The following is a 199,233-nucleotide window of genomic DNA, read 5'->3' as shown; positions in this document are numbered from 1 at the left end:
GTGCACACCGCCACGGTCGACGATGGCAAGGAATGGGGCCGGGAAAGTGAGCTGGCCTACACCGTGCAGAGCGGCGCGTTGAAAAGCCTCAACGTGAAGTGGCGTAACTCGACGATGCGTCGGGATTACAGCACCAACGAATTCGATGAGAACCGTATTTTCATCAGTTACCCCATCTCGCTGCTATAAAACATCATTTGTTCTCCCCCTCATGAGTAGCGGCGTTCCGGGACGCCGCTATTTTTCCTTTGGTTGCAGTAACTTCCGCGCCAGCGCCAAGGCTTCATCTTCAGTGGTTGCGATGAGCATGGGATAACCCCAGAATTTTTCATACATGATTGCGAACGCTTTGCCTGCCAGCCGTTTGGCGAGATTTGATTCGATATGAATCGAGGCTTTGACATAACGCTTGAGTTCGCTTTTGTGGCGCTTCATCCATAGGGCTATTTGTTTCAGTTCCTCTGGTGAGTGTTCCGGTTGCTCCTTGTCCAGACCTTCATTGTTTATCAATACGAAGGGCTCATTGCGAGCAAGCAAGGCTTCAAACTCGGCAAGTGACTCTTCCTGGCTATGGCCCAGTGTGGTTTTTTGCAACCAAACGAACGGAAAAAGTGTGGCGTCTATACGCATTTCTCTAGTCCTTCGACACGTTGCCAAACCGCTGTGATGTCCTGCGGTTTCAGGATACTCTGCAAGCGATCCGGCTTAATTGCACAGGCTGGCCACAATGTTGTTCAAACCAGCCATTTTTTTGTTTGAGGGCTTAGCGTGGGGCGCACACCTGGTATGGCGAACACTGCTAAAAAAGACAGGATTGCCGTATTGGACGTCGATAGCATTTCGCGGCCCGTCGTTGCCCTCAGCGCTTCGATGGTGAGCAAGGATTGGGAGCAAGCCAGCCATCAACATCGTAAGGCACAACTGCTTTATTCCGTGCGCGGCATCCTCAATTGTGAAATAGAAGAGGGCGTCTGGATCGTTCCACCACAATGTGCCGTATGGATACCCGGTGGTTTGTCACATGCGACACGTGGTTCAGGAGAGACAGAATGTTATTGCCTGTTTGTTGAACCTGATGCCGCTCCGGATCTTCCGCGACGCTGCTGCACGATTGGTGTATCACCGCTGTTGCGTGAGTTGCTGCTGAAGGCGGCGGGGTTCTCGGGAGACGCTGTCAATGTCCCGCGCGAAGACCGCCTGATCGCAACGTTATTGGACGAATTGTCGGCAGCCCCCGTGGAGGACCTGCATTTGCCGATGCCTCGCGACACGCGTCTGCGCAGGCTCGCTGAAATGCTCTTGGCCGACCCCGCGGTTAAGGTTTCGGTGCGCGAGTGGTCTTCTCGCATCGGCATGAGTGAGCGCAGCATGAGTCGGCTTTTGCTGCAGGAAATAGGGATGAGTTTTGGACGTTGGCGTCGGCAATTGCATGTGATTGTGTCACTGCAACGCATGACCAAGGGCGAGAGCGTCCAATCGGTTGCGTTGGAACTCGGTTATGAGGGACCCAGCGGCTTCATCACGATGTTCCGCAAAACCGTAGGCAAACCGCCTGTGCAATATCTCTCCGCCCGCTCAGCCAGCGCTCTTATCGCGGGTGAATCATCGCCCGTGCCGTCAATCCTGTTTCCTGACGAGCTGTAAGGGCTCGTAGGCGATCTATCCGAACCTGAGCAATCCTCGTGACGGATGGAAAACGGCCACTCGCTGACATTGGCTGAACTGGAAAATAATCTGGCCATCCTTCGATATCTGGCAACGGCGGCTTATTGCTAGATTGCGCGACAACGAATGCAAATCAATTTCACTTGAGATGATTTGTCACTTCTGTTCTCCGGCCTGGTGCCGGTTGAGTTGTCGGCCCATTCTCAAACCCGTCTCTCGACGGTCGGCCGCTGTCTGTTTTTTTCTTGATAAGGAATGGCTGATGTGGAGTTCGTTGACTTACTGCGGTGAGTGGCGCCCTTGCGTGCCTGAGCGTTTGCTGACAAAGCCAGTGACTGCAGCGCTGTTGGTGTTTTTAGGCAGTTCGAGTTGTGTAATGGCGCAGGACCCTGTCGAAGCCGATGAGAACGCTCAGTCTCAAGGCGCGATGATTCTTCCAGCGGTGACGATAAGCGGAACGAGGACACCCGATACCACCACGACAGAAGGGACGGGGCTTTACACCATCGGCCAGACCACGGCCGCGACTCGCTTGCCGCTGACGTTGCGGGAGACGCCGCAATCCATTTCCGTGGTAACGCGTCAACGCATGGATGATCAAAAGCTGGATTCAGTTCAGGGGGTACTGGAGAGCACGACTGGCATCTCGTCTTACCAATCGGATAGCCAACGCACGAGTTTCTATTCCCGAGGCTTTCTGATCGACAACATCCAGTATGACGGCATACCCGCCGTCATTGGCGACGTCATAAACGGCAGCGGCATCAGCGACCTGGAAACGGCATTTTACGACCGTGTCGAAATTGTGCGCGGGGCTAACGGGCTGCTTACCGGCACGGGCAATCCGTCGGCTGCGGTCAACCTGGTGCGCAAAAGACCAACGCCAGAGTTCTCGGCTTCCACCTCTATCAGTGCGGGTTCCTGGGACAGTTTCCGAGAGATGGGAGATGTTTCCGTACCGTTGACAACCGACGGTCGTATCCGTGCACGCATGGTCGGGGTCAATAACGATGGTCACTCCTACATCGATGGTTACCAAACACAAAAGCAAGCGTTCTATGGGGTCATTGAGGCAGATCTCACCGAAGACACCACTTTGGATATTGGGTATGACTATCAGAACAGTTCCCCTGAGCGACCGACATGGGGCGGTGTTCCTCTATGGTTCAGCAACGGCTCAGAGGCAGAATGGTCACGCTCCAAATCCCTGGCCGCGGACTGGAATCGCTGGGACAGCACCCGACAGACTGCTTTTGCCGAACTTGAACACCGGTTCGATAACGGTTGGAAAGTCCGCGGTGTGGTGAACCAGTACCGCACTGAGTATGACTCCCAGTTATTGGGCGGGTTTGGTACACCCGACCAGGATACCGGCTTAGGCGTTTTTCCTAATGGTGCTTATCCGGTTGCGTTGGCCGGCAAAGGGAAAAGCCGGCAAAACACCTTTGATGTGATGGCGAGCGGTCCCTTCGATTTAATGGGGCGCCAACATGACCTGGTAGTGGGCGCTATGAGTTCTCGGTATACCTCGAACAAAGACGATATCAGTCCCTTTTTTGTAGGGTTCACGCCCGGCAATATCTACAATTGGAATAATCATTTCCCCAAGCCTAACTTTGATGCAATGGCGTCTATGCCGACCGATACCGAGGTTAAACAGCGGGGCTTCTACAGCACAGCGAGATTCTCATTGGCCGACCCTTTGAAATTGATTGTCGGAGGGCGGTTCAGTCGGTACGAGATTGATGAGACCGCAGGTGGGACGCCGTTCAATTATAAAAAAAGTAATGAGTTCACGCCTTACGCAGGTCTGATATACGACATTGATAGCACGTATTCTGTCTATATCAGTTATACCGGCATATTTAACCCGCAAACATCGTTCCGAGACAGCAATGGCAATGTCCTCACACCGACGGAAGGCAAGACGAAAGAGATCGGCCTCAAGGCTGAATACCTGGAAGGGCGACTGAGTGCGTCTGTCGCGTTGTTTGACACCGAACTGGACAACGCTGCACAACCGGATGGCAGTCTTCTTACGCCAGGCGGTGCGCAAGCTTACAAAGGGGTTGATGGCACTAAATCCCGCGGGATCGAGTTCGACCTGCAGGGTGAAGTGGCTCCCAATTGGAACTTCTATGCTGGCGTCGCCGCTTTCACAGCCAAGGACGGCAACGACGCCAGGCTGAACCCACAGGTACCGCGCACAACCGCTCAGATGTTCACTACGTACAAGTTACCCGGCCTGTTGGAAAAGTTGACTTTGGGTGGCGGCGTCAGATGGCAAAGCCGCTTCTTGAGCAGTAGTACGAGCACCAGGGTAGCGGAACAAGCCCCCTATGCGCTGACATCACTGATGGCGCGTTATGAGTTGTCAAGGAACGTGGACCTATCAATCAATGTTAATAATGTGTTCGATAAAAAATATGCAACCCAGAAAGGTGATTTCGATACTGTCAGTTATGGAGCGCCGCGTAATGCACTGATGACGTTGAACTATAAATTCTAGTTTGCGCGGCTAACCGAATCACTCCATCACCTTAAACTCCGCGGCTTCGTCAAACTTCGACCGGGCCGCTTCAACCTCGGGCAGTTTGTCGAGCGTCCATTTATGCAATTCGCGAAATGGCTGCTGCAGTGTTCGACCCAGTGGGGTGATCTCGTACTGCACTGCCACGGGCGAGAACGAAATGATCTGGCGCGAGACGAGACCATTGCGTTCCAGCCGCCGCAGACACTGGGTAAGTGCCTTCTGGGTGACGCCCTCCAGGCGACGTTTAATAGCGTTAAAGCGATGCGGCCCGTCATCGAGCACCGCCAGAACCATCATTGACCACTTATCAGCGATTTGGTCGAACAGCGCCCGGCTTGGGCACTCCGACGAAAAACATTGCGGCTTTAATTCCAGCATCGAAGTTTCCTCGCGTATACCTAGGCGATTTTAAGTGCCTAATTGACATCAGGTTTACAAAATATACTTTATGGCCTCCGAAAACAAATGGAGCCCATCCGATGTCGATCCTTGATACCAGCATCTTATTCCGTCCTTTTTCCATCCGGTCGCTTGAACTGAAAAACCGGATTGTCATGGCGCCGATGACGCGTCTGTTCTCACCCGAAGGTATCCCGGGTGAAGCGAGCATGGCCTATTACCGGCGGCGGGCCGAGGGAGGTGTGGGCCTGATTCTGTCGGAAGGCACCGTGATTGATCGCCCGGCATCGCGCAATGATGCCGGCATACCTTTTTTTCACGGCGAAGCGGCGCTGGCTGGATGGAAGAACGTGATCGATGCTGTCCACACGGCTGGCGGGCGCATGGCGCCGCAGATCTGGCACACCGGCTCCACGCGTTACATCAACGACTGGGAGCCGGATGCTCCCGTTGAAAGCCCGTCGGGCCTTGTTTCACCAGGTGACCTGCGTGGCGTGGCGATGAGTGAAGAGGATATTGCCGACACGGTAGCAGCGTTCGCCAAGGCTGCAGCAGATGCCAAGCGACTGGGCTTCGATACTGTCGAAATCCATGGAGCCCATGGTTACTTGATCGATCAGTTTTTCTGGTCTGGTACCAATCTGCGCACCGACCGTTATGGCGGCCCGACAATCAAGGAACGCTCGCGCTTTGCCAGTGAGGTCGTCTCTGCCGTTCGCCAGGCTGTTGGCCCGCAATTCCCGATCATCATGCGCGTCAGCCAGTGGAAGCAACAGGACTACGGGGTGCGCGTCGCTGAAACGCCGACGGTGATGGAGGACTGGTTGTTGCCACTGGTCGAGGCCGGTGTCGACGTCCTGCACTGCTCGCAGCGCCGCTTCTGGGAACCTGAGTTTCCCGAAATTGACGGGGAGAACGGCTTGAACTGCGCAGGCTGGGCGAAGAAAGTCACTGGAGCCACAACCATCAGCGTCGGTTCGGTTGGGCTGGAGAATGATGTCACCAACGCCTTCGCCGGCAAGGGATCGGTCCCTGCGAGCCTGGACCGGCTCATCGAGCGTATGGAGCGCGGAGAGTTCGATCTGATCGCAGTAGGGCGTGTGTTGCTGAGTGACAAGGATTGGGTCGCCAAGGTGGAAAGAGGCGATTACGCGGATCTGAAGGGCTTCAATCCGGCATCTTTGGCTGAATTGGTTTGAATTGCAGTGTGGCCCGGGCATTACGCGCAGGCCACACTTTGTAATGAGAATGGATGCCCAGCTTGAACTCAGTACCTCTCGATCATGTCGGCCGCCTGCTGGGTGGCCTGGCTGGTACGGGTGGCCAGCTTGCGGACCTCGTCGGCGACCACTGCGAAACCCCTTCCGGCTTCACCGGCTCTGGCTGCTTCTATCGCCGCGTTCAAGGCCAGCAGATTGGTCTGTTTGGCGATGCTTTGGATGGCGGCGACTATCTGCGTCAGCTTGGCGAGGTTTTCCTGCATCGCTTGATGCTGACGTTCCTGAGTCTGGCGCAACTGGCTTTCTTCGCGATGGGAGTGCACGTCTGTGATCGCTCCCACTGTACGTAAGGGCGTGCCGTCGTTGCTTCGCTGGGTCTGACCTCTGCCTCTGAACCAACGGTACTCGTCGTTGCGGTGCTTGAGGCGGTAGGTCACATCGAAGGGCGTTCGGCCGGAGCGGTCGGCGACATGGTCGACAAACGCTTGCACGGCACGCTGGCTGTCTTCGGGATGCAGGCGGGACAGCCAGCTTTCGAACACATTGGGAAACTCTTCGATGGTTTCGTAGCCGAGCAGGCGACGCATCTGTGACGAGAACCAGATGACGTTATGGGGATTGGCTGGATCGCCTGCGACGATATTGATATCCCAGAGTGCGTCCTGGATGCATTCGCGGGAAATATCGAAGCGGGCCGAGAGCATTGCGAATTCTTCGTCCCGCAAGCGCTGCGTGTGGATGTCGCGCAGCAGACCGACGCTGATCTGTGGCAGCCCCCGTTCGTCACGGAGCGTTTCACCGCGGATCCGGACCCAGCGGTATTCTCCCGAGGGGCTCACGAGGCGCACCTCCACCTGATAGGGAGTGTGCCCGCTGCGATCGGCAAGGTGATGAGCCAAGGCATCCAGGTTGGCCTGGCGGTCGTCAGGGTGAAGGCAATCGTTCCAGGGCCCTAGACAGGCGGGGAGATCCGCTTGGGTGGGCAGGTTGCCGAACCACTGCAGTACTGCATCGCGTGTGGGTTGTTGGCGGCCATCGAGCTGCAATTTCCAGAGCAGATCACCCGACCCGCATGCCGCCAATTGCCAACGTTGTTCTTGATCATGCAACCGCGTTTCGTATTCACCCAGCTGAAGCTTGAGGCGTTGCAGTTCAGCATTAAGCTCGACCACGCTGGCCCGGAGCGCCGTGCGATCGGCGAGCAGGCACTCGATGCCCGCCAATACCCGTCGCAGTGACGGATCCTTCGCCGCTATCGATACTCCCTCGCCGTCGGGCTGTTCCAGCCGGTCGCCGAGCCGCTTCAATTCCTTGCGGGTGCTATTTCTGAAAAACATCAAACACCTCTGGTTCGCTCACGAGGTTTCGGGGCGGTTCTGGCTCTTGATGCCCCCGAGCATCACGGTCTTCGAATGCCCGGGGACAGTCTGGCCTGGACTGGAGTCTGTCGACTCAGGCGGCCTGGTACAGACGGCGCTCGACCAGCGTGCTACCACGCAGGCGATGTGTTGCCTTGGCACCGGCCAGCACGGCCAGATCCAACAGCGGTTCGAGGATGACGACGGTCATGTAGGCACTACCGAAGGTCAGAATTGACAGGGCGTTGTCTGCTGTGAAGCCTCGTCCGTAGAAGGCCCAGAAGGCAACCCAGGCGACAATGCCCCCCTGGAAGGCAGTCGACAGCCCCAGCGCTTGTCTATAGCTCAATTCCACATACGGCGTGTTTGGCGCGATGACGTGTTTCGCCAGGGCGGTCACTGCGAACAGCGGTACCAGGAGGGTGGTGACGTTCATGCCGTATTGCGGCAGGTCGAATGGCGCGAAGAACAGACCCTGGATCAGCAGCCCCAGGGCCAGGCCCACTGCCGCAGGTGCGGCGCCGAACAGCAGAAACAGGGTTGACCCGAGGATGAGATGGACCTCGGAGACGCCGACTGGATGGTGCGGCAGCAGCTCGAAGAAGCTGAATACCAGGGCCGTGGCAGTGACAGTGCGAGCCAGCAGCGAGAAGACACCACGCTCGCCCAAGGCCTGGGCGGCGAGTTTGAGGGTGTAGGCGCCGGCACCTGCGGCAGTGACGTAGCTCAGCCAGAGTTTTCCAGCTTCCACCAGGTTAGGTTCGATATGCATGACGATTGCCCCTTGGCCGCTACGCGACCTCGAAAGTAAAAAAACAGGACGACTCCGGCCTCAACTTATGGCCCGGCTGATTGCCACCGGCTCGTGCCGCGGCAGGTGTTCGTGGCCGTTTCCATGGGCCGGTGGGCAACTCGCATTGAGCAGCGTCACCGGTTGTCCATGGGGAGTATTCAAGTAAGCTTGCTGCCATTGCTCGGTGCGGCGGGTGATGTCTTCCATACCCGTTAAACCGAGTGTGGTGACCATTCTTTCCAACGCTGTGAGCCACTGCCGGTAGTAAGTGTCGTTGACGCTTTCTCCGGGTTGCGCCGGGGCAGCCTTGATCTCGTCGCTGAATACCTGCACCCAGTCCTCCCAGGGGAACAGACCGATCTGGTGCAGGTGTACCAGCAGGGAAAAGGCCTCGGCCTGCCAAGGTTTGTCGAATACCGGGCCTTCATCGTCGAGAGACAGGCCGGCTATTGGGGGGATGTGACGCATGCTGGCGCTCATACGGCCTCCAGATAGTTGTCCCACAGATCAATGCAAACACTGTCCGGTCGCGCCACTCCCCACAGTTCTGTCGCACTGAATCGAACGGCATAGACCTGTTGGGGTTGTTCGCCCAGACCGTGGGCTAGCGTGTCCGGAGTGGCAAACGCGCCGTGTGCAATCTCGATGGTCCCGACCTTGCCGCGCGCGTAGCGGGGCAGTCGGGTGTGGGTGGTTGGGTTGAGGTTCTTCGTCCGCACCCGGTCACCGACCCGGAAGCGGCCAGGGACGGGTTCCTTTGCCCGGGAAGAGGCGCCGCCGAGCACTACGGCCTCGACGATGTCTGGTGTTAAAACCGTGATGGGCTGTGTCGATGGGGTTGGTTTGGCCGTACCTTGCAGTTCGCCAGTGCTGATCACGCCTTTTTCCAGCAGCAGGTTCTCGAAGGCATGCAGCCAATGCTCGTAGTAACTGGACTGCAAGTATTCAGCCGGTTCCATGCGTTCAATGGAATGTCGGAATTCGTCGACATTGAAGTGTCCGCCGACGAAGAGCGAGGCGAACAGCGGAAAGACCCTGCGCTCCCAGTCGTGATGGAAGATGGGTTCATTTTCTTCGGTGAGCACCGGGCCGAAACCGTGCATACCGCCTAAGTCGTGTACACCGTTCATGGTTTTCTCCTTCTCGGGGTCAGGCTTCGTCGCCCGGCGTCTTCGGCAGCCCGGTGCCGATCATGGCGTCACGCGTCACCAGCTCGACCAGTCGTTCCTCGCTCCAGCCGTCAGTACCGGCCGGACGTTCCGGCAATACCAGGTAGCGCAACTCAGCACTGCTGTCCCAGACGCGAACTTCCTTGTCATCGGGAATGATCAAGCCGAATTCGGCCAGCACGCTGCGCGGATCGATGACTATCCGTGACCGATAGGGCGCGGATTTGTACCAGACGGGTGGCAGGCCCAAGGTCGGCCAGGGGTAGCAGGAGCACAGCGTGCAGACCGTCACGTTGTGCACGGTCGCGGTGTTCTCCACCACCACCATGTCTTCGCCCTGCACGCCGGAAAAACCCAGTTCGGCAATGGCCGCGGTCGCATCTTCCAGCAGCCGACGTTTGTAATCGGGATCGAACCAAGCCTTGGCGACCACCTGGGCGCCGTTGCGCGGGCCGACCTTGTGCTGGTAAGTGTCCACCAGAGCATCCATGGCGGCTGGGTCGACCAAGCCTTTTTCGATCAACAGGGATTCGAGTGCCTTGACACGCAAGGCGATAGCCTCGGGGGGCTCGGTGTGGTCATGGTCATGGTCGTGATCGTGATGATGTTCGTGGGTATGGCTCATGTCTTGGCTCCTCTGAAGTTGATACTCACTTTCAGTGCTACTTGCCGGTGTTCGTTTGCCAATGCGATGCGCAGGTTCACAACGTCCGCCAATCAACAGAAGCCTCGAATGCGGCTGCAGCCTGATAGAGGGTGCCCTCGGCATAATGTTTTGCGACTAACATCAGCCCCACGGGCAGTCCGTCCACCAGGCCACAAGGGATCGACATGGCGGGGTGCCCCGTAATGTCTTGAGCGGCCGTATTGCCAAGCATCTCCAACGCACGCGTGACGGTCTCGGTGATTGAAGAGCCCGGTTCCGGGAGCGGCTGGGCGGTGATTGGCACAGTCGGCATGACGAGCAGGTCATAGGTATTCAGCGCCCGGTCATAGGCGTCTCGGGCAAAGCGCGCTATGTTCTGGGCCTTGGCGTAGTAGCGACCGTTGTAGCGCTCCAGACCGAACTGGCCCACGAACATGCAAAGCTTGAGTGACGGCGACAATGCGTTTGCCTGGTCGCGCCAACCGACCTGTTTGTCCAACAGGCCCACGTCGTACAGCCCCTTCCAGTTAAAACCCGCGCCATTGCCGTGCATCATTTGCATGGTCAGGCCTTCACAGCCGATAGGGCTCCATAACGATCCTGCCAGGTTGTGTTCGGGAACCGATACTTCCTCGACCCGCGCGCCCAAAGCTTCTAGCCGGGCGATAGCGCTGCGCACTTTTTCTGCGATACGTGGATCCTGGTTGGCGAGTTGGAAGCCTTCCTGGAGGATCCCGATCCGGAGTCCGGCCACGCCTCGTTCCAGATAATCGCAATAGGCATCGACCTTGGGGGCGGCCTGGCGGGGGTCGAGCCCGTCTGCGCCGGCCATCACTTCGAGCATGAGCGCGTTATCGCGTACGTTGCTCGTCATGGGGCCGACATGGTCGAAGGTGGACTCGATCGCCATGACCCCGGTGTAAGGCACTAGACCCCAGGTAGGTTTCATTCCATAAATGCCGCACCATGCGGCAGGAATGCGGATGGAACCGCCTTGGTCGCCACCGATAGCCAGGTCGACCGCGCCCGTCGCCACCAGCGCCGCGCTGCCCGAAGACGAACCGCCTGTCGTGAAACCATGGCGAAAGGGGTTGTGCACAGGCGCGGGGTCCGAGGTATGGCTACCGCCGGAGAGGCAGTAATGTTCGCAGGTGGCTTTGCCGAGGATCGTTGCTCCCGCGTCGAGCAGACGCGTCACCACGGTGGCATCAAACGACGGTACGAAACCCTCCAGTGGTGCGGCGCCGTTCATCATCGGGACACCGGCCAGAGAGATATTGTCTTTGAGCGCGACCGTCTTGCCAGCGAGCTTGCCCGAACTGGCGCCCATCACCTCAGTTCTGTAGTACCACGCGTTCAGCGGATTTTCCGTGCTTGAAGGGCGATAACCGGAACTGCGCTCGTAGCGCACTGAAGGGATGAAATCAGGCAACTCATCGACGAGGTCGTAGGCATCGAAACTGGATTGCATGAGCGCCAGGTATTCGCTGGCTTGCTCGGGTGTCAGCTGTATGTGCAGGCGGCTGGCGAGATCCTGCACGTGTTCGAGAGTCGGGCGGATGATGGCCATGGGGTGTCCTGTGTCCTGTGCCAACCCGCAGGGGCTGGCAATGTCTGTTCAAACGTCATCTCGGGGATGCCCGGACACGGTGCGCACGATTGGCGAGCCGTGGCCGGGGCTGGTATCAAGCTATCTCTACAGATTGAGCGGCGCTTGGCTGAGGAGGACAGTCGCTTGGTTGAGCGGGACTCGCTTGCCCCTCCACGGTCGCCCTCCATTGCTGTGGCTCAGGCTTATGCCGGGGTATCAGTCTTCGGATTCAGGCGTGGTCTGTTTCCGAGGTGACTTCCCTGGTTTTGGCCAGATAACCCCAACGCTTCTCATGCCTTTGGCGGGGTCCATTTCCGGGTGCGCGAGTACGACGTCCCGATAGGAGGGGCTCCCGATCACCGCCGGTTTGAACTTGATGAGGAAGTCATTGACCTCTTTGCGCAGGTCCGGGGCCAGGCCGTAGTCGTCGTAGCACGCCTCGAGACAATCGAGCACGGCTTGCCAGTGCACCTCGGTCAGCCCCATTCCGCGATGCGCGGTGACCATGTCTCTACCCCTGTATTTGGCGCTTCCACCCCAGTGCTCGGAAAGGAAATCGACAAAATTGATGTGTTCCTTTTGGAACGTCGATTCCGACATATGGGCCCAGATGTGCCCGATGGCGGGGTGCCCCATCGTTTTTCTCAACACTGCGCCTGCGAACTGATAGATCGCGTCATAGCCGCCAAGACGGGTATAGAGGGAGGGTTGTTGCTCCGTGGTGGGTTGCTGGTCGGTCATTGTCTGGTTACTCCGTTTCGGGTGAGAGGCATCTCATTAGCCAACTGTCGCGTTGTTGGGCACACGCTTGGTTGATAAGGACAACGGGTGGTAGAGACGGGCGGGCCTAAAAGACCCTGACGTAGCGCAGGTTCATGCGAAAGTCCTCTTTGGGGCCGTTCTCCACCGCAAGGTCGCGTCCAAGCTGAACTTGGAGTTGGTCCTTGGCGGTGAAAAACTTTCTGGCCGTGACGCGCAAGTTGGTGGTTTCCATCCTGTCGTCCTGGTTGACACCATCGATCTGGTTTTCCCCACCCCAACTGTGGCCGAAGCCGATAGCCAGCGCAGTGGTCTCGTCGGGCATGTAGCGCCCCATTAACTGAGCGCCGTAGGAAACGTCCTGTTCCCGGCGGGCGGAGCTGGCGCCGAAGTCGTTGTTGTCTGCGTACCAGATAGCGTCACCGACGAGGTCGATGGCCCACTTCTCCGTGAAGTGCTTGACGTAAGCGGCCTGGAGATCAACCTTCCAACGGTTCTCGCCAATGTTGAGCGCGTCGTCTTTGTCATAGTCGCCAGTCGGCACGTATAAGTAGGCGGTCGCACCAAGGGTGTCGTTGGCGTCGTTGAGACGGTACTTGAGCGGCGCGGTGAGAATGAGGTCGCCGATGCCGCTGGCGTCGCCTAGACCAGAAGCGTCACCACCGCCCGAGACATGACCGAAGGGCAGCAGGAATTGAGGCTCGATGGTCAGCCGCTCGCTCAACTGATAGACGTGCAGCAGACGCAGAATGCCGATATCGGAAGTCAGGTTGAAATCGGAGCTGGTCTTGTGCCCCTGGGCATAGGCACTGTCCGTGGTGGCGTGCTGGTAGTAGACCACGCCGATGGTCGCTCCCACGGGGAGCGGCTCGTAATCGCCAGGATCCACCTCGAGGGCATGGGAGGAAAGGCTGGGGAGGAGGGCGGCAAGCGACAGGTAGCGCAACTGTTTCATGATCGATGATCCTTTTTTCGGGCAAAAAGAGCCCCGCAATCGCCAGTCAGGCAATGCGCAGGGCTAAAAGTGGAGTCAGCGATGGAGTCAGGCGGGCGACACTTGCGCGTCGCGCATCATCCCGGTCTGCGGGTGGCAGTTGATGTACTCGAACAGTTGCTGGCTACCGTCCGCTACCGAGACCTCGTGATACAGCCGCAGCTTCGAAAGCCCCCCGATCACTCGGAAGAACGTGGTGAAAATACGTAAATGAGTGGGGTGGGATTCTGCCCAGCGTTCCAGTTTGTCGAGCGATCGCCAGTGACCGATGTCATAGGCGATGTCGAGGAGATTGCCATCCAGGTCGACATTGCGTACGAAGCGGTTGCTGTAGCAGCCCAGCGCCTGCCCCTCGTCACGCAGGAAGTTCATGCCGTCTTGCAGTGGCGGCAGCATCTCGTTGAAGTAGAGCGCACGCTCTTCGTCGCCGGCTTCGACCCAGTCTTGTCCGGAGCGGATCAGCGTCAGGTTGTCGTGGCCGCGTACCACGACCCTGCCGCCCTTGGCGGGGTCGCCTGAAATGACTTGCAGTTCGCTGGTCGGCTGCATCCAGTCGGTCTGCGAGATAGCAAAGCGATCGCGCGCCGAGCCCCAGTAGCCGTGCTCCTCGATCTCGCCGCTAATGCCGTCCATGATCGCACCGACACCTGGCAAATCTTCCTTGAATGCATACAGCGTCTCGAACTGCTCGGCACGTGGTGCGATGACCTCGCGGAAATACCCCAACCCCTCGTTCAGGCGCGCATCGTCGCCCCACCAATCGGCCACGGGCGCTGAAAGTAACCACCGCTGATAGGCGGCGGGATCGCGCCAGTAGCCCACGGCGATGAAGTTTCCATAACCCTGATTGTCGAGGTGGTAGGTCAGGTCGTGATTCCCTGGGCCATCGGCGAGGGCAAAGCTTGCGTCGATGTAGCGCATGGCTTGCAGGGCGGCGGCGCGTTGCTCGTCGCGAAATTGCACCCCGAGGTAAGCCATTACAACTTGCTTCACGTTTTCGTCGGCCCGCCCCACGAACATCGGGAAGGGCGGCTGGTAATCGTCGTGAACACGACGGGACAAAGTCCGGGGACATTTGAGATGTTTATCGATTGCAGATTCCATGGGGGGCTCCTTTATTTCCGTCTCAAACGGACGGTTCGCTGTTCTACATCCCGGTGGATGTTGTTGTTTTGCGGTGGGTACCACTCCATCGGCGTTGCAGCACCAAGGTTCCGAGCTGCACCAGATAAGTGGCGAACTCTTCGGGTGCCATGTCCCATCGCTGTAAGAACCAGGATGAATCGGACAGTCGCTGCTGTTCTCGTGGATGCATGAGACACCTCCTCATTCGTGCTCGTAGGGACACGGCGTGGAGTGAAAATTATCCAGGGGGGATGCAACGTGCTTGGCTCGAATGGACAACCGTTTGGTTAAAAAGGACAGGTAAAAAAGGCCGGCATATCAGCGCGCAGCAATGGTGCGGGGTTTGTGAAACAAGGGGGCGAGGTGCGCCGAGAAGGGGCATGGGGAGTGTTGGAAGGATCGGCCTATTTAACGCGCAGGCGGCTATCTTCCAGTATGTCCGACAGCGGGAATGAGGCGATGGAGATGGCCTGCTAATTGCTTGGCTCGCAAAAACGTTACCCCGCTTTTTTTTGTTGAAACGCCGCCGCGAGGTGAATGCAATGAGCCAGACCTGTCAGTATTCGACGCTTGCCGTTACGGCCCCCCTCCGTTTCGATTACTGGAAAGAAGTGGTTTGTCACCACTGCCTGGACGCAGACAGCAAACTACTGGCGCAGAGCGATTTTGACGGGGCGCTGGAGGTGCATAGCATGGGCGCGTTGGACATCTGCACGTTGTCCGCACCCTTGCACTATTGGGAGCGGTCCGCCCAGCACCTGCGCAGTGATCCCAATGACGATTTGTGGTTGGGCTTTACCCGGAGCGGTTATGGCGAACTGGAGCAGGCTGACCGACGGACGAAACTGGCGGCGGACGATCTGTTTCTTTATGACGCATCCCAGCCGTTCAGATTCAGCTTCGGTGGTACTGATAACCACCTTGTCCGCATTCCGCGACAATTGCTCAGTCAGCGCTTGCCCTCCATAGCGGACTGCACCGCTGTGGTTCTGGATGATCGTCGCCCTGGGGTGGTTCCGTTACGCGAGATGTTACGTCAAGCCGCGAGTATGCCTTCAGTCTTCCATAACACAGCAGTCTCCAGTCGTTACTCCAGCACGTTGCTCGACCTTCTGGTGGTCAGCCTGGAACTCCAGGATTTAAAGCAGACTCATGACGAGTTGGATCTGCATGGCCGGATCATGAAGTACATCCACCAATATTTGACCGAGGCGGACCTGTCGCTCGAACGCATCGCTCAAGCCCACCATGTATCCACACGCACAGTGACGCGCGCTTTCGCCCGTCATCAGAAATCGCCGGTCGCTGAAATCTGGAAGGCGCGACTGCTCGCCAGCCGCGACGCGATTGAGCGCGGTCAAGTCCGCAGTATTTCTCAGGCGGCGCTGGATTTCGGTTTCTCCGACTTCTCTCACTTCAGCCACGCTTTTCGCAAGGCCTTTGGCGTCGCCCCCCATACTCTCCTGCGACGAGAGTGACAGGAGTGGTCTTTCTCCACGGCGTTCAGGGGGGGATTTCCCCCCTGCAGTTTTAACCCCCTATAACCAACCCTTGATCTGCGCGCACACAGCCTGGGTGGAAATACCGTAGCGATCGTGCAACGTCGGAAGCGCGCCCGCATCGAGAAACGCGTCCGGCAGCGCTATCTGCCTGAATGTCGGCGTAACACCATTGCGCAACAGCACGGTGGCCACCGCTTCGCCCAATCCGCCGATGATGGAGTGGTTTTCGGCAGTCACGACCAGTCGTCCCGGCTTTCTGGCCTCAGCCAGGATGGTCTGCTCATCCAAAGGCTTGATGGTGGGAACGTGAAGCACCGCGACATCCACACCGTCAGCCTGAAGTTCCTTGGCTGCTTCCAGGGCGCGCATCGTCATCAAACCGGTGGAAATGATTAAAACCTCATTGCCTGTACGCAGGGTCTTGGCTTTGCCGATCTCGAATTCATAGCCATATTCATCGAGCACCAGCGGTACGTTGCCGCGCAGTAGCCGCATGTAGACGGGCCCTTGGTGCGCGGCAATGGCGGGCACGGCTTGTTCGATTTCCAGGGCATCGCAGGGGTCGACGATCATCAGGTTCGGCATGGCGCGAAAGATCGCCAGATCATCCGTTGCCTGGTGGCTGGGGCCGTACCCGGTGGTCAGGCCCGGTAGGCCGCAGACAATTTTGACGTTGAGGTTTTCCTCGGCAATCGCCATGCAGATAAAGTCATAGGCCCGGCGCGAAGCAAACACTGCGTAAGTGGTGGCGAAGGGCACGAATCCCTCCCGAGCCATGCCGGCCGCCGCGCTCATCAACAGTTGCTCAGCCATGCCCATCTGGTAGAAGCGCTCTGGATGCGCCTTCGCAAAAATGTGCAGGTCGGTGTATTTGGACAAGTCAGCCGATAAACCCACGATGTCCTGGCGCTGGTCCGCGAGTGCGGCCAGTGCGTGGCCGAATGGCGCTGGTTTTGTGGCCTGTCCTTCAGCGGCAATCGACGCAATCATTGCCGAGGTCGTCAGCTTTTTCTTCGCCGCTGCGGGCACCTGAGCGTCAGCCTTGTGTGCGTTGTTCATACTGTTTTGCCTTCTTCCAGGTTGTTCAGGGCCACATCCCATTCATGCTCGTCTACGCGGATGAAGTGAGTCTTTTCGCGGGTTTCCAGAAAGGGCACGCCTTTGCCCATCTTGGTATCGCAGATGATGACGCGCGGCTGTGCGACGGGATGGCTGCGGGCTGCGTCGAACGCTTTGACCAAGGCGTCCAGGTCGTTACCGTCTACCCGCTGGGTAAACCAGCCAAAGGCTTGCCATCGGTCAACGATGGGTTCAAATGCCAGCACCTCGCTGGAGTGGCCGTCGGCCTGCTGGTTGTTGACGTCGACGATGGCGATCAGGTTGTCGAGTTTCCAGTGCGAAGCTGACATCACCGCTTCCCAGGTAGAGCCCTCATTCAACTCACCATCCGATAGCAGGTTGTAAACGAAAGAGCTGGACTGTTTGCGCTTCAGACCCAGGCAGGCGCCTACCGCGATGCCCAGTCCCTGGCCCAGCGAGCCGCCGGTGATTTCCATGCCGGGGGTGTAGGCGGCCATACCGGACATGGGCAGGCGACTGTCATCCGAACCGTAGGTTTCAAGCTCATCCAGTGGAATGATTTCAGCCTCGATCAGCGCGGCATACAGCGCGATCGCGTAGTGACCGATGGAAAGGTAAAAGCGATCACGCTGTTCCCACTCGGGGTCTTCGGGCTTGTAGTTCAAGGCATGAAAGTACGACACGGCCAGCAAGTCCGCCGCGCCCAACGCCTGACCGACATAGCCCTGGCCCTGGACTTGCCCCATGCGCAAGGCATGGCGGCGAATGTTATGGGCACGCTGCACCAATGTGGTGGACGCCCCGCGAGATAAAGTGGCAGTCATGGAAATTCTCCGTTAACTCAACGATTGACCGAAGCGGCAGGAATGCGCAGTACCAAACAGGCACCGATGCACAGCACACCGGTAATCAGGTACATGCCGATGGCGCTCGAACCGGTCGTGGTGGTGATCCAACCAATCAGGTACGGCGAGCAGAAACCCGCCAGATTGGCAAAACTGTTGATTCCGGCGATCCCCGCAGCGGCGGAGACACCACCGAGCAAGGTGGTAGGCAGCATCCAGAACAGGGAAGACGCCGACAGCACGCCGGCTGCTGCAAGGCACAGGCACAACACCGACAACGTCAGGTTGGCACCGAACACCGCCGCCAACGTGAGGCCCAGCGCGCCGGCAAGCATTGGCCCGACCAGATGCCAGCGCCGCTCCTGGTGCTTGTCGCCGCTGCGCCCCATGAGCACCATCGCAATGATGGCGCACAGGTAGGGGAGACTGGTGAGCAATCCGATGTGCATCGGATCGGCAACACCTGCGTTACGGATAAGCGTTGGCAGCCAAAAGGTGATCGCGTACTGGCCCATGACCACGCAAAAGTAGATGCAGGCGAGAATCCACAGGCGGCGGTCCCGCAGGAATGCCCCGACCGATGCGTGGGTGACTTTGCGGCTGTTGTCCTCGGCCAGTTCTTTGGCGACCAGCGCTTTTTCTTCATCGGTGAGCCAGGTTGCCTGGTGCACGCCGTCCTTGAGGTAAGCCAGCACCATCAGGCCGACGATGACGGTCGGGGCGGCTTCAATCACGAACATCCATTGCCAGCCCGCCCAGCCATGAACGCCTGCGAACTGCGTCATGATCCAGCCTGAGAGCGGTCCGCCGATCATCCCCGAAAGCGGGATGGCGATGAACCACAACACCGTCATTTTGGCGCGACGGTAGGAGGGGAACCAGTAAGTGAGGTAGAGCAGCAAGCCCGGCGCGAGACCCGCTTCGGCGATCCCGAGCAGAAAGCGCAGCGTATAGAACTGCCAGGCCGTTTCTACGAAGGCGAAGAGGGCGGAGATGATGCCCCACGAGATCATGATGCGTGCGATCCAGCGCCGGGCACCGACCTTGTGGAGGATGAGGTTGCTGGGCACTTCGCAAAGGAAATAGCCAAGAAAGAACATGCCGGCGCCAAGGCCGTATACGGTCTCGCTCAGGGCCAGGTCATTCATCATCTGAAGCTTTGCGAACCCGACATTCACCCGGTCCAGGTAAGCGCACAGGTAGCACAACATCAGGAAAGGCATCAATCGCCAGGCAGTCTTGCGATACGCGCTTGAGCGCACTGTGGACACAGTGTCGAGCGTCATGGTGGTCATCATGATGGTCTGATCTCTTGTTTTTATAGAACGCCGGGATCAGGCCCGACGTATCTTCGATCCAGAACTGAAAGGACAGTGGGTGGCTTGACCTGATCGTCAGTGGATCAACATGCCGCCGTTTACATCGAGCGTGATACCGGTGAGGTAAGAGGACAAATCGCTGGCGAGGAACAGTACCGCATTAGCGACGTCCTGCGCGGCGCCGAGCCGGCCCAGCGGAATGCTTTCGATGATGGCGTGGCGACGATCGTCCTGCATCAGGCCGCCAGTGATGTCGGTATGGATCAAACCTGGCGTGATGGAGTTGACGCGAATGTTGTCCGCGCCAAACTCCCGCGCCATGGCCTTGCCCAGTCCGAGTACACCGGCTTTCGCTGCGCTGTAGTGGGGGCCGCCGAAGATGCCGCCGCCGCGCTGGGCCGACACGGATGACATGCAGACGATGCTGCCCGAGGCCTGGGTACGCATGACCGGAATGACCGCCTGGGACATCAACAGCGTGCCGCGCAGGCTCACATCCAGGACTTTGTCGTAATCTCCCGGGCGTATGTCCAGGGTCTTGATCGGCTGCGTGATGCCGGCATTGTTGATGAGTATGTCGATACGGCCGTAGCGCTCGACCACCTTGGCGACGGCGGCTTTGACTTGCGTTTCGTCGGCGACATTGGCAGCCAGGCCCAGATGGCCTTCGCCGAGGGTGGCCGCCGCGTCACGGGCGGCGGATTCGTCGAGATCCAGGATCACGACGCGGGCGCCGTGTTGGGCGAAGGTAACAGCCGTTGCTCGACCGATACCACGTTCGGATGCGGCGCCAGTAATAATCGCGACTTTGCCTTGAAGAAGCATGAGGGGTACCTCTGATTGTTTTTATGGTTCGATTCAGCGATCGATGACCCAGAGTGGTCCCCGTCAACAGGTCGAGCAATAACGCAAACGTCACTGCTACATGAATAAAATTCAGCACTCGTCAATGCAGATCGCAAATGCTTGAATGGCACTCCCTGCTCGTGCCACAAAAACAGGCTGAATACTGATGCGCCAGGACGATATCCCTTCATCCAATCTGCCACCGCTGAGAGCCATTCAAGCCTTCGAGCAAACCGCTCGTTTTGGCAACCTGGCAAGAGCCGCCGAAGTGCTCGACCTCACGCCGTCAGCGATCAGCCATCAACTGGCCAAGCTGGAGGTGATGATTGGTCGACAGTTGTTTGTGCGCGCAGCGCGAGGGGTGACGCTGACGCCGGTAGGTGAGCAGTACTTGAAGGATATTTCCGGTCTGTTGCAGAGCCTTGAAGTCGCCACCCAGCGGGCCGCGAGTGACGTGAGCCTGGATTGCCTGCGGCTGCATTCCTCCCCCAGCTTTGGCTTGCTATGGCTGATGCCCAGGTTGGAGTCATTTCGCTTGACCAACCCGGACATCCAAATCAATTTGTCTTGCTCTTATGAATCGCTGCATTTCAGTCAGGACAAGATCGATGTCGATATTCGCCACGGCCGGCCCAATTGGCCCAGCTATGAAGTGCGTACCGTGCGCAACGAGAACTTCGCTGTGCTGGCCTCGCCCAAGCTGATCGCGCGTTGCACGGTAAAAAGCGCCGCTGATCTTCTGGCTGAAGACCTGATCCTTTCCGAAGCGACCTTGCTCAGATGGCCTGAGTGGTTCGCCCAACATGGCCTGGCGCGCCCCGAAAAACCCTACGCCTTGAGTTTTGATCGCTCCTACATGAGCCTGGAAGCGGCGAGCCACGGTTTGGGCTTCGCCCTCGAAAGTACGCTGCTGGCGCAAAAATACCTCGCCAGCGGCTCACTGGTCGAGGTCGCCCCCGAAGCGTTGAGCTCTCCGGTCGCCGCCCACCATCTGGTGTTCCCAAAGGCTCACTCCAGCTTTCCCAGAGTCAGGCGGTTTTTGGGGTGGATGGAAGGGGAGTTGGGGCATAGTTTCGTGTTCTGAAGTGGTGGCCGTCCGAATGGCGACCACCGCGCTTCCAGATATAAATCAGTCATGGAGCGTGAGAACCGCAGCGTCATGGAATATTGCGATAGAGCATCAGCCGCGCCGTTTCGTGCAGCCCCCGTGTCAGCCCGTTCAAGCGCCGAAACTCCTCGGGATGTTGCGCGGCCACATCGCCACGTGGTGTGGGTGATGCCAGGTCGTGCAGGGTCGGCGAACTGCCGTCGTGCTGCATCTGCAGCAGGAAGTCCTTGGTAACACCGCCAATGATCGGGAATGTACCCTCGCGCAGCACCAGCGGCACCACGCGCTCACCCTCGGGTGCCGGCTGCTGGATATCCCGGCCCAGCGCGCCATTTCTGAACGGTATACCCGCCATGCCCGCCACCGTCGGCAACAGGTCCACAAGACCGACGGCCTCTTCGATCACCCGGGGCTGCAGGCCGGGCGCATGGATCAGCAGTGGCACGTTGTTGCTTTCCAGGCCCAGTTGCTCGAACGCCGGAGCCATGTGCGGGATCTGGCTGATACGCGTGTTGTGGTCTCCGAAGAACACAAAAATACTGTTGTCGTAGTAGCCGCCGGCCTTGGCGATTTCCATCAGGCGGCCGATGTTGTAGTCCAGCAGGCGCACGGCGTTATATTGCTCGACGCTACGGGAACCGGCGGCCTGGACTTGCTCCAGTGTCACGTCCTTGACCTGGAAGCCGTCGTTTTGCTCGGGGATGGTGAACGGCCGATGGTTGCCGGAGGTTTGCAGGTAAGCGAAGAATGGCTGGTCCTTGGGCACGGCACGCAGCAGTCGGTCGCTTTCCTTGAACAGGTCCAGATCGGAAATGCCCCACACGTCCACGCGGGGCGAGCGCCAGTGGCTTTCCTCGAACAGTTGCACGCCGTCGATGCTCTGGCGGATCAGCGCATTGATATTCGCCCAGCCGGCGTTGCCGCCGATCATGTAGAACTTCTGGTACCCCTCGAACGCGTTGATCAACGTGTGTTGGCGCGTGATCAGCGGGTTGCGGGTGGCGGTCTCCTGGCGGGTCACATCCGGCACGCCGGTGATACTGGCCCATACGGTCTTGGCGGTACCGGTGACAGGCACATAGAAGTGTTTGAAGAACCAGCTTTGCTTGGCCAGTCTGTCCAGGTTCGGCGTGGGGTCGAGCGGATTGCCATAGGCACCGACGGCGCTGGTGCCGAGGGATTCGAGCATGACGAAAATCACATTCGGCGGGCGCTCACCGGCCAGTCGATAAGGCTGCACGCCTTGTTCGCGGATGAAATCAAGTCGCTGGGCGTCGGGTTGATCGACGCCCAGGTACTGTGCGATCTGCGGGTAGTGCTCGCGCACCTGGGCTTCATCAAATTGTGCTTGACCGACCTTGAGCGTGTCATACAGAAACAGCACCGGGTTCAGGCCCACCGCCGCCACTTGGTTGTTGCCGGAGAAGAACGCATCGCTCCAGCGCAGCGGCACCGGGTTTTCCAGGTTGAGGTTGGCGACGCGGCCAAGCAGGGCCAACAGCACTGCTACGACGCCCATCACGGAAACCGGCACCAGTGCCCACTTGCTGATAGTTTTGCGCTCCTGATCCAGGGTCAATCGTTCAAGGCGTAGCAGCGCCCAAACCCAAAGCGCCACCGCCGTCAGCCAGCCTGAGGCGATCCACAACACCGGGTAGGTTTCCCACAGCATCTGTTGTGAAATCTGTGCGTCTTGCAGGTAGCGCAGCACCGTCGCATTGATGCGCACGCCAAGGTAGGCGTAGTGGCCGAAGTCGATGATGTACACCAGGCCGACCACCGCTAGCGCGATGAGCAGATAACCCCGTGCCAGCCAGCGCAAGATCGGCAGGGTGGTCAGGTTCCAGCGCGGCAGCCAGGCCAGCACGGCCAGCGGCAGCAGAATCAGCACCGTCAGGCGTAGGTCGAAACGCAGGCCGATGCCCAGTGTTTCCAGGAGCGCCGGGGTGTTCAAAGCCAGGCCGGAAAAACCCAGCACAAATACCAGCCGCAACGCCGCCAGCAACACAAATACCAACGCGATCGAGCCTGCGCCGTAACGCAGGCGGCGCGATTGCAACACACCCATCATTGACCTCTGTGCCATTTCAAAAGGGGACGCCACGCGGCGCCGATCAGCAGGCCGAACCCGGCCACCAGGCAGTAGCCGGTCAGCAGCGGGTCGACCAGATAGTCCCAATAGTTTTCCGAAGCCTTGAGCCGCAGCGCGAAGGCCAGGGTGCCGATCGCCAGCATCCACACGGCCAGGGAATTGCGCAGCCACAGCATCAGCAGCGCCAAAGCCCCTACCAGCACAATCATGGGCCGCGGGTTGAACCCCCAACGGTACGGATCGTAATAGGTCAGGCCCAAGGTGGCGGGGTACAGCAACAGGCTCAATACGCCGAACAGCGCCAGCAATTGCACCTGATGTTGACGCCCAAGCGGCTGCACCACGCCCAACCTGCTGAGTGCGACCCACCCCAACAGCACCACGGTGCTGAGCGCCAGGTCATCGGTAAAACTGCGCACATACGCCGCCAGTGGCAGCTCATTGACCGGGATAAAACTCACCGCAGCCAATATCGGCAACCACCACGGGCGCCAGGGCGCGCTGAATCGAAACGAGCTCAACAGCACAAACCCCAACAGTACAAAACTCAAGTGGGCCTGCCATAAAGAAACCATCACAGCCGCTCCGCCAGCCAGGCTTCGTTGAAGCTGACATGTTTGATGAACGTGTTATTCCATGAGTACACCACGTGGTACATGCCGTCCGGGCTGCGGCTGAAGTACGGGTACTCGTATTCGAAGTCGCAGCCCTGGGGTTTGCACACGCGGTAGTCGAGGTTACTGAGGAAGCGTTGTTCCAGCGGCAGGCGCCGTGCGCCGCTGGAGGCACGGAAACCTTCGCCGATGATTTCCTTGTAGACGTCGGGCGAGAAGGGTTGGCCGAGCGGATCGGGTGACTGGTCCAGTTCCACCACCGTACGCCATTGGCTGAGCTGGGCATCGGTGCCGTAGAGACTGAGCCGGAAGCGGCCGTCCTGCAGGTCATTGAGGGCCACCAGCAAACCGTCGTCCACCGTGCCCACTGCTGCCAGCGACGAATTGGGGTTGGCTGGCTCCAGCGGATACGGTTCGCTCCAGGTTTGCCCGGCGTCTTCGGTACGGCTCGCCAGGACGCGGTGATGGGTGTCGCCGGCATAGCGCAACATCGCCACGGCGCGGTTGCCGTCCAGGGGCACAATGGTAGGTTGCAGGGAATTTTTGCCGCGGCTGATGCGGAATTTGTCGATCACCGCACCGTCGGCGCTCAAGTATAGGTACTCGGCAAACTTGCCCATGAATTCGTGGTAGACCGGCAGACCGATAGAACCATCGGCATGGAACACCGGTGCGGCGCGTACCAGCGTGCTGATATTGAAGAATGGTGAGGTCACCAGTTGCCGAGGTGTCGACCAGTTCGCGCCGAGGTCATCGGACACCATCACATTGATTGCACTGGTGGCCCAGCCACCCACCGATACCGAGACATAAAACATCCACAAGCGATTGTCCGGCGCCAGGGCTATGACCGGATTGCCCAGTTTGCGGATGTAGCGCTGGGTGCCGTCACGCGTGCTTTCCCGCGTGGCAAGCACGTGCTCGGCGCCCCATTCGCCGCTACGGGCATCAAAGCGTGCGGTGCGTACCTGTACATCGGCAGCACCTTCGCGCGAGCCGGCAAACCACACGGCCATCAAGTCGCCACCGGGCAGGGCGGTGACCGATGAGGCGTGCACAAAGTCATTGAGCTGCGAAGACACAAAACGGCTGGTGTACTGCGGCGCCGCGGCGGCCTTCGCGGTGGTCGAGCTGATAGGGGCAAACGGCGCCAATACATGGGGGGGATGACTGAACCAGGCGGCGCAGAATACCCCTAGCAGGCTGCAGATCAGGAAGGCGGAGCGCATAGGGAAACCAATCAGGAAAAAGATTAGGGTGCACGCTCATCCGGCAGACGCTTCCTGCGACCGGTGAGCATGGATAACGGCAGGTTGTCCCGCAGCTGGAAACTCTCGAACACCGCTGCCAGCACATGGATGCACACCAGTCCCAGCAACACATTGGCCGCGGTTTCGTGGATTTGCAGTGGCCAATCGGCGCCCCATAAAGCATCGACTTCCTGCATCAGGAAGCCGCTGATACCGAGGGTCAACAGCGCCGACAGCATCGCCACCATCACCAGGGCGCCGAGCGGCGAGTGACCCAGGCGATGGTGCGGGCGCCCCCTGAGCAGCGAGCGCAGGTGGGCCGCGAGCCGCTTCGGTGTCGGCCAGAAGTCTGACCAGCGCGCACTGCGCGGCCCGACGAACCCCCACACCGCTCGTACCAGCAGCCAGGCCATGGCGTAGTAGCCCAGCCAGACATGCCAGTCGTCGCCCGCTTCATTGAAGAAGTAATTGGCAACAAAGACCCCGGCGATAGACAGGTGAAACAGCCTCACCAGCGGGTCCCAAAGGTGCAGGGATTCGCCTTGCATCAGCCTTTTATCTCAGTCTTCACGGCCTTGCCGGTCACCGGGTCGTGGTAGATCTCGACTTTGCGCTTGTCCTTGTCGAAACCGTAGATCTCATAGCAATTGCCGTCGGTGACCTTGAACTTGCTGATTTCGTAGCCTTCGGCCTTGAGCTTGTCCTGGAAGGCTTTTTCGTCTTGCCATTGCGAGCGTTCGGCGGTGGTGCATTGCGGGCCGGCGACGGCCAGAGGGCTGGCGATAATCAGGGACAACAGGAGAATTTTGCGCATGGAAAAGCTCTCAGCGTTTGTGGGAGATTACACAGTGCAAAATCAACCTTAGCGAAACCTTAGTTGGTAATGAGCTGTAACATCTTTGCCGGAATAGCCCCGGACAGAACCCGGCATGATGCCGCCGATTCCTAGAGAGATTTTGCGATGCGCCTACTCCTTGTCGAAGATGATCGTGCCCTCGGCCAGGGGATTCGCGTGGCATTGGGTGCCGAAGGCTACACCCTTGACTGGCTGCAGGATGGCCTGGGCGCATTGCATGCCTTGCGCAGCGAAAGCTTCGATCTGCTGCTGCTCGACCTCGGCCTGCCACGCCTGGATGGCCTTGATCTGTTGCAGCAATTGCGTGCCGAGCAACACGACCTGCCAGTGCTTATCCTCACCGCACGCGACGGCACCGCCGAGCGTATCGCCGGGTTGGATGCGGGCGCTGACGATTACCTGGTCAAACCGTTCGACGTGGAAGAACTCAAGGCCCGCGTGCGTGCGTTACTGCGCCGCAGCCAGGGCCGCGCACAACCGCTATTGGAGCATGCTGGCGTCAGCCTCGACCCAGCCACCCAGCAGGTTAGGTACCAGGACGAGGAGGTCGTCGTCACACCGATGGAATACCAATTGCTGCACCAGTTGATGGTGCGCCCCGGCAAAGTGGTGACTCGCGAGCGGCTATCGCGGGCGTTGTACGGCTGGCAGGACCGCGTCGAGAGCAATACCCTCGAAGTGCTGATCCATAACCTGCGCAAAAAAATTTCCACCGAACTGATCCGTACCGTGCGTGGTGTCGGCTACGTGCTGGCGCTCAAACCATGATTTCTGTCCGCGCGCGCATCCTCGTCCCGGTGCTGGTGCTGATCCTGCTGGGCGACGCCCTGATCAGCTGGCTGGTCTTGCGCGACAGCCACCACGAAATCGAAGAGGTCTACGACGCGCAACTCGCTCAAAGTGCCCGCCTGCTGCAAGGCGTGCTGCACCAACGCGCCCCCGGCGAGGCCGACTGGGACCGTCTCTACCAAGCCTTCGACCAGGCCATGAGCCGTGTCGGCGCAGACGGCGTAGCCCATCCCTACGAAACCCGCCTGACCTTTCAGGTTTGGCGCACCGATGGCCAACTGCTGGTGCGCTCCGCCGAAGCACCGATCCTCGAGGCGCCGCCCGTCACCCTTGGCTCCCACGACCTGGTGTACAACGGCAACGACTGGTGTGCCTTCCTCCTGGCTGACCCACAGCAGGGCCTGTTGATATGGGTGGGCGAGCGCGACGACATTCGCCAGGACCTTATCCAGCGCATCGTTCGCCACACGCTGTGGCCCACACTGATCGGTGTGCCGCTGCTGGCATTATTGATCTGGCTGGTCATCGGCTGGGGCCTCGCCCCCCTGCGTGCCATGGCCCGTTCTATCCGCGGGCGCACCACCGATTCCTTGCAGCCGTTGCACCTCAAGCCGCTGCCGAGCGACCTGGAACCCATGCAAACCGCGCTCAACCGCCTGTTGAAGCAGGTAGATGATCTATTGGAGCGCGAGCGCCGCTTCATCGCCGACGCCGCCCACGAACTGCGTACACCCTTGGCAATCCTGCGCATCCACGCCCAGAACGCGCAAAGCGCCGTCACCGAAGAACAGCGGCGCGAGGCATTGGATTTCCTGGTCAACGGCGTCGACCGCGCCACCCGTATAGGCAGCCAACTGCTCACCATGGCCCGCATCGAACCGCAACTGAACAACCCCCTGTATCAGCGCGTGCAACTCACCGAACTGGTTCGCGAAGAACTGGCCGAACTCACACCACTGGCCATGGAAAAGGGCGTGGAGTTGGTACTGGAATGTGATGAAGAGTGTTGGGTGGAAACCGAGCCGGTAGCGTTAGCCATTGCCATGCAGAACCTGGTGACCAATGCCCTCAACTTTTCTTCCTCAGGCAGCGAGGTGACTGTCGTGGTGCGTAAGGACGAGGGGGGCGTGGCCCGCTTGCGGGTGGAAGACGCCGGGCCGGGAATAGAAGAAGGCGAGCTTGGAAGATTGTTCGAGCGATTTTACAGCCGGGGCAATGCCAATGGCGCGGGGTTGGGATTGGCCATCGTACAGATGATTACTTGTAAAATCGGTTGCACCCTGCACATTTACAATCGAACAAGCGGGGGGGTATGTGCAGAACTCGGCCTGAACCAGGCCAGCCGCCCCTACAACGTTCTCGCAAATTCGAATAACGCATCTGTCACCATGACAACGTAGGTGAACTCCGATCATGTCAGCACAGGCCATCTGATGTGTGTTGGCGTGCGTGGAACGAAATAGGGACGCGGAGGAACGGCAGTTGAGGGGAGACTTCATCCTCGCCTAACCATACAACCGCTGTTCAATCTCTTCGAGGGTGCTGCCTCGTGTCTCCGGTACCCATACCGCGACGAAGGTCGGAGATAGAAGTCCTGCCCCCACGAACACAAAGAAGGTTTCGCCGACTTGAAGTTTTGCTCGGGGGCGTCCGTAGCTGAAATCAGGAATATAGGGGGCCGAGTCCAGTGTAGGTAATACTTGTTTGCGGGGCAGGGCCAGCAATGTAATCAGCGTATTGGAATGCATTGACCATAGCCCGCAGAATCCTGGGCAAGTGAGCAGGCAAGTAAGCTAGGCTGTTCGCACGACAGGCCGTCGGTATTCGACAGCCTGAAAATAAAGGCGCTATCAATGTCGAAGCATTTGCTGTTGGGCTGGACCCGTTCCTTGTGCGTGCTTGCTGCCTTGAGCGGCGGGGCCACCATGGCAGTTGCTGCCCCGCCTGAAAAAACCGCTACGGCGGAATCGGACATCCAATCGGTGTCCCTGGCAGGCGGCAAGCTGGAGTTCATGTTGAAAGGCGTCGAGGCCCGTACCTTGAACAGCGAGAACGGCGGCACGATGTACTTCGATCCGAAAAGCGAGCAGGCCATCATCGTTACCGAAGGACCGGCGCCGACTGCGGGCACCACCCCGGACGCTGCGTTTCCCCTTGCCGTGGATACCTTGAAGGAAAAGCAGCAAGCCGCGTCACCCAACTTTCGCATGACTGGCGAGAAGACCATTCAGGTGAACGGCTTGAAGATGTACCGCCTGGACGGCACCGACGATTTCAACGGCCTGAAACTACTGATGGCCTCGTTGATGACGATGAACGATCAGAAGATCACCATCATCGAAGTGATGTCCAGCGAAAACGACCCGGCCGGCCATACCGCTGCGTTGAAGAACATTCTGGGCAAGTAAACCGCAGGTTTCCAGATAGTCAGCCACATCGCGGCGCGCGCCGCGGGCAATAGTGGACCGAAATTAACAATAACTGATTGTTATAAAACAGGTTTATGGAATTTACTGGAACTTCATTACAAGCTATCGGGGTCCCCAAAGAACATCTGAATCCGCGAACGCAACCAGCGCTCCCCAGGATCATTGTCCTGAGAACCCCGCCAGGCCATATGCAGTTCGAAGCTGCGCACCGGTATGGGTGGGTCTTCGGCGCGTACGCCACCGGCGGCGGTCAGCGCGTCGGCGGTGTAGTCGGGCACGGTGGCGATGATGTCGGTGCCCGACAGCAGGGTGCTCAAGCCGTTGAATTGCGGCACGGCCAACACCACATGGCGCTTGCGGTCGAGTTTCGCCAGCTCTTCGTCGATGAAACCGCTCAAGTCACCGGCGAAGGAGACCAGGGCGTGGGGGCGGGCGCAGAACTCGTCCAGGGTCAGTCGCCCCGGCGCGGTGTCGGCCCGTAGTACTTTGGGCAGGCTGCGCCGCAGGACCTTGCGCTTGGCGTTGGCCGGGAGGTCGTCGGTGTAGCTGACGCCGATGGAGATTTCACCGGACGCCAGCAGGCCCGGCATCAGGATGTAGTTGACCCGGCGCACCACCAGCACAATGCCCGGCGCTTCGGCCCGCAGGCGTTTGAGCAGCATGGGCAGCAGGGCGAATTCGGCGTCGTCCGACAGGCCGATGCGAAACACCGAGGTGCTGGTGGCCGGGTCGAATTCCGCGGCGCGGCTGACTGCCGTGGAAATCGAATCCAGGGCCGGAGAGAGCAGGGCGAAGATCTCGACCGCCCGCGCCGATGGTTCCATGCTACGGCCGGTGCGCACGAACAGTGGGTCATCGAACAGGCTGCGCAGGCGCGACAGCGCGGCACTGATGGCTGGCTGGCCAAGAAATAGCTTCTCGGCCGCGCGAGTCACGCTGCGCTCATGCATCAATGTTTCGAATACGATCAACAGGTTCAGATCGACACGCCGCAGGTCATTACGATTCATCTGGGGTCCTGGCAGATTCGGTAAGCTTGACGTGAACGGCCATATGGGAACAATGGCCGGCATGAATCTTACGGGGAAAGGCTGGTACTCTGCACCGGCTAATTGAGTTTTCTCAGGTTAAGTCCTACAGGAGTGGTTGGTTTTTCTTGCTGCGGAATCAATGACAGGCATGTCGACTATTAATAGCCACTGATGGTCTTGGCCACAAAGCCCGGATAGAGTTCGTGGCATTAGAGGTTACTTTGACGAGGTTTGCGATGTCCCGCACGATCCGTTTTCACAAGTTTGGTGGTGCCGAGGTGCTCAAATGCGAAGAGCATGCGGCGGCTCTTCCTGCGCCAGGAGAAGTGCAGGTCCGCGTCGAAGCGATCGGCATCAGTTGGTACGACACCTTGTGGCGCCAGAACCTGGCGTCCTCCCAGGCACGCCTGCCTTCGGGCCTGGGCCATGAGATGGCCGGCGTGGTCACGGCCGTCGGCGACGGCATCGATGACTTGGCCGTGGGCGACAAGGTTGCCAGTTTTCCGGCCGAAAGCCCGAACGATTATCCGGTGTACGGTGAAGTCATCGTGCTGCCCCGCACCGCGCTGACCCGTTATCCCGACGTGCTCAGCCCGATCGAAGCCGCCGTGCATTACACGCCGCTGCTGATCGCCTATTTCGCCTACATGGACCTGGCGCGGGTCAAACCGGGGCAATTCGCCCTGGTCACCGATGCCAGTCATTGTGCCGGCCCGTCCTTTGTCCAGTTGGGCAAGGCCTTGGGAGTGCGGGTGATTGCGGCCACCAAGACAGCTGACGAGCGTGAATATCTGCTGTCGCTGGGCGCCGAGAAAGTCATCGTCACCGAAGAGCAGGACTTGCTGATGCAAATCAACAAGCTCACCGACAGCCGTGGCGTCGACGTGGTATTCGACGGCCTTGGCGGGCCGCAGATGTCGCTATTGGGCGATGTGCTGGCACCCCGTGGCAGCCTGGTGTTGTATGGCTTGCAGGGCGGCAACCAGACGCCGTTCCCGGCCTGCGCGGCGTTCCAGAAGAACATTCAGTTCTTCGTGCACTGCATCGGCAACTTTACCGGCAAACCGGAACTGGGCATCCTCCAGGACCACGTGGCGCTGCAGCGAGCATTGCGTGATATCAACCAACTGACCGCCGATCGCGTGCTGTTGCCACTCAAGACTCGGGTCTTCCCGTTCTCCGAGTTTGTCGAAGCGCACCGGTACATGGGTGAATGCCCTTGCCGTGAGCGCGTTGCCCTTCAGGTCGTCGACCCCGCCTGATAGCTGTCTTGCGCAAGAGTCATCGCCGGGCTCTTGCGCTGCCTCCGGTTCGATCCCTATCCCTCCTTTCCCACGCACTGGCGCCTGACGGCGGTGCGTTCGTGCCTCGCAAGGCCCCTCAAGCAACCTGTCCCGGTTCTCTTGAAGCAGAAACGGTTTACCGGTTAACAATCTGAACTGGTTTTTGCCCTCAATCTGTATCTTCTAATCATTATTTAAGTCCTGATAATTGAACGCTGATTTCCATATCAAGGAAGAAGTCGTGGTGCGGTGTAACTTTTTCGAAGGCTTTCATCCTTCAAGGCGCATTCAAGGTACAGCGAACGTTAATTGGCACGGGGCTATCTATCGATCCCGGAGAAAACAGGGTGAGGTACAAGGTAAAATAAAGTTCGGTAAGTTCCTTATTTCTCGTACTCATTGTCTGTGGGACGTTGTCGGAATTCTCCTAGGACGTGCCACCAGCCCGGCAAGGCCCCGTATTTTCAAGGGTTGCAGCGACGGCGCCCAGGAGCATGGGATGACTTTTCGCGTATGTATCAAATAATGACGACAAGCAACGCTTGGGCGTATTGCTAATACTCTTTGAGTACTAGAACGATTCATTCAGACCAACACGTCGCGCGGTCACGTTGGTGCGGGTGCGGCGCCGATAGTTGAATTTCAGGTAAATGGCTATGAGTGCAATTCATGAGCAGGCAATGACTCACGTATATCAACAGATACTGCAACGATTGTTGGGTTTTTATTCCCGGGCCGAACGGACCGCGTTGCAGCTTTTGATCCAGCGCTTGATTGTCGCCGCCGGAGGCATCGATCGGATTGGCGATTATCGTGTGTTGACGGTCCAGAACGGGAGCCGGGAGAGCTTTTATGTACTGACCGCCTTGCGGGCCGCCCAGTTGAGCATCGCCGGCCGGCATCCGGTGACCTTCGCCTTGCGCGTCGCCACGCCGCGCTTGAGCGAGACCACCCAGGCGATGCTGGAGAACATCCACCGCTGCTACAGCGCACTGTTTGTCTACGACGATCCCCGGGTCGAATTGCTGATGGCCGATAACCGCGAGGTGTTGCCGTTCAATCACCGCCAGCCCTTGTCGGTGGCGGGGCACGAGGCCAATCGCATGGACCTGCTGGCCTTGGGGCACCTTCGCTCGGTCGACAGTCCCCTGGAAATCGGGAGCGACGGTTACCTGGCGATGGCCGAATTCTATCGGCACATGGCCCGCTGGGAGTCTGGCGTGGATTCGATGGTCAGCAGCGATACGCCGCGCCAGCAAAAACAGTTCATTTCAGGCCTGCGTCGCGCGGCCCGAAAAATCGGTCTGCCGACCGACAATATCGGTTGTTTCGACAGCCTCTTCGCGCACCTCGATACCTTGAGCAGCGACCTCTACGAGCATTTCTATGGTCCCGAGCGCCTTGGCGCCTGGAAGCCCGAGGGGCATTTCGAGGCCTGCCGGCGGATGAGCCACATCGGCATCGACGACCTGATCGTCGACCGCCTGGAGGGCACCAACTGGCCGCTTTTCAACGAATTCCTGCGGGTGCAGACCGACGGCCTCATGCCCTCGGCGATTGAAAACGAATACCTCAGCCCATTGCTGTCGGCCCATTTGCATGGCCTGCAGGCCTGCTACGTGCAAGGGCGCAGCTACGAAACGGGATACAGCGACTACGTACAGCGGGCGATCATGATCATGCATCGCAAGCAACTGCCAGAACACGCCTGCGAGCAGGCTCGGGCGTTGTTCGGCTCGCCTTCGGCGATTCCCGAGCGCCGCGCCTACGCCGCCCTCGAAGCGCAAAAGGTCCTGGGGCTCAGCGAAACGCAACTGGTGTGCATGCTGTTCGCGCCATTCGTGGGGCAGGGCGCGGGCCTGGAACACTTCCTGCGCTGTTGCCACCCCGGCATGCTGGTGGCGATGCCGGATCTGCACAAGGCCATGCAGGGCGCGGCGGTCGCCGATCAGATCGCGCAATGGATGATCGACGTCAGTGGCCTGCCCATCGATATCCTTGGCAAGCTGTACCGGGCGAGCGTCACGGTACCGGAACAACCGGAAGCGGTTCCGGAAGCTGATCTGCAGCAGGCCCTCGACGACGTTGACACCGAAGAAGCCGGGCAGGCCGCCGACGAGTCGCACGAACGCTCGGCAAGGCACTGAGGAACGAGGTTTGATGGATTCGTCTACCTCGTCCCTGGTCGTGATGCCCGGCGTTGCGGCCTGGCCGACTGCAACCTTTTCGCCTGGTGTGATTCCATGAAAGGTTGCCGGGAGACAGACTTCGCCTACCAGGCGGTTTATCGCTACCTGACCACGTTGATCAACGAACTGGAGGTGGATGCGCGGGTGCGCCTGCCTTCGCTGCGGCAATTGGCCGAGCGTCTGAATGTGTCGATATCGACCATCCAGTACGCTTATTCGTTGCTGGAGAAGGAGGGGCGGGTCTACTCGATCGCCAAGTCCGGCTATTACGCGCTGCCGGCGCCCAGCATGACGACCCTGGAGGGCGGGGACGATTTGCTCGAGAGCCTGTACGTCAATGCCCGGCGGCCCGGCATGCTGGTGCTCAGCGCGGACGAGCCGGCGTCGATGCAGCCGTTGGACAGCCCGATGCTGTTGCTTGAGCGCGAGCTGCTGCGCCAGTACCCACGTTCCTCGCAGACGCCCTCGCAACCCTGGGGCGAGCTGGAACTGCGCACGGCGCTGGCGGCCCGCTACACCTCTTCGCCGGCCCGTTGCTGGAATGCCGATGACGTCTACATCGGTGCCGATCTGCAGGGCGTGCTGGAGATCCTGATCGCCGTGCTTGCACTCAGGGGCGCCACAGTGCTGATCGAGTCGCCCTGCGACTGGGCGGTGTTGCGCCTGCTGCAGGCAGCCGACATCAAGGTCATTGAGCTGCCTCTGGCCGGCGAGGGGATCGACATCGAGCAGTTGGAGCAGTTGCTGGAGAGCGAAGCGGTACGCCTGGTGGTGCTGTCCTCAGTCCTGAACATGCCAACGGGTTCGCTGGTTCCTGAAGAGAACCGTCGTGCCATCGCCCAATTGCTGGAACGGCATGGCACGTGGGTGCTGGAGAACGACAGTCATACCGACCTGGCGTTCGAGGCCGGGACGACACCTTTTCGGGACTTGCTCGACCCGGACCGGTTGATCGTCTATTCCACGTTCGAGAAGACCATCGGCCCAGAGGCGCCATATGGCTACGTGTTGTCGCGCCAGATGACCCTGCACCTGCAACGACATTTCCTGCTGCGGGCGTTTCGTCTGTCGCCGATTCGCCAGAAAGCCATCGCCCGGCTGTACAGCAACGGTCGGATTGACCAGCATTTGCTGGTGTTGCGGCGCCTGCTGCGCGAAAGCGCGGTTTCGACCGCACAATTGTTGCGCGAGCGGCTGGGCGATAGCCTGCAATGGACGGAACCCCAAGGTGGCGCGACGATCTGGATGCGCTCGACGCGACGGGTTGATTTACGGCGGGTTTTCCATCGGCTGCTGGCCCAGCGAATCGTCATCGCACCGGGGGAGTTGTTCAGCCTTCATGGCCTGTATGGGCAACATATGCGCCTGACCCATGCGCTCAATGGGCCCCAGGACCTGGATGCCGCACTCTGCGCGCTGGCTGACGCCCTGAGGCTCGAACAAGCGTAATTGGCGGCGATGGATCGAACCCGTCGCGCCATGGTCGAACTGTCAGTAAACTGCACCCCATTTCCCGAGCCACTCCACTCAGAGGTTTTGCATGACAGTCAGTCCATTTGCGGGCAAGCCGGCACCGGCAGAGTTGTTGATCGATATCCCGCGACTGGTGACGGCCTACTACACCGGCCGACCCGATGCCTCGGTTGCGACCCAGCGCGTGGCTTTTGGCACCTCCGGCCACCGTGGCAGCTCCTTCGACTTGGGCTTTAACGAGTGGCACGTGTTGGCCATCAGCCAGGCGATCTGCCTGTACCGCGAAGCCCAGGGCATCAACGGGCCGTTGTTCGTCGGTATCGATACCCATGCGCTGTCGACCCCGGCGGGCGCCAGCGCGCTGGAAGTCTTCGCGGCCAACGGTGTGACCGTCATGATCGCCGAGGGGGATGAATACACCCCGACGCCGGCGGTTTCCCACGCCATTCTCTGCTACAACCGTGGCCGCACCTCGGGCCTGGCGGACGGTATCGTCATCACGCCGTCCCACAACCCACCGCAAAGTGGCGGCTACAAGTACAACCCTACCAACGGCGGTCCGGCCGATACCCATATCACCAAGTGGATCGAAGCCAAGGCCAACGAACTGCTGGCCAACCAGCTCGTCGGCGTCAAGCGAGTCAGCTACGAGCAGGCCCTGAAAGCCGATACCACCCACCGTCACGACTATGTCAACACTTACGTGGCGGACCTGGTCAATGTCATCGATTTCGATGCCATCCGCACCGCCGGGTTGCACCTGGGCGTCGATCCGCTGGGCGGCGCGGGCGTGCGCTACTGGCCGGCCATTGCCGAGCATTACCGCCTGGACCTGGACGTGGTGAACACCCACGTGGATTCCACCTTCCGCTTCATGACCGTCGACTGGGATGGGCAGATCCGCATGGACCCATCCTCCAGCCACGCCATGCAAGGGTTGATTGGCCTGAAGGAGCGTTTCGACGTGGCCTTCGCCTGCGACCCGGACCATGACCGCCATGGCATCGTGACGCCGTCCGGCGGCCTGTTGGCGCCGAACAATTACCTGGCGGTGTCCATCGACTACCTGTTCCAGAATCGCCCGCAATGGCGTGCCGATGCCGGCGTGGGCAAGACGGTGGTCAGCAGCGGCCTGATCGATCGCGTCGCCAAGCGCCTGGGGCGCCGTCTCTATGAAGTGCCGGTAGGCTTCAAGTGGTTTGCCGACGGCCTGTTCGATGGTTCCCTGGGCTTTGGCGGTGAAGAAAGCGCCGGTGCTTCGTTCTTGCGCAAGGACGGCGGCGTCTGGAGCACCGACAAGGACGGCCTGATTCCGGCGTTGTTGGCGGCTGAAATGACGGCGCGCACCGGTCGCGACCCGAGCCAGGCCTACCGCGCCTTGACCGACGAACTGGGTGAACCGTTCTCGGTACGCGTCGATGCCAAGGCCAACCCGCAACAGAAGGCACTGCTGAGCAAGCTGTCGCCAGATCAGGTGACCTCTACCGAACTGGCGGGGGAGAAGATCCAGAGCATCCTCAGCCATGCACCGGGTAATGACCAGGCCATCGGTGGCCTGAAGGTCATGACCGAAAACGGCTGGTTCGCGGCGCGTCCGTCCGGCACCGAGGATATCTACAAGATCTACGCCGAAAGCTTCATTGGCGATGCGCACCTCAAGCAACTGGTGGCCGAGGCGCAAACGTTGGTGGATGGGGCGATCACCAGCAAGTGATACCTGTGATGTGAGCTTGTGGCGAGGGAGCTTGCTCCCGCGCCACAAGAGCAGCAGTGCAGCGATGCGGGGTTAGGCGAGGTCCACGAGCACGATTTCGCTGTCATCGATCGCGGTCACCCGCAATATCCGTTCATCTTCAATCGCAACGCCGTCTCGAGCTTGTGCACGCAACCCATTGATTTCTATCAATCCTGTCGCTGGCACAAGATACGCTCGTCTTCCGGTGTCCAGCCGGTATTCCGCACTTTCACCCGCCTTGAGATTGGCCGCCACCAGGCGCGCGTCGGCGCGAATGCGCAGGCTCTGGTCGTCGCCGGCCTTGCCACTGGCCAAGGTCACGAAGCCTTCGCGCGAGTCCTTGGGAAACGGTTTGGCGCCCCACGACGGTGCCAGACCTTCTTCATTGGGAATGATCCATATCTGGAAAATGCGTGTGGCCGTCGATTCCAGGTTGTACTCGCTATGGGCGATCCCGGTGCCCGCGCTCATGACTTGTACGTCGCCAGCCTCCGTACGGCCCTTGTTGCCCAGGTTGTCCTGGTGGCTGATCGCGCCTTCGCGCACATAGGTGATGATTTCCATATCCCGGTGCGGGTGCTGGGGAAAACCGCTGCCGGGGGCGATGACATCGTCGTTCCAGACGCGCAGGTTGCCCCAGTGCATGCGTTGCGGGTCGTAATACTCGGCGAACGAAAAATGGTGGTGGGCATCCAGCCAGCCGTGGTTGGCGGCGCCCAAAGTGGCGAAGGGCCTGAGTTCGAGCATGTTGGTGTCCTTTTCGCTGGGAGCGAAAGCAATGGTTGATGGCGCTATTCTCGCGAAGGAAATCATCGACAAAAAGCGTAAAAAACGCGTCAAACCTATCGACTAACCAGATATGAAATCGTGAGCCAACTTTCACTTCATCGCCTAAACCCATGACTTAAAAGCTTTTGGGTGGAACCTGTCAGCAAATACAGACACCATAGCCGGCATGGTTCATGAACACCGGAGTCCCCAGCGTGTCGCAACACACTCCCGATCTTCCCCCCGAGCTCCTGCCCCTGGCCCAGATGCCCTTGCTCAAGCGCCTGGCCGCCCGACTCTTCGGCCATGGCCTGACGCGTCTGCGCGCCCAGCACCGAGCCTCCTGGTTGCACGGCCAGGCCGACGGCTTCCGCAGTGGTCATACCGCCGGTTTCGACTATGGCTACAAGGAAGGCCGGGCCGAAGGGCTCGAGGAGGGCCGCCAGGTCCTGTTGATCCGTGATTCGCGCAGCACAAAGCATCCGGCACCGCAGGTGGATGATTTACTGTTCGATGACTGGCGCCTGCCGCTGACCACCGAGCTGAAGAAACGTATCAAGGCTGACGTCGCCCGATTGTTGCCGGCCCATGCACAACCGAGTGCCGCGCAATGGAAGATGATTTTCAGCGACACGCCGTCTACCTCGGTGGTCGCCGGGGCGGGTGCGGGCAAGTCGACGACCCTGGTGCTGCGGATCGTGTTGCTGTCCCACTACCTGGGCTTCGAACTGGACTCAATGACCGTGGTGACGTTTACCCGGGAATCGCGCAAGGACTTCATTCAGAAATTGATCGAAGTGTTTGCCCTGTGGGGGCGAACCGTCAGCCTCAAGCAAGCGCGTGATTTGGTGCGCACCTTCCATTCGCGTATCTTGCCCATGGTTCGCAGCCTGCCCGGGTTCGAGCGGCTCCAGGCCTTCGAGACCCTGAGTCATCGCGCCGAAGCGGACGACGACGCCCAAGGCAATCCCTTTGAATTGCGCATCAACGATGTCCAACGTCAGCAACTCAACGCCTGTTACTACAACCTTTACCAGCGGGACGCGCGTTTCCGTGAGCTGATCCAGCCGTTGTCCCGCCATGCCCTGCAACTCAAGGAGCTGGAGCGCGATCACCCGGATGTGCAAAAACGGGTGGCCGTGACCGAATTGGCGGCCCAGCGCGACGAAGAGTTGTGCGATGCCGTCGAAGACCTGTGGTTTCGCGCCGGTGCCTGGCCAATCAAGGGGATCGAGCCAAAGCGACAAACGTTCGAAATCAATGGTTCGACATTCCACTGCCATGGCTACGCGCCCTCACTGGATGCCTGGGTGATGCTGGGTTTCGATCCGCGGGAAGACGCCCGGCTCAGTCGTCCGGGCGCCAAGCTGAGTATCCGTGCGGAGTGGGCGGTAAAGCGCACCTTGTTTCAAGCTTTCTGCCATAAACCACTGATATGGCTTGAAAGTTACGAGGCATCAAAGCGTGTGGTGGCATCCATGGCCAGCGACGCCAGTGCCGGCCCCGGGTTCGACTATAAGGTCAAGGGTGAACTGGGTTCGGCGCCATTGTTGGACTGTTTTGTCGCGGCGGCGGGCTTTATCGAGAACCTTGGCCTGGACGTCCCGGACGCCGTGGGCCGGATGTCCTTTGCCCAGGATGACCCCGATCGGTATTTCTTCGAGGCGCTGAGCCGTTACTGGCGGGCATTCGAAGACCATTTGCTCGATCAATCGCCGCCGATCATGACCTATAACCGTATGTTCGCGCTGTTCAGCGAACACTCGCCGGAAAACTTCAAGTTGCTGGCCGATGCCTTGCTCAGGCCGCTTTCGCACCTGATGATCGACGAGTTCCAGGACGTATCGCCGCAGATCGTCTCCTGGCTTCGCGCCAGCCTTCGGGAGGTCCGCAGCCGTGGTCCTGCGCTGCACGTGGGGCGCGGTGCCCAACGTTCTTCCTTGTTGTGTGTCGGGGACGACTGGCAATCGATCTATGGCTGGCGCGGCAGTTCACCGAGCTACTTCATGGCATTCAACAAGCAATTCCCGTCACCGGCGACAACTCGGGTGATGCTCACCGACAACTACCGCAGCCACCAGCACATCATCGACGCGGCCGAGCACATCGTGCGCGCCGCTGCGGCTATCCCAGGCAAAAAAGCCAAGGCCAGCGGCGCGCCCCGATCGCTGAGCCCGGTCAATGTGCTGGATCGAGACGACGAAGGGTTGGCCCAGCGACTGGATGAGCACTATCGCAAAGGCGATTCCATCTTGATGCTGTATCGAAAAAGTAGCGATAAGATACTGATAGAAAAGCATATTCAGCCAACAGTTAATGTCGATTCTAACTTGCCGTACGACGCCCGACGGCTCAGGCAAATGACCTACCACAGCGCCAAAGGGCTCCAGGCGGATGCGGTGTTCTTGTTGGGCGACTGCCAGCACCTGAGCAGTTCGCCCTACAAGAACCAGGTCTATCGAATGGCCGGGCTAGGTCGGGATGGAGATGCCGAACCCTACGACACGGCGCAAAAAGACGAAATCCTGCGCCTGGCGTATGTGGGCATCACGCGCGCGGTGCAGCACTGTTACTGGTACGTCGATGGCCAGGACGGCCAGGCGGTCAACGCGCCTAAGGCATCGGATCGTATTGCGGCGGACAAGCCCTTTTTCGCTGACCATCGCCGTGCCCGCAAAGGATGAAGCAAACAGAAACACCGAGTGGCGGGGCAAAAGCGTACGGCAGGCCATAAAAAAACGGCGCCTTCCCTGGAGAGAAAGGCGCCGCTTTCAAATGGTAAGCACTGTTCCCTGTCAGGAAGCGAACCGCCGCAACCCTACCGGTGGCACAAACGCTTCCAGCTCGGCCTCCACGGCCTCGATTATTCGTTCCACATCCGGCGCATTCATTACCGTCGCGCAGGGGATCCCCGCAATGGCGATCATCGTCTCGCCGCTGGCACGGTCAAACAACCGGGCAACCATACTGCCAGGCGCATCCATGCTCGCCTCGAATCCCATGGGATGGAAGTGCCAGCGCATCAACTGGCAAGCGTTGGGGAACGTAACCTTGCTGAAAGATCCTTTATTCATGTGTTGCCCGCCTTCTTCAATCGAGCGCTTCCTTTTGCTCATGTCAGGAAGGAAGAGCCATCATGGCTCTACCAGTGAGAACTAAAAATAGCACCTGAAAATGAACCTCATGTGGATTTTTTCAGTCCGTTTTGCGATTGGTTCACTTTTTTTGATTTGGATCACGACTTAAGCGGTGATGCTCAGAATGCCATCACACCTGGCCGGGCGTGTCCTCGACTTCGTCCAACCGCTCTGGCACGCGGCATTTCAAGGCAATGACCACGGCCAGGACCGCCATCGCCAAGGCGGCGGCGAAGGTGGTGTGCAGTCCGTTCGTCACGGCCTCGGGGCTGGCGTGGGTGATGCCATTCGTCGCCGCTGCGCTCGCAAACACCGCGCCGAGCACGCAGGCTCCAGTGAAGAAACCCAGGTTGCGCGACAGGTTGAGCAGCCCGGCGATGACGCCTCGCCTTTGAGCGGCCACATCGGCCATGACGGCCGTGTTGTTGGCGGTCTGGAAAAACGCATAGCCCAGGGTCGTCACCACGATGGCGCTGATGTAGCCGGCGCTGCCAAGGGCAGGGGGAACCAGTGACAGCATCAGGCAGCCGAGGGCCATGGTCGCCAGGCCGGCGAACCGCATGGGTTGCACACCGAACCGACCCGCCAGGCGTCCGGCAGGCACCCCGGCCAGTGCCGCGACGGCCGGCCCTGTCGCCAGCGCCAACCCGACGAAGGTCGCTGGTAGCCCAAGGGTAATGGATAAGTAAAAAGGCCCGACCAGCAGCGTCGCCATCATGATCGTTGCGACCAGGGCGCTCGTCGCCAGGCCCGAGACCAATGACTTGTCGCGAAACACGGCCAAGGGAATCAGCGGCGACACGGCCCGGGACTGGACCCGAACGAACAGCGCGCCGCCCACGAGCGCGGCCAGTAGCAGTGCAATGTTCAACCCGCCAAAGCTCCCGCGCCCGACGGTCATGGCCAAGGCATAGGCGGCGAGCGTCAACGCCAAGAACACCGTGCCGGTGATATCGAAGCGAATCGTTTGCGCCTTCGGCGGCACTTGCCGCACCGGTAGCGAGTACCACGCCAGCCATAACGTCAGCAGGCCGAGGGGGATGTTGACCAGGAACAAGGCCTGCCAGCCGACCCCACTGATCAGCAGCCCGCCAAAGGACGGCCCGAGGGCCGTGCCCACCGCCGACAGCGTTGCCAGCAGCCCCATGGCGCTGGCGGTTTTTTCCTGGACGACTGTTTCGCCGACCAAGGCCAGGGTCAACGTCATCATGACAGCGGCCCCCAGGCCTTGCAGCGCCCGACCTGCAATCAGCAGCCAGAGCGAGGGGGCGAGGCCGCAAAGCAGCGAGGCCAAGGTGAACAAGGCGATGCCGACCAACAGCAGCTTGCGACGGCCCATCAGGTCACCCAAGCGGCCGACGCTGACAATCAGCGTGGTCATGGCGAGCAGATAGGCCAGCACCACCCATTGGACCTGATGGAAGGAGGTATCGAGGGCCTGGGCCAGCGTCGGCAGCGCCACGGCGGCCACACTGGCGCCCAGGGAGGCCAACAGCGTCGAGAGTGCAAGGCTGGCCAGGGCCCAACGAGGTGAAGAGAACCGGCTCGCGGGTGTGGTTGCCGGCCGGCTGGGTTGCGTGTGGATGGGTTTCATCGTCTCACCTGTATCCGTGGCGCTCGAAATGGCGCTGTCAGAACGTTACAACCCGGCATAACATGGCGGAAGACGCAGCGTTTGCAGGTTATAGCTGCGCCAGACGCCATCTATTGAATCGAGACTTCTCCATGCCTTCGCCTGATCTCAATCTACTCGTCACCCTCGATGTGCTGCTCTCGGAAGGCAGTGTGGCCCGCGCCGCCCGGCGGCTGCGGCTCAGCCCGTCGGCCATGAGCCGGGCACTGGCGCGGTTGCGGGAAACCACCGGTGACCCGCTGCTGGTTCGGGCCGGGCGAGGGTTGGTGCCGACACCCCGTGCGCTGGAGTTGCGTGAACAGGTCAGTCAGTTGGTGCAGCAGGCCCAGGCGGTACTTCGCCCGGTGACGACGCCGGATCTCGGGCGCTTGAGCCGTACCTTCACGCTGCGCACCCGCGAGGGGTTCGTGGAAAACTTTGCCATCGACCTGATCGCCCGTATTCACGAGCAAGCGCCGGGCGTGCGGTTGCGCTTCATGGAAAAGACTGACCGGGACAGCACGGCGCTTCGCGAAGGCACCGTAGATCTGGAGACCGCTGTCGTGGACAAGGACACCAGCCCGGAGTTGCGAACCCAGGCGCTGTTCAGCGACCGTTTGATTGGCGTGGTGCGCATGGGTCACCCACTGGGCCACGCGACGGTGAGCGCCGCCGGCTATGCGGCGGGTGGGCATGTCGGGGTCTCGATGCGTGGGTTGGACCATGGCCTTATCGACCAGGCCCTGGCGGCGCTGAACCTGTCCCGGGAAATCGTCACCACCGTGCCAGGTTTTTCCTCGGCGCTGGGGCTGGTCCGCGCCAGCGACCTGATCGCCAGCGTGCCTGAGCGCTACACCACCAGCCTGCGGGTCGGTCTGCACAGTTTCGCGTTGCCGTTCCCGGTGCCTGGGTTCACGATCGCCATGCTCTGGCATCCGCGAATGGACGCCGACCCCGTGCATCGCTGGTTTCGAGGCTGTTTGCGGGAAGTGTGCGCAAGTAAAGCGTAGAGGCTTAGTAGATATTCATTAATAGCACTTCGCTGGCATTTAGTTGGTGAAAGTGCGACGTCGTCCGCAAATGGCTAGTTATCGCTATTTAATATTTAAATAGAGTTTTGTCCGACAATCTGCAACTCGGGCAGTTGAGTGCGCGCACTAGCGAGGCAGAAACCTATTGTTTATGGGCGTTAAGGGGCAGGGCGTGAAATTGAACGAAAAAAATGACTAGACGTTTGATTTCCAATTGTGTCAGGTTTCTTGCGTCCTCATTGGGCGAGTGATAGGACGATCTCGCCAGAGATCGCCTGTCTGACTAAATTGTTCCATTTGCAAACAAGGAAGTGTGTTTATGTCGAAAGTCAAAAACAGCGCTATCGATTCTGCCGAACAACTGCTCTGGGCGCCGCAACTGGCGGCTCCCAGTAATGCGTTCAACCAGATCAATAGCTTCAGCCACCAATACGACCGCGGCGGTAACCTGACCGTCAACGGTAAACCGTCGTACTCCGTCGACGAGGCGGCCGCGCAGTTGCTGCGTGACGGCGCGGCTTACCAGGACCGGGACGGCAGCGGCAAGATCGAGCTGACCTATACCTTCCTGACGTCTGCCTCTTCCAGCACCATGAACAAACATGGGATCAGCGGTTTCAGCCAGTTCAGCGCCCAGCAGAAAGGCCAGGCCGCCCTGGCGATGCAATCCTGGGCGGACGTGGCCAATGTCACCTTCACCGAGAAAGCCAGCGGTGGCGATGCCCACATGACCTTCGGCAACTACAGCGGCGGCCAGGATGGCGCGGCGGCATTCGCTTATCTGCCGGGGACCGGCGCCGGTTATGACGGGACGTCCTGGTATTTGATCAACAGCAGCTACACCCAGAACAAGACCCCGGACCTGAACAACTACGGTCGCCAGACCCTGACCCACGAAATCGGTCACACCCTCGGCCTGGCCCACCCGGGTGACTACAACGCCGGCGAAGGCAGCCCGACCTACGATGACGCCACCTATGGCCAGGACACCCGTGGCTACAGCGTCATGAGCTACTGGAGCGAAAGCAATACCAACCAGAACTTCAGCAAGGGCGGCGTCGAAGCCTATGCCTCGGGTCCGCTGATGGATGACATCGCGGCCATCCAGAAACTCTACGGCGCCAACACCTCGACCCGTACCGGCGACTCGACCTACGGTTTCAACTCCAACACCGGGCGCGATTTTCTCAGTGCCGCTTCGTCGTCGGACAAAGTGGTGTTTTCGGTATGGGACGCGGGCGGCCGCGATACCCTGGATTTCTCCGGGTTCACCCAGAACCAGAAGATCAACCTCAATGATGCCTCGTTCTCTGACGTGGGTGGCATGGTGGGTAACGTGTCCATCGCCAAGGGCGCCGTCATCGAAAATGCCATCGGCGGCTCGGGCAGCGACCTGTTGATCGGCAACTCGGTGGCCAACGAGCTCAAGGGCGGTGCCGGCAACGATATCCTGTGGGGCGCCGGTGGTGCGGACAAGCTCTGGGGTGGCTCGGGTTCGGACACCTTCGTGTTCGCCGCCAGTTCCGATTCGCGGCCGGGGGCAACCGACCAGATCCTCGATTTCGTCAGCGGCCTGGACAAGATCGACCTGACCGGCATCACCAAGGGCGCGGGCCTGCATTTCGTCAACGCCTTCACCGGTGCGGCGGGCGATGCGGTGCTATCGACATCAGGTGGCAACAGCCTGCTGTCGGTGGACTTCTCCGGGCACGGCGTGGCTGACTTCCTGGTCAGCACCGTTGGCCAGGCGGCGGCCTCGGATATCGTGGCGTAATGCTGAACCCCCTGTAGGAACTGCCGTAGGCTGCGATCTTTCAAGTGGTAGGAGAAAGATCGCAGCCTCGCTTCGCTCGACAGCGCCTGCAGGACCCCGGCCAGGATCAAGCGAATGCGTAGAAAATCGATGCCCTGTAGCGTTCAGGCAACCGCCGGGTTGCTCGCTACGCTGATGATGTTTTGTGGAGAAGTCGCCATGGCGCGCAGCCTGTTGTTAGCAGAACCCTCGCAGTTGGCCGGTCAATGGCTGGCTGTTTTGTCGAGCCCGCAGGACACCGCGCAAAGCCAGGCGATACAGGACAAACCGTCCAACACTTGCCTTGTCGAGCTCAAGGCGGACCAGACCCTCGGTGGGCAAACCGAGTGCCTGGGGCACTGGTTGGGGGATGAGCCGGTTCATTGGTTTACCGAGCCCGACGGGCTTTCCCTGATCGGCAAGCAAGACTCCAGGACGCATCTGGGGTTGCGCCAGGAACATCATTATCAAATGACCCTTAAGTCCGGTTTGATACTTAGGCTTGAACGGAATAAGTCTCAGAGCGCTCATTAACGAGTTCGTACAGTTGAAACACGCTTGTTCAAACGGGCGTGCGTGTCGGTGTGGACCGAATAAAGAATCAAAGATTGGTCAGTTGAACTAACGGCCAGTTCGCTGGCAAAGCCAACAACAAGGAAGGTTCATGAACAAGGCAAGGAGCGCTGCCTCGGCGCCGCTGTTTAAAGCGCTGGGCGATTATAAAAGTATTCTGATCAGTGTCGGTTGTTTTACCGCGCTGATTAACGTCCTGATGCTCGCGCCTTCGATTTATATGCTGCAAGTGTATGACCGCGGGCTGTCATCACAGAACGAAACCACCCTGGTGATGTTGTCGTTGATGGTGGTGGGTTTCTTTGTGTTCATCGGGCTGCTGGAAATGGTGCGCAGCTTCGTGGTCATCCGCATCGGCAGCCAGTTGGAAAGACGCTTCAACCTTCAGGTGTACCGGGCCGCGTTCGAGCGCAATCTGCGCCAGGGTGAAGGCAACGCCGGGCAATCCCTGGGCGACCTCACGCATATTCGCCAATTCCTCACCGGCCCGGCGCTGTTCGCGTTCTTCGACGCGCCCTGGTTTCCCGTCTATCTGCTGGTGATCTACCTGTTCAACGTGTGGCTCGGCGTGTTCGCCTCCGTCGGCACGCTGTTGTTGATCGGCTTGGCGTGCCTGAACGAGGCCATGACCAAGAAAGCCTTGGGGCAGGCCAGCGTCTACTCGCAACAGTCCAGCCAATTGGCCACCAGCCATTTGCACAACGCCGAAACGATCCAGGCCATGGGCATGCTCGCGGCGCTGCGCAGCCGCTGGTTTGCCGTGCACTCACGCTTTCTCGGCCTGCAAAACCAGGCCAGCGATACCGGCGCGGTGATCAGTTCCCTGAGCAAGACCCTGCGCCTGTGCCTGCAATCACTGGTGCTGGGCCTGGGCGCATTGCTGGTGATCAAGGGCGACATGACCGCCGGGATGATGATTGCCGGGTCGATCCTGATGGGACGGGTGTTGAGCCCCATCGACCAATTGATTGCCGTGTGGAAGCAGTGGAGCGGCGCCAAGTTGGCTTACCGCCGTCTCGATGCGCTGTTGCAGGCGTTTGCGCCCCAGGACGACGGCATGACACTGCCAGCGCCCAAGGGCCAAGTGAGCTTTGAACACGTTAGCGCCGGCCCACCGGGGCAACGCAACGCGACACTGCAGCAGGTCAGCTTCAGCCTGGCCGCCGGGGACGTACTGGGCGTGCTGGGGGCGTCCGGTTCCGGCAAGTCCACCCTGGCCCGGGTATTGGTGGGCGTGTGGCCGACCCTCGCCGGGACGGTGCGCCTCGACGGGGCTGACATTCATCGCTGGAATCGCGACCAGCTCGGCCCACACATCGGCTATCTGCCCCAAGACATCGAACTGTTCAGCGGCAGCATCGCCGAGAACATCGCCCGGTTTCGCGAGGCCGATCCGCAGAAAGTCGTCGCCGCCGCGCAACAGGCCGGGGTTCATGAGCTGATTCTGCGCCTGCCCCAGGGCTATGACACGGTGCTGGGGGAGGACGGCGGCGGTTTGTCCGGCGGGCAGAAGCAACGGGTTGCGCTGGCCCGGGCGATGTACGACCGACCGAGCCTGGTGGTGCTCGATGAGCCCAACTCCAATCTCGACACGGTTGGCGAAGCCGCGCTCGCCGGTGCCATTGCGCAGATGAAGGCCCAGGGCACCAGCGTCGTGCTGGTGACCCATCGCTCCTCGGCGCTGGCCCAGGCCGACAAACTGCTGGTGCTCAACGAAGGCCGGCTCCAGGCTTTCGGGCCTAGCCAGGAAGTACTGCGGGCGCTGTCCGGCCAATCGGAGACACCACAACGGGACCGTCCCCAGGCAACCCCCAACGGGCTGAGCATGAGTCGCCAGTACCAAGCTGCCAGCAAACCGGGTGGCGCATGAGCAAGGAATGCCAGATGAACCTCGAACAGGCTCAAGACGTTGAACGCCCGGAGCGCGACGCCCGTTTCTTCACCCGTATGGGCTGGGTGCTGGCGCTGGTGGGTGCCGGCAGTTTTTTCACCTGGGCCAGCCTGGCGCCGTTGGACCAAGGCATCCCCGTGCAAGGCACCGTGGTGGTTTCAGGCAAGCGCAAGGCCGTGCAATCGATGAGCAGCGGCGTGGTCAGCCGGATCCTGGTGCGCGAAGGCGAGGCGGTGAAGCAGGGCCAGCCGCTGTTCCGCCTGGACCAGACCCAAGCCGCCGCCGATGTGCAATCGCTGCAGGCGCAGTACCGGATGACCTGGGCCAGCCTGGCGCGCTGGCAAAGCGAGCGAGACAACCTGTTGCAGGTGAGTTTCCCGGCTGAGCTGAGTCGCGATCCCGATCCACGCCTGGCCCTGGTGCTCGAAGGCCAGCGGCAACTGTTCAGCAGTCGCCGCGAAGCCTTCGCCCGGGAGCAGGCGGGGTTGCGTGCCAGCATCGAGGGCGCCACGGCGCAATTGGCCGGCATGCGTCGGGCCCGCGGCGACTTGACTGCCCAGGCCGAATCCCTGCGTCTGCAACTGGGCAACCTGCAGCCCTTGGCGGACAACGGCTACATCCCGCGCAACCGCCTGCTGGACTATCAGCGACAGTTGTCGCAGGTGCAGCAGGAACTGGCGCAGAACAGCGGCGAAAGCGGGCGGGTGGAGCAGGGGATCGTCGAGTCGCGCCTGAAGTTGCAGCAGCACAACGAGGAATACCAGAAAGAAGTGCGCAGTCAGTTGGCCGACGCCCAACTCAAGAGCGAAACCCTGCAACAGCAACTGAAATCCGCGGGGTTCGAGTTGCAACACAGCGAAATCCTCGCCACCGCCGACGGCATCGCCGTGAACCTGGGCGTGCACACCGAAGGCGCAGTGGTGCGCCAGGGCGACACCTTGCTGGAAATCGTCCCCCAGGGCACGCGGCTGGAGGTGGAAGGGCACCTGCCGGTGCACCTGATCGACAAGGTCGGCCCGCATTTGCCGGTGGACATCCTGTTTACCGCTTTCAACCAGAACCGTACGCCGCGGGTGCCGGGGGAAGTCAGCCTGATTTCCGCCGACCAGATGCTCGATGAGAAGACCGGCGCGCCGTATTACGTGCTGCGCAGCAGCGTCAGCGACGTGGCGATGGACAAGCTCAACGGTCTGGTGATCAAACCCGGCATGCCGGCCGAAATGTTCGTGCGGACCGGCGAACGCTCGTTGCTCAACTACCTGTTCAAACCGCTGCTCGACCGAGCCGGCTCTGCGTTGACCGAAGAATAAGGATGTCTGGCGGTATGAAGCGTTTCTATTGGATGGCCGTGCTGGCCGTTTCCGTGTGCGGCAACGCCTGGGCCATGGGGCCCTTCGAGTTCTACGAGCAGGCCCTGCGCAATGACCCGGTCTACCTGGGCGCGATCAAGGCGCGCGACGCGGGCCTGGAGAACCGTGCCATTGGCCGTGCCGGGCTGTTGCCGCATTTGGGCTACAGCTACAACAAGGGCCGCAACCAATCCAAGGTCACCTACCTCAATGACCGTGGCGCCAGCCAGCATGACGATCGCAACTACAGCAGCTACGGCTCCAGCCTGACGCTGCAACAACCCTTGCTGGACTACGAAGCGTACGCGGCCTACCGAAAGGGCGTGGCCCAGGCATTGTTCGCCGATGAAAGTTTTCGGGACAAGAGCCAGGCGCTGTTGGTACGGGTGCTGAGTCAGTACACCCAGGCGTTGTTCGCCCAGGATCAGATCGACATTGCCCAGGCCAAGAAAAAGGCGTTCGAGCAGCAATTCCAGCAGAACCAACAGTTGTTTCGCCAGGGCGAAGGCACGCGTACCGACATCCTCGAGGCGCAGGCGCGCTATGAGCTGGCAATCGCCGAAGAAATCGAGGCGCGGGACGAGCAGGACGCCGCCTTGCGTGAACTCGGCTCGCTGATAGGCGTCCCGACCCTGGATATCGGCGATCTGGCGCCTTTGCACGACACCTTCCAGACCTTTGCCTTGCAGCCGGCCAGTTTCGACACCTGGCACGAACTGGCGGTGAGCAACAACCCCAGCCTGGCGTCCCAGCGCCAGGCGGTGGATGTGGCGCGCTTCGAGGTCGAACGCAACCGCGCCGGACACCTGCCCAAGGTCAATGCCTACGCAACAATGCGCCAGAACGAATCGGAAAGTGGCAACACCTACAACCAGCGCTACGACACCAACACCATCGGCTTGGAAGTCAGCGTGCCGCTGTATGCCGGCGGCGGTGTCTCGGCGTCGACCCGCCAGGCCAGCCGCAACATGGAGCAGGCCGAATACGAGCTGGAGGCCAAGACCCGCGAGACGCTGATCGAACTGCGTCGTCAGTTCAGCGCCTGCGTGTCGGGGATGAACAAACTGCGCGCCTACCAGAAAGCCCTCAACTCCGCCGAAGCGCTGGTGGTATCGACCCGGCAAAGCATCCTCGGCGGCGAGCGGGTCAACCTCGACGCGCTCAATGCCGAGCAACAGCTCTACACCACTCGCCGCGACCTGGCCCAGGCCCGCTACGACTACCTCATGGCCTGGACCAAGCTGCATTACTACGCCGGCACCCTCGGCCCGCAGGACCTGGCGAAGGTGGATGAGGCGTTTGTGTCCCGGGCGCCCATTCAATGACCTGTGGCGAGGGAGCTTGCTCCCGCTCGAGTGCGGAGTGCTCGCAAGCTTTTTTGGGGCCGCTGCGCAGCCCAGCGGGAGCAAGCTCCCTCGCCACAAAGGCAAAGGCCGAGGTCAAAGCAAGCCACTAGGCCAGGACAGGTCCCATCAGGCCGCGCCCCCCAGGATTTTTACAACAACTAAGGATGGTTCGTGATGAAAATCGATAACAAAAAACACCCCAGGCCGGCAGGTCGCCCGTTCCTGCTCAAGGCCCTCAACCACGCCATGCTCTGCGCACTGGCGACCTTGGGCACGGCCCAGGCGGCGCCTTATGTCGAGAGCGGCAGGGCGGGTGACCCGGACAGCTGGCGCAGCGGCGAATTCAACGCCGAATGGGGGTTGGGGGCGATCAACGCGCAGCAGGCCTACGCCGCCGGATACACCGGCAAGGGCGTCAAGCTGGGGATCTTCGACCAGCCGGTCTACGCGGCCCATCCAGAGTTCTCCGGCACCGGCAAAGTCGTGACCTTGGTCACCAGCGGCATTCGTGAATACACCGACCCCTACATCCCGGTGAAGGCCGGCGATCCGTTCCGCTACGACGGTTCACCCACCGTCGGCTCGGACGGTAAGCTGGGGTCCCATGGCACCCATGTCGGCGGGATCGCCGCCGGCAGTCGCGACGGCAGCCCGATGCACGGCGTGGCGTTCGATGCGCAGATCATCAGCGCTGACAACGGCGACCCGGGGCCCGAAGACGGCATCATCCGCGGCAACGATGGCGCCGTGTACAAAGCCGGCTGGGACGCGTTGATCGCCAGCGGCGCACGGATCATCAACAACAGCTGGGGCATTGGTATCACCGACCGTTTCGACCAGGGTGGCCGCGATCCGGCGTTCCCGCACTTCACCGTGCAGGATGCGCAACTGCAATTCGATCAGATCAAACCGCTGTTGGGCACCAAGCCCGGCGGCGCCTACGAGGGGGCCATCGCGGCGGCGGGCAGCGGGATCGTGACGATCTTCGCCGCGGGCAACGACTACAACCTCAACAATCCCGATGCCATCGCGGGCCTGGCGTATTTCGTCCCGGACATCGCGCCGAACTGGCTCACCGTGGCGGCGCTGCAGGTCAACCCGGACACCGCCAGCGCCAATCCATACACCATCAGTACCTTTTCGTCGCGCTGCGGCTACACCGCCAGTTTCTGCGTGTCGGCACCGGGCACCCGGGTCTACAGCGCCGTGATCGGCGGTACCCGTGCCGACGACCTGACCGTGGGCTACGCCAACAAGAGCGGCACGTCCATGGCCGCGCCCCATGTCGCTGGCAGCGTGGCGGTATTGATGGAGCGTTTCCCCTACATGACCGGCGCCCAGGTCGCGAGCGTGCTGCGTACCACCGCCACCGACATGGGCGCGCCGGGCGTCGATTCGTTGTACGGCTGGGGCATGATCAACCTCGGCAAGGCCATCGACGGTCCATCGATGCTGGTGACCGAACAGGACATCCCGGAGGAGTTTCGCATCGATGGCGCCTATGGTTCCGGTCAGTTCGTGGCGGACTTGCCGGGCATCGGCGCGATCATCGATGCTGGCAAACCCACGGAACGGGTGTGCAGTGGCATCCAATGTGGCCTGGACGTTTGGCGCAACGACATCGGCGGTCACGGCGGGCTGACCAAGGAAGGCATCGGCACCCTGGTACTCACCGGCGAAAACACCTACAGCGGGCCGACCCTGGTCAATCAAGGGCGACTGGCGATCAATGGCTCGCTGGCGTCGGCGGTTATCGTCAACGACGGCGGCATCCTCGGCGGCAACGGGCGCATCGCCAGCCTGACCGCCATCCGCGGCGGCAGCGTGGCGCCGGGCAACTCCATCGGCACCTTGCAAGTAGCCGGCGACGTGACCTTCCAACCCGGTTCGAACTACGCGGTGGAAGTCTCGCCCACCTCCAGCGACCTGATCGTGGCGGGCGGCAAGGCGTCCATTGACGGGGCGACGGTGTCGCTGTCCTTGGAAAACAGCCCGACGCTGCTGACGGCTGGGGAAGTGAAAAGCCTGCTGGGCAGGCAGTTCAATATCTTGCAGGCCGCCGGTGGCATTGATGGGCGTTTCGCGCAAGTCTTGCCCAACTACGCGTTTCTGGGGGGTGACCTGGCGTACAGCGCCAACGGCATTCAACTGGCGGTCGAGCGTAACGACGCGTCATTTGCCAGCCTCGGCTTGACGCCCAACCAGCGTTCCGTGGCCACTGCCGCCGAGGGATTGGGCGCTGGCAACGGGTTGTACGAAGCCTTGCTGCTGGCGCCCAGCGCCGCTGTGGCACAGCAGGCGTTCCAGCAGTTGTCCGGTGAAATCCATCCGGCCATCGGCACGCTGCTGATCAATGACAGCCGTCAGTTGCGCGACGCCGTGGGTGATCGCCTGCGCCAGGACGCGCTCTACGACGCCGGTACGCCGACCGACGCCAACAGCAATGCCTGGTTCAAAGTATTGGGGGCTTGGGGCAAGAACGAGGGCGGGCATGATCAAGCCAGTACCACCAGCTCCATCGGTGGGTTGCTGGCCGGTGTCGATGGCCTGATCGGCGACCAGACACGCCTGGGCTTCGTCACCGGCTACAGCGACAGTTCGTTGAGCATGGGCGATGGCACCCATTCCTCGGCCAAGGCCGACAGCTATCACCTGGGTGTCTATCTGGGGCATGAGATCGACGCGCTGCGCCTGACCGTCGGCGGCGCCCACAGTTGGCATCGCATCGACGTCAAGCGTGACCTGCGATGGGGCGACGTCAGTGGCCGGGAGAAAACCAAGCGCGATGCCCGGACCACCCAGCTCTTCACTGAAGCGGCGTATCGCCTGGACGGGCAAGCGGTGGCCCTGGAGCCGTTCGCCAACCTGGCCTATGTGCACCTGGACAGCGACAGTTTCCATGAGAACGGTGACAACGCGGCATTGCACAGTGGCGACGACCGCCGCGATGCCGTGCTCTCGACCCTGGGCGTGCGGGCCAGCCACACCCTGGCGCTGTCGGATCGACAGCAACTTCAGCTGTCCGGCTCCCTCGGCTGGCAGCACAACCTGAGCCATACCACGTCCGAACAGGACCTGGCCTTCGCCGGCGGCAGCAATACCTTCGCGGTGCAGAGCGTGTCCATGGACCGTAACGCCGCCGTGGTCGGCGCCCGTGCCGGACTCGCGGTCGCCAAGGATGCGCGGGTCAACCTCGACTACAACGGCCTGATCGGCTCCCGGGATAAAACCCACGGCGTGGGCCTGACCCTGGATTGGCAGTTCTGACCAAGGAACTCAACACGCACTTCTGTGCGTTCAAGAGCTGCGCAGGAGGCATGTAGGAGCCATGTAGGAACTGTCGAGTGCAACGAGGCTGCGATCTTTCCCCAGACACTTGAATCTCAAGCGAAAGATCAAAAGATCGCAGCCTTCGGCAGCTCCTACGGGCCGCAGGCCACCCGGTTCTAGCATTCCAACAACAAAAAGAGAGCAACAACCATGGGTATCTACGACTACAAGAACCTCGGCACCGCCGAATCCAAGGCACTGGTCAGCGACGCAATGGCGATCATGCTGTACGCCTATCACAACCTCGACCACGGCTTTGCCGCCGGGTACCAGCACAACGGCTTCGGTGCCGGCCTGCCGGCGACCCTGGTCACCGCGCTGCTGGGGGGCACCGATTCCCAAGGGGTGATTCCCGGCGTGCCGTGGAACCCGGACTCGGAAAAACTGGCCCTGGAGGCGGTGCAGAAGGCTGGCTGGACGCCCATCAGCGCCACGCAGCTGGGCTACGCCGGCAAGGTGGATGGCCGCGGGACGTTTTTTGGTGAAAAAGCCGGCTACACCACCGCGCAGGTCGAGATCCTCGGCAAGTACGACACCGCGGGTCACCTGCAGGAAATCGGTGTGTCGTTTCGCGGCACCAGCGGCCCTCGGGAAAACCTGATTGGCGATTCCATTGGCGACGTGATCAACGACCTGATGGCCGCCCTGGGGCCCAAGGACTTTGCGAAAAACTACGCCGGCGAAGCCTTTGGCAACCTGCTGGGGGACGTCGCGAAGTTTGCCCAGGCCCATGGCCTGACGGGCGCGGACGTGCTGGTCAGCGGCCACAGCCTGGGCGGGTTGGCGGTCAACAGCCTGGCGGACTTGAGCGCCAGCCAATGGTCGGGGTTCTACGCCGATGCCAACTACATCGCCTACGCCTCGCCGACCCAGAGCAGCACCGACAAGGTCTTGAACATCGGTTACGAGAACGATCCGGTGTTCCGCGCCCTGGACGGCTCGACGTTCAACCTCGCATCGGTGGGCGTGCACGATGGGCAACAGGCGTCGGCCACCAACAACATCGTCAGCTTCAACGACCACTACGCTTCGGCGGCATGGAACGTCTTGCCGTTTTCCATCCTCAACATCCCCACCTGGATTTCCCACCTGCCCAGCGGCTACAGCGATGGCATGGGCCGGATCATGGGCTCGGCGTTCTACGACCTCACCGAAAAAGACTCCACCATTATCGTTGCCAACCTGTCAGACCCCGCGCGGGCCAATACCTGGGTGCAGGACCTCAACCGCAACGCTCAAACCCATACCGGCAGCACGTTCATCATCGGCAGCGACAGCAACGACCTGATCCAGGGCGGCCAGGGCAACGATTACCTGGAAGGCCGCGCCGGCAACGACACCTTTCGCGATGGCGGTGGCTACAACGTGATACTGGGCGGGCAGGGCAGCAACAGCCTGCAACTGCAGCAGTCGGTGACGGATTTCAGTTTCGCCCATGACGGGGCTGGGACGCTGTACCTGCGCGATGCCCATGGCGGGATCAGCATCACCCGCGACATCGGCACGCTGGTCAGTAAGGAATCCGGATTGTTCTGGGGGCTGCTCAAGGATGAGGTGAGCCACGGCGTCACCGTCGATGGCCTGGTGGCAGGCGGCAACCTGACGGCGTATGCGTCTTCGGTCAAGGGCAGTGCGGCCAACGACACTTTGGTGGCGAGCGCGAAGGGTGATTGGTTGTTCGGCCAGGGCGGCAACGATGTACTGGTGGGCGGCGCGGGTAACGACACCTTCGTTGGCGGTGCGGGCAATGACCTGATGCAATCGGGCGGTGGCAGCGACACCTTTCTTTTCAATGGTGCGTTCGGCCAGGATCGGATCAGCGGTTACAAGGCAGGGGACAAGCTGGTGTTCCTCGGCGTACCCGGCGCCGGGGCGGGTCATGACTACAGTGAGCACCTGTCACAAGTGGGCAATGACACGCTGCTCAAGGTCGGTGACAGTTCCGTGACCCTGGTGGGGGTTGCTATCGGTCAGGTTGGCGGCGAAGGGATCGTGTTCGCCTGAGATCGCTATCGCGAGCAAGCTCGCTCCCACAGTGGCTCACAGGTGTACGCAAGATTTGTGTTCACCACCGGACTTTGTGGGAGCGAGCTTGCTCGCGATGGCTGCCTACAGGCCTGGAAATCAGTCTTCCTTGCGAATGGTTGCCACATCATCGGCGCGGACCCGGACTTTCCTGCCGGAAATATCCTCGAACTCGTAGAAACCGTCGGCGGTGCGGGTGTTAGGGGTGTCCTTGGTCAAATACTGGGTACCGTTTTGCAAGGTCACTACCGTGGGCGACGCGCAGCCAGCCAGAGCCATAAATGCCACGGCGACCAGGGGCACGCCCAGAAACCTGATGTTCATAACCATAACCTCTCAATCAAAAGGACACGGAGCAACTGATTCGACCGCGCCATCACATTAGCTAACCGCCATTGGTCTCGCTTGCCGTAGGAAAGTTCATCGCTGGGTGAAGGATTTCACGTTAAATATAGGAGACCGTTCATCTTTTGCGGTTGCCTGAGGGGTTTACAGCTGTTATCTGTATGCATAACCAGTACCTCCGACACCCTTGGCGTTTCTTCCCGTGGCAACCCGTTCTCTCGACGATCCGTATTACTACCTGAACAACTTCCAGCAAGTGCTCGCGTGGTTGAGCCAGCGTTATGCGGACGTGCTCAGTCACCAAGAGCAGCGCTTCATCGACGATTTCGCAGCGCTGCCCCGTGCTTCCCAAGGCTTGTTGGTGCGGATGGTGATGCGCAAGGGCCTGCGGTTTCGTCATGGCAAGCTTAGTTACCCGGAAATCGGCGACATTGGCGCCGCCGTCGCGCCGCTATTGGCCTTGGGATGGGTCGAGGAACAAGCCCCCATCGGGCTCCTTGAACTGTTCGACGTGCTGCTCAAGGCGGAAATCCTTCTGTGCCTGGGCCACCTGATCGAACAGCCCAAGGCGAAAAAGGCCGAATGGCTCCAGGCCCTGGATAATCACCCCAGCCCGCTCCAGCCTTTTCGCACCTGGTGTCCGCAGCTTGACGACCGCCTGTACAGCCTGACGATCATGCCTCTGTGCGACAGGCTGCGCTTGATGTTCTTTGGCAACCTCTACCAGGATTGGTCGGAATTCGTCCTGGCAGACCTGGGCATTTTCACCTACGAAACCGTTGAGTTCAGCGCCGAGTCACGGGGCTTGCGCAGTCGCGACGACGTCGATGCCTGTCTGTTCCTGCACGACTGCCAGCAACGCTTCGAAGCTGGCGAGTCCCCGGACGATATCGTCGCCCAGGTCAACGAACTGTCCCTGGATAATCCGTGGCTGGAGCGACGCCGGGGCAAGTTGTTGTTCCAGATCGGCCAGCATGGCGAGCGTATCGGCGATTTCGCCTTGGCCTTGTGTATCTATCGCGATTGCACCTACCCGGGCGCGCGGCTGCGGATGATCCGGGTATTGGAGCGAGTCGGCGAGTATGCCCTGGCCCTTGAATTGGGCGAGGCGGCGGTGCAGACACCGCAAAGCGCTGCCGAAACCCAGGCCTTGCTTCGGATCGTGCCTCGCCTGCGGCGCAAGCTGGGCGGCCCGCCGGTGCCACGGGTCATGGCCAGGGAAATGGAGCGCCTTGACCTGCATCTGCCGCGCGTCGATCCGGACTTGTCGGTGGAATACCACGTCCAGGCCCACTTGCACGATGAAACCGCACCGGTGCATTACGTCGAGAACAGCCTGATCAATTCACTGTTCGGCCTGCTGTGCTGGCCGGCGATCTTCGCGCCGTTGCCGGGCGCGTTTTTCCACCCGTTCCAGCGCGGGCCGGTCGACCTGCTCAATGAGGACTTCCATGCACGCCGCGCCGAGTTGTTCGCAGCCTGCCTGGCAGAGTTGGACGATGGCCGCTATCGCCAGACCATCGGTCGTCGTTACGTTGAGAAGTGGGGCGTGCAATCGCCTTTCGTGTTCTGGGGCGCGTTGTCCGAGCCCTTGCTGGAACAGGCCCTCGATTGCCTGCCGGCCGAGCACCTCAAGCACTGGTTCCAGCGCCTGCTGCTGGACATCAAGGCCAACCGCGCCGGCATGCCGGACCTGATCCAGTTCTGGCCGCAGCACAAGACTTACCGCATGATCGAAGTCAAAGGCCCCGGTGATCGCCTGCAAGACAACCAGCTGCGTTGGCTGGAGTTCTGTCACGAGCACCAGATGCCCGTCGCCGTTTGCTATGTGCAATGGGCAGCGTCTGTCATCGCGAGCGAGCTCGCTCCCACAGAAGACGAACCACCGCAGAATACCTGTGGAAGTGAGCAACCACCCCAGATCATCTGTGGGAGCGAGCTCGCTCGCGATGGGTGCACATGAGCCCGACACCCAGCTACAGCATCGCCGTGCGGGCGCTGTGTGAGTTCACCGCCAAGGTGGGCGACCTTGACCTGCGCTTCACTCCCTCGCCGACGGCCTTGGAAGGCATCGCCGGCCATCGCACCGTTGCTTCGCGGCGCACCGAGGGTTATCAGGCTGAAGTGGCCCTCGAAGGTCACTGGCAAACATTGACGGTCAAGGGCCGGGCCGACGGCTACGACCCGGTCCGCCAGTGCCTTGAAGAGGTGAAGACCTATCGGGGCGACCTGGGCAAGCAGCCGGCCAACCATCGCCAGCTGCATTGGGCCCAGGCGAAAATCTATGGCTGGTTGATGTGCCAAAAGTTGCAGTTGCCGCACATCGACGTGGCCCTGGTGTATTTCGACATCGTCAGCGAAAAGGAAACCTGCCTCACCCAACGCTTCGAGGCGGCTCAGCTGCAAGCCTTCTTCGAAGCACAATGCGCGCTGTTCCTGGCCTGGGCCGAGCAGGAAATGGCCCATCGGCAGGCGCGTAACCTCGGCGCGCAGGCGCTGGTCTTTCCCCATGCGGGCTTCAGGCCTGGGCAACGGCACTTGGCCGAATCGGTGTTCAAGGCAATCAGTACCGGCCGCTGCCTGATGGCCCAGGCGCCCACTGGCATCGGCAAAACCGTCGGCACCTTGTTCCCGATGCTCAAGGCGTTGGCACCGCAACAACTGGACAAGGTGTACTTTCTCACGGCGAAAACCCCGGGGCGCAAGCTGGCCCTGGATGCGGCGCGGGTGATTACCCACAGCGCGCCCTCGATGCCGTTGCGGGTGCTGGAAATGATCGCCCGGGACAAAGCCTGCGAGTACCCGGACAACGCCTGCCATGGCGAGTCATGCCCGCTGGCCCGTGGTTTCTATGACCGCCTGCCGGGCGCCCGGGCGGCGGCGAGCCAGGTCTGCTTGCTCGATCAGGCGGCATTGCGCGACATTGCATTGGCCCATGAGGTGTGCCCGTATTACCTCAGCCAGGAAATGGCCCGTTGGGCTGACGTGGTGGTGGCCGACTACAACTATTACTTCGACTTCAGCGCCTTGCTCTTTGGCCTGGCCCAGGCCAATGGCTGGACGGTCGCGACCCTGGTGGACGAGGCTCATAACCTGGTGGAGCGCGGACGACAGATGTACAGCGCGGCCCTTGACCAGGCCACGTTGAGCAGCGTGCGCAAAACCGCCCCCGAACCGCTGAAGAAATCCCTGGAGCGGGTCAATCGCCAGTGGAACGCCTTGCATACGCCCCAGGTGGCGGCCTATCAGGCCTATGAAAAACTGCCGGAAAAGCTGCTCCAGGCCTTGGCCACCTGCACCACCGCCATCGGCGATTACCTCAACGATCACCCCCTGGGCCTGGACAGCGGCTTGCAGGCGTTCTACTTCGACGCCTTGCAGTTCGGCCGGGTGGCGGAAGCCTTCGACGAGCACTTTCTGTTCGACATCCACAAGCGCGAACTCGGCCGCCAGCGCAGCCTGTCGACGCTGTGCCTGCGCAACGTGGTGCCGGCCGCGTTCCTGCGGCCCAGGCTGACGGCGGCCCGCAGCACCGTGCTGTTTTCGGCGACCCTGAGCCCTCGACATTACTACGCGGACTTGCTGGGAACGCCGGGCGACACGGTGTGGATCGATGTCGAATCGCCGTTCAAGGCCGAGCAGTTGGACGTACAGGTGGTCAGCCGCATCTCCACACGCTTTGTCCATCGCCAGGCGTCCCTGGAACCGATTGTCACGTTGATGGCCCGCCAGTTCAGCGAGCGCCCGGGCAACTACCTGGCCTTTTTCAGCAGTTTCGATTACTTGCAGCAAGTGGCCGGGCTGTTTGCCGAGCGGCACCCGCAGATCGCCCTCTGGACGCAATCGCGGGGCATGGGCGAAGCGCCCCGGCAGGCGTTTCTCGAACGATTCATGGAACACAGCCAAGGCATTGGCTTTGCGGTGCTGGGGGGCGCGTTCGGCGAGGGCATCGACTTGCCGGGTTCACGCCTGATCGGTGCGTTCATCGCCACCTTGGGGCTGGCGCAGTTCAACCCGGTCAATGAGCAGATGAAGCAACGCATGGCGGCGATCTTCGGCGATGGCTATGACTACACTTACCTGTATCCCGGCTTGCAGAAAGTCGTACAGGCGGCAGGCCGCGTGATCCGCACCCAACAGGATCGCGGGGTGGTGATACTGATCGATGATCGGTTCGGCGAGACCAGGGTGCAGCACCTATTGCCGCGCTGGTGGTCAGTTACCCAAGAGGCCCAATCCCCTTGTGGGAGCGAGCTTGCTCGCGATGGCAGACTGTCAGCCAGCATTGATGCAAACTGACCCACCGCTATCGCGAGCAAGCTCGCTCCCACAGGATGGAAGGCTTGAGGATTTTTCCTGACACCCGACTTGCTCCATAATCTGCAAAAAATCCACACGGATGCCCCGGCCAGATGCTCGAGAATGCCCCCAAGACCCCGCTCATGAACGAAGAACAGCGCTTCCGCCTGCTCATCGACGCGGTGGTCGACTACGCCATCTACATGACCGACCCTTCGGGCATCATCACCAGTTGGAACTCCGGGGCCAGGCGTTTCAAAGGTTACGAGGAGTCCGAGATCCTCGGCCAGCATTTCTCCCGTTTCTATACCGATCAGGACCGTGCCGCCGGCCTGCCACAACGGGCGCTGGACACGGCCCTGCATGAGGGGCGTTTCGAAGGCGAGGGCTGGCGGGTGCGCAAGGACGGCACGCTGTTCTGGTCCCATGTGGTGATCGATCCGATCATCGACAGCCAGAGTGGTACCTTGCTCGGCTTCGCCAAGATCACCCGCGACCTGACCGACCGCAAGATGGCCGAGGAAACCCTCAAGCAAAGCGAGCAGCAGTTTCGCCTGCTGGTGCAAAGCGTCACCGACTACGCCATCTACATGCTCGACCCGCAAGGTCAGGTCACCAACTGGAACCTGGGGGCGCAGCGGATCAAGGGCTACCTTCCGGTGGAAGCCATCGGCCGGCATTTCTCGATGTTCTACACCCCCGAAGATCGTGATGCCGGCGAGCCGCAGCGCGCGTTGAGCATGGCCGCCAGCGAAGGGCGTTTCGAGAAAAAGGGCTGGCGCATGCGCAAGGATGGCACGCGCTTCATGGCCCACGTGGTCATCGATGCGATTCGCAGCGATACCGGCGCGCTGCTGGGGTTTGCCAAGATCACCCGCGACATTACCGATGCCACTCAGGCCCAGCAGGCCCTTGAACAGGCTCGCGAGGCATTGTTTCAATCCCAGAAACTGCAAGCCATCGGTCAGCTCACCGGCGGTATTGCCCATGACTTCAATAACCTGTTGACGGTCATCCTTGGCAACCTGGAAATCGTGCGCAAGCGCATGGCCAACGAACCGAAACTCACCCAATTGCTGGACAATGCGACCCAGGGCGCGCTGCGCGGGGTTTCACTGACCCAGCGCATGCTGGCGTTTGCCCGTCGGCAGAAATTGACCTACGAATCGGTCGAGCTGTCGGCCCTGGTGCAGGGCATCAGCGGCCTGCTGCAAAGCTCCCTGGGTCCGTCGATACACATCCAGACCCATTTCGCCGAGGCGCTGCCGCCGGTGCTGGCCGATGTCAATCAACTGGAACTGGCGATTCTCAACCTGGCGACCAATGCCCGGGACGCCATGCCCCATGGCGGCCAGATCGTCATTGCAGCCGAGGAACGGCGAGGGGCTGATGCCGGGCCGGACCAGCCGATGCCCCCCGGACGCTACATCTGCCTGGCAATGACCGATGAAGGCGAGGGCATGGACGACGCCACGCTGGCCTCGGCCGTGGACCCATTCTTCACCACCAAGGGCGTCGGCAAAGGCACAGGCCTGGGGTTGTCCATGGTGCACGGCCTGGCGGAGCAGCTCGGTGGCCGCCTGATACTCAAAAGCCAGAAAGGCCTGGGGACCACCGCCGAACTGTGGTTGCCGGTGGCCGGCGATACGGCCCCTGGCAAAGCGGAGATCGAAGAGGCGGCGCCGCCGGTCCACGAGTTGAAAGTGCTGGTGGTCGACGATGACAGCCTGGTGTTGACCAGTACTCGCTTGTTGATCGAAGACCTGGGGCATCGAGTCCTTTGCGCCCCATCGGGGGCTCAGGCGCTGGAGCTGTACGAGCGCAACCCGGACATCGACCTGGTGATCACCGACATGGCCATGCCGCAGATGGACGGTGCGCAGTTGGCAAAACTGTTGCGCGACCGCCAACCGACCTTGCCTATCATCCTGGCGACCGGCTATGCCGAACGCCTGGAAGGTTTCGCCACGCAACTGCCTCGGTTGATCAAGCCATTCAAGCAGATCGACCTGATGCAGGTCATTGGGCAGACGATGAAGTAAACAGGAATGCAAGGCCCGGCTCCTGTGGCAACGGAGCTGCGTAGGAGCTATGTAGGAGCTGTCGAGTGCAACGAGGCTGCGATCTTTCCCCAGACACTTGAGTCCCAAGCGAAAGATCAAAAGATCGCAGCCTTCGGCAGCTCCTACAGCACAAGAGCAGGCGTTTATTCAGTGTTCTTCTTGAACCCACGCAAATTCATCGCACACAAGCAAAACTGCAACACGATCAATGCATACGCATGGGTATGCAGCCCCCAGACCACCCACAGAATATTGCTCGCGATAAAACAACTGAATCCGGCCACCCTGCGGCGGGGTTGGCGTGAGCCGATCAACCAGGCGGCCAGCACCGTGACGAGCATCGCCGGCCATTGCACCCATCCAAGATAATCCACACAACCGTCCTCTTGTTCTTACACAGTAGAGACCTTGGCGGTCGGGTAGCGTTTCCTCGGACTTCGCTGCACCTGTGGTCCATTGACTTGAACTTGCCGCGCGCCGGGTTCTTCTAATGAGTCCGAATCCTCACCGAGGCACCGCCTGCGCAATGCCCAGAATACTCACCGGGCCCACCCCGGAAGAAGAACTGACGGAACACAACGCCAAACTGTTCGGCTCGCCCAAGGAGCGACTGGACTTCTATCGCCGGGAGATCCAATACGAAACCAGCATCCTGGCCAATCGAACCGATGCTTACCTGGCCGCCCAGTCCTTCCTGGTGATCGCCTTTGCCTCCTGCATGGCCAACCTGAACCCGGAGTGGGGCAAGTTATTCACGCTGATCGTGCCGCCATTCCTGGCCTTGCTGGGTTTCCTCAGCTCGCTCAATGCCTGGCCGGGCATCAAGGCGGCCTACGAGATCATCGATCACTGGCATTTCAAGCAGAGCGAACTGTTGCGCGCCGAACCCTTGATGGGCCTGGCCTATGACGAATCGCCGCTGTTCAGCGAGCGGGAGTCGACCCACAAGGGCTACCGCAAGTCGTTGCTGTTTTCGTTGCGTACCCCTTGGATCTTCGCCACCTTCTGGGTATTGCTGGGGGCGTACTCGGTCTATATCCAGCTGAGCAACCCAGGCGGTTGAGGCACACTCGCCTCAACTCGACCGCTTACGGCGCTCATACCATGCCAACGTGGGCTGGGTGGTGACGCCATGCACCAGAATGCTCAGGGCCACCACCGACAACGTGAGGTCGATGCACAGTTGCGCCACCGCTGGCGGCAGATCGTGGTTCAAGGCGAAGAACAGATAAAACAGGCTGCCGATCCCGCGAATGCCAAACCAGCCGATCAGCAGCCGTTGCGGTCCGTCGAGCGATCGTCGCCAGGGCACCACCAGCACACTCAATGGGCGAATCACGAAAAACAGCAGGGCACCGATTGCCACGGCTCGCCAGTCCCAATGGCTGGCCAGCACGACCCCCAGCAGGGTCACCAGGAACACTTCCATCGACCGCTCCACCAAGCTGCCGAACGCCAGCATGTCGCTCATCATCACCCCAGCGGCCAATTGTCCATCGTCCAGCGTCTCGGTATCGCCCACGACGGCCTGTTGGGGATCGACGGTTTCGTGGCCCACCACCGGTTGCACCAGGTGTTCCGCCGGTGGCGCCCCTTCATCGGTGGATTGGACCTCGGCCTGACGCAACCCCAGGCCGGCGGCGAACACCGAGAGAAAGCCATAGCCCTGGATCCACTCGGCCACGACGTAGGCCAGGGCAATCAGCGCCAGGGCCAGGTAATCATTGGGCGACAAAGTGCTGTCGGCATTCCTGATGCGCATCGACAAGGTCAGCTTGCCGATGCCGCGGCCCATCCAGTAACCGACCAGCAACCCGGCCGGCACGGCCCACAGGACGTTGCGCAGCAGCCACTCACCGAGAAAATCGCTGCCGTCCTCACGCAGCATCAACAGGCCGAGGATCACGAAGGGAAACGCCGTACCGTCGTTCAGTCCCGCTTCGCCCGACAGGCCGAACCGCACCCGGTCGTCATCCCGGGCATCGTTGACCTGCACCAGCGCCGCCAGTACCGGGTCGGTGGGCGCCAGCATCGCGCCGATCAGCATCGACACGCCCCAACCCAGGCCCAACAGCGAGTGCAACGCCAGGCACAGGCCGGCGATGCACAGGATCATCACCGGTCCAGCCAGCCCATAGGCCACGCGCCAGGTACGGTCCTTGAGCGGCAGGCGCAACTTGAGACCGCTGACGAACAGCGAAAACACCACGGCGACTTCCGTGAGGTGTTCCATCCAGACCGACGAGTCGCTGACGTCGAGCTTCAGCACGTCCAGCCCCAGCGGCCCGATGGCGACACCCAGCACCAGGCACATCGCCGAGGTGGTGACCGGCATCCAGCGCAGATAAGAGGAGGTCAGGGCCAGGGTCAGCAATACCGCACCGAGCACCGCTACCCATACTGTGAACGTCATCGTTGCTCCTTGGATAGCGCCTGGAGGGTCTCAGTATTCGAGGCCCGGAGCGAAGCGAGGGTTCCCACCAAAGCAGCAGGTCCCGTTTATCCGCCTGCCATTCAATCCAACGGAATTTTTCGCCGTTCCCCGCGCTCTGCAACAGAAGAGACGTTCTGACTCAGCGTCCGCCAAGAACCCGAGAGGCCCTTATGACTGCGCTGACACCCCTCCAATCCCAGCCGGCCACCGTGCACCCCGTCATCCATAACGGACAGGTGCGCCAATGCTATGAACGGCTGTTCCAGGGCCCCGACGATGCCGACAAGCAAGCCGTCGCCCAAGCGTTCCTCCAGCAATGCATCGCCAAAGCCGAGGCGCTCCCCCAGGCGATGCCCTCTGATCCCATGGCGCTGCAGGCCTGGGTCGAACAACACAGCGCCGGCGTGGCCCGGCAATACGCTGATTACCTGGAGCGGCGCCAGAACGGCGGCCCACGGGAGTTCTTCAGCGGCAAGGCCCATGCCCTGTACTTCCTCCAAGCCGTGGCCCCGACCAAACGGGTGGACGGCGCCTGGCTGTATGGCGTGGTCAAGCACTGGCACGACCACCGTTTCGAAGGGTTGCTGTGCACCTATCTGGAAGAACTGGGGGACGGTCATCCCGCGCAAAATCATGTGGTGCTCTATCGCAAGTTGCTCGCCGAATACGACCTGTCGGACGCCCCGGACATCGACGACGATCTGTATCTGCAAGGCGCCGTGCAATTGGCCCTTGGCTATGCCGGCGACGAGTACCTGCCGGAGGTCATCGGCTACAACCTGGGCTACGAGCAATTGCCCCTGCATCTGTTGATCAGCGCCTATGAGCTGAGCGAACTGGACATCGATCCGTACTATTTCACCCTCCACGTCACCATCGACAACGCCAGCACCGGCCACGCCCACAAGGCCGTGCAAGCGCTGCTGCAACTGATGCCGATGGAAGCGGACCGTGGGGCTTTCTGGCAGCGGGTCACGCTGGGCTATCGCCTCAATGACCTGGGGCAGGGCAGCCAGGCCATCATCGGCTCGTTCGACCTGGATCGCGAAGTGCTGGACATGCTCGAACGCAAACGCCCGTTCGGTCAGCACATGCATTCCGATTACTGCAAATTCGAAGGCAAGACCGTCAACCAGTGGCTCTCGGCACCGGGCCAGCTGGAAGGGTTCCTGACGGCCATGCAGAACAAAGGTTGGATCAAGCGCCATGAAGACCCGCAAAACAGTCGTTTCTGGACGCTGATCGACGGGGCAGGCGCGGCCATGTTCGGGGTCTTCAGCCCCTACGAAAAACAGCTGCTGCATGACTGGATTGCCGGTGACTGGCTGGACGAGGGCGTGAAGTCCGGCGCCCGGCGTGCTCCGGTTGCGGCTTGCGCCCCCGCGACGCCGATGGACGATCCCGATGTGCAAAACCTGCAACAGGCGCTGCAAGGCCGCACGCCGGACGAGCAGATGCAAGTCCTGATGCCCTGGCTCGGTGCCCGCTGCCATAGCCATCCGGCTGGGCTGCTGGCGACTCGCCGGTTCATCGAACTCAAATCCGCACTTCGCTAGGGAGCCCTGCATGAATGAGGAACAACGCCTGTCCGAGCCGGACCTTGCGCTGCTGCAACTGGGCCGACGCCTGCAAGCCGACGGCTATCGTTTCATCACCCCGACCCCGTTGACCCATGAACGGGTCAACCAGCGTCCCGGCAATGAGCGCGCCAAGACCTTGCGGGACGTGTTCGGCTGGTCGCGGCCGTTTGCGCCGGGACTGATCAGCACCGACGAACAGCGGCAACTGCAAGACGCCCAGGTGCTGGAAGCACACGACGGTTTGTTGCGTAGCCGGGTGCGCTGGTCGAGCCTGGATGGCTTGCTGTTTGCCCATTCGCAGTTTCCCACGCAAGCCAGCGATGCGGTGTTCTTCGGCCCCGACAGCTATCGTTTCGCCCAACTGATCCATACTCACCTGCAACAGAACTTCACGGCTGTGCAGCGCGCCGTGGACATCGGTTGCGGCGCGGGTGTCGGGGCCATCGTGATTGCCCGCGCCCGTCGTGAAGCGCAAGTGCTGGCCGTGGACATCAATCCCCAGGCCCTGCGCCTGAGCGCCGTGAACGCCGCGCTGGCGGAGGTGGCCAACGTCGAGGTCGCCCACAGCGACGTGTTGCAGGACGTGCCAGGGCAGTTCGACCTGATCGTCGCCAACCCGCCGTACATGGCCGATCCCTCCGAGCGCGCCTATCGCCATGGCGGCGGCACACTGGGCGCCGGGCTGTCGCTGCGCATCGTCGAGCAGGCCTTGCCCCGGCTCACACCTGGCGGCTCGCTGGTGCTCTACACCGGCGTGGCCATGGTGGATGGGCGCGATCCGTTCCTCGAAGCGCTGGGGCAATGGCGTGACTCGGCGGATTTCGGCTGGACCTACAAGGAATTGGACCCGGACGTGTTCGGTGAAGAACTGCTCACGCCGGGCTATCAGGACGTGGAAAGGATCGCCGTGGTGGCGTTGGTTGTAACCCGCATTGGCGCAGGTCTGGGCGGGCCTATCGGAGGGACTATCGATGAACAGGCGCATGAAATTCGGCGTTGAAGAGGAGTATTTCATCACTGACCTGAACACCCGGTGCATGCCGGGTGAACCCCCTGCGGAGGCGATCGCCGCATGCCAGACTGAACTGGGCAAGCATTTCGCCCATGAGATGTTCCAATGCCAGGTGGAAATGGCTTCGCCCATCTTTCGCAGCCTGCCCGAGGCTGCCGATTACCTGAACCAAGTGCGTACGGGCCTGAACCAGCGCCTGGCACCTTATGGACTGGGCCTGCTCAGTGCCGGCTCACACCCGATGGCCACCCAGGTGCTGCAACCCACCGACGAGCTGCACTTCCAGCAACTGTTCGATGATTACCAGCGGGTGGCGCGGCGCAGCGTGCTGTCGGGCCTGCATGTACACGTGGAAGTCCCGGCCACGCAGGATCGGGTGCGGATCATGAATGAGGTCCTGCCGTGGTTGCCGATGTTCCTGGCCCTGAGCGCGTCATCGCCATTCTGGAACGGTGGCTACAGCGGCTTCAGCAGCTATCGACAAGTGGCCTGCGATGAATGGCCGCGCATGGGGGTGCCGGAGTATTTCGAAGATGAGTCGGCGTTCGGCGGTTATGTCGACATGCTCATGCGCACCGGGTCCATTCGCCAGGCCAGCGATTGCTGGTGGGTGATACGGCCTTCCTCGCGTTATCCCACGTTGGAGCTGCGCATTTGCGATGCCTGCCCGCGAGCGGACGACGTCCTTTGCCTGGTCTCGCTGTTTCGCCTGATGGTGGCCCATGCCGTGACGCAGCGTCGGCCCGGCGCCCACTACAGCCAGATGTCCCAGTGGATCCTCAAGGAAAACCGCTGGCGGGCCAAGCGCCACGGGATTCTCGCGGAGTTTATCGTCGAGGGACAGGAACAGCCGATGCTGATCGGTGAGTGGCTGACCCTGGCAGAGCAGACTTTCGGTGAAACCGCGGCCGACCTGGGCGTCCAGGACGTGTTCAAGCAGGCCCGCCGGATCGTCCAGGAAGGCACCAGCGCCGATCGGCAAATCGTGCTCTACGAACAAGGCCTGCTGCTGGGCGATTCGGTTGAACAGGCCTTGAGCCGGGTGGTCGATCAGTTGCTCGCGGAAACCGCCGGGATGCCGGTAGCCGACCCAGCCTTGCAACAGGTGGCAGGTGGTCCATGAGCAGCAAGACCCTGGATGACTACAACCGCATGCGAGATTTCGCCGCCACCCCGGAGCCGGCGGCGAAACGTTCGCGCAAGTCGGCAAAAACCGCCCACGCCTTGCAGTTCTGCATTCAAAAGCACGATGCCTCGCGGCTGCATTACGACTTCCGGCTGGAGCTGGACGGTGCGCTCAAGAGCTGGGCGGTGCCCAAGGGCCCCTCCCTGGACCCCAAAGCCAAACGCCTGGCCGTGCATGTCGAAGATCATCCACTGGATTACGCCACGTTCGAGGGCAACATTCCTGAAGGCCACTACGGCGCCGGTGACGTGATCGTCTGGGACCGGGGCGTCTGGATTCCCCAGGGGGATCCCCATGAGGCCTACGAAAAAGGCCGGCTCAAGTTCGAGCTGCAAGGGGAAAAGCTCAGCGGCCTGTGGAACCTGGTACGCACCCACATGCCCGGTAAGCAGGAGCAGTGGTTCCTGATCAAGCATCAGGACCAGGCCGCCCGCCCCGAAAGCGAATACGACGTGGTCCAGGCCGAGCCGGACAGCGTGCTCAGCGATCGCACCCTCGTGCCCAAGCGTCGAGGCAAGGCTGCCACCAAAGCGGTGAAGCAACCGGAAAAAGCCGCGCGACCGAAATCGCCGAAACGCGCCTCGAAAGGCACCCTCAGCGGTGCGGTCGCCGGACCGCTGCCAGAAACCCTCAAGCCGGAACTGGCGACCCTGGTGGAAAGTGCGCCCGACGGCGAATGGCTCTATGAGATCAAGTTCGACGGTTACCGGGTCATGACGCGAATCGAAAACGGCGACGTCAGGCTGCTCACCCGCAACGGCCATGACTGGACCCACAAATTGCCAAGACAGGCCGAGGCCTTGGCCGCGCTGGGGTTGGAATCGGCCTGGCTCGACGGCGAGATGGTGGTCGCCAACGAGCAGGGTGTGCCGGACTTCCAGGCTTTGCAAAACGCCTTCGAGGCCGGCAGCAGCGGCAAGATTGCCTATTACCTGTTCGACGTGCCTTATCTTAATGGCATGGATTTGCGCAACGTGCCGGTGCAAGAGCGCCGGGCCGCCTTGGCCGCCGTGCTGGAGCCGAACGAAAGCCCCTTGCTGCGCTTTTCCGATGCCTTCGAAGAAACCCCAGACGCGCTGCTCAACAGCGCCTGCCAGATGCAGATGGAAGGACTGATCGGCAAGCGCGTCGGCAGCACCTATGTGTCCAGGCGCAGCAACGACTGGATCAAGCTCAAATGCAAGAATCGCCAGGAGTTCGTGGTGGTGGGCTTCAGCGATCCGAAAGGCGCCCGCAGTGCCTTCGGTGCCTTGCTGCTGGGGCTGCATGATGCCGACAGCGGCCAGTTGCGCTACGCCGGTAAGGTCGGCACCGGGTTCAACGAAACCACCCTTAAGAGTATCTACCAGCAATTGCTGCCCCTGGAGACGAAAAAGGCCGCCGTGGTGAACCCGCCCACCGGCTACGAAGCCAAGGGCGTGCACTGGCTGGAACCGACGCTGCTGGCCGAAGTGGCCTTTGCCGAAATGACCAAGGAAGGCTCGGTGCGCCATGCGGTCTTCCATGGCTTGCGTAACGACAAGCCGGCCAAGGACATCACTCAGGAGCTTGCCAAACCCGTGAAAAAAACCACTGCGGCGAAAAAAACCAGCACCCAGGACGAACCTGACGCGAAACCGCACAAGGCAAAGACCAGGACAAAGGCCAAGGCCCCGGCCATGGACGGCAAGGTCCGCATCACTCACCCGGAGCGGGTCATCGACGCCAGCAGTGGCACCACCAAGCTGCAGCTGGCCGAGTATTATGCCAGCGTTGCCGAATTCATCCTGCCGGAACTGGAAGACCGCCCGGTCGCCTTGGTCCGGGCGCCGGATGGCATCGCCGGTGAGCTGTTTTTCCAGAAAAACCCCGAGCGCCTGGCGATTCCCGGTATCACCAGCCTGGACAAGGAACTGACCGGACAGCCAGTGATGATCATCAACAACGCGGAGGCGCTGATCGGCGCGGTGCAGATGAGCACGGTGGAACTGCACACCTGGAATGCCACGTCTGTCGACCTGGACAAGCCCGACCGCTTCGTCCTCGACCTCGACCCGGACCCGGCGCTGCCCTGGAAAAGCATGGTCGAGGCGACGCAGCTCACCTTGTCGGTGCTCGATGAACTAGGCCTCAAGGCGTTCCTGAAGACCAGCGGCGGCAAGGGCATTCATGTGGTGGTGCCGTTGACGCGCAAGTTGGGCTGGGACGAGGTCAAGGGCTTCAGTCATGCGATTGTCAGTCACATGGCCAAGCTGCTGCCGGACCGTTTTTCGGCGGTGTCCGGGCCGAAGAACCGAGTAGGGCGGATCTTCATCGATTACCTGCGCAATGGGTTGGGCTCCACGACCATCTGTGCCTACGCCGCCCGGACCCGGGAGGGGTTGCCGGTGTCGGTGCCGATATTTCGTGAGGAGGTGGCTGAGCTCAAGGGAGCGAACCTGTGGAATGTGCACAATGTTCATGAGCGTCTGGCGGAGGTGGGGCATGAGCCTTGGGCTGGGCTGAAGAAGACTCGGCAGAGTATTACGGCTGAGATGCGCAGGCGTATCGGCATGAAGAAAGCTTAAGGTGTAGCGGCTATACGCCGCAGTCCTTCGTGGGAGCGAGCTTGCTCACGAAGAAGCCAGCAAGCTCACTATCCATGTCACTGAACCACCGCCATCGCGAGCAACCTCGCTCCCACAGGATGAACCCGATCATCCAAAAGGCTGTCTCATGGGCTGGAAAAATGCGGCCCTCCCCCAAAAAAGGCAGCCCAGGCTCAGTTCACCTGCGAACGCAACAACTGCTCGATCGTGTCGATCAGTTCGTCATAGGACACCGGCTTGCCAATGTGCTGATCGAACCCCGATTGCCGGGACTTCTGCATGTCGGCAGACGCCCCGTACCCCGTCAACGCAATGGCCGGGATGTGCTTGGCATGGGGCAGTTCGCGCAATGCCTGCACCAACTCATGGCCATTCATCACGGGCATGCCCAGGTCGGAAATCACCACATCGAAACGGGCATCCCGGGCTCTTTGCAGCGCTTCTTGCGGCAGCTCGAAGGCGAGCACGCGGGCGTCCTCCATCTCCAGCAACAGCTTGAGGGTATCCAACACTTCGGGGGAGTCATCCACCAGCAGAACAGTCAGGCCGCTGAGACGGCCGGATGGCTCGCCGCTGGGCGCTTGCTGGGCCAGTGGCTCGTCGGTCTTGCTCAAGGGCAGGCGGACAGTGAACGTGCAGCCCTTGCCCAACCCGTCGGACTTGACCTCCACGCTGCCGCCATGGGCCTCGGTCAACTGCCGCACCAGGGACAGGCCGATGCCCAGCCCTTCGCGTTGGTGGGTCGCATGCTGGGTTTCGGCCTGGCCGAACAGGTCGAACACTTCGTTCAAGTGCTCGGCTTCGATGCCCACGCCGGAATCCTTGACGTCCAGCTGCGCCATGCCGCCGTCCTGGCTGGCGATCAACTGCACGCGCCCACCGTTGGGGGTGAATTTCAGGGCATTGTTCACCAGGTTCCAGATGACCTGCTCCAACCGGGTCGGGTCAGCGTTGACGATCAGTTCGCCAGGCCCTTCGGGCAGTTCCAGGGAGACCTTGTTCGGGTGGTTGTCATTGATCACCACCGTGTAGATGTCTTGGAGGACGCGGCCCAGGTCCACGGCCTGGCGCTTGAGCTTGAGCTTGCCGGTGCGTACCCGTGCCACGTCCAGCAAATCGTCGATGATTCGCGCCTGGCTGGCCACCGCGTCACAGATGGTGTTAACGGCCTTGGCCGCCGCGCTGACGGTCTTGGTCACGGGCAAGCGACGTAACAATTCGGCGTTGAGCTGGATCAGGTTCAACGGGTGCTTGAGTTCGTGGGACATGACCGCGAAAAACTCGTCCTTCAGGTGACTGCTGTTCTGGGTTTCCATCAGTCGTTGGGTCTGTTCTTCGTGCAGGCGCTTGTGGCCGGTCAGGTCGCGGGCGATTTTCACGTAGCCGTGCAGGTGATCGCCTTGCAACAAGGTGACCTCGCCACTGCAAAAGAAGCGGCTGCCGTCCTTGCGCAGGTGCCAGCGCTCGTCCTCGCTGCGTCCGTTGTCCCGGGCCAGGCGCAACTCGTTTTCCGGCGCGCCGTCGGCGCGGTCCTGGGGCGAAAAGATGAAATCGTAGTAAGCGCCCTCGGCTTCGGCCTTGGAATAGCCAAAGATCAATTCGGCACCGGTGTTCCAGCGGGTGATCACGCCATGTTCGTCCAACAGGATGATCGCGTAGTCGCGGGTGCCCTCGGCGACCAAACGCATGCGTTCTTCGCCCAGGCGCAACTCTTCCTCGGCCGCCCGGCGCTTGCTGATGTCGATGAAGGTCAATACCGTGCCGTCGATGTGGTCCTCGCTGGAACGGTACGGCAGTAGCCGGGCGATATACCAGCGACCGTCGTTGCTGCTGACTTCACGTTCGATCATGTTCAAGGACTCGAACACTTGCGTGGCGTCCGCCGCCATGTCGGCGTAATCCAGGCGATGGGTGATGTCCAGCAGCGAACGTCCGGTGTCCACCGGCAGCATGCTGAAGATTTCCGTCGCCCGGGGCGTGAACCACTTGATGCGTACGCTGCGGTCGACAAACACCGTGGCGATATCGGTGGAGGCGATCAGGTTGGTGAGGTAGTCATTGATCTTGTCGGTCTCTTCGACCTTAGTCTTGAGCTCATAGTTGACCGTCAGCAATTCCTCATTGATCGACTGCAACTCTTCCTTGCTGGTCTCCAACTCTTCAGTGGCCGAGCGCAGTTCTTCGTTGATCGCCTGCATTTCCTCATTGGAGGCCTTGAGCTCCTCGCTGGAGACCTCGGCCTGCTCGATGGTGTCCTGCAAATGCAGTTTGGTGCGTTGCAGTTCCCGTTCCAGATTGGAGAGGACCTGGTTTTCAGTCTGGTTGGCGTTGGCTTCCAGCTGTTCGGCCGCGTCGATTTCCCGCTCTTCGAACACCACCAGCACAAACTCACCATCGGACAGGTCGTCGCGATAGGGCTGGGCCAGCAGGTCCACCAGGAACCGCCGCCCATCCCGTTCGAGGTTGACCTGGCGGGACTTGACCGCTTGGCCGCTTTGATTGACCTGGAACAGCGTGGTGCGGATTTCCAGGCGCAACTGCGGGTTGATCAGCGTCAGCAAGTTGCGTGACATCTCGCCGCCGACATGACGCAGGAAGCGGCCGGCGCTTTCGGCCATATGCAGGATATCGGCATTGGCATCGACGATCATGCTTGGCGGTGCGGAACGCTCGATGGCGCGCAGGTGGATGTCGGCAAACGATACCTTGCGTGCCGGCGGTGCCAGGGACTCCGCCGGAGAAGACGTCGCGCGCACGTAACCGCCCCGGGGCATGGTGGGTGTGCGGCGGCTGCTGGCGGTGCCGTATTTGCTGCGGAAGATCCGGTTGCGCTTGTCCACCGGCGTGAACAGATCCTGGCAAGCATCGGCCGACTCCGACGAACCGAGAAACAGATACCCCCCCGGGCGCAGGGCGAAATGGAACATCTGCAGGATCTCCCGCTGCACCTCACGGTCGAGGTAGATCAGCAGGTTACGGCAGACAATCAGGTCGATCTGGGAAAAGGGCGGGTCCGACAGCAAATTGTGCTTGGCGAACAGTACCCGCTCGCGGATCTCCTTGCGCACCCGGTAACTGGCGCCGTCCTTGAGAAAATACTGGCGCAACCGGGTCGGTGGCACATCGGTGATGATCGCCTGCGGATAGGCGCCGCTGCGGCCCACGGCGATGGCGCGTTCGTCGATGTCGGTGGCAAACACCTGCAGCTTGGCGGGGCTGGCGTCGTGTACCAATTGATCGCTGGCCAGCATCGCCAGGGTATAGGCCTCTTCGCCGGTGGAGCAGCCCGCGGACCATATGCGTATTTCCTCTGGCGGCACACTGCCGGCTTCGACGGGCTTGAGCAGGTTGGGCAATACATCCCGTTCCAGGGCTTCGAAGGCCTCACGGTCACGGAAGAAATTGGTCACACCGATCAGCAAATCACCGAGCAGGGCTTTGGTTTCTTCCGGGTTGTTTTGCAGGTAGGCGTAGTAGGAGGGCAGATCCACCTGGGCGGTGACCTGCATTCGCCGTTCGATACGTCGCAGCACCGTGGCACGTTTGTAATGCTTGAAGTCGTGACCGGTACCGACACGCAGCTGAACCAGGATATCCAGCAGCGACTGTTCAGCCGCGGTGGCCTCGCGCTCGGATGAGGGCGGTTGGGTGCTTACTTCCGGATCGTTGACGGTCGGCAGGCGGATCGCCTGGGCGTTGCTCCACAGTTCCAGCAACTTTTGCGGCATTTCCGCCACCGGTAGCACCAGATCGACCATCTGGGTATCGATGGCGGCCCGGGGCATGCCATCGAACTCAGCCTCTTCGGGGGCTTGGGCGATTGTCACGCCGCCTTGCTCCTTGATCCGCGACAGGCCTACGGTGCCATCGGAGCCGGTGCCCGAGAGAACCAGGCAAAAGGCCCTTTCCTTGTGCACATCCGCCAAGTCGCGGAAAAACAGGTCGATGGCCACGTGGGCGCCCTGGCGGGGTTCGGCGGGGGTGACGTGCAGATAGCCATCATTCATGTGGAGGCTTTGGGCGGGGGCAATCACATAGACGTGGTTCTTGTCGATCGGCACGGCTTCGGTGACTTGCAGCACCGGCATCCGGGTGGTTTCCTGGATGATCTTGCACACCAGGCTCTGATGATCGGGCGCCAGGTGCATGACAATGACGAACGCCATGCCGTTGTCCCTGGGCATGTGCTCGAAGAACTGCTTGATGGCCTGCAAACCGCCCGCCGAAGCGCCGATTCCCACCACTGGGAAGTCCAGGTCACTGGGGCTCAGCTCTCGTCGCTGTGGCACGTTGGGAGAGCGTTTGCTTTTCGATGACATAAATTCTTGGCCTTAAAGGGCGGGATAGTCCAATCCCGCCACATCGAATCAGGGGGCAAAAACCCGCAGGATAGTCCGGTTGCGCGAAGATTGCGAAACCGAGCGCGGCCCAAGCCGCTGTCATCGGCATTGTGCACCCCGAAAACGCGTTCAGCCCACCGGGACACGCAAATATTCCGGCTGCAGGTAGTTGAACCAGAGCAGGATCATTTCCACCAGGATCGTCACCAGGACCAGCAGGCCCACGCCCCAGACACTTGCCGAATACAGCAGGCCCTGTTCCTTCTTGAGGCCCATGAACTTGGGCAGCCCGACGAACAGCAGGAATGTCGAGTAGGCCGACGCCAGCAACAGCACCGCCACGGCCAGCCAGCGGCTCGGGTAAAGCCCGAAGATTCCGGCCAGGAAATACGGCGTTGCGGTATAGGCGGCGAAACCGATGCATTGATTGACCGTCGGGCGCGCTTCGAAAGTGCGGGACATCCAGCGGATGAACAGCCCCATCAACGTGACGCCGACGACGCTGGTCAGGTACAGCAGCACGCACAGTTGAAGGGCGCTGGCACTGCTGAGCCGTACCGTTTCGTTTTCGGCCAGGCTCCATCCGGTCCAGGTGGTGCCGATGAACAGGCATGCCGCGGGGATCAGCGCGAGCAGCAGCAAATGAGCCAGGTAGTGGCGTGGATGTGCCTGTTCTTGCTCGCGTATGTCGGCCCAGGCGAATTCGGGCTGCGTGAACAGTTTGACGAAAGGTGCGGACATGACGACCTCCTGATCAGGACGGCCTCTGCATGAGGCCCTTATTGGGTTTGAGGCACAGAAAAACACCCGGGTTTCATTTATTTGCTGGTCCTGGCCGACGGGGCGATAAAGGGAATGAATCAAGACGGCAAAGGTCAACCCATCAGCCCCCTGAAGGACCATCTGCCATGACTGTTGCCCAAATTCTGGTTGATTATTTGCGCGATCATGATCTGCGCCTGACCACGGCCGAGTCCTGCACCGCCGGAAAGATCGTCACATTGCTGGCCGAGGTGCCCGGCAGTGGGTCACTGATCGAAAGCGGTTATGTGGTGTATTCCCCGGAGGCCAAGCAGCGCTTGCTCGGTGTCAGCCCACGCACCATCGAGACGTTCAATCTCACCAGCCGCGAAGTCGCCGAGGAGATGGCCCTCGGTGCCTTGCACGATGCCGATGCCAACGCGGCGGTGGCCACCACCGGCCTGCTCGGGCCAGACGACAAGGACGGAATACCCGCCGGCACCGTCTGCTTTGCCTGGGCGTTCGATGTGAACGGTCAGCGAGCACTGTTCAGTCGTTGCGTGCGGTTCTTCGGCAGTCGCGGTCAGGTGCAATTGCGGGCCGCCGAATACGTGTTGCAACAACTGCCCGGCTTTCACCAGCGCGCCGTGGCCGGCGAGCGGCGATAGGAGGGCGGGCCGTGAGCGACCCCTACGAGCAGGACGACCACCGGAGCCGCCAGTTTCCGGTACGCGAAGACATGGCGTTCCAGCACAAGGTCTGGCGTTTCGAGCGAGTTGGCTGGTACGTGTTGGTGTTGTTGGTGGTCCTGGCCTTGCTGGGACTGTTTTCCCGTGGCCCGCTGAGCAGCCGGGAGCTGCACAGCGACGACGGCAGCCTTGGCGTCGAGTACCAGGCCTTCCACCGCAACGGCTCCAGCAACATCCTGGTCATCCGTCTCAAGGGCCAGCCCAACGCCGTGTTGGAAGTCGAGTTGGGCGGCGATTGGCTGGAAGGTTTCGAGGTGCAGGCGTTGCAACCTGCACCGATGCGCTCGGCGGGTGCGGGGCAGGGCATGACCCTCTGGGTACAGGCCGATGAACGAGGGCAGGCCAGCCTGCACCTGTCATTGCTCGGCGACGGTTTCGGGACCTATCACAGCCGCATCGCAACCCCCGGCGGTGCCTCGGTGAGTTTCAATCAGTTCATTTTTCCTTAGGTGACCTATGGACTCGGTGCTGCGAGCTGCCGTGATGTATGCGGCGTTGATGGTGTTGTTCAAGATCGCCGGGCGACGTTCGCTGGCAGAACTCACCACCTTTGACTTCGTGTTACTGATGATCATCGGCGAGGCCACTCAACAGGCGCTGCTGGGGGATGATTTCTCGATGACCAACGCGCTGATGGTCATCGTGACGCTGATTGCCATTGATGTCGGTTTTTCATTGCTTAAACTGCGCTCCCAATGGGTGTCGCGGCTGATCGACGGTGGCCCGACCATCATCGTCGAGGACGGGCGAATCCTGCGCGGGCGGATGCGTCATGCGCGCCTGGTGGAGGCGGACATCATGGAAGCGGCGCGCTCCAGCCAGGGGATCGAGACCCTCGAGCAGATCAAGTTTGCCATCATCGAGCGCAACGGGAAGATATCGGTGATTGCCAAGGAGCCGTCCTGAGCACTGTCGCCGGTACGTTGTGCCAAGGGCATTGCTGTTCCGATCGACTGGCTGGGCACAGTCCACTGTGGGAGCGAGCTTGCTCGCGATAGGGTCAGATCAGGCAACATCAATGGTGGCTGGTTCACCGCTATCGCGAGCAAGCTCGCTCCCACAGGTAAAACACTGCGCCATGCTCAAAGCATCGGCTTGCCCCCGGTAACTCCATAACGGGCCCCGGAGATGTAGCTGCCTTCGTCCGAGGCCAGCAGCACATAGATCGGCGCCACTTCAACCGGCTGGCCAGGGCGGCCAAGGGGGGTCTGGGAGCCGAAATTCTGCACTTCTTCCTCGGGCATGGTCGCCACGATCAGCGGCGTCCAGATCGGTCCCGGCGCCACGCTGTTCACGCGGATGCCCTTGGGCCCGAGCATCTGCGCCAGGCCACCGGTGAAGTTGGCGATGGCGCCTTTGGTGGTGGCATAGGCCAGCAGCGTCGGCTTGGGCATGTCGGAATTGACCGAGCTGGTATTGATGATCGAGCCACCAGGCTTCATGTGCGGCACGGCAGCCTGGCAGATCCTGAACATCGCCGTGATATTGATATCGAAGGTACGCACCCATTCTTCGTCGGGAATGTCCTCCAGGTTTTCGTGGGTCATCTGGAACGCGGCGTTGTTGACCAGGACGTCGATACGGCCGAAGCGGGCGACGGTTTCATCGACGATCTTGCGGCACAGGCCTTTGTCCGCCAGATCACCTGGCAACAACAGGCACTGACGTCCGGCCTGCTCGACCCAACGTGCGGTTTCTCTGGCGTCTTCATGCTCGTCCAGATAGGCAATCGCCACATCCGCACCTTCACGGGCGAAGGCAATGGCGACAGCGCGACCGATGCCGCTGTCGGCGCCGGTGATCAGGGCGATCTTGTTCGCCAATCGTCCGGAGCCGGTGTAGCTCTGTTCGCCGCAGTCCGGGTAAGGGTCCATTTTGCGCTGGGTGCCGGGCACCGGCTGGCTTTGTTTAGGGAAAGGCGGGAAAGGGTAGTCGACCATCGTCGTTCTCCAGGTGGGGTGCGATGGAGGGTGGACTTTGGGTTTTCGGGCAGAGTTCGGTCGGATTGTCCGGCCGGTCGATGAGCGTGATAAGGAGCGTTTCGTCGGCGAATAGAGGGGCCTGGCGAACATTGGACGAGCCTGTATTCTCCAATGTCAGTAATGGTGTCGATTAAGGAGCAGGGTAATGTTCAGCCACATACAGATCGGCGCGCGCGACCTGCCGACAATGGTCGCTTTTTATGACGCAGTCCTCGGCTGCCTGGGGCTGGAGCGCATCGAGGGCGAAAACGATTCGGGCCCGCCGGGAGAAGGCTGGCGTCAGCCCGGCAAGCATTGGCCGCAGGTTTTTGTCCAGTTGCCTTTCAATGGCCTGCCCGCGACCTGGGGCAATGGCATGCAAGTGAGCTTCGCCGCCGATTCCCCGCAAACCGTCCGCGCTGCCTGGGAGCAGGCGATGGCCATGGGCGGTACCGACGAAGGTCCACCGGGTCCGCGGCCGCAGTATTGCGAAGGCTATTTCGGCGCGTATTGCCGCGACCCGGAGGGGAACAAGCTGTGCTTTGTCCATGCGCCGGATATGCACGAATAAAACGATCGTGTCAGATGACTATTGTGGCGAGGGGATTTATCCCCGCTGGGCTGCGAAGCGGCCCTAAAAACAGATCACTCGTTGTGTCAGGTTTACTTCGTATGCTGTTTATTGGGGCTGCTTCGCAGCCCAACGGGGATAAATCCCCTCGCCACAGGGGGCATTGGCAGTTGCATCAGCCCCTGGCTTTCAGGCTGCGCTCCATGCGCGCGATGCCTTCCTCCAGCAACGCCCGCGGGCAGCCGAAGTTCAGGCGCACGAACTGCCCGGCATCGTCACCAAAATCCAGGCCGGCACTCAGCCCGACCTTGGCTTCATTCAAGAAGAACCCTTGTGGGTTATCCAGCCCCAGCCCGGAGCAGTCCAGCCAGGCCAGGTATGTGCCCTGGGGCACGGTCATGGTGATGCCCGGCAGACGGGTGCTCACCGCCTCGACCAGGTAATCGCGGTTGGCTTGCAGATAAGCTTTCAAGGCCTCCAGCCATGGGCCGGCTTCGCTGTAGGCCGCGCGGGTCGCTTCCAGGCCCAGGGCATTGACGCTGTCGACCATGCCGGCCCGCGCGTTGTTGACCCGCTCGCGCAGCTTGGCGTTCTGGATAATGGCGAACGATGTTTTCAGCCCCGCGATGTTGTAGGCCTTGCTGGCGGACATCAGGGTGATGGTGCGCTCGGCAATCTCCGGGCCGAGGGAGGCGGTCGGAATGTGCACCCGGCCGTCAAAGCACAATTCGGCATGGATTTCGTCGGAGATGATCCAGGCGTCCTGCGCCAGGCAAATGTCCGCCACGGCCTTGAGTTCTTCGCGGTCAAACACCTTGCCCAGCGGGTTGTGGGGGTTGCTCAGCAACAGGGCGCCACCGCCCTGCAACGCTTCGCGCAACGCGGCCAACGGCGTATGGAATTCACCCTTGACCGGGGTGAACGGCAACTCCACTTTGTTCAACTGCCAGTGACCGGGGGCGTGCCGCAGCGGAGGGTAGTTGGGCACTTGCACCACGACATTCTGTCGGGGTTCCACCAGGGCATGCAGCGCCATGTTGAAACCCGGCTCGACGCCAGGCAGGAACACGATCTGCTGAGGCTCGACACGCCAGGCGTACTTGCTCCACAGGTCAGCCACGATGGCCGCGCGCAGATTGTCCTGGGCGACGCTGTAGCCCAGCATCGGATGTTCGAGACGCTTGTGCAGCGCGTCGATGACCGCCGGTGGGGCGGGGAAGTCCATGTCGGCCACCCACATTGGCAGCACATCGGCCGGGTAGCGGCTCCATTTGGTACTGCCGGTGCCGTGGCGCTCCAATACGGTGTCGAAATCGAAAGTCATGGGGGGTTCCATCAGTCAGTCATGAGATGGCGCACATCATAAAGCAAAGGTCGCTGAGAAAAGCTTGGTGGCGCAGTGCCACCAATTGCTGATAATCAGTTAAAGTTCCCTCTCGAAACGCCGCCGGGCCGTTAGCGGCATTCGGTAACGGACCTCCAAAGTCTTTGAAAAGGACGACCCCCATGACATCGCCCGTGCGCTTTAACGATCACCACCGTAAAGCCGACCGCATCATGCTGGGGCTGCTTTGGCTCACGTTGCTGTATTCCCTGAGCCTGGCGTTCCTGCACTCGACGTTCACCCAGGCGCTGCTGGTGGGGGCGACCACCTGCGGGGCGAGCACCGCGCTTTATCGCGTCCTGGCCGGCACCCGGGCCATGCGCTGCGTCATCGCGGTGGCGCTGATGGTCATGGCGGCATTGCACATCAACCAGACCCAAGGCGTGATCGAATTCCACTTCGGGATTTTCGTGCTGCTGGCCGTGTTGACGTTCTATCGTGACTGGTTACCAATTGTCGTTGCCGCCGCCACCATCGCGGTTCATCACCTTGGTTTTCACTGGCTTCAACACCAGGGTTATCCGGTATTCGTCATGGACAGCCACGGTGGCTGGTCGATGATCTTTCTTCACGCGTTCTACGTGGTGGTGGAAAGCGTGATCCTGATTTACCTGGCGAACCAGAGCCTGGCCGACGCCACGGAAAACCAGGAGGTGCTCGACAAGGTACTGGCGGCGGCCGCGCAGTTGAGCAACGACGCCGACAGGCAGCGCAGCGACGGCGTCAAGGTCTCTTCGAGTGAGCGTTTCGATCATTTCCTCCAGCAGGTCACCCAACTGGTGGACGGCGTGGTGCGCGACACCCGCAACCTCTCGGACCTGGGCCAGGATCTGTCCCAGGTTGGCCAGACCCTGGAAACCGGCGCCCGCCACCAACTCGACGAAGTGGCCCAGATGAGTGGTGCGATCAGCCATCTGGTGACGGCCATGGAGAACATCGCCGGCCATGTCGACCAGACCCTGCAGCGCGCCGGCCAGGCCAACGAGCAGGTCAACCGCGGGCGCACCACGGTTGACCAGACCCGCGAAGAGATTGTCGAGTTGGCAGGGCGCATCAACCTGACCAACGAAACCGTGCAGATCCTGGCCGACCAGGCGCAGCAGATCGGCCAGGTGCTGGATGTGATCAACGGCATTGCCGAGCAGACCAACCTGCTGGCCCTCAATGCCGCCATCGAGGCGGCCCGGGCTGGTGAGCAAGGCCGAGGGTTCGCGGTGGTGGCCGACGAGGTCCGCACGCTGTCACAAAAGACCTCGACGTCCACCACCGAGATCCAGCAGATCATCGCCAAGCTGCAGCAAGGCAGCCGCCAGGCCGCCGTCGCGATGCAAGACAGCCGCGATGGGGTGGAGCGCTGCGTGTCCGCCAGCCAACTGGCTTCGCAGCTGTTACATGCCGTCGTCGAAGACATCGCCGTGATCAATCATTTCAACGACCTGATCGCCAGCACTACCCAGGAACAATCCAAGGCGTCGATGGGCATCAACCAGCGCCTGCAAAGCGTGCAGGCCGTGGCTGAGCGCAACGCCGACAACATCGGCATCCTGACCCGCAGCAGCCAATGCTTGCCACCGTTGGCGGAGCGGTTGGCGGTGTTGGGGCAGGCGTTTCATGGGAAGCCACTTTAAGCGACTGGCTGGCCCCTCGATCGAAAACCGCAGCAAGCGCAAAAGCCGTGTAGAAGCCGCGTAGGCGCTGCGTAGGAGCTGTCGAGTGCAACGAGGCTGCGATCTTTCCCCCGACACTTGAGTCTCAAGCGAAAGATCAAAAGATCGCAGGCTTCGCCAGCTCCTACACAAAACGGGTCCTCCTGATACGAAATGTATCTCTGTGTATCCAGGCTCCCGACCGATACGTGCCGTTGCATTCAAGCCCGTCGCTGACACATCCGCGATACCTGGCCAACGTCAAATGGGGCCCATCGAGACAGCCCAAGCCGTCTCACCGGCTCACCCCACGTCGTTCGCAAGGAGCTTCACATGGATATAAACCCTACCTCCGCTTCCCGCCATCGCCGCCTGCTCGCGCCAACCCTTCTGGCGTTGGCAATGATGCAGCTTGCCGCCTTGGGATTGACTTCGTCCCAGGCAAGCGCGGCCGATGTGCCGGCGAGCACTGTCGGCGCGATTACCCCTGGCAGCCACACGTCGTTCGGCCCGCTCAAGCATGTCAAGGCCGGGCTGCTGGACGTGGCCTATGCCGAGGTCGGTCCCGCCGATGGGCCGGTGGTGATCCTGTTGCACGGTTGGCCCTACGACATCCATAGCTATGCAGATGTGGCGCCGGCGCTGGCGGAGAAGGGCTATCGCGTGCTGATTCCCTACGCCCGCGGTTATGGCGATACGCGCTTCCTGTCTGCCAAGACCCTGCGCAACGGCCAGCCCTCCGCACTGGCAAGCGATCTCATCGACTTCATGGACGCGCTGAACATCAGACAGGCGGTGCTGGGCGGTTATGACTGGGGCGCACGCACCGCAGACATTGTCGCGGCCCTCTGGCCGGAGCGGGTGAAGGCGCTGGTGGCGGTGAGTGGCTACCTGATCGGCAGCCAGGAGGCCGGCAAGGCGCCGTTGCCGCCGGCTGCGGAGTTGCAGTGGTGGTATCAGTTCTATTTTGCGACCGAGCGTGGCCGCCTCGGTTACGAGAAAAACACCCACGACTTCGCCAAGCTGATCTGGAAGCTGGCGTCGCCGAAGTGGAACTTCGATGACGCGACGTACGACCGAAGCGCCGCCGCCTTGCAGAACCCCGATCATGTCGCGGTTTCAATCTTCAACTATCGCTGGCGCCTGGGCCTGGTCAAGGGCGAAGCCAAGTACGACAGGCTGGAAAAGAAACTGGCGACGTTCCCCTCGATCGGCGTACCGACCATCACCCTGGAAGGCGACGCCAACGGCGCTCCCCATCCGCCCGCTGAAGCCTATGCCAAGCGCTTCACCGGCAAATATGAGCATCGCCTGATCGACGGCGGCATCGGTCACAACCTGCCGCAAGAGGCGCCGCAGGCGTTCGCCCAGGCAGTGATCGACGCCGATCATCTTCAATGATGCCGCGTTCCCGGTATCCGGAGTGAAGAGTTGCCTGAAACAACGGTTTTTCCTGCCAAGGGCCGCCCCCTGAAAACACCTTGGATCAGGCAACTATGTCGGCGGATCCGGCAAGCGGATCGGTGTTTCGCTCCCCATACTCTCGCGGCCCTGAGGCCCTGCCACAGCTGTATCGCAGTGGCGGGGCCTGTTGAAGGCGGTCGAAAACATGTGTGCGAGTGCTTGATATGGAAAACAACACTGTCCGTTTTGCCTGCAACGGCTGCGGGATTTGCTGCAAAGGTCGGCTGATTCCACTGACGTTGGACGAGGCGAGGCAATGGTTACAACGCGGACATGAGGTGGCGGTCGTGCTGGAGGCGTTCGATGAGTCGACCTGGCCTTCGCAACCCCGACAATTCGCCCACAGCGCCCAAAGAGCCGTGGAAGTCACCAGTGGCGATGCCCGGATCCGAGTCGTTGCGGTGCTGGCCGGCAATGCCCTGACCCAGTGCCGCAATCTCGGCGACGACGGTCGTTGCGGCATCTATGAAGAGCGGCCGTTGGTCTGTCGAATCTACCCGATGGAAATCAATCCGTTCATTGCCTTGCGTCCAGCCGACAAGGCCTGTCCTCCCGAAGTCTGGGAGACGGGGGAGGTCTTGTTTACCGACCGCGTCGTCGATCCGATCCTGGCCGATCAGATCGAGCGTTCCCGCCAGGCGGACCGGGACGATGCCCAGGCCAAGATTGCGCTGTGTGAAGCGATGGGCATGAACGTCGCCGCCTGGAAGGGCAACGCGTTGGCGGTGTACTTGCCTGATCGGGTGCAGTTGGCTGAAGCGATCATTCGCTACGACCGCGCCCCCGGGGCACCGACAGGCCTGGACTGGAAAGTGCGGGTCGAAACACCGGCCCTGGCCCAACGACTGCTGCAAGCAGGTGTCGCGTTGGATGATCAACGGTCAACCGGCTATATCTTCCAGGGGCTCTAGTTTTCGAACCCTGTCGTCACTTTGTGCATTTTCAGCCCGCGAAACATCTTGCAATACATAGGCCTCGGTGACTTGCGTCGGTTGCGGCTCGTTGAATCGTGCAAGAAATTGCGCCAATCAGGCAAGCGGTCCGAACCGCCGACCCAGCATACTGCGTCCATATTGATCAACGATTTGCGGTGATGCCGAGCAGTGTTCGCCATCACCGCAAGTCGTGGGCCCGATGTTTCAAGGAGTGAAGTGTGCACACCGATTTCAAAAGCGACAAGGGCGCCAGCGACCTCAGTCGCCTGGCCGGTTCGGTCAGCCGGCTTGTGCCCAGCGAGGGTGACCATATGACCGCCATTGCCGGTTTGAGCCTGCATCGGCGCAAGGCAATCACCGCGCCCATGCACTGTATCTACGGCCTGGGCATTGGCGTGACCTTGCAAGGCCGCAAGCAAGCCATGATCGGGGACGAGATACTGACTTATGCCCCCGGTCAGTCCATGGTGACTTGCGTGGACCTGCCGGTCATTTCCCACGTCTCCCAGGCCAGCGTCGCCAAGCCGTTCCTGGGCATGATGCTGAGATTCGACAGCACGATGGTGATGCAAGTGGCCGAGCGCATGCAGCTGTCACAACGCATGAAAGACGACGCGTTTCGACCGATTACCGTACAGGCGCTGGATGCCGGGGTGCTGGATGCCCTGAGGCGTTTGATAGACCTGCTGGACGAGCCGCCGTTGCTTGAGACCGTGGCCCCGCTGATCAAGGAAGAGATTGTCGCTCGCCTGTTGAACGGTGCCCATGCGCCGCAGTTGCTGCATGTCATCGCCGCCGGTTCACCCAGCCAGCACATTGCCAAGACGGTCGCCTGGCTGAAACTGAATTTTCGCCAGGCGTTGCGCATGGACGACCTGGCGGCGCAAGCGCACATGAGTCCTTCCACTTTCCGCCAGCATTTTCGGACCGTGACCGGAATGAGCCCGTTGCAATACCAGAAGCAACTGCGGCTGCAAGCTGCTCGGCAATTGATGTTGAGCCAGAAGGTCGACGCGAGCAGTGCAGGGGGGCTGGTTGGCTACGAGAGTGCCTCGCAGTTCAGCCGTGAATACAGCCGCCTGTTTGGAGAGCCCCCGCAGCGGGATATCAAGCGGATTCGTTTGTGATCGTGAGGCTGGCCTGGCATTGCGGCCAGACAGCCTCACGCGCCGGTCACGCCAACTTGAACGGCAACTCACGCAACGGTTTGCCCGTCAGGCTCGCCACGGCATTGGCAAACGCCGGGGCCAGCGCCGGCAGGCCGGGTTCGCCCATTCCCGTGGGCGGCTCGGCGCTGGGCACGATGTGAACGGCGAATTCCGGCATGTCGGTAATGCGCGGCACGCTGAAGTCAGCAAAATTGCTCTGCTGCACGACACCGTCTTTCAGGGTAATGGCACCACCGGGCAGGCACATCGACAAGCCCATCAGCGCCGCGCCCTGGACCTGGGCCTCGACACTGCGGGGGTTGACGGCCAGGTTGCAGTGCACGCCAGCGGTCACGTTGTGCAGCACCGGACGACCATCCTGCACCGAGGCTTCGACCACATAAGCCACCACCGAACTGAACGACTCGTGGACCGCCACACCCCAGGCACGGCCCGCCGGTAGCTGGCGCTTGCCGTACTCGCTCTTGTCCACGGCCAATTGCAGCGCCTCGCGATGGCGTGGACTCTGGTCGCCAAACAACTTCATCCGGTAGGCCACCGGATCCTGTTTAGTGGCGCGGGCGATCTCGTCGATCAGTGTTTCCATCACAAAAGCCGTATGGGTGGAACCGACGCTGCGCCACCACAGTACGGGGACGTTGAGTTTCGGGTGATGCACCGTCAGCCGCATGGGCAGCGGATACGGGTCGCGCAGGCCCTCGGTGGCGGTCGGGTCGATGCCATTTTTCACCCGCCCGCCAAACACGGTGCCGGTGATGATCGATTGGCCAACCAAGGCGTGGTCCCAGGCGAGAACCTTGCCACTGTCATCAAAACCGATGCGCGCACGGTGCAGGTGCATGGGGCGGTAGTAGCCGCCCTTGATGTCGTCTTCCCGGCTCCAGAGTGTGCGAATAGGCGCGTCGACCCCGGCGGTGCGGGCGGCCTTGGCCACTTCGCAAGCCAGTACCACGAAATCGTTGGTGGGTACGCCGCGCCGGCCAAAACCTCCGCCAGCGGTTTGCACGTTCACCTGGATCTGCTCGGGCTTGAGGTCCAGCACCTTGGCGGCGGCGGCCGCATCGCCGCCGGGGAATTGCGTGCCGACCCACAACTGAGCGCCATTGCCGGCAAGCTGCACGGTGCAATTGAGCGGTTCCATGGGGGCATGGGCGAGGTAGGGGAACAGGAACTCGGCCTCCAGTCGATGTGGCGCCGTGGCGAGTGGCGTCATGTCGGCATCGAAGTGCAACGGGCCGGGCTGGTTGGCCAGCTCGCGGTATTGGGCCAATTGTTTTTCGCTGTCCACCTTTTCCACGGCGGACGCGTTCCATTCCACCTTCAGCGCATCGCGTGCCAGCTTCGCCTGCCAGTAGCTGTCGGCGACCACCGCGACACCTTCGGCGCCGCCATCCAGCGGTATGCGCAACACGGCCTTCACGCCTTTGGTGGCCCGCGCCGCGCTGTCGTCCAGAGTAGCGATTCTGGCGCCGAACACCGGTGGCCGGGCGACGACCGCCGTGAGTTGCCCCGGCAGGTGCATGTCGATGCCGAAATCCTGTTGGCCGCTGCTCTTGGCCTTGGCATCGATGCGTGTGGTGGCCTGGCCGATGATGCGGAAATCCTTGGGATCCTTGAGGGTGATCTGCTCGGGTACAGGCATCGCCATCGCGGCTTGCGCCAGTTCACCGTAGCTCGCTTTACGGCCCGCCGGGCCGAGCACCATGCCGGCCTGGGTGGTCAGGCTCGCCACATCCACGTTCCAGCGCGCGGCGGCCGCCCCCAGCAGCATGGCGCGCGCACGGGCACCAAGTTCGCGGTACTGGGTGTAGCTGTTCTTGATCGTGTTGGAACCACCCGTGAGGTGGATGCCGAACGCCGGGTCCATGTAGGCCGCGTCGTTGCTGCCGTTGCGACTGCGCACCAGGCTCCAGTCGGCATCCAGTTCTTCGGCGAGAATCATGGGCAGGCCGGTCTGCACGCCCTGGCCGAATTCCAACCGATTGATGGTGACCGTGACCTCGCCATTGGGCGCGATCTGCACGAATGCGGAGGGTTGCTGGGTCGGTTTGAGCGGCGCTGCGACGGCGCCGTTGGCTTCCTGCGCCAGGGCCAGGTGTGGAAACGCACCCAGGGCCAGCCCGCCGATGCCGACGATCTTGAGGAAGCTGCGCCGGGGCAGGGCAGCGGGGCCGTCATCCTCGCCGCGTTCAAGCATATGTTGCAAGGCGCGGGGGAGCTCGTTTGGGAGGATCTCATTCAGCATGGTCAGCTCCGATCAGGCAAGGGCTTTGGCGGCATCAGCCACCGCGGCGCGGATTCGGGCGTAGGTGCCACAGCGGCAGATATTGCCGGCCATGGCCGAGTCGATTTCGGCGGCCGTGGGCTGCTTGCCCTTGGGCCGGGCCTTGAGAAAAGCCGTTGCGCTCATGATCTGGCCACTCTGGCAGTAGCCGCATTGCGCCACGTCGTGTTTGACCCACGCCTCGTGCACGGCGCTGCCGACCGGGTCACTTCCATTGGTTGCCGCTTCGATGGTGGTGATCTTCTTGCCTACGGCGGCGGCAATGGGCGTCACGCAGGAACGAATGGCCTGGCCATCCAGGTGCACGGTGCAGGCGCCACACAGCGCCGCGCCGCAGCCGAACTTGGTGCCGGTCATGCCCAGCGTGTCGCGCAGGGTCCAGAGGATAGGGGTGCCAGGGTCGACGTCGACCGTGTATTCACGGCCGTTGATGTTGAGGGCGCTCATAGGGGGACCAGCTCCAGATGGTTTGGCTCTGGTTAACTATAGGAAGGAATAGTCGGGGTGGGTTGCACGATCCGGGCTGATTATTGCCTGATCATGCGAATCAGCGTGCCCCCGCGAAGGTGCACGCTGTTGTGTCGGCGCAGCAGGGCGGGGGAAAGGAGCCGCGGTGGACGTGCTTCCGGCTCCTTCCTCCCGCACGGTTACATCAACGGAATGCTGTAGCTCACAAACAGCCGATTCTGATCCTGGTCGCGGGCAATATCGCTTCGCGACATCCCGTTGCGCCAGCCGAAGCCGACATTCTTCAACGCGCCGCTCTGGATCACATAGTCCAGGGAGATATCACGCTCCCATTCACTGGCGTCCCGGCCGCTGGCCGTCTGGATGTTATCGCCCTTGAGGTACATCACCGATGCCTTCAAGCCTGGAACGCCAAGTGCTGCGAAGTCATAGGCATATTGAGCAAATGCAGTGCGCTCGCCGGCCTGGATGAACGTCTGGATGGTGCGGTCGGTGTAGAGGTAAAGACTCGCGCCGCCTTCACCTTTGCCCACCAGGCCGCCCTGGTTCAGTTGCGTAAAGTTGCTGTCTTCGGAAACACGCTGGTAACCCGCGGTAATGGCGTGGCCGCCCAACGAATAAATGAACGCTGCGCTCCAGGTATCGTTGTCGATTTCGCCACTGCCGTCCTTGGTAAAGCCGCCGAGTTTGTAACCACTGGCGCGACCGGCGGCGCTGCTGTTCTTGCCATCGGACGTGGTCTTGAAGTAACGCAGGTCGGTTTTCAACGAACCGTATTCACCCAACGGCAAGACATGCAGCAAACCGGCGAAGTGCTGTTGATAGTAGTCTTCGAGATTGGCGTAGTAATACTGCGCGGTCAGATCCTTGGTCAGTTTGTAATCGCCACCGGCAAAGGTGAATTTATTGCTTCCCTGGGTGCCGCCGGCAACGGCCAGGCCGGCACTGTCGCTGGAAGCACGCCCTGTGGCGTGTTCCAGTTGCCCGGCGGTGAAGGTCAGGTTGTCGATTTCATTGCTGGTGACTTGTCCCCCCTCGAACGTTTGAGGTAACAAACGGCCATCATTGGAGACCAGGATCGGCAATTTCGGCTGCAAGGTGCCGTACCGCAGTTCGGTCTTGGAGACGCGCATCTTCGCCGTGGCACCGAGGCGGGCCCATTGGTCCGCCGCCTTGTCCCCGTCATTGGGAAACATCGAGCCACCGACATGGCGGCCTGCGCCGCTGTCGAGCTTCAGGCCCAGCAACCCGATAGCATCCAGGCCGAACCCCACGGTGCCGTCGGTAAACCCCGATTGATAATTGAGCATGAAGGCCTGGCCCCATTCTTCGGTCTTCGAAGGCGCGGCGGCTCCATCACGGTTATCGTTGTTGAAGTAGAAGTTGCGCAAGTTCAAGTTGGCTTTGCTGTCGCTGATAAAATCAGCCGACGCCAACGGACTCAGGACCAGACTCACACCGCCAGTTAAAAAACTCAGTGTTTGCAATAGGGCTTTCATCAGGACGAACTCCACCGCGGAATCACTGTTCCGGGCATATTGAAAAGGCAGCAGGAAGCCTTCAGCCGATCAGTCGATTGGCCGAGGCGTGAATGAAAAACGTTAAGAAACTTCAATCAATGGAATGGGGCAGTGGTTCAAACCTCCGAGGAGCACCTTCAGAACAGCACCATGAAAGTCCTTGGGTTATCAGTCGATCAATCCGTGAGCGTCATAAAAAGGATAGGGTCCGGGATACTCACCCAACACGCCGTTATGGGTCACCAGTCCGTGGGGATGCCAGTGATGCAGCAAATAGCCGGGCGGCTCCAGATTGAAGTGCGCTGGAGCGGCCTGCTGTAGATCCAACACGATCTGATGGGAGACGCCAGGGCATACACAGCTCAGGCTGCCACCGAAACGCCGCTGCATCGGCCGATGCAAATGCCCGCACAGCAAACGCTCAACCTGTGGGTGGCGGGCGATGACCTGCTCCAATGCCGGCGCGTTGATGAACGGCTCACGGTCCATGTGGCCGATGCCACTGATAAACGGCGGATGATGCAAAACCAGCAGCGTTGGCGCATCGGGGCGGGCGGCCAGCTGTTCATCGAGCCAGCGCAACTGGCTGTCCAGTAAGCGGCCGCCATGGGCACCTGGAATGGTGCTGTCCAGGCCGATCAGGCGCAGCGGATGCGCCTCGACGACCCAATCCAAGGGGGTTCCGGCCAGGCTTGGCAAGTAGTCGTGATCGGCAAATGCCGCCCGCAGATGCTCGCGGTTGTCGTGGTTACCGGGCACCAAGTAGCAAGGCATGTGCAGGCGCGCCAGTTCGGGGTGTAGCACGGCATATTCATCAGGGCGACCGAAGTCGACCAGGTCGCCACTGATCACCACAACGTCGGGACGCGGCACGCGGGTATTCAAATGATCGATCGCACGACGCAACGCGGCGAGGGTATCGACCACACCATAGGTCAGCTTTCCCCCGGCTTTAAGATGCAAATCGCTGATTTGCGCAACAAGAAACGGACGCTTCAAGACAAACCCTCTGAAAATACGAATGTCACGATGACAAGGTGAACAGCACTTGCGGCTCGACGGCCAAGGCGATCAGGGCCCCCGGGGCGTGGATGACGCTGTCAGTGCTGTCTACCAGCAACGGCTGGGCGGCACCGACCTCCACCAACAGGCGGCTTTGGGCACCCTGGAAAAACTGGCCCACCAGGCGTCCGCGCAGATGCCCCTCGCTGTCCATCACCCGCAAATGCTCCGGGCGGCAATAGACGGTGGCCGGCCGGCCAGCCCCCCGCCATGGCAACTCTCCGCCATGGACCTTCAAGCCTTGTGGCGTGTGTTCGAGCACTGGAAAAGCGTTGAGGTTGCCGACGAAACTGGCGACGAACGTGTTGGCCGGTTGTTGGTAGATGTCCCTTGGGCTGGCCAATTGCGCGACGCGACCGTGTTCCATGACCAGAATCCGATTGCCCAAGGCCATGGCTTCGCCCTGGTCATGGGTGACGAACACCGCCGTAATGTCCAGATGGCGTAGCAACTGATCCAATTCGCTGCGCAGGCGCTCGCGCAACTGCGCGTCCAGTGCCGCCAACGGTTCGTCAAGCAGCAATACCCGAGGCTTGGGCGCCAGGGCGCGGGCCAGGGCGACCCGCTGGCGTTGACCGCCGGACAACTCGTGGATGCTGCGCTTGCCATGATCCTCAAGCCCCACCAGTTCCAGCAACTCCGAGCAACGCTTGTTTCGCTCTGCAGGCGCCATGCCGCGAATTTTCAAGCCATAAACGATGTTGCCGGCCACGTCCAGGTTGGGAAACAACGCATAGTTCTGGAACACCATGCCTACGTCGCGTCGTTCGATGGGCAGGCGAGTGACGTCGGTGTCGCCAAAAAACACCAGCCCCGCATCCGGACGCTCAAGGCCGGCGATCAGGCGCAAGGTCGTGGTTTTACCGCAACCGGATGGGCCGAGGATCGCCAAGGTTTCCCCGGCATCGATGGTCAGGTCCAGATCATGTACGGCAACGGTGCCGTCCGCGAACGCCTTGCGGCAACCCGCCAGGCGAATGGTGGTTCCGGTCATCGTTTTTCTCCACGGGAAAGGCGGGCGCTGATGGCCTGCAACGCAATCAACAGCGGCACGATCATCAACAGGAATATGAGGGTGTAGGCGCTGGCCACTTCCAGCCTGGCCGAGGCATAGCTGTCAGCCAGGCCTACCGGCAATGTCTTGGTCATCGGGGTGTGGAGCATCCAGGTCAGGTTGAACTCGCCCAACGACAGCGTGACGACCATCAAGACCCCGGCGAGGATCCCCGCCCGGCAGTTGGGGACCACCACACTGAAGAATCGTCGTAGCGGCCCGGCGCCAAGGCTGGCCGCGGCTTCTTCCAGCACGGGCAGGTGCTGACGTTGCATCACCGCCATCACCGGGCGCACCAGGAACGGCAAGGTGAACAGCACATGGCCGACGAGAATGAACAGCCAGCTGCTGCGCAAGTCACCGAATTGCCCATAGGTGAGCAGCAACGCCAGGGCGCTGGCCAAGCCTGGCATCGCCACCGGCAGCACCATCAGTTCCTCGAACGCACGGCTGAAGCGGTTGTTCATCCGTACCAGTGCGTAAGCCGCCGGAACACCCACCACGCAGACGCACAGCGCACAGGCCACGGCCAGTTGCAGGGATAGCCAGACCGTCGGCGAATAGGCCTGCCAGACCTGCTGCAACCAATCGAACGTCAGGCCACTGGCGATGCCCTGGAAATAATTGCGCGTCAGCCCGGCCAGCAGCGACATCAGCACGGGCACCAACATGAATGCGCAGACCAGCAAGGTAAACATCAGTTGGCCGATAAACAGTGTTGAGCGCTTCACAAGACGGTCCTCGAGTTTTTCGCCAGCCGCCGGGCCAGCAACAGTACCGCCCAGGTCAGTGCCCCCAACACCACCGACAGCGCAGCGGCCACGGCGAAATTGGCGTAGTTGGTGAACACGTTGTAGATCGCCACCGGGGTCACGTTCAGACGGGTGCCGAGGGTGAAGGCCGTGCCGAACGCCCCCATGGAGGTCGCAAAGCAGATCGCCCCGCACGACACCAATGCCGGTGCCAGGCCGGGGACGATGACATCACAGACCACCCGCCAATGACCGGCCCCCAGGGATTGAGCGGCTTCTTCCAGGCTGCGATCCAGGCTTTCGCAAGCGGCCATCACCGTGAGGATCACCCGCGGGATCGAGAAGTACAGGTAGCCGATACAAAGGCCCATCAGCGAGTAGGCGAAGATCCAGCGCTCACCCGCCAGCTCGAGCCCGAGGCTGGCGAACAACCCTTGGCGCCCGGCCAGCAGGATCACCAGGAAGCCGACCACCACGCCGGGGAATGCCAGCGGGAAGGTCAACAAGGCGACCAGCAGCGAACGGCCGAAGAAGCGTTGGCGGCTGAGAAAAAAACCACTGATGCCGCCCACCAGGAGCGCCGCGAGGGTCGTCGCCAAGGCCAGCAGGCAGGTCTGAGCCAGACTGCCCAGGTATTGCGCACTGCCCAGTACTTGCCAATAGCCGCTTTCACCGCCGTCGCGATGTTGCCCGCCCAGCACGATCAGGTGCGCCAGCGGCAACAACCAGAATGCGAACAGCACCGCCGCCGCAGGCGCCAGGGCCCAGGCCGCGGTCAGCCGCAAACGCGGCGCCGTGGCCTGGCCCGAAGGGACTCCCCGGGCTTTTATTACCGAGGCGGTCACTTACTTGACCTCTTTCAGATAACGCGCGGAAAAGGCTTCCTGTACCGCCGCCATCTGCTGGTAGTCGACCACGCCGGCCCGTGCGTAATCGCTGTCTGGCAGGAACTGCGCAGCGATGTCGGCAGGCATCTTCGTTGCCCGTACCGGGCGCAAGTAGGCCTTGGCCCAGAGCGCCTGGCCCTGGTCGGACAGGACGAAATCCAGGACCTTCTCGGCATTGGCCCGATGCGGCGCGTTGCCGACGATGCTCATGACGTAGGGCACGCTGATGCTGCCTTCCTTGGGGATCACGAAAGCGACGTTGGCCTTGTCCTTGTAACGTGCCCGATAGGCGTTGAAGTCGTAATCCACCAGGATCGGCAACTCCCCGGACAGCACCCGCGCATAAGCGGTCTGCTTGGGCACGATGGGCGAGTTTTTCGCCAGTTTCTGGAAGTAATCGATCGCTGGCGTGAAGTCGTCGAGGCTGCCGCCCATGGCCTGGTTGATCGCCACCGCGGAAACGTAACCGACAAATGCGCTGGATGGATCAAGGTAACCGACCATGCCTTTGTACTCGGGCTTGAGCAGATCGCCCCAGCTTTGCGGGACAGGCAAGCCACCCAGGGCATCGACGTTGACCATGATGCCCAAGGTGCCGGAGTGAATGGCAAACCAGTGTCCCTGTGGATCTTTCAGGCCTGCCGGAATCTGTTCCCAACCCTTGGGTTGATAGGTGCCGACCACCCCGGCTTTTTGTGCCTGCAAACCGAAGGTCACGCCGTAATACACCACATCCGCCACGGGGGCGGCCTGCTCGGCGACCAGTTGCGCCAGTGCCTGTCCGGAGTTCTTGTTGTCCAGCGGGACCTGCACGCCAGTGGTATCGGCAATGGCCTTGAGCTGCGTGCCCCAGTCGGCCCATTCCGGTGGGCAGTTGTAGCAAATCGCCGTTTCGGCGGCCTGGGCCAGGCTGGCAACGCCGCAAAACAGCAACGTCGCCAGGGTTTTACTGAAGCGGATCATCAAGTGTCTCCTCGTAGGATTGAGTACTTTCGCCCGGCCGGATATGGCAGGGCAGGCAATGGGAAACCGGTGTGGCGCCGGCGATCTGCGCGAGCAATTGATCGATTACGGTGCAGGCCAAGGTCTCGATGGGCTGCACCACACTGCACAACGTCGGGTGCATTTGAGTGCCAAGGGCGATGCCATCGAACCCCATGACCGAGAGCTGCTGGGGCACGTGCCAGCCGTTGCGACGCAGTTGCGCGATCAGGCTGATGGCCAACAGATCGTTGGAGCAAACCAGCGCGCTGAGCGCCTGCGGACCTTGCAGGAAGGGGGCGATGGCCGCGAAGTCAGCCTGGGTATGGGCGGGCATTTCAATCACCGGCAGGCTGTCGAGGCCGGCCTCGCCCATGGCGTCGCAATAACCGGCGTAACGCAGGCGAGCACGGTCCGATTGCAGGGCCGGGCCGGCAACCATGCCAATGCGCCAATGCCCGGCTTCCAGCAAATAGCGAGTGGCGAGGGCCATGCCGGCGCGGTTGTCCACCGACACGGCGCTGTAGTGCGGATTGCCCGGCTGGTGATAGGCCAGCACAAACGGCGTGTCCTCGCTGTCCAGGCTTTGCAGCACGCGGTTGCTTTCGGCGTCGGTTACCGTGAGGACCAGGCCATCGACCCGCTGGCGCAACAACTCCTCGACCACCAGGCTTTCGCGCTCGCTGCTGTAGTCGGTCGTCGCCAGGAGCAGGTTGTAGCCGCGCAAACGCGCAGCGCGCTCCATGGCCTGGAATTGTTCGGCGAACACGGGATTGAGCAGGTTGGGCACCACCACGCCGATCAGCTTGGTCACTTGCAGGCGCAACTGGCGACCCAGACGATTGGGCCGAAAACCCAACTGGCGGGCGGCGGCGAACACCTGCTCGCGGGTCGCCGGACGCACCACTTCAGGGGAGGCAAAGGTGCGGGCCGCGGTTGCCCGGGAAACCCCTGCCAAACGGGCCACTTCTTTCAAATCAGTCATTGTCACTCGCTTGAGATCGATCTCATTGGCGAGGACAGTACCCAGGGCGCGTGGCATTTCGGCGACACAGTGATGACGATTTGATGTCAGTGACGGGTGTCAATCGTTGATGACTATTCATTGGGCGGAGTGCATGTTCAGCCCATGCCTGCCGTAAACCCGCACTGCCTGGCCGACCACACCACCGCCAACGTCAGCAGCAGGAGAATGACCAGGACCGGCGCAAACGCCACGACCCCCAGGTGGTCGAGCAGAATGCCGCCGACGATCCCGCCGCCGGCAATGGCCAGGTTCCAGGCCGTGACCAGCATTGACTGGGCCAGATCCGCCGCATCACCGGCTGTCTTGGCGATGGCTGTCTGGAACAGCGTCCCAGCCCCTCCGAAAGCGATTCCCCAAGCGGCCACGGCGATATACACCGCCGCAGGCCTGTCGCTCATTGCCCCTAGCATCATTGCCGAAAGGGCGAACAGCACCGTACCTGCGAGCGTCAACGCCCGCAGATGGCGATCGATCAGCATGCCGACGACCCAGATCCCCAGTAACGACGCGACGCCAAAGACCAACAGGACCAGATCCGTCCGATCGCCCAGGCCTGCCGCCGTCAAGAACGGAGCGATGTAGGTAAAGAGAATGTTGTGCGCCAGGACAAAAGCCAGTACCACGAACAACACCGAGCGAACGCCCGGCAGGGTGAAGACCTGGCCCAAGGCAAGACGTTTGTTGGAGGCCTGCCCGGGAAAGTCAGGCACCTTGAGTCGTACCCAGACCATCAAGGCCACGGCGAACAGGCTCATGAGGGCGAAGCTCATTCGCCAGCCGACAAGATTGCCGAGCAGCGTGCCAGCCGGTACGCCCAGGGACAACGCTAAGGGCGCGCCCACCATGGCGATTGCAATCGCTCGACCTTTCTGGCTTTCAGGCACCATGCGGGCGGCATAACCGGCCAACAAGGCCCACAGCAGCCCGGCCGATACGCCACCCAGCAAGCGCGCGACAATCGTCAAACCATAATGGGTAGAAAACGTCGTGACGGTATTGGCAACGGCGAAACCGGCGATGGCCGTCAGCAAGAGCGATCTGCGTCGCATGCCTTGGGTCGCGGCGGTCAATGGAATGGCCGCCAGCAAGGAACCGATCGCGTAGACCGTGACCAATTGGCCGGCGAGGGCTTCGGAGATCGCCAGCCCTTCGCTGATCTGTGAAAGAAGACCGGCGGGCAAGGCTTCGGTGAGGATGGTCACGAACGCCGCCAGTGCGAGGGCAAACAGTGATCCGATGGGAAGCGGCGCAGTGTCTTGAACGACCTCGGCATCGGCGTCGATAGGGGTGTTGGCAATCGTCATGTGTCACCTGTTGGAACGCTCCTGACCCGCCGGGACGACGCGGTCAATCGCAGATTGATAAGTGTCGACTACGGTAGGTGCCCCTCTTTGGCGAGACAAGAATGCTAGAGTGCACAACACATCGGAAAAAATGTCCGCAATGGGAGCTGGCGTGGAATCACTGAGCGGAATTGATTTTTTTGTGCGCGCGGCCGAAACCCGCAGTTTTTCAGAGGCGGGCAGGGCGCTGGGCATTTCGTCTTCGGCGGTGGGCAAAAGCGTCGCCCGGCTCGAGGAACGGCTGGGAGTGCGGCTGTTTCATCGCAGCACGCGAAGTATCACGCTGACGGCGGAAGGGACACTGTTTCTCGAACGTTGCCGGCGCATTCTCTGCGAGGTCGAAGCGGCCGAGCAGGAACTGTCGCAAACCCGCCAAGCGCCTCGGGGCAAACTGCGCGTGAGCCTGCCTCTCGTCGCGGACCTGGTCATGCCGACGCTGATCGCCTTCATGCGGCGCTACCCCAGTATTGAACTGGACCTGGATTTTTCCGACAGGCTGGTGGACATCATCGAGGAGGGGTTCGATGCGGTCATTCGGACCGGAGAGCCGAACGACTCCCGGCTGATGTCCCGTCCGTTGGGCCCGTTCAAGCTCGTTGTGGTCGGTTCGCCCCGATACTTCGCCGAACACGGCACACCGCACGTACCGACGGATCTTCTGCGCCATGCCTGCCTGTTATACAAGTTTCCCAGTACTGGCAGGATGCAGGTCTGGCCGGTAAACGGGGACGGGGAGCCGGAACTCAACCTGCCGGCGACCCTGGTCTGCAACACCACCGAGGCGTTGCTGCACGTGGTGCATGATGCGCTGGGGATCGCCTGCGTGCCGGATTTCACTGTGCATGAGGCCATCGCGGCCGGTGAGCTGGTCACCGTCCTGGACGACTTCAACAGGCATCAGAGCACCTTCCGCATGCTCTGGCCCTCAAGCAAACACCTGGCGCCGAAACTGCGGGTGTTCATTGATTTCATGAGCAGTGAGTTATTCAAGTGACTGGCCCAGCCCCCACAGGAAAAGGTGCTGACCATGGATTTCAGGTCAAGGGGCCTTGTTCTCCACCAAGCAGTTGCCGCCATCCACCACGATGACTTCGCCCGTGATGTAGCTCGCCTCTGAAGACGCCAGAAAAGCCACCAGTGCCGCCACCTCTTCGGGCCGTCCCGCCCGGCCCATCGGCGTGTAGCCTGCCGCGGTGGCTTCCTCGGCAGTGGTCGACCCTGTGGCGATCCAGCCGGGCGCGACGCTGTTTACAGTGACCCCTTGCTGGGCGACTTCCAGCGCCAGGCTCATGCTCATTCCGACCATCGCGGCCTTTGCGGCGCTGTAAGCCGCTTCACCAGGGTTACTGCAGCGGGTGCCGGTCGTGGAGCTGATGTTGACGATCCGCCCGTATCGGCGCGCCCGCATACCGGGCAGAACAGCCCGTGTCAGTAGAAAAGCCGTGGTGAGATTGCGCGCCAGTGTCAGGTTCCAGGTGTGCAGGTCCATGACCGCCAACTCGGAAAAGCTCTCCGGACTGCCTTGCATGGCCATGCCCGCGTTGTTCACCAGAATATCGACCTGCCCCCAGACGGACTCTGCCCACACCATAAACTCACGCACCTGGTTTTCATCGGTAAGGTCGATGGCCCGCCCTTCCACTTCGAACCCTTCGGCACGCAACTGCGCGACGCGCTCAAGGATGCGAGCACTGCTCGCGGTGACGATCAATCGGGCGCCGGCGGCGCCCAGCCTGCGTGCGATCGCCATGCCGATTCCGATCTCGCTTCCAACCCCACTGATGAGTGCCACAGGGTTCTGCCCAGTTGCGTTTGGCATGGTGCCTCCAGAGGGGGGGGTAAGTGATTGCCAGGTGTCGGAGCGCTATATAAACATCCTGGTCAACGCCCGAACAGCGCCGTCATTCCCAACAACCGCTTTTGCCGCCAAGCCGGCGCGCTGGTAGGGAAAAGCACTTCGTCGGGCCGGAAGCGGGCGAGACCGCAGGCCGCGGCGATGCGCTGGCGTTGCTGGCCGCGGACAAGGGCTTGCTGAAAGCTGTGTTCGCTATGGGCCAATCCCAGCATGTAACGAGTCCCCACCTGAAAGTGTCCGCCGTTGGCTTGCCACCATCGTTCGATTGCCTGCGGGTCGGGCCAGGGCAGGTTTTCATCGGGGTCCATGGCGACATTGGGATCTTCAGGGTCGTCGTTCGGGCCCCCATCGAAATCCGGCAGGTCCTGCAATTCCAGATCAAGCAACGCCAGGTCAGCGCCGCTGATCAGGCTGAAGGCTTCACCGGCGACGCGGGCATAGGGCAGGTCGCTCATCTGCTGGATCAACCAGGGCACGCTGACCGGATCGCCCAGCAGTCCAAGGGCCTGGATGCCGATGCGCCGATCCCGGGGATCCTGTACCAATTGCCGTATCCAGGCGATGCTGGAGTCGCGCTCTTGCCAAGCCAGCAGTACGCCGAGTGCGCGGTATTGGAACTCGCCCGGTTGCTCGGCGAATGAGCGCAGAGGCTCCAAGGCCTGCTGGTCGCCCATTTGGACAGTGGCCCAATTGGCCCAGAAGCGCGTGGCGGTGTCTGCATGCTGGCGGTGGGCACGAATCGACGGGAACAGGTCACGCCGGCGCAGTTCGCCCGCCGTGCGGGCGGCACGTGCCAGCACGCTTGGGTCGGCATCGGAAAGCCCGGCCAGCAGGGCGGGGCCGGGGTCGTGGCGATGCATGCCGCAGGCCGCAAGGCCGAGACGGCGAAACAGCGGCTCGGGGGAGGCGAGCATACGTTCTATCCACGGAGACACCCGTTCCCAGTCGAGCCAGCCCAGGGCCATCAGGTAACCGCGCTCCGTTTCCAAGGCACTGCGCAACTGCTCGCTGAGCCGCGACAGCACTTTGGCGTTGGCCGCCTCGAAAGCCAGCACCACGCTGGCGAACATCTCGCCGATGGCGTGTGGGCCGAGTTGGCCCAGCAGCGTTTCCAGCCCCGCTGGGCCGGCGATACGCAGGCCATCGAGATGGGCGTCGATGCGGTTGTCGAGCGTGCCGAGGTGGTCCAGATCGTAGTGTGGCGCACGTACGGCATAGTCCCTTAGGACCGCGAGGAAACTGGCCTCTTCGGTGTGTTGGTCGAGAATCGGTGACAAACTTTCCATGTATTTCTCTGCATTCGTCTCAAGGACTGGGTATGCGTATCCAATTCGCTCCGTCAAAAGCGGCAAGGTGTCGTTCACCGGATGACCATAGGCACTGCTCATTCGCGTCGAGGTATCTGAAGGTCTGATCGCCGGGAAGTCCTGTCTCGACCTTCTCCAGCTTGTCGCCTTGTAGCGTATAGAGGGCTTTGGTGGTTGACAGCCAGAGTTGATCATTGAACCAGGCCATGTCCCAGAAGGTATCTTCAGTGAGCTCATGCTCAACGAGCTCCCAGCGGTCGAGACGACCTCGCATGACGATGCCCAACTGGCCTGAGATGTAAACCACGCCATCGGGCGCGCAGAGAACGTTTTCCAGAATGATGTTGGTCGGGCTTTCGCTGCGCTGCCAGGTACCCTGCCAGCGGTACCAGATTTCGCCCTGGTTACCGGTGGCATAGATTTCATCTTCATTAAAACCGTCGATGGACTCGAAGCCACTGAGGCTGTCGGCGGTCGGGTCTTCGACCACCCCTTTGTCGCAGCGCTGCCAGACTCTGTCCTTTCGAACATAGACCTGGCGGCCGAAGCCGGTGGCGTAGACATTTGCACCGATAGGGCGGATGTCGCGCAGCAAACCGTGTTTGCTGGGTTTTTCCGCGACGATATCCTCGTAGGCTTGCCCGTCAGGCGCAGCGCGATGAACGCGACCATCGGCACACAGCGTCAGGATTTCGGGAGGTGCGCCGCGAACGGCGCAGATACCGGCGCAGATCCCTTGAACATAATAGTTGTCCCATCCTCCGGTCCATCGAAAAACGCGGGTGCCGGGCTCGCGTTTGGAGTAGGCAAGTACATAGACGCGGTTTTTATCAAAGACCGCTACTCGGCTCAGCGTCCAATCCAATGTTTGAGTCATGTCGTCCCTGCTCCAATTGAGCTACCAAGCACTGATAGTGACCTCTGGGATCATTTCGTGGGCCAGCTCTTTCTGATTGTCTTGAAGGTTGGGGGTGTGAGTCCTCACTGGGGTTTTGTCCCCGACTCCCACCGTATTCTTGTGGTAAGCGTCTAGCTGCGCTTCCAGGCATTTCTTTGAGCATTTCGATTTCGGAAAGGTTTGCTGGAGCGCTCGTACGCCCGCTCCACGGGATTGGCCATAGTTCCAGGCGTAATCCTTTTGGGCGGTTGGCGCGCGCTCTATCGCGGCCTGTTCCAGCTTGCCTTGGGCTGCATGCATGAAGCCATGATCCCCTTCATAACGTCCGCTTCCGTCCTGAGGGCATTGCACGCAAATGCACGGTGCGTCTTTTTCGTCGTAGTTGGGGAATTGAGGAAGCGGCGTCTGGCGATTCGTGCCTGGCACTGTAAAACTGTGGGCTTCAACGAGATGGTGGCCAGTTTCGCCAGGACAACAGGCTACTTCACTGTTCTGCGCCTTGGAGTCCGCCTGTTTCTTGGAGACCAGCAAACACTTTTTTGCGGCCGTACAGGCCTTGTCGCCACACCGTTCGGCTTTGGTCTTCAACTCCCCACATGCCTTGTTTTTCCTGGCGACTTCTTTCTTGCAGCGCTCCACAGGCGCCGTCGCGGAGGCGTCGGTATAAGCCCATGGAGGCGTATTTCCGGGTTTGGACGCATGGTTATGAGTCATCAAGTCTAAATGCCTGACGACATTTTCCCCTTCGAACTTCACGTCCATCGACCAGGCAATGAAGTACACCTTTCCCTTGATCTTGCTGGTCACCACGCCTTTCTTCGGCGTATTCCCGGCTTCATCACCCGTACTGGTCTTGAAACAACTCTTGTCTTTGAGCATCACCTCTTTGCCGGTGATTTTGACCGTTCGTGTCCCCCTGGTCGTATCCTTCGCCATGCCGGTATTGGGGTAGGGGATCGGCACCCCTAGTGGGGTGGGCGGAGCCTGGGGCGGGGTGAAGCAGACATCCGGGAAGCAGGCGATCGACTTGCCCGCCGCCGACTTGCAGGAAACTTCCATATTGTTGGCGTAGACCTCATTCGCCATCAGGCAGCCCTCACAGTCTGGTAACTGAGCAGCGCGACGGCGCGCTCGCCGGCGTCGTTGCCAAGATGACAGAAGATATTCGGACCTTCGCCGTAGCCCTTGCGACTGGCGGCCAACGCCACCGCGAGCATGGCCGGACCGATGGCGGCGCCGACTTCGCCGATGCAGTCGGCCGGATGCCAGAGATGGAAGAACTCCTTGCGCACGCGCAGGGTCCGGCTGAGGGCCAGGGAGGCTTCCTTGAAGTAGTACTGCTCGCCGGAGATGTCGGTGAGCCGATAATCCATTTGCTCCAACCCACAGCCGGCTTCGCCAAGGGCTGCCCGCACAGCTCGTGTCAGGCCTTCGGCGCGCAAGGGAATGTCTTCGGCCTCCACGGTGGCCTTCTCCACACCGAACCCCAGGCCGATGCAAGCCAGTTGCGGCGTTGCGCTGGCCACCGGAGCAGCCAGTACCACAGCCGCAGCCCCTTCGCCGGGAATAAAACCGTTGGAGTTCTCGCTGGTAAGCAGGCGCTCGCGCTCTTCGAAGGCGGCCAGGGTCGGTCCGCAGAGGAAGGAGTCGACGCCTGCGACCAACACGTGACGATGGCCGCCTTGATAGATCAGCGTGCGTGCATTCAGCAGGGCCACGGCGGCGCTGACCCGGCCGCGGGCGATGACGGTGGAGTCCGGGTGAAAGCGCAGGCCCAGTTCCGCTTCGATGTCCTGCAACAGTCTTCTATCGAGTCCATCCAGACGGCCGGGGCGTTCGGCTTCGGCCACGCCCAGCAGCAGCGGGGTCTTTTCCGGGTCAACCCCGGGGGTGCTCTGTAACGCCTCGGCGATGGCGCGGGCGGCCATCTTGAGCAACTTGATGCGGCCGCGCCAGGGCTGCTCCAGAGGTACGCTGGCGGCAATCAACCACTCGCCACCTTGGTCGATGAAGCGGGTTTCCTGGAAATTGTCGATGGCACAGCGGATCGCCGCGCAGCTTGCGGGTGCAGTGAGGCCGACAGCGCTGACCATGCCGGAGCCGATGATACAGAGCGCAGTCACCAGTCCGTCTCCTCGGGCGCCTGCTTGGCTCTTACCAGGGAGGACAGCGACGGGTAGTAATCCTTGCCCAGTTCACGGGCGCGCCACCAGCCCGTGGACATCGTGCCGACCAGCACCTGGGCGATCTCGAACAGGTTGCGCTGCAGGGGACGGGAGACTCGCCAGGTCAGTTGCACCTGGCGTGCGTCCGTGTCGATCAGCAGGGTATCGATCACCGCCTGCACAGTCTCATGGCCACCTTTTTTCAGGAAGAAAGTCACTGGCACATCCATTTCGGGGATGCGAAAGCTCGCGTGCTCCCGGGGCGTGAGGTTGAGCAGCAGCACGTCCTCGCCGCCACGCGGGTAAGGAATCTGCTGGTCGTCGGGGGCCGCCTGGAAGTAGCGACGGTCGAAATCCTGCGGCAGAAACGGAAAGCAGTCGGCCAACCAGGCTTCGTCGTAAGTACCGGCAAACCGGACGCGTTGCGGCCAACTACGGCCAATGGGACCGAGCGCCATGGGGCGAAAGTCGCCGGAGGGGCTGTCGATCGGCTTGCCCAACTCCTCGGTATTGGGCATTAGCTTGCCCGCGATTTGCGCACTGTCGATGCTGCCTGGAAACCAACCGCAACCACTCGGGTTGTCCGGATACCCATGCAGCATGTCCGGCTTGTTGCCCATGGGATGGGAGCCTCCGTAGGCCTGGGCATAAGAGATGTCCTGCTCGGTAAAGGGCTGCGGCAAACCGGGAGAAACACCCAATAGCCCCGGTTGCCATCGGCGGGGCCCGAGGACGGAAAAAGCCTTGCTCATCTGACCGACGCGAATGCCTGCGGCCAGTTGCGTCACGGGCCGCCCGCCTGGGGCATAGGCCTTGCCGCGTACCAGCACATCGCAGAATGGCTTGATTGGGGCGAAGTCCATTTCCTGCAGTGGGGCACTGAGGCCAGGTTCGCCGACGAACGCATCGGCCATCAACAACGGTTGCTGGGTGTCGGCGAGGGTTGCCGCCCGACCGTCCAGCGGCAAATTGAACGTGCCTTTGGCCACGATCACCAGGGATTCGCGGCCATCGGGCTCCATGCCCTGGGTGTAGGCAGCAAGCAGTTTGCTGGCGTTGAGCAGCTCCATGAGTCGACTACCTGTCTAGTTGATCTGCACCGAACCGCCCTTGATGCGGTTCACGCCGGATGATCGGCTTGAGAGGTAGGTCCCACGGATCAGCACCTTGCCCTCACGGGTGAGGGTAATGCTGGCCTTGCCGCAGCGCAGGACGATTTCCCGCTCTGCCGTGAACTCCAGGCGCTCGCCGTCCAGGTGGGCGGCGGTTGGCGTCGAGGTTTGCGGCAGGCGCTGGATGCGACCGATCACCAGCGGCCGGGTCAGGTCGCCGGCCTCGAACATCAGCGCGACCTGGGCACCGATGTCTTCACGGGTGAGCGGGGTGGTGGTGCGCGCGGCGAGGCCCGTTTCGCCGGGGCAGCCCGGGAAGGCCACCACCGGGGCGTCCGCCCCGGGCACATCCAGCAGCACCCCGATCACGACGCCATCCACGCGCGCGGGCGCGGCGGTAGAGGAAACAGGAAAATGATATTCAACGGTCATGGCGCCCACTCCGTGGCTAGTTCTGCAGGATTTTCTGGCCTTTGACGACCACGTTCTTGTTCGCCTTAATGTTGATGGCGCCGGAGCCGTCGATGGTGATGTTCTTGCCGCTGATCACGATGGTGCCGTCCTTCTTCATGGTGATGCTGGCCGCGCCCGTGGTCAGGCTGATGGAGTCGCCAGCGTTGAGGGAGAAGTGCTTGCCCACGTCCAGGCTGTCGTTCTGCTTGATGCCCGTGCTGCGGTTCTGGGCGACGTCGCGGGATTCGTTCTGGCCGATCTGGGTACTCTGGTTGCCGTTGATCTCGATGCCTTCGTTGCCCTGGACCGTTTCGTTACGGTTGCCGCTGATGCCGATGGTCTCGTTGCCACCCACGTCCTCGGTCCGGTTGCTGGCAATGCTGATTTTTTCGTTGGCGCCGACCTTTTCCGTGCGGTCCGCACCGATGGTAATGGTCTCGTTGCTGCCCACCTTCTCGGTGCGATTGGCGCCAATGGTGATTTTCTCGTTGCTGCCGACATCCTCGGTGCGGTTCACACCGATGGAGATGGTTTCGTTATTGCCGACCTTTTCCTTGCGATCCACACCAATGGTGATGGTTTCGTTGTTATCGACGGTTTCGGTGCGGTCGTGTTTGACGTGCACGGTCTCGTCGTTGTCGATGGTCTTGCGGCGGTCATGGCCAACCCAGTGGGTCTCGTCGTTCTCGACCTCGATGTCCTGGTTTTTCTCGGCGTGGATAAACAGCTGCTCGGCGCCTTTCTTGTCCTCCATGCGGATTTCATTGAAGTTGGCCGGCGAGCCGCCCTTGCTTGAACGGCTTTTCACCCCGCTCTGGGTGGCATTGGCCGGCAACCCGTAGGGCACGGTCTGTTCAGCGTTGTAGACACGGCCGGTGATGATCGGCCGATCCGGATCGCCCTCGAGAAAACTGACGATCACTTCCTGGCCGATCCGCGGGAGCTGCACGGATCCCCAGTTCTTGCCGGCCCAGGCCTGGGAGACGCGAATCCAGCAGGAGCTGTTTTCATTGGACTGGTCATGGCGGTCCCAATGGAAATGCACCTTGACCCGGCCATATTGGTCGGTCCAGATCTCCTCGCCACTGGGGCCCACCACCACGGCGGTCTGCGGCCCGCGGACGATGGGCATCGGAGTGAGGGGCAGAGGACGGAAGGCCTGGTTGGCGTCCATGCAGTCCAGCTCGCTGACGAACTGTTCGGCGACGTCAGACTGCCCGCTTTCATAGGCATCCTGACGAATCTGATAACGGGCGGCCACCACCAGATACTCGCGGTTCTGGTCCGCACGATCGTATCCCGTGAGCGTGAACACATGACCGCAACCGATGCCGCGGGCGCGTCCACGCAATTGCACACGCTCGAACTGACTGTGGATGGCTTCGATGCGAGTACGCGCGTAGTGATCGCCATCGTTGCTCTGGACGTATTCACCGGGGTAGTCGTAAAGCGGGTAGTCGGCGTTGGTGTGGTTGCGCGGTACGCTGGAGCGCACCTCGAGGCTGGCACGCGGGCGCAGGAAGTCGTAGTCGTTCAGCGCCAGCGAGCCGGGTTGGACTTCCCGTGCCAGTTGCCAGTCGTAGAAATGATCGCGCTCACGCATTTGCCGATCGGGCGGGTAGAAGGGCACCGAGGCGTAGTCCGCCGCCGTGGAGTGGGCACCATAGGCATCGGCCAGCACCAGCACATGACGGTTTTTTTCATGGCGAAAGTAGTAATAGATGCCTTCCTGCTCCATCAGTCGACTGACGAAGTCGAAGCTGGTTTCACGGTACTGCACGCAATATTCCCACTCGCGATAGCTGCCGCTCAGGCTGTCTTCGAAATCGGAGAAGCCGAGGTCACGGAACACCTGCTTGATGATGTCCGGCACCGTCTTGTTCTGGAAAATCCGGCAATCGGAGGTGCGCGTGAGCAGCCAGAACCAGGGCCGCAGGCTGACGCGGTAACCGGCGAACTGGCCGTGCCCGGTCAACTGCCGGCAACTGCAGACGATGCCGTGGAAATAGCGTTTTGCGCCGTCGTACAGCTCCAGGGTCAGGCCCATCGGCTTGCCCAGCAACTGGTCGAACGTGATCGCCCGGTCTTCGGAGGTCAGGTCCAATTCGTAGTGGAACAACCGCCCCAACTCTTCGCTGCCCTCCATGCTTTGCAGCAACAGGACATCGCCGCCCAGAGGGCTGTCGACCTGCACCAAACGGTTGTCTTGGGTGATTGCCATGAGCGGCTTCCTTGGCTCGGGTTCGGGCGTCAGTTGGCCGTCGTAAGAAAAGTGGCGCCGTAGGCGAAGGCGCCGCCAAAGGGAACGTGAAGGGAAATCAAGCTCAACGTTTGCTGCACATCCACCACAGAGGCGATCTCCTTATCAGTCTTGCGGTCTTTAGCATGCGGCCAGATTGGCAGATGCTGAGGTCAAGATAGGTGACTGAAAGGTCGTTTGCTTAGTTTCATTAGCTATATATCTGATTCTTTAATCGAATAACCATGAAAGTGAATGCTGACTCAGACACCCTGGCCATAGGGGTGTGAAGCTGCGTACCCACTGCTGTTCTTCTAGGGTTTCGCCGGGCTCAATAGCTCGGTTTCCATGGCTGAACGTCTATCGATGCGCGCCACGGTGTAGGCGCATACACCCAGCAGCGCGGGACACAGGGCCAATACCGCGAAGCTCTTCACGACAGGCATGCCACTGTTGAGCACATGGGCACCGAGCAGCGGCCCGCATACCGAGCCTAACTTGCCCATGGAGGCGGCCCAGCCGGCGCCGTTGCCGCGAATGGCACTGGGGTAGAAAATCCCGGCGATGCTGGTGATGCCGTAGTGACTGCCCTTGACGAAGATGGCACCGACCATGCTCAGCGCAATGAAGGCGTTACCTTGCAGGTCGCCAATGCCCAGCGCCAGCAGGAAGGGTAATGAAAGCAGGGGATAGATCATCACCGCATAGGGCCCTCGGGTATCGACGACGCGCATCAGAACAAGCCCGGCCATGGCACCGCTGAAGGACGCGAAGGAACTTACCCAGGACGCGGTAGCCCGGTCGAAGCCCGCATACTGATACACCAGCGGGCTCCATGACGCGAGGAAATACATGGCCATGGAGCTTGCGCCAAAGCCGATCCAGATCATGGGCGTGATCCATTTCAGTTTGCCGATGAACAACTGGCCGACCCGAAATGGCTGGCGGCCGATGTCGATTTCATCGGCCAGGAAATAGCGATCCCCGGCGCGCACATCGATGCCGGGATCCAGGCGCTTGAGGATTCGCAGCACGGTTTGCGGTTGCTTCTGCTTGCTCACCAGGAACCGCACCGACTCCGGCAGGGTAAAAAACAACAGGACGCTGGAGAGCAGCGTGGCGATGCCGCCCAACACGAACACACTGGCCCAGCCGTACTGAGGTGCGAGCCATACGGTCAGTGGACCGGCTGCCGCGCCCCCCAGGCTGAAGCCGACCATGATGAGGGTGATCACGCTGGCACGGTAGCGCTTGGGCACGAATTCGATATTCAGTGCCCAGCACAGCGGCAGCATGGCGCCCAGGGCGAAACCGTTGAGAAAACGCAGCGCCAGCAGCGAAGTGTAGCTCTCGGCAAAGGTGAACAGCAGCGTCAGCACACCAAAGGCACTGGTGGACAGCATGATGGTCGGACGTCGCCCGATCCGGTCGCCGAGATAACCGAAAAAGAACCCGCCCAGCATCATGCCGAACAACCCGATGGAAAAAATGTTGCCCAGTTGCAGTTTGTCCAGGCCGATGTCCTCGGCCATATAGGCGGCGGTATGAGACAGCATCAACAAGTCGAAACCATCGAGGAAGGTGATCAACACCGACACGCAGATGATCAGATAGTTGAAGCCCGACAGTTTGCGCCCCTCGATCAGGGCGGCGACATCAATGGCACGTGACGACGTCATGGGTGTTCTCCCGGTAAGACGTATGCGAGCGAGTGTTCCGGTGGGCGGGGCTCACCACAGTTTCCAGGTGTAGGCCACGATCAGGCGGTTCTCATCGAGTTGCTGGGTCAGGCCGTTTCCGGAGCGGAAGGTGAGGTTGCGCCAACGCACGTTCAGGCCTTCCAGGGCACCGCTTTGGAAAACGTAAGCCAGGTCGGTGTCGCGCTCCCACTCACTGCCGTCGCTGACGGTGCGCGTGTGGATATCGCTGCCTTTCACGTAACGGGTCATGAACGTCAGGCCGGGTACGCCGAGCGCGGCGAAGTCATACTCGTAGCGCAACTGCCAGGACTTCTCGTTGGCTTTGATGAACGAGTTGTAGGTGACCAGGTTCGCCACGTAGGGCGTGCCGGTATCGATGACCGGAAACACACTCTCGCCCGACAGCCGCTGGAACGCCGCGGAGAAGCGCTGGGCCCCGACGGTCAGGGTGAACATGCCATTGAAGTTGCGGTTATCGATTTTCCCGGCTTTGCCAACACCGATATCATCGCTGTCGACGTAGCGCAGGTCGGAGCGCAGGCTCACGCCTTCACCCAGGGGCAGTACATGGATCAGGCCGGCGAACTGCTGGCGGTAGATGTCTTGCAGCTCACCGTAGTGGTAGCGCAGGGTCAGTTGCTTGCCGACGGTGTAATCGCCGCCGAGCAGGTCCAGGTGATCACTGCTTTGGCCGGCATAACCGATGTCGTCGTTGCTGGATGAGTCGCGGCCATTGGCTTTGGTCAGTCTTGCCGCGGTGACGGTCAAGTTGTCGAGCTCGCCGGACGTCAGGTAGGCACCGGTGAAGGTGGAGGGCAACAGTCGGGTATCGCTGTAATACGCCAGCGGATGAATCGGCATCAGCGTGCCGACCTTGAGCTGGGTCTTGGACAGGCGCATTTTTGCGGTCAGCCCCAATTCGCTGTAGTCGTCCACCGGTTGATTGCTGTCGGGGCCATAAGGCAACAGCCCACCGCCACGGCGGCCCGCGCCGGAGTCGAGTTTGATCCCCAGTTCGCCCAGGGCATCGAGTCCGAAGCCAACGGTGCCTTCGGTGTAGCCCGATTGCAGCTCGGCAATGAAGCCTTGGGTCCATTCCTCGGCCTTGGCCTGAGGCGCGTCGCTCTGGCGGAAATCGCGATTCAAGTAAAAGTTGCGTGTCGTCAGCGTCGCACTGCTGTCTTTGATGAAGTCCGCATGGGCGCCGGTGACTGGGCCACAGAGCGTCAGGGCGGCGGCGAGAAGAAGGTTCCTGTTCATTTTTATTGGTCTCAGGATCAGTAGGATTTTCAGGACGAGTTTTGCCTGACCGCGTCGATAGCGACGCGGTACGGGCTGCCTGGGTCAGGCGCGGTAAGCCGGCAGAAAGGTGCTCAGGTCTGTGATGAGGCGGGCAGGGGGGCCGCCCCACGATGGCGGCGTGTCAGGTGGCCAATGACGAAGGCACAGGCCGCCAGCACGGCGGGGCAGACCGCCAGGACCAGGAAACTCTTGACCACCGGCAGGCCACTATTGAGCACATAGGCGCCCAGCAATGGGCCGAGGATCGAGCCGATCTTGGCGATGGAGGTGGCCCAGCCGGCGCCATTGGCGCGAATGGCACTGGGATAGAACACCCCGGCGATGCTGAGGATCCCATAGTGGGAGCCTTTGACGAACACGCCGCCGACCAGGCTCAACATCAGGAACGCGGTGCCTTGCATGCCGGTGATGCCCAGTACCAGCAGGAAAGGCAAGGCCAGCAACGGATAGATCATCACCATGTACGGTCCACGGGTATCGACGAAACGCATCATCGCCAGGCCCGCCATCGCACCGCTGAAGGATGCGATCGAGCTGACCCACGACGCTGTCGCGCGGTCGAAGCCAGCGTATTGATAGACCAGCGGGCTCCAGGAGGCGAGGAAATACATGGCCATGGAGCTGGCGGAGTAGCCCAGCCAGATCATGGGCGTGATCCATTTCAAGCGGCCGATGAACAACTGGCTGACCCGAAATGCCTGGCGACCGATGTCCGGCTCGTCCAGCAGGACGAATTGGTCAGTAGGAAGCACGTCCAGGTTCGGGTCCATGCGCTTGAGAATCGCCGCGATTTTCTCCGGTGCCTGGCGCTTGCTGGCCAGGAAACGCACCGATTCGGGCAGGGTGAACAACAACAGCACCCAGGCGCACAATGTGACCACACCGCCGAACACGAACACGCCCTGCCAACCGATATGCGGCGCCAGCCACACCGTCAGCGGGCCGGCCATCGCGCTGCCAAGGCTGAACCCGACCATGATGATGGTGACCACCGTGGAGCGATAACGCTTGGGAACGAACTCGATGTTCAAGGCCCAGCACAACGGCAACATGGCGCCCAGGGCGAAGCCGTTGAAAAAACGCAGGACCATCAGCGATTCGTAGCTGTCGGCCATGACAAACAGCAACGTCAACAGGCCGAACGAGCAGGTGGAAAACAGAATGGTGGGGCGCCGTCCGATGCGGTCCCCCAGGTAACCGAAGAAGAACCCGCCCAGCATCATGCCCAGCAGGCCGATGGAGAAGATTTCGCCCAGTTGGATCTTGTCCAGGCCGACCTCATCGGCGATGTAGGAGGCGGTGTGGGAGAGCACCAACAAGTCGAAGCCGTCGAGGAAGGTGATCAAGACCGAAACCAGAATCACCACGTAGTTGAAACGTGACAGTTTGCGCGCCTCTATAAGCGCCGCGACATCCAGGGTACGGGACTGTGACATGTGCGTTCTCCACTGCATTTTTTATTGTTGTCGGAGTGGCGCCCCCCCGTTCACATGGCGGGCGCATCGAACTGCTTGAAAAACCTATTCCAGATTGAACGCCAGCCGTTCGCGCAACACCTGCGCGGGTATATCACTCAGGCGCCCGTCCGGGCCAGCCAGATCCAGTGCATGGGCGGCCGCGGCCCCCATGGCAATACACGGCCCCATCACGCGCACACTCGACAGCGCGGCCGCGTCAGCGTCAATGCAGCGGCCCGCGACCACCAAGTTATCGCTGCCTTCGGGGAGCATGCTGCGCAACGGCACACTGTGGACATGGTCGTCGCCAAAGGGCTCCCACTGGTAACCGGTGCTGTCGCCGTGCAATTCCACCGGCCAGGAGGTGCGCGCCACCGCATCCGGAAACATCGTAGCGGCTCGCACTTCATCGGTGGTCAGGTGATGTTGGCCGACGATCCAGCGGGTCTGGCGAATGCCGGGCAATGCATACGCTCGCACCCTGGCCTTGCCGTAGGCCTGGGGGTACTCCGCTTTGAGGAAGTGGATCACCTGGTCCACCTGTTGGCGCCCGGCGAGGGCGACGTGAGACGCGGCAACCGGATCCAGGGGCGTTTCGATGTGCGTCATGTTGAACGCCGCCGTGCCACGTCCGGGGAACTGGAAGAACAGGCCGTCGTCGCGCTCGATGCCGTAGTGCCTGGCTTTTTCCTTGACCCGTTCGGTGAATTGCGCGCGCGTCGGCAGGTGGGCCTCATTGATATGCTCAAGGACAAACATCTGGGTGCCATAGATGGGGGTGTCCGGTTCGCGACAGGCGAGCCCGGCGTTCCAGACCAGTGCCGCATCGCCGCTGGCATCGATAAAGCCGTTGGCCGCCACGCGCACGTCGCCATAACGGGTGGCCAACTCCACTTCCTGGACCCGCGGGCCTTCGCGCACCACCTCACGCAACACCGCACCGAGCACCACGGTGATGCCAGCGTCGAGCACCTTTTGACCAATCCAGCGACCGAGGGCCACTTCGTCGTAGTAAACCACGGTGGTCAAGGGACCGATGGCCTGGTGCAAATCGCCCGAGGCGCCCAGGTCGCGAAGGATGCCGTCGGCGATGCCATGGGTCAGCAACTGGCGGTTCGGGCCATTGGAGAACAAACCGCAAAAAGTCCCGATGATCGAGCCGACCGCCTGGCCACCGAGCATGGGCAGGGCATCGAACAGCACGACGCGCTTGCCGAGCGCGGCGGCCTCCAGGGCGGCGGAAATACCGGAAATACCCGCGCCGGCGATGCAGACATCAGCCTGCAGGCGTTGCGGGGTGGGGGCGCTGGTACGGCGTACCGTGCGAATGACATGAGCCATAAAACTTCCTTTGTGGGGTAAAAAAGGCAGCCGAACCCGAACCCGTTGGCCGATGACCACGGGGAGCGGTTGTTTTCAGCGGGTTTCTTCGGGTTACGACGGCGCCGGCGTTCGCTGCGGAGCGTTGGGCTGTTGCGGTAGGGGCGGGTCACTGCACGATGAGCGTGGGGTCACTTCGACGATCCCGGCGTCGGCATCGACGCGCACCCAGTCCCCGGTACGGATCCGCTCCAGCGGGTCCTCGGTAAAGCCGGTCATGGCGGGTGCGTGCACGACCACCGCGCCCAGGCCCATTTTCGCAGTCATTTCATTGAACAGCATGGCGCCAGGGGCCACGCCGGCGAGGCGCGCGATGTGGAACTGCGAGGACCAGCCGGACGAGCCCTTGGCCCCCGGAAATACCAGGACTTTGCCGGCAAAACTGATGCCCTTGAGTTCGTGGCGGGTCTCAATGACGGTGCCGCTGCGCGGGTCGATGCCGCCCCAGCCAGAGATGCGGTCATGGGTCACCAGGGCTTCGCCTTCGAAGCAGCCGCCAACGACCTTGCGGCCTCGGAGGGTAAAGGTTGCGCTCATCTCAATACTCCTTTCCAGCGGCCGTCGATGGCCGCCTGGATGCATTCGGCGGTGGTGCCGAACCACGCCTGGATGCCCATGATCGCCGGCAGGTAATGGGCCTGTTTGGCCGAGTCCACGGCCGCCACGCGCGTGCCCTTGGGCAGCACCTTGCCGATTGCCGAACAGGTATCGGTCATCACATGCCCGCCGGCCTGCTCGATGATGCGGGTGTAACCGGCCACGTCAGCCAGTTGCTTGATCGACGCGGCGGTAAATATCCAGAGCTCGGTGTTCGCACTCAGGCGCTGGCCTTCCAGCAGTTGGCAGACTTCCCAGAGTTGTTCGAGGCTGTAATGCGGACAGCCCAGCATGACGAAGTCGACTTGTGCATCGTGCGCCGTGACGTTGACTTGCTCATAGGCCCAGCGCCGTTCGGCTTCACCGAAGCGCAAGATGGCTGAAGGCCGGGAGGCGCCGAACGCTTGCTCGCGGGTGCGTGCTTCCGGCGTGACCCCGACCAGGTGATACATCTCCACGCCACCGCTGGAAGCTGCCGCCGCGCCGAAGTGCTTGAGGCGAGCCAGATTGGGCTGGTGGCTCACCCCTTCGATGACCGGGATGCAATCCTGCACCTGCTCACCGACCCAGTAGCCGAGCAGTCCCCAATCGGCCGTGGTGCTCACGTCCATGTCCAACTGGATCAGGTGGGTGCCGCGACGGTTCTCGTCCAGGTGCAGGCCCCAATAGGGAATCTTGCCGGTCAGCATCGCCGCGCCGGTGCTTTCCCGGCCCTCGGCATTGGTTCGGGCGCCGAGCACCGAGTTGATGTAGATCACGGCGGAAGACTCCATCCAGGCGCAGTGCTCGCCTTTCACCGGTACGTTGCCGACTTGATAAGGCGTGCAGGTGTTCAACGGTTGGACGCCCAGGCCGCTGCTGTAGGCCTGGCCGGTTTCATAAATGCGCACCACGTCCTCGCCAATGCCCTGGCGCTTGGCGTGCCGAGGGTCGATGCCTTGTTGCAGGTGACTGCTGAAGACCTTGACCTTGGGGATCTGTACCACCTCGGCGCTGTCGAGGTTGAACTCGCTGAACACCGCGTCCATGCCGCCCTCACGTTCGGCGTACTGACGCAGGAAAGGGGTGGTGGCGCCGATGGTTCCGGCCACATTCCGCGTGTCCACCAGGCATTGTGCATCCAGGGCCTCGCCATAACGCACCAGCAGGTCCATGGCTTTCTGCACGGCCGGGCCTTGATCGCCGGCAAGCATGGCTTTCTCGTCGTCGCGCAACCTCATTGCGGTTGTTCTCCGGCGTGGGTGATGTCGCGCGGCTTGATCAGTACCGCACCGCGCTCCATGGAAGACACGTTATGGCGGTAGATATCCAGCCAGCCGCCGCCGAACTGCGGCGCCAGAGGCTGCCAACGGGCGCGCCGCGCCTGCATGTCGGTTTCGCTGACATGGGCGTCGAGGCTGTTGTGGTCCAGGTCGATGGTGATGATGTCGCCGTCCTCGACCAGCGCCAACGGACCACCGACGGCCGCTTCAGGCGCGACTTCGGCCACCACCAGCCCCTTGCACACCAACCCTGAAAGATGGCCGTCCGTCAGCATGGCCACGTGGTCGCCGAGCCCGGCACCGTCGATGGCGAATACCACTTTCGAGGCGCCGCCGCCCATGGCCGGGCCGCCGCGCACACCGGCACCGCGCATGACCACCACGTGGCCAGGTTGTATGCGGCCATCCTGCAAGGCTTGGATCGCATCGGCGGAGCGCTCGAAACAGATCGCAGGGCCTTCGAAGCGGCGCATCTTGTTCGGGTCGATGCCGTATTTGACGATGCCCGCCTGGGGCGCGATGTTGCCGCTCAGCATCACGATGGCGGGCTGGGTGGCGAAGGGGTTGTCCAGCGGGCGGATCACCGCGTCATCGCTGACGGTTACCCCTTGCAGGTTCTGCTTCAGGGTTTTCCCGGTGACCGTCAGCACGTCGCCATGCAGCAGCGGTTCCAGGCGCTTGAGCAGCCCACGCCCGCCACCCGCGGCCTCCATCTGCTCGATGCTGTGTTCTCCCACCGGCCGTACACCGACCAGCACCGGCACCTTGTTTCCCAGGTCCCTGAAGAGTTGATAGACGTCGACCTCGACGCCGCCTTCGGCGGCTACCGCCTGCATATGTTTGATGGTGTTGACGGAGCCGCCCGCGGCGAGAATGGTCGCGACGGCGTTGGCGAAGGCATTGGGGGTCAGGATATCCCGAGGCTTGAGGTCTTCCTCGATCATTTCCACAATGCGCTGGCCGGCCTGGCGCACGAAATCGAACATCTGCGGGCTGTTGGCGGCAATCGGCGCGCTGCCAGGCAGGGCCATGCCCAGGGCTTCGCACACCAGGTGCATCGAGTTGGCGGTGCCCATCCCCGAGCAGACCCCGGGGCCCTTGATGGCATTGCGGGCCATGCCGGCCAGCTCATCGACCGGCAGCGTGCCGGTCACCACGTGCATGGAACTGATGAACACGTCTTCGATATCGACATGCTTGCCGTTGTACTCGCCGCTTGGCTGGTAGCCGCAGACCACCACCAGGGTCGGGATATTCAGGCGGGCGGCAGCCATCAGTTGGCCGGGTACCGTTTTATCGCAAGAGGCCAAGCAGATCATGCCGTCGAGCTGAGCCCCTTCGACCGCGACTTCGATATCGTTGGTGATGAGGTCGCGGGCAGCGAGCATGTAGGCGCCGCCGGCACCGGCACCGGTGATGAAGTCGCTGGGGGCGGCCGTGCGAATTTCGAAGGGCAGGGCGCCGGCATCGCGTATCGACTGCTTGAGGACCTCCGCGATGCCATCCAGGTGACTGAAGCAGATCGCCAGGTTGGACGATGAGTTCACGATGGCGATCTTGGGTTTCTCCAACTCGCTTTCGTCGATGCCCAAGGCACGCCACTGGGCGGCGCGTACGGCCCATAAATAGGAGCCGTAGGGGAAATTGCTGCGCAGCTTCTTGGGCATGGTGTGCTCCGTTATTGTTATGGGGGATGTCAATTCGGTTAATCGAGTTAACGATCTTGTGCCGAGTCTAGGCTTCGACCTAGAATCCGAAAACCTTATTTCACTTATAGATAAAATCCAAAATATGGATATCAAGGACGTCGATCTCAACCTGCTGAAAGTCTTCGATGCGCTGCGCAAAAAGCAAAGCGTGACCCTGGCCGGCGATCTCATGGGGCTCAGCCAACCTGCCATGAGTTTCGCCCTGGCCAAGCTCCGCACGCTGTTCGACGATCCTTTGTTCATCCGGACTTCCCGCGGCATGCAGCCTACCGCAAGGGCCCTGCAGATCGCCGAGCCGGTGCAGCGGATCCTGGAGATGGTCAGCAGCGAAGTGCTGCCGTCCACGGGCTTCATCCCCGAACACTCCGACCGACAACTGGTGCTGTGCATGTCGGACATTGGCGAAATGGTGTTCCTGCCCCGGCTGATGCGCATGCTCGACAAGGCCGCGCCGAATTTGAGAATTCGCACCCAGGCATTGTCGTCGGAGCAATTGGAGGAGGGCCTGGACGCCGGCGAGGTGGACGCGGCCATCGGCTATTTCCCGCGCCTGCTCAACACCTCGATCCGCAATAGGGCGCTGTACAGTCACTCGTTCGTGTGCATCGTGCGCAACGATCACCCCACCATCGGCGACAGCATAAGTGCCGAACAGTACCAGCAGGCCGTGCACGTCGCGGTCCAGGCCGAAGAGCGAGGCATGAGTGTGCTGGACCGTGAACTGGCCGCCCATGGCGTCACGCGCCGGGTGCGCTTCAGCTTGCCACGGTTCATGGGCGTGCCGTTTCTGGTGGCCGAGTCCGACATGATCGCCACCGTGCCCCTGGCGGTCGGCCGACGTTTCGCCGAAATCACCGATGTGCGCCTGGTGCCGCTGCCTTGGGCCATTTGCGGCTACGACATTCATCTTTACTGGCATACGCGGTTCCACCATGACCCGGCGAATCGTTGGTTGCGTCAATCCTTCATCGAATTGCTCGCCGACTTCTCTCCCGCGGAAACGGTATCCATCTGAGCCTTGGTTATCGTGCGTCGAGGTTGGCCATTGAACCGTTTCTGACAAGAATGTCAGGAAGCGGTCAGCCTCCAGACACCTTCACTGTCTAGACTCATTGGGTTGCCCCCGTTGCCGCAGAGGAATCAGCTGATGCGTTTGCTCATTGTCGAGGACGAAGAAAAAACCTCCTCCTACGTCCATCGTGGCTTGACCGAGCTTGGCTATATTGTCGACGTCGCGACCAATGGCATCGATGGGCTGCATTACGCGCTGGAATGGGACTACGACGTGGTGATCCTGGATGTGATGCTGCCGGGCAAGGACGGCTATGACGTGCTGCAAGGCTTGCGCCTGCAAAAGAAAACCCCGGTCATCATGTTGTCGGCCAGGGGGACGGTGGATGATCGCATTCGCGGCCTGCGCGAGGGTGCCGACGATTACCTGGGCAAACCTTTTTCATTTGCCGAGCTCGTCGCGCGCGTCCAGGCCTTGATCCGTCGTCACGCGGGTGACTCGGCCGACCTGACGCATTTGCGCATCGACGACCTGGAGGTCGATCTGCAGGCGCGCAAAGTGACCCGGGGTGGGCTGCGGCTGGACCTGACGGCCAAGGAGTTCTGCCTGTTGAGCCTGTTGGCGCGGCACCAGGGCGAGATCCTTTCCAAGCTGATGATTGCCGAGCAGGTCTGGGACATGAACTTCGACAGTGATGCCAACGTGGTAGAGGTCGCGATCAAGCGGGTCCGCGCCAAAGTGGATGCCCCGTATCCACGCAAGCTGCTGCATACCGTTCGCGGCATGGGGTATGTACTGGAAAGCCGCGAGGAAAGTGGCAGGCAAAGCGGTACGTCTTGATGAAACGATCGATCGCCAAGCGGCTCGCCCTGATGTTCGCCCTCGCTGTCCTGCTGATCATGTCGATCAGCGCGACGCTACTGCGTTGTTCCTTGAAGCAATCGCTCGATGAGCAGATGCAGAACGAGTTGATCCTGCGCCATTCCGTGCTCGACCCGGTGCTGGCGAAATACGATTCGCCGACGTTCTGGGTCGGCTTGCGCCAGAAGCTCGACGGCCTGACGCCCGCCGATGAACGGGTCCGCTATTGGATCCTGGTCGATGACCCGGCCTTCAGCTACGGCGGGGCGATGCCGGACGGCCAGGATTGGTCGACGCGCTCCGATGGGCTTTTTACCCTCGACCTCCCTGAGCGCGAGCGTCCCATGATGGTGTTGCTCAAGACCATTGCGGCCATGGGCGACCGTCCGGAACTGCGCTTTATCGTGGGGCTGGATTCAACGCCCTTCAGGAAGACCCTGGACCACTTCACCAAAATACTGATCCTGACCTCGGCGTTGGGTATCGGTTTGGTTGCACTGCTCGGTTACTGGATCGCGCGCTTCGGCCTGGGGCCGGTGAGGCGCTTGAGCCATCAAGCCAATAGCCTGCCGCCGGGGGATTCGAAACAGCGACTGGACACCGAGGCGCTGCCGGGCGAATTGCAGGAACTGGCGGTGTCGTTCAACGGCGCCCTGGCGCGCCAGGAAGCGGCCTGGTGCCAGCTCGAAGGGTTCAATGCCAATGTCGCCCATGAACTGCGAACGCCCTTGACCAACCTGATCGGACAGACCCAGGTTGCATTGGCCCACGGGCGTGAGGTGAGCGAGCTTCAGGACTTGCTGCAGTCGAACCTCGAAGAGCTGGAGCGGATGGGCACCATCGTCAACGACATGCTGTTCCTGGCCGGCGCGGAGAGCGGCCAACGGGCAACCGAGCTCAGCGATGTCTCGCTTTATGAAGAGGCGGCGAAGACGGTGGAGTATCTGGAGCCGGTGTTGCACGACAAACAGCTGAGCGTGGTGATCCAGGGCGACATGCGCGTGTGCATCGACCGACGTCTTTTTCACCGCTCCCTGGCCAATCTGCTACAGAACGCGGCGCGGTACGCGGTGCCGACCAGCACTGTCACGGTAAGCTTGGTCAACCACGGCATGCAGGTCGAGGTGAGCGTTTCCAATGCCGGCGAGCCCATCGACACCGTGCACCTGGAGCGTTTGTTCGAGCGTTTCTACCGTGCCGACGCCGCCCGGACGCGAAGCGATGCGCACCACGGCCTGGGCCTTTCCATCGTGCGTGCGGTGGCGTCCATGCACGGTGGGCGCGTGTTCGCCCACAGCGAGAACGGGCTCAACACCTTCGGATTTTCCTTGATGAACCAGGCGACGCCTTAGTCGTCGCCCCGCGAGTAAAACCCACCCGCGTTTGACATCTTCCCGTCAGCCAGCAGTCACCTTGACGTCAGTCGCCCCCGCCTAAAGTGCTACGACCGTCCCCCGAGGACACAGTGTCGTGGAGTCCACTATGAACACTCAAAATCTGTCGATTGCCGGCCTGCTGGTCCTCATCGCCCTGAGCGGTTCGCCGCTGCTCGCCAAAGAACAAACGCAAGTCCCGGCCTACGAATATGGCATGCCGCTGGACATCGCCAAGGTCATCCGTATCGAGGCACCGACACCGCCGATGTGCGAGGTCGTGCAAGCGAAGATGACCTACTTGAATACCCAAGGGGTAAAGAAACACCTCAGCTTTCTGCAGTTGGCCGAGGCGTGCTCGAGACAGTGACCGTCCGGCGATGCCGGTTCATTCTTCAGACAGGGACCATCACCATGTGGAATAGCACAACAACCCCCGCCATTGGCCGCATGAGCAACATCAGCCGGCTTGGAAGACTGGCGAAAACCCTTGCCGCTGGCTTCGCGCTGCTCAGTGCGGCGAGTATCGAAGCGTCCGCTCGCGTCGCACCGAAACCAGACTGGTCGACCGGCGACATGCCGTCCCAGAAAGGTCGGCTTGTCCTGATCACCGGTGGCACCAGTGGCATGGGCTATGAGGACGCGCTGGCCTTGGCGCGCGCCGGCGCCGACGTGATCATCGCCGCGCGCAACCCGGAACGCGGTGCGCAGGCCATTGCGCGTATTCGCCAGTCCGTGCCCGACGCCAAGGTGCAGTTCGAGGCCGTGGACCTGGCCGACCTTTCATCGGTGCGCGGCCTGGCCCAGCGGCTCAACCAGCGGCTGCCGCGCCTCGACGTGTTGATCAATAACGCCGCCGTCATGGCGCCTCCCGAGCGGGGGACTTCCGCCGATGGCTTTGAACTTCAATTGGCCACCAACTACCTGGGGCACTTCGCGCTGACCGGCCTGTTGGTGCCGCTCTTGCGTCAAAGCGAGGATGCCCGGGTGGTGAGCCTGTCAAGCATTGCCGCTGCGCGTGGCGCGATGAACCTCGATGACCTCCAGAGCGAGCAGAAATACGACCCCTACGCGGCCTACGCACAATCGAAACTGGCCGTGCTGCACTGGGCCTTTGCCTTGCAGCGGCGCAGTGACGCCGAAAACTGGGGCATTCGCAGCATCGCGGCGCACCCCGGCGTTGCCGTGACCGAGCTGGTCGAACGAGGTCCAGGCCTGGACAGCGAGTTCGGTCGGCGCTGGGCAAAGGACCGCGACGCGTACCACTCAGCGGCACAAGGGGCGCTGCCCACGTTATATGCCGCCACGGCTGCCCAAGCCGTAGGCGGGGCTTATTACGGCCCGACCGGTGATGGAGAAAGACGCGGTCCGCTGGGGTTCGCCAAGACGCCGCCTGCCGCCAGCGCGGAGGCGGACGCCGAGCGACTCTGGGCGGTCTCCGAGCGCCTGACCGGCGTGACCTATCGCTGATACGACCCTGGGCGCGGGCGTCCGTCCCGCGCTTGACCTTTGCCTTGTTGCCGTCTCCCCGGAGTCCCTATGAGTACGCCTTCCTATGTGCACCGGCTGAGTCTCGCCCTGAACGCCCGCGATGGCGAGTTGCGTCCGGCGCTGTGCGGGTTCCTGCTGTTTCTTTGCCTCTTCACCGGTTACTTCATGCTGCGTCCGATCCGTGAGTCGATGGGCATCGCAGCGGGGGTGGAGAATTTGCAATGGCTGTTTACCGCGACCTTCCTGGTCATGCTGGCGGCCGTGCCGTTGTTCGCCTGGCTCAGCTCTCGAGTGCCGCGCCTGCGCCTGATCGACTGGGTGTACGGCTTCTTTGGCTTCAACCTGCTGATGTTCGTCGAGCTGTTCCAGTTCCAGCCGGACAGTATCTGGCTGGCCCGGGTCTTTTACGTCTGGATCTCGGTCTATAACCTGTTCGTCGTCTCCGTGGCCTGGAGCCTGATGGCGGATGTGTTCGACAGCGAGCAGGCCAAGCGTCTGTTTGCCTTCATCGCCGCGGGCGCCAGCGTTGGCGGCCTGCTGGGCCCGGCTTTGAGCGCGCTGCTCATCGGTCCTCTCGGCGCCTCGGGGTTGATGTTGCTGGCGGCCTTGCTGCTGGGGGCCACGCTGGTGTTGAAACGAGCGTTGATGGGGTGGCGCGAAAAGGGTGGGGCGGGCCGTCCCGGCGCCGCGCCGACGCAAAGCCCCCGGCAGCCATTGCAGGGCAATCCGTTCAGCGGTTTGACGGCGGTGCTCAGGTCACCTTACCTGTTGGGAATCGCCGGGTTCGTCGTGCTGTTGGCGACGGTCAGCACCTTTCTCTACTTCGAACAGGCGCGCCTGGTGGCCGAGCTCTATCCGGATCGCGCGGCGCAAGTGCGCATCTTCGGCACTATCGACATCATCGTGCAGGCCGGTGCGTTGCTGTCCCAACTGTTCATCACCGGTCGTATCGCGCCGAGGCTGGGGGTGCGTGCCTTGCTGGCCATCGTGCCGCTGCTCATGTGCATCGGTTTCCTCGGCCTGGCGTTGGCGCCGGGGTTCGCGCTGCTGGCAGCGCTGATGATCGTGCGACGGATCGGCGAGTACGCGTTCGTCCGACCGGGCCGGGAAATGCTGTTCGCCCCCCTGGATGCCGAGAGCAAATACAAGGCCAAGAACTTCATCGATACCGTGGTCTATCGCGCGGGTGACGCCCTGAGCGGCTGGGCCAAGAGCCTGCTCGACCTGCTAGGGCAGGGCGCCGGTCCGGCCGCGATGATTGGCGCCTGTTGCGCGTTGCTGTGGGGTTACTTGGGCTGGCAATTGGGGCGGCGGGCGGACAACGCCGCTTCCCGGGAGCTGCGCTTGGCGGCCATCGCGGCCAGGGCATGAAGACCGTGCCAACCCAACTACTTTATTGTCCGTCGCATCGTTGCGACGAGTGAAAGGTGATGCGGATGAGTTTGAAAAAAAAGGTACTGGCGGTCGGTGCGGTGATTGCCTTCCTGGCATTCTCCAGCGTGTTTGCGGGCAAAGAAAACGCCTTGGTCGGGACATGGCGCATGGTCAGCGCAACCGTTGAGAGTCAGGGCAACCGATCGGAGGCTTATGGCCCCAACCCTCATGGCTGGCTCGTGTTCACGCCAGAGCTGACGTTTGTCGAAGTACTCACTGATCCGCGCGTGCCGGTGTTTCGATCCAATGTGCGTGGCGAAGGCACCGATGAGGAAAACCGGGCGGCGATGGCGGGGAGCATCGGTTTCTTCGGGCGATACACCGTCGACCAGAACGGTGAGTTCACGGGCAATACCGTCCAGGGCTCTACGTTCCCGAACTGGGTGGGCGCCGTGCGTACCCGGGACGACCTGCAGTTGAAGGTCGACGGCGACCAGATGGTGGAGGATTTTCGCCGCCCCGATGGGGCGAAGGTCCACATCGTCTGGGAGCGTGTGAAGTGATGTGCCCGAGGGCATTCGGGCACATCTGCCATCGCAGTGTGGACGGCTGGCACCGAAGCCCGAGGCGCGGCGAGAAAAGGGTGCCTAGGTACGCGAAGAGCCTTCAGGCGATTCGCCAAACCCAACGATCGCCTTGGTTTCCAGGTATTCCTCGAGGCCGAAGACGCCGTACTCACGACCATTGCCCGAGCGCTTGTAGCCGCCGAATGGCGCCATGGGATTCCAGGCGGGGTAATTCAGGAGCACTTGCCCCGCGCGAATTCGAGAAGCCACCGCGCGCGCCAGTTCAAGATCCTGCGATTGAACATGAGCGCCAAGCCCATAGATCGTGTCGTTGGCGATAGCGACTGCCTCGTCGATGCTTTCGTAGGCAATGATGCACAGCACCGGCCCGAAGATTTCTTCCTGGGCGATCCGCATGGCGTTATCCACCTCGGAGAAAACAGTCGGGCGGGTGTAGAAGCCCTTTTCAAACCCCGGCACGCGTCCGAGCCCGCCGCAGAGCAGTTTGGCGCCCTCATGCAGACCGGTCTCGATCATGGCTTGCACACGATTGAACTGGGCTTCATTGGCGATGGGGCCCAGTACCGTTTCCGGTGATTGCGGATCACCCACGATGATCCCGTTGGCGGTGGCGACCGCCAGTGCTTCGACCTCCGCCAACCGGTCCTTGGGCACGATCATCCGGGTAGGGGCGCTGCAGGATTGTCCGACGTTGCGCAACGCCGTCATCACGCCCAATGGGACAGCTTTGGCAAAGTCGGCATCGGGCAGCAGAATGTTCGGGGATTTGCCGCCCAGTTCCTGCCCGACCCGTTTCGCCGTCGGGGCGGCCGCCTGAGCCACCAGCGCGCCCGCGCGATTCGAGCCGGTAATCGAGATCATGTCGATGTCGGGATGGGCGGCCATCGCCGCGCCGACGACATGGCCGCTGCCGTTCACCAGGTTGAAGACGCCCGGTGGAACGCCCGCGTCATGGACCACTTGCGCAAACAGCAGGGCGCTCAGCGGCGACAGTTCACTGGGCTTGAGGACCACCGTGCAGCCGGCCGCCAGCGCCGCGGCGACTTTTGCGGTGATTTGATAAAGCGGCCAGTTCCACGGGGTGATGAGGCCGCAGACGCCGATGGGTTCGCGTTGGATCGCGGTCCCGTTCTCGACGGTCTGGAAACGATAAGTGGACAGCAGGTCGCGGGCGACCCGGACGTGTTCGGCGGCCAGGGGCACTTGCATCGCCCGTGCAGAACCGATGGCTGCGCCCATTTCCAGGGAGATCGCCTGGGCGAAATCTTCTTTGCGCTCAAGGATAAGCTCATGGAGCTTGCCCAGCACCTGCGCACGCGACGCCGTAGAAGTGACAGACCAACCGGCGAACGCGGCACGCGCCGCCGCGACCGCCCGATCGACATCCTCGGCAGACCCGCTGGCGACCTGGGCGACGACCTCTTCGGTCGCCGGATTGACCACCGGCAAACTGGCCGGGCTGACCGGCGCGGACCAACCGCCATTGATATAAAACAGCTGTGCTGTTTGCGGATCAACGCTGTAGCTATTCGAAGATTGAGTCATCATCCAAGGTGTTCCTTTAGAGCGGTCTGTCGAGCCTGCTCAATAAGCTAACAAAGCGGCCCAGACAAAAAATGCCGTTGTTCGAGTGCGCAAAGGAGAATCTGCCGTATCTGCCGGGCTAACTTGGCATTACCCCGTGGCGAGGGCCATCGCCTCGATTTCGATCAGGTAGCCATGATGCAAGGCCGGCACGGGCACTACCGCTCGCGCTGGCCGATGCTCTCCCAGGTAACGGGCGTAGATTCGATCGAACGCGGGCCAGTGTTCGATACCTGCGACATAGACCGTGACCTTCAGCAGGTCGCGCGTGCTTCGGCCCGCTGCGCCGAGGATCGCCACCAGGTTATCGAGGGCGATGGCGGCCTGGACCTCAAACGATTGGTCGGCACTGTGGACGCCATCGGCGCGTATGGGCAGTTGCCCGGACACATACAGAACGCCCTGATGCACCACCGCCTGGGCGTAATGTCCACCCGGCGCCGCGGCGTTGGTCGTGCTGATCAAATGGATCGAGCCTGCTTGATTACCAGCCATGCAAACGACTCCAGGTGTGCACGCCACCCTCGGCGTCAACCGCGTGATAGTCCGGGAATTGCGCGCCTGTGGCACAGGCATGGTTGGGCAGGATGCGCAGGCGGCTACCGATGGGAAAACGCGCGGTGAGGTCGACACCCTCGGCCGTTTCAAGCGCGACAATGCCGTGCTCCTGATTGGCGCCCGTGAGCAACGCGCCCTCGATCCAATCGCCGGCTTCGGTGCAAACCTGGCCATAACCAAAATCCCGCTGCTGACGCTGCGTGCCGCGGTCACGGCTCATGGCCATCCAACCGGCATCGGTGATGATCCAGCCTTTGTCTTTCTGATGACCGATGACAGTGGTCAGCACGCTCAGCGCCAACTCGTCGGCCTGGCAGACACCGATGTTGTGCATCACCAGATCGAAGAACACATAGACGCCGGCGCGCACTTCAGTGACGCCTTCCAGGTTCAGTGCCGACAAGGCCGTAGGCGTCGAGCCGATGCTGACCTCCGGGCAGGCGAACCCGGCTTCGCGCAGTCGTTGGGCCGCTTTGACGCAAAGAGCGCGCTCCTGTTCGGCCAGGGCTCGCAGCGCTTCAGGGGTGTCGAGTTCATAGCTTGAGCCGGCATGGGTCATCACCCCGCGAAGCGGCATGCCACCCTCGCTGAGTATCCGAGCGACTTCAAGGAGTGAATCGTCTTCGACGTGCAGGCCGGATCGATGGCCGTCGCAATCGATCTCGATCCAGACGTCGAAGCGTTCGTTGTGTTGCTGGCCGAAGGCGACGATGGCCTGGGCCGCGGCAAGGCTGTCCGTGAGGAGGCTCAACTGGCAGCCCTGGCGCCGCAGCAGCAAGGCCTGGGGCAGTTTGCCTGGCGCGATGGCGACGGCATAGAAAACGTCACGAATGCCTTCAGCGAAACAGTACTGGGCTTCCTTCAAGGTCGAAACCGTGACGCCGCTGGCTCCCGCGGCGAGCTGCGCCTGGATCACGGGGAGGCATTTGCTGGTTTTGATATGCGGGCGCAAACGCACACCCAGGGCATCCATGCGTTGTTGCATGCGCTGGATATTGTGCTGCATGCGCGGCACATCCACGAGCGCGGCGGGGGTATCGAGGGCGGCAAGAGAGGTTGACATAAGAAGGGCTCGAATGGCTGGGTACAGGGCCCACTCTACAAAGCCGTCGTGAAGGTGTGCTTCAATGAGGCGTCATCAATCATTAAGTAGAATTGAATGATCTCCATCGAGGACCTGCGTCTGGCCGTGACGCTGGCGCGCGCCGAATCGTTGAGCGCCGCCGCCAGAATCCTGAATGTCTCACCTCCCGCGCTGTCCATGCGTCTGCGCAAGTTGGAGACGCTGCTCGGCCTGACGCTGGCCAATCGCGATGCCCGACGCCTGAGTCTCACCGCCGATGGCGAGCGTTTCTCCCGGGAAAGCGCGCGTTTGCTGGAGCAGTTGGAAGCGCTCCCGGAGTCCTTCAAGCAACGGGACGAGCAGTTGGTTGGCACCCTCAGGCTGGCGGCGCCGTTCGGCTATGGACGGCAACGCATTGCGCCGCTGCTGGCGCGTTTCGCCAGGCTGCACCCTCAGTTGTGCCTGCACCTGGATTTACGCGAGACGCCATGGCCGGATCGCCATGACAGCGACGCGGTGATTCACATCGGTCACCTCAATGACAGCCTGTGGGTCGCCAGGCTCCTCACCTCAAATGACCGATGGTTATGCGCAAGCCCTGCCTATCTGCAACAGCACGGCACGCCGTCGTCACCTGAGCAACTTGCCGGGCACCGCTGCATTTGCATCCGTGAAAATGATGAAGACGTCACGCTGTGGCATCTGCGCAAGGGGCAGGGGCGTAAAACCCTGCGCATCGAGCCCGCGATGCTGAGCAACGATGGCAGCGTGGCTCGCCGCTGGGCCGAGCAAGGCCTGGGGCTGGTGCTGCGTTCGCAATGGGATGTCAGTGATGCCATTGCCGACAAGCGTCTGGTTCGGGTGCTGGAGGATTGGCAGTTCGACAGTGCGCCGATCAACCTGTTGGTGCCTTCACGAAAACTGCGTAGCCCGCGGGTGCAGGCTTTGGTGGCGTTTCTGGAGGAGGCATTGAAAGCATGATCGGCAGACTGCCCGCGAAGGTGGTTTCGTCGTCGATGAGACGTTGAATGTGCCGGCCTCATCGCGAGCAAGCTCGCTCCCACAGGGGACTGAGCACCTATTTTTGTCTGCCGAAAATCCAATGTGGGAGCGAGCCTGCTCGCGATAGCGGTGGCCCAGCTAAATGAATGCCAGCATGTGTTCCGTGAAACAGATAATCAAAACCTCCCATCCGAAGCGCTCCGCAAAGTCTGCTGAACACATCCCGCAAAACGGTGGTTTGTACCAGGCGACCTATACTTTTAACCGTTTATGCACGGTTTCTTGGTGTTGTAATAACACCATGATTCAGCGTGGCACTGATGCTTCCAGAACGGAGTAGCGGCTTGCCCTGGTCGCTACCCTCAGTGCATGGCCGATGCACCCGCGACCGCCTGAAGAAGACGTACCTTCAAATTCCCCGGCCTTCATGGACATCCCTAAAATGCCAGCACCGTTAATTTCCGTAGAGACGAATTCTGAGCTTCCGACGCACGCTGACGTTGTCGTGATCGGCGGCGGCATTATCGGAACCTTCACGGCCTATTACCTGGCCAAGCGCGGCATGAAGGTCGCGCTGGTGGAAAAAGGCCGCGTGGGTGCGGAGCAATCGAGTCGAAACTGGGGCTGGTGCCGTCAGCAGAATCGAGACGCTCGTGAACTGCCGCTGTCGACCAAGAGCCTGGATCTTTGGGAGCAGTTCGCGGCAGAGACCGGTGAGGACACCGGTTTCAGAAGGTGTGGCTTGCTCTACTTGAGCAACAACGAGAAAGAGCTGGCCGGTTGGGCGAAATGGGGGGAGTTCGCCCGTACCGTCAATGTGAAAACCCACATGCTGACGGCGGAGCAGGCCGCTCAACATGGGCGGGTGACCGGCAAGCCCTGGAAAGGCGGGGTCTTTTCACCTACCGACGGTACGGCAGACCCATCCCGTGCCGCCCCGGCGGTCGCACGGGCCATCATTAAACTGGGCGGCACGGTGCACCAGGGCTGTGCCGCCCGTGGCCTCGAGACCGAGGGGGGCCGGTTGTCTGCCGTCGTCACCGAGAAGGGCACCATTCGCACCAGGCTCGCGGTGCTCGCCGGTGGCGCATGGGCGTCCTCTTTCTGCCGTCAGTACGGCATCCGGTTTCCCCAGGCGTCCATTCGCCAGACGATATTGTCGGTCTCCAAGAGCACCCAAGAGATACCGGACGCGCTCCACACGGATGAAGTCTCCATGACCCGTCGCTCCGATGGCGGGATCACGCTGGCCATCAGTGGCCGAGGGCGTGTTGACCCGACCTTGCAATTGCTGCGTTTCGCCCCGCAGTTCCTGCCGATGTTCCAGCGCCGGTGGCGCAAGCTGGCCCCCGGTGGCCTGGAAGGCTTTCAATCGGGACACGAGGGCTTGGGGCGCTGGCGGTTGGACCAGCCGACGCCGATGGAGCGCATGCGAATTCTCGATCCGAAGGCAGACGCCTCGACGGTCGAGTTGACTTACAAGCGCGCGGTAGACCTGATCCCGGTGCTGAAAACCTCATCGGTCACCGCCGCCTGGGCAGGTTATGTGGACAGCACGCCGGACGGTGTCCCGGGCATCGGCGAGATGGCCAGCCTGCCTGGCCTGGTGCTGGCGGCAGGGTTCAGTGGTCATGGCTTCGGCATCGGCCCGGGTGCGGGCCATTTGATCGCCGACATAGTCTGTGACATGCCCCCGCTGGTTGATCCGCGTCCCTATCATCCGGACCGTTTTCAATCTTCGGCCTGGGGCAAGGTCGCGGAGTTCTGAGGCGCTGGAAACTCACCGGCAAAACAATGAACGGGCGCATCCTCAGGGGATGCGCCCGTTTTCGTTTGCAGGCGCAGATTCTGCCGTTGGTGGCGTTTCCCAGCGGTTCTTTACGCACCATAAACGTCCGCAAAAGCCTTGAAAACGGCGCAAATGCCCGTGCATGGCGCATCCCGCACAGTCTGCTGAGCAGGCCCCGAAAAACGGTGGTTTGTGCCAAGGGACCTATACTTTTAACCGTTTATGCACGGTCTCATGATGCTGTAATAAATCCGTGATGCAGCGTTGCACCCAGGCTTTCGGAACGGCGCAACCGCTTGCCCCTCATGACCTCAACCATCATTCAGGACTGCACTCATGAGCTTCCTTCGCCCCAAGTACATTACCTTCGACTGCTACGGCACGTTGACCAACTTCCAGATGGGGACCATGACGCGCGAACTGTTCGCCGATCGGGTCCCCGCCGAGCAGATGGGCCAGTTCGTCAAGGATTTCTCGGCCTATCGCCTGGACCAGGTAATGGGTGACTGGCGGCCCTATGATGAAATTCTCAAGACTGCCCTGGCCCGGGTCTGCAAGCGTTGGGGTGTCGAGTACAAAGGCGAAGGTCAGCGCTACTACGATGCCGTCCCGACCTGGGGACCCCATGCCGACGTACCGGCCGGCCTGTCGAAAATCGCCGACAAGATTCCCCTGGTGATTTTCTCCAACGCGATGGACGAGCAGATCATGTCCAACGTCGACAAGCTCGGCGCACCGTTCCATAAAGTCTTCACGGCTCAACAAGCCCAAGCCTACAAGCCGCGCCTGGCGGCCTTCGAATTCATGCTCGATAACCTCGGCTGCGGGCCGGAGGATGTCCTGCACGTGTCCTCGAGCTTCCGTTATGACCTGATGTCGGCCCACGACATGAAGATCAAGCACAAAGCGTTCGTGGCCCGTGGTCATGAACTGCCTGGAAACGCTGGCTACAACTACCACCAGATCCCGGACATCGGCGGATTGGCCGGCCTGGTCGGTCTCTGAGTCTTTGGGCACTCTTCAAGGCATAAGGGGTTAGACATGGGCAGTGAGTCTTATTGGCTCGATACCGCACCGGCATTTACCGGTGCCCAGCTCGGTGCGTTGCCCGGGCAGGTCGATGTGGCCATCGTCGGTGGTGGTTTCACTGGCCTGGCCGCGGCCCGGGCCCTGGCCTTGAAGGGGGCCAATGTCGTGGTGCTGGAAGGCGGGCGGGTCATTGGCGAGGCGTCGGGGCGCAATGGCGGCCAGTGCAATACCGGCGTGGCCCAGGACTACGCGGCCCTGAGTGCCAGCCTCGGCGCCGATAAAGCGCGCGCCTATTACCAGGCCTATGAAAGCGCTGTGCAGAGCGTCGTCTCGCTGGTGGAGCAGGAACAGATTGCCTGCGACTTCACACGCAATGGCAAGCTCAAGCTGGCGGCCAAGCCCTTGCATTACGAAGGTTTGGCGCGCACCTGCGAATTGATTCGGCGAGAGGTCGATGCCGAGGTCGAATTGCTGTCTGCGCAAGAGACCCGCGCTGAAGTCAACTCGGCCCAGTTCCATGGCGGCTTGTTGCAGCGCAATGGCGTGCAGATGCACGTCGGGCGCTTCGGGGTAGGGTTGGCCGAGGCCGCCGTCCGCCACGGCGCCTTGATTTTCCAGGGCGTGTCCGTCACGGACTGGAAAGCCAGTGCCGGCGGCTATCGGGTCAATACCACCAAGGGATCGCTACAGGCCACGCAGGTCCTGCTGGCCACCGGCACCTCCCAGCAGGGTGGGTTGGGCTGGTATCGGCGGCGGATCGTGCCGGTGGGCAGCTTCGTGATCGCCACCGAGGTGCTGCCGCAGGCGCTGATCGACAGTTTGCTGCCGGCACACCGCTCCTATGTCACCAGCCGCATGATCGGTAACTACTTCCGCCTGACCCCGGACAACCGTCTGCTGTTTGGCGGGCGGGCACGGTTTGCCATGTCTGACAGCGTGTCCGATGCCAAGAGCGGCAAAGTCTTGCACGCGGCGATGGTGCAGATGTTCCCGCAGCTGGCCCAGGTGAAGATCGATTATTGCTGGGGCGGATTGGTGGACATGACCTCCGATCGGCTGCCCCGGGCCGGCCAGCACGGAGGGATTTATCACTCCATGGGCTACAGCGGCCATGGTGTGCAGATGTCGGTGCACATGGGGCAAGTCATGGCCGACGTCATGGCGGGCAAGGTCGAGGCCAACCCTTGGCGCGAACTCGACTGGCCGGCCATCCCCGGTCATTTCGGCAAACCCTGGTTTTTGCCTCTGGTCGGTGCGTACTACCGCCTCCAAGACTATTTGCACTGAGTTGCGGGGTGACGCTTCACGTTTCAACACATTGCGTTAATCGCGCGCAATCGAGCCTTATCATTTCCGAAAGGTAGAACTGACATGACTGACGAAAAAAACAGTATCGACACCCAGCTGATAACAGGTACGGAAAGTCTGCGCATTTTCGAAGGGCTCAATCGCGGCATGTCACGCCGCAATGCATTGCAAATGCTGGGGTTGGCCGGGGTGGCCGTGGCGGGCGCGGGCAGCCTGTTCGGCGCCGCCGGCAAGCTGTTCGCCGATGAGGAGGCCGCCGCCCCTGGCAAAGGCAAGCCTGGCGGGCGCATTCGCGTCGCCGGCTCGACCAGTTCCACCACCGACACCCTGGACCCGGCCAAAGGGTCGTCGTCCACCGATTATGTGCGCCATTACATGTTCTATAACGGGCTGACGCGTTTCGACAGCCACATGGTGCCGCAACTGGAACTGGCCGAGCGTATCGACACCACCGACGCCACGCTTTGGGTGATCAGCCTGCGCAAGGAAGTGACCTTCCACAATGGCAAGGCACTGACCGCCGCCGACGTGGTGTTTTCGCTGCTGCGGCACAAGGACCCGATCACCGGCTCCAAGGTCCTGCCGCTGGCGTCGCAGTTCGCCGAAGTCAAAGCCGTCGGCACCCACGAAGTGCAGATACAATTGAGCGGTCCCAACGCGGAGCTGCCGTCGATCCTGGCCGTCTCCCACATGTTGATCGTTCCCGAGGGCACCAGCGATTTCAGCCAGGGCATCGGTACCGGTCCGTTCAAGGTCAAGGAGTTCAAGCCCGGGGTGCGCTCCATTGGTGTGCGCAACACCAACTACTGGAAACCCGGCTTGCCGTACCTGGACGAGATCGAATTCATCGGCATTGCCGACGAATCGTCACGGATCAACGCCCTGTTGTCGGGGGACGTGCACATCGTCAACGAGGTCAACCCACGTTCGACGACTCGCATCAAGGCCAGCGCCAAGCACCAGGTCATCGATTCACCGTCGGGCAACTACACTGACCTGATCATCCGCCAGGACCAGATGCCGGGCCAAAGCCCGGAATTCACCCAGGCCATGAAGTTGCTGCTGGACCGGGAACAGATCAAGTCGGCGATCTTCCGGGGCTATGCCAGGGTCGGCAACGATCATCCGATCGCACCTGGTGCACGGTTCTACAATGCCGAGTTGCCGCAACGGGCCTACGATCCGGAACAGGCCAGGTTCCTGCTCAAGAAGGCCGGCATGCAAGACATCAGCATGCCGCTGATGTGCTCGCCAGCGGCGACCGGCTCGGTGGACGTCGCGGTGCTGCTGCAGCAGTCCGCCAAGGAGGCGGGACTCAAGCTCAACGTCAACCGCCTGCCGAGCGATGGCTACTGGTCCAACCATTGGGCCAAGCACCCATTGAGCTTTGGCAACATCAACCCGCGGCCCAATGCCGACATGCTGTTCTCGCAGTTCTTCCAGTCGAGCGCACCGTGGAACGAATCCGGTTGGAAAAACGAACAGTTCGACCAGCTGTTGGTGCAGGCCCGAGGTGAGACCGACGAGGTCAAGCGCGGCAAGATGTACGGCGACATGCAAGTGCTGGTGCATGAGCACTGTGGCATCGGTGTACCGGTATTCATCAGCAACATCGATGGCGCCGATCAGCGCGTAAAGGGCTACGGTGCCAACCCCCTGGGCGGTTTCATGGGCTACATGTTTGCCGAGCAAGTCTGGCTGGATGCCTGATGACCGTCAGGTTTGTGCCATATTGCATGAGGGTCGGATGATGAACAGCAACACACTCTGGTTGATCGGCCGTCGCCTGGGGGCGGCGGTCGTGACCTTGTTGATTGTCTCCATGGTGGTGTTCGCCATCACGGCAGTGCTGCCGGGGGACGCGGCGCAACAGGCGCTGGGCCAGTTCGCCACACCGGAACAGGTGGCGGCCCTGCGGATGAAAATGGGGTTGGACCAGCCCGGTGTGTTGCGTTACCTGCATTGGCTGACGAGCCTGCTCAGCGGTGACTTGGGGATGTCGATGTCCAATGCCACGCCGGTCGTCGACTTGATGGCCGGCCGGGTCCCCAACACCTTGATGCTGGCGGCTGCCACGGCGTTGGTGTCGGTGCCTGTGGCCTTGGCCCTGGGTATCGGTTCGGCGATGGGACGAGGCGGGCGTATCGACAGCTTCCTGAGCTTCTTCACCTTGACCATGGTGGCGGTGCCGGAGTTTCTGGTCGCCACCTTGGCGGTGCTGATATTCGCCGTGAACCTGGGCTGGTTGTCGGCACTGTCCTACGCCAGTGACATCACCTCACCCTGGCAATTCATGCGCACCTACGCCTTGCCGGTGATGACGCTGTGCTGCGTGATTGTCGCGCAAATGTCGCGCATGACCCGGGCGGCGGTGATCGATCAACTCGACAGCCCTTACGTGGAAATGGCCCGGCTCAAGGGCGTCAGCAATATCCGGATCGTCCTTCGCCATGCCTTGCCCAATGCCATTGGCCCCATCGCCAATGCCATCGCCCTGAGCCTGTCCTATCTGTTGGGTGGGGTGGTGATCGTGGAAACGATCTTCAACTACCCCGGCATCGCCAGCCTGATGGTCGATGCCGTGACCAACCGCGACATGGCCCTGGTCCAGGCCTGCACCATGTTGTTTTGTACGGCGTATCTGGCGTTGGTATTGATTGCCGACCTGTGCGCGATCCTTTCCAACCCGAGGCTGAGAAACCAATGAACAACCTCATTGTGAAGTCCCCGACGGCGGCCGTTGCGCTGGGGCTGGGCAAAGACGCCCACGCAAAGTCCTGGCTTGGCCTGGTCGGTGCCGCGATGTGTTTGATCTGGTTGCTGGTGGCCATCTTCGGCCCTTGGCTGGCGCCGCATCCGGTGGGGGAAGTGGTCTCTGACAACGTCTTCGACAGCCTCAGTGCGACGTACCCGTTCGGCACCGATTACCTGGGCCGCGACATGCTCAGCCGGATCCTCGTCGGCGCACGCTTTACCGTCGGCCTGGCGTTGGTGGCCGCGGTGTTGTCCAGCACCCTGGGAACCAGTCTCGCGCTGTTGTCGGTGGTGTCGCCAAAGTGGCTGGATGAGCTGATCAGTCGCCTGATGGACGCGTTCATTTCGATCCCCAGCAAGATGTTGGCGCTGATCATGGTCTCGGCCTTCGGCTCCTCGGTCACCCTGCTGATCTGCACGGCGGTGTTGAGCTACACCCCCGGCGCTTTCCGCATCGCCCGCAGCATGGCGGTGAATATCGAAGCCCTGGAATACGTGCAAGTGGCCCGTACCCGTGGTGAGCGCCGGCTGTACATCGCTTGTGTGGAAATCCTGCCGAACATACTCAACCCGGTCCTGGCGGACCTGGGCCTGCGCTTCGGTTTTATCGTGTTGCTGCTCAGTGGCATGAGTTTCCTGGGGCTGGGCGTGCAACCGCCGGATGCCGACCTGGGCTCGCTGGTGCGCGAGAACATCGGTGGCCTCAATCAGGGGGCGCCGGCCATTGTGATTCCGGCCCTGGCCATCGGCACCCTGACCATCGGTGTGAATCTGTTCATCGACCGGTTGTCGTCGCGGCGTAGCCGACGTTCGGGAGGTCATTGAAATGAGCGAATTGATTCGAGTACAGGACCTGCGCGTGGTCGCCTGTGGCGAGCGCGGTGAAGTGGACATCGTCAAGGGGGTCAGCTTTTCCCTGCAAAAAGGCGAAGTGTTGGCGTTGATCGGTGAGTCCGGTTCCGGCAAGACCACCGTTGCCCTGGCGCTGCTCGGCTATGCCCGGCGCGGTTGTCGCCTGGCCGGCGGCGTGGTGCAGGTCGGCGAGCATGACATGCTGGCGTCGAGCGAAAGCCAGTTGCAGAAGTTGCGCGGCAACCGGGTGTCCTATATCGCCCAGAGCGCCGCAGCGGCCTTCAACCCGGCGAAAAAGCTGATCGACCAAGTGGTGGAGGGCGCGCTGATTCACGGCTTGGGTAGTCGGGCGGTGCTTGAAGCCAAGGCCATCGAGTTGTTCCGCGACCTGGCCCTGCCAGACCCAGAGCGCATTGGCCGGCGCTACCCCCACCAGGTGTCCGGCGGGCAACTGCAGCGGGTGATGGCGGCCATGGCGCTGATCAGCGATCCGTTGCTGGTGGTGCTCGACGAGCCGACCACGGCCCTCGACGTGACAACCCAGATCGATGTGCTGCGGGCCTTCAAGCGAGTGGTCGGCGAACGTGGGGCCACGGCCGTCTATGTGTCTCACGACCTGGCGGTGGTGGCGCAGATGGCTGACCAGATCGTGGTGCTCAACGGCGGTGAAATCTTCGAGCACAGCGCCACGGCACCGTTGCTCAAGGGCCCGGCCCATGAATACACCCGCAGCTTGTTGGCGGCGGCGCGACCGGACACGACGATCCGTCCGCCGAGCGACATCGCCCAAGACACACCGTTGCTGACCATCCAGGGGCTGACCGCCGGCTACGGCAACAAAAATGCCCAAGGCATGCCGGCGATTCGCGTGCTGGAAGACATTGACCTGACGATTCGCAGGGGTCAGGCCATTGGTGTCATCGGTGAGTCGGGCTCTGGCAAATCGACCCTGGCACGGGTCGTGGCCGGATTGTTGATGCCGGCCCTTGGCGGGTTGACCTTCGATGGCCAACCCCTGGGGGGCAGCCTGTCGTCGCGCCCCCCCGAGCAGTTCCGACGTATCCAAATGGTCTTCCAGAATGCCGACACCGCGCTCAACCCGATGCACAGCGTCAGCACGATCCTGAGCCGGCCGCTGAAGATGTATTTCGGCCTCAAGGGCGCGGCGTTGCGCGAGCGTATCGGCGAATTGCTGGACCTGGTGCGTTTGCCGCGGGCGATGGCGCAGCGGCGTCCGAACGAACTGTCCGGCGGGCAGAAGCAACGGGTCAACCTGGCCCGGGCCTTGGCGGCCAAGCCGGACCTGATCCTCTGCGACGAGGTGACCTCGGCGCTGGATACCGTGGTCGGTGCGGCGATTCTCGAACTGCTGCGCGATCTGCGCCAGCAACTGGGAGTGTCCTATCTGTTCATCAGCCACGACATCTCCACCGTGCGCGCCCTGTGTGACGACATCGTGGTGATGTACAGCGGCCACAAGATCCAGGCCGGCACGCGCCAATCCTATGCCGAGGCGCCGTTCCATCCGTACACCGACCTGCTGATCCATTGCGTACCGGAACTGCGCCAGGGCTGGCTGGAAACCTGTGGGGCCACGACCTGCCAGACGCTGCCGTCCGTTGGCCCCAAAGCCAACGTGCCCGGCCTGTGTACCTTTCTCAGTCGCTGCCCGGTGCGGGTCGACGGCTTGTGCAATTGCGTCGCGCCGCAACGGCGGACGATTGTGGGCGGCAGTGAAATCCTCTGCCACCACGACAGTGCGGAACTGATGAAGACCCAGCAGTCCAACAACCTGACCGTGGCGGCATATGCATGAACCGGCGTTTCGTCAGGCGGGTCGACATCAAGCGTTTCTTCTTTTCAGTCGAGCAACGGAGCAAGGCCTCATGAAACCCCGCGTGTTGGACATTCTCAAACGGCTGATGGCCTTCGATACCGTCTCTTCGGAATCGAACATGGCCTTGATCGAGTACGTGCGCGACCTGCTGCTGACCAAGGGCATCGAGTCCCTGATCGTCCAGGATGAAAGCGGCAGGAAAGCCAATCTGTTTGCCAGCACCGGGCCACGGGACGTGCCGGGGATCCTGCTGTCCGGGCATACCGACGTGGTGCCGGCGGCGGGGCAGGCCTGGACCTTTCCGGCATTCGAGGCGACGGTGCAGGATGGGCGGATTTATGGTCGTGGCAGTTGCGACATGAAGGGTTTTATCGCACTGGCTGTCGACGCCATGCTCGAGGCCACCGGGCAGCCATTGAGCCGGCCATTGCAATTGGCCCTGTCCCATGACGAAGAGATCGGTTGCGTGGGGGTGCGTCGTCTGCTCGATGTGCTGCACCTGGCACCGGTCCGGCCGTTTCTGTGCGTCATCGGCGAGCCAACCAATATGCAGTTCGTGCTCGGGCACAAGGGCAAGGGTTCCTACCGTACTTACTGTCGCGGCCTGGAAGCCCATTCGTCCCTGGCACCGCGCTCGGTCAATGCGATTCACGTGGCCTGCGATTTCATCGCCGCGCTGCGCCTGAGCCAGCAGCAGTTGCAAGAGCAGGGCGCCCGGGATACCGATTACGACGTACCCTACAGCACCGTGCATGTTGGACAGATTGTCGGCGGCAAGGCGCTGAACATTGTGCCCAACTTGTGCACCCTGGACTTCGAAGTGCGTAACTTGCCGGCGGACGACCTGGACGGGTTCCTGGAACAGATGCGCGAGCGAGCCGAACTGATCGTCGGCGAAGCCAGGAAGCTCTCCAGCGTGGCCGCTATCGAAATCGAGACCCTGAATGTCTATCCGGGCCTCGATACCCACCCGAGCCTCGAAGCGGTGCGTTTCCTGAAAAACTTTGCCGCGCCGGATACTGGCACGGCAAAGGTCTCATTCGGCACCGAGGGCGGGCTGTTCAAACAACGCCTGGATGTACCGGTGGTGGTCTGCGGGCCAGGCTCGATAGAACAGGCGCACAAGCCTGACGAGTTCATCGAGATCAGCCAGATGGACGCTGGCGAGCGCTTCCTGCAAGGGTTAGTGGGCTCAATGCACCGCTAGTATTCCGTCTGCCTGATTGAACATTCCCTCACCACGCCTGCAACCCCGTGCGTTTCATCGCCTGATCGAGGCGTACGGCGATCGATCCCCACCCGCGGTAGAGCATGCCGTCGAAGGCTGATTTTCAGCATTCACGGCTGTAGGGCCGGCGTTTTCAGCATCCTCGTCCAGGGCGAAACAATAGACTGAAGGCTGTCTCAAAACAGGACCCGACACCATGCTCAAGAATCGCCTGAAAGACCCCAGCCTGCTGGTAGAACGCGCTTACATCGACGGTCAGTGGGTCGGCGCCGACAACGCCGCGACCGTGGACGTTATCAACCCGGCCACCGGCGAAATGCTCGCCAGGGTCCCCGCGATACAAGGCAATGAAACCCGGCGCGCCATCGAAGCCGCCGACCGTGCCTGGCCGGCCTGGCGTGCACGTCCGGCGGCAGAGCGGGCGGCGTTGCTGGATCGCTGGTATCAGGCCATGATCGACAACCTCGATGACCTGGCGTTGATCTTGACCTGCGAACAGGGCAAGCCGCTGGCGGAAGCCCAGGGCGAAATTCGCTACGGTGCCAGCTTCGTCAAATGGTTCGCCGAAGAAGCCCGACGGGTCTATGGCGAAACCATCCAGGCCCCCAGCGGTGATCGCCGCTTGCTGACCCTCAAGCAACCGGTCGGTGTTTGCGCCGCGATCACCCCATGGAACTTCCCCAACGCGATGATCACCCGCAAGTGCGCGCCCGCCCTGGCCGCCGGTTGCACGATCGTGGTCAAGCCGTCGGACCTGACCCCGCTGTCGGCCCTGGCACTGGCGGTGTTGGCCGAGCGGGTCGGCATTCCGGCCGGGGTGTTCAACGTCGTGACCGGCATGCCCGCCGGCATTGGTGAAGAACTGACCGGCAACCCGACTGTGCGCAAGCTGTCTTTCACTGGGTCCACGGCGGTCGGTCGCCTGCTGATGCGCCAGAGCGCCGAACACATCAAGCGCTTGAGCCTGGAGCTGGGCGGTAACGCACCGTTCATCGTGTTCGACGACGCGGACCTGGAGCAGGCGGTGACCGGCATCATGCTCAGCAAATTCCGCAACGCCGGGCAAACCTGCGTCTGCGCCAACCGGATCTTGGTGCAGGACGGGATCTACGAGCGCTTCGCCCTGCGTCTGGTGGAGGAGGTGGGCAAGCTCAAGGTCGGCGATGGCCTGGATGACGGCGTAAACATAGGCCCACTGATCAATACGGCGGCGGTCAGCAAAGTCGCTCGACATATCGACGAGGCCTTGAGTCAGGGCGCTCGTCTACTCTGTGGTGAAATCCCCAAGGGCGACAGCCAGTTCGTCCAGCCGACGGTGCTCGGTGAGGCCCATGCCGGAATGCTGCTGGCCAATGAAGAGACCTTCGGTCCCGTTGCGCCGTTGATGCGCTTCAGCACCGAAGAAGAGGCGCTGGCCTCGGCCAACGCAACGCCTTATGGCTTGGCCGCCTATTTCTTCACCCAGGATTTGCGCCGCTCATGGCGGTTCGGCGAGGCGCTGGAGTTCGGCATGGTCGGGCTCAATACCGGGCTCATCTCCATGGATGTCGCCCCCTTTGGCGGCATCAAGCAATCGGGCCTGGGGCGTGAAGGCAGCAAGTATGGCCTGGACGAGTTCCTTGAAGTCAAAGCCTTCCACATGGGTGGCTTGTGATGCGGTCAGCATTTGAAGAGAGGAGGCACGGTTGATGAGCAAACCATTCAGAATCGCCGCGATTGCCGGCGACGGCATTGGTAAGGAAGTCCTGCCGGAAGGGCTGCGGGTATTGGAGCAGGCCGCGAAGAAATGGCAATTGGATTTGAGCATCGAAGTGCTCGACTGGGCCCACTGCGATTATTACCTGGAACACGGGCAGATGATGCCCGCCGACTGGTTTGCGCAGCTCAAGGACTTCGACGCGATCTACTTTGGCGCCGTGGGCTGGCCTGACAAGGTGCCGGATCACATTTCCCTGTGGGGTTCGCTGCTGAAGTTTCGCCGGGACTTCGACCAATACGTGAACATCCGGCCGGTGCGGCTGTTTCCCGGTGTACCGTGCCCGCTGGCCGGACGCGAAGCCGGGGACATCGACTTCGTGGTGATCCGCGAAAACACCGAGGGCGAATATTCCTCGATCGGCGGCAAGATGTTCGAAGGCACCGAACATGAGTTCGTGCTGCAGGAATCGGTGTTCACTCGCCGCGGCGTGGACCGGATTCTCAAGTTCGCCTTCGACCTGGCCCAGACCCGGCCGCGCAAACGCCTGACCGCGGCGACCAAGTCCAACGGCATCTCCATCAGCATGCCGTACTGGGACGAACGCACCGCGCTCATGGCGCAGCAGTACCCGGACGTCACCTGGGACAAGCAACACATCGATATCCTCTGCGCCCGCTTCGTGCTTCAACCCGACCGTTTCGATGTGGTCGTGGCCTCGAATCTGTTCGGCGACATCCTGTCCGACCTGGGCCCTGCCTGCGCCGGCACCATCGGCATTGCACCGTCAGCCAACCTCGACCCGGAGCGCCGGTTCCCCTCGCTGTTCGAACCGGTCCATGGCTCGGCGCCGGATATCTATGGACGGAACATCGCCAACCCGATTGCGATGATCTGGTCCGGCGCCTTGATGCTGGACTTCCTCGGCAATGGCGATGAGCGCTACCGTGCGGCCCATGATGGGATTCTCAGGGCCATCGAGCAGGTGATCGCCGAGGGGCCGGTCACACCTGATCTAGGCGGGCAGGGCTCGACCCAGGATGTTGGTCAGGCTATTGCGATGGCGCTTTGAACTGAGGTGTTGCATTCATCGCGAGCAAGCTCGCTGCCACATTGGATTTTCAAAAGCCACAGACCTCATGTACACCACGCTCCCCTTGTGGGAGCGAGCTTGCTCGCGATGGCGTTGTGTCAGTCGACATCATCATTGCTGACGATCCGCCATCGCGAGCAAGCTCAGCTCCCACAAGGGATTGCGGGCGGATGCTGAATCTGTGGACACCGAAGAACCCATGTGGGAGCCGAGCTTGCTCGCGATGAGGCCAGCAAGCCCGGCATCCATGTGACTGAACCACCGCCATCGCGAGCAAGCTCGCTCCCACAGGGGGAGCGTGGCCTTACCAATCCAAAAAAGCCCCGCCAGACATCACTTGCAGACGTAGACCTTGCGCACATAGACGCTGCTCTTCCAGGCGCAGGGGGCGCCTCGAGGCACGAACACTGTATCGCCCGTGTTGACCACCAGTTCGGAACCGTCGGCGATCTGGAGAATGATGCTGCCCTCGATCAGGTGCATCAGTTCATGCATCGTGTGTGGCCGCGCCTTGCGGGTATAGGGTGTCGAGTCCCAGATGCCGATGCGCAGGTTGGTCGCGTCCTCGACGAACACGTTGTTCGAGCGACATTGCGGTGTCGGGCTCAGCAGGAATTCTTCACTCGGAGGCGTCGAAGGGGAGAGCAGGGTGTATGGGGGGAGGGCGGTCAGGCCGATGTTGCCGACTTCAACAGGCTGGATATCGGCACAGAATGCCCAGAACGAGCCAGGTAGCGCGTCGATCTGAACCGATGTGCCACGGGCGATCACGGCGCTGTCACCCGGATTGAGTTCGAGCGCGTGATCCTGGCTCTGCAAGATGACGCGTCCCGCGTGGACCACGATCGTTTCACTGTAGGGGTACCGATCGCTGCTGAATTGTCCGCTCGCCTGGACGACGCCGGCGGCAATGTCATCCGTTCCGACATAAGCAATCTGCCTGTCGAAAGGATCGTTGGCGCCCAATGAGCCGCAGGTGAATGCTGTTGACGCGGGAGTGCCGTTGGCATGTGCGAGCGGCACGGCGGTGGGTTCTAGCATGAGGGTGCTTCTCCAGGAGAGTGGATGATATCGCTGTGAGATAAGGGTCAGCCGATGGCCTGGGTTACCAGTGCAAATTGATGCACGCCGCCGCTGGCCTGGGGTGGGGTCCCACGAACCATTTGTGCGACGGTGTCGACCTGTTTCAGCCCGGCTTCTTCCAGCCAGGAACCGAGCCCGCTCTCGGGCAGTACATCCATGCGCACGAAAGCATCCGGCACTTGAGCCAACAACACCGCGATCAAGTGCTTGGCCTGCTCTGGATTTTCCGCAACGACCGGGCCGATGTAACGACCGCGACCGAAGGAACGCAGGAGGGCGAACGCTCGCAATTGACCCTCACGCTCGATCCCTACAACGTCTTCAACACTCTCGAACAGGTCGTTGAGCACGGCATGCCGGTCCAGGCCGCTGCCCGCGTTGGCGAGTGCGATCACGTCGTTTCGATCGGCTTCGGTCAGGTGGCGCAGGCGCTCACCGGATGGCAGGTCCGTGGGGGCCGGAGGCGATACGTTGCCTTGGTGTTGTTGGATATGCCCAAAGTCAACGAAGCCCTGGCTGGCATAAAGGGGCGCGCCGGCCAGCGTCGCATTGAGCATGGCGGTCTGCGAACCGCACGCCTGGAGTGCCAGCTCCATCAGTTTTCGACCGATGCCCTGGCCCTGATACTCATCGCTGACGATCACCAGGCCGATCGTGGCGTAATCGCCCTGCGGGCAGGTGAACGCCGTACCGATCAGGCGGCCTTCGTCCTCTGCGACAAAACCCTGCGAGACACGCTGCAGCATGGCCCAGTCTTCCAGGCGGTGGGGCCACTTCAACTGCACGGACAACGCATGAGCCGATGTCACATCGGCAGGCGTCATGGGGCGATAGGTGTAGGCGGGGCGTTGCGTGTTGGACATGACAGATCTCCATGGACAGGGAGCGTGACCGGTCGGATTTCTCCGCTGAAAGTGTGGGTATCTCACCTGCCACCAGGCCTGACAAGAGGCGGACATTGATTCGGTAGATTGCATAAGTTGCGGCTTCGCGCACCGCAGTTATTGCTCAAATCGGGCGCAGGCTCAGCAGCAAATATCAGCGGATTTTCCGTAGGTGTTTTTTCTCGTAGGTGCATGACAAGCGCAGGTCAATAACGTCGCTGAGGGTCAATCTGACCGAGCATCGATTCGCCGCGTTGATGGCGACGGATATTGTCCAGCAACACGCCAAAGGCGCTTTCGGGCTGGGTCATCGCCGCGATATGCGGCGTCAGCAATATTTGCGGATGCTGCCAGAACGGGTGATCCGGCGCGGCCGGTTCCTGTTGCAATACGTCGAGCACCGCGGCACTCAGCTGGCCGCTGGCCAGAGCCTCGAGCAGATCCTCTTCTATCAAGTGCCCGCCACGGCCCATGTTGACCAGGGCAGCCCCCTTGGGCAGATGTTGGAACAACTGGCGGTTGAGAATTCCTCTGGTCTGCTCGGTCAATGGCAAGACACACAGCACGATGTCGCATTGGCCGAGGAACGCCGGGAGCTGTTCGTCACCGGCAAAGCAATCCACCCCGGCGATGCGGTGTTCGCTGCGTGCCCAACCTGATAAGGCGAAGCCAAAGGTTTGCAAGGTGGCCAGGATCTGCCGGGCCTGCAGGCCTAGCCCCATGACACCGACCCGACGCTGGGCCGCCGGCTGCAGCAAGTGCGCCTGCCAGCACCGGGCGACCTGTTGCTGGCGATAACGGAGCATGTCCCGGTGCAGGCTGAGCACGGCGAAACTGGCGTACTCGCACATGCCCCGGGTGATGCCGGGGTCGAGTAACCGGACCACGGGCAGGGACGTGGGCAGGCGATCGAGGTCAAGCTGGTCGACCCCGGCCGACAAGGCGAACAGCACCTCCAGGTTTGGCAGCCGTGTTTCGAGGTCGTCCGGTGCCTGCCAGGCGGCGAGGTAGCGAATATCCTTCGGATCGCCGATGTCCGGCCAGGCACGCCATTCGATATCCGGCGCGTGCTCGGCGAATAGACGCTTCCATTGTTCGCCGCGTACCGGATCGGCTTTGTAAAGCAGGGCCATGGGTCAGTTCTCGTACTGGATAGGGAACCTCCAGCATGCCCGAGTGGCAAAGCAGGATGTATCAAAAGAGCCTGCGTAATCACACATCGCTGCGTTGTATGGGGCGTCTGCCGGCAGATTCCATCGGGCTGGAGGCGGCTGAAGGAATCTGCTGTTTGCCGGGGTGAAAACAGTCGATCCGAATTTCCCAGAGGCCAAGTTCGGCTTAGACAATCGCGTCGAACGCTTAACCTGTGGAGCACATCGCAGCCGTTTCCCGGTTGCCCGGTTCACTGTGGGAGATGCCATGAACAGTAAAGTCGAAGAAACCCCAAGCTTGCTCCGTCAACGCGATCAATTCGTGCCTCGGGGTCTGGTCACCGCACATCCGCTGGTCATCGACCGGGCCCAGGGGGCTGAAGTGTGGGACGTGGACGGGGCGCGCTACCTGGATTTCGTCGGCGGCATTGGCGTCTTGAACATCGGTCACAATCATCCGAAGGTAGTCGCGGCCGTGCAGGCCCAATTGCAAAAGGTCAGCCATGCTTGCTTCCAGGTGGTGGCCTACAAGCCCTATCTCGACCTGGTCAAGCGCCTGTGCGGGTTGGTGGGTGGTCAGCAAGCCTACAAGGCGGCGCTGTTCACCTCTGGCGCGGAGGCGGTGGAGAACGCGGTGAAGATCGCCCGCGCCCATACCAATCGTCCCGCCGTCATTTCCTTTCGTGGCGGCTTTCATGGGCGGACCTTGCTGGGTACGACGCTGACAGGCATGAGCCAGCCCTACAAGCAGAACTTCGGGCCCTTCGCACCGGAGGTCTTCCACACCCCATACCCGAATGCCTATCGCGGTTTCAGCAGCGACATGGCGTTGCAGGCCCTGAATGAGTTGCTGGCGACCCAAGTCGCTCCGGATCGAGTCGCGGCGATCATTATCGAGCCGGTGCAGGGCGACGGCGGCTTCCTTTGCGCACCGCCCGAATTTCTCCAGGCGCTGCGGACCCTGACCGAGCAACACGGCATCGTGCTCATTCTCGATGAAATCCAGACCGGCTTCGGCCGTACCGGCAAGTGGTTCGGTTTTCAGCACGCCGGCATTCAGCCGGACCTGGTCACTGTCGCCAAGAGCCTGGCAGGTGGCTTGCCCATTTCGGGCGTGGTGGGGCGTGCGCACATCATGGACGCACCATTGCCCGGTGGTCTTGGCGGCACCTATGGCGGCAACGCCTTGTCCTGTGCCGCGGCGCTGGCGGTGATCGACGCTTACGAACAGGAGCAGTTGCTCGAGCGTGGCCAGGTCCTGGGGGAGCGGCTGCGTCAGGGGCTGCTGCGCTTGCAGGCACGTCACCCGCGCATCGGTGACGTGCGCGGTACCGGCTTCATGCTGGCCATCGAATTGATCAAGAACGATGAGGCCCGCAGCCCCGATGCCGAACTCACCCAACAACTGATCGACCAGACCAGGGTAGGCGGGCTGTTGGTGATCAAATGCGGGGTGTACCGAAATGTCCTGCGCTTCCTGGCGCCCCTGGTCACCGAAGAAAGTCAGATCGACGAAGCACTGGCCATCCTTGAAGCAGCATTGCTCCGCGTGTTGGATTAATCTCAGGCCTCGGTCGGCCCGCTGTAGTGACGGGCCGACCGAAAGCATTTAGCGCATATGGATGGATGAATGCATCATGGGAGGCGACACACATGCACCTGACTGATTATCGTGCGCTGCTGATCGATTGCGACGAAGTCCTGGTCGATCGGGATTCCGGTGTCTGGACGGCCCTGCAACCTTTGCTCGACAACCATCCGGACGTGCCAGGCAGGGAAGCGGTGCTGGCTGAGTTCGACGAGACGGTGCGCGGGCTCTATCCGCGTTTTTCCGAACTGGGCTTCAGTGGTTTATTGTGCTTCGCCCATCGTCAACTGGCAGAGCGCCTGGGGCTCAAGGTCAGTTGGGAGGAGGGCATGAGCTTTGCCCGTTCGGCCTGCAACTGGTCGCTGTTCGAGGACGCGCCCGGTGCCATGTTGTACCTGCGCAAATTCTACCGGCTGCTGGTGTACTGCGATCGTGATGCCGAGGATCGTGACCCGCTCTGCGAGCGCCTTGGAATTCCCCCCGAGGACCTGCATTCCCGCGCCAACAATCCATTGGAGGACGAGGCATGGTTGCTGGCGAACAAGCTCAAGCCTGAAACCATCATGCAAGTGTCCAGGCCGCCCGCGCGCCCGCCAAAATCGGCGGGCTTGTGCCTGATCCGCCGTGGCCATGAGCCTGATAATCAAGCATATTCCGCCGATTTCTACATCACCAGCATGGCCGACCTCGTCGCTCAGCATCAGCTATCTTTGCGACGTTGAATTTGCTAAAACCACTGTCAACCTGAAGACAACCGAGGGGTACCCGATGGAAGGTTTAATAAAACTAGACCGAATTGATATCAGTATCCTTGTTGAACTTCAAAAGGACGGTCGAATGACCAACGTCAGTCTCGCCGATGCCGTGGGCCTGTCATCCAGCCCCTGCCTGCAGCGAGTCAAGCGGCTCGAGTCGGCCGGTTATATTTCCGGCTACAGGGCTCATCTCAACCTGGCCAAGATCACTGACTCGGTCACGGTCTTCACTGAAATCACCCTCAGCGACCACAAGCGGGAAGACTTCGCCAAGTTCGAATCCAATATTCGCTTGGTCGATGAGGTACTGGAGTGCCATTTGATCAGCGGCGGTTACGATTACCTGGTGCGCTTCATGACGTGCAGCATCCAGCATTACCAGGAAGTGATCGAAGGGTTGCTGGACAAGAACATCGGCATTTCCAAGTACTTCAGTTATATCGTCATCAAATCCCCCGTGCTCAAGGATGGGGTCCCGCTGCGCAGGTTGTTGCGTCACTGATACGTCCCAGCACTAGCCGTCCATGACGGCAACCCCTCGAACGGGTCCTTAGGACCTGCAAGCAGCCCCAGCGCTGCCGGCATCAATGCGCCTCAGCGTCGCGATCCGATCAATCGGCGATATGACTTCCACTTCTTCAGGCTCTGCAAAACGCCGGTGCGTGCGTGTGCACGAGCTTTTCGTGTCGGTGCGGCGGCACAAAAAGGGGACATTTGCTCCCTTGCCATTCGATCTTCATAAAAACGTAACACGACTGTTGCAGAGTTCCCCAGCCCGTCATCACAAGGAATTTCTTTCAATGAAAAGTTTGATGAAGTCTGTTGCGCTCGCCGTTACGCTTTCTCTTGGTGCCACTTCGGCGACATTCGCTGCAGAAAGCGTCCGTCTGACGGGTTCTGGCGCGAGTTTCCCCGCGCCGATCTACCTGACCTGGTTCAAGGATTTCAGCAAGAAATCCGAAGGTGTCACTGTGGATTACCAATCCAAGGGCAGTGGCGCGGGTGTACAGGACTTTCTGAATAAAACCGTTGATTTCGCCGCCAGTGACTCGGCAATGAAAGACGAAGATATCGCCAAGGTTGCCGAAGGCGTGCAGTTGCTGCCTATGACCGCTGGGGAAATCGTGCTGGCCTATAACCTGCCGGGCAACCCTAAAGGCTTGAAATTGCCACGCGATGTGTACTCCAACATTTTCCTGGGCAAGATCACCCGCTGGAACGATCCGCAGATAGTCGCTGCCAACCCGGACCTGAAACTGTCCGATACGCCGATCACGGTGGTGGTGCGTGCGGATTCCAGCGGTACGACCGCGGTATTCACCAAGCACTTGGCAACCATCAATCCGGAGTTCAAGCAGGCGCTGGGGGAGGGCAACACCGTCAACTGGCCGGCCAGTGACAAGTTCATCAAGTCGCCGAAGAACGATGGCGTGACCGCTACTGTGCGCCAGACCCCGGGCGCGATTGGTTACATCGAATACGGTTTCGCCAAACTTGCCAAGGTTGACTTTGCCCAGTTGCAGAACAAGGCTGGCCACTATGTCGTGCCAAACGCCGAGAGTGGTGCCGAGGCTCTGGCAGCGGTGAAAATGCCGGATAGCCTGGTGTCCTGGTTGCCTGATCCAGACGGCGCCAAGTCGTACCCGATCACGTCCTACACCTGGATGATTTTCCGCAAGAACAACGGCAACCCGGCCAAGGCCAAGGCCATGCGTGAAATGGTCGAATACAGCCTGACCGAAGGGCAGAAAATTGCCGATTCGATGGGTTACATCCCGTTGCCGCAGTCGGTTGTCGAGCAGGTTCGCAAAGCGTCCGCCAACATCCAGTAACGCCTGAGGCCTCTCCCGGTGTGTGCTGTCAGCCATGCCGGGAGAGTTTCCCCCCTGTTCCGGACTTAGCCAATGAACAAACCCTTTGTCGTACCGGTTAATCCAGATTCTGCCTGCCAACCACCGTCCGCGAAGGACTTCCTGGTTGATCGCACCTTTCGTGCGCTTGCGCGTATTGGGGTCATTCTGGTTCTGGCGTTGGTATTTGCCCTCGTGTTCGAAGTGGGACGCAAGGCGCTGCCTGGCATGGAGAAACACGGGGTCGATGTGCTCCTAGGCACCGTGTGGGACGTGAACCAGGGTAAATACGGCATCTTGCCGGCAATCTGGGGCACGCTCTACAGTGCCTTCATCGCATTGCTGATCGCGGGCTTTTTCGGCGTCAGCATGGCGATTTTCCTGACCCAGGACTTCCTGCCTCCCAAGCTCGCCGCCATTTTCCGGACCATTGTCGAATTACTCGCGGCCATCCCCAGCGTCGTCTACGGCCTGTGGGGGATCTACGTGGTGATCCCGGCGATTCGGCCACTGACCACCTGGTTGAACAGCGAACTCGGCTGGGTGCCATTTTTCGGCACATCCTTGAGCGGGCCGGGGCTGCTTCCTGCGGCGTTGGTGCTCGCCATCATGATTCTTCCAACCATTGCCGCTGTTTCGCAGGATGCGCTCACGGGCGTACCGATGAAAACCAAGCAGGCCGCCTACGGCATGGGGACCACCCACTGGGAAGCGATTCTCAAGGTGATGGTGCCGTCGGCCGCCACGGGCATTTTCGGTTCTCTGGTACTTGGCCTGGGGCGCGCGCTGGGTGAAACGATGGCGCTGGCCATGCTGGTAGGCAACGCGAATAACATTTCCCTTTCGCTGTTCGCACCGGCCAACACCCTGGCGGCCTTGCTGGCCCTTAACTTCCCCGAAGCCGGGCCGAACGAGATCGAGGTGTTGATGTATGCCGCACTGGTGCTGATGTTGATCACCTTGATCGTGAACGTCTTCGGCTCCTTGATCATGATGTACGCCCAACGGGGTAATAAGTGATGACCGACCTGACTGCTGCAACAGACTTGACGGCTCCGGCAGGCGCAATGCCCAGCCTGCAGCGCAAGTTCGAGGGCCGCGCCCTGCGCAGCCTGATCCTGACCACCCTGGTCTGGGGCGGGGCGCTGCTGGCCAGCGTACCGTTGATTTCCGTGCTCTACATGCTGATCACCCGCGGCGGTGCACGCCTGAACCTGGAAGTCTTCACCGAACTGCCGCCGACGGGCTTCGAGATGGGCGGGGGCTTCGGCAACGCGATGGCCGGTACCTTTGTGATGGTGGGTATCGCGGCGGCAATCGCGGTGCCGGTGGGCATCATGGCCGCGATTTTCCTGGCTGAACTGGGGCCGGACAGCAAGTTGGCGAACGCTGCGCGCTTTGCCGCCAAGATGCTCACGGGGCTGCCATCGATTCTGGCCGGGGTGTTCGCTTACGCCCTGGTGGTGATGACCACCGGCACTTATTCGGCACCGGCCGGTGGCGTAGCGCTGGCAGTCCTGATGCTGCCTATCGTCGTACTGACGGCGGAAGAGTCGATGCGGATGGTGCCCAAGATCATGAAGGATGCCGCCTATGGCATGGGCTGCACCCGCTCGCAGGTGATCTGGAAAATCGTCTTGCCCACCGGCATGCCGGCGATCCTGACCGGCGTCATGCTGGCGGTGGCACGGGCCGCGGGCGAAACAGCGCCGCTGTTGTTTACCGCGCTGTTCAGCAACTACTGGATCTACCACCAAGGCAGCCTCGAGGTCATGAACCCGACAGCATCGCTTGCCGTGTTGATCTACAACTTCTCCGGCATGCCGTTCGACAACCAGCTAGAGCTCGCATGGGCGGCCTCACTGGTGCTGGTGATGATCGTGCTGGTCGTGAATATCATCAGCCGTATCTTCGGCAAGCCCAAGTATTAAGAACGGGAGCATCTGATCTTGAACGTATCCACTGCGCAAATAGCCGCTCCGTTTGTCACCCAGGCGCCTGTAGTCATGGACTGCAAACTGGACAAGATTTTCTACGGCAACTTCATGGCGGTGCGTGACAGCCATGTGCCTATCGAGAAAAACAAGATCACCGGTTTCATCGGGCCATCCGGCTGCGGCAAGAGTACCGTGCTGCGCAGCCTCAACCGGATGAACGATCTGGTGAAAGGTTTCCGTTTCGAAGGCCACGTGCATTTCCTTGGGCAAGATGTCTATGGCAAGGGCGTTGATCCGGTGGTCGTGCGCCGTTACATCGGCATGGTGTTCCAACAGCCGAACCCGTTCTCGATGAGCATCTTCGACAACGTCGCGTTTGGCCTGCGCCTCAACCGCTACAAAGGCGATATAGGCGATCGGGTCAAGCATGCGCTGCAAGGCGCCGCCCTGTGGGATGAAGTCAAGGACAAGCTCAAGGTCAGCGGCCTGTCGCTCTCCGGCGGCCAGCAACAACGCCTGTGCATCGCCCGCGCCATCGCCACCGAGCCGGAAGTCCTGCTGCTGGATGAGCCGTGTTCGGCACTCGACCCGATCGCTACCCGGCGGGTCGAGGAATTGATGGTCGAGTTGAAGAAGGATTACACCATCGCGCTGGTCACCCACAACATGCAGCAAGCCATCCGTGTCGCTGACACCACTGCGTTCTTCTCGGTGGATATTTCCCAGGGCACCCGTACTGGCTATCTGGTTGAAATGGGCCCGACGACGCAGATTTTCGACAACCCACGTGAACAGATGACCGGCGATTACATCAGCGGCAAGTTCAGCTGAGTCACACATCCGGTCAAGGCCGCATACCTGCAGAAGCCAAATGGATTTGGCGGGCATCCGGTAGACATTTACCAAGCGTTTCCAAGGAGCACCAATGCCTGCTACGCATCGCCTTGATTTGCCTGCGATTGAACATGCACTGCGCGAAGTGCAACACCGCTTCGCCGAGCTCAGCCGGCACTTCACGGAGCCACGCGATCCCTTGACCGACGAAGTACTGCAGAATGTGCTTGAAGGCTACGCATTGATTGACGACTATGTTGCCCGCGGCGTCGATCTGTTCGACCTTCAGCACCTGAACCTGATGCTCGAGATCAACGCCACAGTGCTTTGTGGCCGAGACCCGACGCGCCGCCTGGAATACGCCCAGCACCTGGCCGCGACCGAGGCGCATTTCTTCAACAACGTTGAGGGAGGCATCAAGGACTTGTTCAATTGGTATTGCGCGTACCGCAGCGAATCCGTCTGGAAGCGTGCGGCCGGCGTCTATGTACGCATTCTCAGCAAGCCGCAGTTGTTCATTGAAGGGAACAACCGCAGTGGGTCGCTCATCGTCAGCTACCTGCTCATGCGCGCGGGCTTGCCGCCTTTCGTGTTGACGCTGGAAAACGCCAAAGGCTATTTCAACCCGTCATCGGTTATACGCAACTCTGCCAAACATGGAGTCAAGGCGTTGTACGAACTGCCCAAGATCAAGAAAAAATACGCAGCCTTCCTGGAAGAACAAGCGCCTGACCCGATGAAGTTCTTCCTCAAGGGCAAGTCATTGCCCCTCTCTCAGGGTGGCCATTGATGAGCAGGAATTCAGCGCTCGCCAAATGCAAAACCTTCGGCAGCCGGGCAGGGCAGGCCATCCGCTGGGCTATCCCGATGCAGATGTCCAGGCGGCAGCGCATACGCATTTCGTTTGATATCGATGACACGCTCGCCTGCCAACTCCACCACTGCGAAGTCGAACAAAGCCGATTGCCGGACTGTGTTCATCGCTGGCTGGGTGAGCCATTGCGCAGGGGGACACGCGCCCTGATCCGAGAGCTGCGCCGCCAGGATTGCAGCATCTGGGTCTATACGTCGTCCGGCCGCACGCCGTCCTACATCCGGCGTTGGCTGTTGCTCTACGGCATCCGCGTCGACGGCGTGGTCAACAGCGTGCTGCACAATCAGGCGCTAACGGACCATGGGCTGTCGAATGCCCCCTCGAAATATCCGCCGGCGTTCGATATCGATTTGCACGTCGATGATTCCGAGGGCGTGCAGATTGAAGGTGATGACCATGGCTTTCGCGTTGTCGTGGTGCATCCGGAAGATGACGGCTGGGCGCATAAAGTGCTGGAGGCGGTCGCCATTGTTCAGGCGCATCTGGCTTGGCAGCAGATGCCTGTCCAACGACCTTCGTTACGCCGAGTGCCGACTGTTTAGCGGCTGATTGGGTACCGCATCCGTTCTATACAAGCTCACGGACCCGGCTCATGGAATGTTGATCTCTGAAAGCTTGCTACGCGCTAAAGCCAAATTTGCTGCAGCAGCCGGTGGGTAGTCGCCTCAATCTTGAATTTGCTGGTGTAGGCATCTAGTTCTTTTTCGTAAAAAGCGTCAGCGAGGTTTGCGACATTCAGTCAGACGTTTCTGAATCTAATGGGGTCGATGCGGGTATTTGCCACGCGGGTTTCTTGTCATCCTGACTGTCGAAAATACGCCGCGCCTTGCGGAAATCCTCAACATTTTCGACAACCCAAGTCCAGATAGGGGACATGCGGATCAACAGTCCCATCCCCAGCGGCGTCAGCTCATACTCGACACGTGGCGGAATTTCTCCAAACTCCCGCCGAAACACCAAGCCATCCCGCTCCATGGAGCGTAGCGTCTTCGTCAGCATCCGCTGAGTCACACCAGTCATCTGCCTTTTTATTTCGGCATGGCGCATCGCGCCGTACACCCCCAACGCATGCAGGATACCTAACGACCAGCGGCTGCCTGCGTGAGCAAGCACTTCCCGCCGGATGCCATCATCGTCTTCTCTAAGCGTTCGGCAGATTGTCTCTGCCTGGCTGAGAGCTTCCTGATCAGTCATTTCTTTCTCTGGTATCACAGGTGTGCCTTCTTACGAGCGTTGCCTAATCGTGCAAGCATTTGCTCATCTTACAGGTAGCAAGTCTCAGGAGAAATCATGACCGAAGTGAACCAGCTTCCCCCCCAATCCATTCTCGTTCTAGGCGCCGGTGAGCTTGGGCTGCCGGTTCTGCGCAATCTTGCGCGAGTAGCAAAGCGTGCGCCCGGCTCCACAATCAGCGTCCTGCTCAGGGATTCGACCATCAACACTCAAGTGCCCGAGAAAAAGGTCGAAATCGATGAGCTTCGGGGCCTCGGCATCCAGATGGTCGCCACAGACCTTGTGAATGACTCAATCGATCAGCTGGCTGAAGTATTCGCACGTTTCGATACCGTAATAGGCTGTGCGGGTATGGTGGCAGGTCGGGAAACCCCGATGAAGCTGGCAACCGCTGCTCTCAAGTCCGGTGTGAAGCGCTACTTCCCGTGGCAGTTTGGTGTCGACTTCGAGGTAATCGGTCGGGGCAGTCCTCAGGATCTGTTCGATGCTCAGCTTGATGTTCGCGAATTGCTTCGTGCCCAGGATAAAACGGAATGGGTAATCATCTCGACGGGTATGTTCACCAGTTTTCTGTTCGAGCCTGCATTCGAAGTGGTCGACTTCGAAAACAATACCGTGAACGCGCTAGGCAGTCTGGAGACCAGCGTGACGCTTACGACTCCGGAAGACATTGGTGCGTTGACAGCGAAAATTGTTTTCTTCGAACCTCGCTTCCGCGATCAGATTGTGTACCTCTCGGGAGACACAGTGACGTACGGAGAGGTTGCGAGCCTGCTCGAACGTGTGCTGGGCCGTCCGTTCAAACGTAATGTGTGGACTGTTCCGCACTTGCTCCAAGAATTGGAGAAAGACCCAACACATCACATCAAAAAATACCGCGCTGTGTTCGCCCAAGGCAGAGGCGTGGCCTGGCGTAAAGCAGGGACTTTCAACGCGCAGCAGTCGATTCAAGTCACGACCGCTGAGGAGTGGGCCCGGGCAAATTTGGCTACCCCATCAGCACAAGGGCAGTAGCGGAACGAAAACGCAGGCGAGGGCAGGGAATGATGGCCTTTTGATTTCAAGCGAATATCGCTAGAATTCGTCCCCCTCTCTGTGAGCGGCATCAATACATTAAGCAAGGAAGTCGATATGCAATTTGGAAAAGCCATAGGCCTTGCCTTGGCCTTGAGCCTCAGTGGATGCGCCAGTTTCACCAAAGATGAAGTCGCCCCCGTGAATCTGCCTTCAATGGCCAGCTATTCGAACAAACCGAACGTCTATGTCGACTTCGATTTCTATCAGGGCGAACCCGACAATGCCAAAGCCACCGAGGTGCCTCAGGCCCGTGACATGCTCAAGCCCGATCTGAAGCGAGCCTTCGATGAATCAGGGCTTTTCGGGCGTGTAGTGTTCGACGAATTCCAGAAGCAACCCGGCGACTACAGCCTTCGCCTGAAGGTCTACAACCATGCGCCAGGCGGTGGGCAAATGGTCTGGGCGTTCATCAGCGGCCTCACGTTCACGGTCATTCCTGCGCTGGCAACCGACCAGTACACCGTGAGCCTGGAAACCTTGGACAATCAGGGCCAGCCGTTGGGCAAGACCAGCAATCATGACGCGGTCAACACTTGGATGGGTATCTGGTTCCTGCCGCTGGCGGGTAACACCCCCAAGGCTGCCGTCACCGACACCTTCAATCGCCAGGTCAATGCGCTGCTGAAAAACTGGGTCGACAACAACCGCATGAAGTATTCCGCTGTCGATACCCACATCCCACGGGGTTGAGACCGATAGAAAAAGAGCCGCAGTCGCGGCTCTTTTTTTTGATCACTTCAAGGCTTGAGTGAACTGTGGGTCGTTGTACAAGCTCTTGAGCAGATCTTGCAGCATAGGATTGTAGTTGTTAGCCGCCGCCGGAATGGCGATCGGACCGAAGAAGCTACTGTCCCACTCACGCTGCACGTCTTTAGTGGTTTCGTACAGGACCTGATCACCTTTACGCAGGGTGAAGCGTGCAGCCAGTTCGCCGTGCCCAGTGCCCACGCCGGCGGTGAGCTGGCTCTTGACCAACTGAACCTGCAGCTGCCGATCGGCACGAGGATCCAACAGACCCGCCTGACGGAGCTCATCGTTTATCGCAGCCTGGATGTGCAGTGGAACGCTGCCCACAGGCGAAGAAATCGGGTTCAGGCGCACGATCAGCGACCCTTGGCCCGTATCGGCATTCACCTGCGTCTCGCGCAGGGGCTGCATAGGCTCATTTTTCTTGAGCTGCTGAACGTTCTGGAAATTGGGTTCATAGCGGGTCATGGTCACGCCGCAGCCCTGGAGCAGCAATGCGCAGAACGGTAGAGCCAGGTAGAGCTTCTTCACAGCAAATCCTTATGTGCTTTTTTTGAAGGGGGGATTATCGACAGATAGCGTTGAGCCATCAAGGGTAGAGTGCCGCCTCACAACAACCGAAGGCAACTGAACGTCGAGACCTTGCGAGCCTCCAAATATCAAATAAAGGAGGATCCACGATGCAACCGAAAACTGAAGGCCTCGAAGAGCAAGGCCCTAGCGGCATGCCATTTATAAACCTTCCTGAAAAGCCCACGTCACCGCCCCTGAACGATGCCGACGCAACAGATGCTGCCGAGGCAGAGGAAGGCATCCAGGATGACGCAGAATCGATCTAGATTGGAGGAGCAGGGCAATCAAAAGGTGATTTCTGTCACCGCTGCTGATCTTGGCATCAATGTGGAGGATCCGAGCGGCCATGGGTTGTATAAATGGCTGCTCGCCAGTTTTCTGATCGGTAAAAGGATCCGTTCCTCTGTCGCCGTTGAGGCGTACCGGAACTTGGTTGACCGAAATGGCTTGGATACGCCTGACAAATTGGCTGGTTGCTCGCATCGCGACCTGGTCAGATATCTCGGCCAGGCTGGTTATGCCCGTTACGATGAGTCTACCGCGAGGCGTCTGCATTGCCTGGCTACCCGCATGTCCGGGGAATTGGATGCTCAGCTGAGCGCCCTGAGCAATGGCGGGCTGGACATCTCCACGTTCAGACGCTGGCTTTTAGGCTTCGAAGGAGTTGGCCCGAAGACTGTGGAGATCTTCATGCGCGAGGCAGCGGCAGTGCTTGAATAACAATCTTCAAAGGGATCTTTACGCTGAGTGCAGCCAGAGTGCCGCCTGGCCACCAAAGGAGTTACTGGCGTCTGCAGGTCGAAATGGATAGAGAGGAATAGGAGCCTTATAAACACATCGTTTAACATAATATACATTATGTGTAGCCAATGATCAGCCCAGGTGACGCCCTGTGCAGGCTTTTTTGCTGCGCTACCGCTGTCGGCCACGACGGTAAATGCGGCGCCTTTTGGACGACTGGCTCACGCTTTGAGGCCGGTTCAGCATGCTGACGAGGACCTGCCAGCCACGGGTTAAACTTCCATACGTGACAGCGACACTGAACTTCGTTAATTGACAAAAGCTTCCTGGACACCAGGCTGCCGATATCTCCAAGGAGACATGTCGACGCACCGTTCTCATCAATCCCCTTGTCAGATCCTGTAATAAATAGTCTCGTATGAAGTATTGGAAACCGTTGTAGGATTTCTTCCCCAATCATTTCCAGGTCTGTATGAACACCCTCCAGGAACCTCCCAGTCGCCTTTCAAGCAATCGTTTTCTCTCCTGTGCCCCAGCGCAGCCCCGGTCCCTCGCATTGACCGTCCGAGGGAGCGAATAATCCATGGAATGGATCGTTGACCCCACGGCATGGCTGGGCCTGCTGACGTTGATCGTGCTGGAGCTGGTGCTCGGCATCGATAACCTGGTATTCATCGCCATCCTGGCCGACAAACTTCCGCCCGAGCAGCGCGACCGTGCTCGCATCATCGGCCTGTCCCTGGCGTTGCTGATGCGCCTTGGCCTTCTTGCCAGCATCTCCTGGATGGTAACGTTGACCAACCCGCTGTTCGAGGTCTTCGGCAAGACGTTCTCGGGCCGGGATTTGATCATGCTGTTCGGTGGTGTGTTCCTGTTGTTCAAGGCGACCATGGAGTTGCATGAGCGACTCGAGGGCCACGTGGCGCAACGTTCCGGCAATGCTGCCTATGCGATGTTCTGGCCTATCGTTGCGCAGATTGTGGTGCTCGACGCGGTCTTTTCCCTGGATGCGGTGATCACGGCCGTGGGGATGGTGGAGCACCTGTCGGTCATGATGATCGCGGTGATGTTCTCGATCGGCTTGATGATGATCGCGAGCAAGCCGCTGACGAAATTCGTCAACGGCCACCCTACCGTCATCATGCTGTGCTTGGGCTTCCTGATGATGATCGGTTTCAGCCTCACGGCCGAAGGCCTGGGCTTCCACATCCCGAAAGGCTACTTGTACGCCGCGATTGGTTTCTCGATCCTGATCGAACTGTTCAACCAGCTGGCACGCTCGCGCCGCAAGAAAAGCCTGCAAGGTCTTCGGCCGATGCGCGAGCGTACCGCCCATGCAGTGTTGCGCCTGCTGGGCGGTCAAAAGCTGGGGCCCGATGAAGTCGGCGAGGAAATCGCCGACATGCTGGAGGGCGATGAACCGGAGCAGGTTTTCCATCGGCGCGAACGGGTCATGATCAGTGGCGTGCTGCAATTGGCCGAGCGCCCTATACGAAGCGTGATGACGCCTCGTGCGCAAATTGACCACCTCGACTTGGCAGACGCTCCGCAAGACATCCGTACGGCGCTGATGCACTCTTCTTACTCGCGCTTGCCGTTGATCCGCGAAGGACGCGTGGATGAGCCGCTAGGCTTTGTCCATAAGAAAGAACTGCTCAAGGAAATACTGGCGGGCAATCAGCCGAACCTGGAAGTCATGGCGCGCAAAGCCATCAACCTGCTCGACAGCTTCACGATCCTCAATGCACTGGAGCAAATGCGTAAAGAGTCGACCCACATCGCGTTCGTGGTGAACGAGTTCGGTGACTTCGTCGGCCTCCTCACCATGACTGACATCCTGGAATCCATTGCAGGTGAACTGCCGGACGCCAGTGAAATCGAAGGCCCGAATATCGTTCCCCAGCAAGACGGGTTCCTGGTCAGCGGCGCCCTGAATCTCAGTCAGGTCCGCGAACACATCGGCTTCCAGGCGAAAGCGACAGAGGATTACCAGACGCTGGCTGGTTTGGTGATGAGCCTGCTGGACCGCTTGCCGATCATTGGCGACACGCTCAGTTGCCAAGGATGGAGCATGACCGTGATGGAGGTTGAAGAGCGTCGAGTGACCAAGGTGCTGTTGCGTCAGGAATAGGCACAGAGATGCAATTGAAAGGAGCCATGACGGTGAGTGTCGATATCGATTGCGTAGTCGTGGGTGCGGGTGTCGTCGGTCTTGCCGTCGCGCGAGAAATGGCCCTGGCAGGTCATGAAGTGCTGGTGATTGAAGCCGGAGAAGCGATTGGTATCGGCACAAGCTCGCGTAACTCGGAGGTGATCCATGCCGGGATCTATTACCCGCCCGGCAGCCTCAAGGCCCGGTTGTGCGTCGAGGGCAGGCCTGCACTTTATGCCTACTGCGATAGCCATGGCGTCAGCACACGTAAAACTGGAAAGCTGATCGTCGCCAAGGATGAAGCGCAAGTTCGCCAACTGGAAGTCTTGCTCGAGCGAGGACGGGTGAATGGCGTGGAGGATCTACGCCTGCTCGATCGTGAGCAAGCCCTCGCGCTGGAACCTGCCCTTGAATGCATCGCAGCGTTGTATTCGCCGTCGACCGGCATCGTCGATTCACATGCGTTGATGTTGGCGCTGCAGGGCGATGCTGAAGCGGCGGGCACCACCATCGCGTTCCACTCGCCCCTGATCAGCGCTCAGGTCATCGCTGAGGGTTTCCTTCTCAATGTCGGAGGGCCGGCACCGATGGCACTGTCCTGCCGCCTGCTGATCAACGCGGCCGGCCTCAAAGCGCCTGCATTAGCCAGGCGCATGGAGGGCTTGGCGCAACAAACGGTACCCCGGGATTACCTGTGCAAAGGCAGCTACTTCAGCCTGGCCAAGCGCGCGCCCTTCACACATCTCATCTACCCCGCGCCGGAGGCCGCCGGCCTCGGGGTTCACATGACCTTGGACCTGGGCGGCCAAGCGCGTTTCGGCCCGGACACCGAATGGGTCGAGGCCGAGGACTATCGGGTCGATCCATCGCGGGCCGATGCCTTCTATTCAGCGATTCGCAGCTATTGGCCCGGTTTACCGGACAACAGTTTGCAACCCGGGTACAGCGGGATTCGCCCGAAAATTTCCGCACCTGGCGAACCTGCCAGCGACTTTCTCATCAGCAGTGAACGGCTGCACAACGTTCCGGGATTGATCAATCTGTTCGGGATCGAATCGCCCGGGTTGACCTCTTGCCTTGCCATTGCCAAGCGGGTTCGGGGGCTGCTTGAGCGCTAGCCACCGAGGACCGCCTGGCTCGGGACCGCGCAGGTCATGACTCCTGCAACTTGCGCAACTCACCGCCCTCCTCCTTCAGACGCTCCAGATACGCGCTGGCGTCCAACAGTTGATAAGGAAAATAAAGCCCTGGCGGAGTCGGTGGCTGGCCGTCCAACCCGAGCAGCCGTTCCAGGGTCATAGCGACGCTGAGACCGGTCAAGGGCGCAGCGCCTGCCGGGTGGATGACCGCATGACGTGTATGCAGCGGTTCGCCTTCGAGGTCATCGCCAACGAGTTCGATGATGATCTCGGTAGACATCGGCCTACCCTGGCGTCGGCTTGAGCTCACCGCGGTGGCCATGTTGAACTGGACATTCGGTGCGCCCGTCGCCGCCGCCAGACCAACGACATCAATGGACGAGAAGCCCCCAGCCTCGATTTGCGTCCCATCCACCGCGCGGAAAATTGCCTTGGACTCCTCCCCTTCGCGCCAGACGAAGACACTGTCTCGGCGAGTCAGCGCGGCGGGCAGCATTTTGTTCAAGTGTTCAAAGTCGGTGGCGACGGTCGGGCCGCCGGTGTCCTGCTCATCGACCAGCGCGTTGATACGGATATCGTGGACTCGGCTGAATGCCTGGGCAATGCTCAGTGTCGATACTGTTGTCGCGCCGGCCATCCACTCGTAACCCAGAACAATGGGCGAGGCGTCAGGCCTATGCATATACGTCGCGATTTCCGGTGCGATCTCGAAGACACCGGAGGAAATGCTGAGGTGCGGTACGCCGCGCATTTGCGCAAAACGCAATCCGGCAAGGGCATGGTCCATGTAAAAGACCACGACGGCGCTGAGCGGGTGTTCGCCGAGGCCCAGGTCGTCGGCGGCAGAGTCAATCACCACGCCCTGCGCCTCACCAATGTGCTCCGCGGCGCGCTGAGCCTTGGCAAGGTCGCGACCACCGATCAGCAGGGGGACGTCGGGATGAGCGGCGCGCAGCGCCCGGGCCGTGTGGTGGCCAATGGCGCCAGAACCGCCCATTAGCAAGATAGGATCAATTGACATGGTGTGTTCTCCTTGTCTCTGGTTTAAACCTACTTTCAGTAGGTAAGCTAACACAACATGACGCACCCAAACCTACCATTGGTAGGTTTTTATCGACCAGGAACGAAAACGTGCAGAAAAACACTGAGCAAAGCGCTATCAGCTCCCCTCCTCGCCGGCTTTCGAAAGCCGAACGGCGGCGACAGTTGCTCGATACCGCGTTATTGATCGTGCGCGAGGAAGACGCGGATCGCTTGACCTTGGGGCATCTGGCCGTGCGCGCCGGTGTATCCAAACCAGTGGTCTACGATCATTTCGGCACCCGCTCGGGCCTGTTGATCGAGCTATACAAGTGGATCGATACCGAGCGGGTCACCGCTTTCCGTGACGCCATGTCCAAGACTGCGCGGAGCCTGGAGGAGACGGCCCAAGTCCTGGCCAGCGCCTACATTCAGTGTGCGGCGGATAACACCGACGAATTCCATGCCGTGGGTGCAGCCCTGGCAGGCAGCGAGGAGAAGGCGGCGGTGTTCCAGGAGCTTCTGGATAACTGCGTGCAGATGTTCATGTCTGTGCTCGAACCCCATACGACGTGGTCAGCGGACGAACTCGAGCGATACTGCATTGGCCTGGTTGGCGCGGGAGAAGCCCTGTCCGGCGCGTTGGTACGGGGGCGGCATGGCGAAGACGAGGTCATCGGAACGTTCGCTTCACTGATTCGAAGCGTCATAGAACCGACAGGGACCCAACGTTAGTCGCTGCCGTAACGGACCCGGGATGCTTACTGTCCGATTGACTGCTGTGGTGCTCAACGCAGCTTCAAATACACCCCGGCCAGCCCGTCCTGTGAATCCGGCACCGCGTTGTAGCCAATGACCGCAAAGCCTTTCACCAATTGAATGTGATACGGCCCGTTCTTCTCGCTGGCTTGCGGCTCGCGCACGATGATCAGGTTGTCGGTGTCCATCGGCACGATGTGATGCTCAGTCACGCTGTCCTTCGTGGTCACGGTGAACTCGGCGACTTCTTTCCCATTGGCGTCGTGGTCCGGGAGGATCTTCAAGTCCAGATCCGCGTCATGCCCCAGGGCATCCTGGCGCATCCGGTAATGGCCGCTGCGCTGATCAGCGTCGACATCGTCGATTTTATCGGCCTCCAATTCCCGTTCTTCGTCATGCAGCAGGACAGCCCGCTGGTTGTCGTCGCCCTTGGCATCGCTGACCCAAGTACCGGTGAAAAAATAGGGTTCGACGTTTTCCCGGGAGATCCGCCAGGTACCCGTTTGAACACCGTCGCCGGCATATTCATGGAGGCTGATAAGGCCATCGTCAGCGTCTTCCCGAATGCCCAGCAGTTTGATCGGTTCGCTATTGTCCGCCTGGGTAAAGCGCACTTCGCCAATGATCACGGCGCCTTGCGCCTGATACCAGAGCTCTACCGGGGTCTTGGCGTCGAGGGTGCCGGCAAGGATCACCGGATCCTCCTTTTCCGGACCTTCCAGGCGCGATTGTTCGTGCCACTGGCCTTCTTTCAATTCACCCGTGATGCGCAGCGTGTAGCCACCGGGCATGCTGGTGTTTTCGCCTGGCTCGGTGGGCTGGATTTGCTCCTCGGTGCTCGAATAGAGCAGCACCAACTCGTCGCCACGCATTTTCCAGTGGGTGGCGCGTGTCCAGCAGCAGTCGCGGTCGGTTTGCGAAAGCAGGATGCCGTCCAGCGGACTGACGGAGAACATGCCCTTGCTGTCCTCCTTTGCCAGGTTCGTCAGGGCCGGGTTGAGGACCCATTGGGCTTTCTGCGGCTCCTGCAGGTAGACGTCGAATGTCGGCTTGTAGCTCGCTTCGGGATCATTGCCGTTGCGAATCGCCAAGTCCTGGCGTCCGTCGAAGTTGAAGTCGTCGAAGTACAACAGGCTCTGTGGGCCAAGTAGCCAGTTACCGACCTTACCATTGCGGTCCACGGGCACATTGCCGGCGGGTGTCTGCAATTGCTGCAGGATTTCGAGGGTTTTGCTGTCGCGCACGGTAATGAACGCTTGTGCCAGCTGATGTGGATCTTCCGGCGGCTCCGGGAACAGCACGTCGATCAGGTACTGACCGCTGCGATCGTTCACCGAAAACGCCCGCGGCTCGGCCATGGCCGAGGCTGCCAGAGCCGTGGAAAGAAGCACACTGCCGACAAGCGAACGCATCCATCGACTTCCTTGCTGAAATTCGGGGCCGCAGTTTAGCGACAACCGTGATTCATCGCGAGACGACTGTTGCTATCAGATAAGCCAGGACTGTAACTGACGCCCTCCTCGCCCTTCGCTTACTGTCGTGGCTCATCCCACGGAGTGATCCCCATGCCGGATACCGCCAATCTCTACCTGTTCGTGATCGCTGTCGTGCTTCTGCTGATCGTTCCGGGGCCCAACATGGCCTTTGTCACCAGCCATGCCTTGGCCCACGGCTGGCGTGCCGGCGTCGCGGCCGCCCTCGGCATTGCCTTTTCGGACGCGCTGATGACGCTGATGGTCAGCGCTGGTATTGGCGCGCTGGTCATGAGCTGGGCGCCAGCGTTCGACGTGCTGCGCCTGGCCGGGGCCGGTTATCTGCTGTGGCTGGCCTGGCAAGCACTGAAAACGCCGGCAGCGACGCAGGATAGCCAGCTCCAGGCGGCTTCGCTGTGGAAAATCTTCTGCCGAGGCACCCTCAACAGCCTCTTGAACCCCAAGGCGCTGCTGTTCTTCATGGTGTTCCTGCCCCAGTTCGTCAACCTCAAGGCCGGCGGCGTGGGCCTGCAGTTGATCTTCCTCGGAGCCTTGCTGGCACTGATTGCACTGGTCTTCCATACGCTGCTGGGGGTTGGCGCCGCACAGCTCAGGGCAAAACTGGCAAGCGGTGGGATTTCAAGACGCCTGGGCACCTATGGTTTTGCCGGGGTCATGGCCGCGCTGGCGGCACGCCTGTTATTTCTTGACCGACCGCTTTGACCTGCGGCGCCCCTGCGCCAGCCGTTGTCCTATGCTTACTCGACCTATTGCCGGAGCTGGATCGATGTCGCTCTCCGAAACCACCCTCCTCCAAAGCTGGCACCACAATGCCCGAGCCTGGATCGAAGCCATCCGCACGGGGGCCATCGAAAGCCGCCAGACGGTCACCGACCAGGCCATGCTGCTGGCGGTACTGAGCCGTCAGCCCGAGCGCGTGCTGGACCTGGGCTGCGGCGAAGGTTGGTTGCTGCGGGCGCTGGCTGAACGGGGTGTCGAGGCGGTGGGTGTGGATGGCGACGCGACCTTGGTCGATGCGGCCCGGGCGTCGGGATCCTCGCCGGTGCATCTGGCAAGCTATGAAGCGCTGGTAGAGGCGAAGGTGGACGTCGGCAGCGGGTACGACCTGGTCTGCGCCAACTTCGCCCTGTTGCATCAGGACATCATCCCGCTGCTCGCCGCCATGAACGCCCTACTCAGCCCTGGCGGTGCTCTGGTGATCCAGACATTGCATCCCTGGACCGTGGCGGCGGGCAATTATCAGGACGGCTGGCGGGAAGAGACCTTCGATGGGTTCAAAGGCCAATGGCAGCCGATGCCGTGGTACTTCCGCACCCTGTCCAGTTGGCTCAATGCCTTGGACATGGCTGGTTTTCGACTGGTGGGCCTGCAGGAGCCGCAGCACCCGCAAAGCCCGGTGCCGCAGTCATTGCTTCTGGTGGCCGAGCAATCCCCGTCATGGCGTTAGCGACTCGACGGTACCCCCTTTGGTGTTACCGGAATATCTTTACCACAGCGCCACCGTATAGCTGACGATCAGCCGATTCTCATCCAGGTCGTTACCGAAATTCGAGCGCACCGTCGCGTTGCGCCATTTCAAGCCCAGCCCCTTCAACGTGCCGTCTTGCACCACATAGGCAATGTCCGTGTTGCGCTCCCATTCCTTGCCTTCGCCCGCGGCGCTGCGTTGGACGTTGTCGCCACTGATGTATCGAGTCATGAAGGTCAGGCCGGGCACGCCAATGGCCGCGAAGTTGTAGTCATAACGCGCTTGCCAGGAACGCTCGTCGATATTGGCGAAGTCGCCGATCTGCACAAAGTTGACCAGGTACGGATCGCTGCGGCCGATGTAGGGGAACGGATCCTCACCGCTCATGCGCTGGTAGCCCAGGCCGACGGCATGGCCCGCCAGGCTGTAGGTGAACAAGGCGCCGAAGGCCTGGTTGTCGAGATCGCGGAAGCTGCCGTCTTCGGCGCTGCGGGAATAACGCACGTCACTCTTGAATGACTGACCTGCGCCCAGGTCCAGGGTGTGGACGAACCCGAGGTAGTTTTGCTGGTAGATGTCTTGCAACTGGCTATAGCGGTATTGCGCCGTGAGGTTCGGCAGGAACTGATAGTCCGCCCCGGCGAACCGGAACTGGTCACTGCTGCCACCGATGCGGTTGGCGGTCATGTCCTGGTAGTCGGTGGAGTCGACAAAATTGATCTGCGAGAGTTGCCCAGCGGTCAGCTTCAAGCGATCGATTTCCTGCACGCTCAGTAATCCACCCTTGAACGTTCCCGGCAACAGGCGCGTGTCGTTGGAACTCACCGCCGGGTCCTTGATCTGCAACGTCCCCAGTTTCAAGGTGCTATTGGACAGGCGCACCTTGGCGGTCAGGCCCAATTCGCCATAACGGTCCTGGGAACCGCCAGACAAATCCGCTGGCAACAGATTGGTGCCGGCCGTGCCGCCGCCGGAGTCCAGTTTGAAACCGGCCATGCCCAAGGCATCGAGGCCGAAACCTACGGTCCCGGCGGTGTATCCCGATTCCATCCGCAGCAGAAAGCCCTGGGTCCATTCCTCGGCCTTGTCCCGTGCCCCTTCCTGGCGAAAGTCGCGGTTGAAGTAGAAGTTGCGGGCCTCCAGGCTGCCTTTGCTGTCGGCGATGAAATCAGCCTGGGCGCACGGCACGCCGATCAGGCTCAGGCCGAGCAAGGTGCCCGCCGAGGTGCAGGTCCATCGAGGGAATGTGGCATGTCGCATGGCGCGCTCCTTTTATGGGCGCGAGCGAACCCACCAGGGGCTGTGCGCACGCCTCGTTATTGTTGTCATGGGGTATCGGCGCGGTGGGGCTGCGTCGTGGAGCGGATTCTTGGTGCCGGATCCGCGCAGCGTCAAACGGGAAAAAAGCCGGATTGGGCATAAGAAAATTTGATGCGCCCGGGGGCCCGATCTGGAGTAACAATTGCAATCATAAGAACCACACGCCTCCAGAGAACCTTCATGAACCTCAAATTCCTCGAAACCTTCGTCTGGGTCGCCCGGCTGCAAAGCTTCAGCCTGACCGCCGAGAAGATGTTCAGTACCCAGGCGGCGATCTCCAGCCGGATCGCTTCGCTGGAAGAGGAACTGGGCCTGCGCCTGTTCGTGCGAGATTCGCGCGGGGTCTCGCTGACACCCGAAGGCCTCAAGGTGCTCGACTACGCGCAACAGATGCTCGACGTCCAACGGGCGCTGAAGCAATCACTGGACACCAGCAGCCCCCAGCAAGGCCTGGTGCGCATCGGCGTGATGGATACGGTGATCCATACCTGGCTCAGCCCATTGATGTCGATGCTGATGCAGGCCTTCCCCGCCGTGGAAATCGAAATCACCGCCGATGCCGCACGCAACCTCTGTGAGCAATTGCAGAAAGGCTACCTGGACATCGTGTTCCAGACCGATCTGGTGCGCCACGAAAGCGTGCGCAACCTGGAACTGGGGCACTACCCCATGCACTGGATCGCCGCGAGCCAGTCGATCTATGCCCGACCCTATGGGTCGTTGGTGGAGATGGCCAGCGAACGCATCATCACCTTTGTCAAGCATTCGCGACCGCATCAGGACGTGCTCAACCTGCTGTACGCCCATGGCGTCAGTGCGCCGCGGGTCAGTTGCGTCAATTCGGTCTCGGCCATGACCCGGCTGATTCGTGACGGCTTCGGCATCGGCGCCTTGCCGGCCGCGCTGGTGGCCAAGCCCCTGGCCAGCGGCGAATTGATCCAGCTCGAACCCGGTACCGCCCTGCCCCAATTGGACGTCGTTGCGTCCTGGCGCGCTGGCGTCGGCCTGGAGTTGATCGAGAGCATCGTCCAGATGAGCCGCCAGGTGGTCAGCCAGTACGCCATCGATGTCGGGCCGTTACGCATGGTGGCCGCCCCCGGCCTGAACAGCCAACCGCCCCTCGAATAACTTTTAGTTGTCGCGGGGTACCAATATTCCTTGTTGGACGTCCCAACCACGGTGTTCTCAAAGTAGCGAACGAACACTTGGAGACCCCGTGATGACGTCCTTCGAACAACTGCAGCAATGCACGCCTCTCGTCCTGCGCCAAAGCATCGCCGACGGCCAGTACCAGGGCCATACCAGCGGCCTGGGCCAGGGTCGCGTGCAAGCCAATATCGTGATTCTGCCCGGCGACTGGGCCAATGAATTCCTGCGCTACTGCACCCTCAACCGCCAGGCCTGCCCGGTGCTTGACGTGACCGAGCCAGGGGATCCGTTCTTCCGCAACCTGGGCGCCGCCATCGATATCCGTCATGAAGTGCCTCAATACCGGGTCTATCGCCACGGCGAGTTGAGCGAATCGCCGGTGGACATCGAACACCTGTGGCAGGACGACCTGGTGGCCTTCGCCCTCGGTTGCTCGTTCTCCTTCGAACAACCCTTGCAGGAGGCCGGCATCCGTTTGCGACACATTGAACTGGGGCGCAATGTCGCGATGTTCCAGACCAACATCGACACGCGACCCACCGCCCGCCTGTCTGGCAAGATGGTGGTGACCATGCGGCCTATGAAAGCCGCCGCAGCCATCCAGGCGATCCAGATTACCGGGCGCATGCCCAATGTCCACGGCGCCCCGGTGCACATCGGCGATCCATCGCTGATCGGTATTCAGTCCCTGGACACGCCGGACTACGGCGATGCCGTACCGGTGGAAGCGGACGAGATCCCGGTGTTCTGGGCCTGCGGCGTGACGCCTCAATCGGTGGTGCAGGCCTCGCGTCCACCGCTGTGCATCACCCACGCCCCGGGCTGCATGCTGGTGACGGACTTATGGAACAGTGATTTGTAGGCCTCGAACGAGGCTGCTTTCCGACTTGAAGGGATACACGATGAATACCGCTCAGTTCTCGATCCAACAGTACATCCGAGCCAAGGACGGCAACCGCCCGCACCTGCTGGACCAGGCCTTTACAGCGGCGGCTATCCTGGACATGGTCGTGCACACCGGCGCCATCACGTTTCCCGACCACGTTGAAGGCCGCGCCGCCATTGGCGATGTGCTGGTCAGGCGCTTCGGCCAGACCTTCGAAAACGTCTACACGTTCTGCCTGGCCGACCCTCCGCCGGCAAACGCCGAGGCGTTCCAGTGCAAATGGCTGGTGGCGATGTCAGACAAGAACAGCGGCGAGGCGCGTGTCGGTTGTGGCCTGTACGACTGGCAGTTCGATCCGCAGTCGCAACGGGTCGAGCGATTGACCATCACCATCGAACACATGAAGACTCTGCCAGCGACCGATCTGCCGATGATCATGGCCTGGGTATCGACGTTGGACTATCCATGGTGCCGGCCCGAGGCGATTATTGATAACGCGCCGGATTCGGGCGCGCTTCAGGACGTGATCCACTACGTGACGGATCTCTGACCAGGCCGACCCCGCGCTTTCAGGAGTCTTGCATGACTGTTCCAAGGAACCGCCCCCAGTGAACATCAAGTTTCTCGAAACCTTCGTCTGGGTGGCCCGGCTGAAGAGCTTTCGCCTCACCGCGGAAAAGCTGTTCACCACCCAGGCCTCCATTTCCAGCCGGATCGCCGCCCTGGAAGACGAAATGGGCGTGCGCCTGTTCGTGCGCGACTCCAAAGGGGTGTCGCTGACCTCCGAAGGCCAGCGCGTGCTGGAATACGCCGAGCGCATCATGGACACCCTGCAAAGCATGAAAGCCGTGATCAAGGATCCGCGCCAAGTGCGCGGCCGGATCCGCATCGGTGCGATGGATACGGTGATCCACACCTGGCTCAGTCCGTTAGTGACACGCCTGATGGAATGCTACCCGGCCCTGGAAATCGAACTGTCGGCCGACACCGCGAGCAACCTCTGCTCACAGCTGGAAAAAGGCTACCAGGACATCATTTTCCAGACCGACATCCTGCGCCTGGACAGCGTGCGCAATGCGTTGCTGACCCGTTATCCGATGCACTGGGTGGTGCGCACCGGCTCCGCCTATGACCGAGCCTATGGGTCACTGGACGATCTGTCCCAGGAACGCATCGTGACATTTTCACGCAACTCACGGCCCCACCAGGACATCCTCAACCTGCTGCACTCGGCCAACATCGTCTCGCCCCGCATCAACTGCGTGAACTCGGCCTCGGCCATCACCCGCCTGGTTCGCGACGGCTTTGGCATCGGCGCCATGCCCGCGGCGCTGGTGGTCGGCGAACTGGCCCAGGGCACATTGACCTTGGTGGACGGCGTGCCACTGCCATCGGTCATGGACATCGTCGCCAGTTGGCGGACCGGCGCCGGAATGGAGCGGGTGGAAGACATCGTCAGCCTGACCCGGGAAGTGGTCGGCGAGTTCGTCGCGCAACTGCCAGCCGCGTACCGATTGGCGGGGCAAGACTTCAGCGGGCTGTAAGTGAACTGCAACATCCCCGACTTATTCTGAACCAAGCGCACTGCGGCGAACGCTGGTTGTGCATGTCGCTCGCTCGGAATGATCCAGGGAATCCGCCATGAAGATCAGTGTATTCGGAAGTGGTTACGTAGGGCTGGTGCAAGCCGCCGTGTTGGCCGAGGTGGGCCATGACGTGGTGTGCATGGACATCGACGAGCGCAAGGTCGACAGCCTTCGGCAAGGCCAGGTGAGTATTTTCGAACCCGGCCTGGCCGCGCTGGTGCGCGAAGGGCTGGAGGCCGGGCGTTTGCACTTCACCTGTGACGAACAGCTTGCCGTGCAACACGGCCAGGTGCTGTTTATCGCGGTGGGTACGCCCTCCCGGGACGATGGCAGTGCCGACCTGAGCCAGGTGCTGGCCGTTGGCGAGGCCGTCGCCCGTTATCGCGAGCAACCGCTCATTGTGGTTGAGAAGTCCACCGTGCCGGTGGGCACCGGTGACGTGCTGCGGGCGCACATCGACAAATGCCTGCTCAAGGCCAGTCGCTTGCTGCAGTTCGATATCGTCTCCAACCCCGAATTCCTCAAGGAAGGCTCGGCCGTCGCCGATTGCCGGCGTCCGGATCGCATCGTGATCGGCTGCGAGCGCGATGAAGTGCGCGAAACCATGCGCGACCTGTACGCACCGTTCAACCGCAACCATGACCGGGTCCTGTTCATGGACCTGCGCAGCGCCGAGCTGACCAAATATGCCGCCAACGGCATGCTGGCGACCAAGATCAGCTTTATCAACCAGATCGCCGAACTGGCCGAACACCTGGGAGCCGACATCGAGTCCGTGCGCCTGGGCATCGGCGCCGACTCGCGCATCGGTTACCACTTCATCTACCCGGGATGCGGCTATGGCGGCTCGTGCTTTCCCAAGGACATGCGCGCCCTGATCCACACCGCCGAGCAGGCGCACTGTTCCAGCGACCTGCTGCAAGCGGTGGAAGCCATCAACGGCCGGCAGAAACACAAGCTGTTCGAGCGGATCAACGCGTTCTACCAGGGCGACCTGCGGGGCAAGACCTTCGCGCTGTGGGGCCTGGCGTTCAAACCCAACACCGACGACATGCGCGATGCGCCGAGCCGTACCCTGCTGGAGTCGCTCTGGGCTGCGGGAGCCAGTGTCCGCGCCTTTGACCCCGAGGCGATGCAGCAGACGCAATTGCTCTATCCCGACGAAACCCGACTCATGCTGATGGGCACGCCGGAATCGGTGTTGCCGGGGGCCGACGCGCTGGTCATCTGCACCGAATGGCAGCCCTTCAAGGCGCCGGACTTCGAGCTGATCCGGCAGCGGCTCAAGGCCCCGGTGATTTTCGACGGGCGCAACCTGTTCGACCCCGAACGCATGGCCGACAAGGGCTTTACCTATTTTCCGATGGGCCGCGGCCAGTCACGCAACCTGCCCATTGCCCAGCAAACGTGGTTCCCCGCCTCGAGAAGCGCTTGACTCTGACCGTTACCTCAAAATTAATGCACTCAACCAGCATTAATATGAATTTGTAAGCAAGGGTTGTGACCGGCACACTGTGCACCGTTCCTCCCCCAACTGTTGGAACACTTAAAGGGCTTTCTGGGATTTTCCCGTAAGCCCATTTTTTTGTTCGTTTTTTGGATTCTCGCTAAATGCTTTCTCGCTGGTTTCCCGCCGCCATTAATACCCGTCCCTCCGAATGGAGCCGCGCCGCCCTCGGCATGGCACTGGGGACGATGTTCAGTGTCTGGCTATGTGGCCAGGTCTTTGGCCTTGAGGTGGCGCAACACCTGATCGGCCCGCTCGGCGCTTCGGCCGTGTTGTTGTTTGCTGTGTCCTCAGGCGCCCTCGCCCAGCCCTGGTCGATTGTCGGGGGTTACCTCTGTGCGTCGGTCGTGGCACTGCTGGTGGCCCATGTATTGGGGCGGACGCTGGGCAGCGCCTGCCTGGCGGCCGGCATGGCGCTGGTGTTGATGTGTTGGCTGCGTTGCCTGCACCCACCGGCAGGCGCCCTGGCGGCGACCTTGGTGCTGGCGGATCCGTCCATCGTTGCCCTGGACTGGCAGGCGGTCGGCGCGGCCATGTTGGCTGGCTCCGGGTTGCTCGCCTGTGCGCTGGCCTACAACAACCTGACGCGAGTGCGCTATCCCAAGCGCGTCAGCGAACCGGCGGCCGTCATTCCAGCTGACCATCCTCCCGTCGACCGCCAGGCCATCACCGCCGAAGACCTGAAATTGGCCCTGGCGGAAATGGAGGCCTTTTTCGACGTCACCCCGCAAGATCTCGAACAATTGATCCATGCCAGCGAGCGAAACGCCAGGCGCCGCAGCATCGCGGAGGTGCTTTCCGGTCACGGTTGAGCCTGTGACTGCTATAAATATGCAGACAGGACCTGCACGTATCCCGGTTGTGCAAGGCAAATTTGCACTGGTACGATCCTGAACGGGTACGCGCGACACCATTCGTAAAAAACAATAAAAGCAGGGAGTTAGCGATGACAGCTCAGGTTTCATCCCAAGCTGCGGAAACCATGGACACCGTGACCAATGAGGTGTTGGTCGACGTTCGCAATCACATTGGCCATTTGACCCTGAACCGCCCCGCCGGCCTGAATGCCCTCACCCTGGGCATGGTGCGCAGCTTGCAGCAACAACTCGATACCTGGGCACTCGACCCACACATTCGCGCGGTGATACTGCGTGGCGCGGGCGACAAGGCCTTCTGCGCCGGCGGCGATATCCGCTCGCTGTACGACAGCCACCAGCAAGGCGACACCCTGCATGAAGATTTCTTCGTCGAGGAATACGCCCTCGACCTGACGATCCACCATTACCGCAAACCGATCCTCGCCTTGATGGACGGCTTCGTGCTGGGCGGCGGCATGGGCCTGGTGCAAGGCGCCGACCTGCGGATCGTGACCGAACGCAGTCGCCTGGGCATGCCGGAAGTCGCCATCGGTTATTTCCCGGACGTGGGCGGCAGTTATTTCCTGCCGCGCATTCCTGGTGAGCTGGGGATCTACCTGGGGGTCAGCGGCGTACAGATCCGTGCCGCTGACGCGTTGTACTGCGGGTTGGCCGACTGGTATCTCGACAGCCGCAAACTCAAACAGCTCGACGAGCGCCTCGATCGGCTGGAATGGCACGACACGCCGCTCAAGGACCTGCAAAGCCTGCTGGCCAAACTCGGCCAGCAACAACTCCCTGCGCCCCCCCTGGCCGATTTGCGGCCGGCCATTGACCATTTCTTTGCCCTGCCCGATGTGCCAAGCATGGTCGAGCAGTTGCGCCAGGTCACCGTCGTCAACAGCCACGAATGGGCGCTGAAGACCGTAGACGTGCTGGACAGTCGCTCGCCCCTGGCCATGGCCGTGACCCTGGAAATGTTGCGGCGCGGTCGGCATCTGAGCCTGGAAGACTGTTTTGCCCTGGAACTGCACCTGGACCGGCAATGGTTCGAACGCGGTGACCTGATCGAGGGCGTGCGCGCCTTGCTGATCGACAAAGACAAAAACCCGCGCTGGAACCCGCCGACCCTGGAGGCGCTGGACGCCGACCATGTCGCGAGTTTCTTCGACGGCTTCGACGACTACGGGAACTGAGCCATGCACGACCTCGAACTGACCGAAGAACAAGTGATGATCCGCGACATGGCCCGGGACTTCGCCCGTGGTGAAATCGCCCCCCATGCCCAGGCGTGGGAAAAGGCCGGCTGGATTGACGACGGCCTGGTGGCGAAGATGGGCGAACTGGGCCTGTTGGGGATGGTGGTTCCGGAAGAATGGGGCGGCACCTACGTCGATTACGTGGCCTATGCCCTGGCGGTGGAGGAAATCTCCGCGGGCGACGGTGCCACCGGGGCGCTGATGAGCATCCACAACTCGGTGGGTTGCGGGCCGGTCCTGAATTTTGGCACCGATGAACAGAAACAGACCTGGCTGGCCGAGCTCGCCAGTGGCCAGGCCATTGGCTGCTTCTGCCTGACCGAACCCCAGGCCGGTTCCGAAGCCCACAACCTGCGCACCCGCGCCGAACTGCGCGATGGCCAGTGGGTGATCAACGGCGCCAAGCAGTTCGTCAGCAACGGCAAGCGAGCGAAATTGGCCATCGTGTTTGCGGTGACGGACCCGGAGCTGGGCAAAAAAGGCATTTCGGCGTTCCTGGTGCCCACGGATACACCTGGGTTCATCGTCGATCGCACCGAACACAAGATGGGCATCCGCGCCTCGGACACCTGCGCGGTCACCTTGAGCAACTGCACCATCCCCGAGGCCAACCTGCTGGGCGCGCGAGGCAAAGGCTTGGCCATCGCGTTGTCCAACCTGGAAGGCGGTCGCATCGGTATCGCGGCGCAAGCCTTGGGCATCGCCCGCGCGGCATTCGAAGCGGCGCTGGCCTACGCGCGCGATCGCGTCCAGTTCGACAAGCCGATCATCGAGCACCAGAGTATCGCCAACCTGCTGGCCGACATGCACACCCGCATCAACGCCACCCGCCTGCTCATCCTCCACGCCGCCCGCCTGCGCAGCGCCGGCAAGCCATGCCTGTCGGAAGCCTCCCAGGCCAAGCTGTTTGCCTCGGAAATGGCCGAGAAGGTCTGCTCCTCAGCCATACAGATTCACGGTGGGTACGGGTACCTCGAGGATTACCCGGTAGAACGCTATTACCGCGATGCGCGGATCACCCAGATCTACGAAGGATCGAGCGAGATACAGCGGATGGTCATCGCTCGGGAACTCAAGCACTACCTGGCGTAACTGCAGGAAAAGCATCGCGAGCAAGCTCGCTCCCACAGGGTCCAGTGCTGTACGCAAATGCTGCGTACAGCCCAAATCCAGTGTGGGAGCGAGCTTGCTCGCGATGGCGGTGGGTCTGTCACTTCCATGCTGGATGTGTCGGCGTCTTTGCGGGCAAGCTCTCTCCCACAGGGGCAGTGGCGTATGCAAATGCTGCTGCGCACACCTTCGGCACCCTGTGGGAGCGAGCTTGCTCGCGATGGCGTCAGCCGGAACGCCGCCTTACTTGTCCTGAAACGCCGCCGCGCGCTTGGCCACGAATGCCGCCATGCCTTCTTTCTGATCCTGCGTCGCGAACGCCGCGTGGAATACCCGGCGCTCGAAACGTACGCCTTCGGACAGGCTGACTTCAAACGCGCGGTTGACGCTTTCCTTGACCATCATGCTGATGGGCACCGACTTGGAGGCGATCAACGCTGCGGTTTTCAGCGCATCGTCCAGCAGTTCATCGGCCGGTACGATCCGCGCGACGATGCCGCAGCGCTCGGCTTCTACCGCGTCGATAAAGCGCCCGGTCAGGCACATTTCCATGGCCTTGGCCTTGCCCACCGCCCGGGTCAGGCGCTGGGTGCCGCCCATGCCCGGCAGTACGCCGAGGTTGATTTCCGGCTGGCCGAACTTGGCATTGTCGCCGGCCAGGATGAAGTCGCACATCAACGCCAGCTCGCAACCACCGCCCAAGGCAAAACCGTTCACCGCCGCGATGATCGGCTTGCGACGGTTGGCCACGCGGTCACTGTCGCTGAACAGGTCGTCCAGGTAGATCTGCGGGTAGGTCAGCTCAGCCATTTCCTTGATGTCGGCACCGGCGGCGAAGGCTTTTTTCGAGCCCGTCAGCACGATGCAACCGATCTTCGGATCCGCCTCCAGGCTGTCCAACGCCTGGTTCAGTTCGCTGACGATCTGCGCATTCAAGGCGTTCAAAGCCTGGGGACGGTTGAGGGTGATCAGGCCGACGCGGTCCTTGATCTCCAATAAAATCGTTTCATAGCTCATGCAGGACTCCTGTTCAAAGATTGCGCGAAATGACCATGCGCTGAATGTCGCTGGTGCCTTCGTAGATCTGGCAGACCCGCACGTCGCGGTAGATGCGCTCCAACGGGAAGTCGTTGAGATAACCGTAACCGCCCAGGGTTTGCAACGCCATGGAGCAGACTTTTTCAGCCATTTCCGAAGCGAACAACTTGGCCATGGACGCTTCCACCAAAGCCGGCTGGCCGCTGTCCCGCAGTGCGGCGGCGTAGTGCACCATCTGCCGGGCCACGGCGATCTGGGTCGCCATGTCGGCCAGGCGGAACGCCACGGCCTGGTGCTCGATGATCGGCTTGCCGAAACTGGAACGCTCCCGGGCATAGTCCCGGGCCGCTTCGAACGCGGCCCGGGCCATGCCCACCGCTTGCGCCGCGATACCCACCCGTCCGCCTTCCAGGTTCGCCAGGGCGATCTTGTAGCCCTCACCCTCCTCGCCCAGGCGATTGCCCACCGGCACCTTCACCTCTTCAAAGAGGATCTGGCAGGTGTCGGACGCATGCTGGCCGAGCTTGTCTTCGACCCTCGCCACACTGTAGCCCGGCGAATCGGTCGGCACGATGAACGCACTGATGCCTCGCTTGCCGGCGCTCGGATCGGTCACCGCAAACACAATGACCACCCCGGCGTTCTGCCCGGAGGTGATGAACTGCTTGCAACCGTTGAGCACGTAATGATCGCCCTCCAAGCGCGCCCGCGTCTTCAGGCTGCTGGCGTCCGAACCGGCCTGGGGCTCGGTCAGGGCAAACGCGCCGAGCATTGCACCGCTGGCCAGGGGCGTCAGGAAGCTTGCCTTCTGCTCATCGTTGCCGAACTTGAGGATCGGCACGCAGCCCACCGAGTTGTGCACGCTCATGATGGTCGAGCAGGCGCCGTCGCCCGCGGCGATTTCCTCCAGGGTCATCGCATAGGCCAGGTAACCGGTGTCGCAGCCGCCCCACTGTTCCGGCACCAGCATGCCGAAAAAGCCCAGCTCGGCCATTTCAGCGATGGCTTCCCGGGGGAAACGGTGCTCGCGGTCCCATTCGGCGGCGAACGGTTTCAGGCGGTCCTGGGCGAACTGCCGGGCCATGTCGCGGATCTGGGTCTGTTCTTCAGTCGGGAGCATGGTGGTTCCTTAATACAGGCATTCAACGGCCATGGCCGTAGCTTCGCCGCCGCCGATGCAAATGGCCGCGACGCCGCGCTTCAAGCCTTTCTGGCGCAGGGCCGACAGCAGGGTCACCAGGATCCGCGCGCCAGACGCGCCAATCGGATGGCCCAGCGCACAGGCGCCGCCGTGAACGTTGACCTTGTCATGGGCGATTTCCAGCTTGTCCATGGTCACCAGCCCTACCACGGCAAAGGCTTCGTTGACTTCGAACAGGTCGACTTGGTCCAGCGACCAACCGGTCTTTTGCATCAGTTTCTTCACGGCACCGATCGGCGCGGTGGGAAACAGGCTCGGGGTGTCGGCGAACGCTGCATGACCGTGGATCACCGCCAGCGGCTTGAGGCCACGCTGGACCGCTTGGCTCTGGCGCATCAGCACCAGGGCAGCGGCGCCATCGGAAATGGAGCTGGAGTTGGCCGCTGTCACCGTGCCGCCCTCGCGGAACGCCGGTTTGAGCGAGGCGATCTTGTCGATCCGCGCTTTGGGTGGTTGTTCGTCGTGGCGAATGGTCACTTGTTCCTTGCCTGCCATGACCTGCAACGGCACGATCTCGGCGTCGAAACTGCCGTCCTTGATCGCCTGCTGGGCGCGGGTGGTGGACGCAATGGCGAAGGCATCCTGGGCCTCGCGACCCAGGCCATTGGCCTCGGCGCAATCTTCGGCGAAGGTGCCCATCAGCCGACCTTTGTCGTAGGCGTCTTCCAGGCCATCGAGGAACATGTGGTCAAGTACCCGGCCATGGCCCATGCGATAACCGCCGCGGGCGCGATCCAGCAGGTACGGGGCGTTGGACATGCTCTCCATGCCGCCGGCCACCACCACCTCGGCGCTGCCGGCGATGAGCATGTCATGGGCCAGGATCGCCGCTTCCATGCCCGAACCGCACATCTTGTTGAGCGTGGTGCAGCGGGTCGACTTGTCGAGCCCCGCGCCCAGAGCGGCCTGACGTGCCGGTGCCTGGCCCTGGCCAGCGGCGAGCACGCAACCGAACAACACCTCTTCAACCGCACCCGGCGCGATACCGGCCCGCTCCACGGCGGCCTTGATAGCGGCGGCACCGAGTTGCGGCGCGGTGAGGCTTTTCAGTTCGCCCTGGAAACCGCCCATGGGGGTGCGGACGGCACTGACAATGACAATAGGATCGTTGGACATCATGAATCCTCCATACTTATTTGGCTGCCATACGCAAGGCACCGTCGAGACGGATCACCTCGCCGTTGAGCATGCTGTTCTCAATGATATGCCTGACCAGCGCCGCGTACTCGGAAGGTTTCCCAAGACGCGGCGGAAACGGCACGCCGGCGGCCAGGGAATCACGCACCTCGGGCGTCATGCCGGCCATCATCGGGGTTTCGAAAATCCCCGGGGCAATGGTCATCACCCGGATACCGAAGCGCGCCAGCTCACGGGCAGCCGGCAGCGTCAGGCTGGCGATGGCGCCTTTGGAGGCCGCGTAGGCGGCCTGGCCGATCTGGCCGTCGAAGGCCGCTACCGAAGCGGTGTTGATGATCACCCCGCGCTCGCCGTCGGCGTTGGCCTCGGTTTCGGCGATGGCCGCGGCCGCCAGGCGCAGCAAATTGAAGCTGCCGATCAGGTTGACGTTGATCACCTGGCTGAAACTGTCCAGTGCGTGGGGGCCGTTCTTGCCGAGGATTTTTTCGCCGCGCACGATACCGGCGCAATTCACCAGGCCATTCAGACCGCCGAAAGCCGTGACCGTGGCCTTGACCGCCGCGTCAGCCGCCGCTTCGTTGCTGATATCGGCCACCACGCTCTGGCAACCCAGCTTTTGCGCCTGGGTTGCCACGGCGTCGGCGTTGAGGTCCACCAGCATCACCTTGGCGCCGGCCTTGAGCAGCATTTCAGCGGTGGCCGCGCCGAGGCCGGAAGCGCCGCCGCTGACGAGGAAAATCTTGTTGTCGATCTGCATCATGGTTTCCTTGGGTTCAAGCTGAAACGTTCTGCGCCGCGGCCTCTTGGGCCTTGGCGATTTCCTGGTTGCGCAAGATAAAGCGCTGCAACTTGCCGCTTGGGGTTTTCGGCAAGTCGCTGACAAATTCGATTTCACGGGGATAGGCATGAGCCGCCAGACGCTTGCGCACATGCAGGCGCAATTCCTCGGCCAGCTCCGGTGAGGCGCGATATTGGGTGCTGAGCACCACGAAGGCCTTCACCAACTCGGTGCGCTCCGGATCGGGCTTGCCGATCACCGCCGCCTCCACCACGGCCGGGTGTTCGATCAGCGCGCTTTCCACGTCGAACGGGCCGACCCGGTAGCCGGAGGTGGTGATCACGTCGTCGCTGCGGCCGACGAAGCTGATGCTGCCATCCGGATTCAGCTCCACGGTGTCGCCGCTCAAGTAGTAGTCGCCGACGAAGGACTTGGTCGGCGCGCCTTCGTAACCGGCGAACCAGCACATGGGCGACTGGCTGCGGTCCACCGCGAGAATGCCCGGCTGGCCCACGCCCAGCTCGCGTTGCTCTTCATCCAACACCACGATCCGGTGGCCCGGCGAGGCGAAACCGGCGGCCCCCAGGTGCACCGGGTGTTCCAGCCCGTGGTGGTTGCACAGCACCATGCCCAGTTCGGTCTGGCCGTAATGGTCGTGGATCACCACGTTCAAGTTGTCGGCGAACCAGCGGATCACCTCTGGGTTCAATGGTTCACCGGCACTGCTGACGATGCGCAGCTTGCCCTTGATCGAGCGGGCAAACTGCTCGCCCCCGGCGATCAACAGGCGATAGGCCGTGGGCGAGCCGGTCAGGTTGGTGATGCCGTACTTGTTGATGACCCGGCAGGTGCTTTCCAGGGTGAACGGGCCATCGTAGAAGGTGATCGGATGCCCCATGGCCAGCGGCCCGGTCACGCCAAAATAAATGCCGTAGGCCCAACCGGGGTCGGCGACGTTCCAGAAGGCGTCTTCAGGGCGCAGGTCCACCGCGTCACGGGTGTAGCTCTGGAACGCCACGATGGCCTTGAGCGGCACCGACAGCGCCTTGGCGGGTCCCGTGGTGCCGGAGGTGAACATCAGTAAAAACGGATCTTCGCCAGTAAGCATCAGCGGTTCGCACTGGCTGGACTGGTTCGCCACTTCGGCCCAGAAACTGTAGTCGCCCCGCACGATGCCCTGGCCCTTTTCGCCTCCGACCGTGACGATGGTGGGGCAACCGGCGACTTCATTGAGCTTGGGACGGTTGACGGCGTCGGTCACGACGATCCGAGCGCCTGAGCTGCCGAGGCGGTGCTCGATGGCCTTGGGCCCGAACGCAGTGAACAGCGGTTGATACACCGCACCGATACGCCAGGTGGCGAGTACGACGATCAAGAGTTCCGCGGTGCGCGGCAGCAGGCCGGCCACTCTGTCGCCCTTGCCGACGCCTTGGGCACGCAGGAAATTGGCGAACCGCGCGGCATTGTCCTGCAGGTCGCGGTAAGTCCAGGTGGCTGCGCTGCCGTCACGCCCCTCCCAGAACAAGGCGATGCGACCCGGCAACGCATGCCGGTCGCAACACTCGACACAGGCATTGAGCGCCTCGAGCGAGCCGTGCAGCGCGGCGTTGACGGTTTGCAGGTAATCGAACTGTGACGTGGCGGACGAATAATCGCGCATGACCAGAATCCCTCTGTACTTTTTATTGGCTGGGGGAACCGTGAAGAGCAGGCAAATACTCGCGCCGAAGGGCGGTGGCGGCAATGGTCAAAGCCATCAAGTTGCTTGACTGGTTTGGCCATGGTTCGAGGGATGTGTTGTCGGTCAGACCGTTATCGCGAGCAAGCTCGCTCCCACAGGGAATGTGAGGTGGGCCTCGATTCTGTGACCGCCCAAGCCCCTATGTGGGAGCGAGCTTGCTCGCGATAGCGGCGGTCCGGGCGCTACAAGGGCTGCTTCCAGGCAAATGAATAAACCTTCTCCGGCACCGGGGACTGGCAGCGCTGATTGTCCGCATCAGGCCCCACCAGGAACCACTCGGCCCGCGAGGTATCGCCGACCCGGCGCGCCTTTTGCGGGTCGTAGCAACGCGCCAGGTCCCGCGCGGGCACCAAGGCAAAGGCCTGCGGGTGGCTGCGTAGCCAGGTGGCGGATCGTTCCAGGGACTGGCGATCATGGAAGCCAAAATGCACGATGGGCTGCTGGGCGAACAGCCAATGACCCTCGCGCCACCCGACGAGCACCAACTCGGCATTTGCAGTCAGCCCCGCGACATCACGCATCAAGGTCTGGTGGGGGTTGATGCCTTCCCTGTGGGGCTCGATGAAGCCGCGCACAAACCAGGCGCATAACCACACCACCGTCAAGGCAGTGAATACCGCCATGCCCCTCGGAAGCCGACTGAACCAGCGGTGCAGCAGCCACGGCACAAGCGGCGCCACCAGCAGGATCAAGGCCGGCAACGCGGGAAAGATATACAGCTTGCGCTTGCCACTGCTCAGGCTGAAAAACAACAGCACCAGTACCACCCACCCCAGCAGTACCAGCACGCGACCATCCTGCTTGAGCAACTGCCTGCGCCAGGCCGGGACCAGCCATGGCAGCATGAAAAAGATCGGCAGCCAGTATTTCGGAATCACCTGGACGAAGAAGTACCAGAAGGGTTCGCGGTGCTCCCAGGCATTGGCATAACGCCCCGCCGTCTGCTTCAGCAGGATTTCCTGGGCGTACGCCAGGCTGTCGGGGCTGCCCTGCCATACGATCAGCAGCAAAGGCCCAAGCCACAGCGCGATGGCGGCCAGCGCCACAACCAGCCCCAGCCACCAAGCCCCCGCCTTGCCCGGCATGGACACCAGGCCTTTCCACCCTCGACGCACCCCATAAGCGTAGGGAATCAGCATCAACACCGGCAGAAACCCCACGCCTTTGCTGATGACCCCCAGCCCCATCGCCGCACAGGCCAGGTAATACCAGCGCCACGCCGGGCCGAGCATCAGATGCCGGCACAAGCCATAGATCCCCAGGATGGTCCAGAGTGCAAGAAAACCATCGATTTGCCCGGTGCGCAGGATGCTGTAGGTCTGGTAGGTGGCGAGAAACAAGAGCGCGGCGATCCCCCCCACGCTTCGTCCCCACAAGCGTCGGCCCAGGTCATACAGGCATGCCGTGGTAACGGCGCCGGCCAACAGCGCGGGCAGGTACAGGGCGACTTTCGGCAGGTGGGTCAATTGCACGAACGACGCCACCGCCCACATGAACAACGGCGGCTTGTCGGCGTAGATTTCCCCGGCGCGATGGGGAATGAACCATGAGCCGTTCTGCAACATCTCCAGGGCAACGCCGAGGAAGCGCTCTTCATCGACGTTCATCGGTTGGCGCCAACCCAGACCGGCGCCCACCATGATCAAGGCCAATGCCACAAGCGCCAGAAGCTCCACTCGCGAGGAAGACAATCGTATCCGCACCGTCTCAGCCCTTCTCGGCCAGTTCGCGGTTTTCCTGCTCGTGGTGCTTGGCGATCAACTGCAAATTGCGCAAGTAAACGATGAAGCCGAAGGACTGGCCGACAATGAACACCGGGTCTTCGCGGTAGATGGCGTAGGCCAGCAACAGCGCGCTGCCGACGATACTCAAGTACCAGAAACCCACGGGAATCACGCTGCGCTTCTTGTACTCGCTGTACAGCCATTGCAGGGCAAAACGCCCGGTGAAGGCCAACTGGCCGCCGAAGCCAACGGCCAGCCATATCGATTCTCTGCCCATGTCACACCTCGGTTTCTTGTGCGTTGATATCCAGGCGGGTGCGTCTTATCAACCACCACACCCCGAACAGATCGACAATGCCCACCAGCGCTCGGTCGAGGTTGCCGTAGTTCGACACCCCAGCCCCGCGCTCACGGTGATTCACCGGGTGAACCAGCATCCGGCCGTTGTGCCGACGGACCAGCGCCGGAATGAAGCGATGCATGTGATCGAAATACGGCAGGCGCAGAAACGCCTCGCGCTCGATCAACTTGATGCCGCAACCGGTATCGGGCGTCTGGTCCTTGAGCAGACTGGCCCGCAGTTTGTTGGCGAACCGCGAGGCCCAACGCTTGCTCGCCGTGTCCCGGCGGTTGACGCGATGCCCCGCCACCAGCTTCACACCGGCGGGCGTACCCTCCGAACCGCGCACCAGGTCGAGCATCTTTGGCAGGTCGGCCGGGTCGTTCTGCCCGTCGCCGTCGAGGGTTGCCAGCCAATGCCCGCGGGCCACTTCAGCGGCGTGGTAGATCGACGTGCTCTGCCCGAGGGAACGGGCATGGCTGAGCACCCGCAACTGGCGATAGCCACTGCCTTGCAACGCCCGCAGTTCAGCGGCGGTGGCATCGGTGCTGCCATCGTCGACCACGATGACTTCGAAGGCCTCGTCCACCAGCGCCGCCCGCACTTCTTCCAGCAGTGGAATGAGGTTGCCGGCTTCGTTCTTTGCCGGAATCAGGACCGACACATAAAGGGTTTCGTGCATGACACTCCAGTAAAAAAGCTGAGGGGGTTAAACGCGGTAATACGCGCGGTACCAATCGACAAACGACTGCACGCCGACGGGCACCGCGACCTGCGGGCGAAACCCTATGTGTTCCTCCAGCTCGCGCGTGTCCGCCCACGTGTCGACCACGTCACCCGCTTGCAATGGCAAGAAATGCTTGATCGCGGGAATGCCCAGGGCCTCTTCCAGGCACTCGACGAACTGCAAGAGCTTCACCGGAGCGCCGAAGCCGATGTTGTAGAGCTTGTGGCGCACGCCTGCTTCGTTGGCCGGCGGCCGCGGCAACAACCGCACCAGGCCTTCGACGATGTCGTCGATGTAGGTGAAGTCCCGCGACATCGCGCCGTCGTTGTAGAGGTCAATGGCGCGACCGTCGAGGATGGCGTCGGTGAATTTGAACGGTGCCATGTCGGGCCGCCCCCACGGTCCATACACGGTGAAAAACCGCAGGCCGGTGGTGGGAATGCCGTAGAGATGCGAGTACGCGTGGGCCATCAGCTCATTGGCGCGCTTGGTCGCCGCATAGAAAGACACGGGCTGATCCACCGGATCGGTCGTGGCATACGGCAACCGGTCGTTCAAGCCATACACCGAGCTGCTTGAGGCGAACACCAGGTGCGCCGGCCGGTGGGCACGGCACGCTTCCAACACGTTGAGGAACCCCACCAGGTTGCTTTGCGCGTACAGGTCGGGATTATCGATGGAATAGCGCACACCAGCCTGGGCCGCCAAGTGGACGACGTACTCGAATGCGGTTTTCGCAAATACATCCAGCAGCGCCTGCTTGTCAGCCACGTCCAGCCGCAGGAAGTGGAAGTTGGGGTATTCGGCCAACAACGCCAGTCGTGCCTGTTTCAGCTCGACGCTGTAGTAGCTGTTGAGGTTGTCGATGCCGATGACCTGATGGCCTTCACTGCACAACCGCCTGGCGGTATGAAAACCGATGAATCCTGCGGCGCCGGTGACCAATACGCTCATACGCTGCCCAAAACGGTCACGTGCATACACTACCCTGATGGATGGCCCGGCTTTTCCGGCGCCTGCACAGGCTTGTATCAAAGAAAAATGACAGTTTTATGAGCGTGCCAGCTTGCCAAGCGAAGGTCCCTGTGGGAGCGAGCTTGCTCGCGATAAGGGTGTGGCAGTCAATGACGAGGCGACTGAACCACCGCTATCGCGAGCAAGCTCGCTCCCACCGGGGGGCTTGGGTAGGCACGAGATTGGAAACCACCCGATGGATCAATCAGGGTCGTTGAGAATCAGGCTGCGATAATGCCCCGGGTTGGACCCGGACCATTTGCGAAACGCCTTGTAGAAGGAGCTGGCATCGGCAAAACCCAGGCGCGAGGCGATTTCGACGAAACTGATGGACGGCTCGGCCAGCCAGGTGATCGCCAGATCCTTGCGCACGCTGTCCTTGAGGCCTTGGTAAGTCTGGCCCTCCTCCGCCAGGCGTCGGCGCAGGGTCGAGGCGGACACGCATAGCTGCTGGGCCAAGGCCTCGGTTTCCGGCCACCGGTCGGCGGGCAGTTGCCGCAGGTCGTGCCGGATGCGGCTGGCCAGGCTTTGCGGGTCGCGGTATTTGACCAGGATGTTGCCCGGGGCCCGGGCCAGGAAGCGCTTGAGCTCGTCAGCGTTGCGCCGGATGGGCAGGTCGAGACATTCGGCGGCGAAAATCATCCGGGTGCGCGGTCGGTCAAAGCGCAGGTTTTGGGAGAACATCACCCGGTAGTCGTCGCAGAAATCCGGTGCTGGGCAGCGCAGTTCGATAGACAGGATGGGAATGCGCCGTCCGGCCAGCCAGCAGGCGACGCCATGGACGATCATCCAGTAAGTGAAGTAAGTAAAGGCTCGGCGCGGCGCCTGATCGTCTTCCAGCAGCACGATCTCCGCCAGGCTTTGCTGGCGCACCCACTGGGCCGGCAGGCGTTCGAGCATCAGCGACAGAAACCCCAGCCCCGCCGTCAAGCCGCTCGCCAGCGTAGGCTGGGCCATGGCGCACTGGCAGAGAAACGCCAGGCTGCCGGACTTGAGCTTGCGCGGGTCCATGCCGAAAAACTCGTCATCCAGGCGCTGGGCCAGCAAACGCCAGAGCCGCGCATAGGCATGGGCCGGGACCCGCGCCTGGGGATCGTCGAGCAGCGCCGGGTCTATGCCGACCTGGCTCAAGGCCTCCTCGGTGGCTGCCCCGGGTGCGCAGCTTTGCAGCAACGCCTCACGTACCAGCTGGATGGAGATGGTGTCTTTTTCCGACATGGCGCGGGTGTTCACAGGATCCGGTAAAGCAGCCGTTCTATCCGCACCCGGCTGACCCGTTTCAGGAACCTGGCCACGGCCTCGGGGTAATCCGGCAGGGTTTCCAGGTCCAGGTAACGCTCGATCCGATGGGTGTGGCGGTAGATCCGCTCAAGCTCGGCCTGGCGCGGTGCCAGCAGCTCGCCCTTGGGGTCGTCCAGCAACAGCGCGTTTTCCAGGTCCAGGCGAAAGGCCCGCGGGTTGAGGTTGTTGCCGGTCAGCAAGGTGTAGCGCTCGTCGACCCACATGCCCTTGAGGTGATAGGTGTTGTCCCCGTCACGCCACAGGTGCAGGTTCAATTGGCCGCTGTCGATCGCGTGCTGATGCCGTTTGGCAAAGCGTCGCAGGCTGATTTCGTAGAGGTATGGCAGCGCCGCGATGATCTTGAACGGTTCGCTGGGCGGAATGTAGAAGTCGTTGGCGGTCTTGTCGCCGACGATGATGTCGATCCTGACCCCGCGGGCCAGGGCGCGGTTGAGCTCCCGGGTCACGGCCAGGGGCAGGTTGAAATACGGGGTACAGATGGTCAGTTGCTGGCGGCTGCTGGCGATCAGTTCACCGATCACCCGGCTCAGGGGGTTGTTCTTGCCCACGCCCAGCAACGGGCTCACCGACAGGCCGCTCTTGTCGAGGCTGCCGACGCTGGTGTCGTAGGTCGCGTATTTGAGACGGCTGCGCAGGTCGCCGATGTCCTTGCGCAAACTGCGGGTGCTGGGCAGGTTGGGCAGGTCCAGGCGATGCACCGCCCTGGAGGTGATCAGGCCATGCTGCACCAGGTGATGCATCGAATCGGCCAGTGCCGTGTTCTGCAGCAGGTGATAGCGGTCGTAGCGGTATTTGTCGAACTTGTGCAGGTAGACGTTATTCAGGCTGGCGCCGCTGTAGAGCACACAGTCATCGATCACGAAACCTTTCAAATGCAACACGCCGAACAGTTCGCGGGTCTGCACCGGCACGCCGTAGATCGGCACTTCGCTGGCATGGGTGCGGGTCTGTTCCTGGTACCACGCCGAGTTGCCCGGCTGCTTCTTGGCGCCAATCAGCCCGCGCTGGGCCCGCAACCAGTCCACGACCACGACCACGTCCAGTTCCGGACGCGCCGCTTTGGCGGCGTGCAGGGCATCGAGAATTTCCTGGCCGGCCTCGTCCTGTTGCAGGTAGAGGGCGACGATGTAGATGCGCTGGGTGGCCTGGGCGATTTTCTCCAGCAGGCAACGGCGGAATTGGGCAGCGCCATCGAGGACGGTCACCGCGTCGGCGGTCAGTGCAAAGCTGCGCAGCTTGGGCAGCAGGGAGCGTTTGAAGAGCGACGGCATAGGGCTCGCAAAAGGTCGATTCCAAAGAACGGATGAGCTTACACCATGGATGGGTTCGGGTCTTCCTGTCGTCAAGAAAAAAACAACTTGACCAAGGAGAACGATCGTTCTACTTTTATCCCATGAACGAAATCACTGGTAATGAAACACGAGACATCATCCTCGATGTCGCCGAAAAGTTGATCTATAGAAGTGGCATCGCCGCCACCGGCATGGACCTTCTGGTGAAAACCGCCGGCGTCTCCAGGAAAAGTGTCTATCGCTACTTCGCCAACAAGGACGACCTGATCGTGGCCGCCCTCGAGCGGCGGGACGAGCGCTGGATGCACTGGTTCAGCAGCGAAGTGGACAAGGCGCCCACACCGACGGCGCGGCTGCTCAACCTGTTCACCGTGCTCAAGGGCTGGTTCGACAGCGAAGGCTTTCGCGGTTGTGCCTTCATCAACACCAGCGGCGAAACCGGCGATCCACAGGATCCGGTCCGCCAGGTGGCGAAGATGCACAAACAGAAGCTGCTCGACTACGTCACCCGGCTGTGCGTCGAACAAGGCGTCGAAAATCCGGACGCCCTGGCCCGCCAGCTCCTGATTCTGATCGACGGCGCCATTACCGTGGCGCTGGTCATGGGCGACCACAGCGCGGCTGACCACGCCCAGGACATGCTGAAGATATTGCTACACACCTGACCGTTGAACCCTGCGTCATTCATCAACTTAATGGAGATTCGCCATGTCTGCCTCTTCTGAAGTTCGTCCGCCGTTGCCGCCGTTCACCCGTGAATCGGCGATCGAGAAAGTTCGCCTGGCCGAAGACGGCTGGAACTCTCGCGACCCGCAAAAAGTATCCCTGGCCTACACGCTGGACACCCAATGGCGTAACCGCGCCGAATTCGCGCACAACCGCGAAGAAGCCAAGGCGTTCCTGACCCGCAAGTGGGCCAAGGAATTGGATTACCGGCTGATCAAGGAACTCTGGGCCTTCACCGATAACCGCATCGCCGTGCGCTATGCCTACGAATGGCACGACGACTCGGGCAACTGGTTCCGCTCCTACGGCAACGAAAACTGGGAGTTCGACGAGCAAGGCCTGATGTACAACCGCTACGCTTGCATCAACGACATGCCGATCAAGGAAAGCGAGCGCAAGTTCCACTGGCCCCTGGGCCGCCGGCCGGATGATCATCCGGGGTTGTCCGAGTTGGGGTTGTAACCCTCTCGTTATCGCGAGCAAGCTCGCTCCCACAGGAGATCGAGGTCGGGCACAGCATTTGTGTGCGCTGAAAATCCAAATGTGGGAGCGAGCTTGCTCGCGATGACGGCGGCAAATCCAACAGGTGTGCAAACTGACCCTCCGCTATCGCGAGCAAGCTTGCTCCCACAGTACAACAGCCGCGCCAGACCAGCGGCCCATCCAACAGGCTTGACCCACATGCCGCCAGGTATCACATTGCCCAGGCTGGCGATAAGCTCGCTGTTTCGTTGTGCAGCAGACTTTGTGGAGCCCATGACCGCGTCGATCCCGATCCGTCCCCCCTGCCCGCCCGGCGTCTGCGATTGCGGGCGTGATGCCTTGTTGCAAGCGCCTGGCAGCGACCTGCGCATCCTGTGCCTCAATCGCCAGGAAGAAAAACGCCTGCTCGAGCGCCTGGAGAACATCCAGAGCCTCGACGAACTCCAGCGCCTGCAGCAGCGCCTGTATGAAAACCTGGGGATCCGCCTGCGCGTCGAGCCCGGCTACAACGAAGTGCGGACCATGCGCGGCATCGCCATCGAATTCCAGGAACAGCCCGGCCTGTGCCGCAAGATTCGCCAGTCGATCCCCGCCGCCATCCGCCGCGGGCTGGAAAAACGCCCCGAGATCGCCTGGCGACTGCTGGATGCCCACGACCTGTTTCGCGATACCTGAACCTGGGCCGCTCCCTCCCTGGAGCGGCACATCGGCCTAGAAATCGACCGTCGCGGACAGCAAGTAGGTGCGCGGGGTCGACAGCGTCAAGCCCGGTTCACTGTCATCCGATGCGCCGGCCGAACTCCAGTAGCGCTTGTCGGCCACGTTTTCGATGTTGGCCCGCAGGGTGATGTGTTTTTCATCGACTTTGAACGCGTAGCGAGCGCCTACGTCGAAACGCGTCCAGGCATCGATTTCCTTGGTGTTGGACTGGTCCAGGTACTGTGAGCTGGAATAGATGCCGCGACTGGTCAGGGTCAGGCCCTGTACCGTTGGCACGTCCCATTCGGCGCCGAGGTTGACGTTGTACTTCGGCGTGGCCGGTGCGCGGTTGCCATCGAAGGTGCTGTCGGTGGTGTCAGTCAGTTCACTGTCGATGAACATCACGCCGCCGAGCAAACGGGTTCCCTTCAGCGGTTCGCCGAACACACTCAACTCCACGCCGGTGTTTTCGCGCTTGCCATTCGGGCCGAAGACACGTGTCGTGGCGTCGGTCGCATAGGCAGGCTGCTTGATTCGGAACACGGCGGCGGTGACGGCGAACGGGCCAGCGTCATACTTGGCGCCCACTTCGACCTGGCGGCTGATGAACGGCGGGAAAATCTCATCCTCGTTAATCGATGTCGATGGCGCGATCTTGCCCTGGCTCAGGCCTTCCATGTAGTTGGCATACAGCGACAGCTTGTCAGTCGCCTTGAACAGGATCCCGCCCGACGGCGAAACCTTTTCCTCGTCGTAGGCGGTGTCGCCCTTGACGTTATTCGTCCAGTCATCGACCTTCACCCGTTGCCAGCGAGCGCCGAGGGTCAGCAGCAAGCGATCCTCGAACAGCCCCAGGGTGTCGGACAAGGCCACGCCGCTGAAGCGGTTCTCGGTATAGACCTTGTCGTCCTGTCGGATCGGGTTGCTCGGCGTCGGGGTCTGTACCGGGTCATACAGGTTGCTGCGACCGTTGGCGTAACGGGCGCCGCCATTTTCGAAGTCCATGTAGAAATAACTGGCCGCCAGATTGACCTCATGGCTCACCGGACCGGTATGGAACCAGTTGCGCACTCCGGCCGTGGCCGTCCGGACATTTTCCTCCCGGGTAAAGTCACGGGGCTGGACAGTGAAGTCGCCCGCGTCGTTGGTGACCGAAACGTTGTGCCGAAGGAAGTCGTGGTCGCTCTTGCGCGCGCCGACACCGCCATACAGCATCACCGAATCGCTGACATCGAACTCAGCGTTCACCGTGCCGAAGGTGTCCTGGGTGCGCGCCTTGCTCCACGACTGGGCGTAGTTGTCGCGCACATCGCTGGCGTGGGGGACCTGGGCATTGGCACCGACCTGCACGCGTTCCTGGGGCGCGTCGGTGTTGCGTTCGGTGTGGCCGATGTCCGTCGATAGTCGCAGGCGTTCACCGCGAAAATCCAGGCCCAGCACCGCCATCTCGCGGTCCACGCTCTGGTGATCCCACTCGGTGTCGCCCGCCTGCTTCACACCATTGAAACGAATACCGAACTTGTCGTCTTCACCAAAGCGCCGACCGACATCCACCGCCCCGCCAAGCTGGTTATTGGAGGCATAGCTGCCGGTAAACGAGGTGATGGGCGTGTCGGTGGCGCGTTTGGGCACCACGTTGATCCCTCCCCCCACGCTGCCCCGCGGCGAGATACCGTTGATGAGCTGGCTCGGCCCCTTGAGGATGTCGACGCGTTCTGCCATCTCCATGTCGATTGTGTACGTCGGCAGGATGCCGTAGAGACCGTTGTAGGCGACATCACTGTTGAACAGGCTGAAACCGCGAATGGTGAACTGCTCATAGCGTCCGCCCGCCGGGTTGGTGGTGCGGACCGAGGGATCGCTGGCGATCAGGTCGCCCAGGGTGCGCGCCTGCTGGTTCTTGACCGTCTCGCTGGTGTAGGTGGTCATGCTGAACGGCGTCTCCATGAAGTCCCGCGAACCCAGCAGGCCTTGCGAACCACGCCGTGCCACCTGGCCGCCGGCATACACCGGGCTGTCCGTCGACGCCGTGGCGCCGAGAATCGAGGTGGGCGCCAGTTGCAAGCTGCCGCCTTCTGGCGCCGGCATCAGGATGTAGGCCTGCTCCCCCACCGGTTGCAACTGCAGGCCCGAGCCCCGCAACAGCCGGGCAAACCCTTCTTCCACCCCGAATTCCCCCGAAAGCCCGGCGCTGTCGCGTCCACTCACCAAAGCCGGATCCACCGACAGGTTGACCCCCGCCAACCCGGCAAACCGGGTCAACGCCGCGCCGAGGCTGCCGGCCGGTACCTGATAACTGCGCCGGGCGGCTTCTTCGGCCAGGCTTGACGACATGAAAAACGGGCTGGCACCCAGGCTCAGCATGAGGCTCAGGTTCAACAGCGGACGCCGGCCGGCAAAGGCCGGGCGCAAACGCAAAGGTACAACTGCGGACATTGGAAAGCGCTCTCGTTTTTGTTCAGTTGCCTTGAATGACAAGCGAAACAAAAAAAGGGGACAGGCCTCAGGCCAGATTCTTGCGAAGCGTCAACGTGACCCAGTAACGGGTGCGCATGTGCACATCCAGCGGCAGGCTGGCCGCCAGCAACGCGAGGATCCGATCGGTGTTGTCCAGGCGGAAGCTGCCGGTGATTCGCAGCGGTTCCAGGGTTTCGTCCCAGCGCAGCACGCCGGGGCGATAACGACTCAGTTCCCGCAGGAAATGCCCCAGCGGCTGGTCCTGCGCCACCAGTACCCCGTCACGCCAACCCAGCTGTGCCACGTCGAACGCCTGCACCGGCCCCGCACCCGAGGCCCGGACGTTGACCTGCTGGCCCTCTTCCAGACTCAGCGATGCTCCCCGCAGGGGTTGCAGGTACGCCGAACCGCTGACCACCGACACCCGGCAGTCGCCCTCGCCCAAATGCAGGCAGACTTCGCCACGATGGATCGTGACGAGCCCATAGGGTGACTGGACGGACAGCGGCGTGCTCCCGGCGAGTTTGAGGGCCATCTCACCGCGCAGCAGCACCAGGCGCCGGGCCTTGAGGTCCAGGTCGACGGCACTGTCGGTGTTCAGTTGCAGCGCACTGCCATCGATCAGCGACCAGCGCCGTTGCTCGCCCGTGGCGGTGTGCAAATCAGCGCGCCAGACCTCCAGCGGCAGCTCCCGCCCCAGCAGCCAGGCGGTCGGGACCAACGCGGCGACGCCCAATGCACGCTTGAGCACCGCACGCCGGGCCAGCGCCGGACGGTCCAGGGTTGCCATGCCCAGGGACGCGGGGACCCCGGAAAAACGCTGGCGCAATCGCTGGGCCTTCTGCCAGGCCGCCTCGTGGTGAGCGCTACTGTCGCGCCAGCGTTGCAAGGCCGCCGAGTCGAATGCATCGCCGTCGAACTCCATCAGGGTCAACCAATGGGCAGCCGCCCGTGCCGCCTCACGAGCCTCGGGTGATGGTGCCGATGGCATCAGAAGTCCACCAACAGGCAATGCTCATAGGCCTGGGCCATGTAGCGCTTCACAGTGCGCTCGGACACTTGCAAGCGCTCGGCGATCTCGCGATAGCCCAGGCCTTCGAGCTGGCTCCATAAAAAAGCCCTCCGCACCAAGGGCGGCAGGCCATCCAGCAATTCGTCCAGGGCTTGCAGGGTTTCCAGCAGCAGCCAACGCTGTTCCGGAGACGGTGCGCAGGCTTCAGGCAGGTTCGCCAACGCGTCGAGATAGGCCTGTTCCAGATTGCGGCGGGTATAGAAATTGCTCAGCAGGCGTTTGCCGACGGTCAGCAGATAGGCTCGGGGTTCTTGCAGGTCCGTCAAGGCCTGGGAGCTGGCCAGCACCCGCACGAAGGTATCCTGGCGCAGGTCCGCCGCATCCCAGGCATTGCCCATGCGCCGTCGCAACCAGCCTTCCAGCCAACTCCCGTGGTCACGGTACAACGCATGGAGGGATTGCTCCGTCGGCGTAACTGCATCACACATGTCCAGAAGCCTGCGCAAAGTCTTAAATGAGACTGATTCTAATTAATGTTCGCGCAGGAATCCAAGTTGTTTATGCAAAGTGAGTCTAGAAACGGGATGCAAGCCCCCTCCCCTGTGGGAGCGAGCTTGCTCGCGATAGCGGTGGGTCAGCTTGCTTCCATGGCGCTGGGTGGTCGCCATCGCGAGCAAGCTCGCTCCCACAGTCAGGTCTTTGCACGCAGTGCGATCAATGACTGGCGTGCAAGGTCTTTGGCACTTCCGGCATGGCCGAAGAGTGGTGGTTGATGATCTTCCACTGGCCATCAAGGCGTTCATAGAGGAAGGTGTAGCGCGCCTGGACCTCACGCTTGGAACCATCGGCCTGGGTGAGTGTGAAGGTATAGACACCACTGTCCATCGCCGCGTCGGGCCCCAGGTGACGGATTTCCCGGTAGTTGATCTGTCCGACCGGCTTGGCGGCCAGGAAATGCTCGAAGTAGTCCTGGATCTGCGCCGACGTGTTGCGCACCTTGTTGGAGACGGTCGGTTGCAAAATCGCATCCGGGGCATAGAGGCCGGTCACGGCGGTGGCGCTACCGGTTTGCAGCGCGGCGTTCCAGCGATCAAACAGGGCAGCGATTTCCCGGTCATTCACGTTCTTGGGCTGCTCGGCCACCGTGCGATACACGTAGGGTGTGACCTCGACAGCCTGGACAAGCGGCGCGCCCAGCAGGAAAAAAGCAGCGATGGCACAGGTTTTCATTTTCATCGGAAAGCTCCTTTGGGTTTCAATGAGCTCACTTTGCCGACCTTCCCGGCTCTCGCCATCGGCCAACCGGTGCCAATCGCCTATGCCATTTGGCAGATAGGCCCGATGCCGGTGACACGGTCTAATGGCGTCACCGCGAACCGTCCGATCTTTTTCCACGCTGGAGCTCCCCATGCAAAGCCCGCCCCATGATCCCGGCAGTGCCCTGGCCATCCGCAGTCAGTATCGCCAGTCGCAAAGCCGTGCCGCGCGCCTGGGGCTGCTGCTGGGCACCGGCCACGAGCTGACGCAGTTGCCCCTGCCGGCCATGCGTCAGCGTGCGCTGCAACGGGCGTGCGCCTTCATGGCGATGGACCACGGCCTGCTGCTGGAGTGGGCGCCGGACCACACGCTGCGTACCCTCGCCAGCCACGGGAGCGCGGAACGGGTCGACTTCCTCGCCAGCCAGGCCCAGCCGCAAACGCCCGGTCCGAATTGGCTGGAGTCCCCCGGCAGCGCCCTGCCCCAGGTCCTGCGCATTCCACTGCGCACCTCCGATGGCGTGACGTTCGGGGCGTTGCTGCTGGGCAACAGCGTCGCCCTCGGCGCGCCGGACAACGAAGACATCGAGTCGCTGCAATTGCTGGCGACACTGTTGGCGGCGCACCTGGAGAACAGCCGCCTGGTCGAAGCGCTACAGGCCCGCGAGCGGACCATGTCCGAGCTGGTCCACCGCTTGTTCAGCGCCCAGGAAGACGAACGCAAGCGCGTGGCCTACGACCTGCACGACGGTCTGGCGCAGAACCTGGCCGGTTTGCACCAGCGCTTGCAGGGCTTCGCCGGTCGTTGCCCGTCGCTGGCGCCGGCGCTGGCGAGCGAGTTGCAGGCCATCCTCGACCTGGCCCAAGGCTGCGTCGGCGAGGGCCGGCAACTGATCGGTGGCCTGCGCCCCCACGTACTGGATGATTTCGGCCTGTACAAAGCCGTCGACAAGGAGGCTGATCGCCTGCGTGACGCGGGCCTGACCGTGAGCTGGGCCGAACACAGCAGCGCGCGCCTGCCGGGCAATACCGAGATCGCCCTGTTTCGCATTGCCCAGGAGGGCATCAACAACATTCTCAAGCATGCCCAGGCCCGTCATGTGGGCCTGGGGCTGGCGGTGGAAGATGGCCACGCCAGCCTGCGGGTAGAAGACGATGGCCGTGGCTTTGCCCTGGAGCAACCCATCGAGACCAACGGCAGCTGCCACCTGGGGCTGGCCGCCATGCAGGAACGCGCCAACCTGCTGGGCGGCCACCTGGCCTGTTGCAGCCAACCCGGTGGCGGCACTCGCCTGCTGGCCAGCGTGCCGCTACCCACCGCTGGAGTACAGCCATGAACCGTCCTTCGCGCCTGCTGCTGGCCGATGACCACGAAGTCACTCGCACCGGGTTTATCAGCATGCTCGCCGACAGCCCAGGGTTCGAGGTCGTCGGCCAGGCCCGCGACGGTCAGGAGGCCCTCGACCTGTGCGAGCGGCTACAACCGGACATCGCGATTCTCGACATCCGCATGCCCGTCCTCAACGGCCTGGGCGCGGCGCGGATCCTGCAGCAGCGCCAGCCCGGGATCAAAGTGGTGATCTTCACCATGGATGACAGCCCCGACCACCTCGAAGCCGCCATCGGTGCGGGCGCGGTCGGCTACCTGCTCAAGGATGCCAGCCGCGATGAGGTGCTCGACGCCCTCAAACGGGTCGCCCAGGGCGACGAGGCGCTGAACAGTTCAGTCAGCGCGCGCCTGCTGCGCCGCATGGCCGAGCGCGGTGCCAGTGGCGCCCCCCAGGTCCAGGCTTTGACCGCCCGTGAGCGCCAGGTATTGGGGCTGGTGGCCGGCGGCTTCAGCAATCGAGAAATCGGTGAAAAGCTGGGCATCGCACCCGGCACGGCCAAGGCCCACGTCGAGCGCGTCATCGGCAAACTGGGCGCCGCCGACCGGACCCAGGCCGCCGTGCGCGGCGTGGCCCTGGGGCTGGTGGCGCAACCCGCCGGGCAATGGCCATGAGGTTTCTCGCCGCCCGCCGCTGGGCCGACCTGCCGTTGCGAGGCAAGGCCCTGGTGGTGATTTCCCTGCCCCTGGTGGTCCTGCTGCTGTCGCTGGTGCTGATCTACATCACCGAACGGCAGACCGCACGGGCCGAGGAGGATGTGCGCCGGGTACTGCTCGTCCAGGGTGATATCCAGACGGTCCATACCTTGCTGGCCGAGGCGGCGGCCAGCGTGCGCGGTTACCTGCTGACCCGGCGCGAAGATTTCCTGCCCAGCTACGAACAAGCCACGCCGCTTATCCATGCGGCGTTGCAGCGCCTGGACCACAACATTCGCGATGCCAGGATGCGCGAGCACCTCAAGACCATCACCCCGCTGATCGCCGACAAACTCGACGGTTTGCTCGCCTTGCGCAACGGCAAGCGTGACGACCCCGAGGCCATCACCGCGATCCTGATCGAAAACAAGCAGGTGCTGGATGTGCTGCGCGAGCAGATCAGCGCCATGCGCATACGCGAGGATGGCCTGCTCGCCGAGCGCAGCGCCGCCGCCTCGGCCACGCGCATGCGCCTGTTGTTCGCCACGTTGCTGGCGGCGGTGTGCGGCTTGCTGGGGGCCATTGTCGCGGTGCTGTTTCTATCCAAGGGCATCGTCGCCCGGGTACAGCAGGTGCAAGGCAACGCCCAGCGCCTGGCCCTGGGGCAACCGTTGTTGCCGCAACCGCCAGAGCAGGACGAAATCGGCCAGCTCGGCACGCGGCTGGTGGAGGCCGGGCAGTTACTCGCAGAACGCGAGCGGGCCCTGCGCGATAACGAGGAGCGCTTGCGGCTGATCATCGACGGGGTGAAGGACTACGGGATCTTCGCGCTGGATGCCAAGGGCTACGTCACCACCTGGAACGCCGGCGCGCAGCGGATCAAGGGCTACACCGAGCAGGAAATCCTTGGCCAGCACTTCTCCCTGTTCTACTTGCCCGAGGAATGCCCGGCGCACCCGGACATGGCCCTGCGCGAAGCCACCCGCGACGGCCATTACATGGAGGAAGGCTGGCGTTGCCGCAAGGACGGCAGCCGTTTCTGGGCCAGCGTGGTCATCACCGCCCAGTACGATGGCACGGGCGCCTTGCGCGGCTTCTCCAAGATCACCCGCGACATCACCGACCGGCGCGCCGCCGAGATCGCCCTTCGCACGGCCCGCGAAGAAGCGGAAAGCGCCAGCCGGGCCAAGAGCGAATTCCTTTCGCGCATGAGCCACGAACTGCGCACGCCACTGAACGCCATCCTGGGTTTCGCTCAACTGCTGGACATGGACTCCACCGCCGGCCAGCGCCCCCAGGTCAGCCACATCCTGCGGGCCGGCCAGCACTTGCTGGCGTTGATCAACGAGGTGTTGGACATCGCTCGGATCGAGGCCGGGCGCCTGCCCCTGAACATCGAGCCGATCGCCCTGGCGACGGTGCTGCACGAAGCCTTGACGCTGGTTTCACCCATGGCCGCCGACGCCGGTATCCACTTGATCGACCTGCCTGCATTGCCAGACGACAGCGGTGTGCTCGCCGACCGCCAACGCCTGGTGCAGGTATTGCTCAACCTCTTGTCCAACGCCATCAAGTACAACCGGCCCGGCGGCGAGGTGCGCATCGAAGTGAGCGTCCAGGCCCGCCAGGTGAGCATCGCCGTCCACGATACCGGCCATGGCATCGCCCCTGAGCAGTTGGGCCAGCTGTTCAAGCCCTTCGAACGCCTGGGCGCCGATCCGCAGGTCGAAGGCACCGGCCTTGGCTTGTCCTTGAGCAAGAACCTGCTGGAGATGATGCGGGGCAACCTGCAGGTCCACAGTGAACCCGGGCACGGCTGCTGTTTTACCCTGCAACTGCCCGCCACTCAGGTGATCGGCACGCACTTGCCACCCATCGCCGCCCTGGCCGTGACGCGCCCCCCCATGGATTACCACGGCAAAATCCTCTGCATTGAAGACAACCTGTCGAGCCTTGCGCTGATCGAGACCCTGATGCAGCGCCGTCCCGGCATCCAGCTGCTATCGAGCATGCAAGGCCAGATGGGCCTGGACCTGGCCCGCCAGCACTCGCCGCAGCTGATCCTGCTGGACGTCACCCTGCCGGATCTGGAAGGCCTGGAGGTCTTGCGGCGCCTGCGCCAATCCCCGGCCACCGCGGCCACCCCGGTACTGATGATCACCGCCGATGCCAGCGCGCTGACCCATCGCGCCCTGCGCGACGCCGGGGCCACGGCGATCCTGACCAAACCTATCCATATCCAGGCCTTTCTCGGCCACCTCGAGCACTATCTACCGGAGCCCGCATGAATCGCGACTTGCGCATTCTGATCGTCGACGATCAGCGCCCCAACCTGGACCTGATGGAGCAACTGCTGGCCCGCGAAGGGCTGCACAATGTGCTGAGCAGCACCGAGCCTTTGCGTACGCTCGACCTGTTCAACAGCTTCGAGCCGGACCTGGTCATCCTCGACCTGCACATGCCAGCATTCGACGGTTTTGCCGTGCTGGAACAACTGAACCGGCGCATCCCCGCCAACGACTACTTGCCGATCCTGGTCCTGACCGCCGACGCGACCCGTGACACTCGCCTGCGTGCCCTGGCCCTCGGCGCGCGGGACTTCATCAGCAAACCCCTGGATGCCCTGGAAACCATGCTGCGCATCTGGAACCTGCTGGAAACCCGGGCGCTCTATAAAGCGTTGCGCGAGTTGATTCCGTCCCAGCAGATCGAACTGTTGCGCCAGCACCGCCCCGCCGCCGACCCGGTCTAGCCGGGCGGTCGCTTCATCGAGGCCATCGAAGCATGGAAGTCACCGAACGAACATCGGCAAACGGCCTGCAAGGGCACATTCGCGGCGAACGCCTGGCCACCTCCGACGGAGTATCGAGCAAGGAGATCCTGGTGGAGATCTTTGTCCGCGAGCGTTGCGAAGCCCACATCGTCGTGCCAGCGGTGGCCGAGCCGTTACTGGTCTGGGTGTTGTCCGGGCAAGCCATTGTCGAGGAGCGCACCGCCCACGAGCCGTGGGACGCGAATACCGTGGGCCGCGGGGATTTTTTCCTGACCACCTCCCCTGTGCCTTATGAAATGCGCTGGCAAGTGACCAGCCCTGAGCCGTTCGTGGTCATGCACGTGTATCTGGGCCTGGCGTTGCTGGAGCGCGCCATCGCCGAAGCTGGCGGCGGCGCGATCCAACTGCGGGAAGTCTCAGGCGGGCGGGATGAAGTACTCTCGGCCTTGCTGGAGCAGATCCGGATGGAACTGACCCGACGCGGTGAAACCAGTGCCTTGCTGGTCCAGGGCGTGGCGCAATGCCTGGCGGTGCACCTGGCACGGCATTATGTGGATGCCGGGGCCGAGGACATGTCCGGCCGCAACGCCCTGCCCGCCTTCAAGCTCAAACGGGTGATCCAGTTAATGGAGCAACACCTGGCCGAACCCTTCAACCTTGGTGACCTGGCCCGGGCCATCGGGCTGAGCGAATATCACTTCAGCCGCCTGTTCAAGCGCGCCACCGGGCGTTCGCCCTCGCAGTACTTCATCCAGCTGAGAATGGCCCGGGCCCGGCAACTGCTGATCGAAACCGAGCGCAGCATCATCGATATCGGCCTGGAGGTCGGTTATGGCAGCCCCAGTCACTTCTCCCAGGTATTCCGTCGCGAAGTGGGCGTGGCGCCGAGTCATTACCGCAAGTAAAGGCCTGACGGCGCCACAATAATGTGGCCGCACACAACCCCCTGTGGGAGCGAGCCTGCTCGCGATAGCGGTGGACCCGTTGCCAGCAATGTTGACTGGTCTGACGCTATCGCGAGCAAGCTCGCTCCCACAGGCATTTCCTGCCAGGCCTGTCTTCATTTGATCCGGTAATGAAAGGTATTGCGCACCGCCGGCACCGGCACCGCCTTGCCATCGATGATTCGCGGCTGATAACGGAACGTCTGGGCCGCGGCCAGGGATGGGCGGATAAACAG

At 61.4% G+C, this 199,233-nt stretch carries 174 protein-coding genes and 2 pseudogenes (1 of these 176 cut by a window edge); 91 read left to right on the top strand and 85 right to left on the bottom strand.

Annotated features, from left to right (window positions below; translation table 11 throughout):
- Window positions 1–189: OprD family outer membrane porin (locus tag BLU85_RS12880; RefSeq protein ID WP_139212808.1), on the top strand; the 189-nt coding region annotated here is incomplete at its 5' end.
- 48 nt (window positions 190–237) lie between these two features.
- On the opposite strand, the gene BLU85_RS12875 is transcribed toward BLU85_RS12880, so the two are convergent.
- Window positions 238–630, bottom strand: a complete 393-nt coding sequence (locus BLU85_RS12875; RefSeq protein ID WP_092199989.1) for a hypothetical protein — start codon at window positions 628–630, stop codon at window positions 238–240.
- Between the two features lie 156 nt (window positions 631–786).
- Between BLU85_RS12875 and BLU85_RS12870 the strand changes: the two genes are divergently transcribed.
- Window positions 787–1,644 (top strand): AraC family transcriptional regulator, encoded by an 858-nt coding sequence (locus BLU85_RS12870; RefSeq protein ID WP_092199986.1) that lies wholly within the window; start codon window positions 787–789, stop codon window positions 1,642–1,644.
- 283 nt (window positions 1,645–1,927) lie between these two features.
- Complete coding sequence (locus BLU85_RS12865) at window positions 1,928–4,174, top strand: TonB-dependent siderophore receptor (protein WP_092199982.1); 2,247 nt, start codon at window positions 1,928–1,930, stop codon at window positions 4,172–4,174.
- Window positions 4,175–4,192: 18 nt separating this feature from the next.
- Here BLU85_RS12865 and BLU85_RS12860 read toward each other — a convergent pair whose 3' ends face one another.
- Complete coding sequence (locus BLU85_RS12860) at window positions 4,193–4,576, bottom strand: winged helix-turn-helix transcriptional regulator (protein ID WP_092199979.1); 384 nt, start codon at window positions 4,574–4,576, stop codon at window positions 4,193–4,195.
- A 101-nt stretch (window positions 4,577–4,677) separates the two neighbouring features.
- Between BLU85_RS12860 and BLU85_RS12855 the strand changes: the two genes are divergently transcribed.
- A complete protein-coding gene (locus tag BLU85_RS12855; protein WP_092199976.1) occupies window positions 4,678–5,796 on the top strand; it encodes an NADH:flavin oxidoreductase in 1,119 nt (372 codons plus the stop codon).
- 74 nt (window positions 5,797–5,870) lie between these two features.
- Here BLU85_RS12855 and BLU85_RS31695 read toward each other — a convergent pair.
- The 10 genes and pseudogenes from BLU85_RS31695 to BLU85_RS12810 all read right to left on the bottom strand — a co-directional run.
- Window positions 5,871–6,080 (bottom strand): annotated as a pseudogene (locus tag BLU85_RS31695) (methyl-accepting chemotaxis protein); the annotation flags it as partial.
- A gap of 81 nt (window positions 6,081–6,161) precedes the next feature.
- Window positions 6,162–7,154: pseudogene (locus BLU85_RS12850) on the bottom strand (PAS domain-containing protein); the annotation flags it as partial.
- A gap of 115 nt (window positions 7,155–7,269) precedes the next feature.
- Complete coding sequence (locus BLU85_RS12845) at window positions 7,270–7,947, bottom strand: energy-coupling factor ABC transporter permease (RefSeq protein WP_092199970.1); 678 nt, start codon at window positions 7,945–7,947, stop codon at window positions 7,270–7,272.
- Between the two features lie 60 nt (window positions 7,948–8,007).
- On the bottom strand, window positions 8,008–8,448 hold the full coding sequence (locus BLU85_RS12840; RefSeq protein WP_092199967.1) for a nitrile hydratase accessory protein: 441 nt from the start codon (window positions 8,446–8,448) through the stop codon (window positions 8,008–8,010).
- Entirely contained in the window at window positions 8,445–9,098 is a 654-nt protein-coding gene (nthB, locus tag BLU85_RS12835; RefSeq protein WP_092199964.1) for a nitrile hydratase subunit beta, read from the bottom strand. The genes BLU85_RS12840 and nthB overlap by 4 nt, the downstream gene beginning before the upstream one ends.
- Before the next feature lie 19 nt (window positions 9,099–9,117).
- Complete coding sequence (gene nthA, locus BLU85_RS12830) at window positions 9,118–9,762, bottom strand: nitrile hydratase subunit alpha (RefSeq protein ID WP_092199961.1); 645 nt, start codon at window positions 9,760–9,762, stop codon at window positions 9,118–9,120.
- Window positions 9,763–9,838: 76 nt separating this feature from the next.
- Window positions 9,839–11,353 (bottom strand): amidase, encoded by a 1,515-nt coding sequence (locus tag BLU85_RS12825; RefSeq protein WP_092199958.1) that lies wholly within the window; start codon window positions 11,351–11,353, stop codon window positions 9,839–9,841.
- Window positions 11,354–11,590: 237 nt separating this feature from the next.
- On the bottom strand, window positions 11,591–12,115 hold the full coding sequence (locus BLU85_RS12820; protein WP_092199955.1) for a group I truncated hemoglobin: 525 nt from the start codon (window positions 12,113–12,115) through the stop codon (window positions 11,591–11,593).
- Window positions 12,116–12,221: 106 nt separating this feature from the next.
- Entirely contained in the window at window positions 12,222–13,088 is an 867-nt protein-coding gene (locus tag BLU85_RS12815) for a transporter (RefSeq protein ID WP_092199952.1), read from the bottom strand.
- Window positions 13,089–13,175: 87 nt separating this feature from the next.
- A complete protein-coding gene (locus tag BLU85_RS12810; protein ID WP_092199949.1) occupies window positions 13,176–14,231 on the bottom strand; it encodes an aliphatic aldoxime dehydratase in 1,056 nt (351 codons plus the stop codon).
- A gap of 563 nt (window positions 14,232–14,794) precedes the next feature.
- On the opposite strand from BLU85_RS12810, the gene BLU85_RS12805 reads away from it, so the two are divergent.
- The gene (locus tag BLU85_RS12805; protein ID WP_092199946.1) at window positions 14,795–15,730 is read left to right on the top strand and encodes an AraC-like ligand-binding domain-containing protein; all 936 of its coding nucleotides are present in this window, start codon (window positions 14,795–14,797) and stop codon (window positions 15,728–15,730) included.
- 60 nt (window positions 15,731–15,790) lie between these two features.
- Here the strand turns inward: BLU85_RS12805 and BLU85_RS12800 are convergent, their stop codons facing one another.
- The 4 genes from BLU85_RS12800 to BLU85_RS12785 all read right to left on the bottom strand — a co-directional run bounded on the left by BLU85_RS12800 (window position 15,791) and on the right by BLU85_RS12785 (window position 19,823).
- Entirely contained in the window at window positions 15,791–16,813 is a 1,023-nt protein-coding gene (locus tag BLU85_RS12800) for a transketolase family protein (protein ID WP_092199943.1), read from the bottom strand.
- Entirely contained in the window at window positions 16,810–17,658 is an 849-nt protein-coding gene (locus BLU85_RS12795) for a transketolase (protein WP_092199940.1), read from the bottom strand. The genes BLU85_RS12800 and BLU85_RS12795 overlap by 4 nt, the downstream gene beginning before the upstream one ends.
- 17 nt (window positions 17,659–17,675) lie before the next feature.
- Window positions 17,676–18,977, bottom strand: a complete 1,302-nt coding sequence (locus BLU85_RS12790; protein WP_092199937.1) for an MFS transporter — start codon at window positions 18,975–18,977, stop codon at window positions 17,676–17,678.
- Window positions 18,978–19,073: 96 nt separating this feature from the next.
- Window positions 19,074–19,823 (bottom strand): SDR family NAD(P)-dependent oxidoreductase, encoded by a 750-nt coding sequence (locus BLU85_RS12785; RefSeq protein WP_092199934.1) that lies wholly within the window; start codon window positions 19,821–19,823, stop codon window positions 19,074–19,076.
- Window positions 19,824–20,010: 187 nt separating this feature from the next.
- Between BLU85_RS12785 and BLU85_RS12780 the strand changes: the two genes are divergently transcribed.
- Window positions 20,011–20,928, top strand: a complete 918-nt coding sequence (locus BLU85_RS12780) for a LysR substrate-binding domain-containing protein (RefSeq protein ID WP_092199931.1) — start codon at window positions 20,011–20,013, stop codon at window positions 20,926–20,928.
- A gap of 73 nt (window positions 20,929–21,001) precedes the next feature.
- On the opposite strand, the gene BLU85_RS12775 is transcribed toward BLU85_RS12780, so the two are convergent.
- From BLU85_RS12775 to BLU85_RS12755, 5 genes are read right to left on the bottom strand one after another with little or no spacing between them, the layout of a single operon-like run.
- Window positions 21,002–23,020 (bottom strand): LTA synthase family protein, encoded by a 2,019-nt coding sequence (locus BLU85_RS12775; RefSeq protein ID WP_092199928.1) that lies wholly within the window; start codon window positions 23,018–23,020, stop codon window positions 21,002–21,004.
- Window positions 23,020–23,619, bottom strand: a complete 600-nt coding sequence (locus tag BLU85_RS12770; protein WP_092199925.1) for a hypothetical protein — start codon at window positions 23,617–23,619, stop codon at window positions 23,020–23,022. Before BLU85_RS12770 ends, BLU85_RS12775 begins: the two co-directional genes overlap by 1 nt.
- The gene (locus BLU85_RS12765) at window positions 23,619–24,887 is read right to left on the bottom strand and encodes a sialidase family protein (protein WP_092199922.1); all 1,269 of its coding nucleotides are present in this window, start codon (window positions 24,885–24,887) and stop codon (window positions 23,619–23,621) included. Before BLU85_RS12765 ends, BLU85_RS12770 begins: the two co-directional genes overlap by 1 nt.
- A gap of 23 nt (window positions 24,888–24,910) precedes the next feature.
- Entirely contained in the window at window positions 24,911–25,456 is a 546-nt protein-coding gene (locus BLU85_RS12760) for a cytochrome b/b6 domain-containing protein (RefSeq protein WP_092199919.1), read from the bottom strand.
- The gene (locus tag BLU85_RS12755) at window positions 25,456–25,722 is read right to left on the bottom strand and encodes a PepSY domain-containing protein (RefSeq protein WP_048722823.1); all 267 of its coding nucleotides are present in this window, start codon (window positions 25,720–25,722) and stop codon (window positions 25,456–25,458) included. The genes BLU85_RS12760 and BLU85_RS12755 overlap by 1 nt, the downstream gene beginning before the upstream one ends.
- A gap of 147 nt (window positions 25,723–25,869) precedes the next feature.
- On the opposite strand from BLU85_RS12755, the gene BLU85_RS12750 reads away from it, so the two are divergent.
- Window positions 25,870–26,532: a response regulator gene (locus BLU85_RS12750; RefSeq protein WP_092199917.1), complete on the top strand. Its 663-nt coding sequence runs from the start codon at window positions 25,870–25,872 to the stop codon at window positions 26,530–26,532.
- Window positions 26,529–27,953, top strand: coding sequence for a sensor histidine kinase (locus tag BLU85_RS12745; protein WP_092199914.1), 1,425 nt, complete (start codon window positions 26,529–26,531; stop codon window positions 27,951–27,953). Before BLU85_RS12750 ends, BLU85_RS12745 begins: the two co-directional genes overlap by 4 nt.
- Before the next feature lie 105 nt (window positions 27,954–28,058).
- On the opposite strand, the gene BLU85_RS30525 is transcribed toward BLU85_RS12745, so the two are convergent.
- Complete coding sequence (locus BLU85_RS30525) at window positions 28,059–28,301, bottom strand: sugar porter family MFS transporter (protein ID WP_139207919.1); 243 nt, start codon at window positions 28,299–28,301, stop codon at window positions 28,059–28,061.
- Between the two features lie 105 nt (window positions 28,302–28,406).
- On the opposite strand from BLU85_RS30525, the gene BLU85_RS12740 reads away from it, so the two are divergent.
- Complete coding sequence (locus BLU85_RS12740; RefSeq protein WP_092199911.1) at window positions 28,407–28,961, top strand: DcrB/PsbP domain-containing protein; 555 nt, start codon at window positions 28,407–28,409, stop codon at window positions 28,959–28,961.
- 116 nt (window positions 28,962–29,077) lie between these two features.
- Here the strand turns inward: BLU85_RS12740 and BLU85_RS12735 are convergent, their stop codons facing one another.
- Window positions 29,078–29,992, bottom strand: a complete 915-nt coding sequence (locus BLU85_RS12735; RefSeq protein ID WP_069970812.1) for a LysR family transcriptional regulator — start codon at window positions 29,990–29,992, stop codon at window positions 29,078–29,080.
- 257 nt (window positions 29,993–30,249) lie between these two features.
- On the opposite strand from BLU85_RS12735, the gene BLU85_RS12730 reads away from it, so the two are divergent.
- The 4 genes from BLU85_RS12730 (at window position 30,250) to pgm (ending at window position 36,672) form a co-directional block, all read left to right on the top strand.
- Window positions 30,250–31,275: a zinc-dependent alcohol dehydrogenase family protein gene (locus BLU85_RS12730; protein WP_092199908.1), complete on the top strand. Its 1,026-nt coding sequence runs from the start codon at window positions 30,250–30,252 to the stop codon at window positions 31,273–31,275.
- A 677-nt stretch (window positions 31,276–31,952) separates the two neighbouring features.
- Complete coding sequence (locus tag BLU85_RS12725) at window positions 31,953–33,443, top strand: hypothetical protein (protein WP_092199905.1); 1,491 nt, start codon at window positions 31,953–31,955, stop codon at window positions 33,441–33,443.
- A gap of 96 nt (window positions 33,444–33,539) precedes the next feature.
- Entirely contained in the window at window positions 33,540–34,934 is a 1,395-nt protein-coding gene (locus BLU85_RS12720; RefSeq protein ID WP_092199902.1) for an aminotransferase-like domain-containing protein, read from the top strand.
- 91 nt (window positions 34,935–35,025) lie between these two features.
- Entirely contained in the window at window positions 35,026–36,672 is a 1,647-nt protein-coding gene (gene pgm / locus BLU85_RS12715; RefSeq protein WP_092199899.1) for a phosphoglucomutase (alpha-D-glucose-1,6-bisphosphate-dependent), read from the top strand.
- A gap of 72 nt (window positions 36,673–36,744) precedes the next feature.
- Here the strand turns inward: pgm and BLU85_RS12710 are convergent, their stop codons facing one another.
- Window positions 36,745–37,440 (bottom strand): pirin family protein, encoded by a 696-nt coding sequence (locus tag BLU85_RS12710; protein ID WP_092199896.1) that lies wholly within the window; start codon window positions 37,438–37,440, stop codon window positions 36,745–36,747.
- Between the two features lie 236 nt (window positions 37,441–37,676).
- Here BLU85_RS12710 and BLU85_RS12705 point away from each other — a divergent pair, with 236 nt between their 5' ends.
- The gene (locus tag BLU85_RS12705; protein WP_092199893.1) at window positions 37,677–40,145 is read left to right on the top strand and encodes a UvrD-helicase domain-containing protein; all 2,469 of its coding nucleotides are present in this window, start codon (window positions 37,677–37,679) and stop codon (window positions 40,143–40,145) included.
- 111 nt (window positions 40,146–40,256) lie between these two features.
- Here BLU85_RS12705 and BLU85_RS12700 read toward each other — a convergent pair whose 3' ends face one another.
- Window positions 40,257–40,535: a DUF1652 domain-containing protein gene (locus tag BLU85_RS12700; protein WP_003201764.1), complete on the bottom strand. Its 279-nt coding sequence runs from the start codon at window positions 40,533–40,535 to the stop codon at window positions 40,257–40,259.
- A 193-nt stretch (window positions 40,536–40,728) separates the two neighbouring features.
- On the bottom strand, window positions 40,729–42,192 hold the full coding sequence (locus tag BLU85_RS12695; protein ID WP_092199890.1) for an MFS transporter: 1,464 nt from the start codon (window positions 42,190–42,192) through the stop codon (window positions 40,729–40,731).
- Window positions 42,193–42,323: 131 nt separating this feature from the next.
- Here BLU85_RS12695 and BLU85_RS12690 point away from each other — a divergent pair, with 131 nt between their 5' ends.
- From BLU85_RS12690 to BLU85_RS12655, 8 genes are all read left to right on the top strand, one after another.
- Complete coding sequence (locus BLU85_RS12690) at window positions 42,324–43,220, top strand: LysR family transcriptional regulator (RefSeq protein WP_092199887.1); 897 nt, start codon at window positions 42,324–42,326, stop codon at window positions 43,218–43,220.
- A 340-nt stretch (window positions 43,221–43,560) separates the two neighbouring features.
- Window positions 43,561–45,015 (top strand): serralysin family metalloprotease, encoded by a 1,455-nt coding sequence (locus BLU85_RS12685; RefSeq protein ID WP_092199884.1) that lies wholly within the window; start codon window positions 43,561–43,563, stop codon window positions 45,013–45,015.
- 129 nt (window positions 45,016–45,144) lie between these two features.
- The gene (locus BLU85_RS12680) at window positions 45,145–45,567 is read left to right on the top strand and encodes an AprI/Inh family metalloprotease inhibitor (protein WP_092200030.1); all 423 of its coding nucleotides are present in this window, start codon (window positions 45,145–45,147) and stop codon (window positions 45,565–45,567) included.
- Between the two features lie 130 nt (window positions 45,568–45,697).
- Window positions 45,698–47,476 carry a type I secretion system permease/ATPase gene (locus BLU85_RS12675; RefSeq protein ID WP_092199881.1) on the top strand — a complete coding sequence of 593 codons (1,779 nt, stop codon included), beginning with the start codon at window positions 45,698–45,700 and terminating at the stop codon, window positions 47,474–47,476.
- Window positions 47,473–48,807 (top strand): HlyD family type I secretion periplasmic adaptor subunit, encoded by a 1,335-nt coding sequence (locus BLU85_RS12670; RefSeq protein ID WP_092199878.1) that lies wholly within the window; start codon window positions 47,473–47,475, stop codon window positions 48,805–48,807. Before BLU85_RS12675 ends, BLU85_RS12670 begins: the two co-directional genes overlap by 4 nt.
- A 14-nt stretch (window positions 48,808–48,821) precedes the next feature.
- Entirely contained in the window at window positions 48,822–50,171 is a 1,350-nt protein-coding gene (locus tag BLU85_RS12665) for a TolC family outer membrane protein (RefSeq protein ID WP_092199875.1), read from the top strand.
- A gap of 267 nt (window positions 50,172–50,438) precedes the next feature.
- Entirely contained in the window at window positions 50,439–53,459 is a 3,021-nt protein-coding gene (locus tag BLU85_RS12660) for an autotransporter domain-containing protein (RefSeq protein ID WP_371914236.1), read from the top strand.
- A gap of 213 nt (window positions 53,460–53,672) precedes the next feature.
- Complete coding sequence (locus tag BLU85_RS12655; RefSeq protein ID WP_092199869.1) at window positions 53,673–55,526, top strand: polyurethane esterase; 1,854 nt, start codon at window positions 53,673–53,675, stop codon at window positions 55,524–55,526.
- A 120-nt stretch (window positions 55,527–55,646) separates the two neighbouring features.
- Here the strand turns inward: BLU85_RS12655 and BLU85_RS12650 are convergent, their stop codons facing one another.
- Window positions 55,647–55,871 carry a YgdI/YgdR family lipoprotein gene (locus BLU85_RS12650; RefSeq protein ID WP_060743223.1) on the bottom strand — a complete coding sequence of 75 codons (225 nt, stop codon included), beginning with the start codon at window positions 55,869–55,871 and terminating at the stop codon, window positions 55,647–55,649.
- Between the two features lie 223 nt (window positions 55,872–56,094).
- On the opposite strand from BLU85_RS12650, the gene BLU85_RS12645 reads away from it, so the two are divergent.
- The 3 genes from BLU85_RS12645 (at window position 56,095) to BLU85_RS12635 (ending at window position 62,233) form a co-directional block, all read left to right on the top strand.
- Window positions 56,095–57,855, top strand: a complete 1,761-nt coding sequence (locus BLU85_RS12645) for a VRR-NUC domain-containing protein (protein ID WP_092199866.1) — start codon at window positions 56,095–56,097, stop codon at window positions 57,853–57,855.
- Complete coding sequence (locus BLU85_RS12640; protein ID WP_092199863.1) at window positions 57,852–60,191, top strand: ATP-dependent DNA helicase; 2,340 nt, start codon at window positions 57,852–57,854, stop codon at window positions 60,189–60,191. Before BLU85_RS12645 ends, BLU85_RS12640 begins: the two co-directional genes overlap by 4 nt.
- A 113-nt stretch (window positions 60,192–60,304) precedes the next feature.
- Window positions 60,305–62,233, top strand: coding sequence for a hybrid sensor histidine kinase/response regulator (locus BLU85_RS12635; RefSeq protein ID WP_092199860.1), 1,929 nt, complete (start codon window positions 60,305–60,307; stop codon window positions 62,231–62,233).
- 164 nt (window positions 62,234–62,397) lie between these two features.
- Here the strand turns inward: BLU85_RS12635 and BLU85_RS12630 are convergent, their stop codons facing one another.
- Window positions 62,398–62,628: a hypothetical protein gene (locus BLU85_RS12630; protein WP_060742403.1), complete on the bottom strand. Its 231-nt coding sequence runs from the start codon at window positions 62,626–62,628 to the stop codon at window positions 62,398–62,400.
- A 152-nt stretch (window positions 62,629–62,780) separates the two neighbouring features.
- Here BLU85_RS12630 and BLU85_RS12625 point away from each other — a divergent pair, with 152 nt between their 5' ends.
- The gene (locus BLU85_RS12625) at window positions 62,781–63,317 is read left to right on the top strand and encodes a hypothetical protein (protein WP_092199857.1); all 537 of its coding nucleotides are present in this window, start codon (window positions 62,781–62,783) and stop codon (window positions 63,315–63,317) included.
- A 12-nt stretch (window positions 63,318–63,329) separates the two neighbouring features.
- Here the strand turns inward: BLU85_RS12625 and BLU85_RS12620 are convergent, their stop codons facing one another.
- Window positions 63,330–64,667 carry a cation:proton antiporter gene (locus tag BLU85_RS12620; RefSeq protein WP_092199855.1) on the bottom strand — a complete coding sequence of 446 codons (1,338 nt, stop codon included), beginning with the start codon at window positions 64,665–64,667 and terminating at the stop codon, window positions 63,330–63,332.
- 191 nt (window positions 64,668–64,858) lie between these two features.
- On the opposite strand from BLU85_RS12620, the gene BLU85_RS12615 reads away from it, so the two are divergent.
- Genes BLU85_RS12615 through ligD form a run of 4 tightly spaced genes read left to right on the top strand, consistent with a single transcriptional unit; the run spans window position 64,859 to window position 71,012 of the window.
- A complete protein-coding gene (locus tag BLU85_RS12615; RefSeq protein ID WP_092199852.1) occupies window positions 64,859–66,244 on the top strand; it encodes an iron-containing redox enzyme family protein in 1,386 nt (461 codons plus the stop codon).
- 10 nt (window positions 66,245–66,254) lie between these two features.
- Complete coding sequence (locus tag BLU85_RS12610) at window positions 66,255–67,268, top strand: methyltransferase (protein ID WP_092199849.1); 1,014 nt, start codon at window positions 66,255–66,257, stop codon at window positions 67,266–67,268.
- The gene (locus BLU85_RS12605; RefSeq protein ID WP_092199846.1) at window positions 67,240–68,403 is read left to right on the top strand and encodes a carboxylate-amine ligase; all 1,164 of its coding nucleotides are present in this window, start codon (window positions 67,240–67,242) and stop codon (window positions 68,401–68,403) included. Before BLU85_RS12610 ends, BLU85_RS12605 begins: the two co-directional genes overlap by 29 nt.
- Entirely contained in the window at window positions 68,400–71,012 is a 2,613-nt protein-coding gene (gene ligD / locus BLU85_RS12600) for a DNA ligase D (protein WP_092199842.1), read from the top strand. The genes BLU85_RS12605 and ligD overlap by 4 nt, the downstream gene beginning before the upstream one ends.
- A gap of 194 nt (window positions 71,013–71,206) precedes the next feature.
- Here ligD and BLU85_RS12595 read toward each other — a convergent pair whose 3' ends face one another.
- Together BLU85_RS12595 and BLU85_RS12590 are read right to left on the bottom strand one after the other, a co-directional pair.
- Complete coding sequence (locus BLU85_RS12595; protein WP_092199839.1) at window positions 71,207–75,352, bottom strand: CheR family methyltransferase; 4,146 nt, start codon at window positions 75,350–75,352, stop codon at window positions 71,207–71,209.
- Window positions 75,353–75,502: 150 nt separating this feature from the next.
- A complete protein-coding gene (locus tag BLU85_RS12590) occupies window positions 75,503–76,114 on the bottom strand; it encodes a Yip1 family protein (protein WP_092199836.1) in 612 nt (203 codons plus the stop codon).
- A gap of 167 nt (window positions 76,115–76,281) precedes the next feature.
- Here BLU85_RS12590 and BLU85_RS12585 point away from each other — a divergent pair, with 167 nt between their 5' ends.
- The 3 genes from BLU85_RS12585 to BLU85_RS12575 are packed head-to-tail and all read left to right on the top strand — an operon-like array spanning window position 76,282 to window position 77,769.
- Complete coding sequence (locus BLU85_RS12585; RefSeq protein WP_092199833.1) at window positions 76,282–76,782, top strand: CinA family protein; 501 nt, start codon at window positions 76,282–76,284, stop codon at window positions 76,780–76,782.
- Between the two features lie 11 nt (window positions 76,783–76,793).
- Window positions 76,794–77,312, top strand: coding sequence for a hypothetical protein (locus BLU85_RS12580; RefSeq protein ID WP_092199830.1), 519 nt, complete (start codon window positions 76,794–76,796; stop codon window positions 77,310–77,312).
- A 7-nt stretch (window positions 77,313–77,319) separates the two neighbouring features.
- The gene (locus tag BLU85_RS12575) at window positions 77,320–77,769 is read left to right on the top strand and encodes a DUF421 domain-containing protein (RefSeq protein ID WP_072405547.1); all 450 of its coding nucleotides are present in this window, start codon (window positions 77,320–77,322) and stop codon (window positions 77,767–77,769) included.
- Window positions 77,770–77,945: 176 nt separating this feature from the next.
- Here the strand turns inward: BLU85_RS12575 and BLU85_RS12570 are convergent, their stop codons facing one another.
- The gene (locus BLU85_RS12570) at window positions 77,946–78,803 is read right to left on the bottom strand and encodes an SDR family oxidoreductase (RefSeq protein ID WP_092199827.1); all 858 of its coding nucleotides are present in this window, start codon (window positions 78,801–78,803) and stop codon (window positions 77,946–77,948) included.
- A 187-nt stretch (window positions 78,804–78,990) separates the two neighbouring features.
- On the opposite strand from BLU85_RS12570, the gene BLU85_RS12565 reads away from it, so the two are divergent.
- Complete coding sequence (locus BLU85_RS12565; protein ID WP_072405549.1) at window positions 78,991–79,395, top strand: VOC family protein; 405 nt, start codon at window positions 78,991–78,993, stop codon at window positions 79,393–79,395.
- A 175-nt stretch (window positions 79,396–79,570) separates the two neighbouring features.
- Here BLU85_RS12565 and BLU85_RS12560 read toward each other — a convergent pair whose 3' ends face one another.
- The gene (locus tag BLU85_RS12560) at window positions 79,571–80,719 is read right to left on the bottom strand and encodes a MalY/PatB family protein (RefSeq protein ID WP_092199824.1); all 1,149 of its coding nucleotides are present in this window, start codon (window positions 80,717–80,719) and stop codon (window positions 79,571–79,573) included.
- A 182-nt stretch (window positions 80,720–80,901) separates the two neighbouring features.
- On the opposite strand from BLU85_RS12560, the gene BLU85_RS12555 reads away from it, so the two are divergent.
- The 4 genes from BLU85_RS12555 to BLU85_RS12540 all read left to right on the top strand — a co-directional run bounded on the left by BLU85_RS12555 (window position 80,902) and on the right by BLU85_RS12540 (window position 85,951).
- The gene (locus tag BLU85_RS12555) at window positions 80,902–82,407 is read left to right on the top strand and encodes a methyl-accepting chemotaxis protein (protein ID WP_092199821.1); all 1,506 of its coding nucleotides are present in this window, start codon (window positions 80,902–80,904) and stop codon (window positions 82,405–82,407) included.
- 351 nt (window positions 82,408–82,758) lie between these two features.
- Window positions 82,759–83,826: an alpha/beta fold hydrolase gene (locus BLU85_RS12550; protein WP_092199818.1), complete on the top strand. Its 1,068-nt coding sequence runs from the start codon at window positions 82,759–82,761 to the stop codon at window positions 83,824–83,826.
- A gap of 227 nt (window positions 83,827–84,053) precedes the next feature.
- Entirely contained in the window at window positions 84,054–84,800 is a 747-nt protein-coding gene (locus tag BLU85_RS12545) for a YkgJ family cysteine cluster protein (protein ID WP_092199814.1), read from the top strand.
- Between the two features lie 242 nt (window positions 84,801–85,042).
- Entirely contained in the window at window positions 85,043–85,951 is a 909-nt protein-coding gene (locus BLU85_RS12540; protein WP_092199811.1) for an AraC family transcriptional regulator, read from the top strand.
- A gap of 46 nt (window positions 85,952–85,997) precedes the next feature.
- On the opposite strand, the gene BLU85_RS12535 is transcribed toward BLU85_RS12540, so the two are convergent.
- The 10 genes from BLU85_RS12535 to BLU85_RS12490 all read right to left on the bottom strand — a co-directional run bounded on the left by BLU85_RS12535 (window position 85,998) and on the right by BLU85_RS12490 (window position 97,332).
- Window positions 85,998–88,238 carry a xanthine dehydrogenase family protein molybdopterin-binding subunit gene (locus BLU85_RS12535; protein ID WP_092199808.1) on the bottom strand — a complete coding sequence of 747 codons (2,241 nt, stop codon included), beginning with the start codon at window positions 88,236–88,238 and terminating at the stop codon, window positions 85,998–86,000.
- A gap of 12 nt (window positions 88,239–88,250) precedes the next feature.
- Window positions 88,251–88,724, bottom strand: coding sequence for a (2Fe-2S)-binding protein (locus BLU85_RS12530; RefSeq protein ID WP_092199805.1), 474 nt, complete (start codon window positions 88,722–88,724; stop codon window positions 88,251–88,253).
- Between the two features lie 200 nt (window positions 88,725–88,924).
- Window positions 88,925–90,244, bottom strand: a complete 1,320-nt coding sequence (locus tag BLU85_RS12525; protein ID WP_092199802.1) for an OprD family porin — start codon at window positions 90,242–90,244, stop codon at window positions 88,925–88,927.
- Between the two features lie 189 nt (window positions 90,245–90,433).
- A complete protein-coding gene (locus tag BLU85_RS12520) occupies window positions 90,434–91,264 on the bottom strand; it encodes a phosphodiesterase (RefSeq protein WP_092199800.1) in 831 nt (276 codons plus the stop codon).
- Between the two features lie 25 nt (window positions 91,265–91,289).
- Window positions 91,290–92,321: an ABC transporter ATP-binding protein gene (locus BLU85_RS12515; protein ID WP_092199795.1), complete on the bottom strand. Its 1,032-nt coding sequence runs from the start codon at window positions 92,319–92,321 to the stop codon at window positions 91,290–91,292.
- Window positions 92,318–93,112, bottom strand: coding sequence for an ABC transporter permease (locus BLU85_RS12510; RefSeq protein WP_092199792.1), 795 nt, complete (start codon window positions 93,110–93,112; stop codon window positions 92,318–92,320). The genes BLU85_RS12515 and BLU85_RS12510 overlap by 4 nt, the downstream gene beginning before the upstream one ends.
- Window positions 93,109–93,963: an ABC transporter permease gene (locus tag BLU85_RS12505; protein ID WP_092200027.1), complete on the bottom strand. Its 855-nt coding sequence runs from the start codon at window positions 93,961–93,963 to the stop codon at window positions 93,109–93,111. The genes BLU85_RS12510 and BLU85_RS12505 overlap by 4 nt, the downstream gene beginning before the upstream one ends.
- Window positions 93,964–93,978: 15 nt before the next feature.
- Window positions 93,979–94,983 (bottom strand): ABC transporter substrate-binding protein, encoded by a 1,005-nt coding sequence (locus BLU85_RS12500; RefSeq protein ID WP_092164552.1) that lies wholly within the window; start codon window positions 94,981–94,983, stop codon window positions 93,979–93,981.
- A complete protein-coding gene (locus BLU85_RS12495) occupies window positions 94,967–95,986 on the bottom strand; it encodes a LacI family DNA-binding transcriptional regulator (protein ID WP_092199789.1) in 1,020 nt (339 codons plus the stop codon). The genes BLU85_RS12500 and BLU85_RS12495 overlap by 17 nt, the downstream gene beginning before the upstream one ends.
- A gap of 137 nt (window positions 95,987–96,123) precedes the next feature.
- Complete coding sequence (locus BLU85_RS12490) at window positions 96,124–97,332, bottom strand: MFS transporter (protein ID WP_092199787.1); 1,209 nt, start codon at window positions 97,330–97,332, stop codon at window positions 96,124–96,126.
- A 151-nt stretch (window positions 97,333–97,483) separates the two neighbouring features.
- Here BLU85_RS12490 and BLU85_RS12485 point away from each other — a divergent pair, with 151 nt between their 5' ends.
- Complete coding sequence (locus tag BLU85_RS12485; protein ID WP_092200024.1) at window positions 97,484–98,365, top strand: LysR family transcriptional regulator; 882 nt, start codon at window positions 97,484–97,486, stop codon at window positions 98,363–98,365.
- A 45-nt stretch (window positions 98,366–98,410) separates the two neighbouring features.
- Here the strand turns inward: BLU85_RS12485 and BLU85_RS12480 are convergent, their stop codons facing one another.
- The 15 genes from BLU85_RS12480 to BLU85_RS12410 all read right to left on the bottom strand — a co-directional run bounded on the left by BLU85_RS12480 (window position 98,411) and on the right by BLU85_RS12410 (window position 116,765).
- Complete coding sequence (locus BLU85_RS12480) at window positions 98,411–99,190, bottom strand: SDR family NAD(P)-dependent oxidoreductase (RefSeq protein ID WP_092199784.1); 780 nt, start codon at window positions 99,188–99,190, stop codon at window positions 98,411–98,413.
- A 62-nt stretch (window positions 99,191–99,252) separates the two neighbouring features.
- Window positions 99,253–100,512: a TIGR02270 family protein gene (locus BLU85_RS12475; protein WP_092199781.1), complete on the bottom strand. Its 1,260-nt coding sequence runs from the start codon at window positions 100,510–100,512 to the stop codon at window positions 99,253–99,255.
- A 19-nt stretch (window positions 100,513–100,531) separates the two neighbouring features.
- Entirely contained in the window at window positions 100,532–101,410 is an 879-nt protein-coding gene (locus BLU85_RS12470; protein ID WP_092199777.1) for a hypothetical protein, read from the bottom strand.
- Window positions 101,411–101,431: 21 nt separating this feature from the next.
- Window positions 101,432–102,517, bottom strand: a complete 1,086-nt coding sequence (locus BLU85_RS12465; RefSeq protein ID WP_092199774.1) for a PAAR-like domain-containing protein — start codon at window positions 102,515–102,517, stop codon at window positions 101,432–101,434.
- Entirely contained in the window at window positions 102,517–103,557 is a 1,041-nt protein-coding gene (locus BLU85_RS12460) for a beta-ketoacyl synthase N-terminal-like domain-containing protein (protein WP_092199771.1), read from the bottom strand. Before BLU85_RS12460 ends, BLU85_RS12465 begins: the two co-directional genes overlap by 1 nt.
- A complete protein-coding gene (locus BLU85_RS12455; RefSeq protein ID WP_092199768.1) occupies window positions 103,551–104,666 on the bottom strand; it encodes a DUF2169 family type VI secretion system accessory protein in 1,116 nt (371 codons plus the stop codon). The genes BLU85_RS12460 and BLU85_RS12455 overlap by 7 nt, the downstream gene beginning before the upstream one ends.
- Window positions 104,667–104,681: 15 nt before the next feature.
- Window positions 104,682–105,140: a DUF6484 domain-containing protein gene (locus BLU85_RS12450; protein ID WP_092199765.1), complete on the bottom strand. Its 459-nt coding sequence runs from the start codon at window positions 105,138–105,140 to the stop codon at window positions 104,682–104,684.
- 16 nt (window positions 105,141–105,156) lie between these two features.
- Window positions 105,157–107,382, bottom strand: a complete 2,226-nt coding sequence (locus BLU85_RS12445) for a type VI secretion system Vgr family protein (protein ID WP_092199762.1) — start codon at window positions 107,380–107,382, stop codon at window positions 105,157–105,159.
- 332 nt (window positions 107,383–107,714) lie between these two features.
- Complete coding sequence (locus tag BLU85_RS12440) at window positions 107,715–109,079, bottom strand: MFS transporter (RefSeq protein ID WP_092199759.1); 1,365 nt, start codon at window positions 109,077–109,079, stop codon at window positions 107,715–107,717.
- 51 nt (window positions 109,080–109,130) lie between these two features.
- A complete protein-coding gene (locus BLU85_RS12435) occupies window positions 109,131–110,360 on the bottom strand; it encodes an OprD family porin (protein WP_092199756.1) in 1,230 nt (409 codons plus the stop codon).
- A 113-nt stretch (window positions 110,361–110,473) separates the two neighbouring features.
- The gene (locus BLU85_RS12430) at window positions 110,474–111,838 is read right to left on the bottom strand and encodes an MFS transporter (protein WP_092199753.1); all 1,365 of its coding nucleotides are present in this window, start codon (window positions 111,836–111,838) and stop codon (window positions 110,474–110,476) included.
- Window positions 111,839–111,922: 84 nt separating this feature from the next.
- The gene (locus tag BLU85_RS12425) at window positions 111,923–113,200 is read right to left on the bottom strand and encodes an FAD-dependent oxidoreductase (protein WP_092199750.1); all 1,278 of its coding nucleotides are present in this window, start codon (window positions 113,198–113,200) and stop codon (window positions 111,923–111,925) included.
- A gap of 93 nt (window positions 113,201–113,293) precedes the next feature.
- Window positions 113,294–113,776: an aconitase X swivel domain-containing protein gene (locus BLU85_RS12420; protein WP_170847577.1), complete on the bottom strand. Its 483-nt coding sequence runs from the start codon at window positions 113,774–113,776 to the stop codon at window positions 113,294–113,296.
- The gene (locus BLU85_RS12415; protein ID WP_092199744.1) at window positions 113,773–115,056 is read right to left on the bottom strand and encodes an aconitase X; all 1,284 of its coding nucleotides are present in this window, start codon (window positions 115,054–115,056) and stop codon (window positions 113,773–113,775) included. Before BLU85_RS12415 ends, BLU85_RS12420 begins: the two co-directional genes overlap by 4 nt.
- Window positions 115,053–116,765: a dihydroxy-acid dehydratase gene (locus BLU85_RS12410; protein ID WP_218190013.1), complete on the bottom strand. Its 1,713-nt coding sequence runs from the start codon at window positions 116,763–116,765 to the stop codon at window positions 115,053–115,055. Before BLU85_RS12410 ends, BLU85_RS12415 begins: the two co-directional genes overlap by 4 nt.
- 124 nt (window positions 116,766–116,889) lie before the next feature.
- Here BLU85_RS12410 and BLU85_RS12405 point away from each other — a divergent pair, with 124 nt between their 5' ends.
- The 7 genes from BLU85_RS12405 to BLU85_RS12375 all read left to right on the top strand — a co-directional run bounded on the left by BLU85_RS12405 (window position 116,890) and on the right by BLU85_RS12375 (window position 123,481).
- Window positions 116,890–117,822, top strand: coding sequence for a LysR family transcriptional regulator (locus BLU85_RS12405; RefSeq protein ID WP_092199741.1), 933 nt, complete (start codon window positions 116,890–116,892; stop codon window positions 117,820–117,822).
- Window positions 117,823–117,954: 132 nt separating this feature from the next.
- Window positions 117,955–118,659: a heavy metal response regulator transcription factor gene (locus BLU85_RS12400; protein ID WP_092199738.1), complete on the top strand. Its 705-nt coding sequence runs from the start codon at window positions 117,955–117,957 to the stop codon at window positions 118,657–118,659.
- The gene (locus tag BLU85_RS12395) at window positions 118,659–120,032 is read left to right on the top strand and encodes a heavy metal sensor histidine kinase (RefSeq protein WP_092199735.1); all 1,374 of its coding nucleotides are present in this window, start codon (window positions 118,659–118,661) and stop codon (window positions 120,030–120,032) included. Before BLU85_RS12400 ends, BLU85_RS12395 begins: the two co-directional genes overlap by 1 nt.
- 130 nt (window positions 120,033–120,162) lie before the next feature.
- Window positions 120,163–120,423 (top strand): DUF2790 domain-containing protein, encoded by a 261-nt coding sequence (locus BLU85_RS12390; RefSeq protein WP_092199732.1) that lies wholly within the window; start codon window positions 120,163–120,165, stop codon window positions 120,421–120,423.
- Between the two features lie 44 nt (window positions 120,424–120,467).
- A complete protein-coding gene (locus BLU85_RS12385; protein ID WP_092199729.1) occupies window positions 120,468–121,523 on the top strand; it encodes an oxidoreductase in 1,056 nt (351 codons plus the stop codon).
- Window positions 121,524–121,592: 69 nt separating this feature from the next.
- Window positions 121,593–122,915, top strand: a complete 1,323-nt coding sequence (locus BLU85_RS12380; RefSeq protein ID WP_092199726.1) for an NTP/NDP exchange transporter — start codon at window positions 121,593–121,595, stop codon at window positions 122,913–122,915.
- A 65-nt stretch (window positions 122,916–122,980) separates the two neighbouring features.
- Window positions 122,981–123,481: a lipocalin-like domain-containing protein gene (locus BLU85_RS12375; RefSeq protein ID WP_092199722.1), complete on the top strand. Its 501-nt coding sequence runs from the start codon at window positions 122,981–122,983 to the stop codon at window positions 123,479–123,481.
- A gap of 84 nt (window positions 123,482–123,565) precedes the next feature.
- Here BLU85_RS12375 and BLU85_RS12370 read toward each other — a convergent pair whose 3' ends face one another.
- From BLU85_RS12370 to BLU85_RS12360, 3 genes are all read right to left on the bottom strand, one after another.
- Window positions 123,566–125,053, bottom strand: coding sequence for an aldehyde dehydrogenase family protein (locus tag BLU85_RS12370; protein ID WP_092199719.1), 1,488 nt, complete (start codon window positions 125,051–125,053; stop codon window positions 123,566–123,568).
- Window positions 125,054–125,179: 126 nt separating this feature from the next.
- Window positions 125,180–125,584, bottom strand: coding sequence for a RidA family protein (locus BLU85_RS12365; RefSeq protein WP_092199716.1), 405 nt, complete (start codon window positions 125,582–125,584; stop codon window positions 125,180–125,182).
- Window positions 125,574–126,710, bottom strand: a complete 1,137-nt coding sequence (locus BLU85_RS12360) for a DSD1 family PLP-dependent enzyme (RefSeq protein WP_092199713.1) — start codon at window positions 126,708–126,710, stop codon at window positions 125,574–125,576. The genes BLU85_RS12365 and BLU85_RS12360 overlap by 11 nt, the downstream gene beginning before the upstream one ends.
- Window positions 126,711–126,806: 96 nt before the next feature.
- Here BLU85_RS12360 and BLU85_RS12355 point away from each other — a divergent pair, with 96 nt between their 5' ends.
- From BLU85_RS12355 to BLU85_RS12305, 11 genes are all read left to right on the top strand, one after another.
- Window positions 126,807–127,691: a LysR family transcriptional regulator gene (locus BLU85_RS12355; protein ID WP_092199710.1), complete on the top strand. Its 885-nt coding sequence runs from the start codon at window positions 126,807–126,809 to the stop codon at window positions 127,689–127,691.
- Between the two features lie 463 nt (window positions 127,692–128,154).
- Entirely contained in the window at window positions 128,155–129,480 is a 1,326-nt protein-coding gene (locus tag BLU85_RS12350) for an NAD(P)/FAD-dependent oxidoreductase (protein ID WP_092199707.1), read from the top strand.
- Between the two features lie 357 nt (window positions 129,481–129,837).
- The gene (locus BLU85_RS12345; protein WP_092199704.1) at window positions 129,838–130,506 is read left to right on the top strand and encodes a haloacid dehalogenase type II; all 669 of its coding nucleotides are present in this window, start codon (window positions 129,838–129,840) and stop codon (window positions 130,504–130,506) included.
- A gap of 36 nt (window positions 130,507–130,542) precedes the next feature.
- Window positions 130,543–131,817, top strand: a complete 1,275-nt coding sequence (locus tag BLU85_RS12340) for an NAD(P)/FAD-dependent oxidoreductase (protein ID WP_092199701.1) — start codon at window positions 130,543–130,545, stop codon at window positions 131,815–131,817.
- Between the two features lie 84 nt (window positions 131,818–131,901).
- Window positions 131,902–133,548 (top strand): ABC transporter substrate-binding protein, encoded by a 1,647-nt coding sequence (locus BLU85_RS12335; protein ID WP_092199698.1) that lies wholly within the window; start codon window positions 131,902–131,904, stop codon window positions 133,546–133,548.
- A gap of 40 nt (window positions 133,549–133,588) precedes the next feature.
- On the top strand, window positions 133,589–134,545 hold the full coding sequence (locus BLU85_RS12330; RefSeq protein ID WP_092200018.1) for an ABC transporter permease: 957 nt from the start codon (window positions 133,589–133,591) through the stop codon (window positions 134,543–134,545).
- Entirely contained in the window at window positions 134,542–135,417 is an 876-nt protein-coding gene (locus BLU85_RS12325; RefSeq protein ID WP_092199695.1) for an ABC transporter permease, read from the top strand. The genes BLU85_RS12330 and BLU85_RS12325 overlap by 4 nt, the downstream gene beginning before the upstream one ends.
- 1 nt (window position 135,418) lies before the next feature.
- The gene (locus tag BLU85_RS12320; RefSeq protein WP_092199692.1) at window positions 135,419–137,260 is read left to right on the top strand and encodes an ABC transporter ATP-binding protein; all 1,842 of its coding nucleotides are present in this window, start codon (window positions 135,419–135,421) and stop codon (window positions 137,258–137,260) included.
- A 70-nt stretch (window positions 137,261–137,330) separates the two neighbouring features.
- On the top strand, window positions 137,331–138,488 hold the full coding sequence (argE, locus tag BLU85_RS12315) for an acetylornithine deacetylase (RefSeq protein ID WP_092199689.1): 1,158 nt from the start codon (window positions 137,331–137,333) through the stop codon (window positions 138,486–138,488).
- A 217-nt stretch (window positions 138,489–138,705) separates the two neighbouring features.
- Window positions 138,706–140,163 carry an NAD-dependent succinate-semialdehyde dehydrogenase gene (locus tag BLU85_RS12310; protein ID WP_092199686.1) on the top strand — a complete coding sequence of 486 codons (1,458 nt, stop codon included), beginning with the start codon at window positions 138,706–138,708 and terminating at the stop codon, window positions 140,161–140,163.
- 34 nt (window positions 140,164–140,197) lie between these two features.
- Window positions 140,198–141,277: a tartrate dehydrogenase gene (locus BLU85_RS12305; protein WP_092199683.1), complete on the top strand. Its 1,080-nt coding sequence runs from the start codon at window positions 140,198–140,200 to the stop codon at window positions 141,275–141,277.
- Between the two features lie 354 nt (window positions 141,278–141,631).
- Here the strand turns inward: BLU85_RS12305 and BLU85_RS12300 are convergent, their stop codons facing one another.
- From BLU85_RS12300 to BLU85_RS12290, 3 genes are all read right to left on the bottom strand, one after another.
- A complete protein-coding gene (locus BLU85_RS12300; protein ID WP_092199680.1) occupies window positions 141,632–142,339 on the bottom strand; it encodes a cupin domain-containing protein in 708 nt (235 codons plus the stop codon).
- A 47-nt stretch (window positions 142,340–142,386) separates the two neighbouring features.
- Window positions 142,387–143,244: a GNAT family N-acetyltransferase gene (locus tag BLU85_RS12295; RefSeq protein ID WP_092199677.1), complete on the bottom strand. Its 858-nt coding sequence runs from the start codon at window positions 143,242–143,244 to the stop codon at window positions 142,387–142,389.
- Between the two features lie 227 nt (window positions 143,245–143,471).
- On the bottom strand, window positions 143,472–144,398 hold the full coding sequence (locus BLU85_RS12290; RefSeq protein WP_092199674.1) for a 2-hydroxyacid dehydrogenase: 927 nt from the start codon (window positions 144,396–144,398) through the stop codon (window positions 143,472–143,474).
- 286 nt (window positions 144,399–144,684) lie between these two features.
- On the opposite strand from BLU85_RS12290, the gene gabT reads away from it, so the two are divergent.
- The 9 genes from gabT (at window position 144,685) to BLU85_RS12245 (ending at window position 152,796) form a co-directional block, all read left to right on the top strand.
- Complete coding sequence (gene gabT / locus BLU85_RS12285; RefSeq protein ID WP_092199671.1) at window positions 144,685–145,977, top strand: 4-aminobutyrate--2-oxoglutarate transaminase; 1,293 nt, start codon at window positions 144,685–144,687, stop codon at window positions 145,975–145,977.
- A 92-nt stretch (window positions 145,978–146,069) separates the two neighbouring features.
- A complete protein-coding gene (locus tag BLU85_RS12280; RefSeq protein ID WP_092199668.1) occupies window positions 146,070–146,726 on the top strand; it encodes an HAD family hydrolase in 657 nt (218 codons plus the stop codon).
- Window positions 146,727–146,772: 46 nt separating this feature from the next.
- Window positions 146,773–147,261, top strand: a complete 489-nt coding sequence (locus BLU85_RS12275; protein WP_008146530.1) for an Lrp/AsnC family transcriptional regulator — start codon at window positions 146,773–146,775, stop codon at window positions 147,259–147,261.
- A gap of 298 nt (window positions 147,262–147,559) precedes the next feature.
- Complete coding sequence (gene pstS, locus BLU85_RS12270) at window positions 147,560–148,591, top strand: phosphate ABC transporter substrate-binding protein PstS (RefSeq protein WP_092199665.1); 1,032 nt, start codon at window positions 147,560–147,562, stop codon at window positions 148,589–148,591.
- A gap of 72 nt (window positions 148,592–148,663) precedes the next feature.
- Window positions 148,664–149,629: a phosphate ABC transporter permease subunit PstC gene (pstC, locus tag BLU85_RS12265; RefSeq protein WP_092199662.1), complete on the top strand. Its 966-nt coding sequence runs from the start codon at window positions 148,664–148,666 to the stop codon at window positions 149,627–149,629.
- Window positions 149,629–150,540 carry a phosphate ABC transporter permease PstA gene (gene pstA / locus BLU85_RS12260; protein WP_060742349.1) on the top strand — a complete coding sequence of 304 codons (912 nt, stop codon included), beginning with the start codon at window positions 149,629–149,631 and terminating at the stop codon, window positions 150,538–150,540. Before pstC ends, pstA begins: the two co-directional genes overlap by 1 nt.
- A gap of 75 nt (window positions 150,541–150,615) precedes the next feature.
- Window positions 150,616–151,377 carry a phosphate ABC transporter ATP-binding protein PstB gene (pstB, locus tag BLU85_RS12255; protein WP_025214260.1) on the top strand — a complete coding sequence of 254 codons (762 nt, stop codon included), beginning with the start codon at window positions 150,616–150,618 and terminating at the stop codon, window positions 151,375–151,377.
- 94 nt (window positions 151,378–151,471) lie between these two features.
- Window positions 151,472–152,170 (top strand): hypothetical protein, encoded by a 699-nt coding sequence (locus BLU85_RS12250; RefSeq protein ID WP_092199659.1) that lies wholly within the window; start codon window positions 151,472–151,474, stop codon window positions 152,168–152,170.
- Window positions 152,170–152,796: a hypothetical protein gene (locus BLU85_RS12245; protein ID WP_371914234.1), complete on the top strand. Its 627-nt coding sequence runs from the start codon at window positions 152,170–152,172 to the stop codon at window positions 152,794–152,796. The genes BLU85_RS12250 and BLU85_RS12245 overlap by 1 nt, the downstream gene beginning before the upstream one ends.
- A 193-nt stretch (window positions 152,797–152,989) precedes the next feature.
- Here BLU85_RS12245 and BLU85_RS12240 read toward each other — a convergent pair whose 3' ends face one another.
- Window positions 152,990–153,448, bottom strand: coding sequence for a winged helix-turn-helix transcriptional regulator (locus tag BLU85_RS12240; RefSeq protein WP_092199656.1), 459 nt, complete (start codon window positions 153,446–153,448; stop codon window positions 152,990–152,992).
- A 96-nt stretch (window positions 153,449–153,544) separates the two neighbouring features.
- Here BLU85_RS12240 and BLU85_RS12235 point away from each other — a divergent pair, with 96 nt between their 5' ends.
- On the top strand, window positions 153,545–154,501 hold the full coding sequence (locus BLU85_RS12235; RefSeq protein ID WP_092199653.1) for an aromatic alcohol reductase: 957 nt from the start codon (window positions 153,545–153,547) through the stop codon (window positions 154,499–154,501).
- Between the two features lie 117 nt (window positions 154,502–154,618).
- Entirely contained in the window at window positions 154,619–155,254 is a 636-nt protein-coding gene (locus BLU85_RS12230; protein ID WP_092199650.1) for a hypothetical protein, read from the top strand.
- A gap of 42 nt (window positions 155,255–155,296) precedes the next feature.
- On the opposite strand, the gene BLU85_RS12225 is transcribed toward BLU85_RS12230, so the two are convergent.
- Window positions 155,297–155,842 (bottom strand): hypothetical protein, encoded by a 546-nt coding sequence (locus BLU85_RS12225; protein ID WP_092199648.1) that lies wholly within the window; start codon window positions 155,840–155,842, stop codon window positions 155,297–155,299.
- 149 nt (window positions 155,843–155,991) lie between these two features.
- Here BLU85_RS12225 and BLU85_RS31145 point away from each other — a divergent pair, with 149 nt between their 5' ends.
- The 4 genes from BLU85_RS31145 to BLU85_RS12210 all read left to right on the top strand — a co-directional run bounded on the left by BLU85_RS31145 (window position 155,992) and on the right by BLU85_RS12210 (window position 159,895).
- Window positions 155,992–156,150, top strand: a complete 159-nt coding sequence (locus tag BLU85_RS31145) for a hypothetical protein (protein WP_170847576.1) — start codon at window positions 155,992–155,994, stop codon at window positions 156,148–156,150.
- Window positions 156,151–156,175: 25 nt separating this feature from the next.
- Complete coding sequence (locus tag BLU85_RS12220; RefSeq protein ID WP_092200013.1) at window positions 156,176–156,604, top strand: HhH-GDP family DNA glycosylase; 429 nt, start codon at window positions 156,176–156,178, stop codon at window positions 156,602–156,604.
- 604 nt (window positions 156,605–157,208) lie between these two features.
- Window positions 157,209–158,756, top strand: coding sequence for a TerC family protein (locus BLU85_RS12215; RefSeq protein WP_092199645.1), 1,548 nt, complete (start codon window positions 157,209–157,211; stop codon window positions 158,754–158,756).
- Window positions 158,757–158,788: 32 nt separating this feature from the next.
- On the top strand, window positions 158,789–159,895 hold the full coding sequence (locus tag BLU85_RS12210; protein ID WP_092200010.1) for an NAD(P)/FAD-dependent oxidoreductase: 1,107 nt from the start codon (window positions 158,789–158,791) through the stop codon (window positions 159,893–159,895).
- Window positions 159,896–159,929: 34 nt separating this feature from the next.
- Here the strand turns inward: BLU85_RS12210 and BLU85_RS12205 are convergent, their stop codons facing one another.
- Window positions 159,930–160,937: an SDR family oxidoreductase gene (locus BLU85_RS12205; RefSeq protein WP_092199642.1), complete on the bottom strand. Its 1,008-nt coding sequence runs from the start codon at window positions 160,935–160,937 to the stop codon at window positions 159,930–159,932.
- A 110-nt stretch (window positions 160,938–161,047) separates the two neighbouring features.
- Between BLU85_RS12205 and BLU85_RS12200 the strand changes: the two genes are divergently transcribed.
- Window positions 161,048–161,671: a TetR/AcrR family transcriptional regulator gene (locus BLU85_RS12200; protein ID WP_170847575.1), complete on the top strand. Its 624-nt coding sequence runs from the start codon at window positions 161,048–161,050 to the stop codon at window positions 161,669–161,671.
- 53 nt (window positions 161,672–161,724) lie between these two features.
- Here the strand turns inward: BLU85_RS12200 and BLU85_RS12195 are convergent, their stop codons facing one another.
- Complete coding sequence (locus BLU85_RS12195) at window positions 161,725–163,107, bottom strand: XAC2610-related protein (RefSeq protein WP_092199639.1); 1,383 nt, start codon at window positions 163,105–163,107, stop codon at window positions 161,725–161,727.
- 153 nt (window positions 163,108–163,260) lie between these two features.
- On the opposite strand from BLU85_RS12195, the gene BLU85_RS12190 reads away from it, so the two are divergent.
- Entirely contained in the window at window positions 163,261–163,890 is a 630-nt protein-coding gene (locus tag BLU85_RS12190) for a LysE family translocator (RefSeq protein ID WP_092199637.1), read from the top strand.
- Between the two features lie 64 nt (window positions 163,891–163,954).
- Window positions 163,955–164,635, top strand: coding sequence for a class I SAM-dependent methyltransferase (locus BLU85_RS12185; protein ID WP_092199634.1), 681 nt, complete (start codon window positions 163,955–163,957; stop codon window positions 164,633–164,635).
- Between the two features lie 39 nt (window positions 164,636–164,674).
- Here BLU85_RS12185 and BLU85_RS12180 read toward each other — a convergent pair whose 3' ends face one another.
- The gene (locus tag BLU85_RS12180; RefSeq protein ID WP_092199631.1) at window positions 164,675–165,916 is read right to left on the bottom strand and encodes an OprD family porin; all 1,242 of its coding nucleotides are present in this window, start codon (window positions 165,914–165,916) and stop codon (window positions 164,675–164,677) included.
- 240 nt (window positions 165,917–166,156) lie between these two features.
- Between BLU85_RS12180 and BLU85_RS12175 the strand changes: the two genes are divergently transcribed.
- The 8 genes from BLU85_RS12175 (at window position 166,157) to BLU85_RS12140 (ending at window position 174,312) form a co-directional block, all read left to right on the top strand.
- The gene (locus BLU85_RS12175) at window positions 166,157–167,104 is read left to right on the top strand and encodes a LysR family transcriptional regulator (RefSeq protein ID WP_092199628.1); all 948 of its coding nucleotides are present in this window, start codon (window positions 166,157–166,159) and stop codon (window positions 167,102–167,104) included.
- Window positions 167,105–167,195: 91 nt separating this feature from the next.
- Window positions 167,196–167,987 carry a putative hydro-lyase gene (locus BLU85_RS12170; RefSeq protein WP_092199625.1) on the top strand — a complete coding sequence of 264 codons (792 nt, stop codon included), beginning with the start codon at window positions 167,196–167,198 and terminating at the stop codon, window positions 167,985–167,987.
- Between the two features lie 40 nt (window positions 167,988–168,027).
- The gene (locus tag BLU85_RS12165; RefSeq protein WP_092199622.1) at window positions 168,028–168,561 is read left to right on the top strand and encodes a hypothetical protein; all 534 of its coding nucleotides are present in this window, start codon (window positions 168,028–168,030) and stop codon (window positions 168,559–168,561) included.
- 58 nt (window positions 168,562–168,619) lie between these two features.
- Window positions 168,620–169,555: a LysR family transcriptional regulator gene (locus BLU85_RS12160; RefSeq protein WP_092199619.1), complete on the top strand. Its 936-nt coding sequence runs from the start codon at window positions 168,620–168,622 to the stop codon at window positions 169,553–169,555.
- Window positions 169,556–169,652: 97 nt separating this feature from the next.
- On the top strand, window positions 169,653–171,032 hold the full coding sequence (locus BLU85_RS12155; RefSeq protein ID WP_092199616.1) for a UDP-glucose dehydrogenase family protein: 1,380 nt from the start codon (window positions 169,653–169,655) through the stop codon (window positions 171,030–171,032).
- A 176-nt stretch (window positions 171,033–171,208) separates the two neighbouring features.
- Window positions 171,209–171,916, top strand: coding sequence for an HPP family protein (locus tag BLU85_RS12150; RefSeq protein WP_092199614.1), 708 nt, complete (start codon window positions 171,209–171,211; stop codon window positions 171,914–171,916).
- 134 nt (window positions 171,917–172,050) lie between these two features.
- A complete protein-coding gene (locus BLU85_RS12145; protein ID WP_092199611.1) occupies window positions 172,051–173,157 on the top strand; it encodes an enoyl-CoA hydratase/isomerase family protein in 1,107 nt (368 codons plus the stop codon).
- 3 nt (window positions 173,158–173,160) lie between these two features.
- Window positions 173,161–174,312 (top strand): acyl-CoA dehydrogenase family protein, encoded by a 1,152-nt coding sequence (locus BLU85_RS12140; protein ID WP_092199608.1) that lies wholly within the window; start codon window positions 173,161–173,163, stop codon window positions 174,310–174,312.
- Between the two features lie 261 nt (window positions 174,313–174,573).
- Here BLU85_RS12140 and BLU85_RS12135 read toward each other — a convergent pair whose 3' ends face one another.
- The 11 genes from BLU85_RS12135 to pssA form a co-directional block, all read right to left on the bottom strand.
- Window positions 174,574–175,347 (bottom strand): enoyl-CoA hydratase, encoded by a 774-nt coding sequence (locus BLU85_RS12135; protein WP_092199605.1) that lies wholly within the window; start codon window positions 175,345–175,347, stop codon window positions 174,574–174,576.
- Between the two features lie 13 nt (window positions 175,348–175,360).
- Window positions 175,361–176,488, bottom strand: coding sequence for an acyl-CoA dehydrogenase (locus tag BLU85_RS12130; protein ID WP_092199602.1), 1,128 nt, complete (start codon window positions 176,486–176,488; stop codon window positions 175,361–175,363).
- A 9-nt stretch (window positions 176,489–176,497) separates the two neighbouring features.
- Window positions 176,498–177,688, bottom strand: coding sequence for an acetyl-CoA C-acyltransferase (locus BLU85_RS12125; protein WP_170847574.1), 1,191 nt, complete (start codon window positions 177,686–177,688; stop codon window positions 176,498–176,500).
- A 13-nt stretch (window positions 177,689–177,701) separates the two neighbouring features.
- Window positions 177,702–178,463 (bottom strand): SDR family NAD(P)-dependent oxidoreductase, encoded by a 762-nt coding sequence (locus BLU85_RS12120; protein WP_092199599.1) that lies wholly within the window; start codon window positions 178,461–178,463, stop codon window positions 177,702–177,704.
- A gap of 16 nt (window positions 178,464–178,479) precedes the next feature.
- Complete coding sequence (locus tag BLU85_RS12115) at window positions 178,480–180,144, bottom strand: AMP-binding protein (protein ID WP_092199595.1); 1,665 nt, start codon at window positions 180,142–180,144, stop codon at window positions 178,480–178,482.
- Between the two features lie 263 nt (window positions 180,145–180,407).
- Complete coding sequence (locus BLU85_RS12110) at window positions 180,408–181,865, bottom strand: ArnT family glycosyltransferase (RefSeq protein WP_256572849.1); 1,458 nt, start codon at window positions 181,863–181,865, stop codon at window positions 180,408–180,410.
- Between the two features lie 67 nt (window positions 181,866–181,932).
- A complete protein-coding gene (locus BLU85_RS12105) occupies window positions 181,933–182,226 on the bottom strand; it encodes a lipid-A-disaccharide synthase N-terminal domain-containing protein (protein ID WP_092199589.1) in 294 nt (97 codons plus the stop codon).
- Between the two features lies 1 nt (window position 182,227).
- Window positions 182,228–182,971 carry a glycosyltransferase family 2 protein gene (locus tag BLU85_RS12100; RefSeq protein WP_092199585.1) on the bottom strand — a complete coding sequence of 248 codons (744 nt, stop codon included), beginning with the start codon at window positions 182,969–182,971 and terminating at the stop codon, window positions 182,228–182,230.
- A 27-nt stretch (window positions 182,972–182,998) separates the two neighbouring features.
- The gene (locus tag BLU85_RS12095) at window positions 182,999–183,970 is read right to left on the bottom strand and encodes an NAD-dependent epimerase (protein WP_092199582.1); all 972 of its coding nucleotides are present in this window, start codon (window positions 183,968–183,970) and stop codon (window positions 182,999–183,001) included.
- Window positions 183,971–184,231: 261 nt separating this feature from the next.
- A complete protein-coding gene (locus tag BLU85_RS12090; RefSeq protein WP_092200001.1) occupies window positions 184,232–185,248 on the bottom strand; it encodes an AraC family transcriptional regulator in 1,017 nt (338 codons plus the stop codon).
- An 11-nt stretch (window positions 185,249–185,259) separates the two neighbouring features.
- On the bottom strand, window positions 185,260–186,603 hold the full coding sequence (gene pssA, locus BLU85_RS12085; protein ID WP_092199579.1) for a CDP-diacylglycerol--serine O-phosphatidyltransferase: 1,344 nt from the start codon (window positions 186,601–186,603) through the stop codon (window positions 185,260–185,262).
- 122 nt (window positions 186,604–186,725) lie between these two features.
- Here pssA and BLU85_RS12080 point away from each other — a divergent pair, with 122 nt between their 5' ends.
- The 3 genes from BLU85_RS12080 to BLU85_RS12070 all read left to right on the top strand — a co-directional run bounded on the left by BLU85_RS12080 (window position 186,726) and on the right by BLU85_RS12070 (window position 188,508).
- A complete protein-coding gene (locus BLU85_RS12080) occupies window positions 186,726–187,289 on the top strand; it encodes a TetR/AcrR family transcriptional regulator (RefSeq protein WP_092164464.1) in 564 nt (187 codons plus the stop codon).
- 43 nt (window positions 187,290–187,332) lie between these two features.
- Window positions 187,333–187,812: a nuclear transport factor 2 family protein gene (locus BLU85_RS12075; RefSeq protein ID WP_060742285.1), complete on the top strand. Its 480-nt coding sequence runs from the start codon at window positions 187,333–187,335 to the stop codon at window positions 187,810–187,812.
- A 294-nt stretch (window positions 187,813–188,106) separates the two neighbouring features.
- Window positions 188,107–188,508, top strand: coding sequence for a hypothetical protein (locus BLU85_RS12070; protein WP_060742284.1), 402 nt, complete (start codon window positions 188,107–188,109; stop codon window positions 188,506–188,508).
- Window positions 188,509–188,544: 36 nt separating this feature from the next.
- Here BLU85_RS12070 and BLU85_RS12065 read toward each other — a convergent pair whose 3' ends face one another.
- From BLU85_RS12065 to BLU85_RS12050, 4 genes are all read right to left on the bottom strand, one after another.
- The gene (locus tag BLU85_RS12065) at window positions 188,545–190,968 is read right to left on the bottom strand and encodes a TonB-dependent receptor (protein WP_092199576.1); all 2,424 of its coding nucleotides are present in this window, start codon (window positions 190,966–190,968) and stop codon (window positions 188,545–188,547) included.
- Between the two features lie 67 nt (window positions 190,969–191,035).
- Window positions 191,036–191,980: a FecR domain-containing protein gene (locus tag BLU85_RS12060; RefSeq protein WP_092199573.1), complete on the bottom strand. Its 945-nt coding sequence runs from the start codon at window positions 191,978–191,980 to the stop codon at window positions 191,036–191,038.
- Window positions 191,980–192,489: a sigma-70 family RNA polymerase sigma factor gene (locus tag BLU85_RS12055; RefSeq protein WP_092199570.1), complete on the bottom strand. Its 510-nt coding sequence runs from the start codon at window positions 192,487–192,489 to the stop codon at window positions 191,980–191,982. Before BLU85_RS12055 ends, BLU85_RS12060 begins: the two co-directional genes overlap by 1 nt.
- 226 nt (window positions 192,490–192,715) lie before the next feature.
- Window positions 192,716–193,237, bottom strand: a complete 522-nt coding sequence (locus BLU85_RS12050; RefSeq protein ID WP_092199567.1) for an SgcJ/EcaC family oxidoreductase — start codon at window positions 193,235–193,237, stop codon at window positions 192,716–192,718.
- A 172-nt stretch (window positions 193,238–193,409) separates the two neighbouring features.
- Between BLU85_RS12050 and BLU85_RS12045 the strand changes: the two genes are divergently transcribed.
- From BLU85_RS12045 to BLU85_RS12025, 5 genes are read left to right on the top strand one after another with little or no spacing between them, the layout of a single operon-like run.
- Window positions 193,410–194,594 (top strand): sensor histidine kinase, encoded by a 1,185-nt coding sequence (locus BLU85_RS12045; RefSeq protein ID WP_092199564.1) that lies wholly within the window; start codon window positions 193,410–193,412, stop codon window positions 194,592–194,594.
- Entirely contained in the window at window positions 194,591–195,259 is a 669-nt protein-coding gene (locus tag BLU85_RS12040; protein ID WP_092199561.1) for a response regulator, read from the top strand. Before BLU85_RS12045 ends, BLU85_RS12040 begins: the two co-directional genes overlap by 4 nt.
- Window positions 195,256–197,568, top strand: coding sequence for an ATP-binding protein (locus BLU85_RS12035; RefSeq protein WP_092199998.1), 2,313 nt, complete (start codon window positions 195,256–195,258; stop codon window positions 197,566–197,568). Before BLU85_RS12040 ends, BLU85_RS12035 begins: the two co-directional genes overlap by 4 nt.
- Window positions 197,565–198,032 (top strand): response regulator, encoded by a 468-nt coding sequence (locus BLU85_RS12030; RefSeq protein ID WP_092164443.1) that lies wholly within the window; start codon window positions 197,565–197,567, stop codon window positions 198,030–198,032. Before BLU85_RS12035 ends, BLU85_RS12030 begins: the two co-directional genes overlap by 4 nt.
- A 32-nt stretch (window positions 198,033–198,064) precedes the next feature.
- Window positions 198,065–198,958 carry an AraC family transcriptional regulator gene (locus tag BLU85_RS12025; RefSeq protein WP_092199558.1) on the top strand — a complete coding sequence of 298 codons (894 nt, stop codon included), beginning with the start codon at window positions 198,065–198,067 and terminating at the stop codon, window positions 198,956–198,958.
- Window positions 198,959–199,113: 155 nt separating this feature from the next.
- Here the strand turns inward: BLU85_RS12025 and BLU85_RS12020 are convergent, their stop codons facing one another.
- Window positions 199,114–199,233 carry the 3' portion of an energy transducer TonB gene (locus tag BLU85_RS12020; protein WP_092199555.1) on the bottom strand. Its footprint extends 702 nt past the window's final position, so 120 of the gene's 822 nt are visible here — the last part of the coding sequence; its start codon lies beyond the right edge, outside the window; it ends in the stop codon at window positions 199,114–199,116.

The sequence above is a fragment of the Pseudomonas sp. NFACC14 genome, assembly GCF_900106885.1.
GTDB lineage: Bacteria > Pseudomonadota > Gammaproteobacteria > Pseudomonadales > Pseudomonadaceae > Aquipseudomonas > Aquipseudomonas fluorescens_AA.
Note: the sequence above shows the minus strand (reverse complement) of the source record. Positions and strands in the feature narration are given on the sequence as shown.

Coding starts and splice junctions, on each gene's coding strand:
- BLU85_RS12650 (WP_060743223.1), bottom strand. CDS start 55,871: ATGAACATCAGGTTTCTGGGCGTGCCCCTGGTCGCCGTGGCATTTATG.
- BLU85_RS12775 (WP_092199928.1), bottom strand. CDS start 23,020: ATGGGTGTGTTGCAATCGCGCCGCCTGCGTTACGGCGCAGGCTCGATC.
- BLU85_RS12035 (WP_092199998.1), top strand. CDS start 195,256: ATGAGGTTTCTCGCCGCCCGCCGCTGGGCCGACCTGCCGTTGCGAGGC.
- BLU85_RS12570 (WP_092199827.1), bottom strand. CDS start 78,803: ATGGTCGACTACCCTTTCCCGCCTTTCCCTAAACAAAGCCAGCCGGTG.
- pgm (WP_092199899.1), top strand. CDS start 35,026: ATGACAGTCAGTCCATTTGCGGGCAAGCCGGCACCGGCAGAGTTGTTG.
- BLU85_RS12050 (WP_092199567.1), bottom strand. CDS start 193,237: ATGAAAATGAAAACCTGTGCCATCGCTGCTTTTTTCCTGCTGGGCGCG.
- BLU85_RS12575 (WP_072405547.1), top strand. CDS start 77,320: ATGGACTCGGTGCTGCGAGCTGCCGTGATGTATGCGGCGTTGATGGTG.
- BLU85_RS31145 (WP_170847576.1), top strand. CDS start 155,992: ATGCAACCGAAAACTGAAGGCCTCGAAGAGCAAGGCCCTAGCGGCATG.
- pstA (WP_060742349.1), top strand. CDS start 149,629: ATGACCGACCTGACTGCTGCAACAGACTTGACGGCTCCGGCAGGCGCA.
- BLU85_RS12305 (WP_092199683.1), top strand. CDS start 140,198: ATGAGCAAACCATTCAGAATCGCCGCGATTGCCGGCGACGGCATTGGT.
- BLU85_RS12330 (WP_092200018.1), top strand. CDS start 133,589: ATGAACAGCAACACACTCTGGTTGATCGGCCGTCGCCTGGGGGCGGCG.
- BLU85_RS12710 (WP_092199896.1), bottom strand. CDS start 37,440: ATGCTCGAACTCAGGCCCTTCGCCACTTTGGGCGCCGCCAACCACGGC.
- BLU85_RS12495 (WP_092199789.1), bottom strand. CDS start 95,986: ATGACTGATTTGAAAGAAGTGGCCCGTTTGGCAGGGGTTTCCCGGGCA.
- BLU85_RS12815 (WP_092199952.1), bottom strand. CDS start 13,088: ATGAAACAGTTGCGCTACCTGTCGCTTGCCGCCCTCCTCCCCAGCCTT.
- BLU85_RS12435 (WP_092199756.1), bottom strand. CDS start 110,360: ATGAACAGGAACCTTCTTCTCGCCGCCGCCCTGACGCTCTGTGGCCCA.
- pssA (WP_092199579.1), bottom strand. CDS start 186,603: ATGCCGTCGCTCTTCAAACGCTCCCTGCTGCCCAAGCTGCGCAGCTTT.
- BLU85_RS12615 (WP_092199852.1), top strand. CDS start 64,859: ATGACTGCGCTGACACCCCTCCAATCCCAGCCGGCCACCGTGCACCCC.
- ligD (WP_092199842.1), top strand. CDS start 68,400: ATGAGCAGCAAGACCCTGGATGACTACAACCGCATGCGAGATTTCGCC.
- BLU85_RS12175 (WP_092199628.1), top strand. CDS start 166,157: ATGAACCTCAAATTCCTCGAAACCTTCGTCTGGGTCGCCCGGCTGCAA.
- BLU85_RS12355 (WP_092199710.1), top strand. CDS start 126,807: ATGATCTCCATCGAGGACCTGCGTCTGGCCGTGACGCTGGCGCGCGCC.
- BLU85_RS12670 (WP_092199878.1), top strand. CDS start 47,473: ATGAGCAAGGAATGCCAGATGAACCTCGAACAGGCTCAAGACGTTGAA.
- BLU85_RS12150 (WP_092199614.1), top strand. CDS start 171,209: ATGCTTTCTCGCTGGTTTCCCGCCGCCATTAATACCCGTCCCTCCGAA.
- BLU85_RS12325 (WP_092199695.1), top strand. CDS start 134,542: ATGAACAACCTCATTGTGAAGTCCCCGACGGCGGCCGTTGCGCTGGGG.
- BLU85_RS12655 (WP_092199869.1), top strand. CDS start 53,673: ATGGGTATCTACGACTACAAGAACCTCGGCACCGCCGAATCCAAGGCA.
- BLU85_RS12155 (WP_092199616.1), top strand. CDS start 169,653: ATGAAGATCAGTGTATTCGGAAGTGGTTACGTAGGGCTGGTGCAAGCC.
- BLU85_RS12585 (WP_092199833.1), top strand. CDS start 76,282: ATGACTGTTGCCCAAATTCTGGTTGATTATTTGCGCGATCATGATCTG.
- BLU85_RS12420 (WP_170847577.1), bottom strand. CDS start 113,776: ATGAGCGCAACCTTTACCCTCCGAGGCCGCAAGGTCGTTGGCGGCTGC.
- BLU85_RS12855 (WP_092199976.1), top strand. CDS start 4,678: ATGTCGATCCTTGATACCAGCATCTTATTCCGTCCTTTTTCCATCCGG.
- BLU85_RS12060 (WP_092199573.1), bottom strand. CDS start 191,980: ATGCCATCGGCACCATCACCCGAGGCTCGTGAGGCGGCACGGGCGGCT.
- BLU85_RS12730 (WP_092199908.1), top strand. CDS start 30,250: ATGTCCCGCACGATCCGTTTTCACAAGTTTGGTGGTGCCGAGGTGCTC.
- BLU85_RS12480 (WP_092199784.1), bottom strand. CDS start 99,190: ATGCCAAACGCAACTGGGCAGAACCCTGTGGCACTCATCAGTGGGGTT.
- BLU85_RS12405 (WP_092199741.1), top strand. CDS start 116,890: ATGGATATCAAGGACGTCGATCTCAACCTGCTGAAAGTCTTCGATGCG.
- BLU85_RS12110 (WP_256572849.1), bottom strand. CDS start 181,865: ATGGTGGGCGCCGGTCTGGGTTGGCGCCAACCGATGAACGTCGATGAA.
- BLU85_RS12470 (WP_092199777.1), bottom strand. CDS start 101,410: ATGACTCAAACATTGGATTGGACGCTGAGCCGAGTAGCGGTCTTTGAT.
- BLU85_RS12425 (WP_092199750.1), bottom strand. CDS start 113,200: ATGGCTCATGTCATTCGCACGGTACGCCGTACCAGCGCCCCCACCCCG.
- BLU85_RS12735 (WP_069970812.1), bottom strand. CDS start 29,992: ATGAATCGTAATGACCTGCGGCGTGTCGATCTGAACCTGTTGATCGTA.
- BLU85_RS12825 (WP_092199958.1), bottom strand. CDS start 11,353: ATGGCCATCATCCGCCCGACTCTCGAACACGTGCAGGATCTCGCCAGC.
- BLU85_RS12375 (WP_092199722.1), top strand. CDS start 122,981: ATGAGTTTGAAAAAAAAGGTACTGGCGGTCGGTGCGGTGATTGCCTTC.
- BLU85_RS12205 (WP_092199642.1), bottom strand. CDS start 160,937: ATGTCAATTGATCCTATCTTGCTAATGGGCGGTTCTGGCGCCATTGGC.
- BLU85_RS12875 (WP_092199989.1), bottom strand. CDS start 630: ATGCGTATAGACGCCACACTTTTTCCGTTCGTTTGGTTGCAAAAAACC.
- BLU85_RS12215 (WP_092199645.1), top strand. CDS start 157,209: ATGGAATGGATCGTTGACCCCACGGCATGGCTGGGCCTGCTGACGTTG.
- BLU85_RS12820 (WP_092199955.1), bottom strand. CDS start 12,115: ATGACCGACCAGCAACCCACCACGGAGCAACAACCCTCCCTCTATACC.
- BLU85_RS12680 (WP_092200030.1), top strand. CDS start 45,145: ATGCCCTGTAGCGTTCAGGCAACCGCCGGGTTGCTCGCTACGCTGATG.
- BLU85_RS12320 (WP_092199692.1), top strand. CDS start 135,419: ATGAGCGAATTGATTCGAGTACAGGACCTGCGCGTGGTCGCCTGTGGC.
- BLU85_RS12340 (WP_092199701.1), top strand. CDS start 130,543: ATGGGCAGTGAGTCTTATTGGCTCGATACCGCACCGGCATTTACCGGT.
- BLU85_RS12240 (WP_092199656.1), bottom strand. CDS start 153,448: ATGACTGATCAGGAAGCTCTCAGCCAGGCAGAGACAATCTGCCGAACG.
- BLU85_RS12515 (WP_092199795.1), bottom strand. CDS start 92,321: ATGACCGGAACCACCATTCGCCTGGCGGGTTGCCGCAAGGCGTTCGCG.
- BLU85_RS12740 (WP_092199911.1), top strand. CDS start 28,407: ATGTCGAAGCATTTGCTGTTGGGCTGGACCCGTTCCTTGTGCGTGCTT.
- BLU85_RS30525 (WP_139207919.1), bottom strand. CDS start 28,301: ATGCATTCCAATACGCTGATTACATTGCTGGCCCTGCCCCGCAAACAA.
- BLU85_RS12625 (WP_092199857.1), top strand. CDS start 62,781: ATGCCCAGAATACTCACCGGGCCCACCCCGGAAGAAGAACTGACGGAA.
- BLU85_RS12070 (WP_060742284.1), top strand. CDS start 188,107: ATGACCGCGTCGATCCCGATCCGTCCCCCCTGCCCGCCCGGCGTCTGC.
- BLU85_RS12865 (WP_092199982.1), top strand. CDS start 1,928: ATGTGGAGTTCGTTGACTTACTGCGGTGAGTGGCGCCCTTGCGTGCCT.
- BLU85_RS12675 (WP_092199881.1), top strand. CDS start 45,698: ATGAACAAGGCAAGGAGCGCTGCCTCGGCGCCGCTGTTTAAAGCGCTG.
- BLU85_RS12555 (WP_092199821.1), top strand. CDS start 80,902: ATGACATCGCCCGTGCGCTTTAACGATCACCACCGTAAAGCCGACCGC.
- BLU85_RS12845 (WP_092199970.1), bottom strand. CDS start 7,947: ATGCATATCGAACCTAACCTGGTGGAAGCTGGAAAACTCTGGCTGAGC.
- BLU85_RS12040 (WP_092199561.1), top strand. CDS start 194,591: ATGAACCGTCCTTCGCGCCTGCTGCTGGCCGATGACCACGAAGTCACT.
- BLU85_RS12360 (WP_092199713.1), bottom strand. CDS start 126,710: ATGTCAACCTCTCTTGCCGCCCTCGATACCCCCGCCGCGCTCGTGGAT.
- BLU85_RS12125 (WP_170847574.1), bottom strand. CDS start 177,688: ATGATGTCCAACGATCCTATTGTCATTGTCAGTGCCGTCCGCACCCCC.
- BLU85_RS12455 (WP_092199768.1), bottom strand. CDS start 104,666: ATGGAGCTGCTCAACGCCAGCAAACTGCTTGCTGCCTACACCCAGGGC.
- BLU85_RS12055 (WP_092199570.1), bottom strand. CDS start 192,489: ATGTGTGATGCAGTTACGCCGACGGAGCAATCCCTCCATGCGTTGTAC.
- BLU85_RS12185 (WP_092199634.1), top strand. CDS start 163,955: ATGTCGCTCTCCGAAACCACCCTCCTCCAAAGCTGGCACCACAATGCC.
- BLU85_RS12235 (WP_092199653.1), top strand. CDS start 153,545: ATGACCGAAGTGAACCAGCTTCCCCCCCAATCCATTCTCGTTCTAGGC.
- BLU85_RS12475 (WP_092199781.1), bottom strand. CDS start 100,512: ATGGAAAGTTTGTCACCGATTCTCGACCAACACACCGAAGAGGCCAGT.
- BLU85_RS12275 (WP_008146530.1), top strand. CDS start 146,773: ATGGAAGGTTTAATAAAACTAGACCGAATTGATATCAGTATCCTTGTT.
- BLU85_RS12610 (WP_092199849.1), top strand. CDS start 66,255: ATGAATGAGGAACAACGCCTGTCCGAGCCGGACCTTGCGCTGCTGCAA.
- BLU85_RS12725 (WP_092199905.1), top strand. CDS start 31,953: ATGAGTGCAATTCATGAGCAGGCAATGACTCACGTATATCAACAGATA.
- BLU85_RS12605 (WP_092199846.1), top strand. CDS start 67,240: ATGAACAGGCGCATGAAATTCGGCGTTGAAGAGGAGTATTTCATCACT.
- BLU85_RS12415 (WP_092199744.1), bottom strand. CDS start 115,056: ATGAGGTTGCGCGACGACGAGAAAGCCATGCTTGCCGGCGATCAAGGC.
- BLU85_RS12795 (WP_092199940.1), bottom strand. CDS start 17,658: ATGACTGCCACTTTATCTCGCGGGGCGTCCACCACATTGGTGCAGCGT.
- BLU85_RS12365 (WP_092199716.1), bottom strand. CDS start 125,584: ATGGCTGGTAATCAAGCAGGCTCGATCCATTTGATCAGCACGACCAAC.
- BLU85_RS12290 (WP_092199674.1), bottom strand. CDS start 144,398: ATGGCCCTGCTTTACAAAGCCGATCCGGTACGCGGCGAACAATGGAAG.
- argE (WP_092199689.1), top strand. CDS start 137,331: ATGAAACCCCGCGTGTTGGACATTCTCAAACGGCTGATGGCCTTCGAT.
- BLU85_RS12370 (WP_092199719.1), bottom strand. CDS start 125,053: ATGATGACTCAATCTTCGAATAGCTACAGCGTTGATCCGCAAACAGCA.
- BLU85_RS12810 (WP_092199949.1), bottom strand. CDS start 14,231: ATGGAATCTGCAATCGATAAACATCTCAAATGTCCCCGGACTTTGTCC.
- BLU85_RS12350 (WP_092199707.1), top strand. CDS start 128,155: ATGCCAGCACCGTTAATTTCCGTAGAGACGAATTCTGAGCTTCCGACG.
- BLU85_RS12770 (WP_092199925.1), bottom strand. CDS start 23,619: ATGGTTTCTTTATGGCAGGCCCACTTGAGTTTTGTACTGTTGGGGTTT.
- BLU85_RS12760 (WP_092199919.1), bottom strand. CDS start 25,456: ATGCAAGGCGAATCCCTGCACCTTTGGGACCCGCTGGTGAGGCTGTTT.
- pstB (WP_025214260.1), top strand. CDS start 150,616: ATGGACTGCAAACTGGACAAGATTTTCTACGGCAACTTCATGGCGGTG.
- pstS (WP_092199665.1), top strand. CDS start 147,560: ATGAAAAGTTTGATGAAGTCTGTTGCGCTCGCCGTTACGCTTTCTCTT.
- BLU85_RS12640 (WP_092199863.1), top strand. CDS start 57,852: ATGAGCCCGACACCCAGCTACAGCATCGCCGTGCGGGCGCTGTGTGAG.
- gabT (WP_092199671.1), top strand. CDS start 144,685: ATGAACAGTAAAGTCGAAGAAACCCCAAGCTTGCTCCGTCAACGCGAT.
- BLU85_RS12300 (WP_092199680.1), bottom strand. CDS start 142,339: ATGCTAGAACCCACCGCCGTGCCGCTCGCACATGCCAACGGCACTCCC.
- BLU85_RS12385 (WP_092199729.1), top strand. CDS start 120,468: ATGTGGAATAGCACAACAACCCCCGCCATTGGCCGCATGAGCAACATC.
- BLU85_RS12100 (WP_092199585.1), bottom strand. CDS start 182,971: ATGCACGAAACCCTTTATGTGTCGGTCCTGATTCCGGCAAAGAACGAA.
- BLU85_RS12145 (WP_092199611.1), top strand. CDS start 172,051: ATGACAGCTCAGGTTTCATCCCAAGCTGCGGAAACCATGGACACCGTG.
- BLU85_RS12525 (WP_092199802.1), bottom strand. CDS start 90,244: ATGAAAGCCCTATTGCAAACACTGAGTTTTTTAACTGGCGGTGTGAGT.
- BLU85_RS12380 (WP_092199726.1), top strand. CDS start 121,593: ATGAGTACGCCTTCCTATGTGCACCGGCTGAGTCTCGCCCTGAACGCC.
- BLU85_RS12180 (WP_092199631.1), bottom strand. CDS start 165,916: ATGCGACATGCCACATTCCCTCGATGGACCTGCACCTCGGCGGGCACC.
- BLU85_RS12500 (WP_092164552.1), bottom strand. CDS start 94,983: ATGATCCGCTTCAGTAAAACCCTGGCGACGTTGCTGTTTTGCGGCGTT.
- BLU85_RS12030 (WP_092164443.1), top strand. CDS start 197,565: ATGAATCGCGACTTGCGCATTCTGATCGTCGACGATCAGCGCCCCAAC.
- BLU85_RS12245 (WP_371914234.1), top strand. CDS start 152,170: ATGAGCAGGAATTCAGCGCTCGCCAAATGCAAAACCTTCGGCAGCCGG.
- BLU85_RS12025 (WP_092199558.1), top strand. CDS start 198,065: ATGGAAGTCACCGAACGAACATCGGCAAACGGCCTGCAAGGGCACATT.
- BLU85_RS12530 (WP_092199805.1), bottom strand. CDS start 88,724: ATGAGCGCCCTCAACATCAACGGCCGTGAATACACGGTCGACGTCGAC.
- BLU85_RS12550 (WP_092199818.1), top strand. CDS start 82,759: ATGGATATAAACCCTACCTCCGCTTCCCGCCATCGCCGCCTGCTCGCG.
- BLU85_RS12685 (WP_092199884.1), top strand. CDS start 43,561: ATGTCGAAAGTCAAAAACAGCGCTATCGATTCTGCCGAACAACTGCTC.
- BLU85_RS12130 (WP_092199602.1), bottom strand. CDS start 176,488: ATGCTCCCGACTGAAGAACAGACCCAGATCCGCGACATGGCCCGGCAG.
- BLU85_RS12250 (WP_092199659.1), top strand. CDS start 151,472: ATGCCTGCTACGCATCGCCTTGATTTGCCTGCGATTGAACATGCACTG.
- BLU85_RS12135 (WP_092199605.1), bottom strand. CDS start 175,347: ATGAGCTATGAAACGATTTTATTGGAGATCAAGGACCGCGTCGGCCTG.
- BLU85_RS12545 (WP_092199814.1), top strand. CDS start 84,054: ATGGAAAACAACACTGTCCGTTTTGCCTGCAACGGCTGCGGGATTTGC.
- BLU85_RS12745 (WP_092199914.1), top strand. CDS start 26,529: ATGATTTCTGTCCGCGCGCGCATCCTCGTCCCGGTGCTGGTGCTGATC.
- BLU85_RS12410 (WP_218190013.1), bottom strand. CDS start 116,765: ATGCCCAAGAAGCTGCGCAGCAATTTCCCCTACGGCTCCTATTTATGG.
- BLU85_RS12465 (WP_092199774.1), bottom strand. CDS start 102,517: ATGGCGAATGAGGTCTACGCCAACAATATGGAAGTTTCCTGCAAGTCG.
- BLU85_RS12170 (WP_092199625.1), top strand. CDS start 167,196: ATGACGTCCTTCGAACAACTGCAGCAATGCACGCCTCTCGTCCTGCGC.
- BLU85_RS12785 (WP_092199934.1), bottom strand. CDS start 19,823: ATGCTTCTTCAAGGCAAAGTCGCGATTATTACTGGCGCCGCATCCGAA.
- BLU85_RS12065 (WP_092199576.1), bottom strand. CDS start 190,968: ATGTCCGCAGTTGTACCTTTGCGTTTGCGCCCGGCCTTTGCCGGCCGG.
- BLU85_RS12590 (WP_092199836.1), bottom strand. CDS start 76,114: ATGTCCGCACCTTTCGTCAAACTGTTCACGCAGCCCGAATTCGCCTGG.
- BLU85_RS12430 (WP_092199753.1), bottom strand. CDS start 111,838: ATGTCACAGTCCCGTACCCTGGATGTCGCGGCGCTTATAGAGGCGCGC.
- BLU85_RS12790 (WP_092199937.1), bottom strand. CDS start 18,977: ATGATGACCACCATGACGCTCGACACTGTGTCCACAGTGCGCTCAAGC.
- BLU85_RS12720 (WP_092199902.1), top strand. CDS start 33,540: ATGAAAGGTTGCCGGGAGACAGACTTCGCCTACCAGGCGGTTTATCGC.
- BLU85_RS12660 (WP_371914236.1), top strand. CDS start 50,439: ATGCTCTGCGCACTGGCGACCTTGGGCACGGCCCAGGCGGCGCCTTAT.
- nthA (WP_092199961.1), bottom strand. CDS start 9,762: ATGAGCCATACCCACGAACATCATCACGATCACGACCATGACCATGAC.
- BLU85_RS12310 (WP_092199686.1), top strand. CDS start 138,706: ATGCTCAAGAATCGCCTGAAAGACCCCAGCCTGCTGGTAGAACGCGCT.
- BLU85_RS12840 (WP_092199967.1), bottom strand. CDS start 8,448: ATGAGCGCCAGCATGCGTCACATCCCCCCAATAGCCGGCCTGTCTCTC.
- BLU85_RS12140 (WP_092199608.1), top strand. CDS start 173,161: ATGCACGACCTCGAACTGACCGAAGAACAAGTGATGATCCGCGACATG.
- BLU85_RS12595 (WP_092199839.1), bottom strand. CDS start 75,352: ATGTCATCGAAAAGCAAACGCTCTCCCAACGTGCCACAGCGACGAGAG.
- BLU85_RS12345 (WP_092199704.1), top strand. CDS start 129,838: ATGAGCTTCCTTCGCCCCAAGTACATTACCTTCGACTGCTACGGCACG.
- BLU85_RS12560 (WP_092199824.1), bottom strand. CDS start 80,719: ATGACTTTCGATTTCGACACCGTATTGGAGCGCCACGGCACCGGCAGT.
- BLU85_RS12490 (WP_092199787.1), bottom strand. CDS start 97,332: ATGACGATTGCCAACACCCCTATCGACGCCGATGCCGAGGTCGTTCAA.
- BLU85_RS12860 (WP_092199979.1), bottom strand. CDS start 4,576: ATGCTGGAATTAAAGCCGCAATGTTTTTCGTCGGAGTGCCCAAGCCGG.
- BLU85_RS12080 (WP_092164464.1), top strand. CDS start 186,726: ATGAACGAAATCACTGGTAATGAAACACGAGACATCATCCTCGATGTC.
- BLU85_RS12755 (WP_048722823.1), bottom strand. CDS start 25,722: ATGCGCAAAATTCTCCTGTTGTCCCTGATTATCGCCAGCCCTCTGGCC.
- BLU85_RS12635 (WP_092199860.1), top strand. CDS start 60,305: ATGCTCGAGAATGCCCCCAAGACCCCGCTCATGAACGAAGAACAGCGC.
- BLU85_RS12165 (WP_092199622.1), top strand. CDS start 168,028: ATGAATACCGCTCAGTTCTCGATCCAACAGTACATCCGAGCCAAGGAC.
- BLU85_RS12075 (WP_060742285.1), top strand. CDS start 187,333: ATGTCTGCCTCTTCTGAAGTTCGTCCGCCGTTGCCGCCGTTCACCCGT.
- BLU85_RS12765 (WP_092199922.1), bottom strand. CDS start 24,887: ATGCGCTCCGCCTTCCTGATCTGCAGCCTGCTAGGGGTATTCTGCGCC.
- BLU85_RS12565 (WP_072405549.1), top strand. CDS start 78,991: ATGTTCAGCCACATACAGATCGGCGCGCGCGACCTGCCGACAATGGTC.
- BLU85_RS12450 (WP_092199765.1), bottom strand. CDS start 105,140: ATGACCGTTGAATATCATTTTCCTGTTTCCTCTACCGCCGCGCCCGCG.
- BLU85_RS12280 (WP_092199668.1), top strand. CDS start 146,070: ATGCACCTGACTGATTATCGTGCGCTGCTGATCGATTGCGACGAAGTC.
- BLU85_RS12695 (WP_092199890.1), bottom strand. CDS start 42,192: ATGAAACCCATCCACACGCAACCCAGCCGGCCGGCAACCACACCCGCG.
- BLU85_RS12395 (WP_092199735.1), top strand. CDS start 118,659: ATGAAACGATCGATCGCCAAGCGGCTCGCCCTGATGTTCGCCCTCGCT.
- BLU85_RS12805 (WP_092199946.1), top strand. CDS start 14,795: ATGAGCCAGACCTGTCAGTATTCGACGCTTGCCGTTACGGCCCCCCTC.
- pstC (WP_092199662.1), top strand. CDS start 148,664: ATGAACAAACCCTTTGTCGTACCGGTTAATCCAGATTCTGCCTGCCAA.
- BLU85_RS12535 (WP_092199808.1), bottom strand. CDS start 88,238: ATGCTGAATGAGATCCTCCCAAACGAGCTCCCCCGCGCCTTGCAACAT.
- BLU85_RS12620 (WP_092199855.1), bottom strand. CDS start 64,667: ATGACGTTCACAGTATGGGTAGCGGTGCTCGGTGCGGTATTGCTGACC.
- BLU85_RS12750 (WP_092199917.1), top strand. CDS start 25,870: ATGCGCCTACTCCTTGTCGAAGATGATCGTGCCCTCGGCCAGGGGATT.
- BLU85_RS12195 (WP_092199639.1), bottom strand. CDS start 163,107: ATGCGTTCGCTTGTCGGCAGTGTGCTTCTTTCCACGGCTCTGGCAGCC.
- BLU85_RS12870 (WP_092199986.1), top strand. CDS start 787: ATGGCGAACACTGCTAAAAAAGACAGGATTGCCGTATTGGACGTCGAT.
- BLU85_RS12190 (WP_092199637.1), top strand. CDS start 163,261: ATGCCGGATACCGCCAATCTCTACCTGTTCGTGATCGCTGTCGTGCTT.
- BLU85_RS12120 (WP_092199599.1), bottom strand. CDS start 178,463: ATGCAGATCGACAACAAGATTTTCCTCGTCAGCGGCGGCGCTTCCGGC.
- nthB (WP_092199964.1), bottom strand. CDS start 9,098: ATGAACGGTGTACACGACTTAGGCGGTATGCACGGTTTCGGCCCGGTG.
- BLU85_RS12390 (WP_092199732.1), top strand. CDS start 120,163: ATGAACACTCAAAATCTGTCGATTGCCGGCCTGCTGGTCCTCATCGCC.
- BLU85_RS12665 (WP_092199875.1), top strand. CDS start 48,822: ATGAAGCGTTTCTATTGGATGGCCGTGCTGGCCGTTTCCGTGTGCGGC.
- BLU85_RS12445 (WP_092199762.1), bottom strand. CDS start 107,382: ATGGCAATCACCCAAGACAACCGTTTGGTGCAGGTCGACAGCCCTCTG.
- BLU85_RS12780 (WP_092199931.1), top strand. CDS start 20,011: ATGCGCCAGGACGATATCCCTTCATCCAATCTGCCACCGCTGAGAGCC.
- BLU85_RS12690 (WP_092199887.1), top strand. CDS start 42,324: ATGCCTTCGCCTGATCTCAATCTACTCGTCACCCTCGATGTGCTGCTC.
- BLU85_RS12095 (WP_092199582.1), bottom strand. CDS start 183,970: ATGAGCGTATTGGTCACCGGCGCCGCAGGATTCATCGGTTTTCATACC.
- BLU85_RS12335 (WP_092199698.1), top strand. CDS start 131,902: ATGACTGACGAAAAAAACAGTATCGACACCCAGCTGATAACAGGTACG.
- BLU85_RS12295 (WP_092199677.1), bottom strand. CDS start 143,244: ATGTCCAACACGCAACGCCCCGCCTACACCTATCGCCCCATGACGCCT.
- BLU85_RS12090 (WP_092200001.1), bottom strand. CDS start 185,248: ATGTCGGAAAAAGACACCATCTCCATCCAGCTGGTACGTGAGGCGTTG.
- BLU85_RS12105 (WP_092199589.1), bottom strand. CDS start 182,226: ATGGGCAGAGAATCGATATGGCTGGCCGTTGGCTTCGGCGGCCAGTTG.
- BLU85_RS12800 (WP_092199943.1), bottom strand. CDS start 16,813: ATGAACAACGCACACAAGGCTGACGCTCAGGTGCCCGCAGCGGCGAAG.
- BLU85_RS12230 (WP_092199650.1), top strand. CDS start 154,619: ATGCAATTTGGAAAAGCCATAGGCCTTGCCTTGGCCTTGAGCCTCAGT.
- BLU85_RS12400 (WP_092199738.1), top strand. CDS start 117,955: ATGCGTTTGCTCATTGTCGAGGACGAAGAAAAAACCTCCTCCTACGTC.
- BLU85_RS12440 (WP_092199759.1), bottom strand. CDS start 109,079: ATGACGTCGTCACGTGCCATTGATGTCGCCGCCCTGATCGAGGGGCGC.
- BLU85_RS12115 (WP_092199595.1), bottom strand. CDS start 180,144: ATGCGCGATTATTCGTCCGCCACGTCACAGTTCGATTACCTGCAAACC.
- BLU85_RS12700 (WP_003201764.1), bottom strand. CDS start 40,535: ATGAATAAAGGATCTTTCAGCAAGGTTACGTTCCCCAACGCTTGCCAG.
- BLU85_RS12045 (WP_092199564.1), top strand. CDS start 193,410: ATGCAAAGCCCGCCCCATGATCCCGGCAGTGCCCTGGCCATCCGCAGT.